At 61.5% G+C, this 230,686-nt stretch carries 190 protein-coding genes and 2 pseudogenes (2 of these 192 running past the window's edge); 86 read left to right on the top strand and 106 right to left on the bottom strand.

Translation table 11 applies throughout. The features are described 5' to 3' along the window. A protein-coding gene (locus ACIPL0_RS08270) for a GMC family oxidoreductase (protein ID WP_400595222.1) crosses the window boundary here: on the top strand, positions 1 to 684 show its end. It extends 885 nt beyond the left edge of the window; the window shows 684 of its 1,569 coding nt (coding positions 886-1,569); the start codon falls outside the window, past its left edge; it ends in the stop codon at positions 682 to 684. Positions 685 to 973: 289 nt separating this feature from the next. Here ACIPL0_RS08270 and ACIPL0_RS08265 read toward each other — a convergent pair whose 3' ends face one another. The 5 genes from ACIPL0_RS08265 to ACIPL0_RS08245 form a co-directional block, all read right to left on the bottom strand. Beyond that, positions 974 to 1,447, bottom strand: coding sequence for a DoxX family protein (locus tag ACIPL0_RS08265; RefSeq protein ID WP_400595224.1), 474 nt, complete (start codon positions 1,445 to 1,447; stop codon positions 974 to 976). Positions 1,448 to 1,463: 16 nt separating this feature from the next. After that, complete coding sequence (locus tag ACIPL0_RS08260; protein ID WP_400595226.1) at positions 1,464 to 2,222, bottom strand: putative DNA-binding domain-containing protein; 759 nt, start codon at positions 2,220 to 2,222, stop codon at positions 1,464 to 1,466. Continuing rightward, the gene (locus ACIPL0_RS08255) at positions 2,219 to 3,049 is read right to left on the bottom strand and encodes a DUF692 domain-containing protein (RefSeq protein ID WP_400595228.1); all 831 of its coding nucleotides are present in this window, start codon (positions 3,047 to 3,049) and stop codon (positions 2,219 to 2,221) included. Before ACIPL0_RS08255 ends, ACIPL0_RS08260 begins: the two co-directional genes overlap by 4 nt. 56 nt (positions 3,050 to 3,105) lie before the next feature. Beyond that, the gene (locus ACIPL0_RS08250; RefSeq protein WP_400595230.1) at positions 3,106 to 3,375 is read right to left on the bottom strand and encodes a DUF2282 domain-containing protein; all 270 of its coding nucleotides are present in this window, start codon (positions 3,373 to 3,375) and stop codon (positions 3,106 to 3,108) included. 162 nt (positions 3,376 to 3,537) lie between these two features. Next, the gene (locus tag ACIPL0_RS08245; RefSeq protein ID WP_400595232.1) at positions 3,538 to 4,443 is read right to left on the bottom strand and encodes a LysR substrate-binding domain-containing protein; all 906 of its coding nucleotides are present in this window, start codon (positions 4,441 to 4,443) and stop codon (positions 3,538 to 3,540) included. A 124-nt stretch (positions 4,444 to 4,567) separates the two neighbouring features. On the opposite strand from ACIPL0_RS08245, the gene ACIPL0_RS08240 reads away from it, so the two are divergent. Further along, positions 4,568 to 5,326: an SDR family NAD(P)-dependent oxidoreductase gene (locus tag ACIPL0_RS08240; RefSeq protein WP_400595234.1), complete on the top strand. Its 759-nt coding sequence runs from the start codon at positions 4,568 to 4,570 to the stop codon at positions 5,324 to 5,326. Between the two features lie 107 nt (positions 5,327 to 5,433). Here ACIPL0_RS08240 and ACIPL0_RS08235 read toward each other — a convergent pair whose 3' ends face one another. Next, positions 5,434 to 6,363, bottom strand: coding sequence for an AEC family transporter (locus ACIPL0_RS08235; protein WP_400595236.1), 930 nt, complete (start codon positions 6,361 to 6,363; stop codon positions 5,434 to 5,436). A 288-nt stretch (positions 6,364 to 6,651) separates the two neighbouring features. Beyond that, entirely contained in the window at positions 6,652 to 7,509 is an 858-nt protein-coding gene (locus ACIPL0_RS08230; protein WP_400595238.1) for an SDR family oxidoreductase, read from the bottom strand. Positions 7,510 to 7,593: 84 nt separating this feature from the next. On the opposite strand from ACIPL0_RS08230, the gene ACIPL0_RS08225 reads away from it, so the two are divergent. From ACIPL0_RS08225 to pgm, 3 genes are all read left to right on the top strand, one after another. Further along, positions 7,594 to 8,007 (top strand): winged helix-turn-helix transcriptional regulator, encoded by a 414-nt coding sequence (locus ACIPL0_RS08225; RefSeq protein ID WP_400595240.1) that lies wholly within the window; start codon positions 7,594 to 7,596, stop codon positions 8,005 to 8,007. A 269-nt stretch (positions 8,008 to 8,276) separates the two neighbouring features. After that, positions 8,277 to 10,574, top strand: coding sequence for an ATP-dependent DNA helicase (locus ACIPL0_RS08220; protein ID WP_400596016.1), 2,298 nt, complete (start codon positions 8,277 to 8,279; stop codon positions 10,572 to 10,574). Positions 10,575 to 10,706: 132 nt separating this feature from the next. After that, positions 10,707 to 12,353: a phosphoglucomutase (alpha-D-glucose-1,6-bisphosphate-dependent) gene (pgm, locus tag ACIPL0_RS08215; protein WP_400595242.1), complete on the top strand. Its 1,647-nt coding sequence runs from the start codon at positions 10,707 to 10,709 to the stop codon at positions 12,351 to 12,353. A 241-nt stretch (positions 12,354 to 12,594) separates the two neighbouring features. On the opposite strand, the gene ACIPL0_RS08210 is transcribed toward pgm, so the two are convergent. Next, positions 12,595 to 13,290 (bottom strand): pirin family protein, encoded by a 696-nt coding sequence (locus ACIPL0_RS08210; RefSeq protein WP_400595244.1) that lies wholly within the window; start codon positions 13,288 to 13,290, stop codon positions 12,595 to 12,597. A gap of 390 nt (positions 13,291 to 13,680) precedes the next feature. On the opposite strand from ACIPL0_RS08210, the gene ACIPL0_RS08205 reads away from it, so the two are divergent. Then, the gene (locus tag ACIPL0_RS08205) at positions 13,681 to 16,104 is read left to right on the top strand and encodes a UvrD-helicase domain-containing protein (RefSeq protein ID WP_400596018.1); all 2,424 of its coding nucleotides are present in this window, start codon (positions 13,681 to 13,683) and stop codon (positions 16,102 to 16,104) included. Positions 16,105 to 16,986: 882 nt separating this feature from the next. Here ACIPL0_RS08205 and ACIPL0_RS08200 read toward each other — a convergent pair. Beyond that, positions 16,987 to 17,268: a DUF1652 domain-containing protein gene (locus ACIPL0_RS08200; RefSeq protein ID WP_400595246.1), complete on the bottom strand. Its 282-nt coding sequence runs from the start codon at positions 17,266 to 17,268 to the stop codon at positions 16,987 to 16,989. Between the two features lie 579 nt (positions 17,269 to 17,847). Between ACIPL0_RS08200 and ACIPL0_RS08195 the strand changes: the two are divergent. Both ACIPL0_RS08195 and ACIPL0_RS08190 read left to right on the top strand, forming a co-directional pair. After that, positions 17,848 to 18,615 (top strand): annotated as a pseudogene (locus ACIPL0_RS08195) (MCP four helix bundle domain-containing protein); the annotation flags it as partial. Beyond that, positions 18,610 to 19,473 (top strand): methyl-accepting chemotaxis protein, encoded by an 864-nt coding sequence (locus ACIPL0_RS08190; RefSeq protein ID WP_400596020.1) that lies wholly within the window; start codon positions 18,610 to 18,612, stop codon positions 19,471 to 19,473. The pseudogene ACIPL0_RS08195 and the gene ACIPL0_RS08190, both read left to right, overlap by 6 nt. 142 nt (positions 19,474 to 19,615) lie before the next feature. Here ACIPL0_RS08190 and ACIPL0_RS08185 read toward each other — a convergent pair whose 3' ends face one another. The 5 genes from ACIPL0_RS08185 to ACIPL0_RS08165 all read right to left on the bottom strand — a co-directional run bounded on the left by ACIPL0_RS08185 (position 19,616) and on the right by ACIPL0_RS08165 (position 24,849). Continuing rightward, positions 19,616 to 20,599, bottom strand: a complete 984-nt coding sequence (locus tag ACIPL0_RS08185) for a 2-hydroxyacid dehydrogenase (protein WP_400595248.1) — start codon at positions 20,597 to 20,599, stop codon at positions 19,616 to 19,618. A gap of 16 nt (positions 20,600 to 20,615) precedes the next feature. Beyond that, entirely contained in the window at positions 20,616 to 21,908 is a 1,293-nt protein-coding gene (locus ACIPL0_RS08180) for an MFS transporter (RefSeq protein ID WP_400596022.1), read from the bottom strand. A gap of 96 nt (positions 21,909 to 22,004) precedes the next feature. Beyond that, positions 22,005 to 22,970 (bottom strand): sugar kinase, encoded by a 966-nt coding sequence (locus ACIPL0_RS08175; RefSeq protein ID WP_400595250.1) that lies wholly within the window; start codon positions 22,968 to 22,970, stop codon positions 22,005 to 22,007. Next, positions 22,963 to 23,760 (bottom strand): sugar phosphate isomerase/epimerase family protein, encoded by a 798-nt coding sequence (locus tag ACIPL0_RS08170; protein ID WP_400595252.1) that lies wholly within the window; start codon positions 23,758 to 23,760, stop codon positions 22,963 to 22,965. Before ACIPL0_RS08170 ends, ACIPL0_RS08175 begins: the two co-directional genes overlap by 8 nt. A gap of 105 nt (positions 23,761 to 23,865) precedes the next feature. Next, a complete protein-coding gene (locus tag ACIPL0_RS08165) occupies positions 23,866 to 24,849 on the bottom strand; it encodes a LacI family DNA-binding transcriptional regulator (protein ID WP_400596024.1) in 984 nt (327 codons plus the stop codon). A gap of 562 nt (positions 24,850 to 25,411) precedes the next feature. Here ACIPL0_RS08165 and ACIPL0_RS08160 point away from each other — a divergent pair. The 3 genes from ACIPL0_RS08160 to ACIPL0_RS08150 all read left to right on the top strand — a co-directional run bounded on the left by ACIPL0_RS08160 (position 25,412) and on the right by ACIPL0_RS08150 (position 28,550). After that, positions 25,412 to 26,530, top strand: a complete 1,119-nt coding sequence (locus ACIPL0_RS08160) for an MFS transporter (protein WP_400595254.1) — start codon at positions 25,412 to 25,414, stop codon at positions 26,528 to 26,530. 261 nt (positions 26,531 to 26,791) lie between these two features. Next, a complete protein-coding gene (locus ACIPL0_RS08155; RefSeq protein WP_400596026.1) occupies positions 26,792 to 27,412 on the top strand; it encodes a hypothetical protein in 621 nt (206 codons plus the stop codon). Between the two features lie 217 nt (positions 27,413 to 27,629). Further along, positions 27,630 to 28,550 carry a DNA-3-methyladenine glycosylase family protein gene (locus ACIPL0_RS08150; RefSeq protein WP_400595256.1) on the top strand — a complete coding sequence of 307 codons (921 nt, stop codon included), beginning with the start codon at positions 27,630 to 27,632 and terminating at the stop codon, positions 28,548 to 28,550. Positions 28,551 to 28,638: 88 nt separating this feature from the next. On the opposite strand, the gene ACIPL0_RS08145 is transcribed toward ACIPL0_RS08150, so the two are convergent. Then, positions 28,639 to 29,583 carry a class I SAM-dependent methyltransferase gene (locus ACIPL0_RS08145; RefSeq protein ID WP_400595258.1) on the bottom strand — a complete coding sequence of 315 codons (945 nt, stop codon included), beginning with the start codon at positions 29,581 to 29,583 and terminating at the stop codon, positions 28,639 to 28,641. 316 nt (positions 29,584 to 29,899) lie between these two features. On the opposite strand from ACIPL0_RS08145, the gene ACIPL0_RS08140 reads away from it, so the two are divergent. Beyond that, positions 29,900 to 30,439: a methylated-DNA--[protein]-cysteine S-methyltransferase gene (locus tag ACIPL0_RS08140; protein WP_400595260.1), complete on the top strand. Its 540-nt coding sequence runs from the start codon at positions 29,900 to 29,902 to the stop codon at positions 30,437 to 30,439. A 57-nt stretch (positions 30,440 to 30,496) separates the two neighbouring features. Next, positions 30,497 to 31,300 carry an isocitrate lyase/phosphoenolpyruvate mutase family protein gene (locus tag ACIPL0_RS08135; protein WP_400595262.1) on the top strand — a complete coding sequence of 268 codons (804 nt, stop codon included), beginning with the start codon at positions 30,497 to 30,499 and terminating at the stop codon, positions 31,298 to 31,300. 288 nt (positions 31,301 to 31,588) lie between these two features. Here the strand turns inward: ACIPL0_RS08135 and ACIPL0_RS08130 are convergent, their stop codons facing one another. The 8 genes from ACIPL0_RS08130 to ACIPL0_RS08095 all read right to left on the bottom strand — a co-directional run bounded on the left by ACIPL0_RS08130 (position 31,589) and on the right by ACIPL0_RS08095 (position 41,548). Further along, positions 31,589 to 32,365 (bottom strand): IclR family transcriptional regulator, encoded by a 777-nt coding sequence (locus tag ACIPL0_RS08130; protein WP_400596028.1) that lies wholly within the window; start codon positions 32,363 to 32,365, stop codon positions 31,589 to 31,591. Positions 32,366 to 32,613: 248 nt separating this feature from the next. Further along, positions 32,614 to 33,189: a sarcosine oxidase subunit gamma gene (locus ACIPL0_RS08125; RefSeq protein WP_400595264.1), complete on the bottom strand. Its 576-nt coding sequence runs from the start codon at positions 33,187 to 33,189 to the stop codon at positions 32,614 to 32,616. Position 33,190: 1 nt separating this feature from the next. Next, complete coding sequence (locus ACIPL0_RS08120) at positions 33,191 to 36,088, bottom strand: 2Fe-2S iron-sulfur cluster-binding protein (protein WP_400595266.1); 2,898 nt, start codon at positions 36,086 to 36,088, stop codon at positions 33,191 to 33,193. Beyond that, a complete protein-coding gene (locus ACIPL0_RS08115) occupies positions 36,085 to 36,384 on the bottom strand; it encodes a sarcosine oxidase subunit delta (RefSeq protein ID WP_400595268.1) in 300 nt (99 codons plus the stop codon). Before ACIPL0_RS08115 ends, ACIPL0_RS08120 begins: the two co-directional genes overlap by 4 nt. Positions 36,385 to 36,396: 12 nt before the next feature. Next, positions 36,397 to 37,638: an FAD-dependent oxidoreductase gene (locus tag ACIPL0_RS08110; protein ID WP_400595270.1), complete on the bottom strand. Its 1,242-nt coding sequence runs from the start codon at positions 37,636 to 37,638 to the stop codon at positions 36,397 to 36,399. Further along, complete coding sequence (gene folD, locus ACIPL0_RS08105) at positions 37,620 to 38,525, bottom strand: bifunctional methylenetetrahydrofolate dehydrogenase/methenyltetrahydrofolate cyclohydrolase FolD (protein ID WP_400595272.1); 906 nt, start codon at positions 38,523 to 38,525, stop codon at positions 37,620 to 37,622. The genes ACIPL0_RS08110 and folD (ACIPL0_RS08105) overlap by 19 nt, the downstream gene beginning before the upstream one ends. Next, positions 38,522 to 39,388: a formyltetrahydrofolate deformylase gene (gene purU / locus ACIPL0_RS08100; protein ID WP_400595274.1), complete on the bottom strand. Its 867-nt coding sequence runs from the start codon at positions 39,386 to 39,388 to the stop codon at positions 38,522 to 38,524. The genes folD (ACIPL0_RS08105) and purU (ACIPL0_RS08100) overlap by 4 nt, the downstream gene beginning before the upstream one ends. 1,557 nt (positions 39,389 to 40,945) lie before the next feature. Beyond that, complete coding sequence (locus tag ACIPL0_RS08095; protein WP_400595276.1) at positions 40,946 to 41,548, bottom strand: helix-turn-helix domain-containing protein; 603 nt, start codon at positions 41,546 to 41,548, stop codon at positions 40,946 to 40,948. A 289-nt stretch (positions 41,549 to 41,837) separates the two neighbouring features. Between ACIPL0_RS08095 and glnT the strand changes: the two genes are divergently transcribed. The 5 genes from glnT to ACIPL0_RS08070 all read left to right on the top strand — a co-directional run bounded on the left by glnT (position 41,838) and on the right by ACIPL0_RS08070 (position 47,788). Beyond that, the gene (gene glnT, locus ACIPL0_RS08090; RefSeq protein WP_400595278.1) at positions 41,838 to 43,172 is read left to right on the top strand and encodes a type III glutamate--ammonia ligase; all 1,335 of its coding nucleotides are present in this window, start codon (positions 41,838 to 41,840) and stop codon (positions 43,170 to 43,172) included. 123 nt (positions 43,173 to 43,295) lie between these two features. Then, positions 43,296 to 44,201 carry a glutamine amidotransferase family protein gene (locus ACIPL0_RS08085; protein WP_400595280.1) on the top strand — a complete coding sequence of 302 codons (906 nt, stop codon included), beginning with the start codon at positions 43,296 to 43,298 and terminating at the stop codon, positions 44,199 to 44,201. 11 nt (positions 44,202 to 44,212) lie between these two features. Beyond that, on the top strand, positions 44,213 to 44,896 hold the full coding sequence (locus ACIPL0_RS08080) for a protein glxC (RefSeq protein ID WP_400595282.1): 684 nt from the start codon (positions 44,213 to 44,215) through the stop codon (positions 44,894 to 44,896). 15 nt (positions 44,897 to 44,911) lie between these two features. Beyond that, entirely contained in the window at positions 44,912 to 46,246 is a 1,335-nt protein-coding gene (locus ACIPL0_RS08075) for an FMN-binding glutamate synthase family protein (RefSeq protein WP_400595284.1), read from the top strand. A gap of 219 nt (positions 46,247 to 46,465) precedes the next feature. After that, positions 46,466 to 47,788, top strand: coding sequence for an ammonium transporter (locus tag ACIPL0_RS08070; protein ID WP_400595286.1), 1,323 nt, complete (start codon positions 46,466 to 46,468; stop codon positions 47,786 to 47,788). Positions 47,789 to 48,378: 590 nt separating this feature from the next. Here ACIPL0_RS08070 and folD (ACIPL0_RS08065) read toward each other — a convergent pair. From folD (ACIPL0_RS08065) to ACIPL0_RS08025, 9 genes are all read right to left on the bottom strand, one after another. Continuing rightward, positions 48,379 to 49,290 (bottom strand): bifunctional methylenetetrahydrofolate dehydrogenase/methenyltetrahydrofolate cyclohydrolase FolD, encoded by a 912-nt coding sequence (gene folD, locus ACIPL0_RS08065; protein WP_400595288.1) that lies wholly within the window; start codon positions 49,288 to 49,290, stop codon positions 48,379 to 48,381. A gap of 91 nt (positions 49,291 to 49,381) precedes the next feature. After that, complete coding sequence (locus ACIPL0_RS08060) at positions 49,382 to 51,061, bottom strand: APC family permease (protein ID WP_400595290.1); 1,680 nt, start codon at positions 51,059 to 51,061, stop codon at positions 49,382 to 49,384. A 68-nt stretch (positions 51,062 to 51,129) separates the two neighbouring features. Beyond that, positions 51,130 to 53,472, bottom strand: coding sequence for a DUF1989 domain-containing protein (locus tag ACIPL0_RS08055; RefSeq protein WP_400595292.1), 2,343 nt, complete (start codon positions 53,470 to 53,472; stop codon positions 51,130 to 51,132). Between the two features lie 15 nt (positions 53,473 to 53,487). Continuing rightward, a complete protein-coding gene (locus ACIPL0_RS08050; protein ID WP_400595294.1) occupies positions 53,488 to 54,855 on the bottom strand; it encodes an NAD(P)-binding domain-containing protein in 1,368 nt (455 codons plus the stop codon). A gap of 45 nt (positions 54,856 to 54,900) precedes the next feature. After that, positions 54,901 to 55,767, bottom strand: coding sequence for a formyltetrahydrofolate deformylase (gene purU, locus ACIPL0_RS08045; protein WP_400595296.1), 867 nt, complete (start codon positions 55,765 to 55,767; stop codon positions 54,901 to 54,903). Positions 55,768 to 55,799: 32 nt separating this feature from the next. Beyond that, positions 55,800 to 56,930, bottom strand: a complete 1,131-nt coding sequence (locus ACIPL0_RS08040; protein ID WP_400595298.1) for an aminomethyltransferase family protein — start codon at positions 56,928 to 56,930, stop codon at positions 55,800 to 55,802. 34 nt (positions 56,931 to 56,964) lie between these two features. Beyond that, a complete protein-coding gene (locus ACIPL0_RS08035) occupies positions 56,965 to 57,981 on the bottom strand; it encodes a heme-dependent oxidative N-demethylase family protein (RefSeq protein ID WP_400595300.1) in 1,017 nt (338 codons plus the stop codon). A gap of 9 nt (positions 57,982 to 57,990) precedes the next feature. Beyond that, on the bottom strand, positions 57,991 to 58,926 hold the full coding sequence (locus ACIPL0_RS08030) for a PDR/VanB family oxidoreductase (RefSeq protein WP_400595302.1): 936 nt from the start codon (positions 58,924 to 58,926) through the stop codon (positions 57,991 to 57,993). Beyond that, a complete protein-coding gene (locus ACIPL0_RS08025; RefSeq protein ID WP_400595304.1) occupies positions 58,923 to 59,435 on the bottom strand; it encodes a dimethylamine monooxygenase subunit DmmA family protein in 513 nt (170 codons plus the stop codon). The genes ACIPL0_RS08030 and ACIPL0_RS08025 overlap by 4 nt, the downstream gene beginning before the upstream one ends. A gap of 290 nt (positions 59,436 to 59,725) precedes the next feature. On the opposite strand from ACIPL0_RS08025, the gene ACIPL0_RS08020 reads away from it, so the two are divergent. Genes ACIPL0_RS08020 through ACIPL0_RS08010 form a run of 3 tightly spaced genes read left to right on the top strand, consistent with a single transcriptional unit; the run spans position 59,726 to position 62,228 of the window. After that, complete coding sequence (locus tag ACIPL0_RS08020) at positions 59,726 to 60,808, top strand: ATP-binding protein (RefSeq protein WP_400595306.1); 1,083 nt, start codon at positions 59,726 to 59,728, stop codon at positions 60,806 to 60,808. Then, positions 60,777 to 61,448 carry a response regulator gene (locus ACIPL0_RS08015; protein WP_400595308.1) on the top strand — a complete coding sequence of 224 codons (672 nt, stop codon included), beginning with the start codon at positions 60,777 to 60,779 and terminating at the stop codon, positions 61,446 to 61,448. Before ACIPL0_RS08020 ends, ACIPL0_RS08015 begins: the two co-directional genes overlap by 32 nt. Continuing rightward, entirely contained in the window at positions 61,449 to 62,228 is a 780-nt protein-coding gene (locus ACIPL0_RS08010; RefSeq protein ID WP_400595310.1) for a PAS domain-containing protein, read from the top strand. Positions 62,229 to 62,277: 49 nt separating this feature from the next. Here ACIPL0_RS08010 and ACIPL0_RS08005 read toward each other — a convergent pair whose 3' ends face one another. After that, complete coding sequence (locus ACIPL0_RS08005; protein ID WP_400595312.1) at positions 62,278 to 63,315, bottom strand: LLM class flavin-dependent oxidoreductase; 1,038 nt, start codon at positions 63,313 to 63,315, stop codon at positions 62,278 to 62,280. 87 nt (positions 63,316 to 63,402) lie between these two features. Then, positions 63,403 to 63,888, bottom strand: a complete 486-nt coding sequence (locus ACIPL0_RS08000; RefSeq protein ID WP_400595314.1) for a flavin reductase family protein — start codon at positions 63,886 to 63,888, stop codon at positions 63,403 to 63,405. Between the two features lie 390 nt (positions 63,889 to 64,278). Here ACIPL0_RS08000 and ACIPL0_RS07995 point away from each other — a divergent pair, with 390 nt between their 5' ends. Further along, positions 64,279 to 65,697, top strand: a complete 1,419-nt coding sequence (locus ACIPL0_RS07995) for a purine-cytosine permease family protein (protein ID WP_400595316.1) — start codon at positions 64,279 to 64,281, stop codon at positions 65,695 to 65,697. Positions 65,698 to 65,848: 151 nt separating this feature from the next. Here the strand turns inward: ACIPL0_RS07995 and ACIPL0_RS07990 are convergent, their stop codons facing one another. The 6 genes from ACIPL0_RS07990 to ribBA all read right to left on the bottom strand — a co-directional run bounded on the left by ACIPL0_RS07990 (position 65,849) and on the right by ribBA (position 72,827). Continuing rightward, positions 65,849 to 66,493: an START domain-containing protein gene (locus tag ACIPL0_RS07990; protein ID WP_400595318.1), complete on the bottom strand. Its 645-nt coding sequence runs from the start codon at positions 66,491 to 66,493 to the stop codon at positions 65,849 to 65,851. A 961-nt stretch (positions 66,494 to 67,454) separates the two neighbouring features. Continuing rightward, positions 67,455 to 68,606: an ABC transporter ATP-binding protein gene (locus ACIPL0_RS07985; RefSeq protein WP_400595320.1), complete on the bottom strand. Its 1,152-nt coding sequence runs from the start codon at positions 68,604 to 68,606 to the stop codon at positions 67,455 to 67,457. After that, positions 68,603 to 69,418 carry an ABC transporter permease gene (locus ACIPL0_RS07980; RefSeq protein ID WP_400595322.1) on the bottom strand — a complete coding sequence of 272 codons (816 nt, stop codon included), beginning with the start codon at positions 69,416 to 69,418 and terminating at the stop codon, positions 68,603 to 68,605. The genes ACIPL0_RS07985 and ACIPL0_RS07980 overlap by 4 nt, the downstream gene beginning before the upstream one ends. A 6-nt stretch (positions 69,419 to 69,424) precedes the next feature. Then, positions 69,425 to 70,381 (bottom strand): ABC transporter permease, encoded by a 957-nt coding sequence (locus ACIPL0_RS07975; RefSeq protein WP_400595324.1) that lies wholly within the window; start codon positions 70,379 to 70,381, stop codon positions 69,425 to 69,427. Then, positions 70,366 to 71,391 (bottom strand): ABC transporter substrate-binding protein, encoded by a 1,026-nt coding sequence (locus ACIPL0_RS07970; RefSeq protein ID WP_400595326.1) that lies wholly within the window; start codon positions 71,389 to 71,391, stop codon positions 70,366 to 70,368. The genes ACIPL0_RS07975 and ACIPL0_RS07970 overlap by 16 nt, the downstream gene beginning before the upstream one ends. 326 nt (positions 71,392 to 71,717) lie before the next feature. Then, entirely contained in the window at positions 71,718 to 72,827 is a 1,110-nt protein-coding gene (gene ribBA, locus ACIPL0_RS07965; RefSeq protein WP_400595328.1) for a bifunctional 3,4-dihydroxy-2-butanone-4-phosphate synthase/GTP cyclohydrolase II, read from the bottom strand. A 103-nt stretch (positions 72,828 to 72,930) separates the two neighbouring features. Here ribBA and ACIPL0_RS07960 point away from each other — a divergent pair, with 103 nt between their 5' ends. Together ACIPL0_RS07960 and ACIPL0_RS07955 are read left to right on the top strand one after the other, a co-directional pair. Further along, the gene (locus ACIPL0_RS07960; RefSeq protein WP_400595330.1) at positions 72,931 to 73,224 is read left to right on the top strand and encodes a DUF1330 domain-containing protein; all 294 of its coding nucleotides are present in this window, start codon (positions 72,931 to 72,933) and stop codon (positions 73,222 to 73,224) included. Positions 73,225 to 73,432: 208 nt separating this feature from the next. Beyond that, a complete protein-coding gene (locus ACIPL0_RS07955; RefSeq protein WP_400595332.1) occupies positions 73,433 to 74,239 on the top strand; it encodes a GGDEF domain-containing protein in 807 nt (268 codons plus the stop codon). A gap of 131 nt (positions 74,240 to 74,370) precedes the next feature. Here ACIPL0_RS07955 and ACIPL0_RS07950 read toward each other — a convergent pair whose 3' ends face one another. Then, positions 74,371 to 74,907 carry a Bro-N domain-containing protein gene (locus ACIPL0_RS07950; RefSeq protein ID WP_400595334.1) on the bottom strand — a complete coding sequence of 179 codons (537 nt, stop codon included), beginning with the start codon at positions 74,905 to 74,907 and terminating at the stop codon, positions 74,371 to 74,373. A gap of 545 nt (positions 74,908 to 75,452) precedes the next feature. On the opposite strand from ACIPL0_RS07950, the gene ACIPL0_RS07945 reads away from it, so the two are divergent. The 5 genes from ACIPL0_RS07945 (at position 75,453) to ACIPL0_RS07925 (ending at position 79,960) form a co-directional block, all read left to right on the top strand. Beyond that, positions 75,453 to 77,321, top strand: a complete 1,869-nt coding sequence (locus tag ACIPL0_RS07945; protein WP_400595336.1) for a phospholipase effector Tle1 domain-containing protein — start codon at positions 75,453 to 75,455, stop codon at positions 77,319 to 77,321. Positions 77,322 to 77,386: 65 nt separating this feature from the next. Continuing rightward, positions 77,387 to 77,959, top strand: coding sequence for a DUF2931 family protein (locus ACIPL0_RS07940; protein WP_400595338.1), 573 nt, complete (start codon positions 77,387 to 77,389; stop codon positions 77,957 to 77,959). A 24-nt stretch (positions 77,960 to 77,983) separates the two neighbouring features. Next, positions 77,984 to 78,625 carry a DUF2931 family protein gene (locus ACIPL0_RS07935; RefSeq protein ID WP_400731508.1) on the top strand — a complete coding sequence of 214 codons (642 nt, stop codon included), beginning with the start codon at positions 77,984 to 77,986 and terminating at the stop codon, positions 78,623 to 78,625. A 24-nt stretch (positions 78,626 to 78,649) separates the two neighbouring features. After that, complete coding sequence (locus ACIPL0_RS07930) at positions 78,650 to 79,291, top strand: DUF2931 family protein (RefSeq protein WP_400595342.1); 642 nt, start codon at positions 78,650 to 78,652, stop codon at positions 79,289 to 79,291. Positions 79,292 to 79,618: 327 nt separating this feature from the next. After that, positions 79,619 to 79,960 carry a DUF2931 family protein gene (locus ACIPL0_RS07925; RefSeq protein ID WP_400596030.1) on the top strand — a complete coding sequence of 114 codons (342 nt, stop codon included), beginning with the start codon at positions 79,619 to 79,621 and terminating at the stop codon, positions 79,958 to 79,960. A 36-nt stretch (positions 79,961 to 79,996) separates the two neighbouring features. Here ACIPL0_RS07925 and ACIPL0_RS07920 read toward each other — a convergent pair whose 3' ends face one another. The 6 genes from ACIPL0_RS07920 to ACIPL0_RS07895 all read right to left on the bottom strand — a co-directional run bounded on the left by ACIPL0_RS07920 (position 79,997) and on the right by ACIPL0_RS07895 (position 84,933). Continuing rightward, positions 79,997 to 80,560 carry an NUDIX hydrolase gene (locus ACIPL0_RS07920; protein WP_400595344.1) on the bottom strand — a complete coding sequence of 188 codons (564 nt, stop codon included), beginning with the start codon at positions 80,558 to 80,560 and terminating at the stop codon, positions 79,997 to 79,999. 1 nt (position 80,561) lies between these two features. Further along, positions 80,562 to 81,314 (bottom strand): GntR family transcriptional regulator, encoded by a 753-nt coding sequence (locus ACIPL0_RS07915; protein WP_400595346.1) that lies wholly within the window; start codon positions 81,312 to 81,314, stop codon positions 80,562 to 80,564. Positions 81,315 to 81,472: 158 nt separating this feature from the next. Beyond that, positions 81,473 to 81,973: a flavin reductase family protein gene (locus ACIPL0_RS07910; RefSeq protein ID WP_400595348.1), complete on the bottom strand. Its 501-nt coding sequence runs from the start codon at positions 81,971 to 81,973 to the stop codon at positions 81,473 to 81,475. A 14-nt stretch (positions 81,974 to 81,987) separates the two neighbouring features. Further along, entirely contained in the window at positions 81,988 to 83,469 is a 1,482-nt protein-coding gene (locus ACIPL0_RS07905) for an aldehyde dehydrogenase (RefSeq protein WP_400595350.1), read from the bottom strand. Next, entirely contained in the window at positions 83,466 to 84,299 is an 834-nt protein-coding gene (locus ACIPL0_RS07900) for an alpha/beta fold hydrolase (RefSeq protein WP_400595352.1), read from the bottom strand. The genes ACIPL0_RS07905 and ACIPL0_RS07900 overlap by 4 nt, the downstream gene beginning before the upstream one ends. Before the next feature lie 43 nt (positions 84,300 to 84,342). Continuing rightward, complete coding sequence (locus ACIPL0_RS07895; RefSeq protein WP_400595354.1) at positions 84,343 to 84,933, bottom strand: amino acid synthesis family protein; 591 nt, start codon at positions 84,931 to 84,933, stop codon at positions 84,343 to 84,345. Between the two features lie 727 nt (positions 84,934 to 85,660). Here ACIPL0_RS07895 and lexA point away from each other — a divergent pair. The 6 genes from lexA (at position 85,661) to ACIPL0_RS07865 (ending at position 93,248) form a co-directional block, all read left to right on the top strand. Next, entirely contained in the window at positions 85,661 to 86,278 is a 618-nt protein-coding gene (lexA, locus tag ACIPL0_RS07890) for a transcriptional repressor LexA (protein ID WP_400595356.1), read from the top strand. Continuing rightward, complete coding sequence (imuA, locus tag ACIPL0_RS07885; RefSeq protein ID WP_400595358.1) at positions 86,278 to 86,895, top strand: translesion DNA synthesis-associated protein ImuA; 618 nt, start codon at positions 86,278 to 86,280, stop codon at positions 86,893 to 86,895. Before lexA ends, imuA begins: the two co-directional genes overlap by 1 nt. A gap of 9 nt (positions 86,896 to 86,904) precedes the next feature. Continuing rightward, entirely contained in the window at positions 86,905 to 88,335 is a 1,431-nt protein-coding gene (locus ACIPL0_RS07880; protein WP_400595360.1) for a Y-family DNA polymerase, read from the top strand. After that, on the top strand, positions 88,332 to 91,439 hold the full coding sequence (locus ACIPL0_RS07875) for an error-prone DNA polymerase (protein WP_400595362.1): 3,108 nt from the start codon (positions 88,332 to 88,334) through the stop codon (positions 91,437 to 91,439). The genes ACIPL0_RS07880 and ACIPL0_RS07875 overlap by 4 nt, the downstream gene beginning before the upstream one ends. 366 nt (positions 91,440 to 91,805) lie before the next feature. Then, a complete protein-coding gene (locus ACIPL0_RS07870) occupies positions 91,806 to 92,351 on the top strand; it encodes a carbonic anhydrase (RefSeq protein WP_400595364.1) in 546 nt (181 codons plus the stop codon). Positions 92,352 to 92,405: 54 nt separating this feature from the next. Continuing rightward, positions 92,406 to 93,248: a class I SAM-dependent methyltransferase gene (locus ACIPL0_RS07865; RefSeq protein WP_400595366.1), complete on the top strand. Its 843-nt coding sequence runs from the start codon at positions 92,406 to 92,408 to the stop codon at positions 93,246 to 93,248. A gap of 16 nt (positions 93,249 to 93,264) precedes the next feature. On the opposite strand, the gene ACIPL0_RS07860 is transcribed toward ACIPL0_RS07865, so the two are convergent. Then, the gene (locus ACIPL0_RS07860; RefSeq protein WP_400595368.1) at positions 93,265 to 94,230 is read right to left on the bottom strand and encodes a GlxA family transcriptional regulator; all 966 of its coding nucleotides are present in this window, start codon (positions 94,228 to 94,230) and stop codon (positions 93,265 to 93,267) included. 257 nt (positions 94,231 to 94,487) lie between these two features. Here ACIPL0_RS07860 and ACIPL0_RS07855 point away from each other — a divergent pair, with 257 nt between their 5' ends. Next, positions 94,488 to 94,844 carry a hypothetical protein gene (locus tag ACIPL0_RS07855; RefSeq protein ID WP_400595370.1) on the top strand — a complete coding sequence of 119 codons (357 nt, stop codon included), beginning with the start codon at positions 94,488 to 94,490 and terminating at the stop codon, positions 94,842 to 94,844. A gap of 14 nt (positions 94,845 to 94,858) precedes the next feature. Then, the gene (locus tag ACIPL0_RS07850) at positions 94,859 to 95,158 is read left to right on the top strand and encodes a LysR family transcriptional regulator (protein WP_400731507.1); all 300 of its coding nucleotides are present in this window, start codon (positions 94,859 to 94,861) and stop codon (positions 95,156 to 95,158) included. A gap of 66 nt (positions 95,159 to 95,224) precedes the next feature. On the opposite strand, the gene ACIPL0_RS07845 is transcribed toward ACIPL0_RS07850, so the two are convergent. Further along, entirely contained in the window at positions 95,225 to 95,857 is a 633-nt protein-coding gene (locus ACIPL0_RS07845) for a glutathione S-transferase family protein (protein WP_400595374.1), read from the bottom strand. 47 nt (positions 95,858 to 95,904) lie between these two features. Then, a complete protein-coding gene (locus tag ACIPL0_RS07840) occupies positions 95,905 to 96,837 on the bottom strand; it encodes an AraC family transcriptional regulator (protein WP_400595376.1) in 933 nt (310 codons plus the stop codon). A gap of 49 nt (positions 96,838 to 96,886) precedes the next feature. Here ACIPL0_RS07840 and ACIPL0_RS07835 point away from each other — a divergent pair, with 49 nt between their 5' ends. From ACIPL0_RS07835 to ACIPL0_RS07825, 3 genes are all read left to right on the top strand, one after another. Then, on the top strand, positions 96,887 to 97,681 hold the full coding sequence (locus ACIPL0_RS07835) for an alpha/beta fold hydrolase (protein ID WP_400595378.1): 795 nt from the start codon (positions 96,887 to 96,889) through the stop codon (positions 97,679 to 97,681). A 160-nt stretch (positions 97,682 to 97,841) separates the two neighbouring features. Beyond that, entirely contained in the window at positions 97,842 to 99,401 is a 1,560-nt protein-coding gene (locus tag ACIPL0_RS07830; RefSeq protein ID WP_400595380.1) for an MFS transporter, read from the top strand. Between the two features lie 85 nt (positions 99,402 to 99,486). Further along, entirely contained in the window at positions 99,487 to 99,915 is a 429-nt protein-coding gene (locus tag ACIPL0_RS07825; RefSeq protein ID WP_400595382.1) for a MarR family winged helix-turn-helix transcriptional regulator, read from the top strand. Positions 99,916 to 99,936: 21 nt separating this feature from the next. Here ACIPL0_RS07825 and ACIPL0_RS07820 read toward each other — a convergent pair whose 3' ends face one another. From ACIPL0_RS07820 to ACIPL0_RS07800, 5 genes are all read right to left on the bottom strand, one after another. Further along, positions 99,937 to 100,869 (bottom strand): GlxA family transcriptional regulator, encoded by a 933-nt coding sequence (locus ACIPL0_RS07820; protein ID WP_400595384.1) that lies wholly within the window; start codon positions 100,867 to 100,869, stop codon positions 99,937 to 99,939. A gap of 101 nt (positions 100,870 to 100,970) precedes the next feature. Further along, positions 100,971 to 101,945, bottom strand: coding sequence for a nitrilase-related carbon-nitrogen hydrolase (locus ACIPL0_RS07815; RefSeq protein WP_400595386.1), 975 nt, complete (start codon positions 101,943 to 101,945; stop codon positions 100,971 to 100,973). A gap of 1,079 nt (positions 101,946 to 103,024) precedes the next feature. Then, positions 103,025 to 105,958, bottom strand: a complete 2,934-nt coding sequence (locus ACIPL0_RS07810; protein ID WP_400595388.1) for a TIM-barrel domain-containing protein — start codon at positions 105,956 to 105,958, stop codon at positions 103,025 to 103,027. A gap of 71 nt (positions 105,959 to 106,029) precedes the next feature. After that, positions 106,030 to 107,541 carry a hypothetical protein gene (locus ACIPL0_RS07805; protein ID WP_400595390.1) on the bottom strand — a complete coding sequence of 504 codons (1,512 nt, stop codon included), beginning with the start codon at positions 107,539 to 107,541 and terminating at the stop codon, positions 106,030 to 106,032. A 775-nt stretch (positions 107,542 to 108,316) separates the two neighbouring features. Then, complete coding sequence (locus tag ACIPL0_RS07800; RefSeq protein ID WP_400595392.1) at positions 108,317 to 109,150, bottom strand: phosphatase PAP2 family protein; 834 nt, start codon at positions 109,148 to 109,150, stop codon at positions 108,317 to 108,319. 388 nt (positions 109,151 to 109,538) lie between these two features. Here ACIPL0_RS07800 and ACIPL0_RS07795 point away from each other — a divergent pair, with 388 nt between their 5' ends. Next, positions 109,539 to 110,135, top strand: a complete 597-nt coding sequence (locus ACIPL0_RS07795; protein ID WP_400595394.1) for a histidine phosphatase family protein — start codon at positions 109,539 to 109,541, stop codon at positions 110,133 to 110,135. A 21-nt stretch (positions 110,136 to 110,156) separates the two neighbouring features. Here the strand turns inward: ACIPL0_RS07795 and ACIPL0_RS07790 are convergent, their stop codons facing one another. From ACIPL0_RS07790 to ACIPL0_RS07770, 5 genes are all read right to left on the bottom strand, one after another. After that, positions 110,157 to 111,512 carry an ATP-binding protein gene (locus ACIPL0_RS07790; protein ID WP_400595395.1) on the bottom strand — a complete coding sequence of 452 codons (1,356 nt, stop codon included), beginning with the start codon at positions 111,510 to 111,512 and terminating at the stop codon, positions 110,157 to 110,159. Next, positions 111,488 to 112,153, bottom strand: a complete 666-nt coding sequence (locus tag ACIPL0_RS07785) for a response regulator (RefSeq protein ID WP_400595397.1) — start codon at positions 112,151 to 112,153, stop codon at positions 111,488 to 111,490. The genes ACIPL0_RS07790 and ACIPL0_RS07785 overlap by 25 nt, the downstream gene beginning before the upstream one ends. An 86-nt stretch (positions 112,154 to 112,239) precedes the next feature. Then, entirely contained in the window at positions 112,240 to 112,683 is a 444-nt protein-coding gene (locus tag ACIPL0_RS07780; RefSeq protein WP_400595399.1) for a hypothetical protein, read from the bottom strand. A 34-nt stretch (positions 112,684 to 112,717) separates the two neighbouring features. After that, positions 112,718 to 113,482, bottom strand: coding sequence for a hypothetical protein (locus tag ACIPL0_RS07775; RefSeq protein WP_400595401.1), 765 nt, complete (start codon positions 113,480 to 113,482; stop codon positions 112,718 to 112,720). A 113-nt stretch (positions 113,483 to 113,595) separates the two neighbouring features. After that, positions 113,596 to 115,527 carry an LTA synthase family protein gene (locus ACIPL0_RS07770; RefSeq protein ID WP_400595403.1) on the bottom strand — a complete coding sequence of 644 codons (1,932 nt, stop codon included), beginning with the start codon at positions 115,525 to 115,527 and terminating at the stop codon, positions 113,596 to 113,598. Between the two features lie 378 nt (positions 115,528 to 115,905). On the opposite strand from ACIPL0_RS07770, the gene ACIPL0_RS07765 reads away from it, so the two are divergent. Then, positions 115,906 to 117,402, top strand: a complete 1,497-nt coding sequence (locus ACIPL0_RS07765; protein WP_400595405.1) for an ArnT family glycosyltransferase — start codon at positions 115,906 to 115,908, stop codon at positions 117,400 to 117,402. Between the two features lie 308 nt (positions 117,403 to 117,710). On the opposite strand, the gene ACIPL0_RS07760 is transcribed toward ACIPL0_RS07765, so the two are convergent. The 16 genes from ACIPL0_RS07760 to ACIPL0_RS07685 form a co-directional block, all read right to left on the bottom strand. Next, positions 117,711 to 119,111 (bottom strand): UDP-glucose dehydrogenase family protein, encoded by a 1,401-nt coding sequence (locus ACIPL0_RS07760; protein WP_400595407.1) that lies wholly within the window; start codon positions 119,109 to 119,111, stop codon positions 117,711 to 117,713. Next, the gene (arnF, locus tag ACIPL0_RS07755; RefSeq protein WP_400596032.1) at positions 119,089 to 119,493 is read right to left on the bottom strand and encodes a 4-amino-4-deoxy-L-arabinose-phosphoundecaprenol flippase subunit ArnF; all 405 of its coding nucleotides are present in this window, start codon (positions 119,491 to 119,493) and stop codon (positions 119,089 to 119,091) included. Before arnF ends, ACIPL0_RS07760 begins: the two co-directional genes overlap by 23 nt. 23 nt (positions 119,494 to 119,516) lie before the next feature. Next, the gene (arnE, locus tag ACIPL0_RS07750; RefSeq protein ID WP_400595409.1) at positions 119,517 to 119,861 is read right to left on the bottom strand and encodes a 4-amino-4-deoxy-L-arabinose-phosphoundecaprenol flippase subunit ArnE; all 345 of its coding nucleotides are present in this window, start codon (positions 119,859 to 119,861) and stop codon (positions 119,517 to 119,519) included. After that, positions 119,858 to 121,510 carry a lipid IV(A) 4-amino-4-deoxy-L-arabinosyltransferase gene (gene arnT / locus ACIPL0_RS07745; RefSeq protein ID WP_400595411.1) on the bottom strand — a complete coding sequence of 551 codons (1,653 nt, stop codon included), beginning with the start codon at positions 121,508 to 121,510 and terminating at the stop codon, positions 119,858 to 119,860. Before arnT ends, arnE begins: the two co-directional genes overlap by 4 nt. Continuing rightward, positions 121,507 to 122,388, bottom strand: a complete 882-nt coding sequence (arnD, locus tag ACIPL0_RS07740) for a 4-deoxy-4-formamido-L-arabinose-phosphoundecaprenol deformylase (RefSeq protein WP_400595413.1) — start codon at positions 122,386 to 122,388, stop codon at positions 121,507 to 121,509. Before arnD ends, arnT begins: the two co-directional genes overlap by 4 nt. Beyond that, positions 122,388 to 124,379, bottom strand: coding sequence for a bifunctional UDP-4-amino-4-deoxy-L-arabinose formyltransferase/UDP-glucuronic acid oxidase ArnA (arnA, locus tag ACIPL0_RS07735; RefSeq protein ID WP_400595415.1), 1,992 nt, complete (start codon positions 124,377 to 124,379; stop codon positions 122,388 to 122,390). The genes arnD and arnA overlap by 1 nt, the downstream gene beginning before the upstream one ends. Then, on the bottom strand, positions 124,376 to 125,389 hold the full coding sequence (arnC, locus tag ACIPL0_RS07730) for an undecaprenyl-phosphate 4-deoxy-4-formamido-L-arabinose transferase (protein ID WP_400731506.1): 1,014 nt from the start codon (positions 125,387 to 125,389) through the stop codon (positions 124,376 to 124,378). Before arnC ends, arnA begins: the two co-directional genes overlap by 4 nt. Beyond that, the gene (gene arnB / locus ACIPL0_RS07725; protein WP_400595419.1) at positions 125,386 to 126,534 is read right to left on the bottom strand and encodes a UDP-4-amino-4-deoxy-L-arabinose aminotransferase; all 1,149 of its coding nucleotides are present in this window, start codon (positions 126,532 to 126,534) and stop codon (positions 125,386 to 125,388) included. The genes arnC and arnB overlap by 4 nt, the downstream gene beginning before the upstream one ends. Before the next feature lie 630 nt (positions 126,535 to 127,164). Further along, on the bottom strand, positions 127,165 to 127,497 hold the full coding sequence (locus tag ACIPL0_RS07720; RefSeq protein WP_400595421.1) for a hypothetical protein: 333 nt from the start codon (positions 127,495 to 127,497) through the stop codon (positions 127,165 to 127,167). A gap of 1,100 nt (positions 127,498 to 128,597) precedes the next feature. After that, entirely contained in the window at positions 128,598 to 129,821 is a 1,224-nt protein-coding gene (locus tag ACIPL0_RS07715; RefSeq protein ID WP_400595423.1) for an acyl-CoA dehydrogenase family protein, read from the bottom strand. A gap of 33 nt (positions 129,822 to 129,854) precedes the next feature. After that, complete coding sequence (locus tag ACIPL0_RS07710; RefSeq protein ID WP_400595425.1) at positions 129,855 to 131,228, bottom strand: LLM class flavin-dependent oxidoreductase; 1,374 nt, start codon at positions 131,226 to 131,228, stop codon at positions 129,855 to 129,857. Between the two features lie 26 nt (positions 131,229 to 131,254). Next, positions 131,255 to 132,982, bottom strand: a complete 1,728-nt coding sequence (locus ACIPL0_RS07705; protein WP_400595427.1) for a dipeptide ABC transporter ATP-binding protein — start codon at positions 132,980 to 132,982, stop codon at positions 131,255 to 131,257. Beyond that, a complete protein-coding gene (locus ACIPL0_RS07700; protein ID WP_400595429.1) occupies positions 132,979 to 133,857 on the bottom strand; it encodes an ABC transporter permease in 879 nt (292 codons plus the stop codon). The genes ACIPL0_RS07705 and ACIPL0_RS07700 overlap by 4 nt, the downstream gene beginning before the upstream one ends. Before the next feature lie 223 nt (positions 133,858 to 134,080). After that, on the bottom strand, positions 134,081 to 135,067 hold the full coding sequence (locus ACIPL0_RS07695; RefSeq protein ID WP_400595431.1) for an ABC transporter permease: 987 nt from the start codon (positions 135,065 to 135,067) through the stop codon (positions 134,081 to 134,083). Continuing rightward, positions 135,060 to 136,688, bottom strand: coding sequence for an ABC transporter substrate-binding protein (locus ACIPL0_RS07690; protein ID WP_400595433.1), 1,629 nt, complete (start codon positions 136,686 to 136,688; stop codon positions 135,060 to 135,062). Before ACIPL0_RS07690 ends, ACIPL0_RS07695 begins: the two co-directional genes overlap by 8 nt. A 24-nt stretch (positions 136,689 to 136,712) precedes the next feature. Beyond that, complete coding sequence (locus tag ACIPL0_RS07685; RefSeq protein WP_400595435.1) at positions 136,713 to 137,852, bottom strand: LLM class flavin-dependent oxidoreductase; 1,140 nt, start codon at positions 137,850 to 137,852, stop codon at positions 136,713 to 136,715. 643 nt (positions 137,853 to 138,495) lie between these two features. Here ACIPL0_RS07685 and ACIPL0_RS07680 point away from each other — a divergent pair. The 11 genes from ACIPL0_RS07680 (at position 138,496) to ACIPL0_RS07630 (ending at position 149,671) form a co-directional block, all read left to right on the top strand. Beyond that, a complete protein-coding gene (locus ACIPL0_RS07680) occupies positions 138,496 to 139,524 on the top strand; it encodes an ABC transporter substrate-binding protein (RefSeq protein WP_400595437.1) in 1,029 nt (342 codons plus the stop codon). A 257-nt stretch (positions 139,525 to 139,781) separates the two neighbouring features. Then, positions 139,782 to 140,621, top strand: a complete 840-nt coding sequence (locus ACIPL0_RS07675; protein WP_400595439.1) for an ABC transporter ATP-binding protein — start codon at positions 139,782 to 139,784, stop codon at positions 140,619 to 140,621. A gap of 2 nt (positions 140,622 to 140,623) precedes the next feature. Beyond that, entirely contained in the window at positions 140,624 to 141,403 is a 780-nt protein-coding gene (locus tag ACIPL0_RS07670) for an ABC transporter permease (protein WP_400595441.1), read from the top strand. Next, the gene (locus ACIPL0_RS07665; protein ID WP_400595443.1) at positions 141,393 to 142,265 is read left to right on the top strand and encodes a substrate-binding periplasmic protein; all 873 of its coding nucleotides are present in this window, start codon (positions 141,393 to 141,395) and stop codon (positions 142,263 to 142,265) included. Before ACIPL0_RS07670 ends, ACIPL0_RS07665 begins: the two co-directional genes overlap by 11 nt. A gap of 451 nt (positions 142,266 to 142,716) precedes the next feature. After that, positions 142,717 to 144,786: an ATP-binding cassette domain-containing protein gene (locus tag ACIPL0_RS07660; RefSeq protein WP_400595445.1), complete on the top strand. Its 2,070-nt coding sequence runs from the start codon at positions 142,717 to 142,719 to the stop codon at positions 144,784 to 144,786. Between the two features lie 8 nt (positions 144,787 to 144,794). After that, positions 144,795 to 145,838 (top strand): glycine betaine ABC transporter substrate-binding protein, encoded by a 1,044-nt coding sequence (locus ACIPL0_RS07655; protein WP_400595447.1) that lies wholly within the window; start codon positions 144,795 to 144,797, stop codon positions 145,836 to 145,838. Then, positions 145,835 to 146,779 carry a homocysteine S-methyltransferase family protein gene (locus ACIPL0_RS07650; RefSeq protein ID WP_400595449.1) on the top strand — a complete coding sequence of 315 codons (945 nt, stop codon included), beginning with the start codon at positions 145,835 to 145,837 and terminating at the stop codon, positions 146,777 to 146,779. Before ACIPL0_RS07655 ends, ACIPL0_RS07650 begins: the two co-directional genes overlap by 4 nt. Then, positions 146,776 to 147,441 (top strand): amino acid ABC transporter permease, encoded by a 666-nt coding sequence (locus tag ACIPL0_RS07645; RefSeq protein WP_400595451.1) that lies wholly within the window; start codon positions 146,776 to 146,778, stop codon positions 147,439 to 147,441. The genes ACIPL0_RS07650 and ACIPL0_RS07645 overlap by 4 nt, the downstream gene beginning before the upstream one ends. Further along, on the top strand, positions 147,422 to 148,081 hold the full coding sequence (locus tag ACIPL0_RS07640) for an amino acid ABC transporter permease (RefSeq protein WP_400595454.1): 660 nt from the start codon (positions 147,422 to 147,424) through the stop codon (positions 148,079 to 148,081). Before ACIPL0_RS07645 ends, ACIPL0_RS07640 begins: the two co-directional genes overlap by 20 nt. After that, positions 148,078 to 148,845 carry an amino acid ABC transporter ATP-binding protein gene (locus ACIPL0_RS07635; RefSeq protein WP_400595456.1) on the top strand — a complete coding sequence of 256 codons (768 nt, stop codon included), beginning with the start codon at positions 148,078 to 148,080 and terminating at the stop codon, positions 148,843 to 148,845. Before ACIPL0_RS07640 ends, ACIPL0_RS07635 begins: the two co-directional genes overlap by 4 nt. Continuing rightward, positions 148,838 to 149,671, top strand: coding sequence for a transporter substrate-binding domain-containing protein (locus ACIPL0_RS07630; RefSeq protein WP_400595458.1), 834 nt, complete (start codon positions 148,838 to 148,840; stop codon positions 149,669 to 149,671). The genes ACIPL0_RS07635 and ACIPL0_RS07630 overlap by 8 nt, the downstream gene beginning before the upstream one ends. Before the next feature lie 323 nt (positions 149,672 to 149,994). Here the strand turns inward: ACIPL0_RS07630 and ACIPL0_RS07625 are convergent, their stop codons facing one another. From ACIPL0_RS07625 to ACIPL0_RS07615, 3 genes are all read right to left on the bottom strand, one after another. Further along, positions 149,995 to 151,137, bottom strand: coding sequence for a 2Fe-2S iron-sulfur cluster-binding protein (locus ACIPL0_RS07625; protein ID WP_400595460.1), 1,143 nt, complete (start codon positions 151,135 to 151,137; stop codon positions 149,995 to 149,997). Positions 151,138 to 151,145: 8 nt separating this feature from the next. Beyond that, the gene (locus tag ACIPL0_RS07620) at positions 151,146 to 152,402 is read right to left on the bottom strand and encodes an SRPBCC family protein (RefSeq protein ID WP_400595462.1); all 1,257 of its coding nucleotides are present in this window, start codon (positions 152,400 to 152,402) and stop codon (positions 151,146 to 151,148) included. Positions 152,403 to 152,533: 131 nt separating this feature from the next. Continuing rightward, positions 152,534 to 153,508: a LysR substrate-binding domain-containing protein gene (locus ACIPL0_RS07615; protein ID WP_400595464.1), complete on the bottom strand. Its 975-nt coding sequence runs from the start codon at positions 153,506 to 153,508 to the stop codon at positions 152,534 to 152,536. Between the two features lie 110 nt (positions 153,509 to 153,618). Here ACIPL0_RS07615 and ACIPL0_RS07610 point away from each other — a divergent pair, with 110 nt between their 5' ends. Together ACIPL0_RS07610 and ACIPL0_RS07605 are read left to right on the top strand one after the other, a co-directional pair. Beyond that, on the top strand, positions 153,619 to 154,323 hold the full coding sequence (locus ACIPL0_RS07610; RefSeq protein WP_400595466.1) for a TetR/AcrR family transcriptional regulator: 705 nt from the start codon (positions 153,619 to 153,621) through the stop codon (positions 154,321 to 154,323). Next, entirely contained in the window at positions 154,313 to 155,092 is a 780-nt protein-coding gene (locus tag ACIPL0_RS07605; RefSeq protein ID WP_400595468.1) for a pyrroline-5-carboxylate reductase family protein, read from the top strand. Before ACIPL0_RS07610 ends, ACIPL0_RS07605 begins: the two co-directional genes overlap by 11 nt. 386 nt (positions 155,093 to 155,478) lie before the next feature. On the opposite strand, the gene ACIPL0_RS07600 is transcribed toward ACIPL0_RS07605, so the two are convergent. Beyond that, entirely contained in the window at positions 155,479 to 157,515 is a 2,037-nt protein-coding gene (locus ACIPL0_RS07600) for an FAD-dependent oxidoreductase (protein ID WP_400595470.1), read from the bottom strand. 261 nt (positions 157,516 to 157,776) lie between these two features. Between ACIPL0_RS07600 and ACIPL0_RS07595 the strand changes: the two genes are divergently transcribed. After that, on the top strand, positions 157,777 to 158,679 hold the full coding sequence (locus tag ACIPL0_RS07595; RefSeq protein ID WP_400595472.1) for a glycine betaine ABC transporter substrate-binding protein: 903 nt from the start codon (positions 157,777 to 157,779) through the stop codon (positions 158,677 to 158,679). Between the two features lie 33 nt (positions 158,680 to 158,712). On the opposite strand, the gene ACIPL0_RS07590 is transcribed toward ACIPL0_RS07595, so the two are convergent. The 9 genes from ACIPL0_RS07590 to ACIPL0_RS07550 all read right to left on the bottom strand — a co-directional run bounded on the left by ACIPL0_RS07590 (position 158,713) and on the right by ACIPL0_RS07550 (position 169,686). Then, positions 158,713 to 159,399: a TetR/AcrR family transcriptional regulator gene (locus tag ACIPL0_RS07590; protein ID WP_400595474.1), complete on the bottom strand. Its 687-nt coding sequence runs from the start codon at positions 159,397 to 159,399 to the stop codon at positions 158,713 to 158,715. Between the two features lie 159 nt (positions 159,400 to 159,558). Next, positions 159,559 to 160,329 (bottom strand): class I SAM-dependent methyltransferase, encoded by a 771-nt coding sequence (locus ACIPL0_RS07585; protein WP_400595476.1) that lies wholly within the window; start codon positions 160,327 to 160,329, stop codon positions 159,559 to 159,561. Positions 160,330 to 160,574: 245 nt separating this feature from the next. Beyond that, the gene (locus tag ACIPL0_RS07580; RefSeq protein ID WP_400595478.1) at positions 160,575 to 162,533 is read right to left on the bottom strand and encodes an acetyl-CoA carboxylase biotin carboxylase subunit; all 1,959 of its coding nucleotides are present in this window, start codon (positions 162,531 to 162,533) and stop codon (positions 160,575 to 160,577) included. Further along, complete coding sequence (locus ACIPL0_RS07575) at positions 162,530 to 163,345, bottom strand: gamma-carboxygeranoyl-CoA hydratase (protein WP_400595480.1); 816 nt, start codon at positions 163,343 to 163,345, stop codon at positions 162,530 to 162,532. The genes ACIPL0_RS07580 and ACIPL0_RS07575 overlap by 4 nt, the downstream gene beginning before the upstream one ends. A gap of 13 nt (positions 163,346 to 163,358) precedes the next feature. Beyond that, positions 163,359 to 164,966, bottom strand: a complete 1,608-nt coding sequence (locus tag ACIPL0_RS07570) for a carboxyl transferase domain-containing protein (RefSeq protein ID WP_400595482.1) — start codon at positions 164,964 to 164,966, stop codon at positions 163,359 to 163,361. A gap of 92 nt (positions 164,967 to 165,058) precedes the next feature. Beyond that, positions 165,059 to 166,222 carry an isovaleryl-CoA dehydrogenase gene (locus tag ACIPL0_RS07565; protein ID WP_400595484.1) on the bottom strand — a complete coding sequence of 388 codons (1,164 nt, stop codon included), beginning with the start codon at positions 166,220 to 166,222 and terminating at the stop codon, positions 165,059 to 165,061. Positions 166,223 to 167,087: 865 nt separating this feature from the next. Continuing rightward, the gene (locus ACIPL0_RS07560) at positions 167,088 to 167,987 is read right to left on the bottom strand and encodes a hydroxymethylglutaryl-CoA lyase (RefSeq protein ID WP_400595486.1); all 900 of its coding nucleotides are present in this window, start codon (positions 167,985 to 167,987) and stop codon (positions 167,088 to 167,090) included. 54 nt (positions 167,988 to 168,041) lie between these two features. Continuing rightward, the gene (locus ACIPL0_RS07555; RefSeq protein ID WP_400595488.1) at positions 168,042 to 168,422 is read right to left on the bottom strand and encodes a MerR family DNA-binding transcriptional regulator; all 381 of its coding nucleotides are present in this window, start codon (positions 168,420 to 168,422) and stop codon (positions 168,042 to 168,044) included. Positions 168,423 to 168,738: 316 nt separating this feature from the next. Further along, positions 168,739 to 169,686 carry a LysR family transcriptional regulator gene (locus tag ACIPL0_RS07550; RefSeq protein WP_400595490.1) on the bottom strand — a complete coding sequence of 316 codons (948 nt, stop codon included), beginning with the start codon at positions 169,684 to 169,686 and terminating at the stop codon, positions 168,739 to 168,741. Positions 169,687 to 169,844: 158 nt separating this feature from the next. Here ACIPL0_RS07550 and ACIPL0_RS07545 point away from each other — a divergent pair, with 158 nt between their 5' ends. Next, positions 169,845 to 171,077 carry an acyl-CoA dehydrogenase gene (locus ACIPL0_RS07545; RefSeq protein WP_400595492.1) on the top strand — a complete coding sequence of 411 codons (1,233 nt, stop codon included), beginning with the start codon at positions 169,845 to 169,847 and terminating at the stop codon, positions 171,075 to 171,077. Positions 171,078 to 171,195: 118 nt separating this feature from the next. Here ACIPL0_RS07545 and ACIPL0_RS07540 read toward each other — a convergent pair whose 3' ends face one another. Together ACIPL0_RS07540 and xthA are read right to left on the bottom strand one after the other, a co-directional pair. Next, complete coding sequence (locus tag ACIPL0_RS07540) at positions 171,196 to 172,533, bottom strand: substrate-binding domain-containing protein (RefSeq protein ID WP_400596033.1); 1,338 nt, start codon at positions 172,531 to 172,533, stop codon at positions 171,196 to 171,198. Positions 172,534 to 172,775: 242 nt separating this feature from the next. Next, positions 172,776 to 173,588, bottom strand: coding sequence for an exodeoxyribonuclease III (xthA, locus tag ACIPL0_RS07535; protein WP_400595494.1), 813 nt, complete (start codon positions 173,586 to 173,588; stop codon positions 172,776 to 172,778). A gap of 208 nt (positions 173,589 to 173,796) precedes the next feature. Between xthA and ACIPL0_RS07530 the strand changes: the two genes are divergently transcribed. The 10 genes from ACIPL0_RS07530 (at position 173,797) to argE (ending at position 186,905) form a co-directional block, all read left to right on the top strand. Beyond that, the gene (locus tag ACIPL0_RS07530) at positions 173,797 to 174,447 is read left to right on the top strand and encodes a GNAT family N-acetyltransferase (RefSeq protein ID WP_400595496.1); all 651 of its coding nucleotides are present in this window, start codon (positions 173,797 to 173,799) and stop codon (positions 174,445 to 174,447) included. 66 nt (positions 174,448 to 174,513) lie between these two features. Then, positions 174,514 to 176,244, top strand: coding sequence for an autotransporter assembly complex family protein (locus tag ACIPL0_RS07525; protein ID WP_400595498.1), 1,731 nt, complete (start codon positions 174,514 to 174,516; stop codon positions 176,242 to 176,244). A 35-nt stretch (positions 176,245 to 176,279) separates the two neighbouring features. Next, positions 176,280 to 179,933 carry a translocation/assembly module TamB domain-containing protein gene (locus tag ACIPL0_RS07520; RefSeq protein ID WP_400596035.1) on the top strand — a complete coding sequence of 1,218 codons (3,654 nt, stop codon included), beginning with the start codon at positions 176,280 to 176,282 and terminating at the stop codon, positions 179,931 to 179,933. A 460-nt stretch (positions 179,934 to 180,393) separates the two neighbouring features. Continuing rightward, on the top strand, positions 180,394 to 181,317 hold the full coding sequence (locus ACIPL0_RS07515) for an ABC transporter substrate-binding protein (protein WP_400596037.1): 924 nt from the start codon (positions 180,394 to 180,396) through the stop codon (positions 181,315 to 181,317). Between the two features lie 15 nt (positions 181,318 to 181,332). After that, the gene (locus ACIPL0_RS07510) at positions 181,333 to 182,136 is read left to right on the top strand and encodes an ABC transporter permease (RefSeq protein ID WP_400595500.1); all 804 of its coding nucleotides are present in this window, start codon (positions 181,333 to 181,335) and stop codon (positions 182,134 to 182,136) included. Next, on the top strand, positions 182,124 to 182,957 hold the full coding sequence (locus tag ACIPL0_RS07505; protein WP_400595502.1) for an ABC transporter ATP-binding protein: 834 nt from the start codon (positions 182,124 to 182,126) through the stop codon (positions 182,955 to 182,957). The genes ACIPL0_RS07510 and ACIPL0_RS07505 overlap by 13 nt, the downstream gene beginning before the upstream one ends. A 282-nt stretch (positions 182,958 to 183,239) precedes the next feature. Beyond that, positions 183,240 to 184,571, top strand: coding sequence for a flavin-containing monooxygenase (locus tag ACIPL0_RS07500; RefSeq protein WP_400595504.1), 1,332 nt, complete (start codon positions 183,240 to 183,242; stop codon positions 184,569 to 184,571). Positions 184,572 to 184,637: 66 nt separating this feature from the next. After that, complete coding sequence (locus ACIPL0_RS07495) at positions 184,638 to 185,054, top strand: RidA family protein (protein ID WP_400595506.1); 417 nt, start codon at positions 184,638 to 184,640, stop codon at positions 185,052 to 185,054. A 13-nt stretch (positions 185,055 to 185,067) separates the two neighbouring features. Beyond that, a complete protein-coding gene (locus ACIPL0_RS07490; RefSeq protein WP_400595508.1) occupies positions 185,068 to 185,745 on the top strand; it encodes a DUF1028 domain-containing protein in 678 nt (225 codons plus the stop codon). After that, positions 185,742 to 186,905 (top strand): acetylornithine deacetylase, encoded by a 1,164-nt coding sequence (gene argE, locus ACIPL0_RS07485; RefSeq protein WP_400595510.1) that lies wholly within the window; start codon positions 185,742 to 185,744, stop codon positions 186,903 to 186,905. Before ACIPL0_RS07490 ends, argE begins: the two co-directional genes overlap by 4 nt. 18 nt (positions 186,906 to 186,923) lie before the next feature. On the opposite strand, the gene ACIPL0_RS07480 is transcribed toward argE, so the two are convergent. Then, positions 186,924 to 187,835, bottom strand: a complete 912-nt coding sequence (locus ACIPL0_RS07480; protein WP_400595512.1) for a LysR family transcriptional regulator — start codon at positions 187,833 to 187,835, stop codon at positions 186,924 to 186,926. Between the two features lie 586 nt (positions 187,836 to 188,421). Here ACIPL0_RS07480 and ACIPL0_RS07475 point away from each other — a divergent pair. The 11 genes and pseudogenes from ACIPL0_RS07475 (at position 188,422) to ACIPL0_RS07425 (ending at position 203,559) form a co-directional block, all read left to right on the top strand. Further along, complete coding sequence (locus tag ACIPL0_RS07475) at positions 188,422 to 189,819, top strand: purine-cytosine permease family protein (protein ID WP_400595514.1); 1,398 nt, start codon at positions 188,422 to 188,424, stop codon at positions 189,817 to 189,819. Further along, positions 189,819 to 191,447 (top strand): GMC family oxidoreductase, encoded by a 1,629-nt coding sequence (locus ACIPL0_RS07470; protein ID WP_400595516.1) that lies wholly within the window; start codon positions 189,819 to 189,821, stop codon positions 191,445 to 191,447. The genes ACIPL0_RS07475 and ACIPL0_RS07470 overlap by 1 nt, the downstream gene beginning before the upstream one ends. A 905-nt stretch (positions 191,448 to 192,352) precedes the next feature. Beyond that, positions 192,353 to 193,204, top strand: coding sequence for a response regulator transcription factor (locus tag ACIPL0_RS07465; RefSeq protein WP_400595518.1), 852 nt, complete (start codon positions 192,353 to 192,355; stop codon positions 193,202 to 193,204). A 105-nt stretch (positions 193,205 to 193,309) separates the two neighbouring features. Next, positions 193,310 to 194,692 carry an aspartate aminotransferase family protein gene (locus ACIPL0_RS07460; RefSeq protein ID WP_400595520.1) on the top strand — a complete coding sequence of 461 codons (1,383 nt, stop codon included), beginning with the start codon at positions 193,310 to 193,312 and terminating at the stop codon, positions 194,690 to 194,692. A gap of 221 nt (positions 194,693 to 194,913) precedes the next feature. Beyond that, positions 194,914 to 195,219: a DUF1883 domain-containing protein gene (locus ACIPL0_RS07455; RefSeq protein ID WP_400595522.1), complete on the top strand. Its 306-nt coding sequence runs from the start codon at positions 194,914 to 194,916 to the stop codon at positions 195,217 to 195,219. A 454-nt stretch (positions 195,220 to 195,673) separates the two neighbouring features. Continuing rightward, a complete protein-coding gene (locus ACIPL0_RS07450) occupies positions 195,674 to 196,993 on the top strand; it encodes an NAD(P)/FAD-dependent oxidoreductase (RefSeq protein ID WP_400595524.1) in 1,320 nt (439 codons plus the stop codon). Positions 196,994 to 197,154: 161 nt separating this feature from the next. After that, the gene (locus ACIPL0_RS07445) at positions 197,155 to 198,486 is read left to right on the top strand and encodes an MFS transporter (RefSeq protein ID WP_400595526.1); all 1,332 of its coding nucleotides are present in this window, start codon (positions 197,155 to 197,157) and stop codon (positions 198,484 to 198,486) included. Between the two features lie 78 nt (positions 198,487 to 198,564). After that, a complete protein-coding gene (locus ACIPL0_RS07440; RefSeq protein ID WP_400595528.1) occupies positions 198,565 to 199,476 on the top strand; it encodes a dihydrodipicolinate synthase family protein in 912 nt (303 codons plus the stop codon). Then, positions 199,469 to 200,961, top strand: a pseudogene (locus ACIPL0_RS07435) (aldehyde dehydrogenase). The gene ACIPL0_RS07440 and the pseudogene ACIPL0_RS07435 overlap by 8 nt, the downstream one beginning before the upstream one ends. A 477-nt stretch (positions 200,962 to 201,438) precedes the next feature. Continuing rightward, positions 201,439 to 202,317, top strand: coding sequence for a DMT family transporter (locus tag ACIPL0_RS07430; RefSeq protein WP_400595530.1), 879 nt, complete (start codon positions 201,439 to 201,441; stop codon positions 202,315 to 202,317). Between the two features lie 333 nt (positions 202,318 to 202,650). Continuing rightward, positions 202,651 to 203,559 carry an NAD-dependent epimerase/dehydratase family protein gene (locus ACIPL0_RS07425; RefSeq protein WP_400595532.1) on the top strand — a complete coding sequence of 303 codons (909 nt, stop codon included), beginning with the start codon at positions 202,651 to 202,653 and terminating at the stop codon, positions 203,557 to 203,559. Between the two features lie 199 nt (positions 203,560 to 203,758). On the opposite strand, the gene ACIPL0_RS07420 is transcribed toward ACIPL0_RS07425, so the two are convergent. From ACIPL0_RS07420 to ACIPL0_RS07410, 3 genes are all read right to left on the bottom strand, one after another. Next, complete coding sequence (locus ACIPL0_RS07420) at positions 203,759 to 204,520, bottom strand: 2-keto-4-pentenoate hydratase (RefSeq protein WP_400595534.1); 762 nt, start codon at positions 204,518 to 204,520, stop codon at positions 203,759 to 203,761. Positions 204,521 to 204,564: 44 nt separating this feature from the next. Continuing rightward, positions 204,565 to 205,863 carry an MFS transporter gene (locus ACIPL0_RS07415; protein ID WP_400595536.1) on the bottom strand — a complete coding sequence of 433 codons (1,299 nt, stop codon included), beginning with the start codon at positions 205,861 to 205,863 and terminating at the stop codon, positions 204,565 to 204,567. A gap of 117 nt (positions 205,864 to 205,980) precedes the next feature. Then, positions 205,981 to 207,192, bottom strand: a complete 1,212-nt coding sequence (locus ACIPL0_RS07410) for a pyridoxal-phosphate-dependent aminotransferase family protein (protein ID WP_400595538.1) — start codon at positions 207,190 to 207,192, stop codon at positions 205,981 to 205,983. A 155-nt stretch (positions 207,193 to 207,347) separates the two neighbouring features. On the opposite strand from ACIPL0_RS07410, the gene ACIPL0_RS07405 reads away from it, so the two are divergent. Beyond that, entirely contained in the window at positions 207,348 to 208,073 is a 726-nt protein-coding gene (locus ACIPL0_RS07405; RefSeq protein WP_400595540.1) for a GntR family transcriptional regulator, read from the top strand. A 260-nt stretch (positions 208,074 to 208,333) separates the two neighbouring features. On the opposite strand, the gene ACIPL0_RS07400 is transcribed toward ACIPL0_RS07405, so the two are convergent. The 4 genes from ACIPL0_RS07400 to ACIPL0_RS07385 all read right to left on the bottom strand — a co-directional run bounded on the left by ACIPL0_RS07400 (position 208,334) and on the right by ACIPL0_RS07385 (position 212,515). Further along, positions 208,334 to 208,846: a DUF4142 domain-containing protein gene (locus tag ACIPL0_RS07400; protein ID WP_400595542.1), complete on the bottom strand. Its 513-nt coding sequence runs from the start codon at positions 208,844 to 208,846 to the stop codon at positions 208,334 to 208,336. A gap of 27 nt (positions 208,847 to 208,873) precedes the next feature. Next, positions 208,874 to 210,376 (bottom strand): glycine betaine/L-proline transporter ProP, encoded by a 1,503-nt coding sequence (gene proP, locus ACIPL0_RS07395; RefSeq protein WP_400595544.1) that lies wholly within the window; start codon positions 210,374 to 210,376, stop codon positions 208,874 to 208,876. A 218-nt stretch (positions 210,377 to 210,594) separates the two neighbouring features. After that, positions 210,595 to 211,509: a pyridoxal-phosphate dependent enzyme gene (locus tag ACIPL0_RS07390; RefSeq protein WP_400595546.1), complete on the bottom strand. Its 915-nt coding sequence runs from the start codon at positions 211,507 to 211,509 to the stop codon at positions 210,595 to 210,597. Positions 211,510 to 211,603: 94 nt separating this feature from the next. Beyond that, positions 211,604 to 212,515: a LysR family transcriptional regulator gene (locus ACIPL0_RS07385; RefSeq protein WP_400595548.1), complete on the bottom strand. Its 912-nt coding sequence runs from the start codon at positions 212,513 to 212,515 to the stop codon at positions 211,604 to 211,606. Between the two features lie 109 nt (positions 212,516 to 212,624). Between ACIPL0_RS07385 and ACIPL0_RS07380 the strand changes: the two genes are divergently transcribed. Next, positions 212,625 to 213,749, top strand: a complete 1,125-nt coding sequence (locus ACIPL0_RS07380; RefSeq protein WP_400595550.1) for an alkene reductase — start codon at positions 212,625 to 212,627, stop codon at positions 213,747 to 213,749. A 27-nt stretch (positions 213,750 to 213,776) separates the two neighbouring features. Here ACIPL0_RS07380 and ACIPL0_RS07375 read toward each other — a convergent pair whose 3' ends face one another. After that, positions 213,777 to 213,926: a DUF2256 domain-containing protein gene (locus tag ACIPL0_RS07375; protein WP_400595552.1), complete on the bottom strand. Its 150-nt coding sequence runs from the start codon at positions 213,924 to 213,926 to the stop codon at positions 213,777 to 213,779. A 317-nt stretch (positions 213,927 to 214,243) separates the two neighbouring features. Between ACIPL0_RS07375 and ACIPL0_RS07370 the strand changes: the two genes are divergently transcribed. Continuing rightward, positions 214,244 to 215,197, top strand: a complete 954-nt coding sequence (locus ACIPL0_RS07370; RefSeq protein WP_400595554.1) for an ABC transporter substrate-binding protein — start codon at positions 214,244 to 214,246, stop codon at positions 215,195 to 215,197. Positions 215,198 to 215,209: 12 nt separating this feature from the next. Next, positions 215,210 to 216,529, top strand: coding sequence for an LLM class flavin-dependent oxidoreductase (locus ACIPL0_RS07365; protein WP_400595556.1), 1,320 nt, complete (start codon positions 215,210 to 215,212; stop codon positions 216,527 to 216,529). A gap of 85 nt (positions 216,530 to 216,614) precedes the next feature. Here ACIPL0_RS07365 and ACIPL0_RS07360 read toward each other — a convergent pair whose 3' ends face one another. Further along, the gene (locus ACIPL0_RS07360) at positions 216,615 to 216,878 is read right to left on the bottom strand and encodes a hypothetical protein (protein ID WP_400595558.1); all 264 of its coding nucleotides are present in this window, start codon (positions 216,876 to 216,878) and stop codon (positions 216,615 to 216,617) included. A gap of 262 nt (positions 216,879 to 217,140) precedes the next feature. Then, complete coding sequence (locus ACIPL0_RS07355; protein ID WP_400595560.1) at positions 217,141 to 218,442, bottom strand: tyrosine-type recombinase/integrase; 1,302 nt, start codon at positions 218,440 to 218,442, stop codon at positions 217,141 to 217,143. 935 nt (positions 218,443 to 219,377) lie between these two features. On the opposite strand from ACIPL0_RS07355, the gene ACIPL0_RS07350 reads away from it, so the two are divergent. The 3 genes from ACIPL0_RS07350 to ACIPL0_RS07340 all read left to right on the top strand — a co-directional run bounded on the left by ACIPL0_RS07350 (position 219,378) and on the right by ACIPL0_RS07340 (position 224,261). Then, entirely contained in the window at positions 219,378 to 220,631 is a 1,254-nt protein-coding gene (locus ACIPL0_RS07350) for a tyrosine-type recombinase/integrase (protein WP_400731505.1), read from the top strand. A 173-nt stretch (positions 220,632 to 220,804) separates the two neighbouring features. Further along, the gene (locus ACIPL0_RS07345; RefSeq protein WP_400731504.1) at positions 220,805 to 222,160 is read left to right on the top strand and encodes a tyrosine-type recombinase/integrase; all 1,356 of its coding nucleotides are present in this window, start codon (positions 220,805 to 220,807) and stop codon (positions 222,158 to 222,160) included. Further along, positions 222,147 to 224,261: a hypothetical protein gene (locus tag ACIPL0_RS07340; RefSeq protein WP_400731503.1), complete on the top strand. Its 2,115-nt coding sequence runs from the start codon at positions 222,147 to 222,149 to the stop codon at positions 224,259 to 224,261. The genes ACIPL0_RS07345 and ACIPL0_RS07340 overlap by 14 nt, the downstream gene beginning before the upstream one ends. A gap of 513 nt (positions 224,262 to 224,774) precedes the next feature. Here the strand turns inward: ACIPL0_RS07340 and ACIPL0_RS07335 are convergent. After that, positions 224,775 to 225,044: a helix-turn-helix domain-containing protein gene (locus tag ACIPL0_RS07335; protein WP_400731502.1), complete on the bottom strand. Its 270-nt coding sequence runs from the start codon at positions 225,042 to 225,044 to the stop codon at positions 224,775 to 224,777. Positions 225,045 to 225,127: 83 nt separating this feature from the next. Between ACIPL0_RS07335 and ACIPL0_RS07330 the strand changes: the two genes are divergently transcribed. After that, a complete protein-coding gene (locus ACIPL0_RS07330) occupies positions 225,128 to 225,559 on the top strand; it encodes a hypothetical protein (protein ID WP_400731501.1) in 432 nt (143 codons plus the stop codon). A gap of 309 nt (positions 225,560 to 225,868) precedes the next feature. On the opposite strand, the gene ACIPL0_RS07325 is transcribed toward ACIPL0_RS07330, so the two are convergent. The 3 genes from ACIPL0_RS07325 to ACIPL0_RS07315 form a co-directional block, all read right to left on the bottom strand. After that, positions 225,869 to 226,726, bottom strand: a complete 858-nt coding sequence (locus tag ACIPL0_RS07325; protein ID WP_400731500.1) for a TIGR02391 family protein — start codon at positions 226,724 to 226,726, stop codon at positions 225,869 to 225,871. A 186-nt stretch (positions 226,727 to 226,912) separates the two neighbouring features. Beyond that, positions 226,913 to 227,590 carry a hypothetical protein gene (locus tag ACIPL0_RS07320; RefSeq protein WP_400731499.1) on the bottom strand — a complete coding sequence of 226 codons (678 nt, stop codon included), beginning with the start codon at positions 227,588 to 227,590 and terminating at the stop codon, positions 226,913 to 226,915. Between the two features lie 34 nt (positions 227,591 to 227,624). Next, positions 227,625 to 230,686, bottom strand: the 3' portion of a protein-coding gene (locus tag ACIPL0_RS07315; RefSeq protein WP_400731498.1) for a hypothetical protein. 3,310 nt of this gene lie beyond the right edge of the window; the window shows 3,062 of its 6,372 coding nt (coding positions 3,311-6,372); its start codon lies beyond the right edge, outside the window — the gene reads right to left on this strand; the stop codon is at positions 227,625 to 227,627.

Genomic DNA, 230,686 nt, shown 5'->3' with positions numbered 1-230,686 from the left:
GTCGGCAAGTACTACATGCGCCACACCACCGGCAGCGTGTATGCCGCGTTCAAGGAGGACGTGCATTTCTATCGTGGCACGATCATGGCCGGGTTGATCGGCGATGAGATCCACCACAAGCCCGAGCGCGGATTCGTTGGCGGTTACGAGATGGAGACGTTGTCCCTGGGGCCGTCATTCCTTGCCGCGTTTTTCAATCCGGGTTCATGGGGCCGGGAATTCACCGACGTGATGGAGCAGTACAGCAAGCTCGCCGGCATGTGGATCGTCGGTGAAGACATGCCCCAGGCCACTAACCGCATCACCCTGAACGACAGCGTTAAGGACCGGTTCGGCCTGGCGGTGGCCAACGTGCATTACGACGATCACCCCAACGACGTGGCGATGCGCGAACATGCCTTCAAGCAGGGCGAGGCGCTGTACAAATCGGTGGGGGCGGTGAACACCTATCGCGTGCCGCCATACCCGTCGACCCACAACCTGGGCAGTTGTCGCATGAGCGCCAAGGCCCAGGACGGGGTGTGCAACCGGTATGGGCAGAGCCACGAGATTCCCAACCTGTTCATTTCCGATGGCAGCCAGTTCACCACCAGTGCCGGTGAAAACCCGACCCTGACCATCGTTACTTTGGCGATCCGACAGGCCGAATTCATCGCCAATGCGTTGAGTACGCGGGCAGTGTAAGCCGCAAATACCGGAAGCTGTAGGAGTCGGCATTGCTGACGAATGCGTTGGGTCAGCCAGACAGGAGCTTTTGTGGGAGGGAGCCCTGCTCGCGAAAGCGGTGGATCAGCCGCTACGGCATTGGCTGACCTGACGCTTTCGCGAGCAGGGCTCCCTCCCACGGCCTTCGGCCAGAATCAAAATTTACCGCCAGGTACATAACACCTGTAGGAACGGGTGGATGTCCCGTAGCAGTCCGGCTTGCCGGCGGTAGCGGCCTTGCAGGCGCTATCGCTGGCAAGCCAGGCGCCTACCGGCGGTTTTTCAGCAGATGGTCCAGCGAAATCACTCCGGGGCCCTTGGCGATGATGATCAGCAACAATCCCGCCCAGGTCAGGTGCGTGGCCCAGGCGTCGGGGTAGACGAATACCTCGATCACCGTGGTCATGCCTAACAAAGCCAGGGCCGACAGTCGGGAAAACAGGCCGAGGATCAGTAACGTCGGAAACAGATGCTCGGCGTAGGCCGCCAGGTGCGCGGCGATTTCCGGCGGGATCAGCGGCAGTTTGTACTCGCTGCGAAACAGCTCGTAGGTGCTGTCGGTGATGGTCAGAAAACCCTCGACCTTGGTCCGCCCGGACATCAGAAACACCCCGGCGATGGCGAAGCGGGCGATCAGCGCCAACAACGAGTCGTTGATCAGCGTGTGCAGACAGTCGGTCAGGCGCTCCCAGCGTTGACGCAGAGATCTGTGTGGCGCCAGTCGGGTGTGCAAAGTGTCCATGGTGGTCTCCCGTGAGTCAGTGGGCGGAGTCGGTCAGGGCGAATACGTCGGCACTGACCAGCCGTGTCAGCAGTTCAAGGATGTCCAGCCCCGGCTGACGGTCTTCAGCGTGTTGTGCCGCCAGGGCCAGCGGATGCCCGGCGGCGCAGGCATCGAGAAAGGCGCAGCCACCCATGTCCAGTGGCTGCCAGCCGACTACACCGTGGCTGCGCACCAGCAACGCGCCCTCGCCATGCCAGTCCAGCGGGTCGGGCAGGTCAGTGTGTTCGCGATTGTGGCGCCAGAGGGTGAATGCCGGCTGGTCGTCGAACCAGGCCCAGCGTGCAGATGCCCGGGGCGTCAGGCGCAATGCGGTGAGTTGCTCCGCATTCAGGCTGGCGATGTAGGCAAGGTCGATGCCGGGTTGATCGACAGCGCTGTGGCTGGCGATCCACAGCCGGTCGAGACGCGCGACATTGCCCAGATAAGGCAGCTCGCGGGCATGCTCGAAGTGATCGAGAAAGTCGGCGAAGTCTGCACCGTGATGAATCAACCTGGCATCGACTGGCGGCGACTGATGGGCATACACAGATGCCGCCGCCACGAACCAGTCCCGCCCCACCAACCGTTCCACGGTGGGGAAGTTGGCGAGCAATGCATCCACCGCACCTTTGAGCACGGTGTTGCGGTACACGCTGAAACCGGCCTGCGCCGTCAGCTCCGGCAGGCTGTGCTTGTCGGCGTCATACAAGGCAGTGATGAAGGCGTCCTGAAAGGCACTCAACAAGCGGGTCATGACAAGGCCTCCAGCAGCGCCTGCGCACGGTCGCGCTCCAGCAGCAATTCGTTGAACGGCGGCAACTGGTCGTCGCGCTCGATCAGGGTCGGGCGCGGGCCGACGCGCTGGATCAGCCGCTGGTACAGCGACCACACCGGCTCAGCCACCGGCGCGTCGTGGGAATCGATCAACAGCGGCGCGCCACCAGGGTCGGCACTGTGTCCGGCGAGGTGGATTTCCATGATCGCCGCCGCGGGAAAGGCATCTACGTAAGCATTGGCGTCGTAGCCCATGTTGTGGGCGCTGAGAAACACGTTGTTGATGTCCAGCAGCAGGCCACAGCCGGTACGTGAACTCAGCTCGGCAAGAAAGTCGATTTCACCGAATTCATGGCCGTCCAGGTGCAAGTAGTGGCTGGGGTTCTCGATGGCAATCCGCCGATGCAGTGCGTCCTGAGTGCGTTGGATGTTGTCGGCGATCCGTTGCAGCGCCTCGTGGGTACGCGGAAACGGCAGCAGATCGGGGTGGTACTGACCCCGCCAGGTGGACCAGGCGAGGTGTTCGGAAACGAGGGCCGGCTGGACCCGGTCGGCGAGGGCCTTGAGCCGCTGCAAATGGTCGCTGTCGGGGGCGCAATCCGCCGCCAGTGACAACGCCACACCGTGCAGCGACAGCGGATGGCGGCTGCCGATGGTTTCCAGCCATGCCAGGCGCGGACCGCCGTCGATCATGTAGTTTTCCGGATGCACTTCGAACCAGATCCCGTTGGCGGCGCAGTCATGCGCCGCTTCGTAGTGATCGGCCTTCAGGCCCAGTCCGGCGCCCAGTGTGCGGGGTGTGTTCATGATCGACGTCTGTCCGTGCAAGGATGTTTACGTTTGCGTGTCGGTGCAGCGGCGACTTACATCGAGGTCAGCGAGCCGGTGCCGTGCGGGGTCTTGATCGAAGTGCAGGTGCCGGCTGGCACGTTTTTCCACGCATTGGTCTGGTAGTCGGTCTTGGCGGTGCCTGCGCAAGTGGTGCCGGCGCCAGCCTTGCAGTCGTTCTTGCCGGCCATGGCCACGCCGAAGCATTTTTCCATTGCCGGAGCGGCGGTTTTCTCGGCGGCCATGGCACCGGAAGCCATGGAAGCGAAAGCCAGAGCGACAGCAGCGATTTTGAGGTTGTTCATGTTGTTTCTCCGATGACCTTGATTGAGGGTGGTGGCCGCGCCGCGTTTCAATAACGCTGTGCATCCGATCCGAAAGGTAGTTCGCCGTGACGAAGCAAACGGTTACAACCGGACAAAAATATTTTTAAAAAAATCGCGTAACGGTTTTTCAGCACCGCAGGCTCACTGCTCCACGCCGTAGTCGAACAGCAATTGCGTCAGCCAGTCCATGAACACCCGGCAGCGCTCCGGCAGGTGGCGGCGATGGGCGTAGAGCAGCGACACGGGCATGGGCGAAGGCCGGAAGTCGGGAAGGATTTCGATCAGTTCGCCACGGTTCAGATGATGCTGCCTGGCCAGGCGCGGCACCTGGATAATGCCCAGCCCGCCCAGGCAACTGGCTTCGTAGGCTTCGATGTTGTTGACCGTCACGCTGCACGGCATCGCCAGACGATGGTCCTTGCCGTCGCGGTGGTATTCGAACAGCGCGGGGCTGGCACCGAACGCCGGTACGTAGTTGATCAGCCGGTGCTGCTGCAGGTCGTCCAGGCTCTGCGGCACGCCGAAACGCTGCGCGTAACCGGCGCTGACGCAATTGATCATGTTGAAGTGGCCGACGGGACGCGCCACCAGCGTGGTGTCGGACAGCTCGCCGACGCGCATCACGCAATCGAAGCCTTCGCGGACCAGATCGACGCGGCGGTCGGTGCTGCTGATTTCCAGGTCGATCTGCGGGTGGCGGGCCATGAACTCGCCCAGACGCGGCATCACCAACCGACGCGCCACGGCGGTGGGCATGTCCACCCGCAGACGCCCGCTGAGCGCGGCGTTGTCCTGGCGGAACAGGCTTTCCAACTCGTCCATCTGCGCCAGCAAGTCCTTGCTGCGTTCATACAGCACCTGACCGTCCGGCGTGGTTTGCACCTTGCGCGTGGTGCGCAGTAGAAGCCGGGTGTCGAGCAACGCTTCCAGTGTACGGATCTGCTCGGACACGCTGGAGCGCGGCAGGCCCAGGGCATCGCTGGCCTGGGTAAAACTCGACAGCTCCGCCACGCGGACGAAGGTCTTCAGCAGCTCCATTTTGTTCATGGGAGGTGATCTCTATTGTTCGTAATGGCCGACCAGTCATGTCGATTGGTGCGTGTTTATCGAAACTTCATCGAACAATACGCTGTTACTCACTGACCGCCTACTCACCATCGAGGTAACCGACATGGGCAACAAAATCGCAATCATCACTGGCGCTAGCCGTGGACTGGGCCGCAACACTGCGCTGCATCTGGTGCGGCAGGGCGTGGACATCATCGGCACTTACCGCAGCCGAGAGGACGAAGCGCATTCGCTGGTGGCGGAAATCGAAGCACTGGGCGGCAAGGCCAAGATGCTGCAACTGGATGTCGGTGACAGCAGCCGCTTCGACACCTTCGCCAGCCAGGTGTCGGCGCTGCTCAGCGCCTACTTCAAGGCCGAGCGTTTTGACTTTCTGGTGAACAACGCCGGGATCGGCGTGCACGCCAGTTGCGCGGAAACCACCGAACAGCAGTTTGACGAATTGATGCGCGTGCATTTCAAGGGGCCGTTTTTCCTGACCCAGAAGTTGCTGCCGCTGATCGCCGACGGCGGGCGTATCGTCAACCTGTCATCCGGGCTGGCGCGGTTTTCGCCGGTGGGTTACGCGGCGTATGCGTCGATGAAGGGCGCTATTGAGGTGTGGACCCGTTATCTGGCCCGCGAACTGGGGCCTCGCGGCATCACCGTGAATGCACTGGCACCTGGCGCTATCGAAACCGACTTCAGTGGCGGCACAGTGCGCGACAACGGCGAGGTCAACGCTTGGGTTGCGGCGAACACCGCCATGGGCCGAGCCGGTTTGCCAGACGATATCGGCGCGGCAATTGCGATGCTGCTGGGTGATGGTGGGCGCTGGATCACCGCGCAGCGCATCGAGGCATCGGGCGGGATGTTTGTCTGATAAGCCAGGCTGTTACAGGGTGTGCTGCGTTTTTGTGTGGGAGGGCTCCCTCCCACGGCCTCCGGCCAGAAGCAAAGGCGGCTCGGGGACCGCGTTCGCCCGAACCATCAGCCGTTGATGTAATAGATGCACAATGACAACGTCACCAGCGACCCCAGTGTGGAAATCAGGATGGTGCTGGAGACCACCGATGCCTCACGCTTGTAGTACTCGGCCAGCATGAATGGGCCGGTGCCGGTGGGCAGGGCGCTGAGCAGCAGTGCCGAGTTGGCCCACAGCGGTGGCAGGTGGAACACCCGAAAGGCCAGAAACCAGGTCAGCAGCGGGTGGGCGATCAGCTTGATCAACACCAGAAGGCTCGTGCCATGGCGCGGGCCTTGTTGTTTGTGGGCGAGAAACAGGCCCAGCGAAATCAGCGCGCAGGGTGTGGTCGCCGCACCCAGCAGGCCGAGAAATTTTGCCAGCGCACCGGGCAGCGCCACGCCGCTCGCCGCCCAGCAGGCGCCGAGTACCGGCGACACCACCAACGGGTTTTTCGCCAGCGCCACCAGCACCTTGATCACGATGCGGTGTACATACGCCTCGCTTTGCAGGCCGACTTCTATACACACCAAGGCGATGCCGAACAGCACGCAAACCACGATCAACGAGGCGATCAGCGCCGGCTCCAGACCGTTCTGGCCGAGCACCATCACGCACAGCGGAATGCCGATATAGCCGGTGTTGGCGTAGGAGGCGCTGAGCGCGTCGATGCTGGCGTCAGCGAAATGCCCGGCCTTCTTGCGCCGGATCAGCAGGGTGACGACAAACATGATCATCGTCGACAGGGTGAACACCAAGACGAATCCGGGGTGCCAGATCTGCTCCCAGGTTGCCGTCGCGGTGGCGTTGAACAGCAGCGCCGGCAGGCATAGCCAGACCACCATGCGGTTGATTTCCGAGGCGGCGGTGGGGCCAAGACGGTTGGTACGGCGGCACAGGTAGCCGACCAGAATCAGGGCGAAGATCGGCAACAGTACATTGAAAACGGAAGACATCGGACCCGGCCCCTGGCACAGCGAAACAAGCCGGCAAGATTACGGGCGAAAATCGTTAGCTTGCAACCTTTCCTGGCCGCTGACAGCAGATTTCATGGACCGGCAGGCCTTGAGCCAGAGCGGTTGGGAGGGTTCGACAGAGCATTGGCATTGTGTCGGTTGCACCCCGCGTCGCCTGTGGGAGGGAGCTCTGCTCGCGATGGCGTCATTGCCGACAGTATTGTGCTGACTGATCCACCGCTATCGCGAGCAGAGCTCCCTCCCACAGGGCTAACCGTCTGATGTGGCCTATCGAGCCAACGCGGCCGCCACACTCACCGCCAGCGGTGTGGTCGGCCGACCGATCAGGCGGCTTAACTGGCGACCTTCATCGAACAGAGCACCTTTGGCTGCGGCGGCATCGGAGTTGGCCAGCAATTCAGCGACGAACTCCGGCAGGCCGGCTTGCAGTAAAGCGGCCTTGTATTCGGCTTCGGCCAGGTTGGTATAGGCCACCGTTTGACCGGACTGCCGCGAAACCTCGGCGGCGAACTCGGTCAGGGTGTAGGCCGCGTCGCCCGCCAGTTCGTACACCTTGCCAGCCTGGCTTTCGCTGGCGGTCAACACGGCCACGGCCGCCGCTGCGTAATCGGCACGGGCTGCCGAGCTGATGCGGCCTTCGCCCGCGCAACCGAAATGCGCGCCGTGGGCCAGGTCCCCGGCAATCCCGGCGGTGTAGTTTTCGTTGTACCAGCCATTGCGCAGCACCACCGCCGGCAGGCCGGATTCGCTCAGGGCCACTTCAGTCTGCCGATGCTCCTCGGCCAGCCCCAGCAGGGAGGTGGCGGCATGCAGCACGCTGGTGTAGGCCAGCAACTTGACCCCGGTGCGTTGGGCGGCGGCAATCACTGCCTTGTGCTGGCCGACGCGCTGGCCGACTTCGCTGGAGGAAATCAACAGGATCTTTTCCGCGCCGTCGAAGGCACTGTCCAGCGTCTGCGGCTGCGCGTAATCAGCCTTGCGCACCTGTACACCAAGGGCGGAGAGATCGGCGGCTTTTTCCGGGCTGCGCACGGCGGCAACGATTTGCCCGGCGGGCACTGTTTTCAGCAACTGATCGATAACCAGACGGCCAAGCTGACCCGATGCACCGGTGATCACAAACATGATGAAGTCCTGCGGCTGATGAATGTGCGATCAGCATAGACATCATGCTAACCTTTGGTAAGTACGTACAAAAAGGTAAGTGGCATGAACGATTTGTCTGAACCGCTGCAGGACGGTGTCTCGCTGCTGGAACGCATCCGCTCGGGTGAGGTGCTGGCCCGAGACTGTCCGTCGCGGGAAATTCTCAACCATGTCTGCAGCCGCTGGGGCGTGCTGGTGCTGGTGGTGTTGCTCGACGGTATGCACCGTTTCAGCGAGCTGCGGCGCAAGATCGGCGGGGTCAGCGAAAAGATGCTGTCGCAGACTTTGCAGAGCCTGGAACAGGACGGTTTCGTCGACCGCAAGGCGTTGCCGGTGGTGCCACCCCATGTCGAATACAGCCTGACGCCGCTGGGCCGGGAAGTGGCCGTACAGGTCGACGGCCTGACGTCATGGATCGAACAGAACCTGCCGCGGATCATGGCGGCGCGGGAGGCGAGGGCGGAAGCTGACGCGTAGCAGCCCGGCTTGCTGGCGAATGCTGTGAATCTCCGCAAACCTGTGGGAGGGATCGGAGGTTACGACGGTCGCGAATGCGGTCTGCCAGTTGACGTAGCAGCACCTGACCCACCGCTTTCGCGAGCAGGGCTCCCTCCCACGGGACTGTGAATGGCGTATCTGTCGGCCAGCCCGTCGATCCATTTCCGTTTGCCAGATGTGCCCTGCAACTGTTATCTGTACGTCCGTCCAGTATTCGTGCCTTCAGACCGACTCGCCCAGTGACCGCCATTCCCCAGCCCCATCCTGATTCCGACCTGCTGGTCGATGCGCCGCCGGGTTATACCGTTGCGGTGCGGGCGCTGTGTGAATTCACCGCCAAGGCTGGCGATCTGGATTTGCGTTTCACCCCGTCACCCACGGCTCAGGAAGGCATCGCCGGGCATCGCACGGTGGCCTCGCGGCGAGGTGAGGGTTATCAGTCGGAAGTCGCGCTGTCCGGCAGTTTTCATGAACTGACCGTGCGCGGTCGTACCGACGGCTATGACCCGGCGCTCAATCAGTTGGAAGAGGTGAAAACCTACCGCGGCGAACTCGATGCCATGCCGGCCAATCACCGGCAATTGCATTGGGCACAGGCCAGGGTCTATGGCTGGCTGATCTGTCAGCAACTGAACCTGACCGAAGTGAACATCGCGCTGGTGTATTTCAACATCGTCAGCGAACGGGAAACCCTGATCCGCGAGCGTTTCAGCGTCGACCAGCTCAAAGCGTTCTTCGATCAGCAGTGCACGATTTTTCTGGCCTGGGCTCGGCAGGAAATGGCTCACGCCGAAGCGCGCAACCATGCCCTGCGCGAGCTGGCATTTCCCCACGGCGAATTTCGCAGCGGCCAGCGGGTATTGGCCGAATCGGTCTATAAAGCCGTCAGCACCGGCCGCTGCCTGATGGCCCAGGCGCCGACCGGCATCGGCAAGACCATCGGCACGGTGTTCCCGATGCTCAAGGCCATGCCGACGCAGAAGCTGGAGAAGGTGTTCTTCCTCACGGCCAAGACCCCGGGACGCAAACTGGCCCTCGACGCCTTGAGTGTGGTCCGCCGCAGCGCGCCGCAATTGACCGTGCGCGTGCTGGAACTGGTAGCACGGGACAAGGCGTGCGAATACCCGGACAAAGCCTGCAACGGTGACGCCTGCCCGCTGGCGAAAGGTTTTTACGACCGTCTGCCGGCAGCCCGCAGCGAGGCACTGGTCGCGCCGTGGCTGGATCAGGCCGGGCTGCGCGACGTCGCCCTGCGCCATCAGGTGTGTCCGTATTACCTGAGTCAGGAGCTGGCGCGCTGGTCGGACGTGGTGATCGCCGATTACAACTATTACTTCGACCTCAGCGCCTTGCTGTTCGGCCTCTGCCAGCTCAACCAGTGGCGGGTGGCGGTGCTGGTGGACGAGGCGCACAACCTGGTCGACCGCGCCCGGCAGATGTACAGCGCCGGGCTGGACCAGCAGGGCGTCAACCAGTTGCGCAAGACCGCACCGGAACCGTTGAAGAAAGCCTTGCAGCGGCTCAATCGCGAATGGAATGCCCTGCACAAGGAGCAGACGGCGGCGTATCAGGCCTATCCCGACACCCCGGCGAAGTTTCTCGGCAGCCTGGGGCAGTGCGTCAGCGCCTTCGGCGATTACTTCAACGACCATCCGCACGCGGCCAATGGCGAACTGCAAAGCTTCTACTTCGAGGCCATCCAGTTCGGCCGCGTGGCCGAACTGTTCGACGAGCACTTTCTCTTCGACATTCACAAGCGCGACACCCACGGCAATCGCGCGTTGTCGCGGCTGACCCTGCGCAACGTGGTGCCGGCTGCTTTCATCAAGCCACGCCTGACGGCGGCGCGCAGCACCGTGCTGTTTTCCGCAACACTCAACCCTCGGCACTATTACCGCGATGTGCTGGGGCTGCCGGAAACCACCGTGTGGGTGGATGTCGAGTCGCCGTTTCAGCGGGCGCAACTGGACGTGCAGATCGTCAGCCGCATTTCCACGCGCTATCAGCACCGCCAGGCGTCGCTGGCGCCGATTGTCGAGTTGATGGCGCAACAGTTCCAGGCGTGGCCCGGCAACTACCTGGCGTTTTTCAGCAGCTTCGATTATCTGCAACAGGTGGCCGAGCTGTTCTCCGCGACCTACTCGCAGATTCCCCTGTGGCAGCAGTCGCGGGGCATGGCCGAAGGCGAGCGGCAGGCGTTCATCGATCGTTTTACCCCGGACAGCCAGGGCATTGGTTTTGCCGTGCTGGGCGGGGCCTTCGGCGAGGGCATCGATCTGCCGGGGGCGCGCCTGATTGGCGCCTTTGTCGCGACACTGGGGCTGGCGCAGATCAACCCGGTCAACGAGCAGATGAAACTGCGCATGGGTCAATTGTTCGGCGCGGGCTACGACTACACCTATCTTTACCCCGGCTTGCAGAAAGTGGTGCAGGCGGCGGGCAGGGTGATTCGCGGACAGGAGGATCGCGGGGTGGTGATGCTGATCGACGATCGTTTTGCCGAGCGGCGGATTCAGCAGTTGCTGCCGGCTTGGTGGCAGCTATAAATGCTTGTCGGCAATCGCCTCAAATCGTTACGGATCAATACCCGAGCAGAGCGGTCCAAGTGCCAGTAAACTGCCGCGGCGTAGGATTTTTCCTTTCTCGCAGCTTCATTTTTCCATCCACGGAGGTTTCGCATGAGTATCAGTCCATTCGCAGGCAAACTGGCGCCTGCAGAATTGCTGGTCGATCTTCCCCGCCTGGTGACCGCCTACTACACCGGTCAGCCTGACGCGTCCGTCGCGACCCAGCGGGTTTCCTTTGGTACCTCCGGCCACCGTGGCAGCTCTTTCGACCTGAGCTTCAACGAGTGGCATGTACTGGCCATCAGCCAAGCCATCTGCCTGTACCGTCAGGCCAACGGCATCGACGGTCCACTGTTCCTGGGCGCCGACACCCACGCGCTGTCCACCCCGGCTGCTGCCTCGGCGCTGGAAGTGCTGGCGGCCAACGGCGTCAACGTGATGATTTCCGAAGGTGACGAATACACGCCGACGCCGGCGGTGTCCCACGCCATCATCTGCTACAACAAGGGCCGCAGCACCGGCCTTGCTGACGGCATCGTCATCACGCCGTCGCACAACCCGCCGGAAAGTGGCGGCTTCAAGTACAACCCGCCCAATGGCGGCCCGGCCGATTCGCACATCACCAAGTGGATCGAGGCCAAGGCCAACGAACTGCTGGCTGAAAAGCTTGCCGGCGTCATCCGCATCAGCCATGAAAAGGCCCTGCGTGCCGACACCACCCATCGCCACGACTACCTCAACACCTACGTCGCCGACCTGAAAAACGTCATCGACCTGGACGCCATCCGTGGCGCCGGTCTGCGTCTGGGCGTCGATCCGCTGGGTGGCGCGGGCGTGCGTTACTGGTCGGCGATTGCCGAGCACTACGGCCTGAATCTGGAAGTGGTGAACAAGTACGTCGATCCGACCTTCCGTTTCATGAGCGTGGACTGGGACGGCAAGCTGCGCATGGACCCGTCGTCCAACTTCGCCATGCAGGGGCTGATCGGCCTCAAGGACCGCTTCCAGGTGGCCTTCGCCTGCGACCCGGACCACGACCGCCACGGCATCGTCACCCCAACCGGTGGCCTGCTGGCGCCGAACAACTACCTGGCGGTGTCCATCGACTACCTGTTCCAGAACCGTCCTGACTGGCGTGCTGATGCCGCCGTCGGCAAGACCGTTGTCAGCAGCGGTATGATCGACCGCGTGACCGCGCGTCTGGGCCGTCGCCTGTACGAAGTGCCGGTGGGCTTCAAGTTCTTTGCCGAAGGGCTGTTCGAAGGCACGCTGGGCTTTGGTGGCGAGGAGAGCGCCGGTGCGTCGTTCCTGCGCCGTGACGGCACGGTCTGGACCACCGACAAGGACGGCCTGATTCCGTCGTTGCTGGCGGCCGAAATCCGTGCACGCAAAGACCGTGATCCGAGCGAGATGTACAAGGCGCTGACCGATGAACTGGGCGAGCCGGTGTCCACCCGTGTCGAGGCCAAGGCCAACTTCGAGCAAAAGGCGCTGCTCGGCAAGCTGTCGCCGGAGCAAGTGACCTCCACGGAACTGGCCGGCGAGAAGATCGAGCAGATCCTCAGCAAGGCGCCGGGCAACGATCAGGCGATCGGCGGGTTGAAAGTCATGACCGCCAACGGCTGGTTCGCCGCGCGTCCGTCGGGCACCGAAGACATCTACAAGATCTACGCGGAAAGCTTCAAGGGCGAGGAGCACCTCAAACGCCTGGTGGCCGAAGCGCAATTGCTGGTGGATGCGGCGATCGCGCCGAAGTGATCCAGTATGGCTTGCTGGCGGTGGCGTCTGTTGATTCGCCACCGCCGGCAAGCCGTCAGAAACAGCTGTGGGAGCGGATGTCGTTTGCGGCATCCCTGAACTGGCGGTAGATATCAAACCCGTAGGAGCCGGCTTGCTGGCGAACGCAGTGGGTCAGTCAACGTTGTCGTTTCTGACCCGACGCGTTCGCCAGCAAGCCGGCTCCTACAGGGTATGTGATGAGTAAAACCGCATTACCCCATCAAGCCACGTCGACCAGCACGATTTCGCTGTCTTCGACGGCGGTCACCCGCAACACACGCTCATCTTCCACTGCCACGCCATCCCGAGCCGCGGCGCGCAGGCCGTTGACTTCGATCAGGCCGGTGGCCGGCACCAGATAGGCGCGGCGGCCTTCGTCCAGCGTGTACTCGGCGGTTTCACCGGCTTTCAGGTTGGCCGCCACCAAGCGGGCGTTGGCCCGAATGCGCAGTTCGATGTCGTCATCCGCCTTGCCGCTGGCCAGGGTCACGAAACCCTCGCGGTTGGCTTTCGGGAACGGCTTGGCACCCCAGGAAGGCGGCGCGCCGACTTCGTCCGGCATGATCCAGATCTGGAAGATCTTGGTGTCTTTCGACTCCAGGTTGTACTCGCTGTGAGCGATGCCGGTACCGGCACTCATCACCTGTACGTCACCGGCTTCGGTGCGGCCCTTGTTGCCCATGCTGTCTTCGTGGGTGATCGCACCTTCACGAACGTAGGTGATAATTTCCATGTCGCGGTGCGGGTGGCGCGGAAAACCGGTGCCGGCCTGAATCACGTCATCGTTCCACACCCGCAGTTGGCCCCAGTTCATGCGGCTCGGGTCGTAGTAGTTGGCGAACGAGAAGTGGTGATGCGCGTTCAGCCAGCCATGGTTGGCACCGCCGAGGGATTTGAAAGGTCGCAGTTGCAGCATGATCAGTTCCTCCGTAGCGGGGCTGGAGCTCGTGTCACGGCGCCGCTGGTTAGTCGATGGAGTGATGATCCGGTAATCCAATATCGAAAAAAAGCGTAAGTTTTGCGTTGATATGATCGAATTATCAGATTGGTTTGGCGTTGTGATGCTGCACCTTTACCTGCACTTGATCGGCTAACTCCATGAGCGCAAAGCATTTCGCTGGAGCTTGGCGGCGAATGGCGCGACCATAGGCGCCTTTGTCGTTTCAAGCTGATATCCGGAGCCCGCGTGCCGCACGATTTTTCTGCCGAGCCAGCCCACAAACAACCCGCCGATGCCTTTCATCAGCTGCCGCCTGACCTGAGCGTCCCTGAGCGCCTGCCGCTGTTCAAGCGTTTGCTGGCGCGCATGACCGGTCGCCTGCTGAACCGCCTGCAGGCACAGCATGTGCCGTCGTGGCAGCAGGGCCACGCCGACGGTTTCCTCAACGGCCACCTTGAGGGCATGGACGAAGGCTATGCCGAAGGGCGTCTGGACGGTATCGAAGAAGGCCGCCGCGTGCTGGTGATTCGCGACACCCGTCCGCAGAATCATCGCGGGCCGAAGGTCGACGAGCATCTGTTCGATGACTGGCGTCTGCCGCTGAACAACGAGCTGAAAAAGCGCATCAAGGCCGATGTGGCAGACAAACTGCCGGCCCATGCCCAGCCGACCACCGCGCAGTGGAAGATGATTTTCAGCGACACGCCGTCGACGTACGTGATTGCCGGCGCGGGTGCCGGCAAATCGACCTCGCTGGTGCTGCGCGTATTGCTGCTGCATCACTACCTGGGTTTCGAACTGGACGCCATGACCGTGGTGACCTTCACCCGTGAGTCGCGCCAGGACTTCATCAACAAGCTGATCGAGATCATGGCCCTGTGGGGGCTCGATCTCTCGCTGCGTCAGGCCCGCGAGGTGGTGCGTACCTTCCACTCGCGGATCTTGCCGCTGGTGCGCAGCCTGCCGGGTTTCGAGCAGCTGCAGGCGTTCGAGAACCTCAGCAGCCAGAGCGGCAGCCTGTTCGATGACCCGGCCGAGAGCAACCCGTTCGACCTGCGCATCAACGACGCTCAGCGTCAGCAGATGAACCTCTGCTATCGCGACTTGTATGCGGCCAACCCGCGTTTTCGCGAGGTCATCGCGCCGCTGTACCGTCACTCGCTGCAACTCAAGGAACTGGACCGCGATCACCCCGACGTACAGAAACGCATCACCGTGATGGGCCTGTCGTCCAAGCGCGATGAAGAACTGTGCGACGTCATCGAAGACCTGTGGATTCGCGCCGGCGCCTGGCCGATCCAGGGCGTTGAACCGATGCGCCAGACCGTCGAAGTCAGCGGCCTGACCTTTCATGTCCACGGTTACGCCGCCGAACTGGACGCATGGATCGTGCTCGGCTTCGACCCTAGCGAAGACCAGCACCTGCGCCGCCCCGACGCCAAGCTGCCGGTGTGGGCCGAGTGGGTGATCAAGCGCACGCTGTTCCAGGCGTTCTGCCGCAAGCCGGTGATCTGGCTGGAAAACTACGAAGCCTCGCGCGGCATGATGCAATCGCTGTCCGGCGCGGCGGTGGCGGGGCCGGGCTTCGATTACAAGGTCAAGGGCGAACTGACGGCGGCGCCGCTGCTGGACTGTTTCGTTGCCGCCGCCGGTTTTATCGAGAACCTGGGCCTGGACGTGCCGGCCGCCGTGGCGCAGATGAGCTTTTCCGATCAGGACCCGGACCGCTTCTTCTTCGAAGCCCTGAGTCTGTTCTGGAAAGCCTTTGAAGACCATCTGCTGGCGCAGACCCCGCCGGTAATGACCTACAACCGCATGTTCGCGCTGTTCGGCGAGAATTCGCCGGAAAACCTCAAGCTGGTCAGCGATGCAGGCTTGCGACCGTTGTCGCACCTGATGATCGACGAATTTCAGGACGTCTCGCCGCAGATCGTCTCCTGGTTGCGGGCGAGCCTGCGGGAAATCCGCAGCCGTGGTTCGTCATTGCACACGGGGCGCGGTGCGCAGCGTTCGTCGTTGCTGTGCGTGGGCGACGACTGGCAATCGATCTATGGCTGGCGTGGCAGCTCGCCGAAATTCTTCATGGAATTCGCCAAGGAATTTTCCTCGCCGGCCACCACCAAGGTCATGCTCAGCGACAACTTCCGCAGCCACCAGCACATCATCGACGCGGCCGAGCACATCGTCCGCGCCGCCCCGGCGATCAGCGGCAAAAAGGCCAAAGCCAGCGGGCCGGTGCAGGAACTGCTGCCGGTGACGGTGCTGGATCGCAACGACGAGCACCTGTTGGCCAGTGTGGTCGAGCATTACAACGCTGGCGATTCGGTGCTGCTGCTGTACCGCAAGGGCAGTGAGCGACACAAACTGCCCGAGGCGCTACAGGCCCTGTCCGACGCCGACTTCGCATTGCCGCCGCAGTCGCGCCGCTTCAAGCAACTGACCTACCACAGCTCCAAGGGCCTGCAGGCCGATGCCGTGTTTTTGCTCGGCGACTGCCAGCACCTGACCCAATCGCCGTACAAGAACCAGGTCTATCAACTGGCCGGCCTGGGCAAGGAGGGCGACCTGGAAGCGTTCGACAACGCGCAAAAGGACGAGGTGCTGCGCCTGGCCTACGTCGCCATCACCCGCGCCGTACGTCACTGCTACTGGTTTATCGACGCGGCTGGCAACGACGAAACCGCAGCGCCCAGGGCTTCAGCGCGGATTGCCGGGGACAAGGCATTTTTCGAGGATCGGCGCGGGACAAGCCCGGCGGCGGCAGGGGATATGCCGCCGTCTGTTTCGTAGCGGACCGGCTGTGGGCAGTGGTGGTTTTGAGCACGACAGGACGGTCGCGAAATCGGTTTGTCTGACCCACCGCCTTCGCGACCCTCGTAACCTCGGATCCCTCCCACGGCCTTCGGCCAGAATCAAACAGCTGGTTTTGCGCTGATCCGTAGCAGTCCGGCTTGCCGGCGGTAGCGATCTTGAGGACGCCTTCGTGGGCGAGCTCGCTTCCACAGGGAGTCTGTGTTTCGCCGGCTTTTGATCTGGCTTTTGATCTGGCTTTTGATGTTGGGGCCCCGTTCCAGAAGGCCGAACGCAGGTGATGCGCAGTGGGTCGAGCGACAGGATGTCGCGAGAGCCGCGGGGGCCATGGATGGCCCATTCGCGGCGGGCCCACGGAGCGTCGCCGGAGTGAGGGTATGCCGAGCCTGTGGCGAGGCACCGTATGGCGGGGAAAAAGGCCCTTGGTTACTTGGGGCTTTTCCAAGTAACTCGCCGTCAGGCGAAACAGGGCTGCGTTAGCAGACTCGGCAATCCAAATGACACACCGCGTGCACAGGATTTACGACGACTGCGTCGCCGGTCGCAGGGCAAGCCAGCTCCTACATTTGTCCGCGTAACGTGCCGAAGGCGAAACAGGGCTGCGTTAGCAGACTCGGCAATCCAAATGACACACCGCGTGCACAGGATTTACGACGACTTCGTCGCCGATCGCGGGCAAGCCAGCTCCTACATTTGTCCGCGTAACGTGCCGAAGGCGAAACAGGGCTGCGTTAGCAGACTCGGCAATCCAAATGACACACCGCGTGCACAGGATTTACGACGACTTCGTCGCCGATCGCGGGCAAGCGCGCTCCTACAGCCGGTCGCAGGGCAAGCCAGCTCCTACAGGGAATCGCGGGATCACGCCTGATTCAGATACAACGCCTGCGTCGGCACAAACGTCTCCAGCTCAAGCTCGATGGCCTCGATGATCCGTTCCACATCCAGCGCATTCATCACCGTCGCACAAGGGATGCCGGCGATCGCAATCACCGTCTCACCACTCGCACGGTCGAACAGACGCGCCACCATACTGCTGGGCGCATCCATGGTGGCCTCAAAGCCGACCGGATGAAAATGCCAGCGCATCAGCTGGCAGGCGTTGGGGAACGTCACTTTATTCATGGGGCCTACCTCGTTCAATCGAGCACTTCAGTCAGCTCCGCAGGGCAGGAAAAAGAGACCCGACAGCCTGCTTGCCAGAACGGCGCAACGCGCATGCCAGAGCATGGCGGTGCCTTTTTTGAGTTCGCGTTCGGGGAAGCATGGACCGACGGTTCATGCGTCAAATAAAGGTAGCACTGAGTTCTGACAGTAATGGGAAAAATTTCCTACAGTGCAAAAAATTTATCATTTCCATGACAGGCATCATGCGCGGTTATTACCTTTTATTTCTTCTGCTCGCTGCTGAAACGTTATTTGTAACTAAGGCATAAAGCCACTATCTGCTCTTTCCAAGTGTCCATAGAAAAAGTCTCTGAAGAGTACCGGGTCGATGTGAAAAACCGGTGAAAAAATAACAACTAAGCTGATGGTGTATCACGGATGTAACAGGCAAACGTTTTCGCTGTTTGTTATTGGATCCATCGCATTGAAATTTAAAAAATATTGCGAAATTTACTGAATAAAACTTCGGTTGCGGCCGATAGCCCTTCAAACGTTCAACACGTTGTTTGCACGGATGCCCATTGTCCGACTGCCCGATAGTAAAGAGAGCACTCCATGTCGATTAGAAACATGAATATTGCGCCGCGCGCATTCCTCGGCTTCGCCTTTATCGCCGTGCTGGTGATCGGCCTGGGCTTTTTCTCACTTAACCGCATGGCGTTGATTCGCCAGGCGACCACCGATATGGAAACCAACCAGCTGCCGAGCGTCGGTTATCTGGGCAACATGCTGGAAAACAGCCTGCGCCTGCGCATCACCTCGTTCCGCACGCTGGTCAACCGCGAACCGGCCTCCCTGCGTGAAACCGAGACGCGCATCGCTGAACTCATCGGCAAATTGCAGGATGCCAAAAAGAGTTACGCCGCGCTGCCGGCCGAAGGCGAAGAGTTGGCCACCTATCGCCAGTTCGAATCGACCCTGGCCACGTTCCTCGATGTTCAGGCCCAGGTATTGAATCTGTCCCGCGACGAAAAGGTCGAGGAGATGCGCAACTTGATCAATACCCGGATGAAAGATGCGACCGACTTGATGGGGACACAGATCAACCAGTTGATCGCCATCAACAAGGCCAACGCCACTGCCGCATCGGTGGTTTCAAAAGAACAATATGACGGCGCCAATATCGCCATTATCGCGGTTGCGATCATTGCTGCGCTGATGACCATATTGCTCGCCTGGCTGCTCACCCGAAGTATCGTCAACCCGCTGTCCAGAGCGGTACGTGCTGCTGAAGAAATCGCTTCGGGCGATCTGACCAAAGCCATTCAAGTCGATGGCAATGACGAAGCGGCGCACTTGCTGAAATCCTTGTCGGCCATGCAACAGAACCTGCGCAAGACCATCGAGCTGATCTCCGGCTCGGCCACGCAACTGGCCTCGGCGGCTGAAGAGCTGAGTGCGGTGACTGAAGAGTCGTCCCGTGGCCTGCAACAGCAGAACAACGAAATCGAACAGGCAGCCACGGCGGTCAACGAAATGACGGCGGCGGTCGAGGAGGTGGCGCGCAACGCGGTGTCGACTTCTGAAGCGTCGCAGCAGTCCAACCGCACGGCAAATCAGGGTCGCGACCAGGTGGTGGAAACCGTCCGGTCGATTCAGGACATGAGCCAGCGCATCGAGTCGACCACAGCGGTGGTTGAGGGGCTGGCGGAGCAGGGCCGGGAAATTGGCAAGGTGCTGGACGTGATTCGTGCCATCGCCGAGCAGACCAACCTGCTGGCGCTCAACGCGGCCATCGAAGCGGCCCGTGCTGGTGAAGCCGGGCGCGGTTTTGCTGTGGTTGCGGACGAAGTCCGGGCGCTGGCCCATCGCACCGCGCAGTCGACCACAGAAATCGAGCAGATGGTGGCCGGCATTCAGAGCCGCACCGGCGAGGCCGTGCAGTCGATGTCGCGCAACACCGAAAGCGCGCGCAGCACGCTGAGTCTGGCCAGTTCGGCCGGGGATGCGCTGGAACTGATCACCGAAGCCATCGCGCAGATCAACGAACGCAATCTGGTGATCGCCAGCGCCTCGGAAGAACAGGCGCAGGTGTCGCGGGAGGTGGACCGCAATCTGGTCAATATTCGTGACCTTGCGGCGCAATCGGCGGCGGGCGCCAACCAGACCAGCGCGGCCAGCCATGAGCTGTCGCGACTGGCGGTGGATCTGAAAGCGATGGTGACGCGGTTTGTGATTTGATCGGAGGCGGGGCGTTAGCTTCTGGCCGAAGGCCGTGGGAGCCGGCTTGCTGGCGAATACGATAGACCCATCGCCATCGCAGCGTCTGATCTGACGCTTTCGCCAGCAAGCCGGCTCCCACAGGTTTGCGGGAGAGAGAGCGTCAGGCGTGTGACCCGACCTGCGGATTCACCAGATCCTTCGGCCGTTCCCCAGCCAGCGCGCTGAGCAGGTTGTCCAGCGCGCAACGGGCCATGGCTTCGCGGGTTTCGAAGGTGGCCGAGCCCATGTGCGGGGTCGCCACCACGTTATCCAGCTTCAGCAACGGCGAATCCGCCGACAACGGCTCCTGCTCGAACACGTCGAGTCCCGCCGCGCGGATCTGGCGGTTTTGCAGGGCTTCGATCATGGCCTGCTCATCCACCACCTTGCCCCGGGCGATATTGATGAAGATCGTTTCCGGGCGCATCAGGGCGAACTGCTCGGCGCCGATCAACCCTTCTGTTTCTGCCGTCAACGGCAAGGTCAGGCAGACGAAATCGGCAGTACGCAACAGCTCTTCCAGGCTGCAATAGCGCGCATTGAAACGTGCCTCGACCGCCGGTTTGCGCGAATGGCTGTGGTAAATCACCGGCATGCCGAAGCCGAAATGCCCGCGCTGGGCCAGCGCTTCGCCAATCCGGCCCATGCCGATGATGCCAAGGGTCTTGCCGTGCACATCGCTGCCGAAATGCGCCGGGCCGATGTTCTGCGTCCACTGACCGTCGCGGACCATGTTGGCCAGTTCGACCACTCGCCGCGCCGTGGCCATGACCAGGGCAAAGCCGGTGTCGGCCGTGGTTTCAGTGAGCACGTCGGGGGTGTTGGTCAGCAGAATGCCGCGTCGGCTCAGTTCATCGATGTCGTAGTTGTCGACCCCCACCGAGACGCTGGAGATCACCTTGAGCTTTGGCGCCAGGTCCAGCAACGACGCATCGATTTTCAGACTGGCACCGAGCAGACCATCGGCAGCGGGCAGCGCGTCGCGCAGGCGGGCCAGGCCGTCGGCGCTTTTCGGATTGTCGATCAGCGTCACCTCGGCGCGGGCCTGCAGGCGTTCCATCAACGGCGCCGAGAGCGATTTGTACAGCACCACATGGGGTTTCATTCGCGCTAATCCTTGATCAAGAGTGTGCAGGGGCGCGACGAACCTCGGGTTCATCGCGCAGCGGCTTTGGGGAGTGGTCGGGCTTGAGCAGCAGGGTCAGCACTACTGATACCAGCAGTGCGCCGCTCATGAACAGGTACGAGGCGCTGAGGCTGCCGGTGGCGCCGTTCAGGTAACCGACCAGGTAGGAACCGGCGAACGAACCCAGTGCGCCGAGGCTATTGACCAGCGCCATGGCGCCGCCAGCAACGTTGGCCGGGAGGATTTCCGGGACAATGGCGAAGAACGGGCCATACGGCGCATACATGCAGGCACCGGCGATCACCAGCAGCGTGTAGGACCACCAGAAATGCTCGGTGCCCAGCGCATAGGAGCCATAGAACGCAAAGGCGGCCAGCAGCAGCGGCGGCCAGACGAACAGCTTGCGCTTCTGCAGCTTGTCCGAGGCCCACGACACCACGACCATGCCGATCACCGCCGCCAGATATGGCAGCGCCGACAGCCAGCCGGCCTCGACCATGTCCATCTGCATGCCTTTCTTGATGATGGTCGGCAGCCACAGCACAAAGCCGTACACACCGATGCTCCAGCAGAAATACTGCGCGGCCAGCAGCATCACCTTGGGCGAACGGAACGCCTCGGCGTAGTTTTTCACCGGCTTGATACCGACTTGTTCGGCGTCCAGGCGCGCTTGCAGTTCGGTCTTTTCATCGGCCGTCAGCCAGTCGGCCTGGGCCGGACGTTCGTCCACCAGACGCCACCAGATGAACGCCCAGATCACCGCCGGCAGACCTTCGATGATGAACATCCAGCGCCAGCTGAAATGCGCCACCAGATAGCCCGACACCACCGACATCCAGAGCATGGTCACCGGGTTGCCGAGGATCAGCACGGTGTTGGCCCGCGAGCGCTCGGCCTTGGTGAACCAGTAACACAGGTACACCAGCATGGCCGGCATCACCGCCGCTTCGACCACGCCGAGCATGAAACGGATGCCGATCAGCATGTAGGCGTTGGAGACGATGCCGGTCAGGGTCGCCAGGCCGCCCCAGAGAATCAGGCTGACGAAGATCAGCTTTTTCACGCTTTTCTTCTGCGCGTAGATGGCGCCGGGCACCTGGAAGAAGAAATAGCCGAGGAAGAACAGCGCCCCCAGCAGCGACGACATGCCAGGGGTGATGTGCAGGTCTTCGGCCATCCCCGAGGCTGCGGCGAAGCCGTAGTTGGCGCGGTCCAGGTAGGCCAGGCTATAGGTGATGAAGACGATGGGCATGATCAACAGCCAGCGGCGTTTGAGGCCGGCGTGCATCACGGTGTCGAGTAGCTTTTCCATATCGGGCTCCCTGAGCATGTTGTTTTTGTCGCAGCAGGTGATGGGAACGTTAGGGATACACAGCGAAAACGGTCAGGCGCGCTGGCGTCGTGCGCCCGGTCGCTGCTCGGCGGCGTCGAGCATGGCGCGGCTGGGCAAGCCCTCCATGTCGCCACGGCTTTGCACGGCCTGGCTGCCGATCCAGTTGCCACGGGCGGTGGCCTGGGCGAAATCGAGGTTTTCCAGCAGGGCGCTGATCACGCCGACAGCAAAACCGTCGCCGGCACCGACGGTGTCGACCACCTTGGCGACCGGCACGCCGGGCACGAAGGCCTCGTTCAGCTGGGTGCGGTAATAGGCGCCCTTGGCCCCGAGTTTGATCACCACCGCTTCGACACCCATGTCCAGATAGAACTTGGCGATGTCGGCAGGCGTGTCATGACCGGTGAGGATTTCGCCCTCGGCCAGCCCCGGCATCACCCAGTGCGCCAGACCGGCCAGGCGGTTGACTTCACGGACCATGGTCGCCCGGTCCGGCCACAGCGACGGGCGCAGGTTCGGGTCGAAGGACACGCTGCGTCCGGCGTCGCGCATCTGGGTCATCAGTACATGGGACAGCTCGCGGCAGCTTTCCGACAGCGCCGCCGGAATGCCGGTGGCGTGCAAGTGCCGGGCCTTGAGCAGGGCGGGGACGATGTCATTGACCGACAGGTGACTGGCTGCCGAGCCGCGACGGAAGTACTCGACCACCGGATCGGCGCCGTCCAGCTCCAGCGACTTGAACTGAAAACCGGTGGGATGGGCGACGTCCACGGTCACGTGGGCGCAATCGACACCTTCCTGTTGCAGGCTGTCGGTGACGAAGCGGCCCATGGAATCCTGACCGACCCGGCTCAACCAAGCCACATTGAAGCCCAGCCGCGACAGGCCGATGGCAACGTTACTGTCGGCACCGGCGATGCGTTTTTCGAAATGACGCACTGCTGCCAGATCACCGGCCTGTTCGGCGACCAGCATGGTCATGGTTTCGCCGAACGAGAGGATATCGATCTCAGACATGGCTCAGCGCCTCGCTGTGGGGTTGACGGGAACGGCCGAGGCGGGCGAGGGCGGCGACCTGCACGCGGGTCACCTCCAGCAGGTCTTCACCCTGTAGCGGGTACTCCACGGCGCGGGGCAGCCCGGCGGGCATGTGTTTGAGCAACTGCTCCCACAGATGCAGGTCAGCGTCCCTTGGCGGCACGGCAATCAGCTTGCCGCTGGCGTTCTGCGAAACGGCCTTGCAGTGCACGTATTCGACGTAGCGTCCCAGGCGTTCGGCGGCGTGGCTGGCGGACTGTTGCTGCCACATCCAGTTGCCGATGTCGAAGGTCATGCCGATGGGCATCTGCAGGGCTTCGACACGAGCAAAGAAGGCAGCCATCGGTTCGATGCGCCCGCCCTGTACGGTCTGATCGTTTTCCACCAACAGATGCACGTCGTAACGGGCCAGACGGTCGGCCAGCGCCGCGACGTCGCTGTCTTCGTCGAAATGGCCCAGCGAGACTTTCAGCCAGGCAGCGCCGCAGGCGGTGGCGCGTTCCAGGGTCGGCTCCAGTTGTGGGTTGGCCTGTTTCTGGCCGTCCAGCCACAGCTCCAGTGGCGCCGAATACAGGCTTTCCAGGCCATGGGCGCGGATCGATTCGGCCAGCGCCGGGAAGTCTTCGCCGCCGGTGAACAGCTCTTCGCGCAGTTCGATGCGGGTGACGCCAGCGTCTGCCAGCAGGGGAATGAAGCTGGCCTGACCGCGCTGACGGACAAGGTCGGCGCCGTAGGCGCCCAGGCTGATTGCAACGGGATATGGGGTCATTGTTATTGTCCTGAAACCGGTTTCATTTTTGTTCGAGGTAAAGATCTGAAGGAAAGTTCTTCAAGTCAGCAGGCCGGGTGACCTGCGGTACTCATCAGAGAGAATTCAGGGTCGCTGTCGCGTTGAACCGCGCACGACCAGTTGTGCCGGGAAGTCGAACAGCCGCACCGGCTCCTGGTCCCCGCGCAGGCGGTTGAGCAGGCATTCGAAGGCAGTCACACCGATTTCGTGGGTCGGTTGTGCAAGCGAGGTGATGCCGCTGCCCACCAGCGGATACCAGTCCAGCTCATCGAGGGCGATCAGGCCAACGTCGTCGAACAGGTGGCAGCCCAGGTCGTGCAACAGGCGAGTGGTGGTCAGGGTGGCGACGCCGTTGCCGGTGAACAGCGCCTTGGCGCCGTGGTCGTCCTGCGCCAGAAATGCCTGTAGCCGCGGGCGCAGCGATTCGCCGGTTTCACCGACCTCACCGCGCATGTCCTTGCGTTGGCCGATGCCGTGCTTGAACGCTTCGACACGCTCGATCCGCGAGCTGGTGCCGTCCTGGGGTTCGCTGATCATCAGAATGTCGCGGTAGCCCTGAGCGTGCAGGTGATCCAGCGCCTGCTCGACGGCGGCGACGTTGTTCAGCCCGACCAGATCGCTGGGCAGTTGCTCGACCTTGCGGTCCACCAGCACCATCGGCAGTTCGTCGTGCAATTCGCGCAGTTCATCGAGGTGATGGCCGAGGGTGTTCACGATCAGGCCTTCGATGTTGTACGAACGCAGCGCCGCCAGGTGCAGGCGCTCCTGTTCGTCGTCGCGGTCGGTGTTGCACACCACCAGGCTATAGCCGTGCTTGCGACAGGCAGTTTCGACGCCGTGCATGACCGCTATGGAATAGGGGTTGCGGATGTCCGCCACCAGCATGCCGATCAGCCGCGTACGGCCGCGCTTGAGGCCGCGGGCCATTTGATTGGGGCGGTAGCCGAGGGTGTCGATGGCCTGTTCGATACGCCGGGCAATGGCCTCGGACAGCAACTGGCGGTCTTCGCCGATGAAGCGCGAAACGCTGGCCTTGGAGACGCCGGCCAGATCGGCCACGTCGTTCATGGTGACGCGGTTGCGCGTCGGTGTCGGAATACTGTTCACGGCCTGACCCTTATTGGAGTTGTCAGCAGGCTTTTTTCGCAGAGCGCGTAACGCCCTGAAACCGGTTTCAGGAAACACCAAAGTACAATTTTCGTCAACTCGGGATCGGATGAAAGGTGCGGGATCACATCCGGCGTGGATATGTCCACACACTGTCGACGTGAACTCCTGTGGGAGGGAGCCCTGCTCGCGAATGCGTCAATTCAGGCGACTCATCAGCGTCTGACTGACGGTATTCGCGAGCAGAGCTCCCTCCCACGGCCTTCGGCCAGAAGCGATTGCCATCGCGGGCAAGCGCGCTCCTACGGTATGGGGCATTGTCGAAATTCCCGCAGATACACAAGTCTCTGTAGGAGTGAGCTTGCTCGCGATAGCGGTCAGTCAGGCAACATCGATGCGACTGCACGAACGTCATCGCGAGCAAGCTCACTCCTACAAGGCCCGCCATCATGATTGCGGCTTGCCTTACGCACCGCTGATCTGCATCCTGCTGCTTCAAATTTGTTACAGGACCTTTCTGCGCATGTCTGCCGTGGCTGCCCGTGATGCTGATGTCGCTTCCCGCCGTTCCGCAACCGTTCTCAGCCTGTGCCTGCCCAGCGATGTGCTGCTGTACCTGCTGTTGCCGATGAATGCCGACGCATTCGGCATCAGCCTGCCTGAAGCCGGGATTCTGCTGGCGGCCAATCGGCTGGTGCGGATCTTCGGCTACAGCTACGTGATGCGTTTCTACGCCAGTCGTGGCGATCGTCCGACGGTGATGCTCGCCGCCCTGGTCTCGGCGCTGTGCGCCTTCGGCAACTCGTTTTTCACCGGCTTCTGGTGGCTGCTGATCCTGCGTCTGGGCTGGGGCCTGACGTTTGGCGCGCTGAACCTGTCGACCCAGGCGTTGGCGACCTCCGAACCCGGTGGGGCGGCACGGCGGGCAGGGCGGTCACGGGCGATCATCGCCATAGGCCCGATGCTGGCGCTGCCGCTGGGCGCATTGATCAGCCTGTATTTCGGGCCACGGCTGATCTTTCTGATCCTGGCGTTTTTCTCTCTTGGCGCCTTGCTGATCGCTCGCCGCCTGCCGAACACTCCCCACGCCATGCCGAGCGCCACTGGACGCCGCTTCAAGGCGCCGGACAGTGTCGCCATGTGGTCGTTTATCGAAGGCGTGGCGCTGGACGGGTTGTTCATTTTCGGTCTGTCGCTGCATGCGCAGGAGGTGCTGGGCGGCAACGCGGTGGTCATCGCCGGGGTGTTGCTGGCGCTGCGTTATGTCTCGGAAATGCTCCTGAGCCCGCTGGGCGGTCGCGCGGCGGACAGCTTTGGGGCTGTGCGCATGCTGGTGGTGTTTTCGGCGTTGACGGCGGTGGCGCTGACCTTCTTCGGCCTGCACTGGCTGATCATCGGCGCGGGCAGCGTGCTGATCCTGCGGGCGCTGCAACTGCCGCTGGTGACCACCCTGGTCGCCGAACGCAACCCTGGCGCCGGCCGGGTGCAGGCATTGGCAGGCAACGCCGTGTGGCGCGATGTCGGCGCCGGTGTCGGGCCGTTGCTGGCCGGTGTGTTGCTGCCCATCGCCTCGCCGATCTGGGTCTACAGCTTGGCCGGCTTGGCGGTGCTGATCAGTGCGGTGATTTGCAGGCGCCGCTGAGCGCGTTCTTACCGTTCGGCGATTAATCCGGAAAATCAGCAGGTTGCCTGCAACCTCTGAGGCTTTTTGTCATCTGACAGTCATTCTTCATACGGACATAAACCCCCCGCTAGGCTTCATTTCGCCAGCAAGGTATTGGGCTCACAAGGACGTAGCACCAGGGCGCGCAGCCTCTCACGTACTCTCAGACCCCGGATTGTCATGACCTTTTCCACATCCCCCGTACTCACACGGTCACTGCGTCGTTGCGCGTATTACGCCATGCCGCTCTTGCTGGCAGGCTCGGCGGTGTTCTGGTTCGCCGTCGGCAAAGGCGTTCACGCCGAGCCGAAAAACGGCACGCAGACGCTGGTGTTCCTGCGTCACGCCGAGAAACCCGCCATGGGCCTGGGCCAGTTGAACTGTCAGGGCCTGAATCGCGCCATCGACCTGTCGACGGTACTGCCGAACACCTTCGGCAAGGCCGATTTCATCTTCGCCGCCAACCCCAGCCGCCATGTCGAGGAAGGTGAGGGCGATCAATCCTACAGCTACCTGCGCCCGCTGATGACCGTGGGGCCGAGCGCGATCAAGCTGGGGCTGCCGGTCAACATCGATTACGCCGCCAACGACACCGGCGACCTGGCCGACGAATTGATGCGCGACAAGTACCACGACGCGACCATCTACACCGCCTGGTCCCATGGCTACTTGCCGGAGCTGATCAACAAGGTCGCCGAAGAGGCCTCGGGCAAGAAGCTTAAGCTGGTCGATGACTGGATGGGCGACGACTTCGATTCGGTGCTGGTGCTGACCCTGAAATGGACCAACGGCAAGGCGCAGTTGCAGTACGAGAACTACAAACAGAACCTCAACGGCGGGGCAGTGGGTTGCCCGACGTGATACACGCCCTCATGGACACCGCGTTTTTGATTCTGGCCGAAGGCCGTGGGAGCCGGCTTGCTGGCGAATGCGGTGTGTCAACCTGCGTTGTGGGGTTTGAACTGCCGCTTTCGCCAGCAAGCCGGCTCCTACGAGGGACGTATCCGCCACATGTTTTGTGCTGAGGCCACATTTGCGCTAGCTTCCCCCCGGTCCAAATCCTTGCCGGCGCCCACCGATGCTCGACACACCGCCTCTCCACGCTACCCGCCAACTCCCGTTCAAACCGCCTTTCGACTGGCAACGCATGCTCGATTTCTTTGCCGCGCGGGCGACGGCCGGGGTCGAGGCGGTGGTGGGCGGCGAGTACCGGCGCAATATCGAATTCAACGGCTGTACTGGCACCCTGTCGGTGGTGCTTGCCGGCAGCGCTGATCACCTGATCGCGACGGTGGCGGGTGAGGCGAGCCGGCATATCGATGCGTTGATCGAGCCGATTTCCCACATGTTCGACCTGTATGCCGAACCGCAGGACATCGACCGCAGCCTGTCCTCGGATCCGTGGCTGGCGTCGTTGGTGCAGACACGTCCCGGGCTGCGGGTGCCGGGGGCGTTTTCCGGGTTCGAACTGGTGGTGCGGACCATCGTCGGCCAGCAGGTGAGCGTCAAAGGCGCGACCACCATCGTCGGGCGACTGGTGCGACGGGCCGGCGTGCAACTGGCGGATGACCCCGAAGCGCCGCTGGCCTGGCGTTTTCCTACGCCCGAGGCGCTGGCGGCGGCCAACCTGGACAAGATCGGCATGCCCGGCAAGCGCGTGGAAACCCTGCAACGGCTGGCGTCAGCGGTCGCCAGTGGCGAGCTGTCACTCAGCCCGGCCCACGGCGACACCAGCGAGTTGCGCCGCCAGTTGCTGGCGATGCCGGGCATCGGGCCATGGACCGTGGAATACATCGCCATGCGTGCCTGGCGCGACCCGGACGCATGGCCGGCGTCGGACCTGGTGCTGATGAACCTCATGACCCTGCAGGACCCGTCATTGACCCGGCTGCCGTTGCACAAGGCCCGGGCCGAAGCGTGGAAACCGTGGCGAGCCTATGCGGCGATTCATATCTGGAATTCGGCGGCCGATGTGGCCGGCAAGGCCAAGGGCGGCTGAGCCATCCAGCAACCCGAGCACGCAGGATGTGCCGGCGCATCCTGCGTGCTCGGGTTGCCAGGCGCACTTCATGGGTGCCCGAGTGTGATCAATGCGTCTGTGGATATCGGCGGGTGAGTTCGACGTACGTCACATTGCCGTGGGGATCGGAAAAGGCGCTGATTTTATCGTCGGAGTCATCTGTCATCAGCGAGATCATTTCTTCCTGACTTCGGTAGCGCAGGCGCCAGTCCATCATGAATTCCATGTAACCGCGACCGGCGCTGCTCAAACTGAAGTTACAGATCAATAATCGGCCCTGATCGTTCAGCAAGTGTTTCAGCGCCTGGCTTAGTTGAGTCACGACATCGGGTGCCAGATAGTCATAGAGGCCGGCCGAATAGATAAGATCGAAAGTCCCCTGGACGGGAAGAGCGGAGCTGAAGAAGTCGGATATCCTCGCGGTGACTGTCCTGACTCTTCCGTTGTACAAGGCTTCGACGGTCCTGCAGGACGCTTCGTCCTGATCCAGCGCAATCATTTCACCGGCGAATCCTGCACGGGCCGGCATTGAACCTTCGAATTCCCGGCAATGCCCTGACGCGACTGACAATATGCGCGGCTTCTGGTGGTGCAGCGTTACGTCATTCAGGTACGCCGTCAGCAACGTGCGGCGGAAGTGAACGGACAAGCCCATGGAGCCTTGTGTGGTGAATTCAAATATCCGGTGTCCGTGTTCCGAATCCTCGACGGTCTTGCCGAAGTAGATGTAATCCATCATGACCGCATCGCCGGCGTAGCCTCTGGGTTTGATATAGGCCCGGCGGGTAAACGGATCTTGCTGACAGAGCGCAAAGACCGGGTGCCGACGAGCCTGTTCGCGCAGCGCGTCGATGTTCGCCGGCGGGACGGTGTCATAAAACAAGGCGAGACGTGGAATCAGAAGTTCAAAAGCCTCCTGATAATGTTTATGGCGGATTGCAGTCTGAGCGCTGTCGAGAATGGCTGATAATTCCTTTTGTTCTGACGGCGTACATGCGGATGTCGCGTTCATGGTGATCTCCACTGATCCTTAGCGGACATGATCGGGTTAACGAGCGGGTGTCGATTGGCGTATTACAGGTCGAAAGGGGGCATTGGCTCACTCTCCATATCGGAAATCATGCGTTGCGCACTTGCAGGCCCTGAGAGTCAAAGTCAGCGCGCTTTTTCAGTGTAGTTGCCGGTCGTTGACGAAAATGACCGCTGAGGATGAATTCCAGCGCAAGAACTGGATGGTGCGCGGCGCCTGAAGGTTTAGTATCGGCACCTGACACAGCGCCCGACTGCCTTGACCGACTGGCGCCTGACCGTTTTGCGAGGACTGCCCAATGACGTTCACCTACCGTTTCATCGACTCCCCGGTCGGCCAGTTGAAGCTGATCGCCAAGGGGCCGCGTCTGGCGGCGATTCTCTGGGAGCACGAGCGGCCCAACCGTGTGTTGCTCGGCCCTATGGATGAAGACCATGGCAGCGAGATCCTCGACCGTGCCGAGCAGCAGCTGGCGGAATACTTCGCCGGCACCCGCAACCGTTTCGAGCTGGAACTGGACTTTCACGGCACCGAGTTCCAGAAAAAGGTCTGGCAGGCCTTGCTGACCATTCCTTTCGGGGAAACCCGCAGCTACCGCGACATTGCCGTGCAGATCGGCAATCCGGCGGCGGTGCGTGCGGTCGGTGCGGCCAATGGCAAGAACCCGATTTCCATCATCGCGCCGTGCCACCGGGTGATCGGCAGCTCCGGTGCGCTGACCGGGTTTGCCGGCGGCCTGGCGGCCAAGGAGTTGCTGCTGACCCTGGAAGGCTGCGCACCCGTTCCGGTGCAAAAGTCTGTCGGCGAAGAAGCGCCGGCCCAGGCGTCGCTGTTCTAGACTCAGCCGCTCGAACCCATTGCAACGCAACGCCCCCTGAAGTCATTGGAGATGGATATGCCTGCTTCTGCCCGTACGTTCCGTGAATTGCACCATCAACCCACCGTGCTGCGCTTGCCCAACGCCTGGGACGTCGCCAGTGCGCGGCTGTTCGAAAGCCTTGGCGCCACAGCCATCGCCACCACCAGCGCCGGTGTGGCGTGGTCCCAGGGCTACGCCGATGGCCGGGTATTTCCGGTGCACACGGCGGTGAGCGTGGCGGCGAACATCGCGCGGGTTATCAACGTGCCGCTGTCGGTGGACTTTGAAAACGGCTACTCGGACGACCCGCGCAGCGTCGCTGACCACGTCAAGCGGGTGCTGGAAGTCGGCGCGGTGGGCATCAACATCGAAGACGGCCCGGATGCGCCGGAGCTGCTGGCGCGGAAAATCGAAGCGATCAAGAACATGGCTGTGCACATCGGTCTGGACGTGTTCATCAACGCGCGCACCGATGTCTATCTGGCGAGCCTGGTGCCGGCGGAACGGCAGGTCGAAGAAACCCTCAAGCGTGGCCGTCTGTATCAACAGGCAGGGGCTGACGGGTTGTTTGTCGCGGCGCTGACCGATGTCGAGCAGATCAGGACCATCGTTCAGGGCGTGGACCTGCCGATCAACCTGCTGGCCCGACCGGGGCTGCCGGCGGCCGACGAACTGGCGAAGCTTGGCGTGCATCGTCTCAGTGCGGGTTCCAGTGTGGCGTTGACCGTGCTGGGCCATGCCGAACAACTGGCCCGTGGGTTCCTTGAGGAGGGACGCTCGGAACCGGTGACCCACAGCGGCGTGAGCTACCCGCAGATGCAGGCGTTGTTCGGGCATTGATACCGATGACGTCTGTGGGAGGGAGCCCTGCTCGCGAAAGCGTCAGGTCAGCCAATGGTGTGCTGACGGATCCGCTGCTTTCGCGGGCAAGCCCGCTCCCACATGGGCAGTGCCGGGCTGAAATGTACCTGACACCACAAAACCTGTGGGAGGGAGCTCTGCTCGCGATGGCGTCAGGCCAGTCAATGGTGTGCTGACTGAGCTGACGCATTCGCCAGCAAGCCGGCTCCTACAGCCCGGGCTTCAACCGGGAAATATCAGCCTCTCACCGGGTTTGCGGTGCTTGCGTTAGACCTCTCGATAACCCAACTCTCGGCTGATCCGCAGGCTGCATTCCAACAACAACGCCAGAAACCGCTCTCGCGCACCGTCCGGGTCCATTACCGCGTCGGGCCCGGACAGGTTGATCGCTGCCGTGACCTGGCCGGTGTGGTCTTTCACGGCGGTGGCAATTGCCGTCGAGTAATCCGAGCGGTGCAACACCCAGCCCTGTTCACGGTCTGCCGCGATCAACGCCTGCAACTCCGGCAGGGTGCGCGGCGCGGGCGTCGGGTAATCGTCCAGACGTATGTGCTGATACAGCGCGGCCAGCTCGGTATCGTCCAGAGCAGTCAGCAACATGCGGCCCATGGCCGTGCAGTGACAGCCGATGCGCGTACCCACCGGGATGTTCACCGACAGGCGTTGAGCCGCGAAAGCGCGGTACAGGTACAGGCTGTCGGTGTGTTCGCGGATGCTCAGGTGACAAGACAGTGAGGTGCGGTCACGCAGGTCGTTCAGGTGCGGCATCGCCACTTCGACGATGTCGCGGCTGGCCAGATAGCTGAAGCCGTCGCTGATCACCCGTGCGCCCAGCTCGTACTGGGTGTTGTGTTTGTTCAGATAACCCATGTCGGTGAGGGTGAACAGAATCCGGTACACCGCCGAGGTGCTGACGCCGAGCCGTGCGGCGATTTCCTGCATGCTCAGGCTGCGCGTGCGCGCGTCGAACATCGCCAGCACGCTTAGCCCGCGGGCGAGGGCGGGGACGCTGTAGTCGGTGTCTTTGTCGGGTGTTTCGGGCATGTTCATCGACGCGTTCTCTCCCGCGAATTGCGGCCTTTGTTTGCCCTGCGCTCACTTATATGCGCTGCTTTTTCTGTAGGAGCTGGCTTGTCCTGCGACCGACGGGGAACCCGTCGTAAAACCGGTACACGCGGTTTTCCTGACACGCCGCGTTCACCGGTTTTACTGCCGGTTCCCGGCAGGTCGCGGGACAAGCCGCGCTCCTACAGGTGTTCGCAGGGCAAGCCCGTTTCGGCAGGGCTGCGGAGTCAGCCAAACTCGGCCATGGCATCGATCACCGCATCCTTGAAGTACGCCAGCGAAGCGCGGTCAAAGAGGATCTGGAACGCCGGCTGGGTCTGATCGCCGACGTTGATCACGATCACGTTGATCCGCGCCGCCGAGGTCTGCGCCACCGCCCCCGGCGCAAAGGCGTGGGGCCGCAGGTCGACGCCGCAGAGCTTGGCCATGACTTCGGCAATGCATACGCCGCTCAATTGCAGCCACGCATGGCTGTCCTGGCGCGGCAGCAGGTAATTGGCGGTGTGGTCCAGCTCCCAGCGCGCTTCCTCGTCGGCGATGCGTTCGCCGTGGTCGTGTGGGCTGCCGAGGATCAGGTACTCGGTCTGCGACAGCCGCGCCACGTGGCTGCCGTCGCTTTGGCTGACGGCGCGGTTGGGCGCATCGGGCAGGCTGAAACCGCGAGCCTGCAAATAGTCGGCAGTTTCCCGGCCACGAAAGCCGACCCGTGGCAGGTCGGTCAGGTCCAGCAGCGCGCAGGGTTGCAGGGCGCCGCCGGCAAGCGGAGCAGGTGCGATGTAGCGTTCGGTATTGAGGCTGGACATGTCAGAGCTCCTGGCGCTGGTTGTCAGGGTCGAAGAATGGCAGCTTGACCACCGTGGCCTGGACGATCACGCCGTCCTCGACGCGGATCGGAATCTGCTGCCCCGGCGTGCTTTGCTCGAAACCGGCGTAGGCCAGGCCGATGATGCGGTCGAGGGTTTGCGAGTATTCGCAGGAGGTCACGTTGCCGCTGATGTCAGGGCCTTGCAGAACCAGATGCCCCTCCAGCGGTTGCGGGCTGGCCTTGGGCAAGGTGAAACCGACCAGCTTGCGGGTCTGCGGCTGCGCTTCGAGGATGTCCACCGAGCGGCGACCGACGAAGAACGGCTTGCTGCGGCTGACCGCCCAACCCATGTCGATCTCGCCGGGGTGGGTCATGCCGTCGGTGTCCTGGCTGATGATCACGTGGCCTTTTTCCAGGCGCAGCAGGCGTTGGGTTTCCACGCCGAACGGGCGAATGTCGAAGTCCTTGCCGGCCTCCATCAACGCGTCCCACAGCTGCACGGCGTGCCGTGCCGGGACGTGGATTTCATAGCCCAGTTCGCCGACGAAACCGACCCGCAGCAGCCGCGCCTTGATCCCCGCGACCGTGCCTTGACGCACCGCCAGATAGGGGAAGCCTTGCGCCGACAGATCCAGATCGCTGCAGACCTTTTCCAGCACCTTGCGCGCATCCGGCCCGGCGACGTTGACCGCCGAAATCGCCGCGGTGACGTTGGCGATGTCGACATCCAGCCGCCACTGCGCGTTCCATTTGAGCATCTGCTGGTAGATGCGGTCGACGCCGCTGGTAGTGGCGGTGACGTAGAAGTGGTTCTCGGCGAAACGGGCACAGACGCCGTCGTCGATCACCACGCCATGTTCGTTGGTCATCAGCGCGTAACGCGAACGACCCACCGGCTGCTTGAGAAAGGCGAAGGTGTACATGCGATTGAGCAGTTCGGCGGCGTCAGGACCGCGCACGTCCAGACCGCCAAGGGTCGAGACGTCGATGATGCCGACCTTGTTGCGCACATGCAGCGCTTCGGCCTGCATGCACGCGTCGCGCTCGCTCGGTTTGCCGTAATAGGCCGGACGCTGCCAGATGCCGGCGGGCATCATTTTTGCCCCGGCATCCAGATGGCGGCGGTGCATCGGCGTCTGCCGGTACGGGTCGAACGCGCGACCGGCGACATGGGCCAGTTTCTCCGCTTCAAACGGCGGCCGTGCGGTGGTGACACCGGTCTCACTGATGCTGCGCTGGGTTGCCGAGGCCACCAGCCGCGCGGTCGGCAGGGCCGAATGGCGGCCTTGAGACGGGCCCATGCCGACCGTTGAATAGCGCTTGACCAGTTGCACGTCGCGGTAGCCGATTTTGGTGGCGTTGATGATGTCGCGCACCTGCAGGTCCTCGTCGAAATCGACGAAATCCTTGCCCTTGGGGTGGGGGAAGATCGGCCACGGGAAGTTGACCTGGGCTTCGGCACGCATCGGCAACGGCTTGGCCGTAAGGTCCAGTTGCAGCGCCGTGACGATTTCGGCGGCGGCATGAATGCCGTCGGCGAGCACGTTGTCCAGCGCATGATAGCCATGCACGGAACCGGCGACGCTGAGGTTTTTCGGCAGGCCGCTGAGGCTGAATTCGGCCAGTTGATCGTCGTAGGCCAGCTTGCCGCCGGCCTGACACAACAACTGATAGACCGGCATGTAGCCGCCGGACATGCACAGCAGGTCGCAGTCCAGGGTCAGGCCGCTGCTGGCGACCTGACCTTGCCCGGTGATCTTGCGGACATCGGCACCGCTGACATGGCGCATGCCTTTTTCGTGCAGCGCTTCATACACGGTGCTGCCAAGGTGGCAGGCGATTCCGCGTTTTTCCAGAGCCAGAAACAGGGCGCGGTCGGCAGGGCCGGCGCGCATGTCCACCAGCGCGGCAATCTCGACGCCCTGATCGTGCAGATCCAGCGCCGTGAGATAACCGTCATCGTTGCCGGTCAGCACCACGGCACGGTTGCCCGGTTTGACCGCGTATAGCTTCATCAGGCGTTGCGCGGCGCTGCTCAGCATCACGCCGGGCAGGTCGTTGTTGCGGAAGATCACCGGCTGATCGAACGAGCCGCTCGCGACCAGGCACTGCGTCGCGCGCACCTTGTACATGCGCTTGCCCTGAATCACCGGCAAATAGTTGTCGGTGAACCAGGCGTTGCAGGTGGCCTGTTTCAGCACACGGATGTTGGCGTGGCCCTCGACCGCATCGACCAACTCGCGGCGCAGGGTCTCGGCGCGTTTGCCTTCGATGTCGAAACGGGCGTAGGTCAGCGAGCCGCCGAGAATCGGCTGCTGTTCGATCAGTAGCACTTTGGCACCGGCATTGGCGGCGGTCAGCGCTGCCTGCAAACCGGCAGGCCCGGCGCCTATCACCGCCAGATCGGTAAACAGATAGGCTTTGTCGTAGTACTCCGGCTTGAAGCTCAGATCGAGCACACCCAGGCCGGCCTTCTTGCGAATGATCGGCTCCCAGAGTCTCCACGCGCCCTTAGGCTTGTAGAACGAGCGGTAGTAGAAGCCTACCGGCATGAATTTCGAGAACTTGCCGAGGTAGGCGTCCTTGTCGTTGTCCAGCGAGCCGTTGAAATTCTGCCCGGTGACCTGCGCGCCGTTTTCCAGCAGGCAGGTATCGGCCAGCACGTTGGGCTCGCGGGGCAGTTGCACCAGGGTGTTGGCGTCTTGCCCGGCCATGCTCAGCGGGCCGCGAGGCCGGTGGTACTTAAACGAACGTGACAGCAGAAAACGGCCATTGGCGAGCAAGGCGCTGGCGATGCTGTCGCCAGCAAAACCCTCGTACGGCTTGCCGTCGAAACTGAAGGCGAGCGGCTGGCTGCGGTCGATCAGCAAGCCCATGGGCGCGGCTAGACGGCTCATTGCGCGGTCTCCTTGGCGGCGGTGAAGTCCACGCGGGCGGTGAACAGTTCTTTCGGGTCGAAGGTGCGCAGGACCTCGTCGCTGCCGGTGTGGCGCTCGGCGAGGAACCAGTAGCTGGACGGGTTGTGCATCCACCATTCGCGGACCACGCCGAGGGTGTCTTCGCTGTTGAACACATAGTCGGCCCATTCGGCGTCGCTGCAGGTCTGCGGATCGGGCATCTGCTTGAGCTCCCCGCCGTAGGTGAACTCGCTGATGTTGCGCGGCCCGTTGAGCGGGCAATTCATGATTTTCATAGTCCGCTCTCCTCAGTGGCTGGCCGCTGTCGCGCCCATTTCGTTGACTTGCCGGAAGGTCGAAAAACGCTCCAGACCGAACGGCTTGATCAAGTCCGGCACCTTGCCGCCGCTGGCGACCAGCTCGGCCATGGTCTTGCCGCAGATCGGCGTGGCCTTGAAACCCCAGGTGCCCCAGCCGGCGTCGAGGTAGTAATTCTTCACCGGCGACAGGCCCATGATCGGGCTGTAATCCGGGGTCATGTCGGTGATCCCGGCCCACTGGCGCATCAGCTTGGCGTTGGCCAGGAACGGGAACATTTCGATGGCGTGGGCCAGCAGGCTCTCCTTGAGGTCCAGCGTCGAGCGGGTGTTGAACAGCGGGTACGGGTCGGAGCCGCCGCCGAACACCACCTCGCCACGGCTGGTCTGCTGCACGTAGCAGTGCAGGGTGGACGAGCTCACCAGCGGGTCGAGAAACGGTTTGAACGGCTGAGTGACCATGGCTTGCAGCGGGAAGGTCTGGATCGGCGAGCGGATGCCGGCTTTCTTCATCAACTGCGAGCTCATGCCAGCCACCGCCTGCACCGCGCAGCCGCATTTGATCGTGCCGCGATTGGTCTTCACGGCGGTGATGGTGCCGTTTTCGATGACCAGTTCCTGCACTTCGGTGAGCTGATGAATTTCCACGCCGCGTTTCGCCGCCTGCTTGGCGTAACCCCAGGCCACGGCGTCGTGGCGCGCGGTGGCGCCGTCGATGTGCCAGAGGCCGGCGATCACCGGCAGATGGCCCGGATCGAGGTTGAGGGTCGGCACCAGTTCGCGGATCTGCTGGCGATCGATCATCTCGGTGCGGCCGCCGAAATGCTTGTTCACTTCCGCACGCTGGCGGAACGAACGCACGGTGGCGTCGGTGTGGGCCAGGGTCAGCTGGCCGCGATGGGAGTACATGATGTTGAAGTCGAATTCGTTGGACAGACCTTCGAACATCCGCACCGATTCGGCGTAGAAACGCACGCCCTCGCTGGTCAGGTAGTTGGAGCGGATCACCGCCGTGTTGCGCGCCGTGTTGCCGCCGCCCAGATAGCCCTTTTCCAGCACCGCGATGTTGCTGATGCCGTGGTATTTCGACAGGTAGTACGCCGTGGCGAGGCCATGTCCACCGCCGCCGATGATCACCACGTCATAGCTCGACTTCAGTTCTTTGGGCGCCGGCAGGTCGACCTCGACCGGGTATTCCGCGTTGAGCCCGTATTTCAGGAGATTAAAAGGCATGGGGCCTCCAGAGAATGGCGTTGGGCCTGGGCTTGCTGCACGGCAGCGATCAGGGTGTTTTTCATCAGAAAGGCGATGGTCATCGGCCCGACGCCGCCGGGTACCGGGGTGATGGCCGAGACCTGGGGCAGGGCGCTGTCGAAATCGACGTCACCGACCAGTCGACTGCGGCCGTCCTCTTCAATGCGGTTGATACCGACATCGATCACCACCGCGCCGGGCTTGAGCCAACTGGCGTCGATCATTCGTGGCCGGCCAACGGCGGCGACCACGATATCGGCCTGCCGACACAGGGCCCTGGCGTCGACACTGCGCGAATGCACCACGGTCACCGAGCAATGGGCCTTGAGCAGCAGGGCGGCCATGGGTTTGCCGACGATATTGGAGCGGCCGATCACCACCGCATGCTTGCCGCCGAGGTCGCCGCAGGTGTCTTCCAGCAGCTGCATGCAGCCGCTCGGCGTACAGGGCGTCAGCACGTCGCGGCCCTGGCTCAGGCCGCCGACGTTTTCACTGTGAAAACCGTCAACGTCCTTCTCCGGCGCGATGGCTTGCAAGGCGCGGGTTTCTTCGATCTGCGCCGGCAGCGGCAACTGCAGCAGAATGCCGTTGACGCTGTCGTCGTGGTTCAACTCGGCGATCAGTTTGAGCAACTGCGCTTGCGTAGTGTCGGCGCCGAGGCGGTATTCCAGCGAACGGATGCCGGCTTCCTCGGCGCGCAGGATCTTGTTGCGCACATAGACCTGACTGGCCGGATCCTGCCCCACCAGAATCACCGCCAGCGCCGGTTCGATCCCGTCCTTCTTCAGGGCCAGGACGTCGCTTTTCACCTGAGCCAGCACCTGCGCGGCGGCAGCCTTGCCGTCAATCACTTTAGAGGCGTTCACCGGAAGATCACCGTTCTGTCGTTGTTGAGGAAAACCCGGTGCTCCAGGTGGTACTTGACCGCCTTGGACAGGGCCACGGTTTCGGTGTCACGGCCGGTGGCGACCAGGTCGTCCGGCAGGTAGACGTGATCGACGCGCTGTACTTCCTGTTCGATGATCGGTCCCTCGTCGAGGTCGCTGGTGACGTAGTGGGCGGTGGCACCGATCAACTTCACGCCGCGTTCGTACGCCTGGTGATAAGGCTTGGCGCCCTTGAAACCGGGCAGGAACGAGTGGTGGATGTTGATCGCCCGGCCCGACAGTTGCTTGCACAGGTCATCGGAGAGGATCTGCATGTAGCGGGCCAGCACCACCAGTTCGGTGCCGGTTTCGTCCACCACCTTCATCAGCGCGGCTTCTTGCTGGGCCTTGGTCTCTTTGGTCACCGGCAGATAAATGAAGCGAATGCCCTCGCGCTCGGCCATGGGCCGCAGGTCGAGGTGGTTGGACACGATGGCGGTAATGGTCATGTCCATCTCGCCCTTGTGATAGCGGTAGAGCAGGTCGGTCAGGCAGTGGTCGAACTTGCTGACCATCAACAACACCCGCATCGGCTCGCGGGTGTCGTGCAACTCCCAGTGCATGTCGAAGGCGCTGGCGACGTCGGTAAAACCGGTTTTCAACGCCGTGATATCGCCGGAGTGACCGTCGTTGAAACGGAACACCGCACGCATGAAGAATTTGCCGCTGAACTCATCATCGAACTGCGCCATTTCACCGATGTAGCAACCGTTGCCGGCCAGATACGACGTCACCGCCGCCACAATGCCGGACGTCGCCGGGCAACTGATCTTGAGAATGAAATGGTTCTTTTCGTGTTGCATGGCATGTCCTCTGGAAAATGGCGGCAGCTCGGCTCAACGCAAAAGCAAAGGGGAATTTCAGGGGTAAACACTATTTTCAAGGATGAATAAAAATTCCTGATGGGAATTAAATATTCTCTGTTGCGGTTTTATAGGCGAAAAGGGAATGGAGCGTCCAGAGGTTTCTGGAAACTTTTTTAACTGGTGGGAAAATTTTGATTGAGACTGCGCTTTTGTGAAATGGCGCCGTAGCAGTCCGGCTTGCCGGCGGTAGCGGTCTTGAGATTGCTGCTGCAGGGCTCTTGGGTGTTGGAAAAGGTTGTGGTCACTCAAACATTTTGTGGGAGGGAGCTCTGCTCGTGATAGCGGTGGGTCAGATAAAACAGGATTGTCTGGACGGACGCCATCGCGAGCAGAACTCCCTCCCACGGATGTGAAGTGTTTGCTGGATGTCGGTATGGCAACTCGATCTGAAAGACTCTGCAGGCGCCGGCGTGCTGGCGAATATGGCAGATCAAACACTACTGGATTGCCTGACCTACCGCCTTCGCGGGCAAGCCCGCTCCCACAGGGAGTGTGTGTCGCCGGCTTTTGATCTGGTTTTTGATCTTGGGGCCCCGTTCCAGAAGGCCGAACGCAGGCGGTGCGTAGTGGCGCCGAGCGGCATGGATGTCGCGAGAGCCGCGTGGGCCATGGATGGCCCATTCGCGGCGGGCCCACGGAGCGTCGCCGGAGTGAGGGAACATCGAGCCTAGGCGAGGTGCCGTATGGCGGGGTATGGAGCCCTTGGTTACTTGGGGCTTTTCCAAGTAACTCGCCGTGAGGCGAAACAAGGCTGCGTTAGCAGCTAAGGCGTCAGACCAGACAAACCGAGTGCACAGGATTTACGACGACTTCGTCGCCGGTCGCAGGACAAGCCAGCTCCTACATTTGACCGCGTCACTCGCCGTCAGGCGAAACAAGGCTGCGTTAGCAGAGCCGGCGTGCTGGCGAAGATGGCAGATCAAACACTGCCGGATTGCCTGACCTACCGCCTTCGCGGGCAAGCCCGCTCCCACAGGGAGTGTGTGTCGCCGGCTTTTGATCTAGCTTTTGATCTTGGGGCCCCGTTCCAGAAGGCCGAACGCAGGCGATGGGGAGTGGGTCGAGCGACAGGATGTCGCGAGAGCCGTGTGGGCCATGGATGGCCCATTCGCGGCGGGCCCACGGAGCATTGCCGGAGTGAGGGAACACCGAGCATTAGCGAGGTGCCGTATGGCGGGGATAAGAGCCCTTGGTTACTTGGGGCTTTTCCAAGTAACTCGCCGTCAGGCGAAACCAAGCTGCGTTAGCAGCTACAGCGATCAGTCAGACAAATCGAGTGCATAGGTTTTACGACGACTGCGTCGCCGCTCGCAGGACAAGCCAGCTCCTACATTTGACCGCGTCACTCGCCGTCAGGCGAAACCAGCTGCGTTAGCAGCTAAGGCGTCAGACCAGACAAATCGAGTGCATAGGTTTTACGACGACTTCGTCGCCGGTCGCAGGGCAAGCCAGCTCCTACAGGGGGCATGCGTTCATTCAGCGGCGCCTCCACGATCATTCCCCCGACGTCCCATAGTTCATGATCGACAACAACCGGATAGGCACCTGCACCAACTCCTCCGGACCATGCGGCACGTCGCCGTCGAAAGTCAGGCTGTCGCCGGCTTCCATCCGATACAACTGATTGCCATGGCGATACACCAACTCACCCTCCAGCAAATGCAAAAACTCGGTGCCGGGGTGGGAAAAGGTCGGGAACTCCTCGCTGGCATCATCCATCGTCACCATGTACGCCTCGAAACTCTTCTTCGGCCCGCGCGTGTGGTTCAGCAGGTGATAGGTGTGGCCCTTCTCGGTGCCGCGACGCACCACCTCCAGCCCCTCGTCACGCTTGACCAGCAGCGCCGTGCTGCCTTGCTGGTCGTACTGACTGAACAGCTTGGACATCGGCATGCCCAGCACATCGCACAGACGGCTGAGGTTATCCAGGCTGGTCGAGACCTGAGCGTTCTCGATCTTGCTCAACATGCCCTGGCTGATCCCGGCGATGCGCGCGACATCGGCCAGTTTCAGTTCCTGCGCCTGGCGCTGGCGCTTGATCTGAATGCCCAGGTATTGCTCCAGCTTCAGCTTCGGTTGTTCTTCAGGCTTGCTCATCGGCTTTGCACGGTTTCCGTTCAATAATTTTAAATTCGCACCGGGAATGTGCAATTTCATCGCCGCCTGTTCGTTTGGCGGCGGATTATTCCCGTGGTGAAAACGAGTTTCCCATATATAGAGCAGAAAAACCGCCCGTCTCAAGATTCATTCACTGGCATACCCAATTGGCAAGACGCTTGCATTCCTGAAGGGAAAGTAAATTTCCTGATTGGAATAACCAACCGTCAGGCCACGAAACACCGGTTGTTGACCTCAACGTTTTGCCTTTCGCCAGGAGTGAATGCTCATGTTGCCACCCGAAACACAGCGGTTGATCGAGGAACACGGTATCAAGTACGTGCTGGCTCAGTTCGTCGACATCCATGGTTCGTCCAAGACCAAATCGGTGCCGGTGTCCGGCCTCGAAGCGGTTGCCGAAGACGGCGCTGGCTTTGCCGGTTTTGCCATCTGCGGCATGGGCATGGAGCCCCACGGTCCGGATTTCATGGCCAAGGGCGACCTGTCCTCGCTGACCCCGGTGCCGTGGCAGAAGGGTTATGGCCGCGTGGTCTGCATCGGTCACGTCGAGGGTAAACCCTGGCCCTACGACAGCCGTTACGTGCTGCAGAAACAGGTCGAGCGCCTGAGCGACCGCGGCTGGACCCTCAACACTGGCCTTGAGCCGGAATTCAGCCTGTTCAAGCGCGACGCCGGCGGCCGCCTGCAACTGGTCGACGCCAGCGATGCGCTGGACAAGCCGTGCTACGACTACAAGGGCCTGTCGCGCTCCCGGGAGTTCCTCGAACGCCTGACCGAAGCCCTGCAGCCAGTGGGTTTCGACATCTATCAGATTGACCACGAAGACGCCAACGGCCAGTTCGAGATCAATTACACCTACAGCGATGCCATGGAGTCGGCAGACCGTTTCACCTTCTTCCGCATGGCCGCCGGCGAGATCGCCAACGACATGGGCATGATCTGCTCGTTCATGCCCAAGCCGGACCCGAAACGCGCCGGCAACGGCATGCACTTTCACCTGTCGATCAGCAGCGCCAGCAACAAGAACCTGTTCCACGACGCCAGCGACCCGAGCGGCATGGGCCTGTCGAAACTGGCCTATCACTTCGCCGCAGGTCTGTTGGCCCACGGCCCGGCGCTGTGTGCCTTCGCGGCGCCGACGGTCAATTCCTACAAGCGCCTGGTGGTCGGCAATTCGCTGTCCGGCGCGACCTGGGCACCGGCCTTCATCGCCTTCGGCGCCAATAACCGCTCGGCCATGGTCCGCGTGCCGTACGGCCGCTTGGAGTTCCGCCTGCCGGACGCCGGCTGCAACCCGTATCTCGTCAGTGCCGCGATCATCGCCGCCGGCCTGGATGGCATCGATCGCAGGCTGGAAATCGACAACGTCTGCAACGAGAACCTCTACAAGCTGAGCCTGGAAGAGATCGCCGCCCGCGGCATCAGGACCCTGCCGCAGTCGCTCAAGGAAGCCTGCGATGCGCTGGAAGCCGACCCGCTGTTCGCCGAAGTGCTGGGCAATGAAATCGTCGGCGAATTCATCAAGCTCAAGCGCATGGAGTGGGTCGAGTACAGCCGCCATGTGAGCGATTGGGAGATCCAGCGCTACACGGAATTCTTTTAGCCACACGTTTCAAGCTGCAACCCGCAAGAAAAAGCGGGTCTGCGGCGAACACAGAATTTTCAATCAACTCGGACAGCTTGCAGCTGATGGCTTGCAGCTTCCGAACGCAGTGAGGCTGCCTTTATGTGCGGAATTGTGGGTTTGTACCTGAAAAATCCGGCGCTGGAATCCCAGCTCGGCAAGCTGTTCGAACCGATGCTCGAAGCCATGACCGACCGTGGTCCGGACAGCGCCGGCTTTGCCATCTATGGCGATGAAGTGGCCGATGGCTGGGTCAAGCTGACCCTGCAGGCCACCACCGAAGGCTATGACTTCAAGGCGCTGATCGGCGCGCTGGAAGGCAAGCTGGCCGCGCCGCTGGACTGGTTTCAGAACGCCAGCGCCATCGTCCTCAAAATTCAGGCCGACGAAGCCGCCGTACGTGCCGCCCTGGCCGAGCTCGCGCCGAGCGTGCGGATCATGAGCGCCGGACAAAGCATCGAGATTCTCAAGGGCATGGGCTTGCCTCGGGAGATTTCCGAGCGCTTCGGCCTGGCCTCGATGAAAGGCAGCCACATCATCGGCCACACCCGCATGGCCACCGAAAGCGCGGTGACCATGGAAGGCAGCCACCCGTTCTCGACCGGCGCCGACCTGTGCCTGGTGCACAACGGCTCGCTGTCCAACCACTCGCGCCTGCGCCAGAACCTGCGTCGTGAGGGCATTACCTTCGAAACCGAGAACGACACCGAAGTGGCCGCCGGCTACCTGACCTGGCGCCTGCAACAGGGCGACACGCTAAAACAGGCGCTGGACAAGTCGCTGGAAGACCTCGACGGCTTCTTCACCTTCGCCATCGGCACGCGCAACGGTTTTGCCGTGATCCGCGACCCGATTGCCTGCAAGCCCGCGATCCTCGCCGAGACCGACGACTACGTCGCCATGGCCTCGGAATATCAGGCGCTGTCGAGCCTGCCAGGCATCGAGAAAGCCAAGGTCTGGGAACCCGTTCCCGCCACCATGTACATCTGGGAACGCGAGTCGGCTTAAGGAGCACGCACATGAAAACCATCGATCTTTCCACTGCCAGCGTGCGTGACCTCAACCAGGCGCTGCACGATCAAGTGAACAACGTTGAAGAACGTGAGTGGGTGGTGACCCATCCCAACGGCGCCCATAACCTGGCGGTCGGCGTCAACGAAGCGGTGTCCGTGGATATCCAGGGTCACGCCGGCTACTACTGCGCGGGCATGAACCAGAAGGCGTCGATCACCGTACACGGCAACGTCGGCGTCGGTTGCGCCGAAAACATGATGTCCGGCTATGTGCGGGTCGAGGGCAGCGCCTCCCAGGCCGCGGGTGCCACCGCACACGGCGGCCTGCTGGTGATCGAAGGCGATGCCGGCGCGCGCTGCGGCATTTCCATGAAGGGCGTCGACATTGTGGTCGGCGGCAGCATCGGCCACATGAGCTGCTTCATGGGCCAGGCCGGGCGCCTTGTCGTCTGCGGCGATGCCGGCGATGCGCTGGGTGACTCGTTGTATGAGACGAAGATTTTCGTCAAGGGCAAGGTCGAGTCGCTGGGCTCTGACTGCATCGAAAAAGAGATGCGTCCCGAGCACATCGAGGAGCTGCAGGCGCTGTTGAACAAGGCCGGTTTCAACGAGAAAGCCAGCGACTTCAAGCGCTACGGCTCGGCCCGTCAGCTGTACAACTTCAAAGTCGACAACGCCAGCGCGTACTGAGTCAGGAGCATTCCCATGAGCGAATCCAACACCCCGAAAGCAGCGCCGGTCCTGCGCGAGTCTGCCACCTTCGACCGCCTGGCGATCCAGGAAATCCAGCGTGCCGCCGAGACCGGCATCTATGACATTCGCGGTGGCGGCACCAAGCGCAAGCTGCCGCACTTCGACGATTTGCTGCTGCTCGGCGCCAGCGTGTCGCGTTACCCGCTGGAAGGCTATCGCGAGAAATGCGGCACCGACGTGATCCTCGGCAACCGCTTCGCCAAGAAACCGATTCACCTCAAGATTCCGGTGACCATCGCCGGCATGAGCTTCGGCGCGCTGTCCGCCAATGCCAAGGAAGCGCTGGGCCGGGGCGCCACCATCGCGGGCACCAGCACCACCACCGGTGACGGCGGCATGACCCCGGAAGAGCGCGGCCAGTCGCAGCATCTGGTTTATCAGTACCTGCCGTCGCGCTACGGCATGAACCCGGACGATCTGCGCAAGGCCGACGCCATCGAGATCGTGCTGGGGCAGGGCGCCAAACCGGGCGGCGGTGGCATGTTGCTGGGCATGAAAGTCACCGAGCGTGTGGCAGGCATGCGCACGCTGCCTATCGGTGTCGATCAGCGCTCGGCCTGTCGTCACCCGGACTGGACCGGCCCGGACGATCTGGCGATCAAGATCGCCGAAATCCGTGAGATCACCGACTGGGAAAAACCGATCTACGTGAAGATCGGCGCCAGCCGCCCGTATTACGACGTCAAGCTGGCGGTGAAGGCCGGCGCCGACGTGATCGTCCTCGACGGCATGCAAGGCGGCACGGCGGCGACTCAGGAAGTGTTTATCGAGCACGTGGGCATCCCGATTCTGCCGGCCATTCCACAGGCCGTGCAGGCACTGCAGGAAATGGGCATGCACCGCAAAGTGCAGCTGATCGTCTCCGGCGGCATTCGCAACGGTGCCGACGTGGCCAAGGCCATGGCCCTGGGTGCAGACGCGGTGGCCATCGGCACGGCGGCGTTGATTGCCTTGGGCGACAACCATCCGCGTCTGGATGACGAGCTGAAGAAGATCGGTTCGGCGGCGGGCTTCTATGACGACTGGCAGAACGGTCGTGACCCGGCGGGCATCACCACCCAGGACCCGGAATTGTCGAAACGCCTGGACCCGGTCGAAGGCGGGCGCAGGTTGGCCAACTATTTGCGTGTATTGGTGCTGGAAGCGCAAACCATGGCCCGTGCCTGCGGCAAATCCCACCTGCACAACCTTGACCCCGAGGACCTGGTGGCCCTGACCGTGGAATCGGCGGCCATGGCCCGGGTGCCACTGGCAGGGACTTCGTGGATTCCGGGGCAGCAGTATTGATGTAGAGGTCGCACCGATCTTCTGTAGGAGTGAGCTTGCTCGCGATGACGGCAAATCAGCCACTGCAAGGGTGTCTGACAAATCGCCATCGCGAGCAAGCTCACTCCTACAAAGTCATTGGCGTTCATGACACCCACTCAAAGAGGCCAGCCAAGGCCCGATGCTTGATCACACCGCTTTCTGCCAGACACTTTTCCATTCATTGCAGGAGCTTCGAAAATGGTTAACCGTCTACCCGGCAAATCCCTTCTTCTGTTGATGGCGCTCGGCGCCGTCCCGCTGGCCCAGGCGGCCGATGCACCGACGTTGAGCACTGGCAGCACCGCATGGATGGTCACCGCCGCCGTTTTGGTGCTGTTCATGTGCCTGCCGGGCCTGGCGCTGTTTTACGGCGGCCTGGTGCGGGCGAAAAACATGCTCTCGCTGTTCACCCAGTGTTTCGGCATCGCCGGGCTGGTGGGCGTGCTGTGGGTGATCTACGGCTACAGCATGGTGGTCGACACCACCAATATGGTCGAGGGTGAGGTCAGCTTCAACAGCTTCGTCGGCGGTCTGAGCCGGGCGTTTCTGGCCGGCATGACCCCGGACAGCCTGGTCGGTGAGATCCCGGAAGGCGTGTTCGTGACCTTCCAGATGACCTTCGCCATCATCACCCCGGCGCTGATCGCCGGTGCCTTTGCCGAGCGCATGAAGTTCTCCGCCGCGCTGCTGTTCATGGCGATCTGGTTCACATTGGTCTATGCGCCGATTGCGCACATGGTCTGGGGCGGCGCCGGCGCGTTGATGCACAACTGGGGCGTGCTGGATTTTGCCGGCGGCACCGCAGTACACATCAACGCCGGGGTTGCTGCGCTGGCGGCGTGCCTGATGCTGGGCAAGCGCAAGGGCTATGAGAACGCGCCGATGCCGGCGCACAACCTGAGCCTGACCATGACCGGCGCAGCGATGCTGTGGGTCGGCTGGTTCGGTTTCAACATCGGCTCCGGTGGCGGCCTCAACGGGCTGTCGGGTATCGTCATGCTCAACACCCAACTGGGCGCCTGCGCCGGCATTCTCGGCTGGATGTTCACCGAGTGGTTCAAGGTCGGCAAACCGAGCGCGCTGGGTCTGGCCAGCGGTGCCCTGGCCGGTCTGGTCGGCATCACCCCGGCGTGCGCCTATGTCGGTGTCGGCGGCGCGCTGGCGATCGGTCTGCTGTGCGGCGTGTTCTGCTACCTGAGCGTCACCGTGCTGAAAAAACGCCTGGGCTACGACGACAGCCTCGACGTATTTGGCCTGCACGGCATCGGCGGCATGATCGGCGCCGTGCTGACCGGCGTGTTCTGCGTACCGTCGCTGGGCGGGTTGGTAGAAGGCGTGACCCTCGGCGGCCAGGTGATTGCCCAGATCAAGGGCGTGCTGTTCACCACGGTGTATTGCTTTGTGGTCAGCTGGGTGGTGTTGAAAGTGGTGAAAATGCTGGTCGGTCTGCGCGCCGACGAGCACGTCGAAGAAATGGGCCTGGACCTGGCCGAGCACAACGAGAGTGCGTACAACCATTGAGTTGAAGCTACGCGTTTTTGTTGTAGGAGCCGGCTTGCTGGCGAAGGCGGTGTGTCAAACGACAGCGACGTCGCAGACCTGACGCCTTCGCCAGCAAGCCGGCTCCTACAGATCGTGTCAACTCAGGAGCTGGCTTGCCCTGCGACCTGCCGGGAACCGGCAGCAAATGCTGGCGACTTTGCAGTCCTGACACACCGCGTTTGGCGGTCTTACGACGGGTTCCCCGCCGGTCGCAGGGCAAGCCAGCTCCTACAGGTCTGAGGTCGGCAACTGTGGGAGCGAATTCATTCGCGATAAGGCCAGTACAGTCGATAGAAATTCATCGCCTGACGCGCCGATTCGCGAATGAATTCGCTCCCACAGGGGACATGCATTTCAGGCCATTACGGCGGTTTGGGCGATACGGCTGCAAGCCGTGCTGCCATGGGCTGTTCACCACCGGACCTGTAGGAGCTGGCTTGCCCTGCGACCTGCCGGGAACCGGCAGCAAACCCTGGCGACTTTGCCGTTCTGACACACCGCGTTCAGCGGTTTTACGACGGGTTCCCACCGCTCGCAGGGCAAGCCAGCTCCTACAGGGGGGATGCGTTTCAGGCCACTACGGCGGTCTGGGCGACGCGGGCGTTTGCTGCCATCTGCAATTGGGTGGCAATCACTGTGTTTTTCAGCAGATACGCAATGGTCATCGGTCCGACGCCGCCCGGCACCGGGGTGATGGCGCTGGCTACGCTGCGGGCGCTGGCGTAGTCGACGTCGCCCACCAGGCGGTCGCCGTCTTCCGTGGCAATTCGGTTGATTCCCACATCGATCACCACCGCGCCAGGCTTGAGCCAGCTGGCGTCGATCATCTGCGGGCGGCCGACCGCCACCACGACGATATCGGCCAAACGGCACAGCGCTGCCGCATCGACGCTGCGCGAGTGCACCACGCTGACCGAACAATTCGCCTGCAACAGCAGGGTCGCCATGGGTTTGCCGACGATATTGGAGCGCCCGATCACTACCGCGTGCAGGCCGCTCAGGTCGCCGCAGGTTTCATGCAGCAGGCGCATGCAGCCGCTCGGCGTGCAGGGGGTCAGCACGTCGGCGCCCTGAACCAGCCCGCCGACGTTCTCGCGGTGAAAACCGTCCACGTCCTTGATCGGGTCGATGGCGTGAATCACCGCGTGCTCGTCGATGTGCGCGGGCAACGGCAACTGCACCAGAATGCCGTTGACCGCTGGATCGGCGTTCAGCTGATCCAGCAGCGCCAGCACTTCGCGCTGACTGGTGCTGGCGGGCAGGCGATGCTCAAGGGAGCGAATGCCCACTTGCCCGGCCTTCAGCAGTTTGTTGCGCACGTAGACCTGGCTGGCCGGGTCGTCGCCGACCAGCACCACGGCCAGGGCCGGATGCACCTGTTGCCCGGCCAGGGCCAGGACATCGTCTTTGACTTCGTCGAGAACCCGGGCCGCGATGGCCTTGCCGTCGATATCGCGGGCGAGTGCAGGGGTCATGCTCATGGGATGAGTCACCATTGTCGAAAGGGAAGGAACGTCGATCGAACACCGAGGCCCGCAGGGGCCCCGATGATCAGTCACAGGGTGGGGGCGGTCAAGCGACCAGGCGATGACAGGCGTACACCAGCACCGCGCCCGCGATCAACGTCAGATAAGGCAGCACACCGGCGCGTTTGCTGCCGGCGTCGGCCTGCAGGTGCAGGTCGCTGAGCATGGCGGCCGGGAAGCGACCCTTGTCCTGCACGTAGTGGCGGAAGCAGAACACCGGCAGAATCAGCATCGCCAGCAGCAGGCCGGTGACCAGCGTGCCAGCGCCCCAGATGTCGGCGCCCAGGCCCATGCAGGCCAGGTTGACGAAACTCAACAGGCCACCGGCGGCCAGCAACAGAGTGGGCGCCTTGTACGGACGCGCCCAGTCCGGGCGGTCCAGACGGTGAATCCAGCCGGCGTTGAGGTTGAGGAAGTTGAAGATGATGTAGCTGACGTTGGACGCCGCCAGCACGAACACGTAGTCGGACATCAACAACAGCAGCAGATTGAACGACAGGTCGGTCCACATGGCCGCCGTCGGCGCGCCGTGCTCGTTGGTGCGGCCCAGGTATTTCGGCAGCCAGCCGTCCACCGAGGCCTGATACAGCGTGCGCGACGAGCCGGACATCGAGGTCATGATCGCCAGCAACGTGGCGAGCACCAGCATGATCAGCACGATGTTGGCGACCAGCTTGCCGCCGCCGATGCTGTCGGCCATCACCTGGCCCACGCCCATGCCGCTATAGATTGCCGGTGAGAGCAGGCCGCTGTACACCGCCGGGGTGACCACCGCGCCGCTGGCGTCGAGCACCGCCGGGGTCACCAGTTGGCCGAGGCCGAGGCTGCCCTGGAACGCCAGCGGCACGAAGGTGAACACCAGAATGCACAGCAAACCGGCGTAGAAAATGGCCTTGAAGGTGTCGCGCTTGGGGTCCTTGAACTCACGGGTGTAGCACACCGCCGTCTCGAAGCCGTAGGTCGACCACGCCGCCATGAACAGCCCGCCGGCCATCAGCGACCAGCCGGAAATGTCCCAGGTGCCGTCGATCACTTGCCCGGCGGCGTCGTGGGCCAGCGGGAACAGCGGCAGGAAGTTGGCCTGGGTGGCATCGCCGGTCAGCAGCGGCACCACGCCGACCAGCACCAGCGGGATCAGCGAGGTGGCGCCGAGCACCAGGGTCAGCCGCGCCGAACGCAGGATGCCGCCGTGCTGGATGGCGAACACGGTGAGCAGAATCACCAGGCCGATGACAAAGGTCGCGTTGATGCGCAGGGACAGACCGCTTTTGACCCAGCCCAAGTCCAGCAGCGTCAGTTGCCAGGTGTTGATCAGCGCATCGGCGGGAAACAGCGCGGTGAGGATGTAACCGGCCGCCAGCCCCGAGCCGATGGACAGCACTGGCGACCAGGCCAGCCAGTTGCACCACACTGAAATCGGCGCGATCAGTTTGCTGTAACGCACCCAGGCGATGGCCCCGTACACCGAGGCGCCGCCGGACTTGTGCGGGAACAGCCCGGCGATTTCGGCGTAGGTGAAGGCCTGGATAAAGCCGAACAAGATCGACACGATCCAGACGATCCAGGCGGGTTTGCCCACCGTGGCGGCAATCGCGCCAATGGAAAACAACACCAGCGCCGGCACGCCGCTGGCTACCCAGAAGGCGCCGCGCCAGTCTATCTTGCGCTGCAGGCTGCCGACGCTGTGGTCAGCCTGCGGGAGAGTCTCGAACGTAGTCGCTTCCATCTTGGTAATCCCATGTCTGAGGTGTGGTAGTTGGGCAGTCGAAGTGGTGCGTCTCTACGTGATACGGATCAACTGCGTACCCGGCGCTTCTCCGGGTCATAGAAGATCGGTGCCGTGACCTCGGCGCTGATGCGCTTCTGCAGGCCGTCGATTTTGCCGATTTCAAGTGCGGTGCCCGGCTCGGCGCAGGACACGTCAAGGCGACACAGGGCGATGTTGCTGCCCAGCAAGGGCGAGCGGCAGGCGCTGGTGATGACGCCGACCTGAGCCCGACCGCGAAAGACCGGGTCGCCGTGGTGGGCACCTTCGTTGCCGGTCAAGCGCAGGCCGACCAGTTTTTGCGCGGGCGTGGCGCTGCGCCGCAGCAGGGCGTCACGACCGACGAAGTCGTCGGTCTTGGTGTTGAGCGGCACGCTGAAGCCGATACCGGCCTCGAACGGGTCGGTCTGATCGGTGAACTCGTAACCGGCGAAAATCAGCCCGGCTTCGATGCGCAGCATGTCCAGCGCCTCAAGCCCCAGCGGCACGATGCCCAACGGTTGACCCAAGGCCCAGATGCGCTCCCAGACCCGCTCGGCATGGTCCGGGTGGCACCAGACTTCATAGCCCAGCTCGCCGGTGTAGCCGGTGCGGGAGATCATCAGCGGGCAGCCGTCGTAGTCGTTCAGCCGCCCCACCAGAAAGCGGAACCAGCCCAGGCTGTCCACGTTCGGTTGCGTGGGCGGGGTCCAGACCATCTGCCGGAGCAGTTCGCGGCTCAACGGGCCTTGCACCGAGAGATTGTGAATCTGCTCGCTGGCCGATTTCACCCAGACCTTCATGCCCAGCTTCTGTGCCTGCTCGCGCAGCCAGATGCCGGCGTAGTCCTCGCCGCAGATCCAGCGGAAGTTGTCCGGCCCCAATCGCAGCAGGGTGCCGTCGTCGAGCATGCCGCCGTGCTCATGGCACATCGCCGAATACACCACCTGGCCGATAGCGAGCCGGCGCACGTCGCGGGTCAGGCAGTACTGCAACAGCGCTTCGGCGTCGGGGCCGATGATCTCGAATTTGCGCAGGGCAGTGAGGTCCATGACCGCCACCCGCTCGCGGCAACCGTAATACTCATCGATGGCGCCGAAGCCGTCGTAGCGCAGCGGCAGCCACCAGTTGCGGTAATCGACAAAACTGCCGGTCAGCTGACAGGTACGTGAATGGAAACCCGACTGGCGGGTAAGGACAGGGTCGGCATCGGCCGTGCTGCGAGTGCTCATGGCGATGGCAAAACGCTCCTTTTCGCTGTAGACGCGGATATGGATATCGGTCGGTTCCCAGCCGTTGGCCGGGTCGATGTCATCGGGGCACGACGAGCTGCCGCAGACCAGATCGGTCATGGCTTTCAACAACACGTAATCGCCGGGCCGCGACCCCGGCTCGTCCAGCGTCATCTGCTGGTGGGCATCGATGGCGGTGTTGAAGAAGAAGTTGATCGCAGGCCAGCCTTCGCGCCCCTGAACCCCGTGGGCGGCCAGGGCGCGGCTGAGGTTGTCGCTGCAGTTGTCGTGCCCGAAATAGCCGTGGCTTTCGTAGTAGCGGGCGGCGCAGGCGAGGGCGAAGGCATCGTGACGCCCGACCGTGTCCTGCACCACTTCCAGCATCGGCTGCATGCGCCGGTCGAAGAATTTGCCGAACAGTCCCGGTGCCGGGTATGCGCTGCCGTTGAGCGTGCGGGTCACGGTCTGGTCAAGATCCAGTTCGATGCCCCGGTCCAGTGCGCGGCGGTCGAAGGCGACGAAGTCCGAACACTGGCGCCCGGCGACGTCGAGCACCTGAATGTACTGGCCCTTGGCGACGGTGTAGCTGTGGGCCGTACCGGCGCGGACGGTGAATTCGTCGAGCAGTTCGCCCAGCGGTTCGGGCAGCGCCGGCGTCAGCAATGCTGATGCTTGCGCGCGTTCGACCACCAGGCGCAGTTCGCTGGGGCAGTATTGCCGGTCAACCGCCGTGGCCTCGTGGGGCGCCGCGGCAATCACCAACAAATGGCCCTCGGCGACAAACTGGCGGCTGAAGCCGGCGGGCGTTTGTGCTTCCCACAACGATGCGGCAGCCGGCAGGGTGCGCCAGTCCAGCCCGCGCCTGCCAAGGGCCTGCACGATACGTCGGGCCTGCACGCCCACAGCAGCCAACTGCTGGTGGATGAATCGGCAGTCGGCGGATGGGCTCAGCGACCAGTCGGCCAGCGCATTGCGGCTGCTGGCGTCGATCACCAGCAGTTCGCAGGGCTGCCAGCCTTCCAGGTCGATGACCTGCAAGCGGTCGCCTGCTTCCAGTGTCAGCAGGGTCAGCCCGCCGGCGGCCAGCCGGTAGCGTTCCATGGCGGGTGTGCGGGCGAACAGTCCCGGTTCGCGGGGCAGGGAAATGCGCGGTGCATTCATGACAAGGCTCCGCCGTCAGCCGACTGACTGGAAGGGCGTGGACGGTTCGCTCAGGTACGCGGCCATCGAATCGTCCAGCGCCTGCAGCCACGGGGTGTGGTGCGGCGGCGACTGGGTGCCGGTCATCAGCGAGCGGTAGGACTTGTCGCGGTAACCCATGATGTCCTCGGCCTTGTCGTGCTTCCAGTGCAGGAAGGTGTCGTTGACCGCAGCGATATCGAAGTTCGGGTAGTCGGTGGCGTCGACCAGTTGCTGGATGTAGGCGCCCTGGTACTCGAACATCTGCTGGTTGGTTTGCAGGGTCTGCTCCCGCTCGAACCACTGCTGGCTGTCGGCGAGCATGTCGGCGTGGGACGGCAGGGCGATGCGCCCGAGGATCACATCACGGGCGTACCAGGCCTGGGCGTCGAACATGTTGAAGGAATACCACTGGTCCTGCATGCCGAGGTAGATCATGCGCGGGTTGGCTTCCCAGAACACGCCCTTGTAGAGGTTGCGTGGCCACAGGCGGTTGTCGGTTTTCAGGCACAGCGAGTCGTCGAGGAACGGGAAGTGATGCTTGTAGCCGGTGCACAGAATCACCGCGTCGATGTGCTTGCTGGTGCCGTCGGCGAAATACGCCCGGTTGTTTTCCAGCCGCTGCAACAGCGGCTTCTCTTCCCAGTTAGCCGGCCACTTGTAGCCCATGGGCGCGGTGCGATAGCAACTGGTGATGCTGCGCGCGCCGTATTTGTAGCACTGTGAACCGATGTCTTCGGCCGAGTAGCTGCTGCCGACGATGAGCAGGTCCTTGCCCTTGAATTCCAGCGCTTCGCGGAAGTCGTGGGCGTGCAGGATGCGCCCGGCAAACTGCTCGAAACCCTTGAAGTAAGGCACTTTCGGTGTCGAGAAATGGCCACAGGCGTTGATCACGTAATCGAACTGTTCGCTCACGCTGACATCGTTGCCGTGATCATGGGACAGCACGGTGAACTGCTGCGTCTCCTCCTCGAACGTGACCTGGCGCACCACGGTGTTGAAGCGGATGTAGTCGCGCACGCCGGCTTTTTCGACGCGGCCCTTGATGTAGTCCCACAGCACTTCGCGAGGCGGGTAGGAGGCAATAGGGCGGCCGAAGTGTTCTTCAAAGGTGTAGTCGGCGAACTCCAGGCATTCCTTTGGGCCGTTCGACCACAGGTAGCGGTACATGCTGCCGTGGACCGGCTCGCCGTGCTCGTCCAGCCCGGTGCGCCAGGTGTAGTTCCACATGCCGCCCCAGTCGGCCTGCTTTTCAAAGCAGACCAGTTCAGGGATGTCGGCACCCTTGTCCCGGGCCGACTGGAAAGCTCGAAGTTGGGCCATGCCGCAGGGGCCTGCACCGATGATTGCTACGCGTAATGTCATGTCAGTACCTCGCGAAAAGGGGTGATCAGCAAAAAGTTGCCGCGATCAGCGGAAGATCACGGTCTTGTCCTGGTTGATGAACACCCGGTGTTCCAGGTGGTATTTCAGGGCCTTGGAGAGGGCGACGGTTTCCGTGTCGCGGCCGATGGCAACCAGTGAGTCGGGCAGGTAGGTGTGGTCGACGCGCTGCACTTCCTGCTCGATGATCGGGCCTTCGTCGAGGTCGCTGGTGACGTAGTGGGCGGTGGCGCCGATCAGTTTCACGCCGCGATCGAACGCCTGGTGATAGGGTTTGGCGCCCTTGAAACCGGGCAGGAACGAGTGATGGATGTTGATCGCCCGGCCCGAGAGCTGTTTGCACAGATCGTCGGAGAGGATCTGCATGTAACGGGCAAGCACCACCAGATCGGTTTGGGTTTCCTGGACGATGCGCATCAGTTCGGCTTCCTGACGGGCCTTGGTGTCCTTGGTGACCGGCAGGTAGACGAAGCGGATGCCTTCGCGCTCGGCCATGGCCCGCAGGTCGAGGTGGTTGGAGACCACGGCGGTGATCTCCATGTCCATTTCACCCTTGCGATGGCGGTACAGCAGGTCGGTCAGGCAATGGTCGAACTTGCTGACCATCAACAGCACGCGGGTCGGTTGCGAGGAGCGGAACAGCTGCCACTGCATGTCGAAGCCGCCGGCCAGCGACGCCAGCTCGCGCTGCAGGGCATCGATGTCGCCGTGGGCGCCGCGATTGAAGCGGAACACCGCGCGCATGAAGAACTGCCCGGTGAACTCGTCGTCGAATTGCGCCAGTTCGCTGATGTAGCACTGCTGGCTGGCCAGGCAGGAGGTCAGGGTGGCGACGATCCCGGAGGTCGCCGGGCAACTGATCTTGAGGATGTATTGCTCGTTTGAAGTGTCCATGGCGCTCTCGTGTCTGCGATGGAAGAAGGCGATCAGCCCTTGGCCGTGCGCTTGGTTTTCTGCGGGTCGTCGAACGGCATGGCGTGGGTCACGGCGGCGACCTGCTGGCTGCCGCGCACTTGCAGGGCGATGCCGGGTTCGGCGCAGTCGACGGCCACCCGGGCGATGGCCATGGAGCGTCGGGTCAGGCGCGAATACATGGCGCAGGTGATCACGCCCACCTCCTGACCGCCGTGCCAGAGACTGTCACCAGCTTCGGCAGCGATGCCGCTGTCGAGCAGCACCCCGGCGATCTTGAAGCGCTCCTGGCCACGCAGGCGGCGGTGCTCTTCGGCGCCACGGAAGTCGCGCTTGTCCGGCGACACGGTGAAATCCAGGCCAAGTTCCCAGAGGGTGTCGCCGGCTTTCTGGTCGGCGAAGGGGTACATCTGCGAGTTGTCGTAGGGGAAGAACATCAGCGCGCTTTCCACCCGCAGCCAGTCCAGCGCGGTGAAGGCGCAGGGAATGATGCCCATGGCTTCGCCACGGCGCAGGATTTCGTCCCAGATGAACGGGGCGTCGGCCGCCTTGCAGAAAATCTCGTAGCCGCGTTCGCCGGTGTAGCCGGTGCGCGAGATCATCACCGGGCGGTCGAACAGGCGGGTTTGCAGGTGATGGAAGTAGGGCAACTGCCGGATGCCGGGCACGTGTTCGGCGAGGAACTCCACCGCCAGCGGGCCTTGCAGTGACAGGTCGTGCAGGTCGTCGTCGAACAGCACCGCCACCTGACGGCCCTGGGCCGAGCGCACCAGCATTTCGTGGCCGTTGCCGGCGCCGTGTACCACCATGAAAGCGTTGGGGCCGGTGCGGTAGACGATGCAGTCGTCGACGAACTTGCCTTCCTCGTCGAGCATCGAGGCGTACACCGATTTGCCGGGGTACAGCTTGCTGATGTCGCGGGTCGTGGCCCACTGCAGCAGGCTTTCGGCGTGGGGGCCGACGTAATGGACCTTCTTGAGGCCCGAGACGTCCATCAACCCGGCGCGGGTGCGAATGGCTTCGTGGTGGTCGGCCAGATCGGTTTCGTATGTCCAGGCGGTGCCCATGCCGTTCCAGTCTTCCAGCTGTGCGCCGAGCGCGCGATGACGGTCAGCGAGTGCAGAAATGCGCCATGAATGAGCCATGTGAAAGGTCCTTGTCGTGGGAAGGTCGGAAGCGTCAGGCCTGTGGATCGAACTGGCAGAGCCACTCGATCAGCGCCTGTCGGTAGCGGGTCATGCCTTTGTAATCAGCGATGGCGTCGGGCAGGTCGCGGATCACCCGGTGCAGCCGGCAGCCCCATTCAGGCTGGGTGACCAGCTCGTTGAGGCTGATCAGGTAGGTGCGGATGCTGAACATCATTGCGTTGCTGCGCGGCAGGCGGGCCATGACCTGCAGTTCGACGCGCAGGTGCACGAGCTGCCCGGCGTTTTGCGCCGTCACGGTGCCGCGGTCGGCGCCCCACTCATGAAAAGTTTCCGGCGATGAGTCCAGACGCGGGTTGATCGTCAGGGTCCAGTTCAGCCGCCGCACCGGGTGGTCGACCTGCAGGTTGAGCAGGTATTTCAGCGCCCGGTCGAACACGCCCATCTGGTGGGCCATGGGCACCGGCGAATGCCACTGCTTGAAGCTCATCCCGGCATCGAACGCCAACGACCAGTCGGCGGGGCTGGTAATCAGCCCGGCGTCCATGAACAGGTCGCCGTCGCGCTGATCGAGCAGGGCGAAGTCGCCCTGCACCTGACGGCCGATGAATTCCAGCGGCTCACTGGGCAAGGTCGACGCGTCGCCGAACACGAAGCGCTGATCGATGCCCAGTGCCTTGTTGCGCCAGTGCCAGTGATTACCATCGCGGTTCAGTTCAAACCACTGCGGGTAGTCGCGGGCCAGGTGCTCCATGAGCATCTGCAGGGCGTCCCAGGCGGCGTCCTGCATGTGCGGCATGACCAGGTAACGGCGCGGGTCCTTGTCCAGCACCAAAGCGCGTTCAGCCATTTCCGAGCGGTAATGCTCATCGATGTCGAAACAGTGCTCGTACACCGAGCCGGGGTCTCGGGAGGTCGCCGGCTCGATGTTCACCGAGTACAGGTAGCTGTCCTGGGGGAACGGAAACGGGAAGCGCTTGATCGCGGTGGGGCTGTTGCGGAAGCTGAAGTCCTCGCGGTACGTCCGGGTGGGGCTGAATGGCACGGTCATGGTCGACTCCTAGAGATCCAGTGATACGCACGGGCCGCAGCCGCGAGACACGCAAGGCATGAGAAATTCGGCCTGCTCGCTGCGGCTCAGAAAGTGGTCGCGGTGTTCGATGTCGCCACCACGGTGCCGGGTGATGCACTGTCCACAGACCCCGCCACGGCACAGGTTGGGCACCTCCAGGCCTGCCGCCTCCAGCGCTTCGAGCAGGCTCTGGTCTGCGCCGACGGTCAGGCGTTGGCCGCTGCGCAGCAGCTCCAGTTCGAACGGCGTGCCGGGTTGCGGTGCGCTGAACGCTTCGTGGTGAACCCGGCTGGCCGGCCAGCCCAGCGCTTTGGCGTATTCCTGAACGTCGGCAAGCAGGCGTTGCGGGCCGCAGGTGTAGACGTGGCTGCCCAGCGGGCGGTCGCCGAGAATGGCGGGCAGATCGATGCGGCGTTGCCCGTCATAGACATGCAGCCGGGCGCCGAGACGCTGTTGCAGCGCGGCGAGGTAGGCATCGGTCAGGCCCGGGCGATACAGGTAATGCAGCTCGAAGTCGGCCTGGCGCTGTTCCAGCTCGGCCAGGTAGGCCATGAACGGCGTGATGCCGATGCCGGCGGCGATCAGGATGTGCTGGCGGGCCTGGCTGTGCAGGGCGAACAGATTGGCCGGCGGCGAGAGGGTCAGGCTGTCGCCGATCTGCACCTGCTCGTGCAGGTAACGCGAGCCGCCCCGCGAAGCTGTCTGCAAGCGCACGGCGATGCGATAGTGCTCGCGCTGCGCCGGATCACTGGTCAGCGAATAGGCGTTGCGCAAGGTGCGGTCGCCCAGCGGCAGATGCACTTGCACATGGCTGCCCGCCGAAAAGCCCGGCAGGCGCCCGGTGCAGGGTGTCAGGGTGAATTCACGCACCAGTGGGGTGAGCATGCGTGCATCGCTGACGCGGACGTTCAAGGTCGCACTCATGGCCGGAACCCCGCGTAAGGCTGGTCCGGGTTGCCGCACACGCCGAGGTAGGCGCCCAGACGCCGGGAAAAGTGCTCGCGGATTTCCAACAACACCTTGCAGCCGCTGCATTGCAGGCTGTCCTGCTGCGTGCCCGGTTGTTTCAGCCCGCAGTGCACGCAATACACAGTGCGCAGGCCGGACACGCTCAGGGTCATGTCGATCTCGTCGTCCTGCAGCCCGGCGCTGCGGGCCAGGGCGTGGATGCGCCAGATAAAGGCTTCGTCGCCGACCAGATACAGGCGGGTGCCGACGCTGCAGGCCGCCAGGCTGCTGTCGAGACGGCTGCTGAAATCAGCGTTCTCCGCGTTCAGCAACTGTGGCTGGTCGAGTTCGCCGACGAAGGCCGGGCAAACGCCTGCCGACTGAATCACCACCAGGTGCCGGCGCACGCTTTGCGCAGGCGTCGGCTGGCGGTAGTGGGGAAGGCTGTGAAGCCTTGCGCGTTCAATGTCTGGTTTATCCATCATGGCTGCTTCCCGGTAGGCTCAGGCTGGCGAGAACGGCGCGAATCGGTGCGGCGGATTGGCGGGCGCTGTTCTCTGATGGGCAAGATAATTTCCCGTGGAGAAAATTCGCTCAATCCGGAAAAAGGGGTATCTCTTTGGAGGTAGGCCGTATGCACACGGCCTGCGGGGCATGGAAGTTGCTCGTCTGCCAGGCAAGCGACTCAATGAAAAAGGAACATTCGAGAGTGCAGACACGAGCGAAGTGGTGGCCACGCTGGTTTCGGCGCGTCAGCCCCGGACAGGCGCGCGAGATGCGCACGTTGCTGACGCAGCTGCCGCTGTGCCTGATGCACGCCGACGGTGCCTTGCCACGCTTCCTGGACCGTTTTGAGGCGCTGCAGCCGGAGGTCAGGCTCAATCTGCTTCAGACTGATGAAGACTTGGGGCCAGCGCGCCGGGCGTTGACCGTCGACTGCGAAAGCCGCGCCGATTGTCCGTGGCGTACGGGCTCGGCAGTGGCGACATCTCCCTTGTCCTGCGCGCCATGCCGGCAACGGGGTGTGCATCGCCTGGTCTGTGCGCTGCCTGAAGACAGCGTGCCGGGCAGCGCGGTGGTGCTGCTCGACACACCTACCCCTGCGGGGCATTTCTGGCGGCAGATGCTCGGGGAGCTGAGCCAGGGGCTGGGGGTGACCGTGCAGTTGTTGCGACACCGTCGTGAGCAACAGCGCCAGCAGGCCACCGCGCAACACGGCGCGCTGGCCCGTGAGCTGCACGATTCGGTGGCCCAGCAACTCGGCTATCTGTCGTTTCAGGCGCGGCTGGTGCAGACCCGCCTGGCGGATGCGGAGCTGGCCGGTACCTCGCTGACCGAGTTGCGCAACGGCTTGAGCCAATTGCAGCGGCAAGTCCGCGAACTGATCACCAGCGCCCGGCTGACCATGGACGGGCGATCGCTGCGTCAGGCGCTGGCCGACTCGGTAGCCGAGTTTTCCCGGCGCTGCATCATCGTCTTTGAACTGGACAACCGCCTGCCCGACAACGCCCTGAGCCCGGAAACCGAACTGCAGATTTTGCAGATTGTTCGTGAAGCGCTGACCAACGCCGTGCGCCATTCCCATGCCCGGCACGTGCGCATCGAACTGCGCCAGAACCAGGCGGGCGACACGCTGGTGTCGGTCGAAGATGACGGCATCGGCCTGAGCCCGGCCTCCGGCGAAGACAATCATTTTGGCCTGGCGATCATTCGCGAGCGCGCCGCCAGTATCGGCGCACGGCTGGTGATCGAACCGATCCAGCCCCACGGTGTGCGCGTCCACCTGGGGCTGGTCCGCCCTCACGCTGATTTTTCCGGGAGTCACGATGCACGCCACGACCTTGTTACTGATCGATGATCACCCGCTGTTCCGCAAGGGTCTGGCGCAGCTGTTCAGCGCCAGCGACGACTTTGAGGTGGTGGGGCAGGCCGCCAGTGGCCGGGAAGGCATCAATCTGGCCGTGAGCCTGGCGCCGCAACAGGTGCTGCTGGATCTGCACATGCCTGGCCTGAGCGGGTTGCAGGTGCTCGATGAGCTGCGCCAGTTGCGCCTGGGCTGCCAGGTGGTGGTGCTCACCGCGTCCATGGACCGCAGTGAACTGCTGTCGGCGCTGCGTCTGGGGGCCAGGGGCTATGTGCTCAAGGAAACCGAACCCGATGCGCTGCTGGCGTACATGCGCAATTGCAACGCCGGTGCGATCGTTCTGGACGATTCGCTGGTGTCGCTGCTGGCCGCACAGGAGGCGCCTGCGCCCGGTCCGCAACGGCTGGAGCCGGATCTGGATCTGGGCAGCCTGACCGAGCGCGAAGGCCAGACCCTGACCCTGATTGCCGCCGGCATGAGCAACAAGCAGATCGGTCGCGAGTTGGGCATCAGCGACGGCACGGTGAAGATTTACGTGAAGAACCTGCTGCAGAAACTCAATCTGCACTCGCGTCTGGAATTGGCGGCGTGGGTGCACAACGCGACGGCCTCCAGAAAAGAGGAGCATCACTGAATGAGCGACGACAGCGTCCTGCGCGACAGGTTGTTCAGGGCCGGTCCAGAAGCGGTGCTGGACCACTTTGCCGTGGCCCTGCTCGAGCTGACGGACAGTGGCCAGATCAGCCGTTGCAATCAGGCTTGGGAGGAGTTGATGGGCGCCTCGGCGCTGAGTCGCCATGTCGTCGATTACGTGCACCACGAAGACCGGTTGCTGTGGTTGCAGGCGCTGGGGCAACTGCGCCGTCATCCAGGAACCGCGTTCAGGCAGCGCTTGCGTTTCATCCACCCGGACGGCGATCTGCGCTGGTGCGAAGTGGGGCTCAAGTCGGTGCCAACAGGGTTCAGCCTGGTGATCGGCGACATCACTGCGCACAAGCGCCGGGAAACCGCACTGCAAGCCAGCCAGCGCAGCGCCATGAGCCTGCTCGACAGCATGCCGGGGCTGATCTATCGCGGGCGCAACAACCGTGACTGGACCATGGAATTCGTCAGCGCCGGTTGCCTGCAACTCACCGGTTACCCGGCGGAGCGGTTGGTGGACAACCACGACTTTACCTACAACAGCCTGATTCTGGCGGACGATGCCGATTACGTCTGGCGCGAGGTGCAGTACGCATTGGCGCGGCAGGTGCCATTCGAGTTGAGCTATCGGATTCGTTGCGCCGACGCATCGGTCAAGAATGTCTGGGAGAAGGGCGTCGGCATCTACGCAGGCAATGGCGAGGTGCTGGGTATCGAAGGGGCGATCTTTGAACGTTCGCTCTGTGTGGGCGAATGCCGAGCCGCAGAATGAACCATGCCGCAGCAGGGGCTGCGGCATGGCGGTGAAGCGTGAAACTCAATCAGCGAAATGCAGGCACCACGTGCTTGATGAACAGCTCCAGGGACTTCTTCTTTTCGGCGTGGGGCAGGCTGTTGTCGCACCAGAAGCTGAACTCGTCGACGCCCAGTTCCTGGTAGTACTTGATGCGCGGAATGATTTCTTCCGGGGTGCCGATCATGGCGGTCTTGTGCAGGCTTTCCAGGGCGAATTCCGGACGCTCGGCGAATTTCTCCTCCGGGCTCGGTGTAAGGAAGCCGTTGACCGGCGTGGTCTTGTTGCCGAACCAGGCATCGAAGGTGCGGTAGAACTTGGCAATGGCCTTGGCACCGACTTTCCAGCCTTCCGGATCGTTGTCGGCGTGGACGTGGGTGTGACGCAGCACCATCAGTTGCGGGCGCGGCACGTCCGGGTTGGCGGCCAGCGCAGCTTCGAACTTGTTCTTCAGGTCGACCACTTCTTCGTCGCCCTTCATCAGCGGCGTGACCATCACGTTGCAGCCGTTTTTCACCGCGAAATGGTGCGAATCCGGGTCGCGGGCGGCGATCCACATCGGCGGGGTGCGCACCGGTTTCGGCACACTGGTGGAGGTAGGGAATTTCCAGATTTCGCCGTCGTGGGCGTAGTCACCCTGCCACAGGGCCTTGACCACCGGGACCATCTCGCGCAGGGCCTTGCCGCCTTCGGACGCGGGCATGCCGCCGGCCATGCGGTCGAATTCGACCTGATAGGCGCCACGGGCCAGACCGACTTCCATGCGGCCGTTGCTGATCACGTCGAGCAGAGCGCATTCACCGGCCACCCGCAGCGGGTGCCAGAACGGCGCGATGATGGTGCCGGCGCCGAGATGGATGGTGCTGGTCTTGCCGGCCAGGTACGCCAAGAGCGGCATCGGGCTCGGCGAGATGGTGTATTCCATGGCGTGGTGTTCGCCGATCCACACGGTGCTGAAACCGCCTTTCTCCGCCATCAGCGTCAGCTCGGTCAGATCCTCGAACAGTTGGCGATGGCTGACGGATTCGTCCCAGCGTTCCATGTGTACGAACAACGAAAATTTCATGACGCTTACCTCGGATTTATTGGCCGTCCACTGCGTCAGTGGTCAGGCGTTTGTTCGATATACCGTAAGACTTCGTATCGTCAGGTTTCAAGCCAGCGCGGGCAGGGCGCCCATCTTTCCGCGGCAATACACCATGGGGCTGGCCGGTTGTTCCGGCACGATCAGATTCTTCACTGCGCCGACCATGATGGCGTGGTCACCACCTTCGTATTCGCGCCACAGTTCGCATTCGATGATCGCCGTGGCGTTCGCCAGCAGCGGGTTGCCCAGCTCGCTCAGGGTCCACTCGATGCCGGCAGCTTTGTCCTTGCCCTTGCGGGCGAACGCATAGGCTTCGCTTTGCTGGGTGCCGGAGAGCAGGTGAATGGCGAAACGCTTGTTCTTGATCAGCGTAGGGTAGGAGTCGGAACTGTAGTTGGGGCAGAACAGCACCAGCGGCGGGTCCATCGACAGAGAGCTGAACGCGCTGGCAGTCAGGCCGACCACTTCACCTTCATCGTTGAGGGTGGTGATCACGGTCACGCCGGAGGGAAAGGAGCCCATGACGTTTTTATAGGCGTTTGCGTCGATCATTTTGCTACCTCTGCGGTTCGGTGCCGAAGGTGGAAGGTTTTTATGTGTCTGATGGTATACCGTAATACTGATCGTGCAAGTATTTTTTCTTTCATCAAGGTTCGGCGGTGATGGGCGCTGCTGGCGTGAGGCCCTTGCAAACCGGCGTTTCAGACGCTGCTGAACCGGTTTTTCCAATGGCATCTGAACCTTGCGGGATTGGAAAAAAGCGATGTCAGGTGGTTGTAAAATCTTGGCATACCATAATATCGTGATGTCGCTCGTGAGTGCAGGGAGGTGTTTGCGGCGTTGAAAAGCGCGCATTGAGGCTTGTCGTCAGGCATGCCGAGTTCGCTTCATGGTTTTAGCTCGTCACTACTCAAGAACAACGACAAGAACTCAGGCAAAACGATGACTACATCCGATTCCCACGGCGGTAACGCCACCCCTTTGATTGAAAATCACACCGTCGACTACGTGCCGCTCGCCGAGCGCCACGGCAGGGCGCGTGACCTCTTCACCCTGTGGTTCAGCACCAACATCGCGCCGCTGCCGATCGTGACCGGGGCGATGGTGGTGCAGGTGTTCCACCTGAATCTGCTCTGGGGGCTGATCGCCATTGCCCTCGGCCACATGATCGGCGGCGTGTTCATTGCCCTGGCTTCGGCTCAGGGCCCGCGCATGGGCATTCCGCAGATGGTGCAAAGCCGTGGCCAGTTCGGTCGTTACGGCGCGTTGCTGATCGTGTTTTTCGCCGCGCTGATCTACGTCGGTTTCTTTATTTCCAACATCGTTCTGGCCGGGCAGTCGATCCACGGCATGGCGCCGGCAGTGCCATTACCACTGAGCATCGTCATCGGTGCGCTGAGTGCCACGGCCATCGGTGTGATCGGCTACCGCTTCATTCATACCCTCAACCGCATCGGCACCTGGGTCATGGGCGCAGCGTTGCTGGCCGGTTTCATCATGATGTTCAGCCAGCCGTTGCCGGCGGACTTCTTCAGCCGTGGCGGTTTCAACCTGTCCGGCCTGCTGGCGACGATGTGCCTGGGCATCATCTGGCAGATCAGCTTCTCGCCTTATGTTTCGGACTATTCGCGTTACCTGCCGAGCGATATCGGTATCGCCAAGCCATTCTGGGCGACGTTTTTCGGCGCAACCCTGGGCACCACGCTGTCGTTCAGTTTCGGTGCAGTTGCTGTGCTGGCGACACCGGAAGGCACCGAAGCCATGGTGGCGGTCAAGCAAGCGACCGGCGTGCTCGGGCCGGTGCTGATGCTGCTGTTCCTGCTCAACATCATCAGCCACAACGCCCTCAACCTGTACGGCGCGGTGCTGTCCATCGTCACCTCGATCCAGACCTTCGCCGGCAACTGGACGCCGAGCATCAAGGTGCGGGTGATCCTGGCTGCGGTGATTCTGGCGGGCTGCTGCCTGACGGCGGTGGGGGCTTCCGGTGACTTCATCAAGGAATTCATCGGCCTGATCCTGACCCTGCTGATCGTGCTGGTGCCGTGGGCCTCGATCAACCTGATCGATTTCTACCTGATCAAGCGCGGCAGCTATGACATCGCTTCGATTTTCAGCGCCGATGGCGGCATCTACGGCCGTTTCAACCTGCATGCGATCGTGGCGTATTTCATCGGCATCATCGTGCAGTTGCCGTTCGCCAACACCGCGTTGTATGTCGGGCCGTATGCCAATTATCTGGAAGGTGTCGACCTGTCGTGGCTGGCCGGGCTGCTGGTGACCTGCCCGCTGTATTACTGCCTGGCGACCCGTGGCCGTGCAGAGCGGGCCAAGGCGGCGCGGTTGGGGTTTGCCGAGTGATGTGCCGATTTCGCGTCAACACCCTTCAACTGACTGACGCGTAACAAACTGTGGGAGCGAATTCATTCGCGAAAGGTATTCCGGCCGATGCACATCCGTGGTCGGTCATATCGCATCGCGAATGAATTCGCTCCCACAGGGGGGATTCGCATCAGGGCTTTTGTGTTTTGTCTTCTATGTCCGCCGAATGCCCACCCTGGCGCTCCGCCACCGCACGCAGCACCTTGAGCGTCTTCATCGGTATATCGGTCACGAACCGGTTGGCCAGCCACGGCGGTATATACCCGGCGGGTTCGGCCTTCAACTGGTAGGTCACTTCGGTATCCCGCTCACCTTTGGGCACCATCATCCATACCCCTTGCAACTGCTCGACGCGGATCATGCCCGGCACCGGTGGCTCCATGCCGTTGGCGGCGCTCAGGTGGCGGATGATCGCGCCGTTGTCCAGTTGTTCGGTCTGCACTTGCAGCACCATGTCCCGCGGGCTGGCGGGCCAGGGCAGGGCGGTGGTCAGGTAGACGTAGATGGTATCGCCATCGATTTTCACCAGGCGCATGTCGGCGCAGGTGTACAGCCAGGTGCAGCCGATGGTGAGGTTTTCCTGCAGGCGGGTCAGGGTCGGGACGTCGGCCTTGATCCGGGCAACGCCGCGAAAGCTCTGGTATTGCGAATCGGGGGAATGGGTCAGGTAGACCTTGATGCCGTCTTCTTCCTTGGCCAGTTGCCAATCTTCGGCAATGGCTGACGTACAACAAGCAGTCAGCAGCAGGGCGCACAGACCGGGCAGTATGTTCATGAGGGAAGCTCCTGGACTGCACGTGGGCGGGCGCGGGTCTTCAGAGCATAGGTGAGATTGCGGGTGGTTGTTCTTGGCGGTTCGCATTGGCGGCTGACGCAGCCTGCTTTCGTCCCCGGCAAGTTACGCGGCCCCTTGTAGGAGCTGGCTTGCCCTGCGACCGGCGACGAAGTCGTCGTAAAACCTGTGCACTCGGTTTGTCTGATTGATTGCTGATCTGCTAACGCAGCTCTGTTTCGCCTAACGGCGAGTTACGAGACCGTGTAGGAGCGTGGCTTGCCCGCGATCGGCGACGAAGTCGTCGTAAAACCTGCGTCCTTGGCTTGTCTGATGTATCGCTATGGCTGCTAACGCAGCCCTGTTTCGCCTCACGGCGAGTTACTTGGAAAAGCCCCAAGTAACCAAGGGCTTCTTACCCCGCCATACGGTGCCTCGCCCAGGCTCGGCATGCCCTCACTCCGGCGACACTCCGTGGGCCCGCCGCGAATGGGCCATCCATGGCCCACGCGGCTCTCGCGACATCTTGTCGCTCGGCCCACTGCGCGTCGCCTGCGTTCGGCCTTCTGGAACGGGGCTCCAAGATCAAGATCAAAAGCCAGATCAAAATCTCGCGCCGAGGCGGACTAACGTCCGACCTGGCGTTTGTGAGTGATCGCATTTCTCCTGTGGGAGCGGGCTTGTCCGCGATGGCGTCCTTGAAACCGCCACCACCGGCAAGCCGGACTGCTACAGAGGTTGCGGGTAACCAAAGGGGCCGGGCCTCACCGTAGAACGACAAGGGAGCCCTGCTCGCGATAGCGGTAGATCAGGCCGCACAGGATTGTCCGGGCTGACGCTTTCGCGAGCAGGGCTCCCTCCCACGGATGTGTTGTCTGATGGTGTTTCTCAGGACAGCAGAATCTGTGAAGTCACTGGGTAACCCTGTGGGGCAACGGTCTTCGCCAAATGCCCCCGTGTAGCCTCAATGTGCCCCCGCCGCCTTGTTCAGGTCGCTCTCCGCCCATTCGGTATACACGCAGGCGTCCGCCGTAGCCCAGCGCACTCGCACCGGATCCCCCGCCTTGAGCGGCATGCCGGCGGCGGACAGGGCTTTGACGGTCATGGATGTGCCGCCTGTCGTCATCACCGTGCAGGTCTGGCTTTCGCCGAGGAACAGCACTTCACCCACTTTCGCCGCGACTTCGTTCCAGCCGGTCGGCAGCGGTTGCTGTGCGGCCTGTTCCACGCTCAACGCCAACGCCTTTTCTGGACGCACCATCAACAACGCATCCTGGCCGGTTTGCAGACCCGCCGTCAGGCGGATCGACAGCGCTTGACCCTCGAACGTCGCCACCGCATTGCCCTGGGCCTTGAGCCGCAGGAAGTTGGAGTTGCCAAGGAACGAGGCGACAAAGGCATTCGGTGGATTCTGGTAAAGGTCATAACCACTGCCCAGACCGACAATCTTGCCGTGGCTGAAGATCGCGATGCGCTGGGACAGGCGCATGGCTTCTTCCTGATCGTGGGTCACGTAAACGATGGTGATGCCCAGGCGGCGGTGCAGTTGGCGCAGTTCGTCCTGCAGGTCTTCGCGCAGCTTTTTGTCCAGCGCGCCGAGGGGTTCGTCCATCAGCAGGATGCGTGGCTCATAGACCAGCGCGCGGGCGATGGCCACACGCTGTTGCTGGCCGCCGGACAGTTGCGAAGGGCGGCGGTGGGCGAACTTGTCCAGTTGCACCAGCTTGAGCATGGCGTCGACGCGCTTGTCCCGTTCGGCCGCCGCCAGTTTGCGGATGGCCAAGGGGAAGGCGATGTTGTCGCGCACCGACAGGTGCGGAAACAGTGAATAACGCTGGAACACCATGCCGATGTCGCGCTTGTGCGGCGGTACGTTTACCAGCGATTTGCCAGCCACCAGAATCTCGCCGGAACTTGGGGTTTCGAAACCCGCCAGCATCGACAGCGTGGTGCTCTTGCCCGAGCCGCTGGAGCCAAGGAAGGTCAGGAATTCGCCGTCCTGGATGTCCAGGGAGATGTTGTCCACCGCAGCGAAATCGCCGTAATGCTTGTTCAGGTTGCGCAGGCTGACCAGGGTTTGGGGCTGTTGCGCGGCATCTTTGATCACGGCACTCATGAAGGCATCCTCGCTTCGTTGCGGCGACGCAGGGTCGCGGCGATAAACATGACCAGAACGGACAGGCCGATCAGCAGCGTCGAGGCGACGGCGATCACCGGAGTCAGGTCCTGGCGCAAAGTGGTCCACATCTTGACGGGAAGGGTTTGCAGGGTGGGGCTCGCCATCATCACGCTGAGCACCACTTCATCCCACGACACCAGAAAGGCGAACAGGGCGCCGGCGACCATGCCCGGACGGATCGCCGGAAAGGTCACCTTGAACACCGCCTGCATCCGAGAGGCGCCGCAGATCACTGCTGCGTCTTCGATCGACTGATCGAATAGCTTGAGCGAGTTGATGATCGAGATGATGGTGAACGGCAACGCGACAATCACGTGGCTGACCACGAAGGAAAACAGCGTGCCGGTGTAGCCGAGCTTGAGAAACAGCGCATAGACCGCCACCGCGATGATCACCAGCGGCACGATCATCGGCAGGGTGAAGATGCCGTAGAGCATGTCGCGGCCCGGGAAACGCCCGCGCACCAGAGCAAAGGCGGTCGGCAGGCCCAGAGCCACGGCGCAGATCGTGGTCAGCACCGCGACTTTCAGGCTGGCGAAGGCGGCTGCCATCCATTCCGGGTTGCCGAAGAACTGCACATACCACTTGAAGGTCCAGCCCGGCGGCGGAAACACCAGCCACTGGGACGAGCCGAACGACAGCAGCACGATAAACACGATCGGCAGCAACAGGAACAGCGCGATCAGCCCGGTGACCGAATACAGCCCCCAGCGCAGGCGCGGGCTCATGGCATTGGGTGTCAGGAGCATGGCGGTTTACCTCGCGTGGTTGGAGCCGACCGGAGATTCCGGCTGCAGCTTGAGGTAGAAGTAGAACAGCACCAGAGTGATCACGATCAGCAACGCGGCGGCCGCACTGGCCAGACCCCAGTTGAGGAACGATTGCACCTGCTGGACGATGAATTCCGGCAGCATCATGTCCTGAGCGCCGCCGAGCAGAGCCGGGGTCACGTAGTAACCCAGCGACATCACGAACACCATCAACCCGCCGGAAAACAGCCCCGAACGGCACAGCGGCAGGAACACCTTGAAGAAGTTGGTCCACGGGCTCGCGCCACAGATGGAACCGGCCTGCAGCACCATCGGGTCGATGGCGGCCATGGTTGCCTGCAGCGGCAGTACGATGAACGGGATCATGATGTAGCTCATGCCGATCACCACGCCGGTCAGGTTATGCACCATCTCCAGCGGCTGATCGATGATGCCCATTGCCATCAGCGCCTTGTTGATCACCCCGGACGCCTGCAGCAGCACCAGCCAGGAGTAGGTGCGCGCCAGCAGGCTGGTCCACATCGACAGCAGCACGATGTTGAGCATCCAGCGACCCCAGCCGCGCGGCACCAGGGTGATTGCCCAGGCCAGCGGAAAGCCCAGCAACAGGCTGAACAGGGTTACCAGACCGGCCACCGAGAAGGTGTTGAACAGCACCCGGGCGTACGCCGAGTTGGCGAACAGTTGTTCGTAATTGCCAAGGCCGGGCGTGGGCTCCAGCACGCCGCGCAACAGCAGGCCGATCAGGGGCGCGAAGAAAAACAGACCAAGAAAGAGCAGGGCCGGCAGCAGGTTGCGGCTGCCTTTCCAGCGTTGCGACAACGGGACTGCCTGCTTCATCGTCACGGCCTGGGTGGATGCCGCGCCGGCGGTGCTGGACGCACCACCGGCCGGGTTGGATTGACGGGACGCGATGGCCGTCATTTTTACTTGACCAGCCATTCGTTCCACCGTGTCGCGATGGCCGGACCGTTCTTGGCCCAGTACGCGAAGTCGAGAGTGATTTGATCGTCAGGATAGGCGGTAGGCAGCTTCTTCGCGAGAGCCGAGTCCAGGCGCTGCACGCTGTCCAGGTTGACCGGCGCATAGGCGGTCAGGTTGGAGAAATCGGCCTGGCCCTTGGCACTGGAAGCCTCGGCGATCAGCTTCATGGCAGCGTCCTTGTTCTTCGCGCCTTTGGGCACCACGAGGAAATCGGCCATGACCAGGTTCTGCTTCCAGCTCACGCCCACCGGTGCGCCATCCTGTTCCAGCGCGTAGGTACGACCGTTCCAGAACTGGCCCAGCGACGCTTCGCCCGAGGCCAGCAGTTGCTGGGATTGCGCGCCGCCACCCCACCAGACGATGTCTTTCTTGATGGTGTCGAGTTTCTTGAAGGCGCGGTCCAGGTCCAGCGGATAGAGCTTGTCCTTCGGCACGCCGTCGGCCAGCAGGGCCAGTTCCAGCACGCCGGGGCTCGGCCATTTGTACAGCGCGCGCTTGCCGGGGTAGGTCTTGGTGTCGAACAGCGCCGACCAGTCTTCAGGCTTGGCCTTGCCGAGCTTGTTCTCGTTGTAGCCGAGCACGAAGGAGAAGAAGAAGGAGCCGACACCGTGGTCGGAGACGAAGCGCGGGTCGATGCGGTCTTTCTTGACCACGTTGAAGTCCAGTGGCTCCAGCAGGCCTTCGCTGGCGGCACGCAGGGCGAAGTCGGCTTCGACGTCGACCACATCCCACGACACGTTGCCGCTCTCGACCATGGCCTTGAGTTTGCCGTAGTCGGTCGGGCCGTCCTGAACCACGGCCGCGCCGGTGTTCTTGGTGAAGGCATTGGCCCAGGCTTCTTTCTGCGCGTCCTGGGTGGAACCACCCCAGCTGACGAAATTGACGCTGTCGGCAGCCATCGCTGCGTGACATGAGAGCGCCAACACACCCGCTGTCAGGACCGCTGTTGCACGTTGAATCAACACCATTTTCACGCCCTCATTTGTTGTGTTTTTGAGCGGGCTGCTTTGTTGCCCGCCTGTCGGGAGCAGTGGGCCTCTGGACGGTGACGTCCTCGGACCTTGAAAAACGGGGCCTGTCAGGGGCTTTTGTTTGTGCTGTCCCTGGCGGGCGCACCTGACGAAAAAAGCTTCGGCCTACGGAATGTCATATTATGGTATTCCAAACTTTCTGCAAGCACTTTGCCGCTTCGTATACCGCGTTTTTTGGAATTTTTTTGTCATGAAGGCCCTGTGTTTACAGGGCCAAAGGCATATTCACCGGTGAAACGCTTCAGCCTGTGCAGCGCTGTTTTTCAGCCGGAAAACGGAATGCTTTCAACCACTTCCAGATCGTAGCCGGTGAGGCCGGCATACTTCAGCGGCGGGCCGAGGTGACGCAATTTGCCGACGCCGATGTCTTGCAGGATCTGCGCCCCGGTGCCGACTTCCGAGTAAATTCGCGATTGCGAGCGGGTGTACTGGCGCGGTGGCTGAGTGAGCTGCGGGATTCGCTCCAGCAGCGCCTGGGACGATTCATGGCTGGCCAGCACCACAACGACGCCACGGGCTTCTTCGGCGACCTTTTGCAGGGCGGCCCATAGCGTCCAGTTGGCCGGGCCGGTGTACTCGGCGCCGACCAGATCGCGCAGTGGGTCGACCACATGCACGCGCACCAGCGTCGGCTCCTCGCGGCGCACCTCGCCCATGACCATGGCCAGATGCACGCCGCCTTCGATGCGGTCTTCATAGCTGATCAGGCGGAAGGTGCCGTGTACGGTCGGCAGCTCACGTTCACCGATACGCACCACGGTGTGTTCGGTGCTCAAACGATAGTGAATCAGATCGGCGATGGTGCCGATGCGGATACCGTGTTTCGCTGCGAAGCGTTCCAGGTCCGGACGGCGTGCCATGCTGCCGTCGTCGTTCATCACCTCGACGATCACCGACGCCGGGGTGAAACCGGCCAGCCGCGCCAGGTCGCAACCGGCTTCGGTATGGCCTGCGCGGGTCAGCACGCCACCTTCTCGGGCGCGCAGGGGAAAGATATGCCCGGGTTGCACCAGGTCTTCGGCCTTGGCATCGACCGCGACCGCGGCCTGAACCGTACGGGCGCGGTCAGCGGCGGAAATGCCGGTGGTCACGCCCGTGGCCGCTTCGATGGACACGGTAAAGGCGGTGGAGAACACACTGCCGTTGCTCGGCACCATCTGCTCCAGACCCAGGCGTTGGCAATGCTCGTCGGTCAGGGTCAGACAGATCAGGCCACGGGCTTCATTGGCCATGAAACTGATCGCCTGCGGCGTGCAGCGATCGGCGGCGAGCAGCAGGTCGCCTTCGTTTTCGCGGTCTTCGTCGTCCACCAGCAGGACCATCTTGCCTTGGCGGTAGTCTTCGAGGATGTCTTCGATGCGGTCGAACGCCATACTGGGGATCTCTGTTCTATGGGGTGAAAATCGTGGTATACCATAAGACAGAATATTTCACAGATCGAACCTTTTTGAAACCGTCACTTTGAGCGAGAACACGATGAAGGCTTACTGGATTGCCCACGTAGACATCAACGACCCGACGCAATACAGCGAATACACCCAACGCGGCCCGGCAGCCTTCGCCAAATACGGCGGCAAGTTCCTCGCCCGCGGCGGCCGCGCCGAAGCCCTGGAAGGCCGCAAGACCCCGCAACGTACCGTGGTCATCGAATTTGAATCCTACGAACAGGCACTGGCCTGCTACCACTCGCCCGAATACCAGGAAGCCATGAGCCACCGCCAGGGCGCCGCCCATGCCGAAATCGTGATTGTCGAAGGGTTTGCGGGGTAGGGCACGACCACCCCCATCCCGTAGCAGTCCGGCTTGCCGGCGGTTGCGATATTGCGCACGTCACCGCCGGCAAGCTGGACTGCTACGACTGATCGAGCGCCTCAATCAGCCAGTCATTATTTGGAATTGGACGCCTTCACACGCGCTCTTTATGCTGCCGCCGCCAGCCTTCGGGCCACGGCGTGAATGACTGCCAGAGGGCTGCATCGTGAAGGTTCGTCGGGAAGATCTGGTTCGCCATCTTCGTCATCGTTTCACCACCCTGCTCGGGGTGTCGTTGTTTTCCTGGCTGACCATGTCCGGGCTGATGCTGTTCATCTGGCGACACGCGCAGTCGCTGCAGATCGAGTCCTCGGCCTGGTTTGCCATGGGCTTGCTGATCAGCGTCGGCCATGTGCTGTTTCTGCTGTTCGTGGCCGTGCGTTTGCAGCGCACGATGGAGGTTCGTTCCAGACTGCTGTGCAATCTGGAATATGAATCCGAACACGATTCACTGACCGGATTACTCAACCGGCGCGCCTTCGAGTGGTCGCTCAATGAAATCCTCCGCGCGGACGGCCGGCAGAAAGGCGCGTTCACCTTGCTCTACCTGGATCTGGACGGCTTCAAGCAGGTCAACGACGTGCATGGCCACGCGGTGGGCGACGAATTGCTGAAAATGCTTGCTAATAACTGGGGCAGGGCGATCCGTGGCGATGACCGCCTGGCGCGTCTGGGCGGCGATGAATTCGTCATGCTCACCCGTTCCACCGGAACGGAAGTCGAACAGATCTCCGAACGCCTGCTGAACGTGGCCAGGACCAGCCTGCTGAGCGGATTCCCCGATCTGAAGCTCGGCGTAAGCATCGGCATCGCCGAATTTCCCCGCGACGGTCGCGATGCCGCCAGTCTGGTGCTGGCGGCGGATTCGGCGATGCTGCAAGCCAAGGCGTCGGGCAAGGCGCGGTTTCAGCGGGCAGAACACAGAGCGGGTGATCTGCTCGCGAATACGTCCGTCAGGTTGGAACCGCATTGACCAACCTGACGTCATTGCGGGTGGTCATGCTTTAGACGCGGTTTGGTTGCCGGGGGCTGTGGAGGAACGAGGGCTCTGCCAGAGCTCTTCTTCTGACACTCCTCAGTCTTGTCTCCGCTGACTCCAGGCCTTCAGAAAAACCGACCACCCGAGCGTATGCGTTCCAGCGCACGGCTCAACACCATCCGCCATCCAGCGACAACCTTGCTTTTGAAGACTGTCGACGGTTCACCAATTACCTCCGGCACATCCCGCAACCTCACCCAATATTCCCCGCGCCATGCCAGCAACTTCACCCGATTTTTCGACCATTTCATCAGCCCAAGGCTCGGCGCGTCGGGTTGTGGTTTGTCGCGTAACACTGGCAGCACCTCATAGGTCAGCCAGTACCTGAGCGCACGGTTTTCCGGAATGTAATGGCGAGCGAGAAAGGTGTAGAGCGCGGACTCACTGATCAGCAGTTGCTTGCTCCAATGCTCGTAGCATTTGATCCAGGCCGTACGGCATTGGTCAGGGTCGAGCTTTTTTGTAGAGCGTTCATCGAGGGTCTTGCCCATCAGGAGGGCTACGTCGGCGAGGCAGAACCAGCCTTGATTGTCGAGTTGAAAAGCACGGAGTTTGCGGTGGTAGCGTCTGAACAGGTGGGTTTCAAAGCACTCGGTCAGCATGGCCTTATCCCCCGGAGGTCAGTGGAGGGGGCAGAGGGAGAGTGTTCGGTTTGCGATGCCTGCATGGGGAAAGCTCCTAGGGGTTAGGGCCGTCACCCGACGTCGCTAAACGGATAAGGGTGGCGGCTGTGCGAAGGTTAGCGAACCGGCCCCAAGGATACCGGCAGACCCGAAGGTCTCCGACGCACAGCCGCCATAACGCGCGCACTTGAAGCAATAAGCTTAATGCACGGTACAAACGCTGATGCGCCTCGGGTGTGTCGGATCGCTAAATCCGGTCGCTGAGATCAGCGACGGCAGGGAGACTAGCGTCGAGGTTTTGGCCAAACAAGACTGTTGGAGAAATTCAGAAACGTCCTACAGTCAGCCCTTTTCTCCGTTAATGAGAGGACGCTGCTCGACTCGATTGACAGGAATATCAGCGCAAATCCCGAAAATTCAGACGCGTCCTACAGCGGTGGCACTGACGCTGCGGATAACCTCGCATCCCCCGATTTTTCAATCAGGGACGACTGATTCAATTCGTCAATGCAGAGGGATTTCAATTGCGCGCACTCGTCCGCCTCGGCGACCAAACCACCTTCGGCTTCGTCATTACCGCCACCACCACCTGGTCTGAAGACCGAAGAGCGATTGCCCGAACGGGTGACCTTGCGACGTGCAGCAAGTGCAAAGGCGCATTCCCCCTTATTGGCACCGCGTCCGACTGGACTGAAGAACACCGGGCTTTCGTCGCCACGGGCGACCGGGTCAACTGCGGATGCCCAAACCATGTGGCGTATGGCTCGACGACCCAGTACTCACGCACTGCTGCTGTTTCTGCCCCTGTTCGCGCCGCGCCCCAGGCTCCGGCAACGGCTCTGGCTTCGACGTCTGTTAAAGCTACGGCACCCTCCGTTAAACCTTCACTGAAAAGTGCTCAACAGCCCGTTGCCGAGAGCCTGCTGGAAGAGGAGGAAGAAGAGGAAGAACTGGAAGAGACCGGTATCACCTTGCGTCTGGGGCTGTTCTTCGATGGCACGGGGGACAATGTGCAGAACTCACAGCTTGGGGCTCAGTGTCGTCCAGAAGAACTGGGCTACAAAGCGGAAGACCAGGACGCGATGCTCAAACGCTGCCGTGACTTTCAGCGTGATCCGAGGAGTAGTTATCAGCGGCAGCCGACGAATATTGCGCGGTTGTATGAGCTTTATAATGACGATACCTACGGTGCTGCCCATTCGGCGCAGAGTCAGATTTGTATTCGGACGTATGCCCCAGGAGTAGGTACTCAGACTAGTAGCCCGGATGTCACCTTTCCCGATATGGCTCTGGGCAGAGGAGAGCGTGGCATAGAGGAACAAGTGAAGTTTGCTGTTAAGAGAGCTGTGCAATCTATCCGTCAGCTTGTCGGTAACAATCCTGCAGTTCAGATAGCTTGTATAAAAGTAGATCTGTTTGGTTTCAGTCGTGGCGCTGCTGCTGCAAGGCATTGCCTCAATGATCTGGTACGTGGTCGCACATCAATGCTTGCTAGTGCGCTGTCCGTTGCAAAAACACCGCTGACACCGAACTTTCACTGGCAGGTTGGCGATTCTCTCCAAATCGGCGTGCTCGGCCTGTTTGATACTGTCGCTGCTATTGGATCTGCAACCGATGGTTGGGACGTGAACGATGCGGATAACGGCAACATCAACCTGTATCTCGCCCCCGGTTGTGCCGAAAAGGTGATTCATCTGGTGGCTGTCGATGAGCGTCGCCATAACTTTTCTCTCAACAGCGTCCAGCCCGAATTTCACGATATCGTCCTGCCGGGGGCTCACGGCGACTTGGGTGGCAATTATCCGCCGACCGTGACAGAGCAACTATTGCTGACACGGTCTTTCTACAGCCAAGTCGACAAACAGTTACCTGACGAAGAGTCTGATGCCTATCGTCAGGCCGCCGCCGCGCTGGAACACTGGAAGCAGTACGGTCTGATCGACCCTAACCAACCCAACGGGCGGCTCTACATCGACATTCATTCGATTCGCTCCACTGAAAGTCCGTTGCGGCGCAAGAACGTCTATGCCCAAGTGCGTTTGGAGCGTCAGGTGCGTGGCGAGTATGGGCGCATTCCCTTGCAGATCATGCATGCGTTGTCGGTCAAGGCGGGGGCTGCGTTCAGGGCCATAACCCATGCTGACACCGAGCTAACCATCCCGGGACCATTGCAGTCGATTGCCCAGAAAATGATGGGAGGCGCTGAACTGGGCCGCGCAATCGTTTTGAGCGCCACCGAGCACGCGATGCTTCGGGCCCACTACTTACATCAGTCGGACAACTGGAATGTCTACCACGGCATGAGCGGCGCTCTGGAAGTACACCGTGTTGATCGCCCCACCTCATCCGGGAAACGGGCGCGCCATCCTAATCTCAAGCGGGGTGCACAATGAAGGGAGGCTTGTGGCTGCTCGTAGCTCTATTTTACCTATGCGAGGCAGGAGCGGCGGAACCGGTAATGCCGTACCCATCCTGGCACCTTGGGTTTGTCGCACCAGATTACATGGATGTGTGGTTAGAAACGGCAGACTTCACTGATATACATGGAGAGCTTTATACAAGCGCAGTGCGAGGGCTGGTTTCCATCTGGCAACCTGACGACGGATCAGGAAACCCCAAGCGGACGTTGGGCCCCTATATTTTGGGCAGCGGAATCGACCAATTTGCCGAATTGCCGCAAAAAATATTCGTAAGATGGCAATCCCTAGCCGAACCGCAGACTTACCGTGCGACGGTGGACATTCCGGCTTCAGTTCGTGAACTAATGCGCAAGCGCGAACGTGTTGATTGTCCTATCTCCGGCTGGCTTGACGAGTACCGCGACTCTTTGGCGGTAATGTTGGCTCCTGGCGGTATCGTCAAGGTATGGGTGAGTGGTAGCTGTTTCCCAGCGATACCGATTGCCCGTGTCCAGGGTGAAGTTGAGCCTCTTGGCCCCTATGAAGGAAGATCAGGCGGTGTATACCGGCCTTTAGAGCCCTCCGCGAAAGCCTATGTCGAGAAGCATGGGATTCCCTATGGTTCCTGGTGAGTTGCATTGCGGGTGGAGCGCTTGATGAAAGCAAGGCTGTGGCTGTTCATATCCTTGCTCTACTTGTGCAATGCAGGAGCGGCTGAACCATCGATGCCATATCCATCGTGGCACCTTGGATTTCTGGCACCCGATTATATGGATGTTTGGCTAGAAACCGCAGACTTCACAGATATAAATGGAGACTCCTACACGGGCGCCATGAGAGGGCTTGTCGCTATCTGGCAACCTGAAGACGGCACAGGTGATCCAACGCGTACATTGGGAAAATATTTGCTAGGGAAAGGCATCCAGCAGTTCACAGAATTACCTAAACAATTATTCGTGCGATGGCAGTCATTAGCGGAGCCGCAGACTTATCGCGCCACAATTGATATTCCCGCGTCTGTCCGTGAGTTGATGCGTAAAAGTGAACGCGTGAATTGTGCTATCACGGGCTGGGCTGATGAGTACAGAGACTCCCTCGCCGTAATGCTGGCACCAGGAGGTATCGTCAAGGTTTGGGTTGGTAGCAGTTGCTTTCCAGCAATACCAATTGCTCGCATTCAGGGTGAAGTGGAACCTCTGGGCCCCTATCAAGGAAGATCGGGCGGTGTATACCGGCCATTAGAGCCCGCCGCGAGAGCTTATGTCGAGAAGCATGGGATTCCCTATGGTTCCTGGTGAGTTGCATTGCGGATGGGGCGCTTGATGAAAGCAATATGGGTGCTGCTGATAACACTGTTCTGCTTATGTAAGGCAGGAGCGGCGGAACCGCCAACACCTTATTCGTCTTGGTATCTAGGTTTCGTAGCGCCAGACTATATGGATGTTTGGTTGGAAACTGCAGACTTTATTGATATGCGGGGAGACGTATACATGGAAGCAATGAGTGGGCTTGTATCAATTTGGCAACCCGATGATGGCTCGGGTGATCCAACGCGGCCACCGCAGCAGTATATTCTTGGAAAAGGAATGGATCAGTTTGCCGAACTACCGCAACAGCTATTTGTACGCTGGCAGTCTCTAGCGGAACCCCAGACTTATCGAGCGACTGTAGACATTCCAGCGTCAGCGCGTGAGCTGATGCGCAAACGCGAACGGGTCAACTGCGCTATCACTGGCTGGGCTGACGAGTATCGCGACTCTCTGGCAGTGATGCTGGCTCCGGGAGGTATTGTTAAGGTCTGGGTGAGTGGTAGCTGCTTCCCAGCGATACCTATTGCTCGTGTTCAGGGCGAGGTGGAACCTCTGGGCCCCTATCAAGGAAGGTCGGGTGGTGTATACCGGCCATTAGAGCCCGCCGCGAAAGCCTATGTCGAGAAGCATGGAATTCCCTATGGTTCTTGGTGATTTACATTGCAGGTGGGGCGCTTGATGAAAAAAGCCAGACTGTGGCTGCTCATATCATTATTCTATTTGTGCAATGCAGGAGCGGCGGAACCATCGATCCCCTATTCTGGGTGGCACCTTGGATTTTTGGCACCCGATTATATGGACGTTTGGCTAGAGACCGCAGACTTCACAGATATAAATGGAGACTCCTACACGGGCGCAATGCGGGGGCTCGTTGCGATTTGGCAACCTATCGACGGCACAGGAAATCCTAAGCGAGCGTTAGGGCCATACATTCTCGGAAAAAGTAAAGTTCAATATGCCGAGCTGCCGCAAAGATAATTTATTCGTTGGCAGTCGTTATCCGAACCACAAACTTATCGTGCAACGGTAGATATACCGGCTTCAACACGTGACCTGATGCGCAAGCGCGAACGTGTTGATTGTCCTATCTCCGGCTGGCTTGACGAGTACCGCGACTCTTTGGCAGTGATGCTGGCTCCGGGAGGTATTGTTAAGGTCTGGGTGAGTGGTAGCTGTTTCCCAGCGATACCTATTGCTCGTGTTCAGGGCGAGGTGGAACCTCTGGGCCCCTATCAAGGAAGGTCGGGTGGTGTATACCGGCCATTAGAGCCCGCCGCAAAAGCCTATGTAGAGAAGCACGGAATTCCCTACGGTGCCTGGTGAGTTGTATTGCAGATGGGGGCTGAGAAAGTCCGGCCATCACCGAATAAAATGCACCTTACCCGTATCATCATTCCCCACATAAATCCCGTACACCCCCGCCTGACGCTCGGCGATGTAGCGCTCAAGGATCTGTCGGATGGCCGGATAGTAGATGCTGTCCCACGGAATGTCTTCCGGGGCGAAGAAGCGGCAGGCGAGGGTTTCCGGGCCGAACTGGTCGGTGACTTCCACGGCGATGGCGCGGAAGACGATGTACACCTCGCTGATCTGCGGCACGCTGAAGATAGAGTAGGGCGAGACGATCTCGGCGCGTACGCCGCTTTCTTCCCAGACTTCACGCAGCGCCGCCTGTTCGGTGGTTTCTCCGGCTTCCATGAAGCCTGCGGGCAGGGTCCAGGTGCCGGGGCGTGGTGGGATGGCGCGCTGGCAGAGCAGGTAGTTGCCTTCGCGCTCGATGATGCAGCCGGCGATGATTTTCGGATTGATGTAATGGACGTACTGGCAGCTCCCGCACATCAGCCGCTCGTGGGTGTCTCCATCAGGAACGCGCCGGACCAGGTCGGCGCTGCCACATTGCGGACAAAAGCGCGGGGCGGGCATGTCAGTGTCCTATGCGCGGTTCCCTGAGAACCACGGGTTCGACGATGTCACGCACGGTGCTGCCATCGTCCTGTTTGGATTTGAGGTAGTCCAGCGCCACTTTGGCCGCGCTGCGCACGTGGTCTACCGAGGCCTGGTGGGCGGCCAGCGGGTCGCCGCTCTTGATCGCCTCGACCATTTTCTCCATTTCCCGGTTGCTCGCGCCGCGGCGGTTTTCCTGGGACACCGAGGTCGCCCGCAGGTAGCTGATGCGCGCCTGCAACTGGCGCAACTGGGTGGCGGCAACATGGTTGCCGGAGCCTTCCAGCAGCACGTCATAGAAGCCTTGAACCGAATCGAGCACCTGCTGCAGGTCGCCTTCTTTCAGCGCTTCGCTGTTTTCGTTGAGTGCTTTTTCCAGGGCGCGGATGTCCTTGGCCTTGGCGCGCAGGGTGAACAGCTGAACGATCAGCCCTTCGAGCACGCAACGCAGCTCATAGATGTCGCAGGCGTCTTCCAGGGTGATGATCGCCACGCGCGGCCCTTTGGCGTCGGCGAATTCCACCAGACCTTCGGATTCCAGGTGACGCAGGGCTTCGCGTACGGACGTGCGGCTGACGCCGAGACGGTCGCACAGGTCGCGTTCGACCAGACGATCACCGGGCAGCAGCTGGAAATTCATGATCGCGCTGCGCAGTTTGTCCAGCACGATTTCCCGCAGGGTAACGGGGTTGCGATTGACCTTGAAGCTGTCGTCGAGTGGCAGGCGTTTCATGGAGTCCGCTCTTGAAAGGCTGTCTGCGCAATCGTCGCGACAGTCCTGGGTGATTAGGGGCCTTGAGGCCAAAACGTCGCGAGTTTATCACGCTACGTCACGCCAACCAGCAAGCCCGACGTTGCCGACGGGCCTGATTCACCTCTTTTTTGCCGATTTCAGCCCAGCGCCGGCAACGGTCCCAGCTTGCCCTTGTGATAGACCATCGGCGTGACCGGCTCGTCGGGCAGGATCAGGTTCTTCACCGCGCCGACGATGATCGCGTGGTCGCCGCCGTCGTACTCGCGCCACAGCTCGCACTCGATGATCGCCGTGGCCTTGATCCGTGACGACGAACTGAGCAGCGGGTTGCCCAGCTCACTCAGGTGCCAGTCGATACCTTTGGCCTTGTCCTTGCCCTTGCCGGCAAAGGCGTAGGCTTCGGCTTTCTGGTCCGCCGATAGCAGATGAATCGCGAACTGCTTGCTGTCGCGCAGCACCGGGTAGGTGTCCGACGCATAGTTGGGGCAGAACAGCACCAGTGCCGGGTCGATCGACAGCGCGCTGAACGCGCTGGCGGTGATGCCGACGATGCCGCCGTCCGGGTCCAGGGTGGTGACCACCGTGACGCCGGAGGGGAAGGAGCCCATCACGTCTTTGTAAATGCCGGGTTCGATCATGTGGGGTGCCTCACTCAACGCATCACGAAAGGATCGGGCATCGGTTCTTGCGAGAGGTTGATCCACACCGTTTTCAGCTCGGTGTAGGCCAGTACCGAATCGATACCGCTCTCGCGACCGTAGCCGCTGTTCTTGAAGCCGCCGATCGGCGCCATGGCCGAAACCGCGCGGTAGGTGTTGACCCAGATGATGCCGGAGCGCACGTCACGGGCAAGGCGGTGGGCGCGGCCCAGATCACGGGTCCAGATGCCGGCGGCCAGGCCGAATTGCGAGTCGTTGGCGATGGCCAGCGCTTCGGCTTCGTCCTTGAAACGGATCACCGAGGCGACCGGACCAAAGACTTCTTCCTGCATGATCTTCATCGAATTGCGGTCGCACTCGAACAGCGTCGGCTCGTAGAACCAGCCGTCGTTGTCCAGTTGCGGACGCTTGCCGCCGGTGCGCAGGCGCGCGCCTTCGGCCAGGGCATCGGCCACTAGACCTTCGACCACGGCCAGTTGCTGGGCGGTGGCCATCGGGCCCATTTCGCTGCTGTCGTCCTGCGGGTTGCCGATGCGGATGCGCTGGGCGCGGGCGACCAGACGGTCGACGAATTCGTCGTAGATTTCGTCCTGCACCAGCAAGCGCGAGCCAGACACGCAGCTCTGGCCGGAAGCCGCGTAAATCCCGGCGACGGCGCCGTTGATGGCGCTGTCCAGATCGGCGTCGGCAAAAATGATGTTCGGCGATTTGCCGCCCAGTTCCAGCGACAGCTTGGCGAAGTTTTCTGCGCTGCTGCGCACCACATGCCGCGCCGTGGCCGCACCGCCGGTGAAGGCGATCTTGCGCACCAGCGGATGGCGGGTGAGGGCGGCGCCGGTGCTCGGGCCGTAACCGGTGACGACGTTGACCACGCCCGGCGGAATGCCGGCTTCCAGGGCCAGACGGGCCAGCTCCAGAATGGTCGCCGAAGCGTGTTCCGACGGCTTGAGCACGATGGTGTTGCCGGCGGCCAGCGCTGGCGCCAGTTTGATCGCGGTCAGGTACAGCGGGCTGTTCCACGGAATGATCCCGGCCACCACGCCGATCGGTTCGTGCACGGTGTAGGCAAACAGGTCCGGCTTGTCCAGCGGCAGGGTGCCGCCTTCGAGCTTGTCGGCAAGGCCTGCGGTGTAATGGAAAAATTCCGGCAGATAACCGACCTGACCACGGGTTTCACGGATCAGTTTGCCGTTGTCGCGGCTCTCCAGCTGGGCCAGATGCTCCTTGTTCTCGGCGATCAGATCGCCCAGGCGGCGCAGCAGCTTGCCGCGCGCGGTGGCGCTGAGCTTGCGCCAGGCCGGGTTTTCGAAGGCAGCCTGCGCCGACTGCACGGCGCGCTCGACATCGGCCTCGGCGGCGTCGGGCAGTTCGGCCCAGGGTTGCGCCAGTGCCGGGTTGAGGCTCTCGAAGGTCTTGCCGGACAGCGCATCGACCCATTCACCGCCGATGCACATCTGAAAACGGGTGAGACTCATGCCACGATCCCCTTTGCCGATTGGTTTTGCGCGTCTGCCTGCTTGAGAAAATCCAGCAGCATCTGGTTGACCAGACGCGGCGACTCTACCGGCATCATATGCCGCTGTTCGGCAAGTATCTGCACCTGCGCGCCATGAATGCGCAGCGCCAGTTGCCGGGCCATGTCCGGGGTCGAACCGGGGTCCAGTTCGCCGGTGGCGACCAGGGTCGGGGCGTGGATGCTGCCCAGGTCCTCGGCGCGGTACATGTCCTGCGTGGCAAACAGTTTGTAGGTGGTCAGGTAGCCCTGCGGATCGTTGCTCGCCAGTACCTGGCGGATCGCCGCGATCTGCGCCGGATTGGCCGCCTGATATTCGCTGCTGAACCAGCGCGACAGCGCTTCGGCGGCGTTGGCGTCCGGGCCGTGTTCGGCAGCCTGACTGGTGCGGGCGATAACCCCGGCACGCTGCTCGGTGCTGCGGTTGAACACGCTGTTGAGAATGACCAGCCCTGCCAGATGTTGCGGAAAATGCAGGGCGAAGGCACGGGCGACCAGGCCGCCCATGGAAAAACCGATCACTGTGGCGCTGGGCAGGCCCAGATGCTCCAGCAGTTCACGCAATTGCTCGGCATAGCCGGGCAGGCCGGTGTCCGGGTCAGGGCGCGGGCTGGCGCCGTGGCCGAGCATGTCGTAGGCGATGACGCGATAGTGCGGGGCTAGACCGACGATCTGGCCGCCCCACATTTCCTTGTTCAGACCGACCCCGTGAATCAACACCACAGGGTGGCCTTGGCCGGTCGCCAGATAACTGGTGCCGGCCGGGGTGCGTTCAGCGGTGAGCCGAATCATGGATTGCTCCCAGGCCTTGCTTATTAGTATTGGAGGAGGCTGCTTACTGGGCTTTTTCGGCCGCCAGCTCTTCCAGATCGATGTAACGGTTGCCGATGCGCGGATGCAGACGGCCGCCGTTGGCCGCGCCCAGTACCACGACGATTTCGTCGGCACGCGGCGAGTCTTCGATCTGCATTTCCAGGGTGATGTAGTGCGAGCGCAGGCCTTCGTCGTCCTTGTGCATCATCGGGATCTGGATCGACGTGCCCGGACCGCCGCGCTTGTTGGTGAAGCTCAGGTAGCTCTTGGCTTTCACGGCTTCGCGGTAGTGGTTGCCGAAGCGCAGGGTGTGGATGACGGCCGAGGCGTGTTCGATTTCACCGTCGGCACCGACCACGGCGGCCTTGCCGTAGGCCTGGATCTTGTCGGCGCCGCCGATCAGGCCGGTCAGGCGTTCGACCATCATCGCGCCCAGATCGGAGCAGTTGGCGCGGATTTCCGGTTTCAGGTCTTCGACGAAACCGCGACCCAGCCATGGGTTTTTCATCACTACGGCCAAGCCGACCATGGTCACCGGGGTGTCGGTGGCCTTGCCGCCTTCGATCAGGGTTTCTTCGAGGTAGCTGACGATTTTGCGAATTTCGAAACTCATGAATGGCTCCCGGGTTCTTGATCAGATTGTTGGTGGGGTTGTATTTGGTCTGATGGTATACCATAAGATTGATCGTGCAAGTGGTTTGTGTGAAGTTGTGTCGAAAAGGGGATGAATCGCCGTTTTATTTCGCCGCCTGCGAGCGGCGGTGGAATCGTCGTAAAACCTGCGCACTTGGTATGTCTGTCCTGACGCTGTAGCTGCTAACGCAGCTTGGTTTCGCCTGGCGGCGAGTTACTTGGAAAAGCCCCAAGTAACCAAGGGCTCCACACCCCGCCATACGGCACCTCGCTAATGCTCGGTGTACCCTCACTCCGGCAATGCTCCGTGGGCCCGCCGCGAATGGGCCATCCATGGCCCACGCGGCTCTCGCGACATCCTGTCGCTCGGCCCACTGCGCATCACCTGCGTTCGGCCTTCTGGAACGGGGCCCCAAGATCAAAATCAAAAGCCAGATCAAAAGCTGGCGCTCCCCCCGTAGCAGTCCGGCTTGCCGGCGGCAGCGATCTTGAGGAAGCCACCTCCGCCTCACCCGGATGTGACTGCAATCCCCCTGTAGGAGCTGGCTTGCCCTGCGACCGGCGAGGTACTCGTCGTAAACCCTGTGCACGCGGTATGTCTGATCCACCGCATTTACCGAATTCACAACGGCTGCGCTGGCACTCTTTTCTTCCTACAAAACGAATCGACAAGCAGCTGTAGCCATAAATCTCCGAAAAGAGTACAAATGTGCTCCATGACGACTTTATCTCCCAAACGCGCTGCCATTCTCACGTTTATCCGGGATCGCATCGCACAAAACGGCCAGCCACCCAGTCTGGCGGAAATTTCTGAAGCCTTTGGATTCGCTTCGCGCAGTGTGGCGCGCAAGCACATCGTGGCGCTCACCGAAGCCGGCTATATCGAGGTCACGGCCAATCAGGCCCGGGGCATTCGTCTGGTCCGGCAACGACCTTTGCCCGAAATGCTGGAGGTGCCGGTGCTCGGACGGGTGGCCGCCGGTGCGCCGATAGGTCCGGACATTGCCCTGCACGACAGCTTCACCCTCGACAGCCGGACCTTCCTGCGCATCCCCGACTATCTGTTGCGGGTCAAGGGCGACTCGATGATCGAGGACGGCATCTTCGACGGCGATCTGGTGGGCATTCAGCAAAGCCCCGATGCCCGTAACGGCCAGATCGTGGTTGCCCGGCTGGACGGTGAAGTGACCATCAAGCGGCTGGAGCGTGGCCGCGATGAGTTGCGCCTGCTGCCGCGTAACCCGGCCTATGCACCAATCGTGGTGCGTCCTGATCAGGACTTCGCCATCGAAGGCGTGTTCTGCGGTCTGGTAAGGCGCGAATGATGGGCGCAGTGGTCAGCCTCGATGCGCTGCTGGACGAGCGTCGGGTCTGGAAGGGGCGTTCTGAGGTCCAGTCGGTTGCCGCACAACCCACCGGCCATGCCTTGCTGGATAGGGCGTTGCCCTTGGGTGGCTGGCCGCCGGCGGCGCTGACGGAGATCCTTATTCCCGCCCACGGCAGCGGTGAGCTGCGTCTGTTGTGGCCGACGCTGGCGCGGCTGGCGGCCAGTGGCGAGCGTATCGTGCTGGTGGCGCCGCCGTTCGTGCCTTATCCGCAAGCCTGGCAGGCGGCGGGGGTCGACTTGCGGCAATTGGCGGTGATCGACGCCAACGAGCGTGATGCGTTATGGGCCGTCGAACAATGCCTGCGTTCAGGCAGTTGCGGCACCGTGCTGTGCTGGCCGGACAAAATCGATGACCGCGCCTTGCGACGTTTGCAGGTGGCGGCTGAAACCGGGGAAACCCTGGCCTTTGCCTGTCGCGGGCAACAGGCAGCGCTTAATCCGTCGCCAGCGGCACTGCGCATTGCCATCGATGTACGGCCGCGCCAGTTGCGCGTGCTCAAATGTCGGGGTGGGTTGGCGCCGACTGCACCCATCCCGTTCAGCGGCAACGCCTGAGAGGTTGCCATGCTCTGGGCCTGTATTGTGTTGCCGCAACTGGCACTGGACGCTGTCATGCGCCGTCGCGCCGACCCTGAACAGCCGTTGGCGCTGATCAGTGGCAGCGCCCAGCGTCGGGTGTTGCAGACCGTCAATGCCGCTGCCCGCGAATTGGGCCTGCGTCCCGGTCAGTCGCTGACCGCCGCACGGGCCCTGAGTCGCGATTTTGCCACCGTCGAATACGACCCTGCCGACACCGAACGCTGTCACCGACTGCTCGCGGCCTGGGCCTATCGCTTCAGTTCCCAGGTCAGCCTGAAATACCCCCGCGTGCTGCTTATGGAGGTTGAATCCAGCCTGAGTCTGTTCGGGCCCTGGCCCCAACTGGAGACGCGACTGCGTGAGGAACTGACGGCAATGGGGTTCAGCCATCGAATCGTGGCGGCACCCAACCCTGTGGCGGCGCGGATGCTGGCCAACGCCCATGACGGGCTGCTGGTGACGTGCAACGACAGCCTGCAACAGACGCTGGAACAGATGCCGGCCAATCGCATCGGCTTGCCGGTCGAGGTGTCGACTGCGCTGGCACGCATGGGTCTGCACCAGTTGCATCAAGTGCTGGCCTTGCCCCGCGACACCCTGGCCCGGCGTTTTCCGGCGCAGGTACTGCAACACCTGGACACCTTGCTCGGGCGCCGTCCGTTCGCGCTGGACTGTTATGTGCCACCGGATCATTTCGACACCCGCATCGAGCTCAATTTCGATGTCGAGTCTCATCAGGCTCTGCTGTTTCCGCTCAAGCGCATGATTGCGGACCTCGCAGTGTTTCTTGGCGGGCGCGACAGCGGCGTACAGCGTTTCGTCATTCATCTGGAGCATGTGCCCAGCGTCGGCAGCGTGGCGCCGGACACACTGATCCCGGTCGGCCTGCTCAGCGCCGAGCGCGAGGCGAACATGCTGTTCGAATTGGCCCGTGGCCGTCTGGAGCAGGTGCAGGTGCCTTCGCCGGTACGCGCTCTACGCCTGCAAGCCAGGGATCTGCCGGCGTTCGTGCCATCCCACCGCGAGCTGTTTGACGACCGACCGCAGCAGAACATGCCTTGGGAGCAATTGCGCGAGCGCCTGCGTGCCCGTCTGGGTGATGAGGCCGTCAGTGGCCTGGAATTTCGCGCTGATCATCGTCCCGAACACGCCTGGCTGCCGACCTGCGCAGCAAAGCCGATCATCGCCCCAGCCACGGTGCCGCGCCCCGGCTGGTTGTTGCGCGAGCCTGAACCGCTGAGCGCGGCGAGCGTGCGTGTGCTGGCTGGGCCGGAACGCATCGAGTCGGGCTGGTGGGACGGTGGCGACGTGCGCCGCGATTATTTTCTGGTGGAAACCCGCAACGGCCAGCGCGGCTGGGCCTACCGCAATGTCGGCGATGACAGCGGCCTGTTGCTGCAAGGCTGGTTCGCATGAGCGGCGAATACGTCGAGCTGCACTGCCTGTCCAATTTCAGCTTTCAGCGTGGAGCTTCCAGCGCCGACGAACTGTTCGAGCGCGCGAAACTGCACGGTTATCAGGCGCTGGCGATCACCGATGAGTGCACCCTGGCCGGCATCGTCCGTGCCTGGCAGGCGTCGATCAAACATGAGGTGCCGCTGATTGTCGGCAGCGAGATCTCCATCGAAGACGGGCCGAAAGTGGTGCTGCTGGTGGAGAACCTCAGTGGCTACCAGGCCCTGTGCAAGTTGATCACCGACGGGCGGCGACGCAGCAAGAAAGGTGAATACCGGTTACTGCGCGAGGATTTCAATACGCCGCTTGAGGGCCTGCTGGCGCTGTGGCTGGTGGGTCTGGACCAGTCGGTCGATATTCGCCGTGGCCAAGGTGACTGGCTGTGCGGGATCTTTACGAAAAACCTGTGGCTGGGCGTCGAACTGCATTGCGGGCCAGATGACCGCCAGCGACTCGGCACGCTGCTGGCGCTGGCCGATGAATTCGCCATCCCGGCGGTGGCCTGTGGCGATGTACATATGCACGCCCGCGGCCGTCGCGCCCTGCAGGACACCATGACTGCGATTCGCCATCACACCACCGTGGCCGAAGCCGGGCACCGGCTGTTTGCCAATGGCGAGCGGCATCTTAGACCACGGACCACGCTGGCTGAGCTGTATCCCGAGTCATTGTTGGCGCAGACCCTGGAAATCGCCCGGCGCTGTACGTTCGACTTCAAGCAATTGAAGTACGAATACCCGCAGGAACTGGTGCCAAAGGGGCATACTCCGACCAGTTGGTTGCGCGAGTTGACCGAGCGGGGCGCGCGTAAGCGCTGGCCGGATGGCGTGCCTACCGTCGCATGGGAGCATATCGAAAAAGAGCTGCGGATCATCGCGGTGAAAGAGTACGAAAGTTACTTCCTGACAGTGCACGACATCGTCCGTTTTGCTCGCGAGCAAGGCATCCTCTGCCAAGGTAGTGGTTCTGCCGCCAATTCGTCGGTGTGTTTTGCACTGGGTATCACTGAATTAAGTCCAACGGCGTCCAAGACGCAAATGCTCTTCGAACGCTTCATTTCCGAAGAGCGCAACGAGCCCCCTGATATCGACGTCGACTTCGAGCACGAACGCCGTGAGGAAGTCCTGCAATACGTCTTCCGCCGTTATGGTCGGCACAGGGCGGCGCTGACAGCAGTGGCCAGCACCTACCACGGCGCCGGGGCGATTCGCGATGTCGCGCGTGTGCTCGGTCTGCCGCCGGATCAGATCAACGCCCTGGCTGACTGCTGCGGGCGTTGGAGCGACAACCTGCCATCTGCCGACCGCCTGCGCGAATGCGGCTTCGAGCCGGACAGTCCGGTACTGCGCCGGGTGTTGACGCTGGCCGGCGAACTGATCGGGTTTCCTCGGCACCTGTCGCAGCATCCCGGCGGCTTCGTCATTTCCCAGCAGCCGCTGGAAACCCTGGTGCCAGTGGAAAACGCGGCCATGGCCGAGCGCACCATCATCCAGTGGGACAAGGACGATCTTGATCTGGTCGGGCTGCTCAAGGTCGACATTCTGGCTTTGGGCATGCTCAGTGCCTTGCGCCGCACGTTCGATCTGGTCAGACGCTATCGTGGCTATGACTTGACCATCGCCAGCATTCCGGCAGAGGACAAGCCGACCTACGACATGATCAGCCGCGCCGACACCATTGGTGTGTTCCAGATCGAGTCGCGGGCACAGATGTCGATGCTGCCACGGCTCAGACCGCAGACGTTTTACGATCTGGTTATCGAAGTTGCCATCGTCAGGCCGGGGCCGATTCAGGGCGATATGGTGCATCCGTATCTGCGGCGGCGGAACAAAGAGGAGCCGGTTATTTATCCGTCTGAGGAGTTGATACCGGTTTTTGAGCGCACCCTTGGCGTACCGTTGTTTCAGGAGCAAGTCATGCAACTGGCGATTGTCGCTGCCCGGTACACGCCGGGTGAGGCCGATGAACTGCGTCGCTCCATGGCAGCGTGGAAGCGCCATGGTGGATTGGAACACCATTACAAACGCCTCAGCGAGCGCATGAGGGAAAAGGGCTACAAGCAAGATTTCATCGACCGCATCTTCGAACAGATCAAAGGCTTCGGCAGCTACGGCTTCCCAGAATCCCACGCCGCCAGCTTCGCCTTGCTGACCTACGCCAGTTGCTGGCTCAAATGCCACGAACCGGCCGCCTTCACCTGCGCGCTGATCAACAGTTGGCCGATGGGGTTCTACAGCCCGGATCAACTGTTGCAGGATGCCCGTCGTCACCATATCGAAGTCCGCCCGGTGGACGTGCGCTACAGCGACTGGGACTGCTCGCTGGAACCGGTAGAAAGCCGCGAATACACGCAAAATCTGGCGATCCGCATGGGCCTGCGGATGATTCGTGGCTTTCGCGAAGAGGACGCCCGGCGGATCGAGCAGGCTCGCGGCCAGCGTGAGTTTCGCGATGTGAGCGATCTTTGCATACGCGCCGATCTGGATAATCGCGCCCGCGCTGCACTGGCCGATTCCGGTGCGTTGCGTGGATTGGCCGGACATCGGCATCGGGCGCGCTGGGAGATCGCCGGGGTCGAGGTGCAGCGGCCGCTGTTTGGCGACGACTGTTTTGCCGCCGAGTCGCAAGTGGCCTTGCCGCTGCCCAGTGTGGCTCAGGACCTGATGGTCGATTACGACACTGTCGGGACCACGTTGGGCCCACATCCGCTGGCGTTGTTGCGCAAAAAACTGGCGGCAAAGCGCTTTCGCAGTTCAAAGGATCTGCTCGATGAAGAACACGGGCGTTATTTCAGCGTCGCCGGGCTGGTGGTGGGTCGCCAGCGTCCCGGTACGGCCAGCGGCGTGACCTTCGTCACCCTGGAAGATGAGCACGGCATGATCAACGTGGTGGTCTGGCGCGATCTCGCCGAGCGGCAGCGCAAGACCCTGGTCGGTTCGCAACTGATGCAGGTGTTCGGCAAGTTCGAATACCAGAAGGGCGTGCGTCATGTCATCGCGCAACGTCTGTTCGACCTCACGCCCTTGCTCACCGGGCTGGATGTGCGCAGTCGGGATTTCAAATAATGAACCACCTGGCACGGATCGGCTGACACACCGCATTCGCCAGCAAGCCGGCTCCTACAAGGGCAGGGCGGCTAGCCGGGATCTGCCGGACCCCGCAAGTCCTGTGGGAGGGAGCTCTGCTCGCGAAAGCGCCAGACCCGTCACTGAAGAGGTATCTGACCTGCCGCATTCGCCAGCAAGCTGGACTGCTACGAAGGGCTTTCACGACATCACGACACGCAGAATGACGTAAATGATCCGAAACTTGTCATTTTCGGAAATACCGCTTCGTCCAGCCCGGTCCGATAATTCTCCTCAACAACACAGCAGTCATCCCGGCGATGGCGGCTTTCCTGAAGACTTGCTCAATAGTATGACGAGGATCTTATGAACAACGTGATCAATGACCTGCTGCAACGCAACGAAGCCTTCGCCAACGACGGTTTCAATGCCGACCTGAAAATCATGCCTTCGATGAAAACCGTGGTGATCGGCTGTGTCGACCCACGTGTCGATCCGGCCGATGTGTTGGGCCTCAAGCACGGTGAGGCTGCGGTGATCCGCAACGTCGGCGGGCGGATCAACCCGGCGACCCTGCAGAACATGGCCATCGTCCGCTCCGTGGCTGTCGCCCAAGGCAAGGAAATGGGGCCGGGCTGGAACCTGATCGTGCTGCACCACACCGACTGCGGCATCACCCCATGCCGTCACCATGTGCCGGAACTGCTGGCAAAAAACCTGGGCGTGGCCCCTGAAGACCTCGACAGCCTGGAAATCGCCGACCCGTACAAGGCCGTGGCCATTGATGTCGCGGCGCTGAAAGCCAACCCGAATCTGCCCGGCAGCTTCACCGTGACCGGTCTGGTGTACGACGTACACACCGGGCGTGTGGAAACCGTGGTACCGCCAGCGCTGCTGCGTCCGGAAGCCTGATCGCCGTTGCCACCCACCTATCCACCTACCCACGCACGCAGCGAGAGGTGTGACATGACCGATGTACGCAAACACTACCAGGGCAACACCAGCGAGCTGGACCTGCTCACCCGGGTCGAGCAACTGCTGGCGCAATACGGCAGCGGGCCGATCGGCCACGATCAGCTTGCCGGCTTCGACCAGTTCCACAGCGGCGGGCTGAAAACCACTGCCGAGTTCATCGGCATGCTGGATATCCGCTCGGGCATGCAGGTGCTTGACGCCGGTTCGGGTCTGGGCGGCCCCTCGCGCTATGTCGCCGAGCAGCACGACTGCCATGTCACCGGCGTGGATCTGACCGAGTCGTTCGTCGCGGTAGCGCGACTGCTGGCCCAACGTACCGGGCTGGATCAGCGGGTCGACTATCAGGTCGGCAACCTGTGTGCGCTGTCGTTGGGCGCCGGCCAGTTCGACGTGGCTTACACCCAGCACGTGGTGATGAACATTGCCGACCGCGAGACGCTGTACCGGCAGCTCCACCGCGTACTGAAACCGGGCGGGCAATTCGGTTTCTTCGATGTGCTGGCGGCCGACGGCAAACCGGCAGCGCTATACCCGACGCCGTGGGCGCAGCGTGCAGAAGACAGCTTCTTGCTGGACGAATCCGAAACCCGTGCCGTGCTGCAGCAGTCGGGTTTCAGCATCCAGCGCTGGGTGGATGTGACGGAACCGGTGATTCAGTGGTTTCTGAGCGTGCGTTTGCCGTCGATGCAGGACGGCACCGCTGCACAGACGCCGGAGCCGACCCTGAAACTGGTAATGGGCAACCGTTTCGCCGAAATGGCGGAAAACTTCGCCCGCAATCTGCGGGAAGGCAAGTTGCGGCTGGTCATGGCGGTGTGCGGCCGTCAGGCATAAGGCTCAAGAAGCACGGCTAGCGAAGGTCGGCGCGCAGCTCCCGAACCCCGCGCCCCAGACGGCGGCGCAACAGGGTGCGCAGCGTGGCGCCGTCGACGTAGCCGACTTCGGCGGCGATGGCTTCGATGTCCATCGTGGTGGTGCGCACCAGATGTTGGGCGCGCTCCACGCGCATGTCCTGAAAGAACGCCAGCGGCGATTTGCCCAGCACCGCTTCGGTACGCCGTTGCAGGGTTCGCGGTGTGGTGGCCAGCGCCTCGGCGGCTCTTTGCAGGGAAAACCCGACGTTGAGCTGACTGCGTGCCCAGCGCTCGAAGTTCTCGATCAAGGGATCTGCGTGGGCCATGTGCTCGGGAATGATGTACGGCGCTTGCAGCGAGCGGTAGTCGGCGAGCATGTAACGCGCCACCAGACCGGCCAGTTCAGGGCTGAACTTGCGGATGATCCACAGCGCCAGGTCCAGGTGGCCCATGGCGGCACCCGCTGTGACCAGACGGCTGGCCGGCACCAGCATGCGCGACTCGTCGAGCAGGATGTCCGGGTAACGCTGGCGGAAAAACGGCCCCAGCCACCAACTGGTGGTGGCCTCGCAGCCGGCCAGCAGTCCGGTTTCAGCCAGCAGGAACGTGCCGATGCAGGAGGCGGCGATACCCGCGCCTTCGGCGTGCCAGGCGCACAGCTGCTGACGGGCATCGAGCATGTCTGGACGGCTCAGGGACGCGACCAGCTCTTCGGGCATCCGCGTGTTCAGCGCTGGGATGATCACCCAGTCCGGGCGGTTGCTGCCCGACGCGGGTTCGATAGGCACTTCCAGGCCGCGAGCGGTGTGAACGTTGTTGCGCACGCCGACGGTACTCACCTCGAAGTGCGGTGAAGTGGCCAGTAACAACACGCCCAGATCGTTGGCGGTGGCAAAGGCATCGAGCAGAACAGTAAGACCGGTATCGAAGACACCTTCGATGGCGAGAATCGTGATCTTCATGGCTCAAATGACCCTGAACAGTTCAGTTGCGGAAGTAGTACACAGTTCAATCGGTGCTTCAAGCGACAACGGTGCCCGCGGGCGGGGATGACATAAAAGGAGGGAACTACGTCATTGTTGGCGAACGACCCTCTATTCAAAATAGCGCCAGGCGCTTGTTTCGTAATCAGCACACTTTTTGAGGTATCGGAATGAAACGTTTATTCAATCTGTCGACTTTAAAACATCAGGCGGTTGCACTCGTATCCGCAACGTTGATGGCAATCACTTTCTCTGCCGGCGCAAGCGCCGAGCCATTGCCGAAAGTCCCGACCACCAAAATCATTGCGGTGGGCACCATCACTCCCGGCTCGACCCAAGAGGCCATCAGCAAGGTACTGCCCCAGGAAGTGCGTGAAACCGTGCAGTTGCATCTGGACGGCAAGATCGAACAGTGGAACGTACGTAACGACAAGCTGGGCGTGGTCTTCGTATTGAACATGACTGATGTCGAAGAAGCCAAGGCGATCTTTGCGAAGATGCCGCTGGACTGCGCAGGGCTTATTTCCTTCGAGTTCATCCCGGTAGGGCCGTTGTCGCCATTGTCACTGCTGTTGAAATCGCCTGCGCAATGACACGGCATTGATGAGTGACGTTTGCAATGACAATTGATGAACGCACGTTCTCCGGTATCGATCTGAACTTGCTGTTGGTCTTCATGGTGCTGTTTCGCGAACAGAATGTTTCAAGGGCCGCCGAATGTTTGCATGTCAAACAGCCGGCGGTCAGTGGTTCATTGTCCCGGCTGCGCCTGCAGTTCAATGACCCGCTGTTTATAAGAGTGGGGCCACGGGGTGTCAGGCCTACCGAAAAAGCCAGCCAGATGGCGCAAGCCCTGATGCCGGCCATGAGTGCAATACAAGCCATCGTCAATCGACCTGCGGATTGAACACCGCCACTCGGTTGGCGCCTGAGCGATGTGCCGGCGCCAGTGTTCGCCAATGATGAACAGGCTTCAGGCCTGCTCGTCCTCCTGTGAAAACGCCAGCATCCCGGCCTGTACCGCAGGCCGTTCGGCAATGCGCTCGAACCACTGCGCCAGGCGTGGCAGCGTGTCCCAGGGCAAACGCTCGTGTACCGACGCGGCATAGGTGAAGGCGGAGATATCGGCCATGGAAAACTGCGAGCCGGCCATGTAGTCGTCCTCAAGAAAGCGCTCGGCGGCGATCAGCAGTTCGACGGCACGCTGGTCGAGAGGCCGCGCCATGTCGCGCAAACCCTGTTGGCGCAGAAAGAATCCGGCATGGCTGACCGCGATGACATCGGTGACGAAATGGAAATAGCGGTCGAACACCCGAAAACGCTCCGGCCCCGATGCCTGAGGGGCAAGCCGTCCCGGCGCTTTCGCGTCGGCATACTGCATGATCGCGTTGGACTGGTTGATGATCAGCGTCGGCGAAACGCTGCGATCCACCAGCGTCGGCACTTTGCCGGCTGGGTTGAGGTCGAGGAAAGGCGGCTGACGATGGGCGCCGGCGCGCAGGTCGATGCACACGGCGCGGTAGGGAATTCCCGCTTCGCTCAGGGCCACGGCGGCGCGCAGGCTATTGCCGGTTTGGGCGCCGTACAGTTCGATGGGGTCGGACATGCAATGTTCCTTCTGGGGACGCCACGCGGGCGGCGGTGGGCGCGGGATCAGCCGCGCGGTACGGATTCGCTGGGCGAGTAGCCGAAACAGGCCTTGTACGCCCGGCTGAATGCAGCGTCGGACGAGTATCCCACCCGCAGTGCGACCTCACTGACGCGCATGCTGCCGCCGCTCAACATCTCCGACGCCAGGTGCAAACGCCAGCGCGTCAAGTAACGCAGCGGTGCCTCGCCGACGGTGGCGGAAAAGTGCTCGGCGAAACTGGAGCGAGACATCGCCGCAATCGCTGCAAGCTCCGGCACGCTCCAGGACTTGTAGGGTGCGGCGTGCAGTGCAGCCAGTGCATGGGCGATGCGTTCGTCGCTGAGCCCGGCAATGAAACCCAGACGTCCCGGTGCCGATGACGACCAGGTGCGCAGGGCGCGGATTACCAGCAGATCGATCAGGCGCGACACCATCAGCTCGGCGCCCGGCTGAACGAGGTTGGCTTCGTGCAGCAGAAAATGGGCGATCGCCTGTAGCCATGCCGGTGTGCCGCTGGGGCCGGCTGGAACGTGAATGGTGGCAGGCAGTGACGCCAGGATCGGCGGCAGGCGGCCACCGTCGAAGCGAAACAGGCCACCGATGTAGCGCACGCCCGGCGCGTCGTCGGGTGCGGGTCCGGACGGAGCCGAGCCCACTGCTTCAAGGCGGTGGGCGCTGCCATGGGGCACCAGCAGCAAATCCCCTTGTTCGATCAGCACAGGCGCCTGTTTCGGGTCCGCGAGGGTCAGCCGAGCGCAGCCGCTTTCGATGAAGTAGAAGCGCGACACGCCGTTTTCGACCGACAGGCCCGAGTCGTTCAGCACCCCGGTCACCACGGTTTCACCTTTCAGGCGCACCAGTGCCAGCACCTGCGACAGCACATCGGTTTTTCTCACTGACCCGTCGCTGTCGGCGTTCGGGGCAAGAGTCGCGGCGTTCGGATCATTCTCTTGCATGGGCCTGGCTTCTATCGTGGGCGGGTCAATTTTTCCCACCGAGGTTGTTATGAAAAAGTTTGCAGCACTGCTCGCACTGACCGGCATTACCGCTTTCGGCAACGCCTGGGCCGACACTAAACCGACCATCGCCCTGGTTCACGGCGCCTTTGAAAACGCCGGCATCTGGCAGGGCGTCGAAGCCGGCCTGAAGGCCGACGGCTATCAGGTCATCGTGCCGACCCTGCCGGGCCGCGTCGGCAACCCGGCAACTCCGGACAAGGTCAGCCTGGACCTGTACCGTGACACCGTGCTCCGCGCCATCGGCAGCAGCAAGGCCCCCGTGGTTCTGGTCGGTCACAGCTTTGGCGGTATCGTCATTTCCGATGTTGCCGAAGCAGCGCCGAAAAAGATCCGCTCGCTGGTTTATCTCGCCGCCTACCTGCCAAAGGACGGTGACTCGCTGCTGTCCCTGGCCAACACCGACAAGGACGCGAAGATCGGTCCTCATCTGAACATCGACAAAGCCCACGGCATGGCTTCGGTGGAGCAGGGCGCACGCGCCGACCTGTTCGCCAATGACGGCCCCGAGCAACTGCGTCAGGTGATTCCCGGCCTGATCCTCGACGAGCCGCTGGCACCGCTGGCGACCCCGGTGAAACTCAGTGCCGCAGCCTATGGCTCGGTGCCGAAGTTCTACGTTCACACCGCCCGCGACCAAGTGGTCAGCCCGTCGCTGCAGGCGAACATGGTGGCCGCGACGCCGGTACACAACGAAGTGACGCTCGACACCGGGCATACCCCGTTCCTGACCAACGTCAGCGGTGTGGTGCAGGCCATCGAGCACGCGGCGGCCGGTCACTGATCGCTCTTGCGGCACACTCGCCGGCGCCCGTGATGTCACGGGTGCCGGCTTTTTTTGCACCGTTGGTCATGAGTGCAGATACATCGATGCATACGCATTGAATAAATTTTTACAAATTGTATGCTGACTGTAATCTAAAATTTTCCACAGGAAAATGATCGTGAGCGTCGATGCGGAAAAAACTGCCAATCCCCGGATCATCCTGATCGTCATCGCGCTGGTATCGTCGCTGGTCATGCTCGATTCAAACGTGGTGGCGGTGGCGCTGCCGACCATCGCCAGCTCACTGAACGCCGATTTCGCCGATGTGCAGTGGGTCATCACCGCCTACGTGTTGCCCTTTGCCGCCTTGCTACTGGCGGCGGGATCGTTCGGTGACAAGGTCGGGAGGCGTCGTTCTGCGGTGATCGGCATGTTGCTGTTCGGCCTGTCGTCACTGGCTTGTGGACTGGCAGTGTCGCCATTGATGCTCAACCTGGCGCGGGCCGTGCAGGGCGTGGGGGCGGCGCTGTTGCTGACCGCGTCGCTGGCGATCATCAACCACACCTTTCAGGGCGCGGAGCGAGCCAGAGCCTATGCGTTCTGGGGCGCCAGTCTGGGCGTGGCCATCACCTGCGGGCCGATCATCGGCGGGGTGATTTCCAGTGTGTTCGGCTGGACTTGGGCATTCCTGATCAACGTGCCGATCTGCACCGCGCTGGTCATCGCCACGCTGAAAACCGTACCCGAGTCCCGTGATCCCGACGCCAGAGGGCTGGATTACACCGGCATCGTCACGTTCAGCAGCGGCCTGTTCCTGCTGACCTGGGCGGTGATCGACGGCAATGCCCTGGGCTGGACCACGGCTGCGGTACTGTGGCGCATTCTCGGCGGCGTGTTGCTGTTGGCGCTGTTCGTCTGGGTGGAAAAGCGTCAGGCCAACCCCATGGTGGATTTCGCCATTTTTCGCTCGGCGCATTTCGCCGGCACCGTCGCCTCGATGGTGGGCTATGCGGCCGGGGCGCAGGTGATGATTTTCTATTTGCCGCTGTACCTGCAGAACGCCTTCGGTTTCGCCCCGATGATGGCCGGCATCGCCATGTTGCCGTTTGCCTTGCCGATGTTTCTGGTGCCGCGGGTGGCAGCGAAAATCACCTGGCCGTCCCGGGCGATGCTGTGCCTGGGGCTGAGTGTGACACTGGCGGGCAACCTGTCGATGGCGTTGCTGTGTGGCGTCGATGCCTCGTATGCGTTGTTCGCCCTGGGCATGCTCGTCGCGGGCACCGGGGCTGGCATTCTCAACGGCGAAACCGCCAAGGCGGTGCAGGGCGCCTTGCCGGCCAACCGCTCTGGCGTCGCGTCCGGAATCGCCTCGACCATTCGTTTCACCACGTTGTTGTTCGGTGTCGCCGCGCTGGGGGCGATCCTGCTTTCGGGGTTGCTCAAGGCGTTCACCCCGCTGGCGCAGGGCATGGGGTTGTCGCCGCAGCAGGCGGTGGAGATCGCCAAGCGCTTCTCGGCGGGCGATGCCGGGCTGGCGTTGTCGGCGCTGCCCGAAACGGTGAGGGACGGTATCGCCAGCGCGTTGCGCAGTGCGTTTGAGGCCGGTTTTGCCAGCGCGGCATGGGCGGCTGCAGGTGTGGCAATCGTTGCGTTGCAGCTGACCCGTGTGTTGATGGCGAGTGCCGTGCCTGCAGAGCCGGTCGCTGCGGGCGAAGCCTTGTTTGTCGCGGATGAATGAGCCTGCGTTGACGGCAGTTGGCCGGTAGAACACTCTGCCGGCACCTTTTTTTGGCTGACTGCCCACACGCCCGAGAGGAGAGCCGATGGCCACCCGATGCCTGTGTACCAGCGTCCGGCAATTGTCCCGCCGCATGACGTCGATCTATGAAACCCATCTGAGCCCGTACGGCGTCAGCGCGCCGCAGTTTTCGCTGTTGCAGCGTCTGCACCAACTGGGGCCGATTGCCAATCTGGCGTTTGCCGAGGCCATGGGCATGGACCGCAGCACTTTGAGCCGCGGCCTGAAACCGTTGATTGCCGAAGGCTGGATCGAAACTGTGGACATGCCTGAGAGCGCGCTGGTCGACAAGCGCTCGTTCGGCTTGCAGCTCACAGCAGCGGGCGTCGACAAATATGCGTCCTGCCACGGGGCCTGGAAGAAGGCGCAGATGCAGTTGCACAGAACCCTGGGCGCGGAACTGTCCACGCTGTTGCTGGACACCACCCAGGATGTCTATCAGCGGCTGGCGTAACGAGGCGCCAGCCGCTGTGCCTTAATGCCGATGGGCGCGACGGAACACCTGCGGCGGCTGGCCGAAGGCGCGGATGAACGCCCGGCGCATGCGCTCCTGATCGCCAAAGCCGGTCTCGAAGGCCACCGCATCCACTGTGTGGTGGCCGGCTTCGATCATCAGTCGCGCCGATTCGACCCGCAGATGTTCCACCGCCTTGGCCGGCGACTGGCCGGTTTCGGTGGTGAACACGCGGCTGAACTGGCGCGCGCTCATGTGCGCGATCGCCGCGAGATTGTCCACCGACAGATCCTCTTTCAAATGCTGCCGCGCGTAGGTCAGCACCACCTGAATGCGGTCGGACTTCGGCGCCAGATCCTGCATCACCGAAAACTGGGATTGTCCGCCCGCGCGGCGGTGATACAACACCAGTTGCTTGGAGACCATGCGTGCGGTGTCTTCGCCCAGATCGTTTTCCACCAGCGCCAGCGACAGGTCAACGCAGGCACTCATGCCGGCGGCGGTCCAGATCGGTCCGTCGTTGATGAAAATGCGGTCTTCGTCGACCTTGATGGCCGGGTAGTTCTGCTGCAGTTCACGGGCATGGCACCAGTGCGTGGTGGCACGACGACCGTCGAGCAAGCCCGCCTGGGCCAGTGCGTTGGCACCGGTGCAGATCGAGCCGACGCGGCGGGTCATGACGAAGGATTGGCGCAGGTAGTCGATCAGGCCGGCGCTGGCCGGCCGAATGACGTTGTCGCCCAGCACCAGCAGCGTGTCGAAGCGGCGGTCGTCGAAGGCTTCGGTGTCCACGGCAAAGCCGGCCGAAGTCTTGACCAGGCCACCCTGTTCGGACAGCAGGGTCACGCGATACACCTCGCGCCGGGCAATCAGATTGGCGATTTCGAAGGTGGCCGACATGGAAAGCCCCAGCACCTGAAAGCCGGGGTAAACGATCAGTCCTGTCTCCAGCATGGTTGCACCTGTGGCTGATGGTTGCGTATGAGGTTCGATGGCAACGACAACGCCCCGTTTCCGGCTTGCAGCGGAAACGGGGCGGTGATGTCGTCTGCCAATCAGAGGCTGCTGTCTTCCTGCGCTTCACGTACGTCCAGCGCCGGGTGCGCCTTGCGCTCATGGACGTGGCTGTGTGGCGTACGGTCGATCACCAGGCTCAGCAGTTCCGGACGGCTGTAGTGGCCGCGAGAATCCATCTGGCGCTTGCGCTTGTCGATTTCCCACAGGTCGAGGTCGGCAATCACTTCACCTTCACCTTCGGTCAGCGAGCCGATCACTTCACCTTGCGGGTCGATGATGGCGGTGAAGCAACCGCTGGAAATCGGCCCGATCGAGCAACCGGTGTCGGCCATGATCTGCGCCTGCTGCTCCGGGTACAGCCATGCAGTGGAGTTGACCACGAAGCAGGCCGCTTCCAGGGCGTGCATGCGGATACTGACTTCCATCTGCCGGGTGAACAGGTCGCCGGCGAACGAACCGGGGTACATCGAGGCGTGGATCTGCTCGCCGTCGGCCATCAGCGCATAACGCGCCAGTGGATTGTAGTGCTCCCAGCAGGCCAGTTGCCCGACCCGGCCGACGGCGCTGTCGACAGCCTTCAGACCTGAACCGTCGCCCATGCCCCAGATCATGCGCTCGTGGTAAGTCGGCGAAATCTTGCGGCGGGCCTGGATCAGCGTTCCGTCGGCATCGAACAGCAATTGCGTGTTGTACAAGGTGCTGCCGTCGCGCTCGTTGACGCCGATGGACACCACCATGTTGGCTTCTTTCGCCGCCTTGCCGATGGCATCGGTGGCCGCCGACGGCACGGTCACGGCCTGGTCGAGCAATTTGTAATGCTCGCTGCCCATCTCGAACGGTGTCTGCACGAAGGAAAAGTAGGGGTAGTAAGGGACGATGGTTTCCGGGAACACAGCGAACTGCACGCCCTTGGTGCCCAGCTCGCGAATCTTGTCGACGACTTTGGCGACAGTGCCTTCACGGCTGTACAGCACAGGGGCGATCTGAACGGCGGCGGCTTTGACGATGGTCATTTGTAAAGCTCCTCACACAGTGGGTTGGGTATCGAGTGAGGTTAAGATTACAGACCAAATCCAATGACTGTATGACGCAGTTCCCTCGTTTTATGCCGTTGTTGTCAGCGGCTCTCTCGTGGCTGAACCCGTAGCAGTCCGGCTACAAAAAAACTGTGGGAGGGAGCCCTGCTCGTGAAAGCGGCGGGGCAGACACTGCCGAGGTATCTGACCTGCCGCGTTCGCCAGCAAGCCGGCTCCTACAGGGGTAGTACGGTTCGCCAAGATCAGTCGGATGACCAAAAAACTGTGGGAGGGAGCTCTGCTCGCGAAAGCGGTGTGTCAGACACTGCCGAGGTACCTGACCTGCAGCATTCGCCAGCAAGCCGGCTCCTACAGGGGTAGTACGGTTTGCCAAGATCAGTCGGATGATCAAAAACCTGTGGGAGGGAGCTCTGCTCGCGAAAGCGGCGGGTCAGACACTGCCGAGGTATCTGACCTGCAGCATTCGCCAGCAAGCCGGCTCCTACAGGGGTAGTACGGTTTGCCAAGATCAGTCGGATGACCAAAAACCTGTGGGAGGGAGCTCTGCTCGCGAAGGCGGCGGGTCAGACACTGCCGAGGTATCTGACCTGCCGCGTTCGCCAGCAAGCCGGCTCCTACAGGGGTAGTACGGTTTGCCAAGATCAGTCGGGCGACCAAAAACCTGTGGGAGGGAGCTCTGCTCGCGAAAGCGGTGGGTCAGACACTGCCGAGGTATCTGACCTGCCGCGTTCGCCAGCGAGCCGGCTCCTACAGGGGTAGTACGGTTCGCCAAGATCAGTCGGATGACCAAAAACCTGTGGGAGGGAGCCCTGCTCGCGAAAGCGGTGTGTCAGACACTGCCGAGGTATCTGACCTGCAGCATTCGCCAGCAAGCCGGCTCCTACAGGGGTAGTACGGTTTGCCAAGATCAGTCGGATGACCAAAAACCTGTGGGAGGGAGCTCTGCTCGCGAAGGCGTCATTCCAGCCAATCATGCATCGACTGACCCAACGCCATCGCGAGCAGAACTCCCTCCCACAATGCTCATCTACCCGGCTTGTCAGCCCACCACGCCGTTACGGGAACAACAGCTGCAACGTGACATCCGCCTGGGTATCAAACACCTTCGCGTACACCTGTTTGATCGAGCTGTTGTAGTAGTACGCGTTGACGCTGGAGGCCGCCAGGGCATCGGGGTTGCCGACGTTGTTCAGCGCGATGTTGCCCAGGCTCACCGATTGCGGCTCTTCAGCGCCGAGCAGCGACACGTAGTAGAACGGCTCGGCCGGGGTGTACTGATCGAACACACGCTGGATGCGGATGTTCTGGCCATTGTCGATGCCGGTGTGGCTGATCTCCGTCAGGCGATAGGCCTTCTGCGTGGCGTATTGGGTGCTGATGCCATCGTCCAGATACAGCGTGTAGCTGGAGTCCTGGCCCGGGTAGATATTGAACGTCAGCGGGTTGACCGCCAGTTGCCCGACCCATTGCTCCAGCTGGCGCATCGGCAGGATAGCCCCGGCGCGAATGTACAGCGGCACCTGGTCGAGCCCGGCGTAATAGCCGGTGACCAGCGTGCCGCCGTCGATCACGCTGCCCAGCGGATAGTCGTCATCCATGAAGGCGTACCACTGCGAACCGGCTGGCAGGTAGATGTCGCGGGTCGGCGAGGTGGGCGGGCTGGCGGTTTCATGAGGGTTGAGGATCGGCGCCACCAGAATGTCGCGACCGACGAAGAACTGGTCGTTGAGGTGGTTGTAGATCGCCGGGTCCGTGGTTTCGTTGAGGAACAGCGCCCGCGCGATCGGCATGCCGGTCTGAGTCGACTGGTACAGCGCGTCGTAATAGATCTGCATCATCCGGTAGCGCAGCTCGACGTATTTGCGGCAGTTGCTCGGCACCGGCTCTTCATAGGCATAGGGTTCCTGGAACTGCTTGACGTAACCGTCGTAGTGGTTGCGATACCACGGCAGGAACGAGCCGAGTTGCATCCAGCGGGTCAGCAGCTCGTAGTTGGTCACCATGCTTTCGCCAACGCTGCCGCTACCCGGGCCGAAACCGCCGATGTCGCAGCCGGACAGCGGAATGCCGGACAGCCCGATGTTGAGCACCTGCGGCAGGTTGACCTGAAGGAAGTCCCAGCTCGACGCCGAGTCGCCGGTCCACAGCGCCGCATAGCGTTGCAGCCCGGCGTAGCCACCACGGGCGATGATGAAATTGCGCTGCTGAGGACGCAGTTGGTTGATGCCGTTGTACGTGGCCTGGCTGAGCAGCAGGGCGAAGGCGTTGTGTACCGTCGCGTGGGGCACGCTTTCGCCGAAACTGGTGACCATCAGGTCCAGCGGTGCGGTCTTCCACGGGGACAACACGCGCACCTCGCCGGGTGGCGGTGCTTCGCCGTAGGCCGGGCTCGGGTCGGGTGAGTCGTTGGCCGCTTGCTGCATCTGCGGGGTGTCGTAATAGGCGTAGATGGCCGGGTCGGTCATGTCCTGCCAGATCATCTCCAGCCCCGACGACAGCAGGTACTGATACTGCTGGCCCCACCAGGTCGCGACTTCAGGGCGGCCCAGATCCGGGTAGTAGCCGCCGGAGCCCAGCTGCGTCTGGCCGTTGACCGGTTTCAGTGGCGGGTAGCTGTAGGGGTTGCTGCCGTAGTTCACGCCGTAGTTTTCTTCACCGACGAACAACGAGCCGTCAGTGGGCAGCCCGGCCCGCACGTTCTTGATGAAATAACCCTTGGCGACGCCTTCATCGCGGGTCGAGTAGGCCGCCTCGTTGCCGCTTTCGTCGAGGGGGTTGTTGGTGATCATCGCGGTGATGTTGGTGCTGCACTTGAAGCCGTTGCTTTTCAGGCTGGAAAACATCGCATCGATTTGCGGGAATTTGGCCTGGCTGCTGGTGAAGGTGCGGTAGTTGTCCTGCAGGTCGATGTCGATGTGCAGGCCGTCGATGGGAATGCCGGCGTTGCGGTAGGCATCGGCGGCGCCGGTCAGTTTGGCCTGATCGAAATAGCCGTAGCAGCCCTGGTGATAGCCCAGTACGTACTTGGGCACGAAGGCCGGGCGCCCGGTCAGTTGGGTGTACTGGTTGACGACATCGGCCGCCTGGCCGCCGAGCATGAAGTAGTAATCCAGCTCGCCATACAGCGCGCCGAAATAGTACATGCCGTCCATGTTGGAGTAGTCGTTGGCGCCGACGTTGAAATACGACTGCGAAGGGTTGTCGAAAAACACCCCGTAGCTGTACGCCGGGCCGGCGTTGGCGCCTTGCGGGCTGGGGTTGTTCTCGATCAGCAGCGGCACCGAGCAATACAGCGGCTCGCTGGGGTTGAGCGGCCCGCCCTGTTCATAACCGGGCAGGGGCCCGGAGTCGTATTCGAAGTTGTCGAAGTTGAACTGGGTCAGGGTAAAGCCGTTCTTCGCCAGTTGGTTGCCGGCCTTTTCGCCAAAGCCGAAGTAGTACGCGTTGTTTGGGGTCTGCTTGAAGTTGGCGACCACTTCCTGGCCGGGAATGTAGACCAGGTTGTAATACTGATTACTGTCGGTGGTGTCGCTGTGGATCAGTTGCAGGCCGCCGTTTTCATGGCGGAACACTTGCAGCGCATAGGGTTGCAGATTGACCCGCACCTGCATGTAGCCGGTGTCGACCAGCAACACCGATTGATCGTTCTGCAGCACGTTCAGCGACACCTCGCCCAGCTCGCGATTGACCACGGCATAGGATTTGTCGCTGTCGTAGCGGGCGTTGGCCGCCGGGTTGAAACGCACCCGCAGGCAGGTGTCGGACAGAAACGACAGTTGCAGGCTGACGTTGTTGTGCTGCGCCGTGAGCAGAAACACGTTGCCGCTCTGGCTGACGCTGCTGACATTGCCGAAGGCCGTCCAGTGGCCCAGGTTCGGGGTGAAATTGTTCGGGGTGACGAACTGATAGCTGCCCGCCGGATCGGTCTGCTGATAATCGCGGGCGCCGTGGGCGCTCATGTAGGCTTTCTGGCTCGGGGTGCGATTCATGCTCATGCTCATGTTCAACTTCCTCCGTGGAATGCAGGGCCGAGGCGTGCCTCGGCGCCGGGTTCGGGTCATCAAGGGGCGGGCTTTTTCGCCGGTTCGGTCTTGTCGGTGGTACGGAAATGCGCCAGTTGCTGGAACATCCAGCTGAAGTCCGAACTGCTGGGGCCGTTGAACAGGGCCGTCTTGACCCCGCTCGGGCTGATGGTGAACGCGCTGGCGATGCCTGCCGAATAGTGGCAACCCATGCAGCTTTCGGTGGCGAAGATCTGATCGGTCACCGCTGGCGCGCCTTGTTCTTCGGTGCCTACCGGCTGATTGCCCAGCTGGAAATAGGTCTCCATGATCGAGTTGGCCAGGTACACCGGCGTCGGTCTGCCACCGGGCTTGTTGTCGACGCTGTCAGGCAATGTGTTCGGGCCCGGCGTGGTCGGCGGCGCACTCGGGTCGGTCGGCCACTGAGTGCCGATCAACTGGTAGTACTGCCACACCGAACCCATCTCGTGCAGTTGCGCCTGCACGTCGCGGTTGAGTTGCTGAGTGTCCAGCGGGATCGGCACTACCCGAGTGACCTGGGTGCGCAACTGGCCGCTGGCGGCGTCCTTGGTCGGCGGATAGGTGTTGACCAGGCAGGTCGGGCAGTCCGGGTTGTTGAACGAGGGTTGCAAGGGCTGCGACTTGCCATTCACGTCAGCCGTGTCCAGCGGGTTCACTTGCAGGTTGTCGACGTGTTCGAAGGTCGACCAGGTCCATTGCGGCGAGGTGCCGGTCTTGTGCGCGATGTGCATGCCGACCAGGCCGACTTTCACGTCGCGCCAGCCCTTGCCGCCGTCGTCCTTGAGCACCGTGGCGGTGGTAGTGAAGTAGCGCTGCGCAACGTCGCCGGCTGTTTCGTCGAGGATTTTCCACGCCAGCTTGATCTCGATGGAGCCCGGCTGCTCAGGGTGATTGAACAGCCCGGCCGGCATGTTCAGCGAGTTGTGGTTGGCGGCGAAGGCGATCTGCCCGTCGAAGTTGTACAGCTCATTCTTGACGATGTACTGGGTCTCGGTGTCGTTCATCAGGATTTCGTAATAGGCCAGGTTGCCGTGCTGGTCCCATAACGGGTGAGTGAACGCCTGGGTGGTTTCGTCCAGCACCGTCAGCGCCTTGGTCGCACTGACGATCGACAGCACCCGCTTGCTGCGGTCGGTGGTCGCCAGTGCGCCGAGGGAAATGCCATGGCGTGAGGTCACTGCCTGACGCACCGGTTTGGCCGCCATCGGGTCGCTGAGCAGCGGCGGTTGGCCGTCGGCGCGGAACAGTTCGAAGGCTTCGTGCCAACGGGTCCAGGCCGGCGGGCCAAAGCCGGTGTCGGTGAGTTTCGGTGCCGGTTTGCCCTGTTCGCCGGTCGGCCAGTTGATCGCCAGAAACTGCTGCCAGGAATACACGTCAAACACTCGCTGGGTTTTCGCGAATTCGCCTTTCTTGTTCAGCGCGTTGATCAGTGCCGGGTCGACATCCGAAGGAATCACCGGGCTCAACGGCAACGGCAGATCCGGGGAGTAACCGCCGGCATCGGTGGCGGCATACAGCGGACCGGCCACTGACAACAACCCTGAAAGTAAAAAGCCGATAACAAGCTGTCGGCCCGATGACAGACCGGGCCGATTGAATACACTGCGCCAGAATGATCCGCGCAAAAGCGTCACACTTTTCATATGTCTGTTCCTTGACCAAGTGCAGGTTTTGCACGAAAAGTGGCTGCGCTCAGCCAGGCTGCGTTAAAAACAGGCTCGGAATGCTCATTTACAACACGTAAACTCCGCTTCCTCGCCTGTTTTTGCCTTGCCTGGCTTTCGCTCGCCGACTTTCGCACTAAAACCAAAGTTAATAAGGCGGGCACAACAAGACTCACGCCCGCATTCCTGCGGACGCGCTCAAGTGTCAGCGCGGTGATACAAAACGGAATAACCGCCACCGGACGCTTGAGAGGCTTGTCTTGGTTTTTTGTGCCTGACAGGGTTTAGCAGGCGACAGGGGAGGCGTCAAATACCGATGTTGGCTGCATGTTGATGGCTGTCGCGCTGTACCGGTCATGAATATGACGGCTCTATTGAACGACGATGACGAAGGCTTTCAAAGTTGCGTCAAATTATCGGCCTTGTTTAATTAAACGATGTACAACAAGGAAGACAACTCATTGAAACACGCCACAGTTATTCGACAGCCGAGGCGTATTAAACACAACTTGATCGGGAGGACAACTTTCGTTCGGGGGCTGGAACGATGCAGGAAGGCTATGAGGGGAGACGGGCGAAAAGAACAAAAACTGTACCTGGCAAAGGGTCGCCTTGGGGCGACCCTTCGTACGCAGTGGCGTCAGAGCGCCCGGGACGGTGTCGAGGCGCTGACCGGTTTGACCGCCGGGCCTGCCGGACGGGGTGGTTGCGCCAGTTGACGCCAGCCGTAGAACGCCAATGCCGTACCCAGCGCACTGAGCCAGACAATCACGCCCGCCCAGAAAGTGTGGGACATGAAATGCCAGCCCTGAATGACGCGGGTGGTGCCGTAGATCGAACCCAGCACCAGCGATGCGTACAGAATCGCCTTGGCATGACGCCAGCGATAACGCCGCGCGATGAAGTACAGGGCCAGCACGGTAAAGCCGCTGGAAGCATGGCCGCCCGGCCAGCAGCGGCCGGCACCGGCTTCATGGAACAGGCTGAAGTTTTCAAACCATTCCTTCTTCTCCATGGTGCCGCCGTACAGGGTCGTTTCGACCGGGCAATAAATGCTGGTATGGCTTTTGAAGAAGTGGATCATGCCGGTAGTGATGGCGAACGCGACGACAATGAACAGGAAGTCGCGGCGATGTTGCGCGGTAAAGCGCAGAACCGGCGCCAGCCGCACTGTTTCCAGGGTTGCGATCAGGCGGTCGTTGCGGCCGGGTTTGAGCAACGGCCAGAGCAGTGACAACACCGAGCCAATGACTGCCAGTTCACCGGTCCAGTCGGGGATGACGCGGGGCCAGCGGTGGGTCAGGTTCTCGAAAAAACGGTCATGGGCGAACGGAAAGACCTGCTTGGGGTAGTACAGCCAGTCGCTGATCACCTTGTCCAGAGACGTCATGTCAAAGACCAGAAACGTTGCCAGCGCGATGGCAATCGGTAGGCCAAGGTTCCACAAAAAGAATCTGGTTTTATCGGCGTGCACGTTATGAGTTCCGTCGCGGCTGGCGTAAAAAACGAGGGCATTGCCCGGTGATAGCCGGCAACTTACGGAGGGTTTCGTCAACCGAAGGTGAAACAAATGTGAAAAGACTTTTCACATTTGCTCTATCTTTAAATTGTTACCGGAATACGTTGCAGTTAAAAAGAAAAAAGCCTGCAGTCGATTCAACACAAAATTCACAATTCATTGACCGAGTCGCAACGAGTCTGTCTCTAGAGTGCATGGATATAACTTGATTGTCATGGACCTCGCCTTTCGCTGATTGGCCGACAATTAATGGAGCCTGATTGTGAAAACGATATCGTCATCCGCGTTCAAGACTGACCTCTTGCACTCGCTATTTTCCACGCCCCGGGCGCGGAAAATGCTGATGGTTTTCATGATCCTGTTGTTGTTGGTCCTGACCACCGGTTACATGTTCTGGCCGCGTTCGCCGGTCGACCTGAGCCGCGGAGACGCCATGGACTCGGCAGGCCTTTATGCACGCTGGAGCGCCGGTGACGTCATCGTGGTGGTTCGCCACGCCGAACGCTGCGATCGCTCATCGAACCAGTGCCTCGGCCCGGCGGACGGCATCACCCAGTACGGCAGTCGTGTGTCGGCCGACGTCGGCTCCTCGCTCGGTGCGCTCGGCCTGGAACAGACCGATGTCATCACAAGCCCCGCGACCCGTACCGCGCAGACTGCGTTCTATATGTTCGGCCATGCGGTGCAGACTCAGGACTGGCTGTATGACTGCGAAAAATTCGACATGAACCAGATAGCGGCGCACAAGACCAGCCACCACAACCTGGTTCTGGTCACCCACAGCGGCTGCATCGGCCAGCTGGAAAAACAGCAGGGCTACCCGCACTCCGACATGAGCGAATACGACAGCGCCTTGTTCATCGCGCCCGACGCCCAGGGGCACTTGAGGATTCTGGGGAAACTGAATCCTGAAAGCTGGAAACAGATCGCCAAGCGCTGATGCGCTTGCTTGCGGCGCTGTTCAGTTCCCCGCAAGCGGCAGCCACACCGAAACGCACAGACCGGTTTGCCGTTGCTCATCGGTAAAGCCCAGGCGCAGGGTCGCACCGGTCCGTCTGACGATGGCCCCGACAATCGACAAGCCGAGGCCGGAGCCAGGCTGCTCGCTGCCCAGGCCTCTGTAGAAGGCGTCGAACACACGCTGCTGTTCCTCCTGCGCGATGCCCGGCCCGGAATCCTTGATCTGCAACCGCGCCATGCCGTCGTGCAGGTCCACCGACAGGTCGACCGTGCCGCCCGAGGGGGTGTAGCGGATCGCATTGTCGGTCAGGTTGCGGATCAGGGTCAGCAGGTCGATCTCATGCATCAGCACCTGCACATCGTGATCACTGACCACACCGACATCGATCTGCCTCGCTTCGGCCAGCGCCAGCAGGTCTTCCAGCACCCGGCGGTAGGCACCCTGAACGGACACGGCCGGTGGTGGCTGGCCCGGATCCGACTGCGCCCTGGCCAGCGCCAGCAGTTGCTCGACCAGGTTGCGTCCACGTTCGATGCCTGAGCGCAGGGATCGCAGGCGTTCTTCGGCGGGTGCCGACATGGGTACAGCCGCCAGACGTTCCGCCTGCAACGACAGGGCGGTCAACGGTGAGCGCAGTTCATGGGCGGCATCGGCAACGAAGCGGCTCTGGGTGTCCAGCGTCTGCCGCACACGCCCCAGCAACTGGTTGATCGCGCGCACGAACGGGCGGATTTCCGTCGGCACCTGGCGCTCTTCCAGCGGGTGCAGTGCCTGCTCATCGCGCTGGTGGATTTCAGCGGACAGCAGGGCAATGGGCCGGAACAGCTTGCGCACCAGATCGGCGACCACGATCGGCAGGATCGGAAACAGGATCAGAAACGGCAGCAGGCTGCGCCAGGCACTTTCCCGGGCGCCCTTGTCCCGTTCGCCGGTTTCCTGGGCCACGGCGATGCGTTCGCCACGGGCGGTGGTCTTGACCAATACCCGAAACGGCTCGCCCGCCACGTCCAGGGTGCGGATGCCGTCGGCCAGCGTGGTCGGTAACGGTAAAGGCGTGCCGGCGTCGCCGTCAGGGCGGGCTCTGGCGCCATCGGCCAGGTATTGCACGATGACCCTCGACTCTTCGTCGTCGCCTTCCACCGCGGTGTCTTGCGGGTATTGCAGGGTCATCTGCTGACGCTCGAACAGGGCGGCGACCTGACGCAACGTATCGTCCTGCATTTCGTGGGCTTCATCGAACGCCGACACGAAGGCGAACACCCCGGCAGCCACCGCCACCGTGAGGATCGCCAGCGACAGGGCGACGGACAAGCGCAGTTGTACCGACTCATTCAAACGTTTTTTGAAACCATCCATCCCACACCTCTGACGTTTCTGATCACCTCGCTGCCCAGCTTGCGACGCAGCGAATGGATCAAGAATTCCACTGCGTTGCTTTCCACTTCATGGCCCCAGCCATAAATGCGATCTTCCAGTTCGGCGCGCGACAGGATGGCGCCCGGTCGGATCAGCAAGGCCTGCAACAGCGCAAACTCGCGACCGGACAATTGAACGCCCGGGTTGTCCCGGGTCCCGGCCTGCTTGCTGCCCGGATCGAGGGTGACCACACCGTTGCCCAGCAAGGGTTGGGCGCTGCCGCCCTTGCGCCGCAGGACTGCACGTATGCGCGCCAGCAGTTCGGCCATATCGAAGGGCTTGAGCACATAGTCGTCGGCGCCGCCGTCCAGCCCGCGCAGACGGTCATCCAGGCTGTCGCGGGCGGTGATGATCAGCAGCGGCACCGGGTTGTCGCGGGCACGAATGGAGGCCAGCACGGCATGCCCGTCCTTGCCGGGCAAACCAAGGTCGAGCAGGACCAGATCGTAGTGCTGGCTGTCCAGCGCGGCCAGGGCCAGCAGGCCGTCCTTGAGCCAGTCGGCGGCGTAGCTGGCATCGCTCAGCGCGCCCTGGATGGCTTCTCCGATCATCGGATCGTCTTCGACAAGCAGTATTCGCACGACACTTCTCCGGGCCAATGGCGAACGCCCTCCAGAGGAGGGCGCAGGGTGAATCATGGGGCATCAGTGGCTGACACGGTAGTCGGTCATTTCTTGCCTTGCAGGGTATCGAATGCCTTGAGCAGATCATCCATGGCCGAGGCGCAGACCTGTTGATTCGGGGTGCTGGCGCGCAGCGCCGAGAGGGCCCGGTCGATGGCTTTGTCCAGCACGTGCCAGTCGCTGGCAGCGCGTGGCTTGATGCCGGCTTCGGCGGCGTCCCATGTCGACTCCAGATCCTTGATCCGGGCCTTCGCGCCAGGCAGGTCGTTGTGGGCCACAAGGCCGGTCACGTCCTCGGCGATGGTACGGAACGCCGACAGGTCGCCCAGCTTCGACGGTGCAGTCTGGCTGGCGCCGCTTTGTGCGACGGAACTGTCCGTGGCGGGCTTGGGTTTGTCGGCGGGTTTGGAGCAGCCGGCCGCAACGCTCAACAGAAAAATGGAAGAAACGATGGCGATGTGACGAACTGCATTTCTGAGGTAACGCATGGTGAACTCCGTTAAGGGCATTGAATTGAGGTGATCAGGACGGCATGTGTTGGCGATGGCTGGCGTTGACCTGGGCGACGGCGACGAGCATCAGGATGACGCAGAGGAAGATCGCGCTGGTCCAGGCGGCGCCCATGCCCAGGCCACCGTAGGTTTTCGCCTGGGTCAGCAGATCGCCCAGCGAGGCGCCGAACGGACGGGTCAGGATGTAGGCGACCCAGAAGGTCAGCACCGCATTGCCGCCCATGCGCCAGGCGATGAAGGTCACGGCGAGCAGCGCGGCGAAGATCACGGCGCCGAGGGAGAACCCCAGCCCCAGTGCTTCGGTGGCAAGATCACCGGCCGCCGTGCCGAGGGCGAAGGTGCACAGCACCGTGGCCCAGTAGAACCATTCACGCCGGGGCGTGTTGATGGCCTGGATGGACAGGCTGCGCTCGGCGCGATACCAGACCAGGAAGTTGATCGCCAGCAGAATCGAGAACACCGCCGTACTGGCGTACAGGCTGACATCCAGCATGTCGGTGAGCACATCGGTGATCTGCGTGCCGACGATGCTCACCAGCACCACCGTCAGCCAGTAGATCCAGGGTGTGCAGACACGGGTGCGAAGCTGGGCGAACAGCGCGATGGCGAGCAGTGCCGCCATGCCGAGGGTGGTCACACCGGCGCCGAGGCCGGCGTCGACCGCGAGAAAGTCGGCGCCCGTTTCACCCACGGTGGTGGACAGGATCTTGATCACCCAGAACGACAGCGTGACGTCGGGTACTTTGTTCAGCCAGCCGGCTGTGGTCGGATTCATAAGGGTCGCTTCTCCATGACAGCGCTGCGAGTGGCGCCAGAGAGAAGGTACGCAGCGAAACTTAGGAGAAACTGAGGGCATCTCGAAAAGTGCGAGATGCCCTCGATGGGCTGTCAGCGTTGCCCTTGGGCAGGCTCCCAGCCGAGCAGGCGCTGTTTGAAGCCGTAGCTCGCGCTTTGGTAGTAGGTGATCGCCCTCGCGATCAACGGGTCGTCGTTGCCGGCCTGGCTCTCGACGCTGTCACTCAGGGCATTGTCATGCCGACGCAGGCCTTTGCGTGGGCTGAGGATGGCCAGATCCTTGCCGTCGAACAGGCCCAGGTGCTGGTAGTTGCCGACCAACACACGCGGCGGCAGCTTGCTGTCGAGGAACAGGTTGCGGCCGAAGAAGGTCGACGAATAATCCAGATTCAACAGCCCCAGCAGGGTCGGTGCCAGATCGATCTGGCTGGCCAGTTGCGAGATCTCCGCAGGCGCCAGCAACTTCGGCGCATAGATGAACAGTGGAATCGCATAGTTGTTGATCGGCAGGTCCTCTTTGCCCGCGCTGCCGGCGGTGTGGTCGGCGACAAAGACAAAAATCGTGTTGTCGAACCAGGGCTTCTTGCGCGCTTCCTGCAGAAACTGGCCGATGGCGTAATCGGTGTACTTCACTGCGCCGTCACGGCCATTGCCTGACGGGATGTCGATGCGACCGTCGGGGAAGGTATAAGGGCGGTGGTTGGAGGTGGTCATCAACTGCAGCAGGAACGGTTTTTTGCTCGCAAAGTCGGCATCGGCCAGGCGCAGAGCCTGTCGATAGAGGTCTTCGTCGGCCATGCCCCAGGCGTTCTTGAATTGAATGTCTTCTTCTTTGACGCTGCTCTGGTCGACCACGCGATAACCATTGCCGCTGAAGAAGGCGTTCATGTTGTCGAAATAGCCACGGCCGCCGTAGACGAAAACGCTGTCGTAGCCCACCGCCGCCAATTGTTGGCCCAGGCTGGCATAACCGCTTTCCCGGCCGACGCGCTTGACGATGGAGCGCCCGGGCGTTGGCGGGATGGACAGTGTGATCGCTTCCAGGCCGCGGTCGGTGCGGGTGCCGGTGGCGTAGAAATTGTTGAAGTACAGGCTTTGCTTGCGCAAGTCGTCGAGGTTGGGGGTCAGGTTGCGCGTGTCGCCGTTACTGCCCAGGTACTTGGCACTGAGGCTTTCGATGGTGACCAGAATGATGTTGGGTGTGCGGGCAGTGCCCGGATTGTCGATGGCGCGGCGTATATCCAGCGGCTCTTTGCCGGTGTGGGTGTTGCCCGGTTCGTCCAGTTCGGCACGCAGGTGCGCAGCCACTTCGGCGTCGGGCAGGGTGGCGTAGAACTGCTGATAGTCCAGCTCGTTATTGCGGAACGCGGCGAAGAACTGGTACGGGCCGTTGCTGGCCAGTTCCCGCTGGTAAGCGTTGCCACCCAGGCCGCGCGGCTGGTCCTGATCCACCCAGAACAGGCTGATGGCGGCCAGCACGCCCAACGCAGCAAGACTGCCGAAGCGCTTGCCCATCATGGGCATCGGCGCTCGCGCCGCAGCGGCCACCGCCGGGCCTGTCGCCACGCTCAGCAGAATGGCGACAACGGCCAACAGACTCATCAGTTTGCCGATCGGGTAAGACTCGAGAATGTTGTTCAGCACTTCATCGGAATAAACCAGATAGTCCACCGCGATAAAGTTGAAGCGCACGCCGAATTCGTCCCAGAACAGGTATTCGGCCACCGCGACAAACAGCATCACGAAAATGCTCAGCGTCAACACGCCCTGCAGAAACCAGCGATGTCCGCGACGACGCCACAGTGCAGGCGGGCAAAGAAACACATACAGCCCGAGGGGCAGGGCGGCATACGACAGAAATGCCAGGTCGTGCAACATGCCTGTCACGAAAGTACCGATGAATTGATCACCGGCTTCATCCAGATGCGTCGCAAACAGGAACACCCGGGTCAGAAAAAACACGGCGAACCAGAGGGTGGTTGCCAGTAGCAGGAAGCGCGCAGGCGCCGAGAGGTGAATCCGCATGGGTCAATTCCTTTGGAAGCGATGACAGACCGGTCTGTCTGGGTATTTCTGCGCCTGATCATCCATTGATTAAACAAACAGGCAGAAACAACTAAAGGGTTTGTCAAATTTATTGATTGCTAATTTGTTTCAGCGTGTTACGTTATTGGTTTTTCACGCTGTAATCGCATCGCCCGCCACCTTTGACAAGTTGATGTGAAAGTTTGGTTAAAACGTTGTAAACGGTCTGTTATTTATTCCCTTCGCGGCAAATAAACATGGCGTCCTGCGTGGGGTGCCATGCAAGCGTTAACAAGTTCTCGACAATCGACTGTTTAAACTCGGCGTACTCCGACAGGTTGTCGGGCTTCTGATTCTTACCCTTCGGTACTCCTTTCGATGACGACCCGTGCGCTGTCACTCTTGTTGCTGGCTGCCCTGCTGTTTTTCGTGGCGCTGGGCAATCATCAACTGCAGGACTCGACAGAGCCCCGGGTGGCGGGCATCGCCATGGAAATGCACCTGAGCGATAACTGGGTCACTCCGATGCTCAACGGCCAGGCATTTCTGGAGAAGCCTCCGTTGAGTGTCTGGCTCGACGCCTCGGCGATCCGCCTGTTCGGTGCCGAGCCCTGGGCTGTCAGGCTGGCCTCGGCGTTTGCCGGGTCGTTCAGTGTGTGGCTGCTGTACATCATGCTGCGCCGCCTGGATCGCCCGGCCGGCGTGGCCTGGACCGCTGCCTTCATGCTGGCGACCACTGCCGGTTTCTGGAGCAATTCGCGACAGGTCGGTGAAGATGCGCTGTTGTCGTTGGGCGTGACCATGGCATTGCTGGCGTTCTTTCGAGCCAGTCAGTTGGCTACAGAGAAGCGCAGTGCCCGTGCGGCCTGGCTGCTGTTTAGCCTCGGGATCGTGATCTCGACGCTGAGTAAGGGCGTGCTGGGGCTGGCCATGCCGGGCGTGGTGATTTTCGCCTGGTTGCTGTGTGACACCCTGCGCCAGCGGCGGCTGACGCCCATCGACTGGCTGCGGCCGGCGCTGTTCACGCTGCTGGCGCTGATCCCCTTGCTGGTCTGGCTGGTGTTTCTGTACGGGCAGGGCGGTACACAATCGTTGACCGAAGTGCTGTGGACCAACAGCGTCGGACGCTTCAGCGGCTCGTTCGAGGAAGCCGGCCACTACGAGCCTTTCTACTATTACCTGGGCAAATTGCCGGAAGCCTTCCTGCCCTGGAATCTGCTGGTCTATGTCGGCCTGTGGCATTTTCGCCGGCAGTTGTTTGCCAACCGCCATCTGTTGTTCTTCAGCCTGTGGCTCGGCGCCCAGTTCCTGCTGCTGAGCCTCGCATCGAGCAAACGCACGGTGTACCTGATGTCGCTGGCGCCTGCCGCGGCAGTGATTGCAGCGGAATTTGCCGTGGTGCTGTGCGCGGCGTTGCAGGCCCGCCGCGAACACTCGACGCTGGCGGCGTTTGCGCTGCGCTACGGTAGGGTGCTGCTGATAGGAGGAGTGGTGCTGCTGGTCAGCGGCTACCTGAGTGCGGCGATGTGGCTGGTACCTCGCGCCGACCGGCAATTGTCGTTCCTGCCGCTGACCGACAAGGTGCATGCCTTGCAGGCGCAGGGGCGGCACGTGGTGCTGTTCCAACCCAGCGAACGGCTGGCCGGCGCCAGTGTGTTCTACACCCGCAGCCTGCTTGACACGATCAACTCCGACAGCGAACTCAAGCGCTGGCTGGCGGACACCGCCGGTGGCGTCGCGATCATCGAAAGCCTGTCACCACCCGAGTGGCCGCTGGCGGTGATCGACCATTTCAAAATTGGCGACCGCGTGTATTACCTGGTCACCCACGACATGGCGACCGCTGACCAGAAGAGCAACGTGCAAGATTTTTGATGCGGGCTTGCTGCACCTGTAGGAGCGCGCTTGCCCGCGATTGCGATCTGTCTGATGTCTCGTAGGTGGCTGACCCTCCGCCATCGCGGGCAAGCGCGGGTGATTGCCGAAGTTCCCGCAGACGCTCCAAATCACTGTAGGAGTGAGCTTGCTCGCGATGGCGTTCAATTAGACGGCATCGATGCGACTGAACGTACGCCATCGCGAGCAAGCTCACTCCTACAAGGTGGGTGTTTGTCGACATTCTCGTGGATACCGCAAACCGTAGCGGGAGCGCGCTTGCCGACGTTGGCGGTTTTGATAAGCCGTCAGACGTACTGACGGCCGGCCTGTTGGACTGGGGGTTGCGACGACCATTGTTTCTGCGGGATCGGCAGGTCGCAGGATTCGCCACGGCCGATAGGGAAGTAGTGGAAGCCGCTTTGTGCCAGCCGTTCGGTGTCGTACAGGTTGCGGCCGTCGAAGATCACCGGCGACGCCAGACGCTGCTGGATCAAGTCGAAATCCGGGGCCTTGAACTGTTGCCATTCGGTGCAGACGATCAGCGCATCGGCGTCGTTGAGTGCCGACTCCGGCGTACCCATCAGCACCAGATCCCGGCGATTGCCGTAAATGCGCTGGGTTTCCTGCATGGCTTCCGGGTCGAACGCGCGCACGCTCGCGCCGGCCTCCCACAGGGCTTCCATCAGCACCCGGCTGGGGGCATCACGCATGTCATCGGTGTTGGGTTTGAAGGCCAGGCCCCACACCGCGAAGGTCTTGCCGCGCAGGTCGCCCTGATAGAACGCGTTGATCCGCTCGAACAGCTTGTTCTTCTGCCGTTCGTTGATCGCCTCGACCACCGCCAGCAGGTCGTTGGAGCAGTGCGCTTCCCGGGCACTGTGGATCAGCGCACGAATGTCCTTGCCGAAGCACGAGCCGCCATAACCGCAGCCGGGGTAGATGAAGTCGTAACCGATGCGTGAGTCGGCACCGATGCCAAGGCGCACCGACTCCACGTCGGCACCCAGGTGTTCGGCCAGTTCGGCGATCTGGTTGATGAAGCTGATCTTGGTCGCCAGCATGCAGTTGGCCGCGTACTTGGTCAGCTCGGCGCTGCGCAGGTCCATGAACATGATGCGGTCATGGTTGCGGTTGAACGGGGCGTACAACTCGCGCATCACCTTGCGCACGCCATCGTTGTCGCAGCCGATGACGATGCGGTCCGGGCGTCGGCAGTCGTTGACCGCCGAACCTTCCTTGAGAAACTCGGGGTTGGACACCACGTCGAACTGCAACAGCCGGCCGCTCTGGCGCAGGGCCTTGTCGATGTGGGCACGCAGAGCATCGCCGCTGCCGACCGGCACGGTGGACTTCTCGACCACGATCAACGGCGCGCTGCGGTGACGGGCAATCGCGTCGCCCACGGCAAAGAAGCCGCTCAGGTCGGCTGAGCCGTCGTCTCTGGACGGCGTGCCGACGGCGATGAACAGCACCTCGGCATGTTCCACCGCAAACTGCTCGTCGCTGGTGAAGTGCAGGCGCTTGTGGTCCAGATTTTCACGCACAAGGCCGGCCAGCCCGGGCTCGAAAATGTGCACATGGCCCTTGCTCAATTGCTCGACCTTGGCCTGGTCGATGTCCATGCAGACTACGTCGTGACCGACCTCTGCAAGCACGGTCGCTTGCACCAGTCCTACATATCCGCTACCGAAAACGCTGATTTTCATGATGGAGATCCTGATAAGGGATACGGGCAGTACGCCGAAGGTTGATGGTCAAGACACCCATCACGATTAACGCGACACCCACGGTTTTCGAGGCCGTGAACGTCTCCTGAAAAAGTGGCAGCGTGGCCGCCAGTGCATACACCAGCGCATAGCTGATGCTCAGCAGTGAATAGGCGCGACTCAGTGGCAGGTCGCGCAAGGCCAGCAGCCAGAGCAGCATGGACAGGGCGTAGGCGCCGATCGAGGCGCCGATCACCGCCAGTGCGGCGATGGAAAGATCGCCCAGCCCCGGCAGGTCCAGCCACTGGGCCGGTGTCGGCAGGCGGGTCATGCTCCAGCGCATGCCCAATTGCGCCGAACTGACCAGCAGCACGCTGCCCATCGCCAGCATCACGCCACGGCGGCTCATGCCTGCTGCCCCAGCAACACGACCCCGGCCAGGATCAGAGTCACGCCCAGCCAGTGGCGCGGGTCGACGAACTCCTTGAACACATAGCGGCCCACGAGGGTGATCAACACGAAATTGAGCCCCAGCATCGGGTAGGCGATACCGACGTCCATGCGCTGCAACACCAGCAGCCAGGTCAGCAGGCCCGAGCCGAGGCAGGCCAGCGCCAGCCACAACCAGGCACTGCGGGCGGCCACCCAGATGCCGGGGAAACCGTCGCGCCAGCTGTCCACGGCGACTTTCTGCGCGAGCTGACCCAGGCAGGTCAGCAGGCAGGCGGCGAGCAGCATCAACCAGGTCATGACGGCAGCTTCTCGTAGATGAGAATCACCAGATTGCCCTCGTCATAGCGCTTGCCGTCCTTGGGCAGCAGGTCGAGTTCGCGCAATTCCTCGTCGCTCTTGCCACGCATGATCACGCCGACCGGGCCTTCGCGGCGGGCCTGGTTCATCCAGCTTTCAATGTCCAGCATGCTGACTTCGCGGCCCTGTACGTCGGGATAGCCCAGGCCGTATTCGAGTTCGCCGAGGGTGTTGAACAGCGCCACGTCGGTGCGTTTCAGACGCCACGACAGCGCCGATGCAGCGCCCAGATCGTTACTCAACAGGTGGCGGCTGGCCTGCAACTCGTCCTGATGACGGGCGACGAACTGATCCGGGGTCTTGTTGAACACCACGCTGTTGGGCAGTGCTGCCGGCAAGGCCGCCACCAGCAACCAACTGCCGGCAGCCGGCGCCGCCCACCATTTCAGCGGTCGCCAGCCCTGCAGGGCGTTGCTCACCACCCAGCCGGCCAGCACCAGCACGGCCAGCGCAAGGTGCAGCGGCTCCTGGTCGTACACCGGCCGTTTCAGTTGCAGATACAGCAGCGCCACCAGGCCGAGGCTGGCCGCCGCGGCGTTGAGCAGGCCGTTGATCCGCAGGGCCAGGCCGTGACGTTGCTTGAGTCGTTCGACCAGCGCATCGCCCATCAACAGTGCCAGCGGCAGCAGGCAGGGCAAGATGTAGGTGGGCAGCTTGCCTTTGCTCAGGCTCAGGAACGCCAGCGGCAACAGCAGCCACAGCAGCAGAAACGCGATGTCGGGGCGGCGCTTGTGTTGCCACGCCTGCTTCAACGTCACCGGCAGCAGCAAGGCCCAGGGCACGCAGGCGGCGACCATCAGCGGCAGGTAGAACCACCAGGCCTCGGCGTGTTGTGCGTCTTCGCCAGCGAAACGCCGGACATGTTCGTGCCAGAAGAAGAAACGCCAGTAATCGGGTTCCTGCGCATGCACCGCGAGCACCCAGGGCAGGCAGACCAGGATGGCGACCAGCACCGCCAGCGGACCGAAGCGCAACAGCTCGGTCAGGCGGCGCTGCCAGAGCATGTACGGCAGGGCGACGATCACTGGCAGCGCCCAGGCCAGAAAGCCTTTGGTCATGAAACCCATGCCGCAGGCCAGCCCGAGTACTGCCCAGGCGGCCAGACGCGCACGCCCCGCGCTGTGCACGGCATACCAGAACGCTACGAGGGACAGGTTGACCCAGAAGGTGAACTGCGGGTCCAGGTTGCTGTAACCGGCCTGGCCGGCGACAAACGCGAAGCTCATGAACAGCAGCGCGCAGGCGAAACTCTTGCGCGAATCATTCCACAGGCGGCCGGCGAGCAGATACGCCAGCACCACGCTCAGGCCGGTGCTCAGCGCCGAGGCAAAGCGCACCCCGAACAGGTTTTCACCGAAGATCGCCTGACCCAGCGCGATCAGCCAGTAGCCGGCGGCCGGTTTCTCGAAATAGCGCAGCCCCATGAAATGCGGCGCCGCCCATTGCCCGCTGTGCAGCATTTCCTGACTGATCTGTGCGTAGCGGGTTTCGTCCGGAATCCACAAACCATGGGAACCGAGCGGCAGCAGATACGCCGCGACAAAGGCCAGCAACAGCCAGGCGATACCACGAATCCGACTGTCGTTCATTGCTGCACCCCCAGCCAGCCTTCACGGCCGGACAGCGCGCCGCGCACGACCTGCCCGCAGGGCAACTCGTCGATGGCGTCGGGCAGCAAGCGGCCCAGTGGCTGGAAGTGGATGTCCTGGGCCTGCGCCCGTTGCAGCAGTTGTGCGAAGCCTTCGGCCATGACGATGCCTTCGACCTCGGCGTGGATGGTGTAGACGTTGAGCTGGCGCTCGGAAAAGCGCTTGAGGATGAAATCGTTGAAGGCAGGAGCGCCGACCTGCGGCCCGACCACTTCGTCGAAGGTCGGCAGGTCCACCGGAATCTGCGGTGCGCCAGGCCGACCGTCGGCCAGCAACGGACGAAACAGGCTGCTGCCCCGGCAGTCGCTGTTGTAGCGAAAGCCGAAGGCCTGCTTGGCTTGCACGGTGTGCTCGTCGGCGCGCCAGCCGGCAGCCGCCGAGCAGGTCACCGGCTCGCCGAGGATGTCGCTCAGGCAGTCGACCCCACGGCCGATCTGTCCGCTCAGTTCCGCTTCGCTCCAGCGTCCGGCATTGGCCTGCCAGCCATGGTGATCCCAGGCGTGCAGGCCGACTTCGTGACCGGCGTCGCGGGCACGGCGCATCAACGGCCCGAGGTCGCGACCGATCGGTTTGCCGGGCCACGCGGTGCCCGCCAGCAGAATGTCCCAGCCGTAGAGGCTGGCTGCCCGCGAGCGCAGCATTTTCCAGAGAAAGGTCGGCCGCACCAGGCGCCACAGGTGGCGCCCCATGTTGTCCGGCCCGACGCTGAAAAAGAACGTTGCCTTGACCTGGGCTTCGTCGAGCATGTCCAGCAGCCGCGGCACACCTTCACGGGTGCCGCGGTAGGTGTCGACATCGATTCGCAGTCCTGCCCGCATCAATGCTGACCCGCCTTCTCGGCCATGGCTTCACGCAGGAAAAAGTCCAGGGTCTTGCCGATGGTTTCGCTCAGCTCGACGCCCGGTTCCCAGCCGATCAGGCGGCGTGCGTTGTCGATGCTCGGCTTGCGATGGCTGACGTCCTGATAGCCCTTGCCGTAGAACGACTGGCTTTCGACCTCACGGAAACCGGCGAACGGCGGGAAGTTCGAGCGCAGTGGGTGAGCTTCGAACTGGCGCAGCAGCTCTTCGCCCAACTGGCGGATGCTCGCTTCGTTTTCCGGGTTGCCGATGTTGATGATCTGGCCGTTGCAGCGGTCGTCGCGGTTTTCGATGATCCGTGCCAGCGCCTCGATGCCGTCGGCGACGTCGGTGAAGCAGCGTTTCTGCGCACCACCGTCCACCAGGCGAATCGGCGTGCCTTCCACCAGGTGCAGGATCAGCTGAGTGATGGCCCGGGAGCTGCCGATACGTGCGGAGTCCAGGCGGTCCAGGCGTGGTCCCATCCAGTTGAACGGACGGAACAGGGTGAATTGCAGCCCTTTCTGGCCGTAGGCCCAGATCACCCGGTCCAGCAACTGCTTGGACACCGAGTAGATCCAGCGCTGCTTGTTGATCGGCCCGACGACGAGGTTCGAGGTGTCCTCGTCGAAGCTGGCGTCCTGGCACATGCCATAGACCTCGGAGGTCGACGGGAAGATCACGCGCTTGTTGTACTTCACGCAGTAGCGAACGATCTTGAGGTTTTCCTCGAAATCCAGCTCGAAGACCCGCAGCGGATTGCGCGTGTATTCGATAGGCGTGGCGATGGCCACCAGCGGCAGGACCACGTCGCATTTCTTGATGTGGTACTCGATCCACTCGGTGTGGATGCTGATGTCACCCTCGATGAAGTGGAAGTTGGGCTTGTCGCGCAGGCGCTCGATGGCGTCCGACCCGATGTCCATGCCGTAGATTTCGTACTGGTCGTCCTGCAGCAGGCGTTCGGAGAGGTGGTTGCCGATGAAGCCGTTGACGCCGAGGATCAGCACGCGGGTGCGTCGGGTCGGGCGGCGTTTGTCGGCACCGCTCAGGCGCGAACCTTCGACCAGCCCGAACTCCCGGGCCAGTTGCGCGCCGCGCAGATACAGGCCGTCGTCACCGCGCTGGCCGGCTTCGATCACCAGCGACCCCTCGCCACAGGCGATGCGCAGCGGGTCGCAGCTGATCACCGTGCCAGGGGCTTCGCCGCCGTTGCTGTCTTCGGCGCGCGCTGCCCAGACGATCAGCTTGTGCTCGCCCACCGGGCTGAACGCGCCGGGGTAGGGCTGGGTCACCGCGCGCACCAGGTTGTACAGGCGCGAGGCAGGCTGAGCCCAGTCGATCAGGCCGTCGGCCGGCGTGCGACGGCCAAAGTAGGTAGCCTTGGATTCATCCTGCGGCGTGCCCGACAGCTGGTCGCGAGCCAGCAGTGGCAGGGTTTCGCACAGCAGATCGGCAGCCGCTTCACGCAGCTTGCCGTGCAGGGTCAGCGCGGTATCGACGGCGCTGATCGGCACGCGTTGCTGGGCCACGATCGGGCCTGCGTCCGCACGCTTGACCATCTGATGCAAGGTCACGCCGGTTTCGCTTTCACCGTTGACCAGCACCCAGTTGGCCGGCGCGCGGCCGCGATAACGCGGCAGCAGCGAACCGTGCAGGTTGAACGCGCCTTTTTGCGCGCACGCCAGCAGCGGCTCGCCGAGCATCTGGCGGTAGTAGAAAGAGAAAATGAAATCGGGCGCGAGCTTGCCGACGCGTTCTACCCACAGCGGATGGTTTGGATCTTCTGGCGCATGCACCGGAATGTCGTGTTGAGCACACAGCTGAGCCACGGAACCGAAGAAGGTCTTCTCGGCAGGATCATCGGCGTGGGTGAACACCGCTGAAATTTCATAACCGGCGTCCAGCAAGGCCTTCAGGCCCACACAGCCAATATCGTGGTAAGCGAAAACGACAGCTTTAGTGCTCATGGCGCAACCTTGTTCAGATAAGGGGATGCAGGAGAAACAGTGCTATGGGAGGTGCTCGCAGCCGGGCTGCGGACGATTTTTTCAATGAAGAAACGCGGGCGGGCGCGGACGTCGCTGTACATGCGGCCCAGGTATTCACCCAACAGGCCCATGCCGATGAATTGCCCGCCGGTGAACACGAACAGCACGGCGAACAGCACGAAGGTGCCGTGTCCGGCCCAGGACGCACCGAAGATCAGGCGCAGCACGATCAGCAGCCCGGCGAACAGAATGCCGAGTGCCGCCATGCTGAAACCGATGATGCTCAGCAGGCGCAGCGGGGTGGTGGTCATGCAGGTGATCAGGTCGAACATCAGGTTGATCAGGCGCATCGGGCTGTACTTGGAGTCGCCGTGTTCGCGCTCGGCGTGCTCGACGGTTATTTCCGTGGTGTGCCGGGCGAAGCTGTTGGCCAGGATAGGAATGAACGTGCTGCGCTCGCGGCAGGCGAGCATGGCGTCCACCACCGTGCGCCGGTAGGCACGCAGCATGCAGCCGTAATCGTTCATCGCCACGCCGGTAGAGCGTTGCACCGCCAGGTTGATCAGCTTCGAGGGCCAGCGCCGCCAGGCCGAATCCTGACGGTTGCTGCGCACGGTGCCGACCACGTCGTAGCCCTGGGCTGCCAGCTTGACCAGACGCGGGATTTCCTCGGGCGGGTTCTGCAGGTCGGCGTCGAGGGTGATCACCACGTCGCCCTTGCATTGCTCGAAACCGGCCATGATCGCGGCATGCTGGCCGTAATTGCGGTTGAGGATGACCGCCACCACCGGGCTGCCTTCGCGCTCGGCGGCCTGCTGCAACAGGTCGGCCGAGTCGTCGCGACTGCCGTCGTCCACCAGAATGATTTCGAACGGGTAGGGCAATTCCATGCAGGCCGCTTCGGTGCGGCGCAACAATTCCGGCAGGCTCTGCTGTTCGTTGTAGACCGGGATGACGATCGATACACAGTTGACTGGATAAGGTTTCAAGGGCGGGGTCCCACGATCGATTCAATAGCACTGACGACGCGCTCGACATCGTCGAGTGTCATGTCGGGAAACAGCGGGATGGAACACAGCCTCGACGAGTTCCATTCCGTGTTGGGCAGGTGAACGTCGGGGAAGCGTTGCCGGTAATAGCGGTGCAGGTGAGTGGCGATGAAATGGATGCCCGTTCCGATGTTCACTTCCTGCAGCGCCTTCATGAAGCTGTCGCGATCCATGCCGCAGCGCTCGGCGTCGATGCGCAGGATGAACAGATGCCAGGCGTGCTGCTGCGGGTAATGCGGCTGAGCGAGCGGGAGAACGGGGCTGCCGGCGAGGCGTTCGAGGTAATGGTTGGCGAGTACCTGGCGTTTGGCGTTGATTTCCTCAAGGCGCTGCAGTTGCACCAGGGCGATGCTGGCGTTGATGTCTGCCAGATTGTATTTGAAGCCTGGCTCGATGACCTCGGCCTGCGGCTTGCGCCCGTGGGTCATGCGGTCGTAGGCATCGACGCCCAGCCCGTGGAATTTCAACTGACGCACACGGTCGGCCAGCGCCGCGTCGTCGCTGACGAACATGGCGCCTTCGGCACAGGTCATGTTCTTGATCGCATGGAAGGAAAAGATCGCGCTGCCGCGAGCGCCAACGGGGCGGCCCTTGTAGCCGGTGCCGGCTGCGTGGGCGGCGTCTTCGATCACGGCGATGCCCAGGCGCGAGGCGAGGGTGTACAGCGGATCGAGGTCAAAGGCGGCGCCGGCGTAATGCACTGGAATGATGGCTTTGGTACGCGGCGTGATGGCTTGTTCGATGAGCGAGGCGTCGGTCATCAGCGTGTCGCGATCGACATCGACAAACACCGGCGTGGCGCCCAGCAGGCAGATCACGTTGGCGGTGGAAACCCAGGTCTGCGACGGCGTGATGACTTCATCGCCCGGCCCGATGCCGAGCGCGAGCAAGGCAATATGCATGGCGCCGGTCGCCGACGACAACGCCACCGCGTGCTCGGCGCCGACGCGCTGTGCGAATTGTTCTTCGAGTTTTTTGCACTCCGGGCCGGTGGTGATCCAGCCGGACTGTAGAACCCGGGTAACTGCAGCAATTTCTTCTTCACCGATACTTGGTCGGGAAAAAGGAAGAAATGCCTGATCCATGGATATCCCCTCAGATTACGCTTCAACTACCGAATGCTGTACACATCAAAAAGTCAGGGCGAGCTGAATGGACGCCCGTATTAACAGTGGGCGATCAGGGACGATGGAAAACTTGAGGTCATGGGTGAGAGGGCTTCCGTGCATGCGCAATACTCCGTTGGCATCAAAGTCTGTCTGTCCGTGAAAAGCCGATGCCGGGACGATAGTAGAACAAGTATGAAAATTACGTCTACAGCGCGTGACAGTTCCATTACAGGTCGGGCGGCTGCGGAGGTCGCGGCGGAGCTGATGAGTTGACATCTGGAAATCCTCTGCTAAGGAGTGCCTGTGGATCACGGCCAATAATCACAGAAAACACTCCACGAAACAGTGGGACTACAAGTGTCGTACAGGTCGCGTTCAGCCGGCAGGGGTCATATATAAGGTGAGAGAATCTGCCAACTAAGTGCCGTCGAGATGATGGAATTCGTTATTGTTTAAACAGTGGAATTTTTCAGGGTTGAAAGGCGTGTACTGAAACGATACTGCCGCTTGTTTGACGGCAGTTCGGGGACATATTTCAGTCTGCTGCGACAGCATGAAAAAAGCCGCTGCCTGTGACGGCAGCGGCTTTTTTTCAGCACTCATCGATTACCAGCGACCGTCACCCCGGTGTTGGTCATAGCCACGGTGATAACCGGCATCGTAATAGCCCCGTGGACGCGGCGCCTCGTAACGGCGGTACACCACCGGTGGCGGCGGCGCGTAATAGGCCACCGGCTGATAACGCGGCGCAGGTGCGTAGTTCTGATAATGCGGACGATGGTGGTCGTGGCCCGAATCGCTCAGCACGGTTGCCAACACTGCACCTACGGCTGCTCCGGCGATGACGGGCACGATCACGTTACGCTCGTCGGCGGAAGCTGCCCCGGCAGCGACCAGGCAACCGGACAGGATCAGGGCTTTAGTCATCTTCGAAAACATGGTGTCTCCTCTGGCGGCATGTTTGGGTTCGCCATGGACACATGAAACACCGGAACCGTGTAAAGAGAGGTCTAGAGTCGGTAAAGGTTGGGTAAACGCCGAACCACAGGCGGCCACACCTTAAGGTTGGACTTATCGCAAATCTCCGTGGGAGGGAGCTCTGCTCGCGAAAGCGTCGGTTCAGTCGATGCTGTATGGCCTGACCCACCGCATTCGCGAGCAGGGCTCCCTCCCACAGGTCAGATGTTTCCTGGCAGATGTGTGCTGGGCGGGACATAACCGTAGCCGTCCGGCCAGCCGGCAGTAGCGCCCTCAGGATCGTCGCCGCCGGCAAGCCGGACTGCTACGGGAATTGAGTGGAAACTCAACAAGGTTGGGCTTATCGCAAATCTCCGTGGGAGGGAGCCCTGCTCGCGAAAGCGTCGGCTCAGTCGATGCTGTATGGCCTGACCCACCGCCTTCGCGAGCAGAGCTCCCTCCCACAGTTATTCAGGGTGTCTGGCAGGTTTCAGCACGCCGCCAAAACCCGTAGCAGTCCGGCTTGCCGGCGGCGGCGATGTTGAGGGCGCCTTTGCGGGCGAGCCCGCTCCCACAGGGAGTGTGTGTATCGCCGGCTTTTGATCTGGCTTTTGATCTTGGGGCCCCGTCCCAGAAGGCCGAACGCAGGCGGTGCGTAGTGGCGCCGAGCGGCATGGATGCCGCGAGAGCCGCGTGGGCCATGGATGGCCCATTCGCGGCGGGCCCACGGAGCATTGCCGGAGTGAGGGTACACCGAGCATTAGCGAGGTGCCGTATGGCGGGGTAAGAAGCCCTTGGTTACTTGGGGCTTTTCCAAGTAACTCGCCGTCAGGCGAAACAGGCTGCGTTAGCAGACCATGCGATCCACCAGACAAATAGAGTGCACAGGATTTACGACGACTTCGTCGCCGATCGCGGGCAAGCCACGCTCCTACAAGGTCCGCGTAACTCGCCGCCAGGCGAAACAGGCTGCGTTAGCAGCTAAAGCGATCAACCAGACACACCGCGTGTACAGGATTTACGACGACTGCGTCGCCGGTCGCAGGGCAAGCCAGCTCCTGCAAGGGGCCGCGTCGGAGCGCTCAAGCCACCCCGATCTTCCACTGTGCCGGCGGTGGCGTGCCGTTGACCGCGAAATCCCCCACGATACGGTCCTTGTAGATACGCGGATTATGCGAAGCCAGCGTCCGCGCATTGCGCCAGAAACGGTCCAGGCCCTGCGGACGCAACGTCGCTGAAGCACTGAGGGCGTCGAACATCCGCGAGCTGGCATCGATGATCAGATCGCTGACAATGGTCTGCGACTGCGCAATCTCCAGTTCCGCGATGTCCACCGCGCGCTGCCGCGCTTGCGCATCACCGTTCAACACCGCCTCATAGGCACGCTGAATCGCCTCGGCGTTTTTCAGCACGATGGCGCCAGCGCTGTAGGCCGCGGCACGCAGACTGCCGACCACCTGCAACACCTGCGGATCCTGCGCCACGCGAGACGCATTGCCGTTGCTGAATGAGCGCGTGCGTTTGCCCACCGCCGCCGCAATCTCGCCCGTCAGCGCCCGGCCAATACCGGCCAGATTCGCCAGGTGGATGATCTGAAAAATCGCCGGCGAATAGGCAAAGCGATCTTCGCTGACGATATTGCGCGGATCCACCGGCACCCCGCGAAAGTGCGTCGTGCCGCTGGCAGTCAGGGTCTGGCCGAAACCGTTCCAGTCGTCGATCACCTCGACCCCCGGATCATCACGGCGCACGGTGACGAACACGCGCTTGCCGTCGTGATCACTGACCGCCACGTCGATCCAGTCGCTGTAAAGACTGCCAGTGGTGTAGAACTTGCTGCCGTCGATGCGCCATTGCTCGCCGTCCAGATACAGCCGCGAGTCGAGCCGTGCCTGTGGCGTCTGGCCGATTTCGCCGGTAGCAGGCCCCACGGTTTCGCCGCGACCCAGCCGCTCCAGCCACAACGCACGACGGGCACTGTCGGGGCTGCTGAGCACGCTTTCGGTAAAGCCCAGATGGCCGCGCAGCGCCTGCACCAGATTGGAGTCGGCTTCGCCCAGTTCGATCAGCAGGTTGGTCAGTTCGGGAATGGTTGCGCCCGCGCCGCCATACTCTTCGGGCACGCGCACGGCGGTAAAACCCGAGGCCTTGAGCAGTTGAATTTCTTCCACTGGCAAACGGCGCTCCAGCTCGCGGCTGATGGCGCCTTCGCGCAGGGTGGCGAACAGCGGGCGGAAACGTTCGGCCAGTTGTTCGTAGCGTTGCGAAGGGCCAGCGCCCCAGGCCAGATCGATTTGATGGGTCATGTACGGCGTTCCTGTTCTTTTAATCGGTTCAGTTCAAACGGTGGCAGTGCGTTCGCGACGCAACGCCGCCGGGTGTTGTGGGTAGGGCAGGCCCAGACGCTCACGCAAGGTCTTGCCGGTCGGGCCGTCGGCGGGCACCAGACCACGGCGTTTCAGCTCGGGCAGGATCAGCGCGATGAAGTCGTCCAGACCTTCCGGATAAGTTGGCGGCAGAATGTTGAAACCGTCGGCGCCGTAGCCTTCGAACCAGGCCTGCAACTGATCGACCACTTCTTCCGGCGAGCCGACCAGGGTCCAGTGCCCACGGGCGCCGGCCAGGCGTAGATACAGCTGGCGAATGGTCAGGCCCTCGGCGGCCAGTTGCAGGATCAGTTGCTGACGGCTTTTCGAGGCGTTGGTGGCTGGCAGATCCAATGGCAGCGGACCGTCCAGCGGCAGGTGTGACAGGTCAACACCGCCAAGCAGGCCGGACAACAGACTCAGACCTACTTCCGGGTGAACCAGATTCTGCAGGCGCTGATGCTTGGCATGGGCTTCGGCAGAAGTCGGTGCGGTGAAGATGGTCACCCCCGGCAAAATCTTGATGTGTTCAGGCTTGCGGCCCAGCACGGCGGCGCGGGATTTCACATCGCTATAGAAGGCCTGCGCGTCAGCCAGGCTCTGGTGGGCGGCGAAGATGGCCTCGGCCGTGGCGGCCGCCAGATCACGACCATCTTCCGAGGCGCCGGCCTGCACCAGCACCGGTTTGCCTTGGGGCGAACGCAGCACGTTGAGCGGCCCGCGCACATGGAAATGCTCGCCTTGATGGTCGGCGATGTGCAGCTTGTCGCGGTCAAGGAACAGGCCTTTTTCCTTGTCCAGCAACAGGGTGTCGTCCTCCCAGCTGTCCCACAGCTTGTCGACGACCTGATGAAATTCGCGGGCGCGGCTGTAGCGGTCGGCATGAGCCGGCTGGCTGCGCGCCGTGCTGCTGCCGAAGTTTTTCGCGGCATCCGGGTCGCTGCTGGTGACCAGGTTCCAGCCGATGCGCCCGCCACTGATCTGGTCCAGCGACGCGAACTGGCGAGCCAGGTTGTACGGCTCGCTGTAGCTGGTGCTGGCGGTCGCCACCAGGCCAATACGAGAGGTCACGGTTGCCAGTGCCGCCAGCAGGGTCAGCGGCTCGAAACTCAGGCTCGGTGCGATCACCCGGTCGAAGGTCGGCGCGTCGATGCTGCGTACCGACACGCTGTCGGCGAGGAACAGCGTGTCGAAGCCGGCGGCCTCGGCCTTGCGCGCCAGATCGATGTAATGGTCGATGCGAATCCCGGCATCGGCCTGTGAACCGATGTCACGCCAGGCGGCGATGTGATGGCCGGTGGCGCGCAGGAACAGGCCGAGTTTCAGTGTGTCTTTGCGTTGGGTCATGGCAAAACTCCTTGTTTGATCCAGAACTAACAGGCGACCGCGAAGGACAGGCGGCTGGCCAGGGGGAGTGGGGGTTGGAGAGGCGGCTGTATCGTCGGCTGACGGCTGCCGGGAATCGCCGCCAGCAGGCGCTGGGTGTAACTGTGTTGCGGTTGCTGCCAAAGCGCGTGGGGCGTGGCCTGCTCGACGATGTGCGCGTCGTGCATGACCAGCACGCGGTCGGCGAAATAGCGCACCACCGACAAGTCGTGGGAGATGAACAGATAGGAGAGGTCGAAAGCTTCGCGCAACTCCACCAGCAGGTTGAGGATCTGTGCTTGAGTGGACACATCCAGCGCCGACACCGGCTCGTCGCAGATCACCAGTTTCGGTTGCACGATCAGCGCCCGTGCGATGCCGATGCGCTGGCGCTGGCCGCCGGAAAACTGGTGCGGCAAGCGATTAAGGCTGTTGCGCGGCAGGCCCACCGCATCAAGCATGGCTTCGCGGTCCAGGCGGCGTTGGGTGGCGTCGTTCTGGCTGTGCAGACGCTGCACCCGGTCAAGGATCGTCTCGACGCTGTGCCGTGGGTTCAGCGCGGCGTAAGGGTCTTGAAAGATCATCTGCAACTGGCCGCGCCACTTCAGCTGCTCCGCCGGGCTGAAGCTTGAGATGTCGCGCCCACCGAACGCGATGCGCCCTTGACGGGGTTGCAGCAATCCCAGCAGGGCCTTGCTCAGGGTCGACTTGCCGCACCCGGACTCGCCGACCAGCCCGACGGTTTCCCGTGCGCCGATGTTGAACGACAGCCCGCTGAGCACATCGCGTTCGCCATAACCCAGGCTCAACCGATCGACCTCCAGCAATGGCGGTACGCTCAGGCTGGGCGGGATCGGTTCATGACCCGGCGCATGGCGCGTGCTGCTGACCGCGTATTGATTGGGCTGGCCGGGCTGGCGGGTGACCTGGATTTCCGGCAGGCGCTGGTCGAGATAATGCTGGTTGTGTTCGCGGCCCAGCGAAGCCTGCAGCAGGCCACGGGTGTACGGGTGGATCGGGTGCTTGAACAGTTCGGCGGTGGGCTGGCGCTCCAGCGCTTCACCGTCGTGCATGATGATCACCCGGTCGGCCTGCTGGCTGACCACGCCCAGGTCGTGGGTGATCAGCAGCAAGCCCATGTTCAACTCGCGGCGCAGGCTGTCGAGCAGTTCGAGAATCTGCGCCTGCACGCAGACATCCAGCGCCGTGGTCGGCTCGTCGGCGATCAGCAGGCGCGGCTGGCAGGCGATGGCCATGGCGATCATCACCCGCTGGCGCTGGCCGCCGGACAAATGCTGCGGGTATTCACGCAGGTGCGCCGCCGGGCGCGGCAGCTTGACCAGACCGAACAGTTCTTCGGCACGCTGCCAAGCCTGACGGCGGCTCAGGTCGGTGTGAGTGAGCAGGGTTTCGGCCAACTGTTCACCGAGGGTCAGCACCGGGTTGAGGCTCGACAGCGGCTCCTGAAACACCATGCCCAGCGCGTTGCCCTGCAACTGGCGTATCTGCCGGTCCGGCAATTGCAACAGGTCACGGCCTTCGAACAGCGCCTGACCGGTGACCCGAGCGTTACCCGGCAACAGGCGCAGCAGGGCCAGTGCAGTGGTCGACTTGCCGCAGCCGGATTCTCCGACCAGTGCCAGGGTCTCACCGGCGTCCAGGGTAAAGTCCAGACCCTTGACCGCCTCGACGCCCTCATAACCTACGCGCAGTCCGCGCACATCGAGCAGGCTCATGGCAGGTACCTGCGCAGGCGCGGATTGAGCGCATCGTTGAGACCGTCGCCGAGCAGGTTGAACGCCAGCACCACGGCGATGATCGCCACGCCCGGCAACGCAGTCAGGTACCAGGCGCTGGCGATCTGTTCGCGGCCGCTGCCGATCATGCCGCCCCAACTGGCGACATTCGGGTCGCTCATGCCGAGAAAGGCCAGCCCGGCCTCGATCAGGATCGCCGAGGCCACCAGAATCGAGGCGGTGACCACCAGCGGCGCGAGGGCATTGGGCAGGATTTCCTCAAGGATGATGGTGCGGTTGCTGAAACCCTGGCTGCGCGCGGCGGTGACGAAGTCGGCGGCGCGCAGGGTGCGGAATTCGGCGCGAATCAGCCGGGCGATGGTCGGCCATGACGAGATGCCGATGGCCAGGGCGATGATGTTCACCGTTGGTGTGCCGATGGCGACGATGACGATCACCAGCAGAAACGACGGCACGGTCTGGAACACTTCGCTGATGCGCATCAGCACGTCGTCGATGTGCCCGCCGTGATAGCCGGCCACGGCCCCGACGCTGACCCCGATCAACACGCTGATCAAGGTGCCGTACAGGGCGATCAGCAGCGAGGCGCGGGCGCCGTGGGCGATACCGGCGGCGACATCGCGCCCCAGCGAGTCGGTGCCGAGCGGGAAGGCCGGGTCGCTGCCGGGCCAGAGCAGCGGTGCGGCGACCATGTCCAGTGGGTCGCCGGAGAAGAAATGACCGGCGCTGACGGCGACCAGCAGAGTCAGCAGCAGAATGCCCGCACCGGTCAGCGCCGCCGGATTGCGCCGCAGCGCGCTCCACAGGCTTTCACTGTGACCGCTGCGGTGTTGCGCAAGAACAGTTGTCGACATCGAATCCTCACTTTTCAAATGACGGGTACGCATTGTTTCTGCCCGCAGGGCGTAGGAGCTGGCTTGCCTGCGATCTGCCGGGAACCGGCAGTTGTTCCTGTACATGCGTTCAACCTGACCAAACGGGGATGCAGGTCTTACTGCCGCTTCGCGCCAGATCGCAGGTAAGCCAGCTCCTACGCCTGCGGCAGATTCAAACGCGCCCCCATCACGGTGCACTCGCTCAATCCACCTGAATCCGCGGGTCCAGCCAGGCCTGCAGTAGGTCCATGGCGACGTTGATCACCACCACCAGCATCGACGACAGCAGCAGAATCCCCAGCAGCAGGTTGTAGTCACGGGACAACACGGCATCGAGGGTCAAACGCCCCAGTCCGGGCCAGCCGAACAGCGTTTCGGTGACCGCCGCACCGCCCAGCAGCGCGGCGAAATGCAGGCCGGCGAGGGTGGTCACCGGCAACAGCGCATTGCGCAACACATGGCGGATGGCAATCCGTGCCGGGCTCAGACCCTTGGCCCGCGCGGTGCGGACAAAGTCCAGGCGCTGCACCTCCAGCATCGAAGCGCGGGTCAGGCGGGCATACAGGGCGATGTAGAACGACGACAGGGTCAGCACCGGCAACAACACATGCTTGAGCCGGTCGATCAACCAGTCGGCGCCGTGCAAGTCCAACCCCAGGGTGGCGATGCCGTCGCTGGGCAGCCAGCCGAGGGTCACGGAAAACAGCACCACCGCCATCAGACCGATCCAGAAACCCGGCGTCGAATACAGCAACAGCACGCCCAGTGACAGCACGCGATCCGGCCAGCGCCCGACCTTGCTTGCCATCACCGCCCCGGCGGCGATACCTACGGCCAGCGCCACAAGCAGCGCGCTGACCATCAGCAGCAAGGTGTTGGGCAGGCGGTCGAGGATCAGGCTGATCACTGGTACGTTGAAGCGCGGCGACAGGCCCAGATCGAAATGCAGCAGATGGTTGAAATAGGCCAGTAGCTGCTGACCCAGGCTCAGGTCCAGACCGAAGTGGCTGCGCCATTGCGCCAGGGTCGCCTCGGTGGCGCCGCCGGACTCACTGGCGAGCACGTCCACCGCGTCGCCGGGAATCAGCCGCAGCAGCAAGAAGTTCAACAGCACGATACCCAGCACCGTTGGCAGCGCTTGCCACAAAGTGCGCCGGGTCAGGCGCAACAGCCGCAGACGTTCAGCCATGGGCGACTGCCTCACCGGCCAGACGCACCTGCGCCAGACTGCCGTCCAGACCGTTGCCGTCGCCCTCGAAGCCCGATACTCGCGCGTTGTACACCGTCACCTGCTGCTGCATGACCAGGGTGATATTGGGCAGTTCTTCAATGACGATCTTCTGGAACGCCTTGAACAGTTCACCGCGTTTGGCCTCGTCGGTTTCCACTGCCGCGCTTTCCAGCAGGCGGTCGACTTCCGGATTGTTGTAGTGGGTGCCATTGGAGAACGGCACGCCCTTGCGGAAGTTCTTCGACCAGTACAACCGCTGCACACCCACGGTCGGGTCGAACGTGGTACCCATGCCGACCACGGCGAAATCGAAATCGCGGTCGGTGTAGATGCGCTTGATGTAGGTCGGGAAGTCCTGAGAGCGCAGCTGCACGTCGATGCCGATCCGCGCCAGTGCCGAGCGCACGTAGGTGGCGGTGCGGGCGTAGCTGTCGCCGTAGGGCAGCGGGTCGAGGGTCAGGCTGAAACGGGCGTTGCCTTTCTTCGGCAGACCGGCCTGATCGAGCAGGGCGTTGGCGCGGGCCACGTCGAACGGGTAAGGATTGGGTCCGTCGTAATGGTAATGCGGAAAGCTTTTCGGAATCGGCGCCACACTCACCTCGGCGTAGCCGTAATACACCACCTTTTTGATCACCTCGCGGTCGAGGGCGTGGGCAATCGCCTGGCGCACTTCATGGCGGGCCAGGTACGGGTTGTCGAGGTTGAACTCCAGAATGGTCGGCGTGATGGTGTAGGCGTAGCCGCGTGTGGTGGACTTGAGCTTGCCGGACTGGGTCAGGCGCGCCAGATCGCTCAACGGCACCGGGCTTTGCCCGCCGGCATCCAGGGTACCGTTTTCGAACGCCGCCAGCCGCGCCGCCGAATCGGGAATGACCTTGAGAAACAGGGTATCGACCTGCGGCTGGCCGGCATCCCAGTAATCCGGATTGCGCTCGAACTCGATGAAACTGCCGCGCTGCCATTGCTTGAAACGGTAAGGCCCGGTGCCGACCGGCGCGTTGTTGTGCGGGTTGCTCAGCGGATCGCCGCTGGCGTACAGGTGCTTCGGCACGATGGGCGTTTCCCCGGCGGCAAAGGCGCGGATCAGGTACGGCGCCGGTTTGCTCAGGCGGACAATGGCGGTGTGCGCATCCGGCGTCTCGACGCTGTGCAGGTTGGCGAAGGTGCCGCCGCCGCGCGGGTGATAGCGCTTGATCAGGTCCAGCGAAAACGCCACGTCGTCGGCGGTGAACGGCTGGCCGTCGTGCCACTTCACGCCTTCACGCAGGGTGAAGCGGTAACTCAGGCCATCGGCGGCAGCTTCCCAGGCAGTGGCCAGCGCCGGTTGCGGGTTGAGTTGCTCGTCATAGCTGAGCAAGCCTTCCAGCACCTTGCTGCTGGCGGTGATGGTGGTGCCGGCGGTGGTGTTGAACGAACTCAGCGACGGCGGCTCGGGGTTGACCAACAGGTTGAAGATGCGTCGGCCACTGACCGCTTCGGCGGTGGCAGCGGCAAGCGCGCTGGGCAGGAACGGCACGCTGGCGCCGAGCAAGGGCAGGGCGGACAGACCAGCGATGAATTGGCGACGGGTGAAGGGCATGGGCAGTCTTCCTTGCAATAAAAGTCAGTGACGCAGGCCGGCCTGCTTGAGCAGGGGCAATACGCGCTCGCCGAACTGTTCAAGGTCCGGGGCGAAATCGAAAAAGCTCAACTGGATGCCATCGATGCCGGCCTGCTTCAGGCGCAGGATGTCGCGCACCACGGTCTCCGGGCTGCCGACCAGCTGAATGTTGCCGCCGACGTAGCGGTGCTCGGCCTGATGCCCGCGCCAGGCGTGGGCGTCGCTGGCTTCGCGGGCGTGGCCTTCAAGGGTGCCGGGGTCGCCGGCGGCGGTGATCGCTGCGTGGACTTCCCAGGCTTCGGCATCGCTGTCGCGGCAGATCACCAGCGGATTGATCAGCGTGCGCACCTGGCGGCCATGGCGTTGCGCGGCTTGTTTGATCTTCTGCAGATGTTCGGGCAGCAGGCTCAGCGCGTTTTCGATTTCGGCGCTGCCGGGGCTGGTGGTGAAGACGATGTCGGAATGCTTCGCCGCGAACTCGATACCGGCGGTGGAACCGGTGGCGTTGACCAGCACCGGCCGGCCAAAGCGCGGCTTGACGCTGCTGTAGGCCTCTTCGAGGCGGTAATAGTCGCCATTGAAATCGACGTTCTCGTGGCTGGCCCACAGCTGCTGAACCACGCGGACGAACTCGTCGGCCTGCAGGTAGCGCTGGTCGTGTTCGATCGGCGCACTGCCGAAGCGGCGGTGTTCGCGATGGCGATGCCCGGTGACCAGATTCAGCCCCCAGCGGCCCTGGCTGATGTGGTCGAGGGTGGCGCCGAATTTCGCCAGGTGCAGAGGATGCCAGGGGCCGTAGAGCACATGCAGAGTGGAAATCAGCAGGATGCGCTCGGTGACCGAGGCCAGCGCGGCCTGAGTGATAAAGGCATCGAGGGATTCATCGTGGTAGCGGATGTCGCCGCCGTAACCGCCTTTGCCCAGCCACTCGGCCAGTGCGAACACCAGATCGAAGCCCAGCGCTTCGGCACGCAGGGTCAGCTGTTTGTTGTATTCAAAACGCCAGTCGGTGCTGCGCGGCAACGCCGAGGCACTCCAGCCACCGGACTGGATCGGCAGAAACAGGCCCAGCATCAACGGCTGGGCAAACGCGCGGGATAACGGACTGTCGGGATAATCGAGAGGTGACGGCAATAAAGACAAGAGAAACACTCCGGCGATGAATGTTGTCGACGTGTTATTGCAAGGGGTGTGCCGTTAGTTGGTTTTAGTTGTGAATGCCGGAAAATAACTGGATGCGCCCTATATAAGTGGATTTTTATTCCAGTGCTGTGTGCAAGTGTGATGGGTTGTGTGCATTGACTGTTGCTGGAGCAACACTTGAATGGCTGTTTTATCTGTAGGAGTGTGGCTTGTCCCGCGACCGACGGGGAACCCGTCGTAAAACCGGTAAGCGCGGTGTGTCAGCGCTGCAGGGTCGTCAGATTTTACGACTGCTGCGCAGCCGGTCGCGGGACAAACCGCGCTCCTACAGGTTATGACGCCCGTAGCAGTCCGGCTTGCCGGCGGTGGCGATTCGGAATATTTACCGCCGACAAGCCGGACGGCTACCGATTACATAAAGCCAGAGGAATAACTTTAGTTGAAAACGTTATAGCGGATTTCATTGACGGTTAATTGCGCCGCTTATTATTGTCGCCCACAGTTTTATGCGGGGCCGGCTCGTACATTCATGGTGTCCGCCCAATAATCGCAACGCCGCTTTATCCCATTTTAACTACCGTGATCCGCACGCTTCAGCCACACCCTGAAGGTGTACCGGCTGCCATGAACAGGAAACGCCAACATGCAAGAACGCAACAGCCGAAGAACGTTTATCAAAAACATGGCGCTGCTCGGTGCTGCCGGGGCAGCAGGTCTGATCCTGCCCGGCTGCGACAAACAGGAGAAGACCGCCAGCGCGGCACCGGCGGTGATCAAGAAACGCTCGGATCAGGTGGTCAGCTTCAAGTACCCGGACAACCCGTCCTTCGATCTGGTCTACCTGGCCGACTCGCTGGGTTACTTCGACGGCAGCCGCACGCGGCCCAACTACATCGGCAAGATCGCCGCGCCGCAGATCATCCCGCTGGTCGGCACCGGCGAGATCGACTTCGGCACGCGCATGGTGCCGCTGGTGATTTCGGCGATTGCCAGTGGTCTGGATCTGAAAGTGGTGGCCGCTGGCGGCAAGACCCTGCAGGAAGCGCCGCACATGAAGTACTTCGTGCGCAGCGACTCGGGGATCTTCAAACCCAAGGACATAGAAGGCAAGACCGTCGGTTTCAACAGCTTCGGTGCTTGCGCCGAGTTCGTCACCAAGAAGTACCTGCGCGAACATGACGTCGATGTCGACAAGATCAACTGGGTCGTGATCCCTGACAACCAGGGTGAGCAGACCCTGGTCAGCCGCAACATCGACATCGCCATCATCCACCCGCCGGCTTCCGGTGGCGCCGAGCACAACCCCGAGCTGCGCAAGCTGTGGAGCGACTACGACCTCGACAAGGGCCTGGGCGGCATGGCGCCGTACAGCGGTTACGGCAAGTTCATCCGCGAAAACCCGGAAGCCACCGAGGATTTCGTCACCGCCATCGCCAAGGCCGCCAACTGGGTCAACGCCAACCCGGACGAGGCGCGCAAGATCGTTTCGCAACGCATCGGCACCCCGCTGGAACTGGTCGAACGCTACGCCTACATCGACGATCTGGTGATCACCGAACCGCCGATCCAGTACTACATCGACATCCTCGAAAGCGAGAAGAAGATCAAGCCGGGCGCGGTGTCGGTGAAGGATGTGTACACCAATCAGTTCAATGCGTTGGCCAAGGCATAACCTTCACGGACATGCGCAAACCCTGTAGGAGCTGGCTTGTCCTGCGACCGGCGACGGAGTCGTCGTAAATCCGGTAAACGCGGTGTGTCAGGACTGCGTAGTCGTCAGGTTTTACGACTGCTGCGCAGCCGGTCGCGGGACAAGCCACGCTCCTACAGGTTGGTCCGAGGCAAGCCAGCGCCTATAGGGGCGCGCTTCCATTTATTTGAACAGGGCGAGACAACCGTTTGTACAAAATCACAACCCAGCACTTACACATGGAATACCACGCCCAGGACGAAGCCGGGCGCAGCGAGCGGGTCGAGGTGTTGAAGGACTTCGACCTCAACGTGCGTGAAGGCGAGTTCCTGTCGATCCTCGGCCCGTCCGGCTGTGGCAAGTCCACTTACCTCAACATTCTTGCCGGGCTGGCACAGAAAACCGGCGGCACGCTGAACATCGACGGTCAGCCGCTGCAAGGCATCAACCGCAACCAGGGCGTGGTGTTTCAGGGCTATGCGTTGCTGCCCTGGCGCACGGTGCTCGACAACATCGCCGTGGGCCTGGAAATCCGTGGCGTCGGCAAGGCCGAGCGGCGTGAGCGGGCGCGGGAATATCTGGATCTGGTCGGCCTCAACGGCTTCGCCGCGCGCTATCCCCACGAACTGTCCGGTGGCATGCGCCAGCGCGTGGCGATTGCCCGCTCGCTGGTGTACGAGCCCGACGTGCTGTTGATGGACGAACCGTTCGCCGCCCTCGACGCGCAAACCCGCGAGACCCTGCAGGACGAATTGCTGCGCATCTGGGATCTGCGCAAGAAAACCATCGTGTTCATCACCCACAGCCTCGACGAGGCGATTTTCCTGTCCGACCGGGTGGCGGTGATGACGCCGCGTCCGGGGCGGATCAAGGACATCATCGACATCGACCTGCCTCGTCCGCGCCTGCCGGAAGTGCGCAACAGCCACGACTTCGTGCACCTGCGGCAGAGGGCGTGGGAGTCGTTGCGCGAGGCCATGGGCGGCACCGTCAGCGATGACCGGGCCAGCGCGCAAGCGCCGCGTCAGGCCAGTTGGCAACAGGTGGCCCGACTGAGCGGCTACCGCATCGGAGTGTGAGCATGAGCGTGAAAAAACTGTCTCGCCGGGTGATCGACAGCTCCCTCGGCATCCTGATTTTCCTGGCGTTGTGGGAAGCGCTGCCACGCCTGGGCGTGGTCAATCCGGGTTATCTGAGCCCGCTCTCGGAGGTGCTCGCGGCGATTGCCGACATGGCCGGCAATGGCGCCTTGCTCAAGCATTTGCAGGCCAGCCTGATCCGATCGCTGGCCGGGCTGGCGCTGGCGATTGTCACGGGCGTTACCCTGGGTTTGCTGATGGGCTGGTTCGTCCGCCTGGAACGCATCCTTGATCCGTTGCTGCAGTTCTTCCGGCAGACCTCGGCGCTGGCATTGTTTCCGGTGTTCATCCTGTTCCTCGGCATTGGTGAGCTGTCCAAGGTGGCGATCATTTTCTGGGCGTCGTTCTGGCCGATCCTGTTGAGCACCATCAGCGGGGTCAAGCAGGTCGATACGCTGCTGATCAACTCGGCGCTGTCGATGGGCGCGAACCGGCGTTTTCTGTTTCTGAAAATCGTCCTGCCGTCAGCGTCGCCGTCGATCTTTACCGGTGTGCGCCTGGCGGGTGCGTATTGCATCACTGCGCTGGTGGCAGCGGAAATGATCGGCGCCCATTCCGGGTTGGGTTTTCTCACGCTCAACTCTCAGGAGGTGTTCCAGATCCCGAGCATGTACGCGGGGATTCTGCTGTTGGCGGTGGTGGGATTGCTGCTGAACTTCCTGCTGGCGTTGCTGGAACGGCGTTTCACCCGCTGGCGCCGTGGGCTGAAACATGCCGGCTAAGGCAACGCCGGCGTTTTCCGGGGGCTGGATTCGCTATGGCCTCGCGGCGCTTATCGGCGCGGGAGCGGTGTGCGCGGTGTGGTTGCTGCCGATGCTCGATGACGCGGAAAGCGGTGACGGCCCGGTACTGGCTCAGGCGCGGCAGCATCAACTGTTGCGCCTGGGCGTGCGCAGCTACCCGCGACCCACTGACAGCAGCGAGGCGCTGGTGTCCGAGCCGGACGATCTGGACAGTGCGCTGGCGAGCGCATTGGGCCAGTACCTGGGCATCGAGGTGCAACTGGTGGCGATTCCGGGTGAAGACATTTCCGCGCTTCTCGCCAAGGGGCAGGTCGATGCGGTGCTTGCCGGTAGCCTGGAGGTGCCGGGGTTGAAACATCAGCGGGCGGCCTTGCGCGATTTGCCGGATGGCTATCGCCACGGCGCGCTGGTGGCGTTGCGCAATGCGGCGCTGACGGAGGCTGCACCGAAAGGGCAGAGCGTCTGCGTGGCGTTCGGCAGCCCGTGGGCGGTGGATTTACAGGAGCGTGGCGCGCAGCTGCGCACGTACCCTTCGACGATTCGTGCCGCCACCGCGTTCATGGCCGGCGAGTGCAAGCTGCTGGCCGACGAGCGCACGGTCTTGACCAGCCTGTTGCAAACCCCCGACTGGCGCTTTTATCGCATGCTGCCGCAGGGGCTGGAGGCGAGCGCCGATGCGCAGGTTTACCTGGCACAACCCGACCGCAAGAGCCTGCGACAGCTGCAGGCCGGCTTGCGCGACTGGCAATCGAAAGGCGGCCAGGTGCAGGCGTGGGATCTGCACAGCAATGCAGTGTTGTTGGACAGCCTGAAGCTTGCTGACGGGTTGGTGTGTCACTAGCGCAGCCTGTTTCGCCTCGCGGCGAGTTACCTGAAAAGCCCCACCCTCTGTTTCAAGAGGCAGCCAAGGGCTTTCTTCCCCAGATTACCGAACACGGTTGCTTTTGATTCTGGCCGAAGGCCGTGGGAGCCGGCTTGCTGGCGAAAGCAGTGTGTCAGCCGCCTCTACTATTGACTGAACTGACGCATTCGCCAGCAAGCCGGCTCCCACAGGTGCGTGTTGTTTGCCGGATTTCGGCATGGCAACACAGCTAGCACAATCACCCCAAACCACTGTTGCTCCAGCAACACTTGCCAAACACTTCATTTAAAAACAGACAGTTACGTAGCTGCTTCTACCTCTGAAACGCCCGTTTTCAGCGCTTTTGACGGGTGGCACAAAGCCTGCAATTACCCCTGACAAACCATCCCGACGCTTTCGTGAGTGTCGCAGCGAATTGTCAGGAGCCAGCATGTCTACCGCCATTTCCCCTCAGCCTCGTGTCGTCACGGCAGAGCCCACCAGCGCCGTGCAGGCCGATGTGGTGCTGCAATTTCGCAACCTGAGCAAGCGCTACAAAACCCGCGCAGGTCAGGCGGCGCAGGACGCCGTCAGTCAGGTCAATCTCAGCGTGCGTCGCGGTGAAGTGCTGTGCCTGATGGGCACCTCGGGCAGCGGCAAGTCGACTTTGCTGCGGCACATCAACCGTCTGATCGAACCCTCCGACGGCACCGTGTTGCTGGACGGTGCAGACATCAGTGAGCTCAGCCCGACGGCCCTGCGTGAGGTGCGCTCGCGGCGGATCGGCATGGTGTTTCAGCATTTCGGCCTGTTGCCGCACCGCAGCGTGCGCGACAACGTCGCCTTGCCGCTGGAGTTGCGCGGCGAAGCCGAACACCTGCGTCATGCGGCTGCCGATGAACAGCTGCGCGCCGTTGGCCTGGACGGCTGGGGCGATCATTTTCCCGGTGAGTTGTCCGGCGGCATGCAGCAGCGCGTGGGCCTGGCCCGGGCCTTGATCAGCGAGCCGGACATTCTGTTGATGGACGAGCCCTTCAGCGCGCTGGACCCGACCATTCGCCGTGACCTGCAAAGCCACTTTCTGCAACTGGTAAAAGCCCGTGGCATCACCACCTTGCTGGTGACCCACGACCCCGGCGAAGCCCTGCGCCTGGGCGACCGCATTGCCGTGCTGCGGGGCGGGCGGCTGATTCAGGTGGCCAGCGCCGAAGAGATTTTGCGAGCACCGGCCGACGCGGAAATCGCGGATTTCTTCCGGGATGAGCACGCAGCGAGCACCACCCACGTCAAACCGTTGAACAAAGCCAACCCTGCGCCGGTCACGACAAGCAAAACAACGCACACACCGCTGGCGCGCTGGCAGACGCTGTTGCTCGGGCCGGCAGCCTTCGATGCGACCCGTCGTGCCGGCCTGTTCTGGGTGCTGTTGATCGCTGAGCTCGCCGCACTGGCAGCGCTGGGGCAAGGGCTCTTGAACGGCCATTGGCTGGCTGTGGTCGCGGGCCTGGCGCTACTGCTGATCAGCCGCGTCACGGCCACGCTGTCGGCCCCCGGACTCTGCCATACAACCTCACGCTGGCTGCCGCTGGCGGTGCAGACGCTGTGTCAGGCGTTGGTGCTGTGGCGGGCGTTCGTGGTTGATGCCAGCGGACCGTGGCTGCAATTTCCTGCGCAGCGCAGCTGGATGCTCGGCACGGCCGATGTCATCGACTCGGCCATCGGTTGGTCGCAGAGCACCTTTGAAACCAGTTTTGTCGGGGTGATTTTCACCGTGCGCACGGTGATCGAAGGCATCGAAAGCGTGCTGGCCTGGTTGCCCTGGCCGGTGGCGGCGCTGGCGCTGGTGTTTCTCGCCTGGCGTGCAGCCGGCATGGCGCTGGCGCTGACCACCGCAGGCGCTGTGGCTTACATCGGCCTGTTCGGTTTCTGGGAGCGCACGCTGTCGACCCTGGCGCTGGTCGGCTCTTCTGTACTGATCGTGCTGCTGATCGGTGTGCCGGCGGGGATTCTGGTGGCGAAACGGCCGCTGGCCCGGCGCGTGATCACACCGATTCTCGACGTCATGCAGACCCTGCCGACCTTCGTTTACCTGATTCCCGCCGTGGCGTTTTTCTCGGTGGGCAAGACCCCGGCGGTCATCGCCACGGTGATTTTCGCCCTGGCGCCGATGATTCGCCTGACCGCGCTGGGCATCCATGAAGTGCCGAAGAACACCGTCGAGGCTGCCGTCGCCCACGGTGCCACACCGTGGCAGACGCTGACCAAGGTCGAGCTGCCGCTGGCGTCGGGCTCGCTGCTGCTGGGGATCAACCAGACGCTGGTGATGAGCCTGTCGATGGTGGTTGTCGCTGCGCTGATCGGTGCCGGCGGCCTGGGCTACGACGTGATGACCGCACTGCGCAACATCAAGGGTGGCGAGGGCCTGCTGGCCGGCGCGGCCATCGTGTTCTGCGCGCTGATTCCCGACCGCATCATTCAATCGACCTTGCGCAAGCGAGATCGCTCTTTCCATCGTTCGTGAGGTTTATCGTGACTACTTTCTTCCCTCGTACCGCCCTCGCTGCCGCACTGGTCGCGGCGCTGTTGCCAGTGTCCTCTGCGTTTGCCAAAGACAAAGTGGTGATCGGCGAGCAGAACTGGACCGGCGCCATCGCCATCCAGCACATCCTCGGCGAAATCATCAACACCCGCCTGGACGGCGATGTCTCGTACCTGGCCGGCGACGTGCCGGTGCTGTTCGCGGCCGCTGCCAAGGGTGACGGTTCGGTCGATGTGCTGACCGACATCTGGCTGCCCAACCAGTCGGCGGCCTGGGCCAAATACGTCACCGGCGGCACCCGTTCGCTGGTGCCGAACAAACAGCCGTACCTCGGCGTGCAGGGCTTCTACATTCCCGGTTACATCCAGGACAAATACAACGTGCATTCGGTGTACGACCTGAAGAAACCGGAAGTCGCCAAGCTGTTCGAGCCGCTGGGTGGCGGCGAGGCGCAATTGCTGGTCGGGCCGGCGGGCTGGGAGTCGACCTACATCGGCGAGATCAAGGCCAAGGATTACGGCTTTGCCGACAAGTTCGAGGCGGTGTCCACCGAAGCCTCGGTGACCTACGCCAAGCTGTCGGCGGCCTACAAGGCCAATCGCGGTGTAGTGTTCTACGCCTACACGCCGGACTGGATCTTCTCGGCCTTCGACCTGCGCCGCCTCGACGAGCCCGCGTTCGACGGCTACGCCCAGGACAACAAGAAAGGCGATCCGCTGTACAAGGCCGATGGCTGCTGGAAGTTCATCAGCCCGACCGTCGATGCCGACTGGAAGAACAAGAGCCAGATCACCTGCGCCTACCCGGACGCCAAGGTGTATGTGCTGACGTCTACCGCGCTGGAAAAGCGCGCGCCGAAGATCGCCAGTTTTCTGGAAAACGTCGCTATCGACCCGCAATCGCTGAACGACCTGATCCTCAAGATCGAGAAGGAAAAACAACCGGCCGATGCCGCCGCCAAGGCCTGGATCGCCGCCAACCCGGCGCTGGTCAACAAGTGGCTGGGCGTGCAGACCGTGGGGAGCACACAGTGACGGCCTTGAGATTGCTCGACGGCGGCATGGGCCGCGAACTGCAGCGCATCGGCGCGCCGTTCCGCCAGCCGGAATGGTCGGCGCTGGCGTTGATCGAATCGCCGGAATACGTGCTCCAGGCGCACAGAGCCTTTATCGACGCTGGCGCGCGGGTCGTCACCAGCAACAGCTACGCGCTGGTGCCGTTCCACCTCGGTGAGGAACGATTCGCCGCCCACGGCCAGGTGCTGGCCGAGCGGGCAGGGCGTCTGGCCCGCGAAGCCGCTGGGCAGAGCGCGGAGGTGGTGGCGGTCGCCGGTTCGCTGCCGCCAGCGCTGGGCTCCTATCGCCCGGACCTGTTCGATCATCAGCGTTCGGTGGCGATCCATCGCACCCTGATCGAGGGCCTGCGCAGCCATGTCGACGTGTGGCTGGCGGAAACCCAGAGTTCGATTGCCGAAGTCCGTGCGGTGCATCAGGCGCTGAGCGAGGCGGATGCCTTGCAGCACACGCCACTGTGGCTGTCGTTCACCCTCAGCGACGAGCCGGAACAGGGGCCGCGCCTGCGTTCCGGCGAGTCGGTGGCACAGGCCGTGGGTGTGGCGCTGGAGCTGGGTGCCGAAGCGGTGCTGTTCAATTGCAGCCAGCCAGAGGTCATGGGCCAGGCGGTGATCGTTGCCCGGCAGGTGATCGAGGGGGCGGCGGCGCAGGTGCAGGTCGGCGTCTACGCCAACGCCTTCCCGGCGGTCAGCGCCGAGGCCGAAGCCAATGCCACCTTGCTGGAGATCCGTCAGGACCTCGGCCCTGAGTCGTATCTGCGCTGGGCGCGGTGCTGGGTCGAGCAGGGCGCGAACATCGTCGGCGGTTGCTGCGGCATCGGCCCGGAACACATCGCCGAGTTGCACGGCCACCTGCTGCGGGCAACGGAGCGGGGCACAGGGCAAGGACATCGCACGACATGAATTTCGATGTGGCCTTTGCCCTGTCCACGCTGCCGACCTTCGTCGCGGCCGTGGGCGTGACCTTGCAGGTCGGCCTGATCGCCATCGCCACGTCGTTGTGCGTGGCGCTGATCAACGCGGCGATCTTGATGTTTCAGGTGCCGCTGCTGCAGCGTCTGGTGCGCGTCTACGTGGAGCTGGCGCGCAACACGCCGTTGCTGATCCAGCTGTTTTTCATCTACTTCGCGCTGCCCAGTGTCGGGGTGAAGATTTCCGGGTTCGCCTCGGCAATCATCGCCATGACCTTTCTCGGCGGCGCCTACCTGACCGAGATTCTGCGTGCCGGCATCGACGCGGTGCCGCGTACTCAGATCGAGTCGGGCCTGTCCATCGGCCTGTCGCGTTGGCAACTGCTGCGCCATGTGATCCTGCCGCAGGCCGGAATCCTCAGCCTGCCGGCGCTGTTCGCCAACTTCGTCTTTCTGCTCAAGGAAACCACCGTGGTGTCGGCGGTGGCGGTGCCGGAAATCCTCTACACCACCAAGAGCTACATCGCCCTGTACTACAAGACCTACGAGATGCTCGCGGTGATGACCGGGCTGTGCGTGCTGCTGTTTTTACCGCTGTCGCTGTTGCTGCGTGTGCTGGAAAGGAGGCTGCAACATGGCCAGTTCGGGTCTTGAGCTGTTGTGGATGTCGGCGCCGCAGCTGATATCCGGAATGGGCACCACGCTGGGCCTGTCGGCGCTGGCCATCGTGTTCAGCAGCCTCGGCGGGTTGGTCTATGGCGTGCTGCGCAACCTGGAGGTGCGCTGGCTCGACCGTGTGTTGCTGGTCTACTTGGAGCTGTTCCGGGCGATCCCGGTGCTGGTCTGGCTGTACCTGTTCTTCTTCGGTCTGCCGATGTTCTTCGGCTGGAGCATTCCGGGTTTCTGGTGCGCGGTGCTGGTGCTGTCGTTGTGGGGCGCAAGCGAAGCCGGCGAAGTGGTGCGCGGTGCCTTGCGTTCGATCCCGCGCGGGCAGCGTGAGGCCGGGCTGGCCATCGGTCTGGGCCTGCCGGGTCTGTATGGCCGGGTTTTACTGCCCCAGGCGCTGCGACGGATGACGCCGCCGCTGATCAACGTCTTCACCCGGCTGGTCAAGACCAGTTCGCTGGCGGTGCTGATCGGGGTCATCGACGTGATCAAGATCGGCCAGCAGATCATCGAGCGCACCTACGAGTCGCTGCTGATCTACGGCTTTCTGTTCCTGTTTTTCTTTCTCGTCTGTTATCCGCTGTCGGCCGCGTCCCGCGTGCTTGAACAGCGCTGGAATCATTCATGAGTGCCTTGATAGAACTGACCGGTTTCAGCAAGCGTTTCGGCGCCGAGCCGGTGTTGCGTGATGTCGACCTGAGCGTGCGCGAAGGCGAGGTGGTGGTCATCCTCGGCCCCAGCGGCTGTGGCAAGAGCACCTTGCTGCGTTGCCTCAACGGCCTGGAATCGGGCCACGCCGGGCAATACCGCTTTGCCGGCCGCGAACTGCCGGCCAACACAGACTGGCGGCAGATCCGTCAGCAGGTCGGCATGGTGTTCCAGAGTTATCACCTGTTCCCGCACATGAGCGTGCTCGACAACATCCTGCTGGGGCCGCTCAGCGTGCAGAAGCGTCAGCCGGCCGAAGCCCGTCAGCAGGCCGAAACGCTGCTGGCGCGGGTGGGCCTGCTGGACAAGCGCGACGCTTATCCGCGGCAGTTGTCCGGTGGTCAGCAGCAACGCATCGCCATCGTCCGCGCGCTGTGCATGAACCCGAAAGTCATGCTGTTCGATGAAGTCACCGCTGCCCTCGACCCGGAAATGGTCAAGGAGGTGCTGGAGGTGATTCTTGACCTGGCGCGCAGCGGCATGACCCTGCTCATCGTCACCCACGAAATGGCCTTTGCCCGTGCGGTGGCGGATCGAATCCTGTTCATGGACGGCGGCCGCATCGCCGAACAGAACGACCCTGAAACATTCTTCAGCTCCCCGCAAACCGCACGTGCGCAGCAGTTTCTGGAGAAGTTCTCCTACGTGGAAAATATGCCTAAAAGGAATGCATCACATGTTTAAAACTGCCCTCGCTCTGCCGTTTCTCGCTGCCGGCCTGCTGTTCGGCGCCAGTGCCGCCCATGCCGATGGTTATCTGGATAAGATCAAGGCCCGCGACAAGCTGATTGTCGGCGTGTTCAGCGACAAGCCGCCGTTTGGTTTCGTCGATGAGAAAGGCCAGTACGTCGGCTTCGACACCGACCTGGGCCGGCGTTTCGCCAAGGATCTGCTGGGCGACGAGAAGAAGATCGAATTCGTCGTGGTCGAGCCGGCCAGCCGCATTCCGTTTCTGCAAAGCGACAAGGTCGATCTGATCCTGGCCAACATGACCGTCACCCCGGAACGTGCCCAGGTGGTCGACTTCACCCACCCCAACCTGCGCGTGGCGGTGCAGGCGCTGGTGCCAGACGGTAGCAGCGTGAAAAACCTTGATGACCTGGCGAGCAAGACCACCATCGTCACCACCGGCACCACGGCGGATGTGTGGCTGACCAAAAATCACCCGGACTGGAAAGTGCTCAAGTTCGAAAAGAACTCCGAGTCGCTGCAAGCCCTGGCCAACGGCCGCGGCGATGCGTATGCCCAGGACAATCTGGTGCTGTTCAGCTGGGCCAAACAGAACCCTGGCTACCGTGTGTTGCCACAGAAACTAGGCGACGAAGCCCCGATCGCGCCAGCGGTGAAAAAGGGCAACGTCGAACTGCGTGACTGGGTCAACGGCGAACTGGCGAGCCTGGGCAAGGAACAGCAACTGCTCAAGCTGTATAACCAATATGTGCGCAGCCAACTGGCCGACGGTACCGATCCGGCGGCGGTGATTGTCGAAGGTGGGGTGTGGAAGCCGTGATTCGGTAAGTCGCCAATCAGGCCGGTGAGAGGCCTGTTCGCGAACGCGTGGTGTCAGACGGGATGTGTGTGTCCGAGCCACTGCCTTCGCGAGCAGGGCTCCCTCCCACAGGTTTTTTGTATGACCGCGAGTTATGCGGCACTACCACAGTGGGAGCGAATTCCGTCTCCACCGTCGGTCACAACCACTGTGGGAGCGAATTCATTCGCGATAGGGCGTTTCAGGCGATGGAAATCTGTCGCCTGGAATACCGCCTCGCGAATGAATTCGCTCCCACGGTTGTCCAATAGGCCCCGTAGCAGTCCAGCTCCTGCAATCGCGGATCAGAGGTCCAGCACCAGATCCGACACTGGCTTGCTGCAGCACAACAGCCGCAAGCCCTTGTCGATTTCCCGTGGGCGGATGCCGCCGTTGTGTTTCATCTCCACGGTGCCTTCGAGCAAGGTGGTCTTGCAGGTGCCGCACACGCCCTGGCTGCAGGAAGAGGGCACGATGGCGCCGGCTTTTTTCGCGGCGGCCAGCACGGTCTGGCTGGCGGGCATGCTGAAGGTCTTGCCCGAGCGCGCCAGGGTGACGCTGAACAGCTGTTCTGCCTGATCGCCGAGCGGTGCCGCTTCGATCAGCGGCGCTTCGTTGAGCAGCGCAATATCGAAACTTTCCTGATGGTAATGGCGCAGGTCGAAGCCACTCTGCTCCAGCAGGCTTTTCACCGCGGTCATGTAGCCCTGCGGGCCACAGGTGAACACCTCTCGCTCCTTGAAGTCGGCAACCCGTTCCTGCAGCAGTTCAATACTGAGGCGGCCAATGGGTTGATCCCAATCAGGCTGCTCGCCACGACCTTCGCAGACCGTCAGCACCTGCAAGCGTGGGCTCACTCCCTGCATCCGCGCCAGTTCCTTACGGAACACGATATCTGCCGGTGTGCGGGCGCTGTGAACGAAGACGATGTCCAGATCCGCCGCCAGGTCAACGGCCGCGCGGGTCATCGACATCAATGGCGTCACCCCGGAGCCGGCCGACAGATACAACAGCTTGCGTGTCGGCTGAGCCACGGGAGTGAAACTGCCCGCAGGGCCCGAAGCGAGCAGGGTATCGCCCGGCCGCAGATGGTCGTGCAGCCAGTTCGACACCGTGCCGCCGGGCACCCGCTTGACCGTGATGGAAAAGCTGAACGGCCGGGTCGGCGAGGACGACAGGGTGTAGCAGCGCGATACGCTCTGCCCGGCAATCAGCGGCGACACGGTGATGAACTGACCCGGCTCGTAGCTCAGGGCGGCAAAATCGGCGCACTGGAAGAAAAAACTCTTCACGTCGTGGGTTTCGTCCTGCACCGCACAGCAGCGCAGGGTTTTCTGCTCGGCGCTGTTCCACTGGGCGCCATACAGGCTCCAGGTGTCGGCGTCGGCGAAACGCTGTTCGGCGACATTTCCTGCCGGGGCGAGCGAGGCTTTCTGATAGATGCTCATGTCGACTCCTACACGCCGTGGGCGCTGAGGCGTGCGGCGTACCAGCGGGAGAACTGGTCGACGTAGGACTCGGTAAAGGCGGAGAACGGCCCGGGCGCGTAGGCCGGGTCCTGGGTGCCGCTGTGGGTGATGGCGACCAGGCTGGCGTCCTGCTGGTTGGTCGCCACCCAGACCTCGGTCAGCGCCTGCACGCTGTAGTCCACGCCTTCCACGGCATCGGCATGCACCAGCCATTTCGTGCGGACCAGCGTTCTGTCCGGGCCCAGCGGGATGATGTAGGAAATCACCGCGTGATCGCTCATCACGTGGGTCCAGGAGTTATGCGTCCACAGGTGTACGTCGCCGAGATCACGACGGCTCAGCTCGCCGAACAGCCGGGTGCAGGCGACGCGGGTGTCGAGGGTCTGCGACTCGCCGTGGCCGGCGATCACCAGACGTTGGGTGCGGAACTGCGTGACTGCCTCTTCGTCCAGGTATTCGACGGCTTCGCTGATGAACCCCTGGTTTTCCCAACTCTGTTTGGCATGCTCGTTGCGCTGGTCGTATTCCTTCAAGGCCAGCAGGGATTCCTCGCTCAAACCATCGGTGCAGAAACCGAAGTCTTCCGGCAGGAATGAAGCGGTCAGTTCCGGGTGAGTGCCGGCGCAGTGATAACACTCTCGGTTGTTTTCAATGACCAGTTTCCAGTTGCCGTTTTCAATGATTTCCGATTCAAAGGCGATTTTGGTCCGGGTCATGTCGTAGGGCGCAAAGCGCGGCAACATCACGTCCTGCAAGTAAGCGATATCTTCGGGTGGCTGTTCTGCCAGGCAGACAAATATATGAGCGCCGACCACTTTGCTGTGTACCGGAATCAGACTTTTGCAAGTAGCGTCGAAACCCTTGCCCATGTGCGCGGCATGTTTGAGGCTGCCGTCCAGATCGTAGGTCCATTGATGATACGGGCACACCAGCATGCCCACGGTGGACTTGCCGGCCGGCTTCAGACGGGCGCCGCGATGGCGGCAGACGTTGCGGAAGGCGCGCACGTTTTCGTCATCGTCGCGCACCAGCAGAATCGAGGACTTGCCGATATCGACGGTCGACACATCACCGGGTTCGGGAACATCGGCGGTCACACCGACCAGGATCCAGTGCCGGGCAAAGAACACTTCCACGTCGGTATCGAAGATATCTTCACGGCCAAACAATCCGCCCTGCATGCCATGGCCCGGAAAGCGTCCGTCGACAAGTTCACGGTGGGACTTTATTGCAGTGTTATTCATTATTGGACCTCACAGGCTCGAACTGACAGTCATCAACTGGCGATGGCGAAAGTATCGAAACGGGCCCAATAAGCGTCAATGCGCTTTATTCTTAACGTGGCATGAGTGCAAGTTATGCGAAAAAACACGGCTTAGTGCACGTCGGGAAAACGCTCCGGGGTCAGTGGCGCACTGCGCAACCATTCCACCAAGGCGGCGGTCAACGCCGTCGGTGTACGGCCACTGGGGACTACCACGTAATAGGCGTCTGCCGGCTTGACCACGAAATGACCCAGCCGGATCAATTGACCGCTGACCAGCATCGGCTCAAGCAACCGGCTCCAGCCCAGCGCCACGCCATGGCCCTGCAGGGCGGCCTGAATGGTGTCGCCGTAGGAGCTGCAGCGCAGGCTGTATTTGAGTTTCGGCTGCACGTTGCCCAGCGCCTTGAACCAGCCGTTCCAGGTCATCCAGCCTTCCAGGGTGGCGTCGGAGTCGATCAGTTCGATGGCGCTAAAATCTTCCACCGCCTGGGGCACGGCATGGCTTTGCAGCCAGGCGGGTGAGCACACCGGAAAGACTTCTTCGTCGAACAGGAAAATCGAGCTGCCGTCGTCCCATTTGCCGTTGCCGTAGCGCACCGCCAGATCGATATCGTCGCGGCGCAGGTCTGGCGTCAGCATCTGCGTGATCAGGCGCAGGTGCAGTTGCGGCTGGCTCAACCGCAGCGCGCTCAGGCGCGGCATGATGCGCAACTGAGAGAACGCCGAGGTGCTGGCCAGCACCAGTTCCTGCTCGTCAAGGCCTTCGCAGATGTCGTCGAACACCCCGGCCATGCGCTGCATGGAATCCGACACCACGGCGTACAGCGCATAACCCTCGTGGGTCAGGCGGATCGCCCGATGCAGGCGGTGAAACAATTTGCTGTCGAGGGTTTCTTCGAGGAACTTGACCTGCTTGCTCACCGCCGCCTGGGTCAGGCCCAGTTCCTGCGCAGCCAGGGTGAAACTGCCGAGCCGGGCCACGGCCTCAAACTGCAACAGCGCTGTCATCGACGAAATCAGGCGCCGGTAACCCTTGATCCGTTTGCGGCTGTCCTGGGCCGGCGGCGTCGGCGTGGCGGTCATGGCGGAGAACCTCGATAACGAGCGGATGTCGGCAGAATGTACGACGATGTACATTAAAAGGCCATGGGCGTACAGTCGGTCAACGTTTGTTTATTGGAAGGCAGGAGCTAATGTCGCAATCGGCCAAGGCGCGCAGTAAAACACAGGACACCGGCTGGCGGGGTTCGCCCGAGGGCTGGCTGGAGGCTGCTTACGATGCGTTGAAGGAGTCGGGCGTCGAGGCGGTACGGGTCATGCCGCTGGCCAAGCGGCTGAACCTGTCACGTACCAGCTTCTACTGGTTTTTCGAGGATCGCGAACAGTTGCTGGCGGCATTGCTGGCGCGTTGGCGCGACAAGAACAGCGGCGGCCTGATCAAGCAGAGCGAGAGCTACGCGGAAACCGTCGCCGAGGCCATTCTCAACGTCTTTGAATGCTGGCTGAACCCGGAAATTTTCGACTCGCAGTTCGAATTCGCCGTGCGCAGCTGGGCGTTGCAATCGCCAGAAGTCGCCGCCGAAATCACCGCTGCCGACAACGGCCGGATCGGCGCACTGGCGGCGATGTTTCGTCGTTTCGGCTATGACCAGGACGCCGCCGACGCGCGAGCACGCACGGTCTACCTGACCCAGATCGGCTACATCAGCATGAAAGCCAACGAAGACATCACCGAGCGTTTCCGGCGCATTCCCCATTACGTGGCGATCTTCACTGGTAAAGTGCCGAAGAAGCGCGAACTGGACCGATTCTTCGGTAAATTCGGCTACGCAGAAAAGAGCCCGGGCGAGTTCGTCGCGCTGGTTGATACCTTCGAGGAAAGCGCCGATGGCCAGTGAGACTGTCGGCATCATCGGTGGCACCGGCTGGCTGGGCAGCGGCCTGGCGAGAGCCATGATCGACAGCGGTTTCGTGGTGCCGGAGCACCTGTTGTTGTCCAACCGCTCCGGCAGCCATCCGCTGGCAGAGCAGGGCGTGCGGTTGCTGGCGGACAATCAGCAACTGGTCGAGGCCAGCGATACGGTGATCATCGCCGTGCGCCCGGAGCAGTTTGCCGATGTGCAGATTCAGGCGGCGGGTAAACGGGTTATCTCGTTGATGGCCGGGGTGACTGCCCGAACCTTAAGCCAGCGTACCGGCGCGACGCAGGTGGTGCGGGCCATGGCCAATGCGGCGGTGGATATCCGCCAGTCTTTCACGCCGTGGTATGTGGCGGGCGAACTGGACGCAGCGGATCGGCACTACGTGCAGCGTTTGCTGGCGTGCGTTGGCACTGCGCGGGAAGTGCCGAACGAGGACTGTATCGACTACCTCAGCGCCTTGTCCGGCACCGGACCGGCCTTTGCCGCCTTGTTGATGACCGCCCTGAGCGATCAGGCCATCGCCGCGGGCATTCCGGCAGACATTGCCCGGGAGGCGGCAAAAGGCGTGGTAGTTGATGCAAGCCAGCTGCTGCGCGACCACGATCCGCGACAAATGATCGATTCGCTGGTGGCCTATCGAGGTGTCACCGCTGCAGCCTTGCAGAGCATGATCGACAGCGGATTCGAACAGGCGGTGGGCAAGGCGCTGGAAGCGGGCGCAACGGTGGCGCGACGCGGGATGTGATTGACCTGCAGCCGTCCGGCTTTCCGGTGGGGGCGTCCGAAGCGTCGCTGACGCTGGCAAGCCAGGCTGCTACGGGTCGGTACTGCCCAGCCCACATCTGCCAGACGACATCTGATCTGTGGGAGGGAGCTCTGCTCGCGATGGCGGTGGGTCAATCGATGCAGCTTTGACTGGACTGACACTTTCGCGAGCAGAGCTCCCTCCCACGGGTTTTGGGTTGTTCGACGGATTTCAATACGCCCCGATACCCGTAGCAGTCCGGCTTGCCGGCGGTGGCGTCTTAAAAATCGCTGACGCTGGCAAGCGAGGGCTGCCACAGGTATGTGTTGTTTGCCCGATATCTGCATGGCAACAAAACCAGCAGACTAGCCCCGAACCCTGCGCCGTCAGATGTCTTTCATCAAGCGCAGCGCGTCGTAAATCGCCGCATGGGTGTTGCGTGCCGCCACGGCGTCGCCGATGCGGAACAATTGAAAACGACCGTCCGGGTTGGTGACGATGTTCTGCACCTTGCCGGCGATCAGGTCCTGGTGCTCCACCGCGCCCTCGTTGCGCGAGTGCGGGCGCAGTTCGAAGTACAGGTCGTCCAGCGGAATCGTGCCGTGGTTGATCACCACCTGATCGACCACTCGCTGCTTGTCGACCTTGCCGTAATCACTGCCGAAGCTCACCACCAGCTTGCCGTCGCGCTTGTCCACCGCATCGACCCGATAGGTCACGGTGAAAGTCACGTCCAGGTCCTGCAGGCTGCGCATGTACGGCACCAGGTTCATTGCCATGACCTCCGGGGCGAACGAGCGGTCTGGCGTAACGATCTCCACGGTGGCACCGCTCTGAGCGATGATTTCTGCTGCCTGTAGCGCCGCATGGTCGCCGGCGTCGTCGAAGATCAGCACGTTCTTGCCCGGTTTGACGTCGCCGGAAATGATGTCCCAGCTCGACACCACATGCTCGTTACCGCGATTGAGCACTTCGGTGTGCGGCAAACCGCCCGTGGCAACGATCACCACGTCTGGCTCCTGATCGAACACGGTCTGCGCTTCTGCCCAGGTGTTGAAGTGGAAGGTCACGCCGAGCCGTTCGCACTGCGTCATGCGCCAGTCGATGATGCTGATCATCTCGCGGCGACGTTCGCTCTGTGCCGTCAGGCGAATCTGCCCGCCGGGCTGGTCGGCGACTTCGAACACCGTGACTTGATGCCCACGCTCGGCCGCGACCCGCGCGGCTTCCAGGCCGCCGGGGCCGGTGCCGATGATCACCACCTTGCGTTTGACCGCCGCTTTCGGGATGTCGTGGGGCATGGTGGTTTCGCGGCCGGTGGCCGCGTTGTGGATGCAATACGCCGCGCCGCCTTGGTAGATGCGGTCCAGGCAATAGTTGGCGCCCACGCAGGGGCGAATTTCTTCCTCACGCTTTTCGATGATCTTGCGCACGATGTGCGGGTCGGTCATGTGCGCGCGGGTCATGCCGACCATGTCGACCTTGCCCGAGGCGATGGCATGGCGGGCGGTCGCAACGTCCGGGATTTTCGCCGCATGGAAGGTCGGGAAGCCAGTGGCTGCACGGATTTCACCGGCAAAGTCCAGGTGCGGCGAGTTGCGCATGCCCTGGATCGGGATCACGTCGGTCAGCCCGGCGTCGGTGTCGATATGCCCGCGCACCACGTTGAGGAAGTCCACCAGGCCGCTGTTCTTCAGGCGCTGGGAAATCTCGATGCCGTCCTGGGCGCCGAAGCCGCCGGGCAGGTCTTCGTCGCCGGTGTAGCGCACGCCGAGCAGGAAGTCTTCGCCGCAACGCTGGCGGATGCCGCGCAGGATGTCGAAGGTAAAACGCAGGCGGTTATCCAGTGAGCCGCCGTAAGGGCCGTCGAGTTCGTTGGTCAGCGGCGACCAGAACTGGTCCATCAAATGGCCGTAAGCCTGCAGTTCCAGGCCATCGAGGCCGGCGGCCTTCATGCGCTCGGCGGCGTCGACGTAGTCCTTGATGATCCGCTCGATGTCCCAGTCTTCCATCTTTTTAGGAAACGAGCGGTGTGCCGCTTCGCGATGGTGGGAGGGCGACACCACCGGCAACCAGTCGGCCTTGTCCCAGCGGGTGCGACGCCCTAGGTGAGTCAGCTGGATCATCACCGCCGCGCCGTGCTCGTGGCATTCGTCGGTGAGGTCTTTCATCCATTTGACCACTTCGTCCTTGTACGCCAGCACGTTGTTGAACACCGGTGGGCTGTCCCGCGACACGGCGGCGGAACCGGCGGTCATGGTCAGTGCCACGCCAGCCTTGGCGCGTTCGACATGGTAGGCGCGGTAAAGGTCCTTGGGCATGCCGTCGACCGGGTAAGCCGGTTCGTGGGAGGTGGTGATGATGCGGTTTCTGAGGGTCAGGTGCTTGATCTTGTAGGGCTGCAGCAGCGGATCGCTGGACATCGTGTTGCACTCCTCGGGGAACATCAGGCTTGGTTTTGACATGAAAGTAGGTGGAATGTACACAGGTGTCAACAGCGGCTGACGCTGCTGTACATTTCACTTGCGCGCGCTGCCGAAGGGGGACTAAGATCGGCGGGCAACGTCTGCCGGCCGCCGTGTTTTCCGGCGTTCCCCGAGTTCAAGGCGTTGTGCTGTCATAACAACAACAGGTATCAACACTTCCTGCTGCCACCAAAAAAGTCGAACAAGGGGATATGCACAATGGTTGCTGATTCGCCGTATAAGAAGATGCTTTGTGGTTGGTTCGCCGGGGTTGCCATGGCCGCCGCCAGCCTGACGGTTCAGGCTGCGGAGCCCGCTCCCGTACGCATCGGCTGGGTCAACTGGTCCGACACCGAAATCACCGTGAAACTGGCCACCACTGCGCTGGAAGACCAGCTCAAGCAGCCGGTCAAACTGGTGATGGCGGACATCGGTATCCAGTTTCAGGCGCTGGCCAATGGCAACATCGACATGATTCCGATGGTCTGGTTGCCGAGCACGCACAAAGCGTTCTACGACAAGTACAAAGACAAGCTTGAAGACCTGGGCGTGCTGTACGAGGGGCGGATCGGCATGGCCGTGCCGACCTCGATTCCGGTCAGCGAGCTGGCCAGCGTCGAGGACCTCAACAAGCCGGGTATTCGCGAAAAGCTCGACGGCAAGATTCTCACCTCGGAAGTCGGCAACGGTCAGTACAAGCTCACCGTCAAGGCCATGGAGGAGTACAAGCTGGAGGGCTACAAGCTGGTGGCGTCATCGGAAAGCGGCATGCTCAACGAGCTGGACCGCAACCTGAAACGCGACAAATGGGCACTGATCAACGCCTGGAGTCCGCACTGGATGTTCTCCAAGTGGTCGCTGCGCTATCTGGATGACCCCAAGCACATGTTCGGCGGTGCCGAGCAGATCCACGCCTTTGCACGCAAGGGCTTCAGTGCCGAGTATCCGCAAGTGGCGCAGTTCTTCGCTCATTACTCGATCCCGCAGGCGGATCTGGAGAAGCTGATGATGCAGGCCCGCGAAAGCACCGCCGACAAGGCAGTGGCCGAGTATTACGCGGCGAACAAACCGCGTTTCGAAGCGATGTTCAAGGCGACGGCCACAGCCTCCAGCGGGCAATAAGCCACGTCACCCAGCAGACAGCCCGGCGCGGATTCACGCCGGGCTTTTTTCTGGGGCAAGACCTCGCAACAACAAGCGTGTGGCAGTCGTTACTGCGGCCTCGTAATCGGCCGCAGTGCGGTGATCCGGGGCGTCCTGACCGGGCATCTGCCAGCCGAAACCGATGCACGATTGCGCCATGGCCGCCAGGGTCAACAGCAAGTGATCGGGATCGACCGGAGCCAGCAGACCGCGATCGATCCAGCGCCGCAGGCAGGCCGCGCTCTGCCGCGCATGCGCCGTCCATTGCGTGAACCAGGCCTGTGGCAGGCGAGGCGCGCCTTGTCTGAGTTCGACCATGAACACCCTGGCCGCCGACGGACGCTGCTCGAACAGGCGAATCATCGCCGTGACCTTCCTGACCATCGCATCCAGCGGCTCCTCCTCATCCTCGAACGGCGAACAGGTTTCCAGATAAACGGCAGCAATGTCCGCCAGCACCTGGGCGTAGATGTTTTCCTTGGACTTGAAGTAATACAGCACGTTGGATTTGGGCAGCCCGGCGCGCTGGGCCACGCTTTCCACGGTGGTCGCGGCGAAACCGTCCTGGGCGAACGCCTCGCTGGCGGCGCGGACAATACTGTCGCGCACATCCGGCCCGGACAGCGGCGGACGGCCACGGACCGGGCGTACCGGCGGATGCTTCGCGTCCAGACGGGCGTCGAAAGGCATGATGTACATCGAAGATTCCTTGTTCTGCGTGATGCCGGACCGGTCTGCGGTCGGCATTGAGCTTCGCAATATATAAAAATACATAGCGAAAGCCCATGGCACGTTTGTCGGAATCAGCGAAGGGTCATGCTTTGTCCAGGCTCCGTGGTTTGCCGAGGTGGCGGCGAGTCAATCCACCCGGCGGCACAGATAGGCCTGAGTTTGATAGGGGAACGCAATGCTTTGTTGGCCGCGCAGGGCAGGGTGGGTGTCGATCAGTTCGCGCAATTTGCCGGCGACCACGGTTTTTTCGTGCTCGGGCAGGGCGGCGATGAAGCTGACGGACATGAAGCGGTCCATGATCACCGACTGCGGGCTGCCGGTGTGGCTGTAGTTGAAGCAGGTCACCTGCGGGTCGGAAAAATAGCGGCCATTGAAGGGTTGGCGCCAGTTGCCAGTGTGGAAGCGCGGGGTGTCGCCTTCATACGGGGTGATGATTTCGGTGATCGCGGCGACCCAGTCCACCGATTCATCGCGCACGTTCCAGATCAGCCCCAGACGGCCCTCGGGCTTGAGCACGCGGTGGATTTCGGCCAGCGCCGCTTCTTCGGCAAACCAGTGAAACGCCTGGGCGCAGACCAGTGCATCGGCAGTGCCGGCGGCCAGCGGGATCGACTGCGCGGTGCCCGGTATCAGCCAGAGGCGCGGCCATTGCTTGGCGAACTCCAGACGCATGGCATCGACCGGCTCGACCGCAATGACGTCCTGAGCCAGCGGCACCAACAGGCGGGTGAACTTGCCGGTGCCGGCACCCAGATCGACCACCGTGGCGTCCGGGGTGATGCGCAGTGCTCCGGTGAGCCAGCTGTCGAGTTCCGCCGGGTAGTCCGGGCGGCCCTGATTGTAGGTGGTGGCTTCCAGTGAAAAACCGGTCTGGGCTGAGCTGTGAACATCCGACATGGGCAATGGCCTCCTCGCGTGAACGGGTCAAAGGTAGCGTGATCCTGTGACAACGCGAAAGACACAATCTTCGATGCAATTCAGAGCAGATCGCAGACCTGTAGGAGCGTGGCTTGTCCCGCGACCGGCGACGGAGTCGTCGTAATCCCTGCGCATGCGGTTTGCCTGATATACCGCATTTGCAGGGTTTTCTGCCGCTTTGCGACAGGTCGCGGGACGAGCCACGCTCCTACAGTGGGGTAAGGCTATTCAGTGAGTTCCACCAGCACCGCCCCCTCACTGACCATTTCCCCCTCGCTGCAATACAGCGCAGCTACCGTGGCGGCGCGGTTGGCACGGATGCTGTGCTCCATCTTCATCGCCTCCAGGACCACCAGCGGCGTGCCGGGCTCCACCGCATCGCCGACATTGACCAGAACCCGCACGATGCTGCCGTTCATCGGCGCGCTCAAGCCGCCGTGGTGGCCGGGGCCAGCGTCAGCCTCCGCAATCGGGTCGACGGCTTTCAGCGCATGCAGCTCGCCATTCCAGCGCAAGTACAGGGTTTCGCCGCGACGGATCGCCAGCGTCTGCTGCCTGACACCATCCTGCTCCATCGACAGTTGGTCGCCTTCCAGCACCACCGTGTCCGACCTGCCGTTCAGCGTGACCTTGGCGGTTTCGCCCGCGCAACTCAGGTGCAGATCAGTTTCGTCCGGCAGGCCCAGACGCAAACCGCTGGCGGCAGACCAGGGCGATTGAGCGTCGTCGTCGCGAATCCGCAGCGGCGTACTTTGCCGCCAGGCTTCGGCGGCGGTTTGCCAGAACACTGTGGGCAGTGGTTCGGCGGCAGGCAGCAGGTCCTGCTGGTATCGCGGGATGAAGCCAGTATCCAACTCGGCCCGGGCGAACGCTGGATGGACGATGATCCGCCGCAGAAACGCCAGGTTGCTGCGCAGTCCGCCGATGGCAAATTCATCGAGCATCGCCAGAAGACGCAAACGTGCCTGCTCGCGGTCTTCACCCCAGGCGATCAGCTTGCCCAGCATCGGGTCGTAAAATGGCGAAACCTCATCACCTTCGGTCACACCGCTGTCGACGCGACGACCGGGGCCGGCACTGGATTCGCGGTAGATCTCCAGTGTGCCGGTGGCGGGCAGGAAGTCGTTGGTCGGGTCTTCGGCGTACAAGCGCACTTCGATGGCATGGCCGTTCAACGGCACTTGATCCTGAGTCAGCGGCAGCAGTTCACCCTGGGCCACGCGCAGTTGCCAGGCCACCAGATCCAGACCGGTGATCGCTTCGGTCACCGGATGCTCGACCTGCAACCGCGTGTTCATTTCCATGAAAAAGAACTCGCCACGGGTGTCCAGCAAAAACTCCACGGTGCCGGCGCCGACATAGCCGATGGCCTGCGCGGCACGCACCGCCGCTTCACCCATGGCGCGACGCAGGGCCGGCGTGAGGCCAGGGGCGGGGGCTTCTTCGACGACTTTCTGGTGACGGCGCTGGATCGAGCAGTCGCGCTCGTTGAGGTACAGGCAGTGGCCGTGCTGGTCGGCGAACACCTGGATCTCGACGTGACGCGGCTTGAGCACGTATTTCTCCACCAGCATGCGCGAGTCGCCGAACGACGATTGCGCTTCGCGCTGCGCCGACGCCAGCGCATCGGCCAGGTCTTCGTCGCGCTCGACTACCTTCATGCCTTTGCCACCGCCGCCAGCCGTGGCCTTGAGCAGCACCGGATAGCCAATACGCGCTGCGGCTTCACGGAAGGTCGCAGCGTCTTGGGCTTCGCCGTGATAGCCGGGCACCAAAGGCACGCCGGCGGCTTCCATCAACGATTTGGCCGCCGATTTGCTGCCCATGGCGTCGATGGCCGAAGAAGGCGGGCCGATAAAGACCAGACCGGCCTGTTCCACGGCGCGGGCGAAACCGGCGTTTTCCGAGAGAAAGCCGTAGCCGGGGTGAATCGCCTGGGCGCCGCTGTTTTTGGCGGCGGCGATCAGTTTGTCGATCTGCAAGTAGCTGTCGCTGGCTTTGCTGCCGCCCAGATTGACGGCCATGTCGGCCTCGCTAACGTGGCGGGCATGGCGATCGGTGTCGCTGTGTACGGCCACGCAGGTCAGGCCCATGGTCTTGGCGGTGCGCATGATCCGGCAGGCGATTTCGCCGCGGTTGGCCACCAGAATGCGGGTCAGAGTGGTGTTGTTCGGGCCAGTCATGGCTGTGGTTTCCCTTGATGATCGGTTTGCCAGGCGGGCGGGCGCTTTTCCAGAAAGCCATGCAGGCCCTCCTGGCCTTCATCGCTGATACGGATCCGTGCAATGGCGTCTTCACAGTAATGGCGCAGGGCAGGGCTGAGGGTGCCGTCGCCGACTTCAAGCATCAGCGCCTTGCTGACCTGCAAGCCTTGCGGACTGTTGAGCAATAGATTGGCGATCCAGCTTTGCAATTGTTCGTCCAGTTGCTCTGCCGGATAACACTCGGCCACCAGCCCGATTTCCCGGGCGCGGGCACCGTTGAAACGCTCGGCGGTCAGGGCATAGCGGCGGGCATGGCGCTCGCCGATGGCCTGCACCACGAACGGGCTGATCACCGCCGGAGCCAGGCCGATACGCACTTCCGACAGACAGAACTGCGCGTCGTCGCTGGCAATTGCCATGTCGCAGCAACTGATCAGTCCCAGCGCACCGCCGAACGCTGCACCTTGCACCACGGCCAGGGTTGGAATGGTCAGCGCGGCGAGGTTGTACATCAGGTCGCCCAGTTCGCGGGCATCCTTGAGGTTGGCCTCGTAGTCCAGTTGCGCACAGGCCTGCATCCAGGCCAGGTCAGCGCCGGCGCTGAAATGCCGGCCACGGCCGCGCAGCAGCAGGAAACGCAGGCTGCGGTCGGCCTGAATCTGCGCGAAAGCGCTGATCAATTCCTTGATCATCTGCGCATTGAACGCGTTGTTCTTGTCCGGGCGGTTCAGCCACAAGGTGGCAAAGCCGCGCGGGTCGTGTTCCAGGGTGAGGGTCTCGAATTCGGTCATGGCCACGCTCCGGTCACATGCGGAACACGCCGAAGCGTGTCGGTTCGATGGGGGCATTGAGCGCGGCGCTGATGGCCAGGGCCAGAATGTCGCGGGTCTGCGCCGGGTCGATCACGCCGTCGTCCCACAGTCGGGCGCTGGAGTAATACGGATGGCCCTGGTGTTCGTACTGATCGAGGATCGGCTGCTTGATCGCTGCCTCCTGTGCCGCGCTGAACGCCTCGCCGCTGCGTTCCGCCTGCTCGCGCTTGACCTGTGCCAGTACCCCGGCAGCCTGTTCGCCGCCCATCACGCCGATACGTGCATTCGGCCACATCCACAGGAAACGCGGATCGTAGGCGCGGCCGCACATGCCGTAGTTACCGGCACCGAAACTGCCGCCAATGATCACGGTGAATTTGGGCACGTTGGCGCAGGCGACCGCCGTGACCAGCTTGGCGCCGTGTTTGGCGATACCGCCGGCCTCGTATTTCTGGCCGACCATGAAGCCGGTGATGTTTTGCAGGAATAGCAGCGGGATGCCGCGTTGGCAGGCCAGTTCGATGAAGTGCGCACCTTTTTGCGCGGCTTCGGCGAACAGGATGCCGTTGTTGGCCAGGATCGCCACCGGATAGCCGTGCAAATGGGTGAAGCCGCAGACCAGGGTGGTGCCGAATAGCGCCTTGAATTCGTCGAATTGCGAGCCATCGACCAGCCGGGCAATCACCTCGCGCACGTCGAACGGTTGCTTGGCGTCGGCCGGAATCACCCCGTAAAGCTCGTCGGCCGGGTACAGCGGCGCGACCGCCGGGCGAGTCTGCACCTGACCCTGCTTGCGCCAGTTGAGGTTGGCGATGCAACGCCGAGCCAGGGCCAGCGCGTGCTCGTCGTTGTCGGCATAGTGGTCGGCGACCCCGGAAATCTTGCAGTGCACATCGGCACCGCCGAGTTCTTCGGCGCTGACCACCTCGCCGGTGGCCGCTTTCACCAGTGGCGGGCCGGCGAGGAAGATGGTCGCCTGCTGGCGAACCATGATGGTTTCGTCGGCCATGGCTGGCACGTAGGCACCCCCGGCGGTGCAGGAGCCCATGACCACGGCGATCTGCGCGATGCCCATGGCGCTCATGGTCGCCTGATTGAAAAAGATCCGTCCGAAGTGTTCGCGGTCCGGGAACACTTCATCCTGACGCGGCAGGTTGGCGCCGCCGGAGTCCACCAGATAGATGCATGGCAGGCGGTTTTCCCGGGCGATGGCTTGGGCGCGCAGGTGTTTCTTGACGGTCAACGGGTAGTAGGTGCCGCCTTTGACCGTGGCGTCGTTGGCGATGATCATGCATTCCACACCTTCGACCCGCCCGATCCCGGCAATGATGCCGGCCGCTGGCACGTCTTCGCCATAGACCTCATGAGCAGCCAGTTGCGCGACTTCCAGAAAAGCCGAGCCCGGATCGAGCAGGCCGTTGATGCGCTGACGCGGCAGCAGCTTGCCCCGCGAGGTGTGACGTTCCTGCGCCTTGGCACCGCCACCCTGGCGGACCTGGGCGAGCAGGGTGTGGAGGTCGTCGACCTGTTTGCGCAATGCTTCGCTATTGGCGACGAACTCCGCCGAACGCGCGTTCAATTGTGTTTTCAGAACTGTCATAAGAGCATTGCTCCCCAAGACTCATAAACCGATTTTCCGGCTTGCACAGCACGCGTCTGCTTGCGGCTTACCGCTCAAGGCTCGCAGCTGCCTCACTTCGTCTCGTTGAACAGTTCGCGTCCGATCAGCATCCGGCGAATCTCACTGGTACCGGCACCGATCTCGTAGAGCTTGGCGTCGCGCAGCAGGCGGCCGGCGGGAAACTCGTTGATGTAACCGTTGCCGCCGAGGATCTGGATGGCGTCGAGGGCCATTTGCGTAGCGCGTTCGGCGGTGTAGAGGATCACCCCGGCGGCGTCCTTGCGTGTGGTTTCGCCACGTTCGCAGGCCTGCGCCACGGCGTACAGGTAGGCCCGGCTGGCATTGAGCTGGGTGTACATGTCGGCGACCTTGCCCTGGATCAGCTGGAATTCGCCGATGCTCTGGCCGAACTGCTTGCGGTCATGGATATACGGCAACACCACGTCCAGACAGGCCTGCATGATCCCGGTGGGGCCGCCGGAGAGCACCACGCGCTCGTAATCCAGCCCGCTCATCAGCACTTTCACGCCGCCGTTCAGCGCGCCCAGCAGGTTTTCTTCCGGCACCTCGACGTCGTCGAAGAACAGCTCGCAGGTGTTGGAGCCGCGCATGCCCAGCTTGTCGAATTTGTTGCTGCGGCTGAAACCCTTCCATTCGCGTTCGACGATGAATGCGCTGATGCCGTGGGGGCCCTTGTCCAGCTCGGTCTTGGCGTAGATCACGTAGGTGTTGGCGTCGGGACCGTTGGTGATCCAGGTCTTGCTGCCGTTGAGCACGAAGCGGTCGCCGCGCTTGTCGGCGCGCAGTTTCATCGACACCACGTCGGAGCCGGCATTGGGCTCGCTCATGGCCAGCGCGCCGATGTGCTCGCCGCTGATCAATTTCGGCAGGTAACGGCTTTTCTGCTCGGGATTGCCGTTGCGGTTGATCTGGTTGACGCACAGGTTGGAATGGGCGCCGTAGGACAGCGCCACAGACGCAGAGCCGCGGCTGATTTCTTCCATCGCCACCACATGGGCCAGATAACCCAGGCCGGCGCCGCCGTATTCTTCACCGACGGTGATGCCCAAAAGGCCCATGTCGCCGAATTTGCGCCACATGTCGGCGGGAAACAGGTTGTCCTTGTCGATCTGCGCAGCACGCGGGGCCAGCTCGTCAGCGACGAAGGCCTGCACCTGGTCGCGCAGCATGTCGATGGTTTCGCCGAGGCCGAAATTGAGGGTGGGGTAGTTCATGAGACTGCATTCCCTTGTTGTTTTTGGAGGGGCTGTCAGGGGGTAATAATCTGTATCACCTTTACGTTAACGTAAACCTGCGAGAGAGGGGATGTCAACGCGTGCGTCAATGGATGACGAGGATCCGTCGCCGGACCGCGACAGAGCGCTCAACGCCGTACCCGTAGGAGCCGGCTTGCTGGCGAACGCGGCAGGTCAGAACCATCGGCGCTGACTGATACAACCCATTCGCCAGCAAGCCGGCTCCCACAGGTTCAACGCTGTTACGGGGTGTGAGCTGAAGAGTGAGAAAAGCGACGGGAGGGAGAAAAAAGCGGAGGGCAGATAGCACGAAGGGGAGCCATAGGCTCCCCTCCAAGTTCAGTTGCATGCTCTTTCTTGTTTTCAGACAGGTCTGTTGTTGTTTTTGGCGACCGTGCCTGTTTCGCTTTTTTGAGCGACCCCCATCCGGGGTCAAGAGCAAACGTATTTTTTTGAGCGCTGATGCTGCTTTGATCTTTCGATCCGACCGATTCGGACGCTACCTCAAGGTAGTTTTATTGTTCTCTGTCCGGTCGTGAGGCGTAAGCCCCGCGCAAAGCGATCCACTCCAAAAAAATCAGTTAGCTGCGCCTCTGTCCGTGTTGTTCTTGTTATGTCAGAGCCGATACGTCTTGTTTTTATTGGTTTGCTGCAATTTTTTATTTTTGTTGTACGTAAGACATAGCAGGAGCCATGCCAACTTTTCTCGGGTCCCGGAATCCGGGCTTTGCGGAAAATTCCGGATTTGGCCAGGGGCTGAATCCATGGGGAAATGTTTCCGTGTTACCCGTTTTCCTTACCTCATTGCCGAGCAGGGTAACACTCTGTGACAGTTTGTCGCACATCAGCCCGACAAACGTGCCTTCGCTACCCGCGAGCCGTTGGTGCGGCCCAGCACATCGCTGATGCGCTGGCCGGCGGCGATCAATTTGTCCAGGTCGATGCCGGTTTCGATACCCAGACCGTTGAGCATGTACAGCACGTCTTCGCTGGCGACGTTGCCGCTGGCGCCCTTGGCATAGGGGCAGCCGCCCAGGCCTGCGACCGAACTGTCGAACACCTGGATACCTTCCTGCAGGCTGGCGTAAATGTTCGCCAGCGCCTGGCCGTACGTGTCATGGAAATGCCCGGCCAGTCTGTTGCGCGGAATCTTGCCGGCCACCGCTTCAAACAATGCGCGGGTGGCGCCGGGTGTGCCGGTGCCGATCGTGTCGCCCAGTGACACTTCGTAACAGCCCATGGCGAACAGTTCGTTGGCCACCGCTGCCACCTGCTGCGGCGTCACCTTGCCTTCATACGGGCAGCCGAGCACACAGGACACGTAGCCACGCACGCGGATGCCATGCAGACGGGCCGCTTCCATGATTGGCACGAAGCGCTCCAGGCTCTCACTGATCGAGCAGTTGATGTTGCGCTGCGAGAAGGCCTCCGACGCGGCGGCGAACACCGCGACTTCCTTGACCCCGGCATTCAGCGCGTCTTCAAAGCCTCTGAGGTTGGGCGCCAGCGCAGCATAAGTCACGTCGGGCTTGTGCTGGATGGCGGCGAACACTTCGGCTGAACCGGCCATTTGCGGCACCCACTTGGGCGAGACGAAACTGCCCACCTCGATGTAACCCAGCCCCGCATTGGTCAGGTCATCGACCAGGCGAACCTTGTCGGCCACGCTGATGGGGCGCGCTTCGTTCTGCAGGCCGTCACGAGGACCGACCTCCACCAGACGTACACGTTGCGGCAGCGGCATGGGCAGGTTTCCTTTCTGATGTTGAGTCGAGGTTGTTGTTTTAATCGATTGAAATCAGGCGATATTTTCCAGCGCGCATTTGCAGCGCTCTTCAGCAGTGTCCAGCTCCAGTTGCATCTGTTGGATATCCAGCAATTGCTGATCCAGTTGCGCGCGGCGTTCGGCGATCTTCTCCAGCATGGTGTGCAGTTGCACGCGGTTGCCGCCGGAAGGGTCGTACAAACCGATCAGATCCCGGCATTCGGCCAGGGAAAAACCGATGCGTTTGCCACGCAGGATCAGTTTCAGCGTGACTTTGTCGCGGGCGCTGTAGATGCGTTCCAGGCCACGGCGCTCGGGGTTGAGCATGCCTTGTTCTTCGTAGAAACGGATGGTGCGGGTGGTGATGTCCAGCTCGCGGGCGAGGTCGGAGATGCTGTAGGTCGGGTGGCTCATGGCGGGGCTCGAACAGAGAAAGCGTGGGGCTAACCTACGGCGACCTTGACGTAAACGTCAAGGTGCCTGTACGCATTCGGCAGAATCAAACGCATCCGCCGTACACGGACCTTGTAGGAGCTGGCTTGCCCTGCGACCGGCCGTGAAATCTGACGACTAGGCATTTCTGACACACCGCGTTCAGCGGCCCTACGGCGGGTTCTCCGCCGGTCGCGGGACAAGCCGCACTCCTGAAAAAAAGAATGCAGGATTTTCTAGAAATGACATGAGCCTCATCTAGAAAATACATTAAGAATTTTCTTAAAACCGTTTTGATTCAGTTAGCTATAACTTCAAGCTCTTTCTCAAGCTTGCGTTCCTGCGCCGTCACCAGCTGGCACAGTTCGATGATCTGCTCGCGCATCCAGCGGTTGGCCGGGTCCTGGTCAGTGCTTTCGTGCCAGTACAGATGGGTTTCCACGGTTGGCACATCATTGACCGGCAGATAGACGAAATGCAGGTCGTTGCGGCGGGCGAAACGCTCCGGCACGGTCATGACCATGTCGGTCTGCTGCAGCACCTGCGAGGCCATCAGGTAATGCTGCGAGCGCAAGGCGATCTTGCGCTGGATGCCCATCTTGCCCAGCGACAGATCGACGTAGCCCAGGCCGCTGCGGCGGCTGGAAATATGGATATGCGCCACGCCGAGATAATCGTCGAGGGTGATCGTCTGTTTGTTCGCCAGCGGGTGGCCCTTGCGCATGGCACAGACATAGCTGTCTTCCATCAGCTTGACGTGGCGCACCTGCGGGTCGGTATTGAGTGGCGCGTCCACGGCGAAGTCCAGGCGACCGGCCGCCAGTTCCTTGGTGGTTTCCCGGCGGCGGGAGAGGAAGCTTTCGATGGTCACTGCCGGTGCGAGCCGGCGCAGACGCTGGAACAGCACTGGCAGAATCACCGCCTCGGTCAGGTCGGTCATGCTGATGCGGTAGTTCTTGTTGGCCTGCAGCGGGTTGAAGATGCGGCTTTCCTGCACCGATACCCGCAGCAGCGCCAAGGCGTTACGCACCGGGCCAATGATGTTCTGCGCCATGGGCGTCGGCACCATGCCCTGGGCGGTGCGCACGAACAGCGGATCGTTGAAGGTTTCGCGCAGACGGGCCAGGGCGTTGGACACCGCAGGCTGGGTGATGCCGACGATCTGGCCGGCGCGGGTCAGATTGGCCTCGGTATAGATGGCATCAAAGACGATGAAGAGATTGAGATCGACCTTGCTCAGGTTCATGCGACGCGCCCCATGTTGTTTTTGTAGTGTCCCAATAGGCCGATCATATATCGGTGATGAATGTTTATACACGCCGAGAATAGGTTAGATAAATAGGCACCTGTCCTCTAGCATCGTTTCCATGAACTGATTCCACCTCATCGGAAGGTAGCTGCCCCATGGATTTCGCTTATTCCCCCAAGGTCCAGGAACTGCGCGAGCGCGTGACCGCGTTCATGGACACCTATGTGTACCCGGCCGAGCCGGTGTTCGAACGTCAGGTGGCCGAGGGTGATCGCTGGCAGCCGACGGCGATCATGGAAGAACTCAAGCTCAAGGCCAAAGCCGAAGGGCTGTGGAACCTGTTTCTGCCGGAATCGGAACTCGGTGCCGGCCTGACCAACCTGGAATATGCGCCGCTGGCCGAGATCATGGGCCGCTCGCTGCTGGGGCCGGAGCCGTTCAACTGTTCGGCGCCGGACACCGGCAACATGGAAGTGCTGGTGCGCTACGGCAGCGAGGAGCACAAGCGTCAGTGGCTTGAGCCGTTGCTGCGCGGGGAAATCCGCTCAGCGTTCGCCATGACCGAACCGGATGTCGCCTCTTCGGACGCCACCAACATGGCCGCCACCGCCGTGCGCGACGGTGACGAGTGGGTGATCAACGGGCGCAAGTGGTGGACTTCCGGTGCGTGCGACCCGCGCTGCAAGATCATGATTTTCATGGGCCTGAGCAACCCGGACGGCCCGCGTCACCAGCAACATTCGATGATTCTGGTGCCCACCGATGCGCCCGGCGTGAAGATCGTCCGGCCGTTGCCGGTGTTCGGTTATGACGACGCCCCCCACGGTCACGCCGAAGTGCTGTTCGACAACGTTCGGGTGCCATACGAGAACGTGCTGCTGGGCGAGGGTCGCGGCTTCGAGATTGCTCAGGGTCGCCTGGGGCCTGGACGGATTCACCACTGCATGCGTTCGATCGGCATGGCCGAGCGTGCGCTGGAGCTGATGTGCAAGCGTTCCGTACAGCGCACCGCGTTCGGTCGCCCACTGGCGCGACTTGGCGGCAACATCGACAAGATCGCCGACTCGCGCATGGAAATCGACATGGCGCGGCTGCTGACCCTAAAAGCCGCTTACATGATGGACACCGTGGGCAACAAGGTGGCGAAAAGCGAAATCGCCCAGATCAAGGTGGTCGCGCCGAACGTGGCGTTGCGGGTGATCGACCGGGCGATCCAGATCCATGGCGGCGCCGGGGTTTCCGGTGATTTCCCGCTGGCGTACATGTATGCGATGCAGCGCACCCTGCGCCTGGCCGACGGCCCGGATGAGGTACACCGCGCGGCGATCGGCAAATACGAAGTGGGTAAATACGTGCCGAAGGAGATGATGCGCAGCGAGCATCGGTAAGTCGGTGTGCCTATCTGTAATTGAATGATGTGAAATCTGTAGGAGTGAGCTTGCTCGCGATCTGTCCGAAAGTTGATCGCGAGCAAGCTCACTCCTACAGTTTGGGTGGCTCCTGTCCTCACTCCACCCACACCTCAACCCGCCGGTTCTTGATCCGGCCCTCGTCGGCATCGTTGGCCGCCACTGGCATTTCGTCGCCGAAACCGCGGACATCGCGCAGGATCACCTGATGTTTCAGCAGCTCACGACGTACAGCCATCGCGCGCAGGCGTGAGAGCAACTGCGCCCGGGCCGGGTCGCTTTTCGCGTCGCCGAAGCCCACCAGGGTGACTTTCTGGTTCAGCTTGTCGTGGTCCTTCAGGTAATCCGCCACCCGCTTGATGTCCAGCCGGGCCTTGTTGTCGAGGCTTGCGCTGCCCTGGGCGAAGCGGAAGTTCACCGACAGCCGTTCGGCCTCGCGGGTCAGGTTCTGATATTCCAGCGGCATCTGCTGCGTGGCGCGGACTTTCACCGCCTGCACGTTCTGCGCTACAAATCCGTTCTGCGCGACGATGGATTGCCCCTGCGGACTCTGGGCGAAACGCACCAGCGCCTTGGCCCAGCGCTGCCTGGAGTCGGGTGGCAGGTAGAAATACAGGCGGCGCGACAGCGGATAGTCCTCGGTGGCGATCAGGCTGGTGCTCGGCAACATGGCTTTCGATTCGCCGTCGATAATCGCCAGCGCCCGTGCCTGACGAACATAGGGCAGGCCGATGAAACCGATGCCCTGGCGGTCCTGGCTGACCTGATCCGACAGTTCTTCGCTGGATTCGAACCGTCTGGCATCGCTGGCCAGGCGCTTGCCGGACTTGGCCAGCACCAGTTCGTTGAAGGTGTCGTAGGTGCCGGATTGTTGATCGCGGGCATAAAGATGGATGGCGCCGCCGCTGCCGCCGAGCTGTTCCCAGTCGTGGATCTCTCCGGAAAACACCTTGGCGAGTTGCGCGATGGTCAGCTCCCGCAGCGGGTTGCCAGGATGCAGGATAACGGCGACGCCATCGATGGCGATCACCTGCTCGGCATTGTGGCTGCGCAGATCACCGAGCGCCGACAGTTCGCTGACTTCACTGTCCTTGATCGGTCGTGACGAGGCGGCGAGATCGGCCTGGGTGTTTTTCAGCGCGACAAAGCCGGTGCTGGAACCGTGAGCGGCGACGTCGACGATGACGCTCTGCCCGGAAGGCAGTTGCCCGATCAGCCGGGTTTCGTTGGCATTTGCGCCGGGCTGCTGCTGGATCGACGTGGCGCCTTGCTGATCGAGCAGGCCTTTGACCAGTGCCGGACCCAGCTGCGCGCCGATGGTATTTGAACCCTGAATGCGCAGGGCCGGTGTGCCGTCGTCGGGGACAGGCAGGGCGGCGGCGTAGGTGTTGGCGGCGCAAGTCAGCGCAATCAGAAACAACAGACGGAAGCGCAACATGGGCGGCATCTTCTATAGGCGGAAGTTGCCGGAGAATAAGACAGACAGATGACGGCCAGATGACAAATCGTGCGCAATGACCTGTAGGAGCGCGGCTTGTCCCGCGACCGGCGGGGAGCCCGTCGTAAAGTCAGCAAGCCGGTGTGTCAGCAGTGTCGCGTTTACAGGATTCGCTGCCGCTCCCCGGCAGGTCGCAGGACAAGCCGCGCTCCTACAGGGGCGCGGCAATCAGTTTTCGGTCACTCCAGTTCCAGCCAGATCGGCGCGTGATCGGACGGTTTTTCCATCCCGCGCAGGTCGTAATCCACGCCTGCGGCCTTGATCCGTGGCTGCAAACCCTGGGAGGCCAGAATCAGATCGATGCGCAGGCCGCGCTTGGGCTCGTCTTCGAAGCCGCGGCTGCGGTAGTCGAACCAGCTGAACTGGTCGATCACTTCCGGATACAAGTGGCGGAAGCTGTCGACCAGACCCCAGTTCTTCAACTTCGCCATCCACTCGCGCTCTTCCGGCAGGAAGCTGCATTTGCCGGTTTTCAGCCAGCGTTTGGCGTTGTCCGGGCCGATGCCGATGTCCCTGTCTTCCGGCGAAATGTTCACGTCGCCCATGACGATCAACGGCTGGTCGTTGCTGAAGCGGCTTTCCAGCAATTGCTGCAGGTCGGCGTAGAAGCGCAGCTTGGCCGGAAACTTGGTGGGGTGGTCGCGGCTTTCACCCTGGGGGAAGTAGCCGTTCATGATGGTCACCGGCAGGCCGTTGCGGTCGGCGAAGGTGCCCCAGATGAAGCGGCGCTGGGCGTCCTCGTCATCGGTGTCGAACCCCTTGTGCAGAGTCAGTGGCGCCTGGCGCGAGAGCAGGGCAACGCCGTAGTGGCCTTTCTGTCCGTGGAAATGCACGTGGTAGCCCAGCGCCTCGATCTCGGCCTGGGGGAACTGGTCGTCGGAGACTTTGGTTTCTTGCAGGCCGATGACATCCGGCTGGTGCTTTTCGATCAACGCTGCCAACTGATGCGGACGGGCACGCAGGCCGTTGATGTTGAAAGACACAATTTTCATGGGCGGCAGTCCTGGCAAAAATCAAACAGCGATGCTAGCCGACCTGTCCGCGAACGGCCAGTCACACATGATCGCGCCCGGCGTCAGCGCTGCTACGCTTTCAGGCAGGGTTAAACACCTGCGGAACCGCTGTCACCGCCAGGACTCGAACAGTTGACACCACGAACCCGGCCAGCCGAGCCAGGTCGTTATCACAAGGGACGTTCACATGCCTGAAGCCGCCATTGCCACGACCGACATCCGCCAGTTGGACAGCGGTTACTCCCGGGAAGCGCGTTCGCTGCTGTACCACGCCTATCGTCATGAACCGAGCTTCGCCTATCTGTTCGAGTCGGGGCGCTCCGGCTATGAGCAGCGGGTGCGGGCGACGATTCGCGAGTTGGTCAAACAGCACTTCCTGCAGGACATGCCGGCGCTGGGCCTGTTCGTCGAGGACCGCCTGGTGGGCGTTGCACTGATCGCGCCGCCGCAGCGCCGACTGGGCATCACCGAAAGCTGGGCGTGGCGCCTGCGCATGGTCATGGGCACCGGCCTGCGTTGCACCCAGCGTTATCTGGAGTACTACCAGGCGGTGCTGGCGTGCCTGCCCAGTGACGCGGTGCATGTGCTGCCGTTGCTGGGTATCCATCCGGACTTTCAGGGGCAGCATTACGGCGAACAGCTGTTGCAGGCCCTGCATGACTGGTGCGCGGTGGATGAAAACTCCAAGGGCATCGTGCTGGACACCGGCAACGGTCACTATCTGGAGTTTTACAAGCGTCAGGGATATGAGGAAATCGGCGAAGTTGCTGTAGGACCAATCCGAGAGCATGTGTTTTTTCATCCCAATCCCCAGGTTTCATTGGGTTCCATCGCTTAAGCGCGGAAAAACCATCAACCCCGCGGGTTCCAGCCGTGCCCGCCGCTCGTGTTAGCATCCGCGCCTATGAAGTTTCCCGGTCGATTTACCAGTGGTGTTCTGCTGATGGTTTCCAGCTGCGTGGCATATGCCGACGCCCAGCTGGACGTGCAGATCAAACCCTCCAATTCCGAGCTCAAGTCCAATATCGAAGGTTACGTCGGCTCGCTCGGCGAGCGTAACGAACGTGCCCTTGAGCGTTTCAGTGTCGGTGCCGTCGAACAGGCGCGCAAAGCCGCGCAGGCCCTGGGCTATTACCAGGCGCAGATCGACAGCGAGGTCAGACAGACCGACAAGAACCTGCAACTGGTCCTGACGGTGCAGCCCGGCGAACCGGTGCACCTGCGCAACGTCACCGTGCGTATCGAAGGGCCGGCCAGCCAGCTCAAGGCTTTCAAGGTGCCCAAGAGCGATGCGCTCAAATCCGGCGCCGTGCTCAATCATGGTCACTACGAAGACGCCAAGCGGCTGATCCAGAATCAGGCGGCGCGTTACGGCTTCTTCAATGGCCGCTTTGTCACCCAGCGTCTGCTGGTCGATCCCCGCGCCGGGGTGGCCGACATCGAGCTGGTTTACGACAGCGGACCGCGCTTCACGCTGGGCAAGGTGGCGTTCAGTGGCGATGCGCCGTTCGACGAAGACCTGCTGCGGCGGATGGTGCCGTTCAAGGAAAACACCCCGTACGACTCCGAGCTGATCGCCGAACTCAACCAGGCCATGCAGTCCAGCGGCTATTTTGAAGGTGTGCGGGTGGATGCTTCTCCGGCTTCGGCGCAGGGGCAGATCATCCCCGTCGAGGTCCAGTTGCAGACCCGCAAACCGCGCACCGTGGGGCTGGGCGTAGGCTTCTCGACCGACGTCGGGCCACGGGTCAAGGCCAACTGGGAGCGCCATTGGGTCAACCCGCAGGGCGACAGTTATGGCATCGAAAGCGAAATCTCTGCTCCACGCCAGAACATCGGGCTGTTTTATGACATCCCGCTGGACCCGCCATTGACCGACAAGCTGCGCTGGGCCGGCGGCTATCAATATGAAGAAATCGCCGACACCGACAGCCTGAGTAAATTGCTGACGGTAGGCCCGGAATGGCACAGCAAGCTGCCCAGCGGTTGGGAGCGGGTGATCTCGCTGAAATGGCAGCACGAAGAATACCGGCTGGGTGACGACTCGGGCCTGAGCACCTTGCTGATGCCGGGCTTGAGCTATTCGTACCTGCGCAGCGACAACCGCATCGACCCCAGTCGCGGCTATCGCCTGCAGTTCGATACCCAAGTGGCCAAGGAAGGGCTCGGCTCGGACGCCAACGTGCTGCACGGTACAGTAATGCTCAAGGGCCTGACCACCCTGGCCGACAAGCACCGCTTCCTCGGTCGGCTGCAAGCCGGTGGCACGGCCACCAACGGCTACAAATCGATTCCGCCATCGCTGCGTTTCTTTGCCGGTGGCGATCAGAGCGTGCGCGGCTACGACTACCAGTCGCTGTCGCCGACAAACTCCGTCGGTGACAAGATCGGTGGCCGCTACATGGTTGCCGGCAGCGCTGAATATCAATACTCGTTCGCCGAGAAGTGGCGGGTGGCGGCGTTCATCGATCAGGGCAACTCGTTCAATTCGCTGGACTTCCCCAGCCTGAAAACCGGTGTCGGTCTGGGTATTCGCTGGGTGTCGCCGGTCGGGCCGCTGCGCCTGGATCTGGCCCATGGGCTGGAGGACCCGGGCGGTATTCGCCTGCATTTTTCAATGGGACCTGAACTGTGACGGGCACCGCTGTGGCAAAACGTATCGCGGCCATCGTGGCCATCACGCTGTTGACCCTGATCATTCTGCTGGTGCTGGCACTCGGCTGGCTGTTGGGTACGCAAACCGGCAGTCGCTGGGCGCTGGGCTGGGTACCGGGGCTGGAAGTCGAAAGCTTTTCGGGGCGTCTGGCCGGGCAATGGCAGGCCGACCGTCTGCGCTGGCAGCAGGGCGAAAACCAGGTCGAGGTCGATGCGCCGCTGTTCGACTGGTCACCGGGTTGCCTGACGCGCATGACGCTGTGCATCAACACCTTGCAGACCGGTGATGTACGCCTGCATTTTCCGCCGTCGGGCGAGCCGGCCAGCAGTGGCCCGATCACTTTGCCCAACCTCAAGCTGCCCTTGGCGATCGAGCTGGGCCGGATTCAGGTCGGCAGCATTCATCTGGATGGCAGCGAGCAGGTCAGCGATCTGCAACTGGCAGCGCACTGGACCGCCGACGGCCTGAAAATCGACAGTGTCCACGTCCGGCGCGACGACATCGTGCTGGACCTCAACGGCTTGTTGAACCCGTCTGGCAACTGGCCGCTGACCGCCCAGGGCCAAGTCAAACTGCCCGATGTCAGCGGCCAGCCACTGTCGCTGAGCCTGAACATCAACGGCGATTTGCTGAAAACCCTCAAACTCGACGCCCAGACCCGTGGCTATATCGAGGCGAAGCTGGTCGGTCAGTTGCAGCCCCTGGCCGACAACCTGCCCGCCGAGATCGCGATCAGCAGCGAGGCCTTCAAGGCCAGCGCCGACCTGCCGGACACCCTGCAACTCAATCAGCTGACCCTCAACGCCAAGGGCGATCTGGCTCAGGGTTACACCATCCTCGGTAACGCCAGCCTGCCTGCCGAGCAGGGCCCGGTGGCGCTGGCCCTGCAAGGGCGTGTGGATGCCAAGGGCGCGGATATCGCGGCGCTGGACCTGACCGCCAGTGCCGAACAGCGGCTCAAACTCAGTGGCAAGCTCGATTGGCAAACGGGCCTGAAGGCCGACGCGAAGATCGACTGGCTCGACTTTCCGTGGCATCGCCTGTATCCGCTGATCGATGAGCCGCAAGTCAGCATTCATACCTTCAGTGGCGAAGTTTCCTATACCGATGGCAAGTACCTGGGCAATTTTGCCGGTGCATTCAAAGGTCCCGCCGGCCCGTTCAGCCTGACCAGTCCGTTCAGCGGCGACCTGCAACAGATTTTTCTGCCACAGGTCGAGCTGGTGGCCGGGCAGGGCAAGGCCAGCGGTCATGTGAACGTGCAGTTCGCCGACGGCGTGGCTTGGGACACAGCGCTCGACCTGAGCGCGCTCGATCCTTCTTTCTGGGTGGCCGAGTTGCCGGGATCGCTGGCCGGACCGTTGCGCAGCAAGGGTGCGTTCAAGAACGAACAGTTGAGTCTGAGCGCCGATCTTGACCTCAAGGGGCGCCTGCGTGGCCAGCCTGCAGTGTTGCAGGCCAAGGCCGATGGCAACGGCAAGCAATGGAACGTCAGTGGCCTGGACATCCGCCTCGGCGACAACCGCATTCAGGGTTCCGGCAGCCTGCAACAGAAGCTGGTCGGGCAACTGGACCTGAATCTGTCACGGCTGGGTCAGCTCTGGCCGGGGTTGCAGGGGCAGGCCAAGGGGCGGCTGGATCTGGCCGGCACGCTACAGGCGCCGCAGGGGCAGTTGGCCTTGCAAGGTTCGCAACTGGCGTATCAGACCCATCGTCTGCAAAGCCTGAACCTCAATGCGAAGCTGGACAGCGCGCAGCGGGCGACCGTCGACCTCAAGGCCGCCAGCATTCAAACGGGCGATACGGCGCTCGGCACCCTGACCGTAGACGGGCAGGGCGATATCAAGCGTCAGCAAGTCAAACTCGACTTGCAAGGGCCGTTGCTCAAGCTGGCGCTGGCCCTGGATGGCAATCTGGACAAAGGCAACTGGCGCGGCCGGCTGGCCAGCGGCGATATCCAGACCGGCGGCCAGGACTGGAAACTGCAACAGCCGGCGAAGCTGGAGCGTCTGGCCGATGGCAAGATCAACTTCGGCGCCCATTGCTGGCTGTCCGGCGCAGCCAGCCTGTGTGGTGAAGATCAACGGTTGATGCCCGATCCACGGCTGCGTTATCACCTCAAGCAATTCCCTCTGGACAGCCTCGCGCAGTGGCTGCCCAGAGACTTTGCCTGGAAAGGCCTGCTCAATGCCGATGTCTCCCTTGACCTGCCGGCCGCCGGGCCCAAGGGTCAGATCATGATCGATGCCAGTGGCGGCACCCTGCGCATCAGAGACCGGCGCCGCTGGCTGGATTTCCCTTATGAAACCCTCAAGCTGACGAGCACCCTGACGCCGAAGAAAGTCGACAGCGTCGTCGATTTTCGAGGTGGCAGGCTGGGGGATCTGCTGGCGAGGCTGAGCATCGATCCGCTGGCGAAAAACAAGACCATCAGCGGTGATTTCAACCTCAGCGGGCTGGATGTCTCGGTGGCGCGGCCATTCGTGCCCATGGTGGAAAAACTCAACGGCAAGCTCAATGGCAGCGGGCGCATCTCCGGCACCCTGCTGGCGCCGCAGGTCAACGGCAACGTCGTGCTCAGCGATGGCGAAGTGTCCGGGCCGGAACTGCCGGTCAGCCTGGAAAAACTCAATGTGCAGGCCTTGATTGCCGGCGAAAACGTTCAGCTCAAGGGCAACTGGAGCAGCGGTGCGAACGGTCAGGGCAGTATCGGCGGGCACATCGCCTGGGCGCAGGCACTGGATGTCGACGTCAGGTTGCAGGGATCGCAACTGCCGATCACCGTCGAGCCGTATGCCAAGCTTGAAGCCGCGCCGGATCTGCACATTACCTTGCAGGGTGAGCGTCTGGCGGTGTCGGGCAAGGTGCTGATTCCCAAGGGTGAGATCATCGTGCGGCAATTGCCGCCGTCCACGGTGAAGGTGTCCGACGACACCGTGATCGTCGGTGCGCAGACCAAGGAGGGCAAGCCGCCGATGGCGATTGCCATGGACGTCAACGTCGAAGTCGGTCAGGAAAAGCTGAGTTTCAGCGGCTTCGGCCTGACCGCCAATCTGGCCGGGCATGTGCACATTGGCGACAATCTCGACACGCGCGGCGAACTCAACCTCAACGATGGCCGTTATCGGGCTTATGGTCAGCGCCTGACCATTCGCAAGGCGCGACTGATGTTTGCGGGCCCTGTGGACCAGCCGTATCTGGACATCGAAGCGATTCGTCAGACCGACGACGTGATCGCCGGTATCCGCCTGACCGGCAGCGCCGAACAGCCGACCACCACGGTATTTTCCGAGCCGGCGATGAGTCAGGAACAGGCATTGTCCTATCTGGTGCTCGGGCGCCCCCTGAGTACCAACGGCGAAGACAACAACATGATGGCCCAGGCGGCGCTGGCTCTCGGGCTGGCGGGCAGTTCGTCCACGGCCGGCAAACTGGCGTCCGGGTTGGGTATCAAGGATTTCGACCTGGACACCTCCGGCAGCGGCGACAAGACCGCTGTGGTCGCCAGCGGCAAGATCACCGACAAGCTCAGCCTGCGCTATGGCGTCGGCGTGTTCGAACCGGCCAACACCATTGCCTTGCGTTACCTGCTGAGCAAGAAGGTCTATCTGGAGGCGGCGAGTGGCGTGGCCAGCTCGCTGGACATCTTCTACAAACGGGACTTTTGAATGCCATGCGCTTGCGGCATTCCCGCAGGAGCGGGCTTGCCCGCGAATGCGTCCGGCGCGGGCACGCTTGTCCCGCGACCGGCGGGGAGTCTGTTGTAAATCCTGTGCACGCTTTTACCTGAAACACCGCATACACCCGTGTGACGACTGCTTCGCAGTCGTTCGCGGCACACGCCGCGCTCCCGCAACAAGTGCCTCGAATATTTTCCCTATACCCCCGCCACATATTTGATATTTCCGCTCTTGATCAACTTCAAGGAATATCAAACCCAGCACTGAACAACTTGCCGCCGGCTCTTTCGAAGCGGGCGCGATGCAACTCTTTTTTGGCCAATGGCCGGTACTGCCAAGCAAACAAACAACAATCCAACAGGCAGCGGGAGTGCGTTTCATCATGTCCATCAACTTGCGAAAAGTGTCTTTCAACAAAACCTTGTGTGCAGCAGCGCTGGCCGTCGGCATGATCGGCGCCGCCGAGGCCGGCACGCTGTCCATCGGCCACACCACCTGGGTCGGCTACGGCACGCTGTACCTGGCCCGCGACCTGGGTTACTTCAAGGAACAGGGCCTGGACGTCAAGCTGTCGACCATGGAAGAAGCTTCGATGTACATGGCCGCCCAGGCCTCCGGGCAGTTGTCCGGCTCGGCCTCGACCATCGACGAAATCCTCAAGTACCGCAGCAAGGACTTCTGCTTCAAGGCCGTCGTAGCGCTGGATGAAAGCCATGGCGGCGACGGTCTGCTGGTGGGCAAGGACGTCGGCAATATCAAGGATCTGGTCGGCAAGTCCATCGCCGTCAACGAAGGCTCGGTGTCGCAGTTCTGGCTGTCGTACCTGCTCAAGCAGAACGGCATGAAGATGAGCGACCTCGACGTGCAGAACATGACCGCTGATGACGCTGCCACCGCCTTTATCGCCGGCCGTGTCCCTGCGGCCGTCACCTGGGAGCCGCACCTGTCGCTGGTGCGCCAGAAAGGCCAGGGCAAAGTGCTGGTCGACAGCAGCACCACGCCGGGGGTGATCGTCGATGTGGTGGCGCTGACCTGCGATGTGATCGACAAGCAGCCGAACGACGTCAAGGCGCTGGTCAAGGGCCTGTACAAGGCCGTGCAGTACACCCATGACCATCCGGAAGAAGCCTACAAGATCATGGCCAAGGGCGTTGGCGGCTACCTCGCCGATCCGAAAGAACTGGCTGCTGCCGCCAAGGGCGTGCGCTTCTATGACCAGCCCATGAGCGAAGCGCTGCTCGGCACCGCCAACAAGCAGGGCGACATCGCCGGCATCATTCGTCTGGCCGACGACACCTGGAGCAGCCTGCAGAACAAGACCCTCGACGTCTCCTATGGCGATCTGGTCGACACCCGTTTCGTCACGCAATAACGCGGAGACTCTGTGATGATTGATCGCAAATCATGGGTCAGCCGCTGCCTGACCCCGAAAGTGGAACTGCCGGCGGCGCTGGTGCTGGCCACCAGCGCCCTCGGCTGGATTCTGGTGTTCGGCCTCTGGGCCGGGCTGTCCTACGGCGGCGTGGTGCCGACCATGTTCCTGCCGACACCGGGCGCGGTGATCGACGCGGCGTGGCGGCTGAGCGCCGACGGCACCCTGGGCAAACACGTGCTGGCCAGCGTCGAAGTGGTGCTGATCGGCTTTGCCGTGTCGTCGGTATTCGCCGTGCCGCTGGGCCTGCTGATGGGCAGCTTCCGGGTGGTGCAGGCGTTTCTCGAACCGCTGGTTAACTTCATCCGCTACCTGCCGGTGACCTCGTTCGTGCCACTGTTCATTCTGTGGATCGGCATCGGCCTGGAACAGCGGGTCACGGTGATCATCTTCGGCGTGTTCTTCCAGCAACTGGTGATGATCGCCGACGTGTCCAAGGGCGTTTCCAAGGACCTGATCAACGCCTCGTACACCCTGGGTTCGACCCGCCGCGACGTGATCCTCCACGTCCTCGGCCCGGCATCGCTGCCCGGTGTGCTCGACACCCTGCGGGTGACCATGGGCTGGGCCTGGACCTACCTGGTGGTCGCCGAGCTGGTGGCGGCCTCCAGCGGTCTGGGCTACATCAGCCTCAAGGCCATGCGCGGCTTCCAGGTCGATGTGATCTTCCTCGCCATTGCGGTCATCGGCCTGCTGGGGCTGCTGACCGACCAATTGTTCCGACTGCTTCGACTGAAGGTGGTGTCATGGGCGCAATAACCGCTATGCATAAACAGGTGCACATCGCGCCGCAACCGGTCAGCGCGCAGCCGCGCCTTGAGGTGGATCAGGTCTGCCTGCGTTATCGCAGCCCGGACGGCAATACCTTCACCGCGCTGGAGAACGTGTCGCTGAACGTGCCGGATCAGCAGTTTGCCGTGCTGGTCGGCCCTTCGGGCTGCGGCAAGTCGAGCCTGCTGTACCTCACCGCCGGGCTGGGCGAACCGACCTCCGGCAGCATCCGCGTCGGCGGGCAGCAGGTGAGCGGGCCGGGTGCCGATCGCGGCATGGTGTTCCAGAGCTACACGCTGTTTCCCTGGTTGACGGTGCGGGAAAACATCGCCTTCGGCCTCAAGCGCAAAGGCATGGCGGCGGCCCAGCGCAAGGAGATCGTCGATTACTACCTCGACGAAGTGGGCCTGACCGCGTTTGCCGAGCGTTATCCCAAGCAGCTGTCCGGCGGCATGATGCAACGCGTGGCGATTGCCCGGGCGCTGGCCAATGACCCGCAGATCCTGCTGATGGACGAACCCTTCGGCGCCCTCGACAGCCAGACGCGCATGCAGATGCAACAGCTGTTGTTGCGGGTCTGGGAGCACAGCAAGAAAACCGTGGTGTTCGTCACCCATGATATCGACGAAGCCATTCTGCTCGGCGACCGGGTCTACGTGATGGGCGCGCGGCCGGGGCGGATCAAGCAGGAACTCGACGTGCCCATGGCCCGGCCGCGGGACATGGACATGGTGATGGATCGTGAATTCATCGAAATGAAGCGGCAGATCCTCGGGTTGTTGCACGACGATCTACAAGTCGCCCATTGACGCCGTACACCCCGTAACAGTCCGGCTTGCCGGCGATGGCGATCTATCAAGTTGATGGGTATCCGCAGATACAACGCCTCCGCCGGCAAGCCGGACTGCGACAGGAAAGTACGGGAAAGTTGTCGTTGTTTAATCGTGAAAGTTACCGCCTGTGCCTATCGAATAATTATGGTCAGGCACACGTTTAATAATAATTTACCGATGACCAGGCGCTACTTAGTCTGCGCTTAGCACCACATTTATTCATGCAATCGCGCCAGGCCCTGGTGAAGGACATTACCCATGCCATTGAATAACACCGAAATCGATACCCTTGTGGTGGGCGCCGGCCAGGCCGGGGTCGCCATGAGCGAACATTTGAGCAATCAGGGCGTGCCGCACCTGGTGCTGGAACGCAGCCGCATCGCCGAAGCCTGGCGCAGTGGCCGCTGGGATTCGCTGGTCGCCAACGGTCCGGCCTGGCATGACCGTTTTCCGGGGCTGGAATTCGACATCCACCCCGATGGTTTTGCCGGCAAGGAACAGGTCGCCGCGTACTTTGAAACCTACGCGAAAAAGATCAACGCACCGATCCGCACCGGTGTCGACGTCAAGCGCGTCACCCGCAATGTCGGGCGCCCGGGCTTCACCGTGGAAACCTCCGAAGGCACGATTCAGGCCCGCCGCGTGGTGGCCGCCACTGGCCCGTTCCAGAAACCGGTGATTCCGCCCATCGCGCCGAAAGACAGTGGTCTGTACCAGATTCACTCGGCGGACTATTTCAACCCGCAGCAACTGCCGGAGGGCGCGGTGCTGGTGGTGGGCGCCGGTTCTTCCGGGGTGCAGATCGCCGAAGAACTGCTGCGTGCCGGCAAGCAGGTGTACCTGTCCGTCGGCCCCCATGACCGTCCGCCGCGCGGCTATCGCAACCGTGATTTCTGCTGGTGGCTGGGCGTGTTGGGCCTGTGGGACACCGAAACCATGCAGCCGGGCCGCGAGCACGTGACCATCGCCGTCAGCGGTGCCCGGGGCGGTCATACCGTGGACTTTCGCCGTCTGGCTCAGGCCGGCATGACGCTGGTCGGCCTGACCGAAAGCTTTGAAAACGGCAAGGTCACCTTCAAGCAGGACCTCAACGAAAATCTTGACCGTGGCGACGAAAATTACCTGGCGCTGCTGGACGCTGCCGACGCGTACGTCGAGCGCAACGGTCTGGACCTGCCGCTGGAACCGTCGGCCCGTGAGCGTGTGGCCGATGCTGCCTGCATCAGTGAACCGCTGCGCGAACTGGATCTGGCCGCCGCCGGGGTCGGTTCGATCATCTGGGCCACCGGTTATGCGGTGGATTACAGCTGGCTGCAGGTCGATGCCTTCGACGCCAAGGGCAAGCCGCGCCATCAACGCGGCGTCGGCAGCGAGCCGGGCATCTATTTCGTTGGCCTGCCGTGGCTGTCGCGCCGGGGCTCGGCGTTCATCTGGGGCGTGTGGCACGACGCCAAGCACGTGGCCGGCCACATCGCCACTCAGCGTTCGTACCAGCACTACCACGATGCCGGCGAGCGCAAGGCCGAAGCGACCAAGCCCAACGTCACGCCGTTGCACAGCGTCGCCAGCCAGAACAAAGCCACCGCCTGATTCTTCAAGACTCATAACCTATGACCGCGCGGCCCGTCAGCCGCGCGTCGCACCCAGGAGCCCGCAATGGCCACCCCGACACACACTCGCATTCGCATGTTCAACACCAAGGACACCTACCCGAACCAGACGCTGGACAACGACCTGTGCCAGGCCGTGCGTGCCGGCAATACTGTGTACGTGCGCGGTCAGGTCGGCACCGACTTCGACGGCAATCTGGTCGGTCTGGGCGACCCGGCCGCCCAGGCCGAGCAGGCCATGAAAAACGTCAAGCAACTGCTGGAAGAGGCGGGCAGCGACCTGTCGCACATCGTCAAGACCACCACTTACATCATCGACCCGCGCTACCGCGAGCCGGTCTACCGCGAAGTCGGCAAGTGGCTCAAGGGCGTGTTTCCGATTTCCACCGGGCTGGTGGTGTCGGCCCTTGGCCAGCCGCAGTGGTTGATGGAAATCGACGTGATCGCCGTGATTCCCGACTGACAGGAGCCGCACCATGACCTTTTCCATCGTTGCCCGCTGTGAAAGCACCGGCCAGTTTGGCATCGCCATCAGTTCGTCGAGCATCGCCGTCGGCGCGCGTTGCCCGTGGCTGCGTCCGGGTGTCGGCGCGGTCGCCTCGCAGAACATCACCTTGCCGTCGCTGGGCCCGGACACGCTGGACCTGCTGGAGCAGCACCTGTCACCGGCCGAAGCGCTGGACAAGGTGCTGACCCGCAACGGCTACAGCCAGTACCGCCAGGTCACCGCCATTGACCATCTGGGCCGCACCGCGCATTTCAGCGGCGCCGAAACCCTGGGTGTGCATAACGCCATCAGCGGTGAGCAGTGCGTGGCGGCCGGCAACATGCTCGCCAGCCCCGGCGTGATCGAAGCCATGGTCCGTGCCTTCGAACAGGCCGAAGGGCAACTGGCGGACCGTCTGCTGGCGGCGATGCAGGACGGCGTGGGCGAGGGCGGCGAAGCCGGGCCGGTGCATTCGGCGGCGCTGGTGGTGGTCGGCGAACTGGTCTGGCCCATCGTCAATCTGCGGGTCGACTGGGCCAATGAAGACCCCATCGGCGAGTTGAACACGCTGTGGCAGGCCTATCGCCCGCAAATGCAGGATTACATCGACCGCGCCCTCGACCCGGCCAAGGCGCCCGGCTACGGCGTGCCCGGAGACGAGCGATGAGCCGCAGCCGTGAGCTGCTGGCGCGGCTGGTGGCCTTCGACACCACCAGCCGCGAATCGAATCTGGCGCTGATCGAGTTCGTCCGCGATTACCTGGCGGGTTTCGATGTGCCCTGCGAGCTGATCTACAACGCGGAACGCACTAAAGCCAATCTGTTCGCCACCCTCGGCCCGGCCACTGTGCCGGGCATCGTGCTGTCCGGGCACACCGACGTGGTGCCGGTCGACGGTCAGGCCTGGAACGTGCCGCCGTTCGAGTTGACCGAGCTGGACGGCCATCTCTACGGCCGTGGCACTGCCGACATGAAAGGCTATATCGCCTGCGTGCTGGCGCTGGTGCCGGCGGCCGTTCAGGTCGAGCTGAGCAGACCGCTGCACATTGCCCTTTCTTATGACGAAGAGGTCGGTTGCCTGGGCGTGCGTTCGTTGCTCGATGTGCTGCGTGAACGTCCGGTCAAACCGCTGCTGTGCGTGATCGGCGAGCCCACCGGCCTCAAGCCGATGCTCGGCCACAAGGGCAAGCTGGCGATGCGTTGCGATGTGCATGGCGCGGCCTGTCATTCGGCCTACGCGCCGCAAGGGGTCAATGCCATCGAGTACGCCGCGCGGCTGATCGCCGAGCTGGGCCGTATCGGCGATGCGCTCAAAGCCCCGGAACTGCACGACGCCCGTTTCGACCCGCCATTTTCCACGGTGCAAACCGGCGTGATCAGCGGCGGCAAGGCGCTGAACATCGTGCCGCAGGACTGCCGTTTCGATTTTGAAGTGCGAGCGCTGCCGCAGATGAATCCCTGGCAGATCGCCGAGCAGTTGCAGCGTTACGCCGCCGATACCTTGCTGCCGGCCATGCGTGCGGTCAGTACGCAGAGCGATATCCGTTTCAGCGAGCTGTCGAGTTATCCGGGCCTTGCCACCTCGGCGCAGAGCCAGGCCGCCGAATGGATCGCACAGTTTTGCGGTTCACAGGCATTCGGCACAGTGGCGTTCGGCACCGAAGGCGGCCTGTTCGATGAGGTTGGCATCGCCACGGTGGTGTGCGGGCCGGGCAGCATGGATCAGGGGCACAAGCCCGATGAGTTCGTCAGCGTGGCACAACTGGGTGCCTGCGATCAGATGCTGCTACGCGTGCTGGCCTTCCTGCAAAACAACCAGCCCGTTTAAAGGGCTGGTTTTCCTCCCTTAGCGAACAATCTGCGCCAATTCGTTGATGCAATGCTCGACAAACAACTGCGCCGGCTTGGTCAGTTGCGAGCGCCGCAGCCACGCTGCCGACAGCCCGGAGCCGGTGACTTCCTCGGCCAGCGGAATGCACACCACCTGTTTGCCGTCGTAGGTGTAGTTGGAGAACGGCTTGGTCACCAGAATCGAGAAACCGAAGCCCTGCGCAACCATGCCGCGCACCATCTCGATGGACGGCGAGCTGAAGGTGATGTGCGGCGAAAGCCCGCGTTCGGTGAAGATGCTGACGAAGTAGGTGCGGCTGGGCAGGGTATCCAGCAGGATCATCGGCTCCAGCACCAGGTCATGCAGCGACACCTTCGATTGATGGGCGAAGCGGTGGTCGGCCGGCAGCAGCGCGTAGGGTTGCTGCGGAGGCATCAGCGGCGCGGTTTCGATGGTGTGATCCAGGTCGTGCTCGAACAGCATGGCCAGGTCGATGCTGCCACCCGTGAGGGCCTGAATCAGTTCCTGCTGGTCGCCATCACGGATGCGGATTTCCACCCCCGGCCAGCGCTCGCGAAAACCGGCGATCAGCCTTGGCAGGTACAGCGGCGCGACGGTTTCATAGCAGCCGATGTCGATCTGCCCGGCCACCACATCGTTGTCGGCCAGGGCGTTCTGCTCGAACTCGTGGGCCATGCGCAGCAACTCCTGCGCCTTGCGGTAGAAGCGGGTGCCGGCCGGGGTCAGAGACATGCCGTTGGCGTGCTGACGGATAAACAGCTGGACGTTGAAACTGTCTTCGAGCTGGCGAATCGCGGTCGACACCGAAGGCTGCGCGATATACAGCTTGCGCGACGCCTCGGCGACGCTGCCGCATTCGACCACGGCGGTGAAGTACTTCAACTGGCGAAGGTTATAGGCAGCCACAGAGTCCTCTCATCAACATTCCGAAATGTACGTGCCACCTTGTAGGAGCTGGCTTGTCCTGCGACCGGCGACAACGTCGTCGTAAAACCTGCACATGCGGTCTGCCTGTCACACCGCATGCGCAGGTTTTACGACTGCTGCGCAGCCGCTCGCAGGACAAGCCAGCTCCTACAGGTATGCGCCGATCGCTCCGTAGCAGTCCGGCTTGCCAGCGGCAGCGATATCGAAGACGCCATCGCGGGCAAGCGCGCTCCTACGGGTCGGGTGTCAGCCCCGTTAGAGGGCAACCGCAAAACCGGCAAGGCTTACCCCGATTATCCGGCGACACGCTCCGTCTGCGGTATGAGCTTTTTTATCTTCAGGCGCCTTATAAAAACTAATCCATCCGCACCGATCTGGTGCGCCAGTCATAAGTTTTTTCTTCGCCAGACGGAACATATTTACGAATTTCGCCCGCCAGACACTCTCGGCACACTGGATTTGCCCGGTGCCGCCAGGCATCGCAGAACAACAACGATCAAGCGGGCGCACTTATTGCCCTTCTGCCAGCAATCCCCATGCCTTGCGCAGTCAACGAGCGAATACCATGCACGATTCCGATCTCAAGCCCGCTTCACTGGAACTCTCGACCATTCAACCCATCCCCGCCGACCAACGCCACGGTCGGCCGCGCGACCTGTTCACCATCTGGTTCGGCTCCAACATCATGGTCCTGACCGTGGTCACCGGTGCGCTGGCGGTGACGGTGTTCAAGATGCCGTTTCTCTCGGCGATGCTCGCGCTGGTGCTGGGCAACCTGATCGGCGGCGTGTTCATGGCCCTGCATTCCGCGCAAGGGCCACAGCTTGGTGTGCCGCAGATGGTGCAGACCCGTGGTCAGTTCGGCTCCTTTGGCTCGCTGTTGGTGGTGGGGCTGGTGGTGATCATGTACCTGGGCTTTTTCGCCTCCAACCTGGTGCTGGGCGGACAGTCGCTGCACAGCCGCTTTCCGGTGTTTTCCAGTAACGGCGCAATTGTTCTGGTGGGAGTGATCAGCGTGATCGCCACCATCTTCGGCTATCGCCTGATCCATGCCTATACGCGGGTCATGGCGTATGCCTCCGGTGCGGTGTTGCTGCTGGCGTTTGTCTGGATCATGGCGGTACACGGCTTGCCGCAGGATTTCCTCAGCCGTGGCGAGTTCAGCATGGCCAGGTTTCTCGGCACCCTGTCGGTGGCAGCGCTGTGGCAGTTGGCGTATGCGCCGTATGTTTCCGACTATTCGCGCTACATGCCGGCAGATACCGGTGCGCGCCCGGCGTTCTGGGCCAGTTACTGGGGCTGCTGCCTGGGCTCGATCCTGCCGATGACCCTCGGCGTGCTGGTCGGTCTGTCGGTGGAAGGCAACGTGATCGACGGACTGGTCAGCATGACCGGCAGCATCAGCGCGCTGGTCGTGGTGGTGTTCGCCACCGGCATTGCCGCGACCAACGCCATGAACCTGTACTGCGGCACGCTCTCGACCATCACCGTCGGCCAGACCCTGATCCCGACCTGGGCCGCCGGTGCCTCGGCGCGGGCAATCACCGCACTGGTGCTGTTCGGCATTTCCCTGGCGCTGGCCTTGCTGGGTCAGGACGACTTCATGGTCAACTACACCAACTTCATTCTGTTGCTGCTTTACGTGCTGGTGCCGTGGACCGCGATCAACCTGGTCGATTACTACCTGGTTGCCCATGGTCAGTACGACGTGGCGTCGTTCTTCCGCCGTGATGGCGGCATCTATGGCTACTTCAACTGGACCGCCGTGAGCTGCTATGTGCTCGGTGTGCTGGTGCAGGTGCCGTTCATGGCCACCGAGCTGTACACCGGCGTCGCGGCCCGCGCGCTGGGCGGTGCCGATATCTCCTGGCTGGTGGGTCTGGCGGTGATTTCGCCGCTGTACTGGTGGGCCAGCAAACGCCGTGCTTCGCGCATCACTTCAATCATGCAAGGGAGTGTCTGATGAACGCATACGACTACATCATCGTCGGCGCGGGCTCGGCCGGCTGCGTGCTGGCCAACCGGTTGAGTGCCGACCCGCAGAACCGCGTGTGCCTGATCGAAGGCGGCAGCCACGACAACAACGTGCGCATCCAGACCCCGGCCGGCACCATCACTCTGTACAAGAGCCGCAAGTACAGCTGGAATTTCTTTTCCACGCCGCAGAAACAGCTCGACAACCGTCGGCTGCACACACCACGGGGCAAGATGCTCGGTGGTTCCAGCTCGATGAATAGCATGATCTACATCCGTGGGCATGCCAGCGATTACGATCGCTGGGCCGCCGCCGGTTGCCCCGGCTGGGACTGGAACAGCCTGCTGCCGTACTTCAGGAAGTCAGAGTGCAATCTGCTGGGGCAGGATCTGCATTATCACGGCACCCAGGGTGAGCTGTGCGTGGACCAGCCCCGCGAGCCGAATCCGGTGTCGCGGCTGTTCGTCAAAGCCGCCGAGCGTTGTGGCATCCGCCGCAACGACGACTTCAACGGCGCCGCTTTCGAAGGTGTCGGCATCTACAACGTCACCCAGAAAGACGGCAAGCGCCTGTCCAGCTACCGCGCTTTCGTACAGCCGGTGCTGGAGCGCAGCAACCTGACGGTCATCACTGATTGCACGGTCAAGGGCGTGGTTCTGGACGGCCAGCGTGTGACTGGTGTGCGGGTGGTGGACGGGCAGGGTGAATCGATCATTCATGCCCGCCGTGAAGTGATCCTCAGCGCGGGCGCCTTGGGCAGCGTGCAGTTGCTATTGGCCTCCGGCATTGGCCCGAAGGGAGAGCTGGAACAGGCGGGTGTCACGCCGCTGCACGACCTGCCGGGGGTGGGCAAGAACCTGCAGGATCACCTCGACGGCCTGATTACCGTGCGCTCGAAATCGCCACTGACCTTGGGCTTTTCCCTTGGCGCATTGCCGAGCATCGTCAGCGCGCCGTTTCGTTACCTGTTTGGCCGAAAGGGCTGGCTGACCACCAACTACGTCGAAGCCGGCGGCTTTGCCCGTACGCCGCTGGCCGGTGAGCTGCCGGACGTGCAATTCCACTTCGTGCCCGGCTACCGCAGCCATCGTGGGCGCCTGTTTGAATGGGGTCACGGCTACGCCGTCCACACTTGTGTGCTGCGCCCGCGCAGCATCGGCGAAATCCGCTTGCAGGCTAACGGCGAGATGGCTATCGATTTCAACTTCCTTGCTAACGCGGAAGATGGCCGCGTACTGGTCGAAGGTTTGAAACTGGCGCGCAAGGTCCTGGCCGATCAAGGCTTCGACGGCATTCGCGGCACCGAAATGCTGCCCGGCAAACAGGTGCAGACCGACGAACAACTGCTGACCTACATCCGCGCACACGCCGCCACCGTCTTCCACCCGGTGGGCACCTGCAAAATGGGCAGCGACCCCATGAGCGTGGTCAGCCCTGAGCTGAAAGTCCACGGCCTCCAAGGCCTGCGCGTGGCCGACGCCTCGATCATGCCGACCCTGATCAGCGGCAACACCAATGCGCCGTGCATCATGATCGGCGAGAAGGCAGCGGATCTGATTCTGGGGTGGGTGAGGGTGGGCGCCGAACAAAAAGCAGCGACAGCGCTGAGCGTATAGACCGGGCACGCGTTGCGATGTGGGCCAAACCTGTAGGCGCCGGCTTGCTGGCGAATGCGATGTGTCAGCTTCCAATTCAGCGGCTGACTTGACGCGGTTCGCCAGCAAGCCGGCTTCTACGAGGACGTGGAAACCCCAAAGCTGCGGCCACCACAAATCTCTGTGGGAGGGAGCTCTGCTCGCGATGACGGTGGGGCAGTTGATGCAGCATTGTCTGGGTTGACGCTATCGCGAGCAGAGCTCCCTCCCACGGCCTTCGGCCAGAATCAAACGCGGATGGCGCACACCGCTTCGTAGCAGTCCGGCTTGCCGGCGGCGGCAATCTTGAGGACGCCTTCGCGGGCGAGCCCGCTCCCACAGGTATCCGTGGCCCGCAAGACTGTATGCGTTCATCCAGAGCAGGCCGACCGGTCGGTCGCCTCGGCGAGCTTTTGATTTTGATGTTGGGGCCCCGTCCCAGAAGGCCGAACGCAGGCGATGTGGAGTGGGTCGAGCGACAGGATGTCGCGAGAGCCGCGTGGGCCATGGATGGCCCATTCGCGGCGTGCCCACGGAGCATTGCCGGAGTGAGGGTACATCGAGCCTAGGCGAGATGCCGTATGGCGGGGTAGAGAGCCCTTGGTTACTTGGGGCTTTTCCAAGTAACTCGCCGTGAGGCGAAACAAGGCTGCGTTAGCAGACCATGCGGTGCATCAGACACACCGTAGGCACAGGTTTTACGACGACTTCGTCGCCGGTCGCAGGGCAAGCCAGCTCCTACAGCCGATCGCGGGCAAGCGCGCTCCTACGGGTAACGGCAGCGTGGCTCCCCCTAAAGGGTGATAGGCCGCACCCTTTGCCCGTGAGAAGATCGCTCAAAACCGGGTGCCATCACGGCATCCACCCAACCGCACAAGGCTGCGACCATGGCAAGCAATCGACTGACCTCCACGGACTGGTATGCACATCTCGCCGGGGTGACCCGCGAGATCGGCCAGCCGGGGTTTGTCGAAGCGCTGTTCGCGGCACTGTGCTACCTGGCACCGAGCCAGGGCACGATGGTGTTTCTGTTCCCCCGTCGCGGCCTGCCGTCGGCACTGATCGAACCGGATGACGACGGACCCTGGCTGCCGGAAGGCAGCATCCGCCAGTATCTGGAAGGCCATTACCTGCTGTGCCCGTTCTACCGGGCGGTGATGGACGGCGTGGACGGCGGTTGCTATCAACTGGCCGATGTCGCCCCGGACCACTTCAAGCGCAGCGAGTACTACCTGACCTTCTACCAGCACTCGCACCTGGAGGACGAAGTGAATTACTTCGTGCACCTGAGCGACGAGCTGACCATTGCCGTCGAGCTCGCCACCACCGGCAACTACAGCACCGCGCAGATGCGTGACCTCAAATGCATCACGCCGTGGTTGCAGGCGGTGGTCGGTCAGCACTGGAGCGGCTTGACGGCGCCGAGGCAGGGTGGGCGTTTCGAGAGCGTGATCGAGCGGCAGATCACCAGCGCCTTGAGCAATTTTGGCGCGTCGCTGCTGACCGAACGTGAATGCAGCATCGTCCAGTTGCTGCTGCGCGGTTATTCGAGCAAGGCGCTGGCCCAGCGTTTCGGCGTGTCCGAGGACACGATCAAGACCCACCGCAAGAACATCTACGTGAAGCTGGACATCTCCAGTCAGTCGGAGCTGTTTTCACTGTTCATCAACTCCCTGGCGCTGGCCCGGGACGGTCTGTCGAAAGACCCGCTGGCGTATTACCTCGACCACCGACACTGACGCCACCTCAAGACTTCCCGATATGCAGCACACCCCGGCCAATCCTCGGTTTGGCCTGACGGCAGGCTGTTGCCTGAAAAAAACACGACAACAGGAGTCATCACCATGAACGCACCGGTCAATCCGCCGCGCACCACCCGCGACTATCAGGCGGCCGACGCTGCTCACCATATCCATGCCTTTCTCGATCAGAAGGCGCTGAACGCCGAAGGTCCGCGGGTAATGGTGCGCGGCGAAGGCTTGCATCTGTGGGACAACGACGGCAAACGCTACCTGGATGGCATGTCCGGCCTGTGGTGCACCCAGCTTGGTTACGGCCGCAAGGACCTGACCGCGGCCGCCGCCTCGCAGATGGACCAGTTGGCGTACTACAACATGTTCTTCCACACCACCCACCCGGCGGTGGTCGAACTGTCCGAGCTGCTGTTCAGCCTGCTGCCCGGCCACTACAGCCACGCGATCTACACCAACTCCGGCTCCGAAGCCAACGAAGTGCTGATTCGCACCGTGCGCCGTTACTGGCAGGTGATGGGCAAGCCCGAGAAGAAGATCATGATCGGGCGCTGGAACGGTTATCACGGGTCGACCCTGGCGGCGACGGCGCTGGGCGGAATGAAGTTCATGCACGAAATGGGCGGGCTGATCCCGGATGTCGCGCACATCGATGAACCGTACTGGTACGCCCAGGGTGGTGAACTGACCCCGGCCGAATTCGGGCGGCGTTGCGCGCTGCAACTGGAAGAGAAAATCCTCGAACTGGGTGCGGAAAACGTTGCCGGTTTCATTGCCGAGCCGTTCCAGGGTGCGGGCGGCATGATCTTCCCGCCGGAAAGCTACTGGCCGGAAATCCAGCGTATCTGCCGCCAGTACGACGTGCTGCTGTGCGCCGACGAGGTGATCGGTGGCTTCGGTCGTACCGGCGAATGGTTCGCCCATCAGCATTTCGGCTTCCAGCCGGACACCCTGTCCATCGCCAAGGGCCTGACGTCCGGTTACATCCCCATGGGCGGGCTGGTGCTGAGCAAGCGCATCGCCGAGGCTCTGGTGGAAAAAGGCGGCGTGTTCGCCCACGGCCTGACCTATTCCGGGCACCCGGTGGCGGCGGCGGTGGCGATTGCCAACCTCAAGGCGCTGCGTGACGAAGGCATTGTCAGCCGGGTGAAGGACGACACCGGCCCTTACTTGCAGAGCTGCCTGCGTGAGGTGTTCGGCCAGCATCCGCTGGTGGGCGAAGTGCAGGGCGCCGGCCTGGTTGCAGCGCTGCAGTTCGTCGACGACAAGGCCACGCGCAAGCGTTTTGCCAACGAGAACGACATCGCCTGGCGCTGCCGCACCATCGGTTTCGAGGAAGGCGTGATCATTCGCTCTACCCTGGGGCGGATGATCATGGCGCCGGCGCTGGTGGCCGGTCGCACCGAGATTGATGAACTGGTGGAGAAAACCCGGATTGCCGTTGACCGTACGGCGCAGGAGTTGGGGCGGTTTTGATGACGGCGATGTGAAACATGGATCGTGTGGCAGCACTCAGATTTTCGCTATCACACGGTCCCCTGTGGGAGGGAGCCCTGCTCGCGAAGGCGCTGGATCAGCCAACATCACATTGACTGACATGACGCCTTCGCGAGCAGGGCTCCCTCCCACAGTGTTTGGCGGTCGCAGGGATTGCGCGTGATATTCTCGCCACTCTGTTCGATACCTGTGGACCTCCCGTGAAATTCATTCACCAGCGTGAGCAGCTCAACGAAGGCGATATCGTCGTCATCGAGTGCTCCAGCCCCTGCAACATCCGCCTCATGAACGACGCCAACTTTCGCAGCTTCAAGAACGGCGGTCGGCACACCTACCATGGCGGCGCGTTCGACCGTTTTCCGGCGAAAATTCCTGCGCCGAGCAGCGGTTTCTGGAACATCACCCTGGACACGGTGACCCGCCGCGCGATCAGCGTGACCCGCAAACCCAACCTCAAGTACTCGATCAAGATCATCCGCCGTTCGCGGCAGGGTGGGGCTGAGTAACACGCTACCGGGCACCATGAGGCGTGCCCTGTAGGAGTGAGCTTGTTCGCGATCTTGATATTGCAGGCACCACCTTACCCGCCTGAATGACCGCCATCGCGAGCAAGCTCACTCCTACAAGGCGGTAGCGATCTCAAAAATGTCATTGCTGGCAAGCGCGCTCCTACGAGGCACATCGCCCGATTCATGCTCCTGGTGCGACGGGCGCTGGCTTGCCAGCGACATCGCCCGTTTTTAAGCTAATTTCATAACCTATTGAAAATAAAGGATAAAAATATTATTCGAGATCTATTTTTACGTATTTTCAATGTATACATAAAAAATACAATCAATTGACCGCCCATTTTTGCCATGCGAATCTGCGCTCCACGGAACCTCTGAACGCTGAACAATCCAGCCGTCAAAGGTGGCCTTGGTGCAGTTCTAACAAGTAGAAGAGTGTGGGTCGTAAGACATGGCGAAGATCGCGAATACCCCGGCAGACGATGCGTCCTGTGGCTGGTTTCATTTGAGTCCGAAACGCGTTGCGCGCACCGCGCATTACGGCATCAGCAAGGCCCGTTGGGTGGTGGTGGGGGCCGGGTTCACCGGGCTTGCCGCCGCCCGGCAACTGGCGCTGAATTTTCCGGATGACGAAATCGTTCTGATCGAGGCGCAACAGGTCGGCTTTGGTTCTTCGGGACGCAACGCCGGTTTTGCCATCGACCTGCCTCACGACATCGGTGCCGATGATTACATCGGTGACGTGGCCACCGCGAAGATCAGCATGAAGCTGAACCTGACCGGGCAGAACATCCTCAAGGATCTGATCGAAAAACACCGCATCGATTGCCAGTTCCGCGCCTGTGGCAAGTATCAGGCCGCCGTGGAAGACCGTGGCGTTGCCGTGCTCGACGCCTACCGTCGTGGCCTGGACAAGCTCGGCCAGGAATACCGGATGATCGAAGAACAGGACCTGCCGGGCCACATCGGCACCTCGTTCTATCGCAAGGCGCTGTTCACCCCGGGCACTGCGCTGATCCAGCCGGCGGCGCTGGTCAAGGGCCTGGCCGACAGCTTGCCGGCCAACGTCACGCTGTACGAAAACACGCCGATCACCGACGTGCAGTACGGCGAGAAAACCGTTCTCAGCCATGCCCACGGGCGCATCATCGCCGACAAGCTGGTGCTGACCAACAACGCCTTCGCCATGAGTTTCGGCTTCCTCAAGGGCCGCATGCTGCCGGTGTTCACCTACGCCAGCCTGAGCCGTCCGCTCACGCAACAGGAGCAGGACATCCTCGGCGGCAACCCGTACTGGGGCGTGATTCCCGCCGACCCGTTCGGCACCACCCTGCGTCGCACGCCGGACAACCGTCTGCTGGTCCGCAACAGCTTCAGCTTCAACAGTGACGGGCGCAGCAACCCGAAATACCTGCAGCGTTTCGTCAAACGTCACAAAGCCTCTTTCGATCGGCGCTTTCCGATGCTGGCCGACGTGTCTTTTGAATACACCTGGGGCGGTTCGTTGAGTCTGTCGCGCAACCACATGGCGCATTTCGGCCAGTTGGCGAACAACGTTTACGGCGCGCTGTGCTGCAACGGTCTGGGCGTCACTCGCGGCACCGTCACCGGCACGCTGCTGGCGGACTGGCTGGCGGGCAAGCGCAGTGACCTGATCGACTTCCTCGCCTCGGCGCCGGGGCCCAACCGCAATCCGCCGCAGCCGCTGCTGTCGGCCGGGGTCAACCTGAACCTGGCGTGGGGCCAACGCCGCGCCGGCATGGAAAGCTGATCGACGCAGGCTGATCCGCTGCAGCGATCCACCACTACGAATTTGACGCAATCGATTGAAGCCTGGCGCTGCCCGGCTTTCGTCGAGACGGCTTTGCTACGCCTGAATTCCGGGCATGTACCTCGCTCTTTGCAAGAGCGGGATCGATAGAGGAGACAACAATGACAAGTCCGAATACATCGATTGAAGATGTCCCGCTCAACAACTTTCACCGTTTGCTCACCCTGCGTTCCGGCGGCGGCTCGTTCGTCGACGGTTATGTGCTGAGCATCATCGGCATCGCCATGATGCAGGTCACTTCGGCCCTGGGCCTGAGCGAATTCTGGCAGGGCATGATCGCCGCGTCGGCGCTGATGGGCGTGTTCTTCGGCGGTTTTGTCGGCGGTTGGCTGACCGACCGGCTGGGGCGCAAGAAGGTCTATTTCATCGGGCCTTCGCTGTTCATTCTGTGTTCGCTGGCGCAATTGTGGGTGGAATCGGCCGAAGGCCTGTTCGCCCTGCGCTTCATCATCGGCCTGGCAGTGGGCATCGAATACCCGGTGGCGACCTCGCTGCTGGTGGAGTTCCTGCCACGCAAACAACGCGGCCCACGGCTGGCGGCGCTGACCATCCTGTGGTTCGCCGGCGCAGCGTTCGCCTACGTGGTCGGCACCGAGATCATGAACAACGGTGGCGATGACGCCTGGCGCTATGTGCTGGCCAGCGCCTCGGTGATCGGCGTGCTGCTGTTTCTGATCCGCATGGGCACGCCCGAGTCGGCGCGCTGGCTGTTGAGCAAAGGCCGCGACCGTGAAGCCGAGCAGGTGATCAAGCACGTGTACGGCCCGAGCTATTCGCTGCGTGACCTGCCCGAGCAGCCCGACGAGAAGAAGATGACCTTCCGCGACCTGCTGCGCTCCGGTTATGGCAAGCGTCTGTTCTTTGTCTCGGTGTTCTGGTCGTGCTCGATCATCCCGGTATTTGCCGTGTACGCCTTTGCGCCCAAGGTCCTGCAGGCCCTGAACCTGAAAGGCGAGTGGGCTTCCTACGGCTCCATGGCGATCACCTTGCTGTTCGTGGTCGGCTGCGTGCTGGCGACCCGCCTGATCAACATCATCGGTCGGCGCAGCATGCTGATCCACAGCTTCCTGTGGTCGGGCCTGGCGCTGTTGCTGCTGGCATTAAATGCCGATGGCAACCCGTTTTCGGTGCTGGTGCTGTTCGGCGCCTACGCGCTGTTCATTGGCGGCGCTCAAGTGCTGCAGCTGGTTTATCCGAACGAGCTGTTCCCCACGGAAATCCGTGCTTTCGCCGTCGGCATCGGCACCTCGCTGTCCCGCGTCGGCGCGGCGGTGGGGACTTATCTGGTGCCGCTGTCGCTGCAGGGCATCGGTATCGGCAACACCATGTACGTCGCGGCGCTGGTGACCTTCGTCGGCCTGATCGCCGCTTGGGCCATGGCCCCGGAAACCCGCTCGCTGAACCTGCGCGATGCCGCAGCTCTGAGCAACTGAATCCCTGACACCCGGCAGCCTTTGCCCACCGCGCAAGGGCGCCATCCCCGCACATCGCTTATTGATAGAGAGGCAACCATGAAGTTCGAAGGTATCTACACCCCGGCCATCACCCCGCTGACATCCACCGGCGAGATCGACAAACGCGCCTTTGGCGAAGTGCTGGAGTACCTGATCGATGCCAAGGTTCACGGCATCATCATCGGCGGTTCGACCGGCGAGTATTACGCGCATTCTTCGGTGGAACGCGCCGAACTGGCTGCGCTGGCCAAGGATGTGATCGGCAGCCGCCTGCCGCTGGTGATCGGCACCGGCGCCATTCGCACCGAAGAGTCGGTGGAGTACGCCCGGGTTGCCCGCGAGATCAAGGCCGACGCGATTCTGGTCGGCTCGCCGCCGTACGCGCTGCCGACCGAACAGGAAAACGCCGTGCACGCGCTGACGGTCGACCGCGCCGCCGATCTGCCGATCATGCTGTACAACTACCCGGCGCGCATGGGCGTGAGCATGGGCAACGAGTATTTCGCCCAGGTCGCGCAGTCGAAAAACGTCGTGGCGATCAAGGAAAGCTCCGGCGACATGGGCCAGGTCCATCGTCTGGCACGCCATTTCCCGAACATTGCGCTGTCCTGCGGCTGGGATGATCAGGCCCTGGAATTCTTCGCCTGGGGTGCGCGCAGCTGGGTCTGCGCCGGCTCCAACTTCACCCCGCGCGAACACGTCGCGCTGTATGAGGCCTGCGTGATCGAAAAGGACTTCGACAAGGGCCGCAAGATCATGAACGCCTTCATGCCGCTGATGGATTTCCTCGAAGGTGGCAAGTTCGTGCAGTCGATCAAATACGGCTGCGAGCTGACCGGTCTGCGCACCGGCGGCGTACGTGCGCCATTGCAGGGGCTGGTCGAAGCGGAGAAAGAAGCGCTGCGCGACATCGTTGCCACCCTCAAGCGTGAAGTGGCGCTGATCGGCGGGGGCCTGAACGATGAGTGATCTGCTGACTGCCGCCGAATACGCGGCCATCGCCGCCGACCTGAAATTACCGACGCAGTCGTTCGTCAATGGTGAGCGCTACACCTCGGTGTCGGGCAAGACCTTCACCACGGTCAACCCGGCCACCGATCTGCCGTTGGCCGAGATCACCGCCTGCAACGCTGCCGACGTCGATTTCGCCGTAGCGAAGGCCAACGAGGCCTTTAACGACGGCCGCTGGCACAAGCTAAGCCCCGGCGAACGCAAGAAAGTATTGCTGCGCTTCGCTGATCTGCTGGAGCAGAACAGTGTTGAACTGGCGGTGATGGAAAGCCTGGACAGCGGCAAGCCGATCCGCGAGTGCCAGCTGACCGACATTCCAGAAACCATTCACACCATCCGCTGGCACGCCGAGCTGATCGACAAGATCTACGACAACACCGCGCCGACGGGCGAGGGCGCGCTGACCTTGGTGGTCCGTGAAGCCATCGGCGTGGTTGGCCTGGTGCTGCCGTGGAACTTCCCGCTGTTGATGCTGGCCTGGAAGATCGGCCCGTCGCTGGCGGCAGGCTGCTCGATCATCGTCAAACCGGCCAAAGAAACCACGCTGACCGCGCTGCGCGTCGCCGAACTGGCCCACGAAGCCGGTGTTCCGGCAGGCGTGTTCAACGTGCTGTCCGGTGGCGGCAAGGATGTCGGCGAACCGTTGGGCAAGCACATGGACGTGTCCATGGTCAGCTTCACCGGCTCGACCGACACCGGCCGGCTGTTCCTCAAGTACGCGGCGGACTCCAACCTCAAGCGCATCGTGCTGGAGTGCGGCGGCAAGAACCCGGCCGTGGTAATGAGCGACGTCGAGGATCTCGATCTGGTCGCTCGCCATGTGGTCAACGGCGCGTTCTGGAACATGGGTGAAAACTGCTCGGCGTCGTCGCGGCTGATCGTCAATGAAGACATCAAGGACGAACTGCTGGAGCGCATCGGCGTGCAACTGCGCGAATGGAAAATCGGCGATCCGCTGGACCCGCAGAACCGCCTCGGCGCGATGATCAGCAAGGCGCATTTCGAGAAGGTGCGTTCCTACATCGAGCAGGCTGCCTTAGAAAAACTGCCGGTGGTGTTCGGTGGCGACACCGCGAAGGGCATCTTCGTCGATCCGACCGTGGTCGATGGTGTCGGCGTCGACAGCCGTCTGTTCCAGGAAGAAATCTTCGGCCCGGTACTGGCAGTCAGCACCTTCAAGAGCATCGAGCAGGCCATCGCCCTGGCCAACGACTCGGTGTACGGCCTGGCGGCTTCGGTCTACACCGACAACCTGCGCAACGCCATCAAGCTGTCGCGGGAAATCCGTGCCGGCGTGGTGACGGTGAACTGCTTCGGTGAGGGCGACGCTTCCACGCCGTTCGGGGCTACAAGGAGTCCGGCTTCGGCGGGCGCGACAAGTCGATCTGGGCCCACGACCAGTACACGGAACTGAAGACCATCTGGATCGACGTTTCCGAGTAATCCGCCAGCGCGATCCTGTAGGAGTGAGCTTGCTCGCGATCCTCAGGCTCGGTTTCAGGCAACCCGAAGGAACGCACCCGCCGCGGACTTCCACGCAAGGTCCACAGCGGGTCGCGAACCGGTTTCACCTCTGTCTTTGAACACACAAGAACAATCACTCAGGGCTGAGCAGATGCAACGCGATAACCAACACACCGTCACGAGTGTGAACACCACACGGCTCAGTCTCGCGGAACAGAGGAGACCGGCAGGGCCCGACACTTTCAAGCACTGCCCCCTGGGCTTCGTATGAAAGGTTTTGACGCGAAGATGAGGCAAGGCGAAAACAGCCGAGGAAGCGGAGTTTACGAGCTGTAAATGAGCATTCCGAGGCTGTTTTCAACGCAGCATCATCGAGTGTCAGGACGTTTCGTATGAAGCCTAGAAAACTCCCGGCCACGAGGATAGCCACAAACCGAAAACTCTCGGACCCTCGTCATGACCACTTATAGAACTGCCCTTACTTCTGCCCATGTCACCGCTTTACTGTTTGGCCTTACCGGCATCTTTGGCGCCCTGATTCACGCCAGTGCCAACCTCATTACCCTCGGCCGGGCCGGCTTTGCCATGCTCGCGCTGGGCCTGTTCGCCGTTGTCCAGCGCCGCCCGCTGTTTCGCGGTCTGGACCGGCAAAAGCTCGGCATTCTGGTGCTCTCCGGCGCGTTGCTCGCCGCGCACTGGGTGACGTTTTTCACCGCCATCAAAGTCGGCGGCGTTGCGGTTGCCACCCTTGGCTTCGCCAGCTTTCCGGCATTCATTGCGCTGCTGGACGTGTTGATTTTCCGCGAGCGCCTGCACCTGTCCGAATCGGTGCTGCTGGTGCTGATCAGCGCCGGTCTGGTGCTGGTCACGCCGTCGTTTGGCCTGGGCAATACTGGCACTTTGGGGCTGCTGTGGGGACTGGGTTCGGGGCTGTCGTTCGCCTTGCTGACCATGACCAACCGCCGCGCCGCCCGTGGTGTCGACCCGACCCAGGTGGCGTTCTGGCAGAACCTGACCGTGGCTCTATTGATGCTGCCGTTCGTGAGTGATGATCTGAACGCGCTCGGTCAGTTCGACTGGCTCAACCTGGCGCTGCTGGGCGTGTTCTGCACCGGGCTGTCGCAGTACCTGTTCGTGAAAAGCCTGGAAGGCCTGAACGCCCGCAGCGCCGGGATGATCATTTCGCTGGAGCCGGTTTACGCGATTGCCTGCGCGTGGTGGCTGTTCAAGGAAGAACCGTCGTCCCGCATGCTGGCAGGCGCGGCGCTGATCGTGCTGGCGATCCTGCTGTCGGCACGGGTGAAGACGCCCGGTCGCCAGGCGGCGTTGCACTGACCAGAACACGACCGCTGTCGTAGCCGGACTGCTGCGGATCGGTGAACACCGGATGCTTTTGATTCTGGCCAAAAGCCGTGGGAGGGAGCTCTGCTCGCGATGGTGGTAGATCTATAACCTATGTGGCGACTGACGCTCTGCAATCGCGAGCAGAGCTCCCTCCCACATGAGTTGTGTAATGCCGATGACCCTGTGGGAGGGATCCGAGGTTACGAGGGGCGCGTCGGCACCGATACGCGATACAGACACTTCGCTTCACGCCATACAGCGCATAAGATCGGCAGCCAGACGGTCACGCAGCTGCGTGGTATTCCCGACCCAAGGACAACAACAATGACGACGTCGAAGACGCCGCGCTCGGTGCTGATCACCGGCGCGACAGGCAATCTGGGACAGAAAATGGTCGAGGCGCTGGCTCGCACCTCATGGTGCGAACGGATTGTCGGCATTGATCGCCACGTAGACCAGGCGCGCTTTTCCGCCGAGGCACTGAGTCGCCTGCACCTGATCCAGGGCGACCTCACGCAAGCACAGGGCGCCTGGCGCGAAGGCTTTCGCGACGTGGATGCGGTGATTCATTTCGCGGCGGCAAACCCGTTGCCGGATTCGACCTGGGAAGAGGCCATGGCTTCCTGCGACATGACCCTCAACCTGCTGCAGGCTTCGCTGGACCACAGCGTCAAACGTTTCGTCTTCGCCTCCTCGAACCACGCCATGGGCGCCTACAAGGACCAGCCGCTCGCCGCCGACATGGGGCCGGGCCGACTGACCACCGATCTTCCCCCAGCGCCCGGGACGCGCTGGTTCGACGGCAGCCGCGAGGTGCATTCGTTCGCCTACGGCAGCTCCAAGATCATGAGCGAGAAACTCTGCGCTACCGTGGCCCAGGCCTCAGGCGGCGCCTTGAGTTGTGTGTCGGTGCGGGTTGGCTGGGTGCTGCCCGGCGCCAACGATCCGCGCGACATTACCCATTCCGGTGCGCCGTCCAGCACGGCCTCGCTAGATTCGCTGAATGACGAAGAACGCCGCACGTTGCGCTGGTTTCGTGACCTCTGGCTGTCCAACGACGACCTGCACAATCTGTTCATCGCCGCGCTGTGCGCCGACGCAGCAACATGGCCAGCGGCGGCGGTGGTGGTCAACGGCGTGTCGGCCAACGCAGGGACGGTCTGGGATCTGCAAAGTGCCCGGGACTGTCTCGGCTATGAGCCGGTGGATGACGTGTACCGACAGTTGGCGTAATTCGGGAGTTGCTCACGCTGAATGACCCTGTCGCTGCGGTTGTGAGCACCAGGCTATGGCGCACAAGGCCAGGCCTGCCATCTACGTCGGAATGTGCAACACACTCACACCCCATAGCAGTTCGGCTTGCCGGCGGTGGCATTTTCAAGATCGCCACCGCCGGCAAGCCGGACTGCTACGCATAAGCGCGCTGCATTCATCATTCCAGTCGCAACGACACCGGCGGCAAACCGGCAATCTGGCCCAGCACCGGCCCCGACGTATCCGCGAAGACCATGCCGGTGTAGGAGCCCGTGGTGATGACGAAGTCTGCCGGCAGTGTGGCGCCCCGGGTGGTGTGGTGGTTGACCAGCCAGCTCAGCAGGCGACGTGGATCACCGCATGGGTTGCCGGTGGCGGACGGCGCGATGTTTTCGCCATTGAAGGTCCACGCAAGGCTCGGGGCGAGGAAATCGAAACCCGGCTCATAGTCGACGAACTCACCGACGATCAAGGCGCCGTGATTGAGCAGATCCGCCAATTGCATCAACGGCTCGACCTTGGGGAAATCCGCAAAGCGGCTGGAGACGATTTCTATGGTCGCGGCCATGGCACCGATACCGGCCAGCACCTCTTCGTCGCTGTAGGGTTGCTCGCGCGGGACGAAGGCGTGTTTGAAACGGAAGGCGATTTCCAGTTCCAGCCCCACTGGCGCGTATTCGGCGCGCTTGAACCGGTGGCCGGGGGCGAACAGGCAGTTGCGCGGCAGTGGCGAGCCCTGCACGGGGCCGCTGGGGGATTTCGAGCCGATTTTCCAGCCGCCGGCTTCAAGGCCGTTCAAACGCAGGATTTCCCGTTGGGTCAGGTACGCGTCGGTGCGGTCGACGGGGTGCAACGTGCTGTCGAGTGTGCCCAGCGGGCGGCGCTCGCGGTGTGCCTGGACGAGCAATTGCGCCAGTTGCGCGGGGGAGGCCAGTGTCATGAGTTGCTCCATATGAGGGCCCGCCCGCAGGCGGGCAGAGGTGATTACTTGCTGGTCACGGCGGCGGTCGGGGTTTCCGGTGCCTGCGGCTTGGCGGCACTGCCGTAGTCGAAACGGTTTTGCGGTTTCATGCGGAACGACAGCAGCACGCCAATGGCCAGCAGGACGATGCTGACCATGAACGGCAGTTGCCAGTTGCCGAATTTGTCGATCAACAGGCCAGCCACCACCGGGCTGACAATCGCGGCCATCGCCGAGCCGGTGTTCATCATGCCGCTGGCGGTGCCGCAATGGTCCGGCGCGATGTCCATGGGAATCGCCCACATCGGGCCGATGGTCATTTCCGAGAAGAAGAACGCCACCGCCAGGCAGCCCAGCGACACGTACATGTCATGGGTGAACATCAGCGGTATCAGAGCCACCAGCGTACAGGTCAGGCAGATCGCGACCATGCGGCTGCGCGCCTTGTTCAGGTCGCCGGTGCGCTTGTAGATACGGTCGCTGACGATGCCACCGAGGGTGTCGCCGACCACGCCGCCGAAGAACACGGTGGAGGAAAAGATCGCGGTGTTTTTCAGGTCCAGGCCCATGTTCATGAAGTACATGGGCACCCAGCTGAGCAGCAGCCACAGGGTCCAGCCGTAACAGAAGTAGACGATGGTCACCGGCGCCATGCGTTTGAACAGGCGGCCCCAAGGCAGCGCGATCTGGCTTTTCGGTTTTGGCGGCGGCAGGACGTCGAGTTCCTGTTGGGAGATGCGCGGGTGATCCTTCGGATGCTCGGTGAACACCAGCATCCACAACATCACCCACAGGAAGCTGATGCCGGCACACACGTAAAACGATTCACGCCAGCCATAGGCCGCCATCACCGCGATCATCGCCGCCGGGGCCAGCGCGTTGCCGAGCCTGGCGAAGGCGTGGGTGATGCCCTGGGCAAAGCCACGCTGATCCTTGGCCACCCAGCGCGACATCGCGGCGGTGGCGGCAGGAAAGGTCGCACCTTCACCGAGCCCGAGCAGCACGCGGGCGATGATCAGCGAGACAAAACCGCCGGCCAGACCGGTCAGCACCGTGGCGCCGGCCCAAATCAGGCCGCAGACCACCAAGGTACGTTTGGCGCCGAAACGGTCGCTGACCCAGCCGCCGATGATCTGAAACACCAGATAGGGGTAGGCGAAGGCAGAAAACACCAGTCCGATCTCGGTCTTGGTCAGGTTGAACTCTTTGCCAAATCCGACCGCCGCCGTACTGACGTTGACGCGGTCCAGGTAAGTAATGAAATACATGGCGCACAGCATGAAGAGCACCACCGCAGTGGGGCGCAGACTTAACAGCTTCATGTTCTATCTCCAGTTTCTTATTGTTCACGCCGGGGTGGCGTTTGAGTCGGGATAGTGCGTGTGGAGCAGCAGAGCACTGCGGCAAGCTCAGGCTTTGAGGCCGCAGTGCCGGGTTTTTCATTCGCGTCGCAGCGGGACCGATTGCCCTCCAAGGTAGTCCATGGCCGCCAGCACGCCGCTGGAGGCGAGCTTCACACCGGCCATCTGCAGGCCCATTTCACAGCCGGTCAGGGTCGCCATCAGCGTCAGGTCGTTGCAGTCGCCCAAATGGCCGATGCGGAACATGCGGCCCTTGACCTTGCCCAGGCCGGTGCCCAGCGACATGTCGAAGCGCTCGTAAATGATCTTGCGCACCTGATCGGCGTCGACACCTTCCGGCGTCATCACCCCGGTCAGCACCGGGCTGTACACCGCAGGGTCGGCACACTGAATCGGCAGGCCCCAGGCGTTCACCGCCGTACGGCAGGCATGGGCCAGACGGTTGTGGCGGGCGAAAACGTTGTCCAGCCCTTCGCCAAGGATCATGTCCAGCGCCTCGGCGAGACCATAGAGCAGGTTGGTGTTGGGCGTGTAGGGCCAGTAGCCGGTCTTGTTCATCTCGATGATTTCGTCCCAGCCCCAGAAACTGCGCGGCAGCTTCGCGCTTTTGCTGGCTTCGATGGCCTTGGGCGAGACCGCGTTGAAGCTGATCCCCGGCGGCAACATCAGGCCTTTCTGCGAGCCAGACACCGTGACGTCCACGCCCCATTCGTCATGCCGATAGTCTGCTGAGGCCAGGCCCGAAATGGTGTCGACCAGCAGCAGGGCCGGATGCCCGGCGGCGTCGATGGCTTTGCGCACCGAGGCGATGTCCGAGGTCACGCCGGTACTGGTTTCGTTGTGCACCACGCACACCGCCTTGATGCGATGAGTGCTGTCGGCGCGCAGGTGCGACTCGATCATTTGTGCATCGACACCACCGCGCCAGCCTTCGATGCCGGGCTTGCCGATGAATTGCGGCTTGAGGCCCAGGCTAAGGGCCATTTTCTGCCAGAGGGTGGCGAAGTGGCCGGTTTCGAACATCAGCACTTCGTCGCCGGCACTCAGGGTGTTGCACAGCGCCGCCTCCCAGGCGCCGGTGCCCGAAGTGGGGTAGATGATCACCGGGTGTCGGGTCTTGAAGATCTGTTTGATGCCGGACAGCACCTTGAGCCCCAGCTCGCCGAATTCCGGGCCGCGATGGTCGATGGTGGGGTAGCTCATGGCCCGCAGGATGCGGTCTGGAACAGGGCTTGGACCCGGAATCTGCAGGAAGTGACGGCCGGCCGGGTGAAAGTCGAGCTTCAGCATACGGTGACTCCTTTTTTGTTTTTTGTGTTTTGAATGCAAAATACAGTAGCACCGCACTGACCTGTGTCAAACGTCACAATTGCGCTAAAGTGAAGGGCCTGATGAAGGTTTTCAGCATAAGGCGTCGGCCCAGACGTCGCTGTAGAGGATTTTGTATGCAAAATTTTGAAGAGTTCGTGGAGCAGGGAAGTTCGCGGCTGACGCTCAAGGTCGAGCGTCAGCGGCTTCATGATGTGGTCGTTGAACACCTGCGCAGCTTCATCACCGAGGGCGTTCTGGCGCCCGGCAAGAAACTCAACGAGCGGGAACTGTGCGAAACCCTCGGTATTTCCCGTACACCGCTGCGCGAAGCGCTGAAAGTGCTGGCGGTTGAAGGGCTTATCGAAATCAACCCGAACCGTGGCGCCACCGTGGCGAAGATGTCGGAGCTGGAAATCCGCGAAACCTTCGAACTGATGAGCGGTATCGAAGCCTTTGCCGGTGAGCTGGCCTGTGAGCGCATCACCGCCGAGGAGCTCGACGAAATTAAGGCGCTGCATTACGCCATGGTGGTGAGCAAGAACCAGAATGACCTGCCGGGTTACTACCAGCGCAATCGCGCCATTCATGATCTGATCAACCAGGCGGCGCGCAATGACGCGCTGCGTCAGGTGTACCTGTCGCTCAACCGACGGATTCAGGCGCTGCGTTTTCTGTCCAACCAGCAGGCGCCAAAGTGGGAGAGGGCGCTGCACGATCACGAAGAGATGATCGAGGCGCTGGAGACGCGCGACGGCAGACGTTTGAGCGGCATCCTGCGCCACCACCTGCTGGAAAAGCGTGACGCGATCATGTTGATGGTGCGCGATGAAGCGGAGCATCCGGATTCGATCCGGCGTTAGCGTTTACACACCTGTAGGAGCGCGATCATCGAGTTGCCTGACACGACGCCTTCGCGTGCAAGCCCGCTCCCACAGATAGGTGGTGTTGCTTGGTTCTAGGCATGGCAATGCAATCTGCAGAACCACCACAATTCCCTGTGGGAGGGAGCTCTGCTCGCGAAAGCGTCAGGTGGGACACCGCTATGTTGAATGTCCCGACGCCTTCGCCAGCAAGCCGGGGCTCCCACTGACATGGGCAGAATCAACGCCAATGCGGATTGCTAAGGCGCATCACCGCCATGGGCCGCTGCCAACTGTTTCGCCTGCGCCAGATGTTCTTTCAGCTTTGGCAAGGTGGCGCTGGCGAAGGCTTTCAGTTCGGCGTCCTTGCCATTGGCCGCTTCTTTTTCGAACAATTCGATCGCCGCCTCATGTGCCTTGACCTGGTTGTTGGCATACGCCTGATCAAAGGACTTGGCGCTGCGCAAATCCAGGATCAGCGCCTTGATCTTGTCCATCACCTGCGGATAGCTGGAAACTTCGATGCGTTTCGACTGCGCAATGGCTTTCAATTTGTCGTTGGCGGCGGTGTGGTCGCTGACCATCATTTGCGCGAACGCCTTCACATCCGGCGCAACGGCTTTATCCAGCGCAAGTTTGCCGACTTCTATCTCGGCAACGCCTTTGGCCGACGCATCGTCGACAAAACCGTCGGGGTCTTGCGCAGCAAGCACGGGGTGACACGCCATGCCAAGCAGCAACGCCAGCACGGGAATCTGAACATACCTGGCCATCTCGAATGCTCCTCTGGTTTCAGGGCACTAGTTGATGCGCGGATGTTGTTGCACCAGACGCTCGCGCCGCGCCTGCAGATCAGCGATCTGCTCGTCGAGGTCTTCGATTTTCTGTTCGATGTTGTCGTGATGCTCCTGCAGCAGTTCTCGCGCTTCTTCGATGTCCGACGCTGCGGGCGCCGCACCGCGTAAAGGCTGATTGGCGGTTTCCTTCATGGTCACGCCGGTGATCAGGCCGATGACCGCAATCACCATCAGGTAATACGCCGGCATGTACAGATTGTTGGTGCTCTCCACCAGCCAGGCAGCAGCTGTCGGGGTCAGCCCGGCGACCAGCACCGAGATATTGAAGGCACTGGCCAGAGCGCTGTAACGGATGTGGGTGGGGAACATCGCCGGCAGTGCCGAAGCCATCACGCCGATGAAGAAGTTGAGCAGCACCGCGATGATCAGCAGCCCGGCGAAGATCAGGCCGATCTTGCCGCTGTTGATCAGCATGAACGCTGGAATGGCGAAACAGAACAGGCCGATGCTGCCGGAAATGATGAAAGGCCGGCGCCCGACCTTGTCACTCATGAAACCGAACAACGGCTGCACGAACAGCATGCCGACCATGATCGCGATGATGATCAGCACGCCGCGGTCTTCGCTGTAATGCAGGTTGTGCGACAGGTAGCTCGGCATGTAGGTGAGCAGCATGTAATAGGTGACGTTGGTGGCGATCACCAGACCGATACAGGTCATCAGGCTGCGCCAGTGCTTGCTGGCCACCTCCTTGAATGACACCTTGGGGCCGCCGGCCAGACCTTCGCGGTCGCCTTGCTCCAGTTTCTCGACGTGCTGCTGAAAGGCCGGGGTTTCCTCCAGCGCATGACGCAGGTACAACCCCAGCATGCCCAGCGGCAGGGCGAGGAAGAACGGCAGACGCCAGCCCCATTCCTGGAATTTCTCTTCACCCAGGGTGCTGGAAATCAGCACGACGATCCCGGCACCGAACACGAAGCCTGCTATCGAGCCGAAGTCCAGCCAACTGCCGAGAAAGCCGCGTTTGCGGTCCGGGGCGTACTCGGCAACGTAGATCGAAGCGCCGGTGTACTCACCGCCCACCGAGAAGCCCTGGGCCATTTTCGCCAGCAGCAACAGGATTGGCGCCCAGATGCCAATGGCGGCATAGGACGGAATCAGGCCGATGGCAAAGGTGCTCAGAGACATGATGACGATGGTCGCCGCCAGGACTTTCTGTCGCCCGTAGCGGTCGCCCAGCGCGCCGAAGAACAACCCGCCCAAGGGGCGGATCAGGAACGGTACCGAGAAGGTCGCCAAGGCAGCGACCATTTGCACGCCGGGATCGGCGCCGGGGAAGAACACCTTGCCGAGCACGTAGGCGACAAAGCCGTACACACCAAAATCGAACCACTCCATGGCGTTACCCAGTGCGGCGGCGGTGATCGCCTTGCGCATCTTGGTTTCGTCGACGATGGTGATGTCTTTCAGCCGGATGGGGCCGGCACTCTTGGGATCTGCATTCATGCTGATGACTCTGTCCTCGCATTGCGGTGGGGAATCCACCGTCCCTCGATGCAACTTGAAGGGCGGCGAATCCGGCTGGTCACTGCGATGGACCAGGCTCTGCGAGGTTAGAGGCAGCGGCGGCGCAAAAAATTCCACTTTTGCGCGAGGCCGGAAGTGCTGTTTTGTCGATAGGGAGGTGGATCAGGTCACGATCTGGACCGACCACAACCGCCGTTTCACCGCGCGGCGCGCCAGGCAGCAATCTGCCCATGGGTCGCCGTTGCGCCGCCACACACCACGATCAGGACATCGTTGTATTTTTCCAGCGCTGCGGGCGAGTAGCCCAGGGACAGTGCCGCACCGCAGGCCGGCTCCACCAGCAGGCGGTGATCCGTCAGAAACCGTTCGCAGGCATCGAGCGCGTCGGCGTCGCTGACCACCACACTCTCGATGGGGCGATTTTTGAAGTATTCGAAAGAACGCTCGCAAACGCGCTTGGCCCCGAGCGAGGTGGCGACTGAGGTGATGGCCTCGATCTCCACGGGCCTGCCAGCGAGCGTTGCCGCACGAAAGGACGCCGCGCCTTCGGTTTCCACGGCAATGATCGGCACATGGCCCCAGCCGTTACGCTGCAGACCTTCGGCGACACCGCACAACAGACCGCCGCCGCCCACGGACAGCACCACCGCGTCGGGCGTGTAGCCGCTGGTGGCGACTTCATCGATCATGCTGGCGTGGCCGGTCCACAACAACGGATCGTCGAAGGGATGGATGAACGCGTCACCCGCAGAAATCAGGGTATGGGCCAGTTCATTGGCTTCCTGCCAGGAGCGCCCATGGACGATGACTTCGGCGCCTTCCAGACTCAGCAGCTCTTTGGCCCGCTGCGACGTGGTTTCCGGCACCACGACGACCACCGCCGCACCCAGCAGGCGCCCGGCATAGGCAACGGCCAGCCCGGCATTGCCACCCGACGAGGAAATGAAGCGTCGGGCGCCCTGGCGATAGTGGGTCTCGCAGGCGTGCCCGACACCGCGCAACTTGAATGAGCCGCAGGGTTGAAGGGCGTCGAGCTTCAGCTGAATCCTGCGCTGTGTGCAGGTGCTCATCGGGCGTGACTCGATCAGCGGGGTGGAAATATGCAGGGGCATGGCGGGCTGTTTTCCTGGTTATTGGCGTTGTTCTGGCGATTGATCATAAACGCTTCGCGACGCCTCAGCGGGAGGCGATGATCCCGGAACGCCCTCAGCGAGGGATTTCCCGGGCCGCCTGTTCGAATCGGTCACGCAAGAAATCCAGCAGGGCGCGCACTCGCGGCGGTAAATACCGGCTCTGCGGATACAGGGCGTGCACCGGCGCCTCAGCGGTCTGCCATTCGGGCATCACCCGGCTCAAACGACCCGCTACCAGGTCGGCGCTGACGTCCCAGATCGATTTGAGGACGATGCCGTGCCCGTCGATCGCCCATTGCCGGGCCAGTGCGCCGTCATTGGTTTCACGCGCTGCTTCAAGCGGCACCTTGAACACCACGGTTTCCTCGCCACGGTGCAGTCGCCACTCGCTGGACCAGCCGGACTGGCCGGTGACGATATGGTCGAAGTCGGCCAACTGGTCGGGATGCCGGGGCACGCCCTTGCGCTGCAGATAGCTTGGGGCTGCGCACAACACACGGTGATTGGCGGCCAGCGGACGGGCAATCAACGAGCTGTCCGGCGGCACGCCAAAACGGATCAACAGATCGACATCGTCGGCGATCAGGTGAGACAGCGAGTCGGACAACAGCAGCGCCGGGACCACCTGCGGGTAGAGCCTGGTGAATTCATCCAGCCATGGATTGAGCACGTGGCGGCCGAAGTCCGATGTTGCTGAGATGCGAATCTTGCCGCGAATCTCCTTCTTCTCGGCAGACAGCGCGGCTCGGGCATCGTCCAGCGCCTGCAACGCCTGACGACAATGTTGCAGATAAAGCCGTCCCTCATCGGTGAGCCGCAACTGGCGCGTGGTGCGCTCGAACAGCCGCGTGCTCAACGACGCTTCCAGCTTCAGCAACCGCGCGCTGGCGGCCGCCGGTGACAGCCCCAGCTTGCGGCCCGCAGTCGAAAGCCCACCCAGATCAGCGGCTTCGACGAACAGGCGGATGGCGTCCAGATTGTCCATGATTGTTCCAGTGTTTTTGATAATCCATCAAATACTAGCCCAATTATCAAATAACTCGTCGGCAGAGACACTGAGCCCATCCTCTTAACCGGCTCGGAAAACCATCACCATGACCACCTCTTCGACATTGTTTAACCCCATCGACTTCGCTGGCATCAGCGCGCCTCACCGGATCGTCATGGCACCCATGACCCGCGCCCGCAGCAGCCAGCCAGGCGACGTTCCGAATGCGCTCAACGCGCAGTATTACGCCCAGCGTGCATCGGCGGCCCTGATCGTCACCGAGGCGTCGCAGATCTCTACGCAGGGGAAGGGCTATTCGTTCACGCCCGGCATCTACAGCGATGCGCAGGTCGAGGGTTGGCGAGGCGTGACGCAGGCCGTGCATGCCGAGGGCGGGCGGATTTTCCTGCAGCTTTGGCACGTGGGGCGCATGTCCCATCCCGATTTTCATCACGGTGAGCTGCCGGTAGCACCGTCTGCCGAGCCTTTTGAAGGGCAGATCTGGAAAGTCGACCCGGTGACAGGGCAGGGGGCGATGGTCGATTGCCCGACGCCTCGGGCGCTGACGCGGGATGAAATCGGCCTGATCGTGGAAGATTTTCGTCAGGCGGCGCGTCGGGCCATGCAGGCCGGCTTCGATGGCGTGGAGATCCATGGCGCCAACGGCTATCTGATCGACCAGTTCCTGCGCACCACGTCCAACACGCGCACCGATGAATACGGCGGCTCGCGCAGCAACCGTCTGCGTTTTCTGCGGGAAGTGATCGACGCCGTCAGCGACGAAATCGGCGCCGAACGCACGGCCATTCGTCTGGCACCGTTCCTGACCGCCCGGGGCATGGCGTGCCCGGACATCCTGCCGACCATCCTCGAAGCCGCCGACTACCTGCAAGGCAAGGGCATCGGCTACCTGCACCTGGTCGAAGCAGACTGGGACGATGCACCGGTGTTCACCGAATCGTTCCGTCAGGCCCTGCGTCAACGCTTCAGCCGCCCGATCATCGTCGCCGGCAATTACGACCGCGCTCGCGCTGAATGGGTGATTGCCAAAGGCTATGCAGACCTCGTCGCGTTCGGCAGACCGTTCGTGGCCAACCCGGATCTGCCGGCGCGTCTGGCCCGGGATCTGCCCCTGGCGCCGCTCGATCCCGCCACGCTGTTCGGTGGTTCGGCACTGGGCTACAGCGATTATCCGGCGCTCACTGAAGCAGAAACCGCTGAGGCGCTCTGATTGATCGCACACTGACCGGACAGCGGCTCACGCGTTGTGAGTCGCCTCCGGCTTGTGACGGCGGCAGCGTTCGGAGCAGAACTTCACGTCACTCCAGCAACGTTCCCATTTTTTGCGCCAGGTAAAAGGCAGACCGCAGGTGGCGCAGATCTTTGTCGGCAGTTGATGCTTTTTCACCCTGTCTCTCTCCTGCCATGCTCCGTTGGCTCACCGCGAAGAGCCATCCATGGCGCTCGAAGCACAGCGTATCACTTGCGCTCGGCGGGCCCCCAGGATCAACGAGCGTGCGCGTATAAAACATGTGCCAACTGCATGTTGGTGTCATTAGGTTATGCCTAAATTGAATTTCACAGCGTGCCTGCAAGGCATTAACTTATAAGCACCCGTCTGTTTAGATTCAATGGCTATTAGCCAACGATACCTTCCCGACTGAACCCGACGAGACCGCATGTGCGGATCGACCTGATTTGCCGACCTCGGCATCTGGAGCTCACATGCGTTATCTGAAGAATCTGGCCGCTGGTGCGGCCGCTGCATTGCTGACGTTTACTGCCCACGCGCAAACCCTGGTGGTGGGCGACCAAAGCTACAACGCGCAGGCCGTGATGGAGGCGGCCGGCGTGCTCGATGACCTGCCATATACCCTGGAATGGAAGCAGTTCACAGCCGGCTCGCCAGTGGCCGAAGCCCTGAATGCCGGCAGCCTCGACCTCGGCCTGCTGGGCGATGCGCCGCCGTTGTTTCTCGGTGCACTGGGGGCGCCGATCAAGGTCATCGCCATTACTCGACAGAACCTCGGCGGGGTGGCGATCCTGGCGCGCAAGGATTCCGACATTCACAGTCTGAGCGATCTGCGTGGCAAACGCGCGGCGATCTGGAAAGGCTCATGGAGCCAGCAATTGTTGTTCACTGCGCTGGACAAGGCCGGCGTACCGCGCGACTCGCTGGAGTTGCGTTACCTCAGCGCGCTGGATGCCTCGCATGCGCTGGACGGCGGCGCGGTCGACGTGATTGCCACCTGGGAACCTTACGTGACCCAGCAGGAACGCCAGGGCGCACGGGTGCTGGCCACCGCGCAAGGGCTGATTCCGGCGCAAAGCTATGTGGTCGCCAACGCCCATATCATCGACGACAAACGCGCAGCCATCGAAGACTTCCTCAAGCGCCTGAAAAAGGCCCGCGACTGGACCCTGAAAGATCCGGCCAACACCGCTACCTATGCCGACGCCTGGTCGAAGCGCACCCGCGCCGACAGTGAGATCGCTCGGGTCTGGTTTGCCCGCGCACGAACCAACGTCGAGCCACTGAGCCCGCAGGTGGTCACCGATGCACAGAAAACCGTGGACTTCTTCGCAGGGTTGGGCTTGATCAAGTCCTATCCGGCACAACAGCTGTTCGACACCTCATTCTCCACTGTTCTGCAGCCGGCCACGGCGCAGGCGCAATAAGGAGCGCGGGTCATGAGTCAACGGCAGATCAAGCTGGGCGCACTCACCATGGGCTGTGGCGGGCCGGGTCGACATAACCTGTGGCTGGACCCTGAGCTGCCGGCCGATGCCAGCGTCAATATCGACTGGTACGTCGATATTGCCAGGCAGGCCGAAGCGGCACTGTTCGACCTGATGTTCATCGTCGACAGCCAGTTCATCACCCCGGGCTCGCCGTCCCATTACCTCAACCGGCTGGAGCCGCTGACGCTGCTTTCGGCTCTGGCGGTGAGCACCAGGCATCTGGGGCTGGTCGGTACCCTGACCACCTCGTATAACTCGCCTTACAACGTGGCGCGACGCCTGGCCTCGCTGGACCTGATCAGCAAGGGGCGCGCTGGCTGGAACGTGGTCACCAGCGGCGATGCCGGGACCGCCGGCAATTACAGCCGCGACGAGCACTACGATTACGACACCCGCTACGGTCGCGCCGCCGAGCACGTCAAGGTGGTGCAGGGCCTGTGGCATTCCTATGAAGACGACGCGTTCGTGCGCGACCGTTCGACCGGGCAATTCCTCGACCCGGGCAAGCTGCATGCGTTGAACCACAAAGGCGAGCACTTTCAGGTGGTCGGTCCGCTGAACCTTCAGCGTTCGCCGCAGGGCCAGCCAGTGATCTTTCAGGCCGGCGATTCCGAGCAAGGGCGCGAACTGGGCGCCGCCACCGCCGATGTGATCTTCACCCACGCGACCAGCATCGAGCAGGGCCAGGCGTTTTACCGGGACGTCAAGGGCAGGGCGCAGCGACTGGGTCGTGATCCCGAGCAGTTGTTGGTTCTGCCGGGTGCCGAGATTTATGTGGGTGACACCGACGAGCATGCCAGGGAAATCGAACGGCATTACCATCGGACCGATCACAGTTTCGATTTGGCGCTCAAGGAGTTCGGCCGCAATTTTGGCTGGCACGACTTCACCCAATACGACCTTGACGCACCGTTTCCACAAGAGAGTCTGGAGGCCGCGCGCAGCAGCTTCTTTACCAACGCCAGGCGCATTGCCGAGCAGGCGCGGGAGAAGGGCTTCAGCCTGCGCCAGACGGTGGAGTTCAGCCGTCAGCTTCGCCCCGGTGCATTCGTGGGGGCGGCGGATACCGTGGCCCGGAAAATGGCCGAATGGTTCGAGGCACGGGCGCTGGACGGCTTCAATATCTACATCGGCCATCCGGCGCAGTTCAGCCGGTTCACCCAGGAAGTCATCCCGTTGTTGCAAGAGCGCGGTGTCTACCGAACGGCCTACGAGGGCACCACCTTGCGCGAAAGCCTGGGGCTGAAAATCCCCCGGTTTCGGCAATAGGGCTTCTCCGAAACCGGGGTAATGCGCCAGCAAAAATCGATTGTTTTCCTGCCGCACTCAAGAATCAGGAATATCAAATGGACATTCAGTTCATATACTGACGGATCTTCATCAACGAGCGCAGCGTGATATCAAGGCATTTCTGGTCATCACCGGCCTTTTGTGCCTTTTGCGCATCGGCCATATCGGACTTGGCCCGCTGGACAATGCTTCTTGACATATTTCCCGGACTGGCCACCGTGTCCTGAATTTTCTGGATGTGCGCAGCGCACAATTCCTTGTTATCCATAGCAAAGGCAGTGGAAGAGAGCGCAGCGACAATCAGTCCAACAAACACTGTTGTTTTCATCGTGTGTGTCCTTATTCGGCCATGAATGAGCTTGACGCTGGATGAGAATAGCAGCCTCAGCACGTGCCTTAATTAATTACACGAGAGGATAAAAACGTTAAAAAAAACGATGGCCGCTATCGCTGTATCGAATAGCGGTGCTTTCTTATACAACTTGTTGATCTAATCCCTTTAAACCGGAAAGGTTAGCGGTCAATCGGTATCAAATGGCCAAAGCGTTTGTCCAGGGCCTGTCTGTAAATCTCGACAAGCCCCGCTTGTATCACCGTTCTTTCATCCCCAGTCGTTTCACCGAGTACGCGCGCTTTTCGTCTTCCGAGTTGTAATAGACGTTTTGCGTCGTACTCAGGCTGTTGTGACGCAAGTCGACCTGCAAGTCTTTCATGTCGCGATGCGGCGCATCGAAGGTGGCCGAGGTGTGGCGTAACCAGTGCAGAGACGCCGCACGTAACCGGCTGACATCTTCGTCGGCCCAATTTTCCGCCTGCATGCGTTCCAGTGCGCGGTCGAACACTTCCTGCAGCAAGACCCGGATATGCCGGTCCGACAAACCGGCGCGGCCACGTTGTGTGGCAATCAGCGGCGTTGCTTCCCTGAAACCGGGCAGCGGCGACAGGCCTTGGTGCAGCCGCCAGCGCTTCAGATAGTTCTCGACGTAATCGTCCCGTACGCTGATCTTGCCGGCCTTGTTGCCTTTGCCGACGACGTGATACCACCAGTTACCGGCGCCATCCTTGCGCATGTCGCCCATGGTCGGCGTCCAGTTTTCCCGGCCGACCAGATCGGACACGCGCAAGTACATCGCAAAGATTGTCGCCACAATAAAGAGCGTGCGTTCGTAGCGAGCATCTTCCGCGGCCAGCAACTCGGCCGTTTCCAGCACGAAATCCCACTGCAGCGAAGTCAGGATGCGCGTGTCCTGATCACCCAACGTTCGTTGTTTGTATTTGCTCTTCTGTTTAACCGCCTTGAAAGGGTTGTGCTCGCAGAAACCTTCGTCGATGGCATGCTGAAAGAAACTTCCGCACACCGCGAATATCTGCGCGATCGAGCCCTGGGCCGGCTTATAGAAGTCATGGCGAGGAGGGCGGTTCTCTTCATTGGCCCGTTTGCGTTCTTCTTTGGAAACCGATTGATTGAACGGGCGCCAGTCAGGGTTCAGCACATAAGTGTCGGTTGCCAGTTTCTTGCGCGCGCCGATTCTGTTGAACCTCGACTTCACGACCGGTCCGATCCACAGCGGATCTGGCGACAGACAGAACTCCAGAAACTGCTCGGCATGGGTGCGGCGCATGTCCAGCAGGGGGGTTGCGGCTTTGATCAGCGTCCACAACAACAGCCGCTCGACATGGGTGCGATAGGAGTTGAAGGTCGATTCGATGCCGGCGTAAGACTTCAGAAAGCCGCGCACCGCGCGATAACCTTCAACAGCCTGACGTTCGGCCGGGAAGGCATTCAGATAATCCGTGATCGCCGGAAGTTCTGCGTTGAGCGAACTGAAGTTGAGCTCGGCAAACCGAGCATAGGTTTCAAACAATGGATGAGGCGACGAAGGTGCGGGCATTGAAAGTGCTTGGCATGTCATGAACAGAGAGCCATGATCCTCCTGGTCACTTCGTTATGCAATATCCGGGTCTGACAGTTATCGGATATTACATTTGGATATATGCAGGCTTTCAAGGGGCGCTTGCCATCTCTCTGCGCAATATTCAGATTTTGACCGTTTCAGGCGTCAAACCCGCCTGAACATCCATTCTGCTGTTGATTCCCGTCATAAAGGGCAGAGTGATCGGAATGCCTTTCACACACCCAATGTTCGGCCTGAGCCCATGGGCGCCATTCTTTGGGTAGCCCAGGCATTGGCATTTGAACACTCGCTGAATTGTCAGGCACACGTGTATGCCTGCACGCATATCGGCAGAACGTCCGCTGGCAGTATGTACGTCGAGACACATACAGACGCCGCAATACGCTGAGTCACGGCGACATCGTGAGCTGCGATGAAATACGCAATGCGTTGAATGAGCCCAACTCAAAGGATGCTGCGAGCACACCAACGGTACTCAGTGTTCAGCGATCTGCAATTGGCCGAGTCGTTAATAAGGTGTTGGCGGATATCGAGACCGGATCAAGCGATGAATGACATTGTGGGATGTCTGCGGGTTCAGGTCGGCACGGACAGAATGTCAGGTGACACAAGCACAGACACGTGATCGGCAGCATGCTGTAAAACAAGCGGCTAAAGATTCAGAGGCGTGACGGTGAACTCAAGGCAAGGACTCGAATCAGCATTTCACAGGCTTCCGCCAGCAGCACCAGTGCCCGGTCATGGATAGTTACAATTACGCATAATGTATATTATGTTAAACCAGATGCCATATCAGAAATGTTCATGAGTCTTGTAAGGCACTGATTCGACAAACCTGCTTCTGACGTCCACTCTCTCAACGGGCCATGTCTTTTGTGTTCATGGTGAACTGTAGAATGAGGTCGCTGCCGATGAAGCTGATTCAGTGCCGTTACTCATCTGGTCAGCGTGTACCGTTGCTCGTGCAGGCAGGTAACGCCGCGCCGTTGCCCATACTCATTCCGTTCATCTACGTCCAACTAAAGCTCAGATACCGCGCTTACAACACGGCTGCGGCTCATCTACGTGCGATTCAGGCTTTCTACAGTTATGCCGAAAGTCGAGACCTAGATATCGATGAGGCCATCTTGGCCTGCCACTTCGAGGCGATTCTGGCGCTACTGGACGTCTACGCCATCTGGCTCCAAAGTGGCCGTCAGGCCGATAATCTGGTTGCCCGAATCGGCACAGCTGCAATGGCATCCTTTCCACAGATCGATCCGCGCACCCGTGACCAGTACCTTCGGCTGTTGAAGCAGTACCTGTCCTGGTGCGCAACCCGCTATATTCCGCGCGCTCGTCAAGCTTCAGGTGCCCTATCTAAAGTCGAGGTTGCATTTGCGGATGTTGCTGACGTTGTGGAACGGCGCTTTGAGAGCCACATCATCAATGTACGACCGGACCGTACTCGTTACCGCAGCCTTACGGATGCACAGCTCCAGATCATCCGCACACTGATTCGCCCGGGCGCTTTGGAAAATCCGTTTCCGAAGCGATTGCAGTTGCGTAATTGGCTGATGATTGAATTGCTGCTGGAGACGGGTATCCGTCGCGGAGAGCTTCTGAAGCTCTACACCACGGATATTAACCAGGGGGCTCAGCATGCCTATGTCAGCATCAATGATCGCGAACATGATCCTGGTGATCCTCGCGCCGAAGAGCCTGCCCTGAAAACGCACGGACGGACCGTAGGTGTCTCTGTACAGCTATATGAGGTCTACGAGCGCTATATTCAGAGTCAGCGGCGACCTATACGTAACGGAAAACCGATGAAGCTGCCGTACCGGTATCTGTTCATCTCCGATCGAGGCCGCCCTTTGTCGATCCGCGCGTTGTCTAACGTTCTTGACCGGCTGTTTCTGACGATTGAACTGGCCCGTTCCGGTTTGTTGCCTACGCTTTCAGCGCATGATTTTCGTCACACCTTCGCCGACCGGTTTTTGGCTTACTTGGTCGACAAGCGTGGTTATGATCTCGAGCGAGCGACAGACGAACTCCGACGCGTGTGCGGTTGGTCCGAGACGTCAACAATGCCACGACGATATGCAAGTCGTTACCTGGCCGAGTCGGCCAACCTCCACAATGCCCAGCGTACCTCGACAGCGTGGGGTCGGCTTGATAGTTAAGAGGGTTCGCCGTGACTAGGTCAATCGATCCAGAATACGCTCCACCCTCCTCCTCGCCCACTTACGTGTTCAATGGCCCGGCCTTGGTTGCGATTCGAACTCGCACCAATGATCAGCCAAAGTACGTCGATACCCGTTTGCCGGTGTGGACGTGGTACGACGGCGGGGGCGCCATGACAATCGATTGGGCTGAGTTTCATCTGAATCCTGAATTAATACAAATTGCCAAAGCTTTCGTTGCATATGCACTAGAGAAGTACGCACCTGTAACTGCGTTCAAAGCGTCCAGCGTACTTAGTCGTCTAGCTGAAAGCGATATCTCATCCAAATTCCCTTGGACCAGGCAAGAATTAGTCGCAACAGTAAGTGCATGGACAAAATTTCGAGAGAGCATAATTTTCTTTAGAACTTTTTACCGCTGGGCCCTTGATCGAGGAATGTCGGGCTTCGACAAGGAAACATATCTCGCACTTAAAGATATAAAGACAAGCCGCCTTGAGCCCTACGAACGTATATTTCTATCCCAGTCAGGCTTAGCCCTTGATGAGGAAGTTCAACTCCTCAAGCGCATTGAGCGAGAGATCTCATCTGGCTGTTGGAAAGAGTTGCAGTTTAATATAATCCTTCACTTGGGATTCGAACTCGCTCCGAGGTCGATCCAATTTCACTCACTAGATATTACGGATTTTGAGTTTGTTGAAATCGCTGATCATGAAAAATACTACACCCTATGGCTGCCCATGGCTAAAAAGGTCGGACAGCGCAGGGTTGAGCGACGTCCCCGTAAAATAACCAGCCGTCTAGGCGAGAAAATCTCACGGCACATTGCAGAAGTTCAACGACGCTTTGGTCTCAACTGCGAACCATTATTTGTTAACAGTCGTGGGAAGCGCCTTTCGGTTCAGCTAATCGGTTTAGGCCTTAAGCATGAGCTTCTTGAGGCAGGGGTAGAGAAGCCGAACCAGGTGAGCATGTTGCTGCGTCATCACCTAGGGCAAGGCTTGGCTGATCAGGGAACACCAGCAGGCATGATTGCCGAAGTGCTCGGCCACAACAGCACGGTCGCGGCACGTGCCTATGTCACAGCAACTCCAAATATTGCCCGGATCAAAGAAAAAGCACTCGGCAAGAGCCCGCCCTATCAACGTATAATGCGCAGTCTCTTGACCGGGGAAATCGTGCAACGCCGCGATACCGTTGCCGAAAGAGCAATCCGCGGTGTGATCGACACGCAGTATATCGGCGACATTGGCGCCTGCGCCCTCCCGGTTCATACGCACTGCCCCTACAATCCCGTCTATGCCTGCTACACCTGCAAAAAGTTTCATCCTTTTGCAGACGGCCGTCATGAGCAAGTGAAAGAGGCACTGCAGCGAGAGGCGCAAAGGTTCATTGACATGGCAGAGCACGCTGGCGACCTTGCTCACAATCGCCCTCTCGCCCAGCATCAAGTAACCATCCTGGCGGTAAGCGCTACAATCGCGCGTTGCCAGCAGCATATGGAGGATGCCGAAGATGACGCCGTCTAGGGCAAAGCAGAGCCTTGAAGGCTTCATTAAACAAGAAAAAGTGATTTTTCAGTCATTACCGATTCCAAACCCATGGGAGTCAACTCTATGGTCGGTCGAGCGGTGCTTGCCGCAACGCCTAAAGCAACACACCATCACCTTTGATACACAACGACAATCGCTTGAAAAAAACGGCTATTCTGCTCCTCCTAAAGCTGCCCTCCCCTTGGATTTTCAGGACTTTTGCAAGGCCTTAATCGTATATCTACAGCGCACCCGAGGCCTGAAGTTTTCGATGGTGGCTGCTTATAATATTGCGATCCGGCGGCTGTATAATCCGTTATTTGAGCGGGGCTTATCGGCTCCCACACAATTAACGCGAGACGATTTCGACCGCGTCGTAGGTTTTTTACGCGAGAGTGGCTACAAGAACCTCTATGACGCGATCTCTCATCTTCAAGTGATAGCGGATACGATTGATAAACTGCAGTTAACCGAGATCGCCATTCACTTTGAGCACGATGCAAAGCCAGAAAAACGCCGCCACGACTACATTTCATTGCACGATCCTGATCGTGCGGTAAAACAACGTAAATCTGATGACAGATTGCCTTCTCGCGAAGCGATGGAAGCCTACGCCCTATGTTCAAATAACCCGCTTACTGAGGGCGAAGAAATCTTGCTGCGCGTGATCGATTTATTGATTGCGACTGGTCAACGAGGTAATGAGGTAGCAGTAATTCCCTATGACTGTTGGGTCGAAAGGCCGATCAAGGGGACGACAGGAGAGGTGATTGTAGATGCCAATGGCGAGCCTTTGGTCGAGTGTGGGATTAGGTACTTTGCGGAAAAGCAATTTCAATCGCGAGTTCATTGGTTTGCTGAAAGCGATGTGTCGCTAGCAAGGCGCGCAGTCGACCGACTGAAGATACTGACCACCGAACAAAGGGCGATTGCCGCGTGGCAGGAATGTCATCCAGGGAGAATTTGGAGCTACCCACCTCAATCAGTAATCTCTGAAACAGTGGTTTTGGAGTGGTTGGGCTTTAGCGAGGCTAGCAGTGCCAAAAGAAATTTGTACCTTTTTCTAAAGCGTAATGAAATTCATCCATTTGATACTGAACCGATGCAAAAGAGAGGCCGACTATTAACGAGGCGGTACGTCGCAGGGCAAATTGAGAGCCTGTTATCCCCGAAGCTTCATGGTCACGTAGTAATCTCCGAAAGTGCTGGCTGCCACCTCCGTACTGTACTCAAAACAAGTGAATCTCTCGCTATCGCATTCGACGGGCAGTTTCGCTTTGGCGGCAGGGAAGCGAACGTGTTTCGCGCATTGCCACGACGAGTCAACCTAGAAGATATCAATCGTGCGCTGGGTAGTGATAACAAATACCCTTCTATCTGCGTGAGGCGGTCACTAACTGAAGCAGACGGCAGGCCTATCCAACTGACAAGTCACCAGCCTCGGCACTGGCGGAACACAATCTATCACCTGACCGGTATGAGTGATGTTCAACAGGCGTTGGCCCTGGGACGAAAACGTCTCGACCAGAATGTCTACTACCAGCACACAACAATTGAGGAAAACACTGCTGCGCATCACGAGTTTTTGGCGTTCAATAGCCATCACGAGCGCATCGACTTTCTGCATACAGGCATAAGAGATAAACGCATTCAGGGCGCACTGACCGACAGCTACCATGCGTTGCTTTCGGATAAAGGCACGACGACTGCAGAAGCATTCCTCACTGTACACGCTACAGCACTGCACGTGACGCCCTTCGGAGGTTGCATACACGACTTCTCCCAAGCACCCTGCCCTAAGCATCTTCAGTGCTGGAATGGCTGCTCGCATCTCCATCTGATGGGGACGACATCGGAACGGGCAAACCTTGAAAAACAAGCCGAGAATTTGGCGGTCGCAATAACTGTAATGCGCGACGCTGGCGTCGGAGAGGCTGGCAGTGATGTCTGGCTGGCGGACCAGGAAGCCAAGCTCAACAATCTAAAGGCCGTCCTCGCTCGTGATACCAATGAAGGTGCGCAGCGCGTGTTTCCAAATGGGCATCCTATGACAGTGGCGGACACGGACAAAAGTCACAGTTCGGTTTCGGATGAATAGAGGCGACCATGGCGCAACGACAGGCCTTGAGGGGCAACACGTTGGACGAGGCGATAGACACTCTCCTCGCCCAAATGATTAGCTTAGGACCAGAGCTCGCGCCTATTTCACGCCCTGAAGTGCAGCGCCGATTAGGTCTGGCAAGCCGTGCGACATTAGTCGGGGATCGTGGCAGGCGAATCGAATCTGCCCGAGCCGCGCAGCTTAGGGAAAGCGGCAGAGATCCTGATGGCGCAAGGCGACGCAGAAGTTTTGAAGAGAGAATTTCTCATCTACAATCCGAAAATGCCACACTGATTACACAGCGTGACAAACTCTACGAAGCCCTATCCGTAATCATGCAGAGGTGTTTACTGAAGGGGTTGGATGTAGAAGATGTGATGGCTCCCTTACGAAAGCAATAAACAGCGGTTTTGAGTGTCGCAGACTCTTCTATCACGAGCCGGGTTGGTTTTGATCGGTAACATGCTGCGTATTGTCTCAGCAAACTCGAGTTCTCGCAAAAATCTACGGTTAGCTAAGATCACTGCGAACCCGCGCCAGGATATCCTCGAGTGTGATGCTCGGATCCTTTTCGAGGTAGCAGGCTACGATCACGGACGCCGGGTGCACCCCCATTGTGGCCGCAAATTCGTCCATTTTTTCTACGGTAGCTCCTTTGAGACCTCTCTCCACCGAGCTTAGGAACGTTCGGCTGCTGACTAAAGAAAAGTCTTCTTGGGTTAGGCCCTTGCTCACACGTAAGGCACGGAGGGCCAGCCCAAAGGCTTTTTTTACTTCCATTTGCTCTGCTCGCAAATGAAAAGATAAAGCCTGTTTTGCATCCTATAGGGCTACAATCTATAGTGTTCATTTTGGAGGTTGTCATGTTCAGAACCTACCAGCGAGACGCAATGATCCTGTCTTCCAAGCTGGAGCCTGGCCTCCAGCTGTGGTCTCGAGTGGAGCAGATAATCCTCCTGCCTTGGTTTTATGTCACAGCTTTTAACGTGGGGGACCTCAGCTCGCGACACATGCTGATGATCTCCGACGTACAGACGCTGGAGGATCTGAGATTGGCCGGATCAGAAAATCTGCAAATCGAATCGATTTTACTAGTTACACCACCCGCCATGAATGGCAAACACAGCTGGCTAATGGAACAACTCACAGAGATAGTTTACGTTCCGAAGTCAAAAACAGCGGGCCGTCACTATTGCTTCAAAGTCGAAGAAGGAGCTATATACACTACCGCATGTGATCCTGGATTAGAGATAGAGCAAGGCCGTGTCAGCAGAGTCATCTTCCCACTTAGCTAAATCTAATTGGCCTCTAGGTAGCCTCACACCAACTCTCTAATTAGTGCTTGGCATAGCCCTCATCGGCGGCCTAAGTCCGCAGGGAGCTAACAGGCTGTGCTCTTCATTGCACCAGTTGATACTACGTTCTCAGGGGCGAAGCGGATGTCAGTGTTAGCGACGATGCGGAATTGACTCACATGCTGATGCAAGATTGCTCCACCTCCAAGTCGTCACTGATGCACGGCAAAGACAATGGATCGCGAGAAATCAGCACAGTGTCCATGAGACCTTGGCAACTGGGTCAATTCTGCTACGGTGGAAAAAAAGTTAGCTCAACCTCGGTGCCGCAGCTGCTTCGAGAAGGTATAACTGGTTGACTAGCATGAATTCACGAACTGCGTCACGACTACTCATTACAACTTCTCGATGAGCGCGTGGATTACGGTACGCCATTATCACGGACTTGAACAAATTGGATTTGCCCGCTTGCTCCCCCGCGTCTAGGTCATCCCAATGCAGCAACGATCTATTCCCTTCGAATGCGTGCGTGAAGAGCTGGTTGCTGCTCTTATCGAAGACTCCGATCCGGGTTCGAACGATATCTTCCAATCTTCGAAAAGCAGTCGTGATAGCGAAGTCCGGGTTGTCGGGGAATCCAATCGACAAATCGATCAGTCGCTTGTCGAGCAGCCCCAAATTCAATACAGGTGGAAATTCTTCAAGTAAGTGGGTGACATCAGCCTTGCTGCGATAGGACGGCCGCTCAACGTATTCGTAATATCGGGAGGGTCGAACAGGCCTAGATTGAGCCAGGTTCTTCAGATCAGATGAATGGAGGCAACCAGCTTCGCAACGACGATGAAATTCCTCATCAACATCGTACTCCTCAATGTCCACGTTAAACAGCTGAAGCAACTCAATGGCAGTAGAAAGCCCTGCCGGCCCGGTTCCTGAATATCCTGAGGTGAATCCAGGCTTAATCAATATTTGCAAATAAGGTGAAACGGTCAGCAGGATACTATGCTCACTTATTTCTCCATCGGACCATGACAAAATCCAAGCTGATTGTACATGTTCTCCTGCGGTCAGGACGCTTTTTAGTGCGTCTACGCATCGCTGAGTAATTCCAGGAGCGCCATGATATTCAATGCCTGCAAGTTTGCTCATGTCAATCTTTTTGCCCATCACTGCGCTCCGCCAGTTTGTCGTAAAGACTCTATCTTGGTACCTAGATAAATAATCAACCACTAAAAATCAAATACTCACTTGGCTAGGCTTGATTCTTACGGTGCTTGCAACATTTCTTGTAGTACACAAAGCCGAGAACTATAAAGCGAGCTGAGCCGGCTTGTGAAGAACGAGTTGCCCAATTCATCTACTCTTGCCGTAATTAAGATCGTCCACCTCGTCCTCTTCAATTGCATCATCGGAATCCAAGGAATTACGATACTGATCAACGAATGCTGCAAGCTTTGACTGAAAAGTCTCGAGATTGGATAGGATCACGCGTTGCTCGTCCGTAGGAGCTGGCCCGTCTTTCTCTTCCTCAGCTAAGGGGCCTGTTCGCTCTTCTAATTCAGTGTCCACTTCATCGTTGATAAATTTTGAATAGAAGGCCTCAAGGTCGAGGTCGTCTGAAACGGGAGTTGCTAACAGTTTTTTCCACCTTCCTAACTGGTCAATCAGGAATCGTTCATCTTCAGGTAACGCATCCCATTCAGCATCTTCGATTGGTCGAATCTCGACGGGACGGGTCAACAGAATTCCGCTCATGACGATCTGTGTAAGTACACCGAACATTTCATGAAGTAGATCATCTTTCGAATGAGTGCGTCGAAATCGTGCCCAAGGGTTCGCCGTTGGCTGCATTGCAGTCAGCAATTCTATCGCGGCCATCTGACCACCCATAGGATCAACCGATGCCGGTAGAGAACGACGGTTTGCCCAAAGCTTAATTATCAATTCCGCAGCTTGCTTTTCTGCTATCTGTCGGAGCTCCCCTTCACCGTTCTCAGCGAGATCCATAAGTTCTGCAAGATGATGAGCCATCCAGTGAGACGCCAACTCACCTCGCGTGTCGTTTTCAAGCTGATGGACAATCGCTCTCCCAAGATCCAATACGCCCTTCGGCGGTATAGAGCCGCCCTTCTCCGTCGAGTCTGTAGACCCGAGCGTACGTGGCCTGGGGATTCTGCTCTTCCGAGTCATAGCCTCGTCTACTGCTGCGTCCTTCACGTCTGACCTCCACAACGATGACAAGCTCCACTCCCTCATTCTGCAGGAGCGCTCTTAACTGATTACGCTCGGTCAGCAATCTGCATCCCGAGCTCGAAGGGTTTGATTGGTAGTGATTTTCGTCCGTCTCACGGTCACCCCAGACGTCGTAGCGAAACATTGGTGCCCGTCCGGGTAACGACCAGGCATTCCCGCCATCCGGATCACGTTCCAGTCCGCATTGGCCAATTATCCAGTTCGCTGGCATCCAGCTCACAAGCGTTGCGTTGCCTCGCAAAGGATCTTGACTGTCGACTCCGCCATCTGAATGCGGTCGGCTTAGCCAGGGAATCATCTGATAATCGCCGTCATCGCCGTCGAAAGAGTCCTCACTCTCGGTGGGAATCGAATAATCCCACGAGCTTTCCATCGTCTGTAAGGCGCGTATCAAAGATCCCGCAAGCGCCTTCTCAACCAGAGCGCTTGAAAATGAAAGCGTCTCAACGCGATCGGCATTAGTAAGCCGCCATTCACCGCCGACGAGAATGTGGCCAGGACAGTCGGTTGGTATCAATTCGCTCCGCATCCTGAGCTCAGAAACCTGTTCCACCCAAACAGCTAGCGATTCCTCGGATTTTCGCCAGAAGTCAGACCGCAGCGGAACCGGCCCCAAGAGGTCTGCCGACCAGCACGGCGGCTGGGTTAGCATTTGACGTTCAACGCGACTAGACAGAGAACTCCAGCCCGAGTGTTCTCCCTCGGCGAGCGGCTCGGTTCGTAGCAGCTCGCCAAGGGAACACCATAGCGCATGCCATTCGAGATGCGTGCTCAGGCGCTCAAGTGTCGGACTGGCACCATGATCATTGCGCGTGAGAGCCCAATCATGAGATGAGATACGTCCCTGCTTACGTTCCGCCTCGTACGATCGAATTTCGCCAGGATAACCCCAGCGATCAATAATCCAGGTCTCTGCCGTAGTCAGCAGCAGATCTTGGGAAACATTGGCAAAGCTATCAAGCATCGGATCGTACCAATAAGGCACCGTATCCATGGGGTCGAACTGAAAGCGGCGTTCGGGCTCCCCGGAGCGATTACGGACACGAGATGGCCTGCTGCTCGTCCTTGGCAGGGGTGTCAATGCTGATCGCCCGATAGCATTCAATTGTTCCATTTGGGAAGGATCAAGCGCAAAGGCACCCCCTTCTACCAGTTTGAGGCAAGCATCGCGCGCAAATGAGATAAGGAGCAGGTGTGGAAAAGTCTGATCCAAGGCGATGGCGAGCAATAGTGCCCCTCCCTGAGCACCTATCTCTACCCGCTCAGCTGCAATGCGATCCCATGCAATCACAAACCACATCCGCGCGGCGATCCAGAAGAAGTCGAGGTGGGATGACCGGAAGATTGACTCATCCCGTCGGCCGTATTCGTCGATAAGCGCTTTCAGTTCCTCGGCAGCATCAAGTCTGGCCAACCGCCTTATCCCATGAGCTGCGCGCCATCGCACTCGCACGTCATAGTCGCCCAAGCATGCATAGAGGAAACGCGCCACCGATGCTGGAACGCTTACGGGTACATCCTGCGGTTGCCAAGTTTGGTCTCGATCTTCGGGTGAGACACGTTCCGCGAGACGATTTGCGTACCAGACCCCAATGACAGACGATGGGTGCGGATCCAAATGCTCTGCAATTAGCCCCGCCAAAGCAAAGACTTGTTCTCCGTCGAACATTTGCCCATGTTGCTCCACACCACGCAAAAGCAAATTTGCTACTTCATCGTTGCCCAAACCAGTCCACTTCAATGCCTTAGGGAGCGACGTTTCGCCGTGTCCGATGTATCTGGCAAAATCGGGAAGGCGTTCCACGATAACTTCGGGCAATTCCGACGCAGCCCATCTTCGAATGGCCGGTGTATTCCATTGGTCGAGCATCAGCAGCATCATTTCGACCACGCTCGCACCCTCTCGAACCTTTAGGTATCGTAATACCTTGAGAAAAGCCAAGCGGTCACGTATCTCAACGCGCTCCGCAGCTGTTGCAATCAGATCCGATAGAGAAACATATCTATCTTCAGTACGTGCAGTCTGAAGCGCAGTTGTCAAAGCATTGGCAAAGTACTCTCCGTTGAGCAGGTTATCCCGGGTCCAAGTCGTTGTGGAGCGAACTTCAGGCCTTATTGTCGCCACTTTAGTGATCGCGGGCAGAGAAGAGGCTGTCTCCTCCATACTTTCAAGAAATTCCTGTCGCTCCCGGAGTGCCCTGCTCCATTGCCCCGACCACTTTGCCATCTCACGACTCTTGAGCAGCTTGCTGTTATCACGTTCGTTGTGGCGGACTAATGCGTTCCACGCCGCTTCCTCAAGATAAGATCCTGAGCTAACGCAATCGGCGACGTGGTCCAATGCTGCATCAGCGATTGCATGATCGCCGGGCAGCATCAACTCCAATGCCATTGCTGCAGCTGGATCTAATGTCCCCTCGCTAAGGCCGGATTTGAGGACCGGGCCCAGTGTTTGTGAAAAGTCGACGAGATTGGCATCTTGCCACCTCGCTGTGTTTGCGAGCGCGAGAGGAAGGTCTAAAGCCGCAACAGTTTCCATAACTTCTTTCCAGGGCAGGTTGTCATCACCGTCGAGACGGACGGCGGCATCAACCAGCACCTCACAAAGATCACGGGCGACGACTCTCCTGTCCTCGACGTCACCAGTGACTCGCTTGAAAAGTTGCCCGAGCAAGCGTAATTGCGCCACGATTTCACGATCGAGTTGACTGTCTGCGTCAATTGCATCATGAAAAACAGCATTCGCATCGTCGGGACTGAACGGCAAGAGCAGGCGTGAATAGGTTAGAAGCGCTTGAGATTTGTCTCGGGCGCCAATGCGTTGGGTGCGGATAGCTGAAGCTGCTGCGTCAATATCAAGGACAAGTGCGGTCC

This window comes from Pseudomonas sp. NPDC090208, assembly GCF_044746785.1.
Lineage (GTDB): Bacteria > Pseudomonadota > Gammaproteobacteria > Pseudomonadales > Pseudomonadaceae > Aquipseudomonas.
This window is presented reverse-complemented; position numbering and strand designations above follow the sequence as displayed.

Bases quoted from the DNA above. Each gene is read 5' to 3' on its own strand.
- ACIPL0_RS08170 (WP_400595252.1), bottom strand. From the start codon at position 23,760: ATGACCCCATATCCCGTTGCAATCAGCCTGGGCGCCTACGGCGCCGAC.
- ACIPL0_RS07385 (WP_400595548.1), bottom strand. From the start codon at position 212,515: ATGGACAATCTGGACGCCATCCGCCTGTTCGTCGAAGCCGCTGATCTG.
- ACIPL0_RS07440 (WP_400595528.1), top strand. From the start codon at position 198,565: ATGAAGTTCGAAGGTATCTACACCCCGGCCATCACCCCGCTGACATCC.
- ACIPL0_RS07475 (WP_400595514.1), top strand. From the start codon at position 188,422: ATGCACGATTCCGATCTCAAGCCCGCTTCACTGGAACTCTCGACCATT.
- ACIPL0_RS08255 (WP_400595228.1), bottom strand. From the start codon at position 3,049: ATGAACACACCCCGCACACTGGGCGCCGGACTGGGCCTGAAGGCCGAT.
- ACIPL0_RS07780 (WP_400595399.1), bottom strand. From the start codon at position 112,683: ATGCGTTACCTCAGAAATGCAGTTCGTCACATCGCCATCGTTTCTTCC.
- ACIPL0_RS08185 (WP_400595248.1), bottom strand. From the start codon at position 20,599: ATGAAACCCCATGTGGTGCTGTACAAATCGCTCTCGGCGCCGTTGATG.
- ACIPL0_RS07495 (WP_400595506.1), top strand. From the start codon at position 184,638: ATGGCCACCCCGACACACACTCGCATTCGCATGTTCAACACCAAGGAC.
- ACIPL0_RS07545 (WP_400595492.1), top strand. From the start codon at position 169,845: ATGGATTTCGCTTATTCCCCCAAGGTCCAGGAACTGCGCGAGCGCGTG.
- ACIPL0_RS07870 (WP_400595364.1), top strand. From the start codon at position 91,806: ATGAACAACGTGATCAATGACCTGCTGCAACGCAACGAAGCCTTCGCC.
- ACIPL0_RS07330 (WP_400731501.1), top strand. From the start codon at position 225,128: ATGTTCAGAACCTACCAGCGAGACGCAATGATCCTGTCTTCCAAGCTG.
- ACIPL0_RS07380 (WP_400595550.1), top strand. From the start codon at position 212,625: ATGACCACCTCTTCGACATTGTTTAACCCCATCGACTTCGCTGGCATC.
- ACIPL0_RS07700 (WP_400595429.1), bottom strand. From the start codon at position 133,857: ATGTCGACAACTGTTCTTGCGCAACACCGCAGCGGTCACAGTGAAAGC.
- ACIPL0_RS07905 (WP_400595350.1), bottom strand. From the start codon at position 83,469: ATGAGTCTCACCCGTTTTCAGATGTGCATCGGCGGTGAATGGGTCGAT.
- ribBA (WP_400595328.1), bottom strand. From the start codon at position 72,827: ATGGCGTTCGACCGCATCGAAGACATCCTCGAAGACTACCGCCAAGGC.
- ACIPL0_RS07445 (WP_400595526.1), top strand. From the start codon at position 197,155: ATGACAAGTCCGAATACATCGATTGAAGATGTCCCGCTCAACAACTTT.
- ACIPL0_RS07795 (WP_400595394.1), top strand. From the start codon at position 109,539: ATGGTTTTCATGATCCTGTTGTTGTTGGTCCTGACCACCGGTTACATG.
- ACIPL0_RS08020 (WP_400595306.1), top strand. From the start codon at position 59,726: ATGCGCACGTTGCTGACGCAGCTGCCGCTGTGCCTGATGCACGCCGAC.
- ACIPL0_RS07975 (WP_400595324.1), bottom strand. From the start codon at position 70,381: ATGGCTGGTCAAGTAAAAATGACGGCCATCGCGTCCCGTCAATCCAAC.
- ACIPL0_RS07880 (WP_400595360.1), top strand. From the start codon at position 86,905: ATGCTCTGGGCCTGTATTGTGTTGCCGCAACTGGCACTGGACGCTGTC.
- ACIPL0_RS07355 (WP_400595560.1), bottom strand. From the start codon at position 218,442: ATGCCCGCACCTTCGTCGCCTCATCCATTGTTTGAAACCTATGCTCGG.
- ACIPL0_RS07360 (WP_400595558.1), bottom strand. From the start codon at position 216,878: ATGAAAACAACAGTGTTTGTTGGACTGATTGTCGCTGCGCTCTCTTCC.
- ACIPL0_RS07390 (WP_400595546.1), bottom strand. From the start codon at position 211,509: ATGCCCCTGCATATTTCCACCCCGCTGATCGAGTCACGCCCGATGAGC.
- folD (WP_400595288.1), bottom strand. From the start codon at position 49,290: ATGAGCATGACCCCTGCACTCGCCCGCGATATCGACGGCAAGGCCATC.
- ACIPL0_RS07855 (WP_400595370.1), top strand. From the start codon at position 94,488: ATGGCAATCACTTTCTCTGCCGGCGCAAGCGCCGAGCCATTGCCGAAA.
- ACIPL0_RS07620 (WP_400595462.1), bottom strand. From the start codon at position 152,402: ATGAATAACACTGCAATAAAGTCCCACCGTGAACTTGTCGACGGACGC.
- ACIPL0_RS08150 (WP_400595256.1), top strand. From the start codon at position 27,630: ATGCTCGACACACCGCCTCTCCACGCTACCCGCCAACTCCCGTTCAAA.
- ACIPL0_RS07400 (WP_400595542.1), bottom strand. From the start codon at position 208,846: ATGGCCAGGTATGTTCAGATTCCCGTGCTGGCGTTGCTGCTTGGCATG.
- purU (WP_400595296.1), bottom strand. From the start codon at position 55,767: ATGGACACTTCAAACGAGCAATACATCCTCAAGATCAGTTGCCCGGCG.
- ACIPL0_RS08120 (WP_400595266.1), bottom strand. From the start codon at position 36,088: ATGAGCCGTCTAGCCGCGCCCATGGGCTTGCTGATCGACCGCAGCCAG.
- ACIPL0_RS08035 (WP_400595300.1), bottom strand. From the start codon at position 57,981: ATGACCGTGCCATTCAGCCCCACCCGGACGTACCGCGAGGACTTCAGC.
- ACIPL0_RS08175 (WP_400595250.1), bottom strand. From the start codon at position 22,970: ATGTCTGAGATCGATATCCTCTCGTTCGGCGAAACCATGACCATGCTG.
- ACIPL0_RS08250 (WP_400595230.1), bottom strand. From the start codon at position 3,375: ATGAACAACCTCAAAATCGCTGCTGTCGCTCTGGCTTTCGCTTCCATG.
- ACIPL0_RS07710 (WP_400595425.1), bottom strand. From the start codon at position 131,228: ATGACCCAACGCAAAGACACACTGAAACTCGGCCTGTTCCTGCGCGCC.
- ACIPL0_RS07560 (WP_400595486.1), bottom strand. From the start codon at position 167,987: ATGCCGCTGCCGCAACGTGTACGTCTGGTGGAGGTCGGTCCTCGTGAC.
- ACIPL0_RS07980 (WP_400595322.1), bottom strand. From the start codon at position 69,418: ATGCTCCTGACACCCAATGCCATGAGCCCGCGCCTGCGCTGGGGGCTG.
- argE (WP_400595510.1), top strand. From the start codon at position 185,742: ATGAGCCGCAGCCGTGAGCTGCTGGCGCGGCTGGTGGCCTTCGACACC.
- ACIPL0_RS08145 (WP_400595258.1), bottom strand. From the start codon at position 29,583: ATGAACGCGACATCCGCATGTACGCCGTCAGAACAAAAGGAATTATCA.
- ACIPL0_RS07950 (WP_400595334.1), bottom strand. From the start codon at position 74,907: ATGCTGACCGAGTGCTTTGAAACCCACCTGTTCAGACGCTACCACCGC.
- ACIPL0_RS07500 (WP_400595504.1), top strand. From the start codon at position 183,240: ATGCCATTGAATAACACCGAAATCGATACCCTTGTGGTGGGCGCCGGC.
- ACIPL0_RS07505 (WP_400595502.1), top strand. From the start codon at position 182,124: ATGGGCGCAATAACCGCTATGCATAAACAGGTGCACATCGCGCCGCAA.
- ACIPL0_RS07320 (WP_400731499.1), bottom strand. From the start codon at position 227,590: ATGGCTCATCATCTTGCAGAACTTATGGATCTCGCTGAGAACGGTGAA.
- ACIPL0_RS07410 (WP_400595538.1), bottom strand. From the start codon at position 207,192: ATGCTGAAGCTCGACTTTCACCCGGCCGGCCGTCACTTCCTGCAGATT.
- ACIPL0_RS08055 (WP_400595292.1), bottom strand. From the start codon at position 53,472: ATGAATGCACCGCGCATTTCCCTGCCCCGCGAACCGGGACTGTTCGCC.
- ACIPL0_RS07555 (WP_400595488.1), bottom strand. From the start codon at position 168,422: ATGAGCCACCCGACCTACAGCATCTCCGACCTCGCCCGCGAGCTGGAC.
- ACIPL0_RS07940 (WP_400595338.1), top strand. From the start codon at position 77,387: ATGCCGTACCCATCCTGGCACCTTGGGTTTGTCGCACCAGATTACATG.
- ACIPL0_RS07570 (WP_400595482.1), bottom strand. From the start codon at position 164,966: ATGACAGTTCTGAAAACACAATTGAACGCGCGTTCGGCGGAGTTCGTC.
- ACIPL0_RS07675 (WP_400595439.1), top strand. From the start codon at position 139,782: ATGGAATACCACGCCCAGGACGAAGCCGGGCGCAGCGAGCGGGTCGAG.
- ACIPL0_RS08130 (WP_400596028.1), bottom strand. From the start codon at position 32,365: ATGCCCGAAACACCCGACAAAGACACCGACTACAGCGTCCCCGCCCTC.
- ACIPL0_RS07530 (WP_400595496.1), top strand. From the start codon at position 173,797: ATGCCTGAAGCCGCCATTGCCACGACCGACATCCGCCAGTTGGACAGC.
- ACIPL0_RS07605 (WP_400595468.1), top strand. From the start codon at position 154,313: ATGGCCAGTGAGACTGTCGGCATCATCGGTGGCACCGGCTGGCTGGGC.
- ACIPL0_RS07875 (WP_400595362.1), top strand. From the start codon at position 88,332: ATGAGCGGCGAATACGTCGAGCTGCACTGCCTGTCCAATTTCAGCTTT.
- ACIPL0_RS08000 (WP_400595314.1), bottom strand. From the start codon at position 63,888: ATGATCGACGCAAACGCCTATAAAAACGTCATGGGCTCCTTTCCCTCC.
- ACIPL0_RS07660 (WP_400595445.1), top strand. From the start codon at position 142,717: ATGTCTACCGCCATTTCCCCTCAGCCTCGTGTCGTCACGGCAGAGCCC.
- arnT (WP_400595411.1), bottom strand. From the start codon at position 121,510: ATGAACGACAGTCGGATTCGTGGTATCGCCTGGCTGTTGCTGGCCTTT.
- ACIPL0_RS07680 (WP_400595437.1), top strand. From the start codon at position 138,496: ATGCAAGAACGCAACAGCCGAAGAACGTTTATCAAAAACATGGCGCTG.
- ACIPL0_RS07610 (WP_400595466.1), top strand. From the start codon at position 153,619: ATGTCGCAATCGGCCAAGGCGCGCAGTAAAACACAGGACACCGGCTGG.
- ACIPL0_RS07915 (WP_400595346.1), bottom strand. From the start codon at position 81,314: ATGAAACGCCTGCCACTCGACGACAGCTTCAAGGTCAATCGCAACCCC.
- ACIPL0_RS08030 (WP_400595302.1), bottom strand. From the start codon at position 58,926: ATGAGTGCGACCTTGAACGTCCGCGTCAGCGATGCACGCATGCTCACC.
- ACIPL0_RS07910 (WP_400595348.1), bottom strand. From the start codon at position 81,973: ATGATCGAACCCGGCATTTACAAAGACGTGATGGGCTCCTTCCCCTCC.
- ACIPL0_RS07415 (WP_400595536.1), bottom strand. From the start codon at position 205,863: ATGAAGCTGTTAAGTCTGCGCCCCACTGCGGTGGTGCTCTTCATGCTG.
- arnA (WP_400595415.1), bottom strand. From the start codon at position 124,379: ATGAGCACTAAAGCTGTCGTTTTCGCTTACCACGATATTGGCTGTGTG.
- ACIPL0_RS07970 (WP_400595326.1), bottom strand. From the start codon at position 71,391: ATGGTGTTGATTCAACGTGCAACAGCGGTCCTGACAGCGGGTGTGTTG.
- ACIPL0_RS07575 (WP_400595480.1), bottom strand. From the start codon at position 163,345: ATGACCGAATTCGAGACCCTCACCCTGGAACACGACCCGCGCGGCTTT.
- ACIPL0_RS08025 (WP_400595304.1), bottom strand. From the start codon at position 59,435: ATGATGGATAAACCAGACATTGAACGCGCAAGGCTTCACAGCCTTCCC.
- ACIPL0_RS07325 (WP_400731500.1), bottom strand. From the start codon at position 226,726: ATGGGCAAAAAGATTGACATGAGCAAACTTGCAGGCATTGAATATCAT.
- ACIPL0_RS07490 (WP_400595508.1), top strand. From the start codon at position 185,068: ATGACCTTTTCCATCGTTGCCCGCTGTGAAAGCACCGGCCAGTTTGGC.
- ACIPL0_RS07430 (WP_400595530.1), top strand. From the start codon at position 201,439: ATGACCACTTATAGAACTGCCCTTACTTCTGCCCATGTCACCGCTTTA.
- ACIPL0_RS07590 (WP_400595474.1), bottom strand. From the start codon at position 159,399: ATGTACATCATGCCTTTCGACGCCCGTCTGGACGCGAAGCATCCGCCG.
- ACIPL0_RS07580 (WP_400595478.1), bottom strand. From the start codon at position 162,533: ATGACTGGCCCGAACAACACCACTCTGACCCGCATTCTGGTGGCCAAC.
- ACIPL0_RS08210 (WP_400595244.1), bottom strand. From the start codon at position 13,290: ATGCTGCAACTGCGACCTTTCAAATCCCTCGGCGGTGCCAACCATGGC.
- ACIPL0_RS07365 (WP_400595556.1), top strand. From the start codon at position 215,210: ATGAGTCAACGGCAGATCAAGCTGGGCGCACTCACCATGGGCTGTGGC.
- ACIPL0_RS08005 (WP_400595312.1), bottom strand. From the start codon at position 63,315: ATGAAATTTTCGTTGTTCGTACACATGGAACGCTGGGACGAATCCGTC.
- arnE (WP_400595409.1), bottom strand. From the start codon at position 119,861: ATGACCTGGTTGATGCTGCTCGCCGCCTGCCTGCTGACCTGCCTGGGT.
- ACIPL0_RS07775 (WP_400595401.1), bottom strand. From the start codon at position 113,482: ATGAATCCGACCACAGCCGGCTGGCTGAACAAAGTACCCGACGTCACG.
- ACIPL0_RS07340 (WP_400731503.1), top strand. From the start codon at position 222,147: ATGACGCCGTCTAGGGCAAAGCAGAGCCTTGAAGGCTTCATTAAACAA.
- ACIPL0_RS08040 (WP_400595298.1), bottom strand. From the start codon at position 56,930: ATGGCTCATTCATGGCGCATTTCTGCACTCGCTGACCGTCATCGCGCG.
- ACIPL0_RS07405 (WP_400595540.1), top strand. From the start codon at position 207,348: ATGCAAAATTTTGAAGAGTTCGTGGAGCAGGGAAGTTCGCGGCTGACG.
- ACIPL0_RS07465 (WP_400595518.1), top strand. From the start codon at position 192,353: ATGGCAAGCAATCGACTGACCTCCACGGACTGGTATGCACATCTCGCC.
- ACIPL0_RS07670 (WP_400595441.1), top strand. From the start codon at position 140,624: ATGAGCGTGAAAAAACTGTCTCGCCGGGTGATCGACAGCTCCCTCGGC.
- ACIPL0_RS08110 (WP_400595270.1), bottom strand. From the start codon at position 37,638: ATGCCTTTTAATCTCCTGAAATACGGGCTCAACGCGGAATACCCGGTC.
- ACIPL0_RS08235 (WP_400595236.1), bottom strand. From the start codon at position 6,363: ATGTCTTCCGTTTTCAATGTACTGTTGCCGATCTTCGCCCTGATTCTG.
- ACIPL0_RS08115 (WP_400595268.1), bottom strand. From the start codon at position 36,384: ATGAAAATCATGAATTGCCCGCTCAACGGGCCGCGCAACATCAGCGAG.
- ACIPL0_RS08140 (WP_400595260.1), top strand. From the start codon at position 29,900: ATGACGTTCACCTACCGTTTCATCGACTCCCCGGTCGGCCAGTTGAAG.
- pgm (WP_400595242.1), top strand. From the start codon at position 10,707: ATGAGTATCAGTCCATTCGCAGGCAAACTGGCGCCTGCAGAATTGCTG.
- ACIPL0_RS07900 (WP_400595352.1), bottom strand. From the start codon at position 84,299: ATGATTCGGCTCACCGCTGAACGCACCCCGGCCGGCACCAGTTATCTG.
- ACIPL0_RS07470 (WP_400595516.1), top strand. From the start codon at position 189,819: ATGAACGCATACGACTACATCATCGTCGGCGCGGGCTCGGCCGGCTGC.
- ACIPL0_RS08010 (WP_400595310.1), top strand. From the start codon at position 61,449: ATGAGCGACGACAGCGTCCTGCGCGACAGGTTGTTCAGGGCCGGTCCA.
- ACIPL0_RS07450 (WP_400595524.1), top strand. From the start codon at position 195,674: ATGGCGAAGATCGCGAATACCCCGGCAGACGATGCGTCCTGTGGCTGG.
- glnT (WP_400595278.1), top strand. From the start codon at position 41,838: ATGTTGCCACCCGAAACACAGCGGTTGATCGAGGAACACGGTATCAAG.
- ACIPL0_RS08015 (WP_400595308.1), top strand. From the start codon at position 60,777: ATGCACGCCACGACCTTGTTACTGATCGATGATCACCCGCTGTTCCGC.
- ACIPL0_RS07640 (WP_400595454.1), top strand. From the start codon at position 147,422: ATGGCCAGTTCGGGTCTTGAGCTGTTGTGGATGTCGGCGCCGCAGCTG.
- ACIPL0_RS08260 (WP_400595226.1), bottom strand. From the start codon at position 2,222: ATGACCCGCTTGTTGAGTGCCTTTCAGGACGCCTTCATCACTGCCTTG.
- ACIPL0_RS07860 (WP_400595368.1), bottom strand. From the start codon at position 94,230: ATGAAGATCACGATTCTCGCCATCGAAGGTGTCTTCGATACCGGTCTT.
- ACIPL0_RS07525 (WP_400595498.1), top strand. From the start codon at position 174,514: ATGAAGTTTCCCGGTCGATTTACCAGTGGTGTTCTGCTGATGGTTTCC.
- ACIPL0_RS07510 (WP_400595500.1), top strand. From the start codon at position 181,333: ATGATTGATCGCAAATCATGGGTCAGCCGCTGCCTGACCCCGAAAGTG.
- ACIPL0_RS08230 (WP_400595238.1), bottom strand. From the start codon at position 7,509: ATGTTTGTGATCACCGGTGCATCGGGTCAGCTTGGCCGTCTGGTTATC.
- ACIPL0_RS08095 (WP_400595276.1), bottom strand. From the start codon at position 41,548: ATGAGCAAGCCTGAAGAACAACCGAAGCTGAAGCTGGAGCAATACCTG.
- ACIPL0_RS08160 (WP_400595254.1), top strand. From the start codon at position 25,412: ATGTCTGCCGTGGCTGCCCGTGATGCTGATGTCGCTTCCCGCCGTTCC.
- ACIPL0_RS07600 (WP_400595470.1), bottom strand. From the start codon at position 157,515: ATGTCCAGCGATCCGCTGCTGCAGCCCTACAAGATCAAGCACCTGACC.
- ACIPL0_RS07770 (WP_400595403.1), bottom strand. From the start codon at position 115,527: ATGCGGATTCACCTCTCGGCGCCTGCGCGCTTCCTGCTACTGGCAACC.
- ACIPL0_RS08075 (WP_400595284.1), top strand. From the start codon at position 44,912: ATGAGCGAATCCAACACCCCGAAAGCAGCGCCGGTCCTGCGCGAGTCT.
- ACIPL0_RS07515 (WP_400596037.1), top strand. From the start codon at position 180,394: ATGATCGGCGCCGCCGAGGCCGGCACGCTGTCCATCGGCCACACCACC.
- ACIPL0_RS07765 (WP_400595405.1), top strand. From the start codon at position 115,906: ATGACGACCCGTGCGCTGTCACTCTTGTTGCTGGCTGCCCTGCTGTTT.
- ACIPL0_RS08050 (WP_400595294.1), bottom strand. From the start codon at position 54,855: ATGACATTACGCGTAGCAATCATCGGTGCAGGCCCCTGCGGCATGGCC.
- arnF (WP_400596032.1), bottom strand. From the start codon at position 119,493: ATGGGCAGCGTGCTGCTGGTCAGTTCGGCGCAATTGGGCATGCGCTGG.
- ACIPL0_RS07615 (WP_400595464.1), bottom strand. From the start codon at position 153,508: ATGACCGCCACGCCGACGCCGCCGGCCCAGGACAGCCGCAAACGGATC.
- ACIPL0_RS07990 (WP_400595318.1), bottom strand. From the start codon at position 66,493: ATGAACATACTGCCCGGTCTGTGCGCCCTGCTGCTGACTGCTTGTTGT.
- ACIPL0_RS07630 (WP_400595458.1), top strand. From the start codon at position 148,838: ATGTTTAAAACTGCCCTCGCTCTGCCGTTTCTCGCTGCCGGCCTGCTG.
- ACIPL0_RS08245 (WP_400595232.1), bottom strand. From the start codon at position 4,443: ATGAACAAAATGGAGCTGCTGAAGACCTTCGTCCGCGTGGCGGAGCTG.
- ACIPL0_RS07865 (WP_400595366.1), top strand. From the start codon at position 92,406: ATGACCGATGTACGCAAACACTACCAGGGCAACACCAGCGAGCTGGAC.
- ACIPL0_RS07825 (WP_400595382.1), top strand. From the start codon at position 99,487: ATGGCCACCCGATGCCTGTGTACCAGCGTCCGGCAATTGTCCCGCCGC.
- ACIPL0_RS07845 (WP_400595374.1), bottom strand. From the start codon at position 95,857: ATGTCCGACCCCATCGAACTGTACGGCGCCCAAACCGGCAATAGCCTG.
- ACIPL0_RS07985 (WP_400595320.1), bottom strand. From the start codon at position 68,606: ATGAGTGCCGTGATCAAAGATGCCGCGCAACAGCCCCAAACCCTGGTC.
- arnB (WP_400595419.1), bottom strand. From the start codon at position 126,534: ATGGATCAGGCATTTCTTCCTTTTTCCCGACCAAGTATCGGTGAAGAA.
- ACIPL0_RS07815 (WP_400595386.1), bottom strand. From the start codon at position 101,945: ATGACCATCGTCAAAGCCGCCGCCGTTCAGATCGCCCCTGTGCTGTAC.
- ACIPL0_RS07930 (WP_400595342.1), top strand. From the start codon at position 78,650: ATGAAAGCAATATGGGTGCTGCTGATAACACTGTTCTGCTTATGTAAG.
- ACIPL0_RS07370 (WP_400595554.1), top strand. From the start codon at position 214,244: ATGCGTTATCTGAAGAATCTGGCCGCTGGTGCGGCCGCTGCATTGCTG.
- ACIPL0_RS07420 (WP_400595534.1), bottom strand. From the start codon at position 204,520: ATGACACTGGCCTCCCCCGCGCAACTGGCGCAATTGCTCGTCCAGGCA.
- ACIPL0_RS07840 (WP_400595376.1), bottom strand. From the start codon at position 96,837: ATGCAAGAGAATGATCCGAACGCCGCGACTCTTGCCCCGAACGCCGAC.
- ACIPL0_RS07665 (WP_400595443.1), top strand. From the start codon at position 141,393: ATGCCGGCTAAGGCAACGCCGGCGTTTTCCGGGGGCTGGATTCGCTAT.
- ACIPL0_RS07835 (WP_400595378.1), top strand. From the start codon at position 96,887: ATGAAAAAGTTTGCAGCACTGCTCGCACTGACCGGCATTACCGCTTTC.
- ACIPL0_RS07790 (WP_400595395.1), bottom strand. From the start codon at position 111,512: ATGGATGGTTTCAAAAAACGTTTGAATGAGTCGGTACAACTGCGCTTG.
- ACIPL0_RS07715 (WP_400595423.1), bottom strand. From the start codon at position 129,821: ATGACCCATCAAATCGATCTGGCCTGGGGCGCTGGCCCTTCGCAACGC.
- ACIPL0_RS07695 (WP_400595431.1), bottom strand. From the start codon at position 135,067: ATGGCTGAACGTCTGCGGCTGTTGCGCCTGACCCGGCGCACTTTGTGG.
- ACIPL0_RS08135 (WP_400595262.1), top strand. From the start codon at position 30,497: ATGCCTGCTTCTGCCCGTACGTTCCGTGAATTGCACCATCAACCCACC.
- ACIPL0_RS08080 (WP_400595282.1), top strand. From the start codon at position 44,213: ATGAAAACCATCGATCTTTCCACTGCCAGCGTGCGTGACCTCAACCAG.
- purU (WP_400595274.1), bottom strand. From the start codon at position 39,388: ATGCAACACGAAAAGAACCATTTCATTCTCAAGATCAGTTGCCCGGCG.
- ACIPL0_RS07625 (WP_400595460.1), bottom strand. From the start codon at position 151,137: ATGAGCATCTATCAGAAAGCCTCGCTCGCCCCGGCAGGAAATGTCGCC.
- ACIPL0_RS08225 (WP_400595240.1), top strand. From the start codon at position 7,594: ATGAACGATTTGTCTGAACCGCTGCAGGACGGTGTCTCGCTGCTGGAA.
- ACIPL0_RS07345 (WP_400731504.1), top strand. From the start codon at position 220,805: ATGACAATCGATTGGGCTGAGTTTCATCTGAATCCTGAATTAATACAA.
- ACIPL0_RS07820 (WP_400595384.1), bottom strand. From the start codon at position 100,869: ATGCTGGAGACAGGACTGATCGTTTACCCCGGCTTTCAGGTGCTGGGG.
- ACIPL0_RS08060 (WP_400595290.1), bottom strand. From the start codon at position 51,061: ATGGAAGCGACTACGTTCGAGACTCTCCCGCAGGCTGACCACAGCGTC.
- ACIPL0_RS07425 (WP_400595532.1), top strand. From the start codon at position 202,651: ATGACGACGTCGAAGACGCCGCGCTCGGTGCTGATCACCGGCGCGACA.
- ACIPL0_RS07585 (WP_400595476.1), bottom strand. From the start codon at position 160,329: ATGTCGGATGTTCACAGCTCAGCCCAGACCGGTTTTTCACTGGAAGCC.
- ACIPL0_RS07810 (WP_400595388.1), bottom strand. From the start codon at position 105,958: ATGAATCGCACCCCGAGCCAGAAAGCCTACATGAGCGCCCACGGCGCC.
- imuA (WP_400595358.1), top strand. From the start codon at position 86,278: ATGGGCGCAGTGGTCAGCCTCGATGCGCTGCTGGACGAGCGTCGGGTC.
- ACIPL0_RS08125 (WP_400595264.1), bottom strand. From the start codon at position 33,189: ATGTCCAGCCTCAATACCGAACGCTACATCGCACCTGCTCCGCTTGCC.
- ACIPL0_RS07920 (WP_400595344.1), bottom strand. From the start codon at position 80,560: ATGCCCGCCCCGCGCTTTTGTCCGCAATGTGGCAGCGCCGACCTGGTC.
- ACIPL0_RS07705 (WP_400595427.1), bottom strand. From the start codon at position 132,982: ATGAGCCTGCTCGATGTGCGCGGACTGCGCGTAGGTTATGAGGGCGTC.
- arnD (WP_400595413.1), bottom strand. From the start codon at position 122,388: ATGCGGGCAGGACTGCGAATCGATGTCGACACCTACCGCGGCACCCGT.
- ACIPL0_RS08180 (WP_400596022.1), bottom strand. From the start codon at position 21,908: ATGCACGCCGGCCTCAAACGCCGCTGGCTGTTGATCATGCCCATCGTC.
- ACIPL0_RS07550 (WP_400595490.1), bottom strand. From the start codon at position 169,686: ATGAACCTGAGCAAGGTCGATCTCAATCTCTTCATCGTCTTTGATGCC.
- ACIPL0_RS07335 (WP_400731502.1), bottom strand. From the start codon at position 225,044: ATGGAAGTAAAAAAAGCCTTTGGGCTGGCCCTCCGTGCCTTACGTGTG.
- ACIPL0_RS07460 (WP_400595520.1), top strand. From the start codon at position 193,310: ATGAACGCACCGGTCAATCCGCCGCGCACCACCCGCGACTATCAGGCG.
- ACIPL0_RS07720 (WP_400595421.1), bottom strand. From the start codon at position 127,497: ATGTTTTCGAAGATGACTAAAGCCCTGATCCTGTCCGGTTGCCTGGTC.
- ACIPL0_RS08190 (WP_400596020.1), top strand. From the start codon at position 18,610: ATGCAACAGAACCTGCGCAAGACCATCGAGCTGATCTCCGGCTCGGCC.
- ACIPL0_RS07565 (WP_400595484.1), bottom strand. From the start codon at position 166,222: ATGAACTACCCCACCCTCAATTTCGGCCTCGGCGAAACCATCGACATG.
- ACIPL0_RS08165 (WP_400596024.1), bottom strand. From the start codon at position 24,849: ATGAACGACGTGGCCGATCTGGCCGGCGTCTCCAAGGCCAGCGTTTCG.
- xthA (WP_400595494.1), bottom strand. From the start codon at position 173,588: ATGAAAATTGTGTCTTTCAACATCAACGGCCTGCGTGCCCGTCCGCAT.
- ACIPL0_RS08265 (WP_400595224.1), bottom strand. From the start codon at position 1,447: ATGGACACTTTGCACACCCGACTGGCGCCACACAGATCTCTGCGTCAA.
- ACIPL0_RS07690 (WP_400595433.1), bottom strand. From the start codon at position 136,688: ATGCCCTTCACCCGTCGCCAATTCATCGCTGGTCTGTCCGCCCTGCCC.
- ACIPL0_RS07760 (WP_400595407.1), bottom strand. From the start codon at position 119,111: ATGAAAATCAGCGTTTTCGGTAGCGGATATGTAGGACTGGTGCAAGCG.
- ACIPL0_RS07995 (WP_400595316.1), top strand. From the start codon at position 64,279: ATGACTACATCCGATTCCCACGGCGGTAACGCCACCCCTTTGATTGAA.
- ACIPL0_RS07595 (WP_400595472.1), top strand. From the start codon at position 157,777: ATGGTTGCTGATTCGCCGTATAAGAAGATGCTTTGTGGTTGGTTCGCC.
- ACIPL0_RS08070 (WP_400595286.1), top strand. From the start codon at position 46,466: ATGGTTAACCGTCTACCCGGCAAATCCCTTCTTCTGTTGATGGCGCTC.
- ACIPL0_RS07635 (WP_400595456.1), top strand. From the start codon at position 148,078: ATGAGTGCCTTGATAGAACTGACCGGTTTCAGCAAGCGTTTCGGCGCC.
- ACIPL0_RS07960 (WP_400595330.1), top strand. From the start codon at position 72,931: ATGAAGGCTTACTGGATTGCCCACGTAGACATCAACGACCCGACGCAA.
- ACIPL0_RS08240 (WP_400595234.1), top strand. From the start codon at position 4,568: ATGGGCAACAAAATCGCAATCATCACTGGCGCTAGCCGTGGACTGGGC.
- ACIPL0_RS07350 (WP_400731505.1), top strand. From the start codon at position 219,378: ATGAAGCTGATTCAGTGCCGTTACTCATCTGGTCAGCGTGTACCGTTG.
- ACIPL0_RS08155 (WP_400596026.1), top strand. From the start codon at position 26,792: ATGCCGCTCTTGCTGGCAGGCTCGGCGGTGTTCTGGTTCGCCGTCGGC.
- lexA (WP_400595356.1), top strand. From the start codon at position 85,661: ATGTGCTCCATGACGACTTTATCTCCCAAACGCGCTGCCATTCTCACG.
- ACIPL0_RS08085 (WP_400595280.1), top strand. From the start codon at position 43,296: ATGTGCGGAATTGTGGGTTTGTACCTGAAAAATCCGGCGCTGGAATCC.
- ACIPL0_RS08205 (WP_400596018.1), top strand. From the start codon at position 13,681: ATGACCGGTCGCCTGCTGAACCGCCTGCAGGCACAGCATGTGCCGTCG.
- ACIPL0_RS07935 (WP_400731508.1), top strand. From the start codon at position 77,984: ATGAAAGCAAGGCTGTGGCTGTTCATATCCTTGCTCTACTTGTGCAAT.
- proP (WP_400595544.1), bottom strand. From the start codon at position 210,376: ATGAATGCAGATCCCAAGAGTGCCGGCCCCATCCGGCTGAAAGACATC.
- ACIPL0_RS07645 (WP_400595451.1), top strand. From the start codon at position 146,776: ATGAATTTCGATGTGGCCTTTGCCCTGTCCACGCTGCCGACCTTCGTC.
- ACIPL0_RS07895 (WP_400595354.1), bottom strand. From the start codon at position 84,933: ATGAGTTTCGAAATTCGCAAAATCGTCAGCTACCTCGAAGAAACCCTG.